The following is a 230686-nucleotide window of genomic DNA, read 5'->3' on the forward strand; positions in this document are numbered from 1 at the left end:
AATTTTGTATGAGGTGTTCTATGTCAAAAATCGAAGAATTTCGTTCTTTTATGCACGAGATAAACGTTGATGCATTTATGTTGCATACTAAAGATGAATATTTAAATGAGTATTCAGAGGAGCTAACAAAGCTGTGTGGCTTTACAGGAACAAATGGGCTACTTATCGTTACAAAAGACAACAAGTGCCCATTTTTTACGGATGGACGCTATATCACACAAGCTCGCAATCAGCTCGATCGGGGCAATTTTCAAGTATATAATATACAAGAAGAGGATCCACGCGAATGGATAAAAGCAAACTTAACATCGACTGCCTCACTAGGTTATTATTTGCAATATTTTACCATAGAAGATATAAGAAAGTATGAGAATATCTGTAAATTAATACCCTGTTTAGCTGGAAAAAAAAGTGACTATCGAAAACAAGCAGTGGTTTTACATTCTATTGAATATGCTGGTGAAAGTAGTAAGGACAAATGTGAAAAAGTCGCTAAAAGTATAGATAAAGAAGCTGAAGTAGTGCTTTTAACTGATCCAAATTCAATTTCATGGTTATTAAATTTAAGAAACGAAAATGCTAAATATACTCCATGTATATTGGGCCGTGCTATATTGTATAAAAGCGGTAATGTTGATTTGTTTATTCAAGATAAAGAACATTCAACTATAGAAGCAAATTTAGGCAATCATATAAATATTTTTGATATTAGTGAGCTAGAAAATTCGCTGCACAAGCTAAATTCAATAGTTATAGATCCAAACACAACTCCAATGAGTATCATGGCTGTAATAAAAGATAAACAGGTAGCTGAAAGAGAGGATCCTTGTTTAATTCATAAAGCAGTAAAAAATCAAACTGAAATAGCTGGGGCTATAAATGCGCACATCAGAGATGGAGTGGCAGTTACAAACTTTCTACATTGGCTTGAAAATAATGTTGGTACAGAGCTTGAAGCTGAAGAGAAACTCTTAGAATACAGAAAAGAGCAGAATTTGTTTAAGCAACTAAGTTTTCCAACAATTTCAGCATTTAATGAGAATGGAGCAATAATTCACTATCGTGCAAGCAGTAAGACGAATAAAGTAATTCAGAAAGATGGACTGTATTTGATTGACTCTGGTGGCCAGTACCTTGACGGCACAACTGATGTGACAAGAACTGTAGCAATTGGCAATCCAACTGATGAACAAATAACCCACTATACAATAGTACTCAAAGCTCACATTGCTATAGCAAGTGTCATCTTTCCTCCTGGCACTACTGGTGGAGAATTGGATATATTAGCACGTACGCATTTATGGAAATTTGGAATGGACTATATGCATGGTACAGGGCATGGAGTAGGAAGTTACCTATCAGTACACGAAGGACCACAAGCAATATCAAAGGGAAATAAAGTGAAACTCACGCCAGGCATGATACTATCCAACGAACCTGGCTATTACATTCCGGGAGAGTATGGAATAAGGATTGAAAATCTGATGTATGTTGATAAACATAAAAATGGTTTCTTGGGATTTAAACAACTAACCTCTATTCCATATGATAGAAGGCTAATAAGTGTGCAAATGCTTACTAAGGATGAAATTGAATGGATAAATGGCTACCATCAATTTGTCTATAAAAACTTAGAAAATAGCGTAAAAGATAAGGAATGGTTAAAGAAGGTATGTGACCCTTTATAAGCAAAGGAGCATTTTTTATTATTTAAAAAGTATTAATGCAATTGTGACAGGTATTTTGTATTGTTTTTAATTTTAAAATAATATATAACAAAGAACACGTATTTTTAGGTAGGTTATAATTATGATAGACAAAGGGCAAGAAGATGAATTTATGAAGCAGTATATGGATACTTGCAAAGAGCAAATAGAAAAATTAGCCAAGGATCCTGAATTGCTTAATCAGACTTTAAAACCATTTATGCAAATGTCTCAGCAGCTTATGGCTGGCGGTATGTTAGAAGGGGCTATGCCTGGCATGATACCTGATTTGGGCAGTATGGATGTTAACAAGATGATTGCTCAGATGAAGGAAATGATTGACTACATAAGAGGTAACTATAAGGAACTAATGAAAGAGCACAGCTCGCAGATTCAAGAGCTTGATGAATCCAGTAAAAAGCTAAGAGGCTTAGTTAAAAAATTGATAGAAAAGATCGAAAGTAAGTAAATAACATCTGGATTTCTGTCATTCTATATACAACTTTCTAGTTGGACGGTAAGTCGAGGTCAATTATTGATGTCATGAAAGTAGCTGACACTGGTTCCTTTATGACGGCAGTGCCCAGAGGTGTCATCCCAGTGCTTGACACTGGGATCCAGTTCTTATTACCTGGTGTAAAGTTAAGTTTCCTGGATTCCAGTGGGCTTTGTTGCATCGCTAGCTATGATGGATTAAAGATAAAAAAGATAGCGAATATCAGTAGCTTATTATTCTGGTATTTATAACAAGAACGGTCAGTGAATACCTAAATTTGAGTAAAAGAAATTTCACTACCACTCACTAATCTGGCTAAAATTCAAGAATTTCAATGCTTTAGCTATTTTCAATAGAATTAAATTTATTAATATAAATAACAAATTACTATTCTTAAATTTGATCAGATTGATTGCAAAAAAACAAGATTTTCAATAGGTTGCTTATAATCCTAACTATAGTTAGCCTTTCATAAGTAGCGATGCAACAAAGCCATTCCAGTGTCAAGCACTGGAATGACAGCAATCCTACGTCATACCACGATTCATTCCATAGCTGTACGAACATTGTCTAGCAGGAGGGTGTCATCCCAGCGCCCCTATGATGTCATCCCAGTGCTTGACACTGGGATCTAGAAAAATTGATTGTGCACTATGCAACATTTTCGATCAAAAGCTGGATTCCAGTGTCAGCTACTTTCATCTGCCACGCGAATTGCCTGCAAATTGCAATGTTCATACAGTTATGAGCTAGTGTACATAATTGCACATTGGTTTTACAAATTTGAAAATTAGTGTTAAATAAAAATATAAACGCAAAAGGAAAAGAAATGATTGAACTTAAAGGCCCAGAAATTTGTGCAGGCGGAAATAAGAAAAATTTGATTATTTTTTTACATGGTTGGGGCTCAAGTGGCGATAATTTTATTCACCTTGCCAAAGTTATGAGCAAGTTTTTACTGGGTTCATATTTTGCAGTACCCAATGCTCCGTTTGAGAGAGAAATAGGTGATGGTTATCAGTGGTTCAGTTTGGAAGATCGTAGTGAGGAAGCGCTATATAATGGAGTAAAAAATGCTACATCAATTGTAAATCATTTCATTGATACAAAATTAAAGGAGCTTAATTTAAAAGATACGCAACTTTCTTTAGTTGGATTTTCTCAAGGAGCAATGCTTGCAATACATACAGCTCTCACCCGCTCTCAATCCTGTGCATCAGTTGTTGCATACTCTGGTAGATTTCTTTCACCTTCAAAAACTGCACCAGAGATCAAGTCAAAACCTAACATATGTGTTATCCATGGTGATGCTGACGACGTGGTACCTTTTTCGTCCCTCGACTTAGCGGTTAAAGCTCTGAAAGAAAATGGAGTAAATGTTGAAGGACACCCAATTCATGCATTAGGGCATATTATTAATGAAGAGGGAATAAAATTAGGAGTAGAATTTATCAAGAAGAATTTTAAAAATTAATTTTCATGCACTTGTTTTGCTTTGGTTATGGATATGTAGCTAAATTTTTATCGAAAAAATTACTGAACTTAGGTTGGAAAGTCAGTGGCACATCAAGAAGTAAAAATATACAAGATGTAATCCTCTTTAATTATGAGAAAGTTAGTCAAGATCTGCTTAAAAGCGCAACGCACGTTTTAATTTCTATTCCTCCAGATGGTGATGATGTTGTGGAGAGATACGGTGATTGCCTGCAAAATGTTAAATGGCTTGGTTATTTGTCTGCAACTAGCGTCTATGGTGATCACTCTGGTAATTGGGTGGATGAGGAATCTGAAACAAGACCTATAGAAATCAGAGGAGAAAAGCGCCTTAAATCTGAAAAGAAGTGGCTAAATAGCAAACTGCCTGTACATATTTTTCGTTTAGCTGGAATATACGGCCCTAGTAGGAACGTGTTAATTGACTTGCAGCTTGGCAAAGCAAGAAATGTGAAAAAAGAAGGGCATTTTTTTTCTCGTATTCACGTTGAAGATATATCAAATATTTTATTTTCTTCCATGCAAAACATAAAACCTGGTGAAATATACAATTGTGCAGACGATTTACCCACTACACAATCTGAAGTGGTAATGTATGCTGCCAAACTTCTCAATGTTAGCCCTCCAGAGCCAATTGAGTTACCAGATTATGCACAGAGTTTTTATTTAGGATCAAAGAGAGTAAGTAATGTTAAAATTAAAAAAGATCTTAATGTCTCTCTAATTTATCCTAACTACAAGGTGGGATTAGAGAGTTTGCACGTAAACAAAACTGAAATCACATCAGAATGATAGATAGGCTTATTGTCACTGCCATTAAGTTAAGGAAAGAATGGTTAAAAACTGAACTAAAAAGTCAGAAATAATTAAGGATTTATGACAAATGCTGAAACAGAATAGAGTAAACTTTAAAGCAGATAAACTCTGAAGTGTAAATTACTTAAGAAATAGTGACCTTACCCAGAAAAAGTGGAGAGAAAGAAAAGAGTTTTTTTGGGTAAAATAAAATTTTGGAGGATTAGAAATGGTAAGAGAATATACGGCAGAATTCAAATTGGAAGCTGTTAAGCTGGCAAATGAACAAAGAAAGGTAGGTCAACCAGTTGCAAAAGTAGCAAGAGATCTAGGAATAAGAGATAGTGTATTAGGAAAATGGATGAAGAAATATAACGAAAAAAAGTCAGCGGCAAATGCATTTCCAGGTAGAGGTAACATGGCTCCTTACAACAAAGAGAGGTTTGATTTACAAAGAGAGTTAGCAAGAGTAACAAGGGAAAGAGACATTTAAAAAAAAGCCCTGGCCAGTCAAAAAGAGTAAAATATTTTTTTATAAAAGAGCATAGTAACTGCTATAAAGTACAGGAATTATGTAGGATTTTCTGCTAGTGGCTACTATAAGTGGACCACAAGAAAAATAAGCAGTAGAGAATCAGCAAATAAAGAGCTACTCGAAGCTATTCAAAAAATATATCAAGTTTCTAAATGTAGATATGGAGCTCCTAAAATTCATGCTGAATTGAAGGCTTTGGGTAAAAGTTGCAATTTGAAAACGGTGCAAAGTATTATGCAGAAAAATGACATCAGGGCTATACTGAGAAGAAAGTTTAAAATTAAAAAACAACAAACAGATAATAGAGCTGTAGCTCCCAATATACTAGATCAAAACTTTATTGTTGATCAACCAAATAAAGTATGGGATTACTTACATCAAAACCAAGGAGGGATGGCTATATTTGGCAGCAATAATTCTCACGTATGGTAGTTAATGAGTAGTGCAATAAATAAACAATTGGTTATGAACTCTTTATTAATGGCCATTAATAGGCGTAAACCTGTTAAAAATCTACTGCTGCACAGTGACCAAGGTTCACAATATACTGCGCAAGGGTATCAATATCTCTTAGCTGTAAAGAATATAGATGAGTAATAAAGGCTGTTGTTACGACAATTCTGTTGCAGAAAGCTTCTTTAGCTCATTGAAAAGAGAAATACTTATTGATACTTCACAACACTCTGCTCAACAAACTAGAACTGCAATATTTGAATACATAGAAATTTTTTATAACAAACAACGTCACTATTAACTATTCCATTCCAGAACAATTTGATGCATCATTCTTTTTGTAAAAAACATTCCACACTTTCTCTCCACTTTTTCTGGGTAAGGTCATATGTGTACATCCCCATCATGAATGCTATTTTCGGTAAAATCTCTTACAACGCTCAAAAGCAGAAAAACAAAAACTTGATTTTCTCAGCTAAATAGTGGACCATCAAAAGCACGCATAAATATCTACAATGAAAGAAAAAACTTTCACAATCATCGATGGCTATGGTTTTCTTTTCAGAGCTTACTATGTACTACCTCACTTAATTACCACAACAGGAATGCCAATAGGTGGTGTATATGGCTTTCTGAATATGGTTCTTAAGTACATTGCCCATTCGGACTACTTAACTATAGCACTTGATGCAGGGAAAAAGAATTTTAGGCACAATTTATATCCTGAGTACAAAGCGAACAGAGTAACGCCTCCTGAGGATCTAACTCCACAGTTCACCATACTGAGGGAAGCGGTAGAAGCTTTTAACCTCAGCTATGAAGAGATTGAAGGTTATGAAGCAGATGATATAATTGCAACACTAGCTGCAAAATACGCCAACCACCAAGACTTTAAAGTGGTAGTCGTTTCATCAGATAAAGATTTATTTCAACTCTTGAACCACAATATTTTAATATTCGACCCCATTAAAAATATATATATAGATGAAAAACAAGTAATAGAAAAATTTGGCGTAAACTCACACAAGCTTCTTGATTTATTTTCTCTAACTGGTGATGCATCTGACAACATTCCAGGCGTTCCGGGAATAGGTCCGAAGACTGCAGCTAAATTACTAGATGAATTTGATTCATTGAATAATATTATAGAGAACATTGATAACATCGAGCAAACGAGGATTCGTAATATTCTTGCTGAACATAAGGAAAAAGCGCTAATTTCAAGAGAACTTTTATCACTATGCGAAAAAGTAGACCTTCAACATGATATTGCAAAATGTGAAGTTCGCCCTCCAAATATGGAAAAACTATTATCCTTTTTAAAGAAGTATGAATTCAATTCTTTAATAGGTAAAATGGAAAAGCTTTTTTCCTATAATGGGTCTAGCACAAAAGAGAAAATAGAATATAGTAGTGAAGAGTTAGAGAAATTTTTGGAGCATTGTAGATATGAAGGCAGAATTGCAATTCATTGCCACTTTGAAGACAACTTATTAAATAAAATTTCCTTATCTTATAGCGAAAGTAATATTTTTTATATAGAGCAAGACAGCATACAAGATGCACTCATTATAATTAACTCAACTTTACTCTCAAATGGGGCGCTTAAAATAATACATAACATTAAAGAAATCAGGAAAATCTTCCCTACAGTAGAGAAGATGCTAGATTCAGTTGATGATTTGATGATAATGTCGTATAGCTTGGATACAGGAAAACACGATCACAGTATTCCAAACATAGTTGCGCATAGTTTGAGTGAAAATGCAGAAATTTTCTCGGCAAAAACTTTAATAGCAATTCATGAAAAGCTAAAGCAAAGGTTATTTCAGGAAAAATTGTTCACAATTTACGAGCGCTTCGATAAGCCACTTATGAAAGTAATATTTGATATGGAGAAAAATGGGATATTACTGAACATACAAAAATTACAGGAGCTGTCCGATAAATTTCAGCAGGTAATTGCCGTGCTTGAAGATGAGATATATAATTTGGCAGGAGAAAGATTTAATATTGCTTCGCCAAAACAATTAAGTGATGTTTTATTCAACAAAATGGGGCTTAATAAAAAGAAAAAGTCAAAAAAATCTGGATCGTATAGCACCAATTATGAAGTTCTAGAGGCACTCGAAGAAGAAGGGGTAGAAATCGCAAGTAAAATCTTAAATTGGCGACATTTAAGTAAATTAAAAGGCACCTACACTGATGCATTAATAAAGCAAGTTGATCCACTTGATGGTAGAATACACACAAGCTTTTCAACGACTGCAACTGCAACTGGAAGGCTGAGCTCCAGCAATCCTAATTTACAGAATATTCCTATCAGAAGCGAAGAGGGAAATCTTATCAGACAAGCATTTATTGCGCCAAAAGGGCATAAGATAATTTCTGCTGACTATTCGCAAATAGAATTAAGACTCCTGGCACACGTTGCAAACGTTGCAGCATTTAAAGAAGCTTTTGCAAACGGACAAGATATTCATGAGATCACCGCAAGGCAAGTTTTTGGAGTGCAAGAAATAGATGAGCAATTAAGACGCAAAGCAAAATCCATCAATTTTGGAATTATATATGGCATTAGCCCATTTGGTCTTGCAAAGCGGCTTGGAATTACCATTGCGGAAGCTGCTGAATACATTAATTACTATTTTTCCTGTTACCCAGAAATAAAGGCCTATATGGAAAAAGCAGTGTCTATCGCAAGATTGCATGGTTATGTAGAAACTTTGTTTGGCAGGAGATGCTTTGTAAGAGACATAAACAATACAATTCCTTATATAAGACAATTTGCAGAAAGGGCAGCAATAAACGCACCACTGCAAGGAACCGCTGCTGATATAATAAAACGTGCGACAATTCAGCTTTTTGACCAATTGAAAGTAGGTAAAATAATCCTCCAGGTTCACGATGAACTACTGGTTGAAGTAGAGGACGAAAAGGTACAAGAAACAGCAAAACTTATGAAAGATATAATGGAAAATGCAATAGAAATTTCTGTACCACTTGAAGTAGAAATAAAAGTTGGCGACAACTGGGCTCTTAATTATGACTTAAACATCGTGGATTCTAGGAGTATAAATCATTTGAACTAATACGAAAAATATGTTAGAATAAAACATAGCAAATGCAAATAGGTCAGCCATGACAGGCCCACAAGTAAAAAGTTCAAAACCTCCAAAGTTACCTACTCAGGTAACTAACGAAGATGAGAAAATTTTTGAAAAAGAGGAACATCAGGTAATCCATGATGCCTTTATACAATTGCTAAAAAACAAAGTACAACCTAAAGAATTAAAGGAAGATGACGAGGCAGTACTCGCTTTCATGCTAAGTCAGAATCAAATTATATTCAATAATGTCAAGCTAGAAGATGTAGAACCACTCAGTGAAGAGAATTTTTCTCAGTTTTTACTTTCCGTATTTGAGAAAATTAGAGAGAAAAAATTAGCTAATGAAGAGAATTTAGAAAATGGTAAAATAAAAGAAGTAGTAGATGACTGTGTAGCTGATATACGCGGTACAGAAGCTAAAGATTCATCCATAAAGTTTGTATTGGAAATGCTGCTGCTGCTAATTGGAGGGATCAAAATAGACCCGAAAAATATTTCTGGCTCCTTTATGGATGGGATGAAAGAAAAAATACCATTCTTAGGTAAAGATAAAAAAGAAGAGGATGAACCACCACTCAGTGATGAAGAGATGGTAACAACGTTCTTAAGCAAGATCTTTTTTCCTGTCCTTCTTTCCACTATTCCAATGTTAATTTTTGGTCCTACTACACTCGGAGTAGTTCTTACTGCTATCGGCACAATATTTGCCATAAAAGGAGGAGTGGAGGTTCTTTTTTCAAATAACAAAAAAGGTACTTTGTATGACCCTAACTCACAAGATAAAAATGATACAGAAAAGAGAGAAAAACTGAATGGAAAAATTCTCGAGGGCATTGATGATATTTTAAAAACCCCAGTTACAGAAGTTGAGAAAGGCACCTCTGTTTCTGAACAAATTTCCCAAGGAAAAGAAAAGAGTGAACAACAGCCTGTTCCTGAACAAATTTCCCAGAGAAACAACAGGGAAAACGAAAAGAGTGAGCAGCGCGATCAATCTTGGACAGGAAAGGAAAACAAACGAAGGGAAGAACCACAGAGCAGCAAAGGTAAGACTACTCAGGTTTGCTAAAAGTGAATTGTGTAAGATGTATGGTCCCAGAGAGTGATGGTATACTATCATCATCATTTAAGGAGTCATTATGGGACAGATATTACATGGGTGCGCCAAAACAACACAGACGATTCGTAGAGCAATACAAAATAGAAAAGAGAGCATAGCAAAACTCTCCAAGCATTATAACCTTAATCCAAAAACTATTATTAAGTGGAGAAAACGTTCATTTACGAAAGATGCTGATATGGGTCCAAAGCATCCAAGATCAACTGTTTTAACGCTAGAAGAGGAAGCTATAATAGTTACATTTCGCAAGTATACACTACTGCCACTAGATGATTGCCTTTACGCTCTGCAGTCTACAATTCCGCATTTGACTCGCTCTAGCTTGCATCGTTGTTTACAAAGACACAACATTAGCAGATTACCAACTGTTGATGGAGAAGTTAAGTCAAAAAAGAAATTCAAACAATATCCTATCGGTTACTTTCATATTGATATTGCTGAAGTTAGAACTGAGGAGGGCAAATTACATTTGTTTGTTGCTATTGATAGGACATCCAAATTTACCTATGTTGAGTTGTGTAACAGTGCTACAAAACCCATAGCTGCTGAGTTCTTACGTAATTTGATTAGAATTTTACCGTATAAAATCCATACTATTTTGACAGATAACGGTATACAATTTACAAACCAGAAGCGTCATAAGTATGCTTTCCAACATATATTTGATAGAGTTTGCGAAGAGAATGTTATTGAACATCGTTTGACAAAAGTTAGCCATCCTTGGACGAATGGGCAAGTCGAGCGTATGAATAAAACTTTAAAGGATGCTACAGTTAAGAAGTATTACTATCAATCGCACCAGCAACTTAAAGAACACCTTTATAACTTTGTTATGGCTTATAATTATGCAAAGAGACTCAAAACTCTTAAGGGTCTTACTCCTTATGAATTTATATGTTATCAGTGGACACAGTCTCCAGAATTATTTATACTAAATCCACACCATCACACTCTGGGACCATACATCTAAGAGATCTGCTATTATTCTATAGCACATACAACAGGAGTATGGTCAGACGGATTTTCTAGCTTACGCAATCTATCATCTATGTAGCATGTTTCCAATTTATCTACAGCTTGTGGTGATAACAGCATATAATCTATTCGCATTCCTTGATTATTTCTGAGTGAATTGCCTTGATAATGCCACCAAGTGAATTGTTGCAAATTTGGGTGAGATATTCTAAACGCATCTTTAAACCCAAGATTCAAGATCGCTCTTAACTTCTCACGTTCTCTTATATGAAAGCACACTTGGCCATTCAATAAGTTTGAATCAAAGACATCAATTTCATCCGGTGCAACATTATAATCGCCAGCTATAATAGTTAACTCTTCATTCTTTAACAAAGTGCTCATCCTTTCATATAGATTATCAAAAAACTTGAGTTTATATTCAAATGCTTGAGAGTCCGGGCTTTGACCGTTTGGAACGTATACACTTCCCACCCTTACCTTCTGATTATTGTGCTTTATTATGCACTCTATATAACGCGCTTCTTGATAACCTTCTACGATATCAATCTTAAACTTCTCCAGTATCGGATATTTAGATAAAACACAAACGCCATTTCTTGCAACTTGTCCATAGACAGCACATTCATATCCCAGCTTCTCTATCTCTGCATAAGGAAATTGCTCTTCCATACATTTTATCTCTTGCAGCAAAATTATATCTATCTGACTATCAACTATAAAACTACAAAGTTGGTTAACTCTTTTACGTATGGAGTTTACATTCCAAGTTGCAATCTTTAGCATCAACAATCCTTATTAATTATATCAATTAAACTCTCCCCAGTAGGCAACCTCGATGTTATAATTTTTTTCCATTTGATTAACTTTAAACTATCAGCAATGTTTTTACTCATAGTATATGCAACTGTATTATTCATCACATGAGATAGCCCACTTTTTAGAACTAATGAACAAAATACCCTTGCTGTCTGTGAGGAAAAAAAAGCAACACTACCAATTTTACCATCCAACAGTAAATTTTTACACCTATTAGTTAGACTCCTTTTAATGATTGTTTTATAGAGTACAACTTCTCTTACGTTAAAATCTTCTTCAGATAATCTCTTTTTTAGGTCACATGATACTTCTTGTCCCCTTATATACAAGAACTTTATTGCGTTTGAATAATGAGCTTTTATGAATGATATCAGACCATCAACGTTGCTGTCTGCTGAGATTATATCAGAAAATCCCAAATTTTTTGCAGCCTGCATGGTTGAATTACCAACTGTAATAATCGGAAAGTCATCCTCTTTGCATATTTGACTAAAAGCCTTTACACTGTTTTTACTTGTAGATATCACAACGTCAAATTCGTACGCAGATATATCAGGATTTAAGTACTTTATTGTGAATACTGGTTCTATAAAAACTTTGTATCCATACTTTCTCAATATATTTCTTGTATTGAACGAGTCCAATAAAGGCCTCGTTAATAAAATAGACTTCATTCTGATTTATTTCACTACTAGTAAAATAGTACCCTTTATACACAAATTACTGAATAAAAACTTTTATTTTGATAGCTTGAGCAATTATTCAAGTAATTGATGTGGAAGTAGGAGTACTAAGCGCTCCTACCCCAATAAGCCCACAATTTCTGCTTACACTTTTTTGACGCTAATTACATCGAACTCTTTTGAATGGCTTCCTTCAGTGGAATTATATAGCTAATATTCCTGTATAAGTTAATACTTAAGCTTGTACTCTTGTAGTATTTGAAGAGAGATTCTCAAGGACGTTTTTTGTCTGTGGTTCACTAATCATAGTTTGAACGATATTAGCTGCCATAATAACACAGCCTAGAATAAAAAAAGGCGTAGAAACAAAATAAATAACAGAAGACTCAAAAAGCGACACAGATGCAATACCTCCTATTAGAAATGAAGCACTGGATGCTATATCAAGATAGATCTTTGTTAACTTTTTTTGTCCTGGAGTATTTTTTATGCCAGATTTCTTATTAAGATTCTGTTGTCGGGAATGATCATTTAGTGACCATATATTTAAAGCAAACGAAAGTGCACTGAATATAGTGCCGGCAATACTAAAATACAGACTTAAGACAGGAATATTCAAGACCAATGCCGCTATGTATCCAATGAAAGAGATAGTAGATAGTGTAGTAACTAAGCGTTTCGAGTAAGTTCGTACCTTCTTTCTGCAGGCTAGCTTATTTTTTTCACTATACATAGCATGAATATTACCTAATATGTTATATTATAACATTAATTAATTCAATAAGCAATATGGAAGCTAAGAGTGCCCGAGAGAAGACTTGAACTTCCACAACTTAAAAAGTTACTAGCACCTGAAGCTAGCGCGTCTACCAATTCCGCCACCCGGGCTTTTTATAGTTTACTATGTTAAAGTTAAATAATATACTTAAACAATTTTTAGTTCAAAGGTAATGCCAAATCTAGATCAAATATTTTTTGCTCAAAACAATGTTAATATTAATAACGTGTATAAAATAGTCAATAACGCTTTGAGCAATAGCGATGGTGGTGAGCTGTTTCTAGAATTTTGCCAGTCGGAGTCCCTGGTTTTTGAGGATAACATATTAAAACACATGGACTTGAATACTAGAAGGGGATTTGGTTTAAGGTCTTTTTGTGAAGATAGTACATCTTTCGTTTGTTCTTCTGAGATCAGCGAAAAAGAAATTAGTAATGCTGCTTCTATGGTAAAAAGCTCAGTGTCTTTAAACAAGACAAATTCAATAAATTTAAACGAAGAGACAAAAAGCCTATATTCGAGGATTAACCCTATAAATGAAATGGATCTGAATTCAAAGATTAAGCTACTCAATGAGGTTAATGAGTATGTAAGGTCCAAAAATAACTGCGTGAAGCAAGTAAAAATAACTCTAAGTGGAGAATGGCAAGTTGTACAAATAATAAAGGGTGATCACAGATTAAGCGATATCAGGCCTCTGGTACGTTTTAATGTGCTAGTCATTGTAGAAAAAGATGGCCGTACCGAAAGAGGTTCTGCAGGGCATGGTGGAAGGGACTCTTATAGTAAGTTTATTTCTGAGAAAAAGTGGAAAGAAGTTGCAAACCAAGCGTTAGAACAAGCACTGGTAAATCTTGAAGCAATTCCAACTCCAGCCGGAGAAATGACAGTCGTTTTAGGTCCAGGCTGGCCAGGAATATTGTTACACGAAGCCGTGGGTCATGGACTTGAGGGCGACTTCAATCGCAAAAAAGTCTCAGCATTTTCAAATTCTGTGGGTAAACAAGTAGCAGCTAGTGACATCACAGTAGTTGATGACGGAACTCTGCCCAATTTGCGCGGTTCTATCAGCGTAGACGATGAAGGCACTCCACCCAGTTATAATATATTGATAGAGGATGGGATCCTAAAAGGATACATGCAGGATCATATGAACGCTAAACTCATGGGTGTAAGCCCAACTGGTAATGGTAGAAGAGAAAGTTATAAAGAAGTTATTATGCCGCGCATGACAAACACCTATATGTTGCCCGGAAAGTATACACCGAAGGAAATAATATCTAGCGTAAAGAAAGGTCTATATGCAGTAAATTTCGGTGGTGGGCAGGTTGATATAACGTCAGGAAAATTTGTTTTTTCATCTTCGGAAGCTTACCTAATAGAAAATGGCAAAATTACACAGCCAGTCAAAGGGGCAACACTAATTGGTGACGGTCCAACAGTGTTGAAAAAAGTATCTATGGTTGGTAATGACTTAAAGTTAGATCCTGGTGTTGGCACATGCTCGAAAGATGGACAAAATGTGCCCGTTGGAGTTGGTCAGCCGACACTCAAAGTCGACGCAATAACTGTTGGTGGAACTGAGATATAGATAAGGGCTAAAACGGATTCCAGCACACGGCGCACAATTGTACAAACATTGTGATTTGGAAGCAATTGCCACCAGTAGGGTGTCATCCCAGTGTTTGGGCACTGCCTTTGTGTTTGAGGCAAAACTGGCTATAACATTTAACACACTGCTTTCGCAAATAAATGTTCGTACAGTTATGTGTCAGCTACTTGGATGACACTTTTGTACTTGATGCAAGATTATATCTTGAAAAAATTAAGTTTTAGTGCTATTAAATGGTTGTAAATTTTGTCTCTGTGGTAGCTTTATGAATGTTGAAAGTAAAAAAATACATGATGCTAAAATAAAATTACCAATATTTCTTGATTATCAATCTACTACTAAAGTGGATCCCCGTGTTTTAGAGGTGATGATACCTTACTTTGGTGAGTTCAGCAATGCACACTCTCGCAGCCATTCATTTGGTTGGACTGCTGAAGAAGCAGTGGAAAAAGCAAGGAAACACATCGCTGATCTGGTGAACGCAGATAGCAAAGAAATTATCTTTACCTCAGGTGCAACTGAGTCAAATAATACAGCAATCAAGGGCGTTGCTCACTTTTATAAAAATAAAGGAAATCATATAATCACTGTCTGCACGGAGCATAAGTGTGTTTTGGATTCTTGTCGGCATCTGGAAAATGAAGGCTTTAAAGTTACATATTTGCCTGTTAAGCAAAACGGAATTATAGATTTATCAAAGCTTGAGGAAGCAATTACTGATCAAACAATCCTGGTTTCAGTGATGATGGTAAATAATGAAATCGGAATAATTCAGCCTGTCAAAGAAATTGGTGCAATATGTAGAAAGTATAATATATTTTTCCACACAGATGCAGCTCAAAGCTTTGGAAAAGTTCCAATTGATGTTAATGAGATGCGCATTGATCTTATGAGTCTCTCTAGCCACAAAATTTATGGACCTATGGGAATAGGCGCATTATACGTTCGTAAAAAGGGCTCTCGTGTTAGATTGACACCATTGATCAGTGGTGGTGGACAAGAAAGAGGTATGCGTTCTGGAACAGTTCCAACTCCCCTTGCAGTCGGTTTTGGTGAAGCAGCACGTATTGCTAAAGAAGAAATGGAACCAGAAGCAAGCAAATTGGAAGGACTGAGAGATATTTTGTACAATAAGATAAAAGAAGCATTTCCTGATGTTGTTTTAAATGGTGACTATGAAAATAGGATTCCTGGCAACCTAAACTTGAGCTTTCCCTATGTTGAGGGTGAGTCTCTCATCATGGCAATCAAGGATTTAGCAGTAAGTTCTGGTTCTGCGTGCACATCTGCGTCTCTTGAGCCTTCCTATGTCATACGGTCGTTAAATAATGGCCATGACCTTGAGCATTCATCAATTAGATTTGGCCTAGGCCGATTTACAACCAAAGAAGAAGTTTTGTACGCAACAGATCTTATTACTAAAAATGTTGGCCGACTGAGAGAAATGAGCCCACTTTGGGAGATGGTACAAGAAGGAGTAGATTTGAACACCGTGAAATGGGACTCTCATTAAATGTATCCGTTCCAACTGCAAATGCACTTTGAAATTACTCTGTACCGTTCACACTTAATTCTTCAATCTCACTAATAGAAAGGCCAGTAAACTTGACAATAGTGTTGACATCAACATTATTAGCCAGCATTGCTTTTGCAACTTCAATTTTCCCTTCAATTTTCCCTTCCTCTTTACCGATTTTGATGCCTCTTTCTTCGCCAATTTGGATGCCTTTTTCAGTAGCAAGGTCAAGTCTGTATTCAAGAATGGCTTCTTCTTTCCGTAGATCCATTATTCTTTCTTCATAAGCTACTAAATCTTTTTCATTCCAGCTAAACCTGTCTAATTCATCGTAGGCTAACTTTATTATTGGTGCTTTTTCTGCTATTTTCCTTAAGTCTTCTTCCGTAGTTTCATCTGCATATTTGAAGAAAAATAACCAACGATCCACTATGCTTTCTAGCTGTTCTTCCTTATTCTTAGGAAATTTAGGTAGTTCAATAAATACAAATTGAAAATCTTTTAAGTCATGCTCATTGGTTTTCTCATCTCTTATAGTGTGGCTGGATATATAATCAAGCTTATCAGGAAATAAATTACAATTAGAGATAGCAATAAAGAAAACCTTCTTTAAATCAATGTACTTACCAGATTTATCAGCTTGCCTTGAGTAAGCCTTAGCAGCATATAGTTGAGCTCGTTTTTCGAAGCCTTTATCGCGAGTGAGCTGGTCAGGTAAGGAAGCAGTATTACTACTACCCCCTCCCTTAGAAACGCAGCATGCAGGTTTCCCAACACTACGCTTGAGCCCCTTATCTAAGTTCTTCTTTTCTAGAACCGGCTTGTCCTTCATGATTCCTCAGGAAACATCATTCTTAATGGTGACACCAACAGTAGAGAACCTTCTCTTGAGAAAGAGCTTGCTAACATTCTTGTTCGTTTCACTCTCTCATCAAAATACTTTTTCCATTTTAAGTCAAGGGGATTTGCATCCGCTCTGATTTTAACATGTCGTCTGATAGGTATATCAATCAGCTTAAGCAGTCTTAAATACCGTATCTCTTTTGGTTTGTTCTTGCATAGGGGTGCAGCAAAAACCCATTGGCGTTGACCCATTACTTTGAAGTAACGATTCTTTATCCAACGTAATCCTTTACGAGGATGTCTTTTCTTTGCCCATTTCCATAAACTATGCCAAATTTCATTGTCGATCTTTCTAAACGCTTTTTTAGCACACACATGGTGATAGTAATTTCCCCATCCTCTCAGTAGAGAGTTGAGTGACTTAATTACTATAGCCTGAGTGTTCGCTATATTTGCTTTTATCAATGTACGTGCTTTATTAAGAAGTCTTTTAATACTTTCTTTCGAAGGTTTAATAATTAACTTCTTATTATATCTACGTACATTACAACCAAGAAAGTCAAACCCTGTTGTGATAGATGTAATCTTTGTCTTCTCTTCTGACAGAATTAAACCTCGCTCATGAAGAAAAGATGATACTAAAGGCTTAACTTCCTTTTCCAGTACTTCATGTGTGAAACCTGAAATAATAAAGTCGTCTGCGTATCTGATTACATTCACTCCACTTCTGATTTTGTTTCTTTTTCTACTGCCGAGTTTACCAAATCGACTTTCCAATAACTTTTCAAGTCCGTTTAAGGCTAAATTGGCTAGTATTGGAGAAATTATACCACCTTGCGGGGTACCTGCAGTTGTGGGATACAGAGTTTTTGATTCTAGGAAGCCAGCTTTGAACCAACTATGCAGAATTTTTTTCTCCATAGGAATATGCTTCATAAGCCATTCATGATTAATGTTGTCAAAGCATCCTTTGATATCACCTTCAAGTATCCATTGTAGTTGATTACGACTTGCCAGTAACAAATGACAAGCTACTGTAGCATCTGCACAGGATCTTTTAGGTCTAAAGCCATAGGAGTGACGATCACTGATCGTTTCAGCTATCGGTTCCAGAGCAAACAGATATAATGCTTGCATGGCTCTATCTTTTATCGTGGGTATTCCAAGAGGTCTTCTTTTGCCATTAGATTTACTGATATAAATCCGTTTTAGCGGAGAAGGTTTATATCCTCTTTGCTTTAACTGCTTTATTCCTTGAAATTTAGCATTGCAAGTTGACCATAGTTGACGATCTACACCCGCTGTGTTTTTTCCTTGGTTTTCAGTTACTCTCTTAACAGCCAAAGCTTTTCCGCTAAAAGAGCGTGTGAGAAGATGTTGTAAAGTTTTTACCTTACCCCATCTTCCTTCTTGGACAGCCTTAACAATACGTCTTTGTAGCCTCACAATAACTTTCTGGCATTTCTTCCATGGCAACTGCTTCCATGCTTCAAAGCTTTTGGTAGATGCACTTACAGGTTTACTTGTAATCATCTGCTTTCCTACCTTAAGTGGTTAACAAAGTTTCTTGTCACGAGGGACCAAACGGAAGTCTGCTCGTTTTCACGCGAATTAATGTTACAAATTCTATCCATTTCGTTACAAAATGGCATTCGCTTTCTCCATTCTCCTTTACCTGCACTTCCATCAGCATTCCTTGCGGTTTGCTTGCCATGTAGGCGAAAATACAGGCTTACCCTGTTTCTCCAGTCATACAATAGTGGGTTAGGTGGCTTCTCTATACCGGTGGAGTTATTATTTGCGTACATCTAGAAATGAAAAATGTAACTTATCCACATTACCTTTTGGTCAGAGCTTATCAGCATCTTTAGCTCTTTCATCGTATCGGTACTTATAAAGCTTCACTTACGTTCACCATACCACTAGCCTAGCCCTCCAACCACATGATGCTTGCAGTTTATGCCCCTCTCACGATTGAGCATCTTCTTTTTCAAGAGGAGGTTCATTGTCCGCATCGCTTGGCACCAACCGGTTGCCCGATTCGCACTGATGCGTAGACTCAGACGGCAAAACATCTGGTTTAATAAGTTTTAGAATCCTTTCAGTTTCTTTCTGAATGAATTCCTCTCCTTTTAAACAATATGACCGAAGACTTTCAGGTCGCACCATTTCAATCACATACCTGGCCCCACTAGAATCCCTGCAAAGAACATCAACTATACTTTGTTTATCAGATGCAATTTCAGGATCCATTATAGTACTGAGGAATTCCACTTCTTGTATAGTATTTATCTCAGTAAACCCTAAAATATCATTCAAAAAATGTATGAGAATATTCTTATTTTTTTCAGTGCCAAATATTTTTTTGAAGGTCAAATCCAGCTTAGGGTCGAGAAACTTAGATAAAGCCATAGCCAAAGTGCTTAAAAATATTAATAATTATACACTATTATTAACAATTATTCAACCATATTTTTGAAGATAGCTAGTTTCTGTATTTATTTTAAATTGAAGAAAGCTCAAATGAAAGATCGTGCTTTGCTAAAAATCACAGAATGCAGTCTGGTTACAAATAAACTATTTTGACAGTTAATGGGGTCTAGTTTTGATGTATGGACTATCCAAAGAAAAGGGTGGTATCATAACTTCAAAAACTTTTATGCTTTCTTCATTCAGAAATTCATACTTACCCTGCATTATTCCTGACGGTACATTTAAGTATGTTCCACTTGTGTATTTAAATACCTCTCCAGATTTTATCACAGGCTGTTCTCCGATAACACCAACTCCGGCAATTTCATTTACTTTGCCCTTATAATCTATTATTTGCCAATGACGACTTAACAATTGAATAGTTGATTGGCTTTTGTTTTTTATCTTAACGTTATACATCCATACATAGCAATTTTCATAAGGAATGGATTGCTCTTCAATGTAAATTGGTAAAACTGTAACTTCAACAAAGTTGGTAGTCAATGTGTATTCTAGAATCATTATAGAATATTCATGATAAAAAGATAATATTCTAATTATATGCTTTTTTCATAGATTTTTCAAGTATACTTTAATTAGGAAATATCAATTTATAGTATGAACGAACCAGATGCGCTTAGCAAAAAAGTAATAGGAATAATAGGTGGTGGACAATTAGGTAAAATGACTGCTATCGCTGCAACAAAACTTGGACAAAAAACACATGTTTTTGCCAGTGCTAAAGACGATCCGGCTTGCTCTGTTGCTGATGATTTCACAATAGCAGATTTCTCTGATAAGAAAGCTCTTGAATCTTTTGCACAGAGTGTGGATTTAGTTACTATTGAGTCTGAAAATATTCCATGTAGTGCAATTGATATCGATGTAAATTTTTATCCGGGTAAAAAAGCGTTACACATTTCGCAGAACAGACTGAGAGAAAAGGATTTTATTAAAAACTTGGGTATAAAAACTGCTAACTATAAGAGTATACAAAATTATAATGAGCTACTGAAAAGCAGTAGAGCTTTTGGCTATCCAATAAGGCTGAAAACAACAGAAATGGGTTACGATGGAAAAGGACAATATGTGCTTGAGAATGATTCTGAAGTGAAGCAATTTGCTTCCTTTGATTGGAATACAGAGTACATTCTTGAAGCAAGTGTTGATTTACTGAAAGAGGTTTCAATAGTCGTTGCAAGAGATAAAAACTGTAAAGTAGCTTTTTTTCCTATAGCAGAAAATTACCACGTTGATGGAATACTTGATACTTCAACAGTGCCAGCTAAAATAGATAGCAAATTAACTCAAGAGGTACAACGAGCTGCAAAGAAAATAGCAAATGCGCTTGATGTAATAGGAATTCTGGCTATTGAATTTTTTGTTACTAAAGATAACGAATTGTTAGTTAATGAACTAGCTCCCAGACCTCACAATTCTTGCCACTGGAGCTTGGATGCATGTAACGTTAGTCAATTTGAACAGCTAGTTAGGATAATATGCGGGTTACCTATGCAGGAAGTAGTATTACGCTTTCCTTGTATGACGAAAAATATAATAGGTAATGATATATATGATTCTCATAAGTATTTGAGCAACGAAAAAGCTAGTTTAACCATATATGGGAAAAAAGAGGTTAGGGATAAGCGTAAAATGGGACATGTCAATATAGATTTAAGTTAACAGTTTTTCTACGTCATACCGCCACAACTGTACGAACATTGTGATATGATGAGATGTTACATAGTAAACGGTGTCATTCTAGCACCTCTTTTCCCGTCATCCCGCTGCTTGTTAGCGGGATCTCATTTCACTTTGTGAAGGTGTCATCCGAGTAGCCTGACTACTTGGATCCAGGAATTTTATTAAGTTGGTAAGCATAAAAGTGGCTGATCTTATGTTAAAACACAACGTTCTTGATGAGATTACAGCAAGGCTGGGTTCCAGCGTCAGCTACTTGAATGACAGCAGTCCTACGTCATGCCGCCGCGGTATCTCTAGATCCCGCTAACAAGTAGCGGGATGACGATTGTCGTTTAGCCATAAATATTAAGAAATTTACCAAATAAAAAAAAGGCAAAAGAAGCCCCGTGGTGGTTGGCTATTTACTATGTACTAAAATATCGGCGTTTTTTTTATTCTAAAACGCTTGATTAAGAGCGATTTAGCTGCTTTTAACTTGCAACTAACCTACACCGCAAGTGTTTAAGAAATTTACTAAGCAGGAAAAAAGGCAAAGAAACCCCGTAGTAGCTAGCATTCCAATTCTCCCTTGTCAATTTGACGTTTTTTGCTGTCTTAAACGCTTTGTAAGCGCGTTTCGGCTTATATAGGTAAAAACCTAAAAATTTTTAAAGACATGCGATGCACGTAGTGCGAAAAATTAAACATGAGACGCCAAATACCCTAAGTTTTTTGTCATTAACCTGCACAGATTGCGAAGATAAATAAATAGCTTCAGTTTCATGATAAGGGGACTGGCGAAGGGTGTCAAGTAAGTTTTTTCGTTTCTATTCCCAATAAAAGTTTGTATGCAATAACACAGAAGCATGCACTGCTATTCCTTCATTTCTTCCAATATAACCTAATTTCTCTGCAGTGGTTGCTTTGATATTTACAAATTCATCATCAATTTCTAATGCTTTTGATATGAATTTCTTCATTTCTACTTTGTAAGGCGATATTTTAGGCTCTTCACAAACTATAGTAATATCTAAATTAGACACGCTGTACCCTTTTTCTTTTGCTTTTTTAGCAGCAAAGTCAAGAAAGTGAGATGAATTGCAATCTTTCCATTCAGAGGAACTAGGAGGAAAGTGCTCTCCTATGTCGCCACATCCCAGTGCTCCGAGTATTGCATCAACGATTGCATGTATTGCAACATCACCATCAGAGTGCGCTTCTATTGCCATGTTGTGTTCAATTTTCACACCGCAAATTTTTATAAAGCTTTCAGCACCATTTTGAACTTTAATGAACTTATGTATATCATAACCGGCTCCGACACGAAATTTTGGCTCTTCAAAAAGAAGCTTTGCCATATTGATATCCTCTTTTGTGGTTAACTTAAAATTGCTTTTCTCACCTTTAATAATCGCAACATGTTTTTTGTGCTCTACCATTAGTGATGAATCGTCAGTAAATTCTTTGACTGATTGATGGCATGATAATAATTCTTTGAAATTAAAAATTTGAGGGGTTTGTATGGCTCTGAGCTTTCCTCTTGAAATCGTAGATTCAATAAAACTATTACTCACCAATGACATAGTGTCTTCAACTTCTATTGCTGGAACTACTCCTGTATATTGATCATTAATCATAGATTCAACCAAGTTATCTATCAGAACATCTGACACAAAAGGCCTACAAGCATCGTGTATAACTACAAAATCTGGGTTAACTTTTTGTAAGCTTTCAAGCCCTAGTTTAACTGAACTTTGCCTGTTTTCTCCTCCGTATACAGGGCTTAGTAATTTAGTGTCTGTAATTAGTGATATAGCTTTCTCATAGAAACTTTCATGGTCTCTATTAATTGCTATTCTTATGTAATCTATATATTGGTTAGCCAGAAATCTTTTAATTGTATGAAATAAAACAGATTTACCTGCCAGTTTTATATATTGCTTAGGAATCGTAGAATTGCATCTACTGCCTACTCCCGCTGCAACTATTAATGCTGCTATTTTGTATTTCTTAGCGCACATATTTCTTTTTGTAGAAGCTTTCCTCTCTATCCAAGATTCTTTCCGAAAAATAAAATTTCTGACATCATATAAAAGTTACTTCCCCTATTAACTAGCATAATTATAATAGCAAAAGAGATATTTAGAGAGCTCAAAATCTATCTTTGCCTGCGGATTAAACAACTAAATTTTAGTAAAAAACGATAGTATTACAAATCGTAAAATACTTTCAACATAGGAAAAATAAATTGCATATTTTTCAGTAAATTAGCTATGCTAAACACATGCAAAAACGTCATATAACTATTTGTTTCATACTGCTTTTTATAATAGGGATGTTATTCCTGATGCGTACTATGATTTTTCCATGTTTAATATCTATTATTATTGCATATTTGTTTAATCCGCTAGTAATTAAGTTTGAAAAGTATAGAATACCACGTTCATGTTCTGTAATTTTTATAATACTTGTTTTATTAATAGCTTTTATACTAGTCATAACATTTGTTTTACCTATTATATATGTTCAAATTACTTCAATATTAAATTTCTTAGTGAGTAAAGTGCCTTCATTAGAGCTTAAAGTAATCCCCTCTGTATTAGAATTTCTTAATATAAAAATCGAGGATAGCTTATTTGATCACTTATCTAAAAATCTAGCAGAAAATTACAGCAACTATGTATCTTATTTCATGAATGCTCTTGATATTGCTAGTAACTTTATAATCCAAGTGTTAAGTTCAAGCTTTAACACGGTATCATTAATGGTGATTACTCCTGTAGTGTTTTTCTATATATTACGTGATTGGCCTTTAATTATAGAAAAAGCTAATAAATTAATCCCTATTCCTTACAGGGGAAAAATTGCAGATTATTTTTTCAAAGTGGATTTCATTATATCTAATTATCTAAAGGGGCAGGTAAATGTATGTATTGTCATGATGATCTTTTACTCTGTAAGCCTGAGCATAATCGGATTGAAACACTCTATTGTTATTGGAATTTTATCAGGAATGTTAACGTTCATACCTTACGTAGGGCCATTATTATATACCATTATTGGGTTTTTGAGCGCTATCACTAAATTTAGTGGATGGTTTGAAAGTGCTGCTGTTTTGCTATTATTTGGTGTTGGGCAATTAATAGATTCAAACATATTAGTTCCTTTATTAATAGGAAAAAAAGTTCATATACATCCAACTGTAATTATTCTGGGAATTACTATATGCGCTTCATATTTTGGATTTATAGGTATATTACTTTTTATTCCAATAATAGCAATGTTCAATGTATCAGTAGAATATGCAATCAATAAATATTTTAAAAGTGAGCTTTATAAAAACGGCTAACAGACCTTTTGCATAATCAATTTATGGTAAGAGGAGAAATGAGCCCAGAATACCTGACACATTTGAGGAGCGTAAGTAAATTTCTGCGCAAAAATTACTACCAGAAAGAGGTTACGTAAGAGGTTCAACGTGCAATTAAATTTATTTAACAACAATCAAGCTGATTATAGTCGGCAGAATTACATCGTCTTAGATGAAAATAAGCACGTGTATAATTCGGTAGTTAATGATTTATCTTGGAAATGTCTGATTCTTTTTGGACCTAAAAGCTCCGGTAAAACTCATCTTGCTCATATTTGGCAATCAATAAACGATGCAATTTTTATCAATGTGAATAACTTCGTAAGCGAGATTAGGTATAGCGATGCTTTTATTTTAGAAGACGTACAAAACATTAAAGATGAAGCAATGTTATTACATTGTTACAATTACATGAAAGAAAGTGACAAGAGGCTGCTAATCACTTCTTCAATTTCACCAAAAAAGCTTAACTTCAAATTAAGAGATTTAAGTTCTCGAATATTATCAACTATCAGCGTAAAAATTTTGCCTGCAAGCGAGGAATTATTAAGAATTATGCTAATAAAACGATTTTCAGATAAACAGTTAAAAATTGATTTAAAAGTGATTAATTATATTTTAGCAAGAATAGAACGTTCTTTCTATAGCATTGATAAAATTATAGAGAAGATAGATAATGAATCTATAGGGTCGAATGTGACCGTTCCTTTTATTAGCACTTTATTAAAAAAAGATGCCATTTGATTTCTTCTTTTGTAAAGGTGTATATTAAAAATTTATTAACACCCATAACACTAACGTAATTGAAATCTCTATCTGTCCATGTTAGAATTATAATCAATGTTATGTTATAATAAATATAGATAGATACAGCTAAGAAGTATTCTATATTTATAGTAGAGCTCACTTTATAAGGTGTTTTTTATAGATTTAACGTTATAATTTAACTATGATAAGAGTAAGATTAAATTTAAGAAAAAGGTTAAAGCAAAAGTTTGTGATGTTCACTCTATTGATAAATGCTTTATTTGTCTCATATTTCCTCATAAGAAACACAGGGAACACTTCTAATCAAATTATAGCCAAAGAAATAAATATAGGAGCTGATAATGAAAAATAAACAGTCGCAAAATAAAAAAGAAAATCTTTACATAACATATTACATAGATGCTTTAGCTTCAGAGAGGTCCGCTACACAAAATACTCTGGAAAGTTATCGTTCGGATTTACACCAGTTTGAAGAATTTTTATTGGAAAGCGGCACTACCTTGGTTGGTGTAAACAAAACCAATATTAAAGATTATGTGAAATCTTTATGTACACAAAAAAAATATAAAAGTAGCTCTATATCAAGAAAAATATCCGCTATGAAAAATTTCTATAAGTGTCTATTTAATGACGGAATAATAGATTTTAATCCAGCGCCGGCTAATGATGCTGAATTAAAGAATCCAAAAGTTTCTCGTCCTTTGCCTAAGTATTTAAGTGTCGAAGAAATATTTTTGCTAATGGACGCAGTGAGAAAATCAGCAAGCGAATCGAATAAAGAGATAAGCAGTAAAAGGCTATGTGCGATTTTAGATATCCTTTACTCTTCTGGAATGCGTGTTTCTGAACTAATTAGTATGAAATTATGTGAAGTGTCGCATTTAATAAACAGTAATAACAAAGAATGCTATATAATAATAAAAGGAAAAAGTGGTAGAGAGAGGCAAATTCTTTTTAATGAACAAGCATTGCAGAGCCTTAGAAATTATTTATCAGTTCGTGACAATCTGCTCTCTAACAGAAAGGAGTCTGATTGGCTATTCCCAGGTGATAAACCTAATAAACCAATTACAAGGCAGAGGGTCGGTCAATTAATGAAGGAGTTAGCAAGAAAATGCAATATTGATGAAAATAAGATCTCTCCACACGTGATTAGGCATTCTTTTGCTACCCATCTACTGGATAGCGGAGCAAATATTGTGTTGATACAGAAAGTTCTTGGCCATACTAACCTTTCTACAACACAAATATATACTCATATTGCTAACGAAAAGTTAAAGGACAAATTAGCTGATTCGCATCCTATTACTCAGATGATCAATAATTAAATTTATTGTTTTTAATTTGTAATAAAGTTAAATTTAAATAAATTTATGTGAGTTTGTGATTTCAAGTTTATTGTTTAATTTCTTTCTTATATTATGGGAGGTATTCTATACTTTCATTACTCTCCCTGTAATTTTCTTTTCTGAGTGTGTAATAACCATTTTCCTCGTCTGTTCGGTGAGAGTTGTATTATTCATGCTGCGTTTATTATGTGGCATTAAATATGAAGTGAGGGGAATGGAAAACATCCCTAAGCAACCTTTTATCATTGCATCTAAACACCAATCTCCATTTGAAACATTTATTTTTATACTACTATTTAGAAAAGCGGTTTTTATTTTAAAACGTGAATTGAAATGGATTCCATTCATTGGTTTGCATCTTATAGCGCTGAAAATGATTTTTATTAACCGTTCAGATGGTATCAGTTCTATACGCCATATAATCAAACTAGCAAAAATGCGTATAAAAGAAAATAGAAGCATAATAATATTTCCTGAAGGTACAAGAACAACTATAAACCAAAATATAAAATATCAACCAGGTATTGCTGCTTTATATAGCGTATTATCTGTTCCTGTGTTACCGGTTGCTTTAAACACTGGTTTGTTTTGGCCAAAAAGCATACTTTCTCTGAGAAAAAATCCCGGAAAGGCAGTAATAGAAATATTGCCCCCAATATATTCTGGGTTAAACAAAAATGAATTCTTGCAAAGTTTAGAAAAAATTATTGAAGAGAGAAGCAGTAGATTAACCATAGAAAAAACTGATATTGCAAATTAACAAAAAAACTTTATAATTAAAAGGAAAGTACAGTATTTTAGGTATTAATATATGGCAAATCATAAGAGTGCTAAAAAAATGATAAAGGTAATAGCAAAACGCACTTTAATAAATAAGATGCGGAAAAGTAAAACTCGCACCGCTATTAGAAAATTGGTTGATATAATCAAGTCTGGCGACAAAGAAAATGTTGTTCTGGCATTTCGGAATGCTGAATCTAATTTACACAAGTGTGTGAATAAAGGTGTTATTCATAGGAATACTGCTGCGCGTAAAATAAGTCGCTTAAATGCAAAAGTAAAAGCATTGATAACCGCTTAATACGGTTAATGTAAAGTTAACTGTATTAATATATACTCCTCAGTTTGTATATTCTGTATAAAATTTAAGTAGCTTAAGTAATGGATAAAAAAGTGCTATTAGAACTAAGTAATGGATTAAAAATCGAGCTACCTGTATTAAGCGGAACAACAGGTCCTGATGTGTTAAATATCAAGGATTTATATAAGATGACAGGATTATTCACTTACGATCCAGGGTTTGTTTCTACAGCTTCATGCTCTTCTACAATTACATTCATTGATGGAGATGAAGGAGTTCTTAAATATAGGGGACATAATATAGCTGATTTGGCAGAGAATAATAATTTTACTGCTGTGATTTATTTATTGCTCTATGGTGAATTACCCAGTTCAGAGCAACACAAAAAATTTCTTCTCAAAATACAAGAATCATCCAAAGTATCAGAGCAAGTTACAAATGTAATTAAAGCATTTCCAAAAACTGCTCACCCTATGTCAATCTTAGTTGCATGTTTTGCAAGTTTGTCAGCATCTTACCATGAAAAGCATGGCAACAATATCAATGGTGAAGATCTAGATTTTGGAATTTCTGCAATAGCGCAAGTTTCCACAATTATTGCAATGATTTATAGGCATATCAACAATCAGGAATTCATAAATGCTAACAATGAATTAAGTTACAGTGAAAATTTCTTAAAGATGATATTTGGCGATGCTGTTGATAATGATAAAAGCACCCTTTTTGCAAAAGCTCTGGATAAAATATTTACTCTCCATGCTGATCATGAACAGAATGCTTCTACGGCGGCTGTCAGATTGGTGGGATCGGCTGGTTCTAATCTGTTTGCAAGCCTCTCTGCAGGAGTTGCTACACTTTGGGGACCAGCACATGGTGGAGCTAATGAGGCAGTTATAAATATGCTAAAAGAGATAGAGCAAAGTGGAGATATAGATAAATTCATCGAAAAAGCTAAAGATGATAAAGATCCATTTAAATTGATGGGATTTGGACATCGTGTTTATAAAAATTATGATCCGCGCGCGCGTATATTGAAAGGCGCTTGCCATGAGGTTCTAAGTAAACTAGAACAAAATAATGAACTGCTTAAAATTGCAAAAAAACTTGAAGAAATAGCTTTAAAGGATGAATATTTTATTGTGCGTAAGTTATATCCAAATGTTGATTTTTACTCAGGTATAATAATGAATGCTATCGATATTCCCTCAAATATGTTCACGCCTATTTTTGCACTTGCAAGAACCACTGGTTGGGTTACTCAGTGGTATGAAATGATAAATGATAAAGAAACTAAGATCTGTAGACCAAGGCAACTCTATTTTGGTAAATAAATTTATTTTCACTTCATTAGACTTCTTGCATAACCCAAACTAAGTAGAAAAAAGGTGTCATCCGAGTAGCTGACACTGGTTCCTTTACGACGGAAGTGTCCAGAGGTGTCATTCCAGTCTGGAATCCAAAAAAAAGGATGGTGTCATTCCGTATCCGTTCAGCCAATGGCGTCAACTTAAGAACTTTCATTAGCAAACTCTCCTAAAGACATGATGGCGTTTAGGCTTATCTACTTTATTGCGGCTGTCCCGGTCGGATTTTAACTTTAGCGCGTATACTTAAAAAGGGCTTGAAAGTTTTTTGGTGCAATAAGTACCTGATAGAGTTTCTGTCTCATTACACTAAATAAAACTGAAAAATTTAAACGATACTCAGAGGTTGTCCGGAAACAAGTAAATTCAAGCATATTCCCTCTTTAACATAACCCTACTCATAGCTAGGTATATGAAATTCTCAGTGGATGTTGTGAGTAAATCATACTCCTTCGATAGCCTTCTATTCCTATTAACCCAAGCAAAAGTCCTTTCTACAACCCATCTTCTTGGCTGTACTTTAAACCCTTGTTCTCTTGTTGGTAGTAGCTCAGGTGGCGTATCTTTGTGCACCCAAAATCTACATGGAGGCCTTGTAACAATTTCAATATCTATGTCATATTCTTCCTTTATGTGATTCTTTAAATTTCTTCCTTGGTATCCCATGTCAGCCCACATTTTTTTAACTTTAGTATATTTTGTTCTCATATTGTTTAATGCTATTTTAATACCATCTCTATCATTTTCGTTAGCAGCGCCTACGTAACAACCTAGTATAAAACCCTGAGTGTCTGTAATTATATGCCTTTTTCTACCCTTTACTTTTTTACTTCCATCATAGCCTTTGATCCCCCCTTTTCTGTAGTCTTTACAGATTGACTATCTACTATACAGGCACTCGGCTGCTCATTCCTTCCTATTTTTCTTCTACTATATTTTGTAATTTCATAATTCATTTTCTCAAAAATTCCCTGCTTCTTCCATTGCCTGAACTGCTCATACACAGTCTTCCATAGCGGAAAATCATTTGGTAAATACCGCCATTGACACCCTGTACGCAATACATAGAAAATTGCTTCTAATATTTCTCTTTTGCTATACTTTGGCGGCCTTCCTCCTTTCTTGTATGATACTCTGAAGTGTTTTTCTATTCTTGCCCATTCCCTTTCGCTTAGATCTGTTGGATACTTTTTTCTCATCTTTACCCCGTACTAAAATTTCAGATATTATAGCCTTTTACTTGTTTCCGGACAACCTCTTAGGTTCTCTAATTGCACATAAGTCAACAATAATTTTCACACAAATCAAAACAGCATATCTTCTCCATAATCCTTGGTAATTTTACATAAGTTAAAAGTAGCATATGGTTCTCTCCGCGGTCTGAGATGACAATAAATTTGTCAAGCCGCATTATACTTGTTAGGCGGAAGTGGACGGCAACATATTTACCACGAAGTCTAACTAAGTTCTTGCTTGTCCCTTCCATCGGCATTGCTATCTTTATTTTCAATAAAATTATTGTCCTATGCTCTTTTGATGTTTATTGATAATAAAATTCTGTTTTATCAACCAACATCCTATGCATAATTATAGCTCTTTTTACAATAATCCGAACAGACCGTAATATGCTACTGGCCTGCTATAGCCATAAACACATATCTTATCGCATTCGGACTATTATAAGAAAGGCTATACAGCTAATTTTCTTGCTACTGCTACAATTGCTTTTTTCATTCCTTTTTTCTTCGCAACCCCAGTTTTTTAATTTAAATGTCCTCTTGGTAACTGTAAGCATTGTTTGTGCAGCTTCATATAACATACTTCTACATTCCGCTGGTCCCATCTTTGATATGCTGCCATGCCGATCAACTTCTCCAGAAGAATATTGCCTTGGTGTCAACCCTATATACCCCAGTTGCGGATTAGCCAACGAAGTAAAGCTTAGAAATGCAGCGGCTGCATGGAATATGAAACAAGCGTAGAAAAAATGTGTACCAAAAAATTTATCGGTGATCTGTGGCGAGTATGCTCAATCTCAAATTTGTTTTTCAGAGAGCCAAAAACTGTCTCAATAATCGATCTTTTTCTTAACAAAATCTTCTCATTTAGCGCCATTAATGAGTTTTTCATACCCTTTTTTATACTGGTTACAAGCTTTAACCCTCTATCGAATAATTCGTGAAAAAGATCTTTTTTGATATATCCTTTATCTCCAAACAATAATCCAGTCAATTTCTTAGTTAAATTTGGCACAGGTATCAACGTTGCCTTTTATCACCGTAACCCCTTGAATTTCGCCAGTTTCATTGATTACTAGATGTACCGAAAAACCACCCATAAGTAGTCTTTCCAATCTTTGCCAACCCTTTGAAAACTTTGTTTCTCGAGGTCCTTTTTGGATGGCAAACAGCGATAGATGTTGCATCTATGTACGAAATCCCTGTCACTTTTGACTGTTCGCAAAACCATTGCATTAAGAGCGCTAAATACCATAAAACCCGCGATTTTAGCCTGATAAACCTACTATAGGATGGCAATTTTGGAAACGCTGATTCGTATAATAATTTCAAATAATGCACATAGAAAATTTTAAAATTGTCGCACTTGATATAGCAATATTATGGTAAAAATCTCTGAATGCGTAATCTCTGGCGTCCTGGTTGGTTTTTTGCCACTTGGTAGAAGTTTTTCTGCAAAATTTTCATCGACTGTATTGCAAAAATCATCGACTATACAAAAGATTTCTGTTACTTTCTCTTTCATTGGTAACCTCCTATTTTAGGAATGAATATCAAATATCTCGGAGTTTACCCTATTTCCTTACCTTTTCTATTTTTTCTAATTTACAACTGGGGTTAGCAGTGCTGTGAGAATGGTTGAAAGCGCAAAAGAAAACCTCTCGGAAGTTAAAAATATACTGGTCGATGCAGGTTATACAGGAGAAAATTTTGCAACTCAAATAAAAACGATTATTGGAGCAACTGTAGAAGTAATAAAACGAAGTGAATTACATTCCTTTGCTGTATTGCCACAAAGATGGGTTGTAGAGCGATCTTTCGCTTGGTTAGAAAAATGCAGACGATTGTGGAAAAATTGCGAGCGAAAACTTAACACTAGCCTACAAATGGTCGTTCTTTCCTTCATTTCTCTTCTATTGAGAAGATTTTAAACAGGTTCTAAATCTTTATTTTAAAAATGTCATATTGACCACCGGTACCTGAAAATACTATTCCAATTGATCAGAGCTATCCATTTCCTTAATTTTTGTAACGTTGTCATAGGAGTACTATAACTTTAGTATCAACTATGTTTTATTGTTTTTGCATCTAAAAAAATTTAGCTTATTCAAGCAGCATTTTGCCTTTTTTTGGATGTAGGGATTTTTTAGGAATTGTCTTCTTGAATTCTATGGTATTTTGTTTAACATTGAAACAAGATTCCAGTGTCAGCTACTTGCATGACATTGTTGGTTAATGTTTTATGGCTTTACGATAGCTATACAACTTATCTTAAAAGCAATATAGTGTTTACTATACAATGAATCAAAGATAGTAAGTAAAGTCTATGGAATTTCAAATCGCTACACATTTTCAACCGGCTGGGGATCAACCACAGGCAATCGATAGCTTAATTGCAGGGCTAAATAGCAATAAAAGAGATCAGGTTTTGCTTGGAGTTACTGGTTCTGGGAAAACTTTTACTATGGCAAATGTTATTGCAAGGACAAACAGGCCTGCATTAATTATGGCACACAATAAAACTTTAGCAGCACAGCTTTATGAGGAAATGAAAGGATTGTTTCCCCATAATGCTGTTGAATACTTCATTTCTTATTATGATTATTATCAACCTGAAGCCTATTTACCACAAACTGATACTTATATCGAAAAAGATTCTGCAATTAACGAAAGAATTGAGATGCTGCGTTATTCCACCGTCTGCTCCCTTTTGGAGCGCAGGGATACGATCGTAGTTGCCAGTGTTTCCTGCATATACGGTCTTGGTTCGCCTGAGAGCTACCGCAGCATGATCATACCGCTTAGTGTTGGAAATAAAATTCGTATTAATGATTTCCTGAGCAACTTAACTGATCTTCAATACAAGCGCTCTGATGCCAGGTTTGAGAGAGGATATTTCAGAGTGCGCGGCGATATTGTTGATATATTTCCTTCCCATTATGAAAATAAAGCTTGGCGTTTATCGTTATTTGGCGATGAAATAGAAGAAATTTCTGAAGTTGATGCTATAACGGGCAATGTTACCAAAGGCGTAAATAAAATCACCATTTTTCCAAATAGCTATTACATAACCCCGCGTGAGGCTTTGTTGCAGGCAATTGAACTAGTCAAAAAAGAGCTGCATGAACGCTTGGATTATTACTACTCGCAAAACAAGATTGTTGAAGCAAAGCGCCTCGAGCAACGCACTAATTTTGATATCGAAATGATGAGAACAACAGGAATATGTAAAGGTATTGAAAATTATTCGCGTTATCTCTATGGAATGGAAGCTGGGGATCCACCGCCTACTTTGTTTGAATATTTACCCAAAGAAGTAATTTTATTTGTTGATGAGAGTCATGTCACCGTTCCTCAGGTTGGTGCGATGTACAGTGGTAATGAGGCGCGTAAAAAGAAATTGATTGACTATGGCTTCAGGCTCCCTTCCGCTTTTGATAATCGTCCATTAAAATTTGAAGAGTGGGAGGGAGTTAGGCCGCAGACTGTTTACATTTCAGCCACTCCAGGAAAGTATGAGTTGGCAAAGACCAGTAATGTATTTATAGAGCAAGTTATCCGTCCAACAGGGCTTACGGACCCAATCTGCATTGTAAAACCAATAGAGAGTCAAATTGATGATGTAATTCATGAGGCACAAGTGACAATAGGGAAGGGATTTTGTGTTTTAATCACTACATTGACGAAAAAAATGGCTGAAAATTTAGCTGAATATATGAGTGAATTGAATATGAAAGTGAGTTATTTGCATTCTGATATTGGTGCGCTGGAGAGAATAGAAATTATATGTAAATTAAGATCTAAAGAAATCGATGTTTTAGTAGGTGTTAACTTGCTGAGGGAAGGTCTTGATATTCCAGAGTGTGGGTTGGTTGCAATTTTGGATGCTGATAAAGAAGGATTTTTGCGATCGGAAACTTCATTAATTCAAACGATCGGTCGTGCTGCGCGTAATGCTGAAGGTAGAGTAATTTTGTATGCAGATAAAATCACTGGTTCTCTGGATCGTGCGTTAAAAGAGACCGAAAGAAGAAGAAAAAAACAAGAAGAACATAATATATTGCATAATATTGTCCCAAAGACTATAATAAAACCTATATCAAACACCTTACAGGAGAGGGCAATAGCAGAACCGAAAGTAAATACTAATAAGGATGATTTGAGAAAGCAAATGATAGAGCATGCTGAAAATTTAGAATTTGAAGAAGCAGCAAGAATAAAAAAATTATTGTAAGGTTAAATAACACATGATGTAATGTGCATAGTATAAAAATGTAAATAATTTGTATCCGTTCAGGAGAGTGGTTTAAGAAACAATAGATAGGAGATTTTGGAAAGGATTGAGACCCCTTTGTTTCCAAGTTAAGTATAATGAAATTATCCGCTCAAGGAATGTATTTCCCCGCTTTGATTGTGTAAAATATGAGTTTTTGCGATAAACGACATAATGCCGAATTTGCCGTTCAGCGTGGTTATTTGTCAGCGGAATATTTTCTGGGTCATCTAAAAATTTCCACATCATTCTTTCAGATCTCAGAACATTTTTTGCAACTCGAGAGGCTCCAATTGCTTCAGGTAAACGAGATATCTCCTTCAAGTAATACTTTGTACGTTTTCTTAATTTTCTGGCACGTCTGACAAACCTCAAAACATCTATCTCACTTTTTAGTAAAGCTTTTTTTAGTGCAAATAATTCAGTGGCCACGTTTCTCAAGTAACAACCCAGAACTTTAACTTCAATATTCCAACTATGTGCTAATCTTTCAAAATCTCTTGATAAATGTGCCCAACAGATTTGCCTGTTTTTATCGGCAAAATAATTGTATGCTGCATACCTGTCAGTTATTACCAAGCTATTGCGATTGCAGAATTTACTATTTTGTAAAACTTTCATTCCTCTTGACTCTGTAAATTTTACAAAACTTGCCGTATTGCTTGCAAACATCCAACACCAAGCGAGTTTACCTTTGTTATAATGGCTCGTTTCATCAATATGTAGAACTTTACTCCTACTTATCTCTTGTTCGATCTGCTCATACATTTTTTTGCATTTTGAAGCAACTCTATGTTCACTATTTGATATGCTACCGACGCTTATGTTCAAATTGAAGATATCATTTACGACACTCGCTATTTCGCGTTTTGAATTTTTGTAGAATCCGCTGAACGCTGCAATTATTGACTTAACCCTTGGACCAAATGTATCTGGCGTAACACCTTCCGGTAACTTGCTACTTCTTCTCTTTCCGCATCTCCGACAACGGCCATGTTCTAACTGATATTCCACTACATAAGGCTTGATTTCTGGAAGATCAACTTTCTGATGAATATATGGTTTTTCACATATTGCAATTTCTCCTCCGCATTCGCAAGTATTAGGCAACTCTATCTTTACTACTTTATCTGCATCCATGTTGGCGCGAAAACTTCCTTTATGACCAACCTGACCGCCAATATTCCTTTCGCTTTTCGGCTTATTCTTTTTTATTTTATACAACTCTTTGGAACTTGGTATTGATGAATTTTTTGAGCTTAAACCGAGTCTTTCTCTTAACTCAGCATTTTCTATCTTTAAAGCCTTATTTTCTGCTTTTAAACTTTCATTCTCTTTTTCCAATCTTTCTATTTTTGCTTCTAACCTTTCTATTTTTTGCTGTAAATTTTTGCAAAGTTCTAAAAGGTTTACCATATTACTTCACTTTTGCTCTATGATTATCTTTTTAGATCACCTTGTCTACCTTATTCTGCCACTCCGCTGAACGGATACGTTTGAGCTATAAAGAAGCTCTATAAAACCATTAATTTGCTTATGAACCTAAAGATTTCACCAGCTCTCTCACCGAGTTTACAGACTTATTAAACATTTCTTGTTCACTATCATTCATTTTAACTTCTAGGATCTTTTCAATTCCGTTTTTTCCAATAATTACAGGAACACCAATAAACAAATCTTCTACACCATATTCACCATTAAGGTAAGCAGCACATGGTAATATGCGCCTCTTATCTTTTAAATATGATTCTAACATGCATATAGCTGAAGATGCAGGAGCGTAGTATGCAGATCCAGACTTAAGCAGATCAACTATTTCTTTACCGCCATTGCGAGTGCGTTCAACTATTTCATCGACTTTTTTCTGTGTGATAAGACCCATATCGATAATTTGAGTAAGTGGAATTCCAGCAACTGAAGTACAATTGATTAGTGGTACCATAGTGTCGCCATGTCCTCCAAGCACAAAAGCAGATATATCTTCAACTGAGATATTTAACTCACTTGCAAGAAAGTAACGAAAACGGGAAGAATCAAGCACTCCTGCCATGCCAACAATCATATTAGTTGGAAGGTTTGAAAATTTATGCACCACTGAAACCATGGCATCCAAAGGGTTGGTAACCACTATTACAAACGTGTTTGGAGAATATTTTTTAATATTTTCGCCAACCTCCTTCATTACTTTAGCATTGGTTTGCAGGAGGTCATCTCTGCTCATTCCTGGTTTTCTGGCAATGCCAGCGGTTATTATAATTGCATCGGAGTTTTTTATATCTTCATACCTATTTGTGCCAGTAATATTGACATCAAATCCATCAATAGGGGATGATTCTGCTATGTCGAGTGCTTTACCTTGTGGTATTCCATCACTAATATCAAGTAAAACAACATCACCGAGTTCCCTTAGTGCAATCATATGGGTGAGAGTTCCACCGATATTTCCTGCACCGATTAAAGATATTTTTTTTCTTTGTACTGTCATTTTCTACTCCTTTGTATTTACTTTTATGGTTTTACCTTCCCAAGGCGATAAGCTATCAAACATACGAAAATCTTGCGGTAAATCTATAGGATTATATACAACCTTTTTTGTCTCTATATCATATCTTACTTCCTCATAACCAGTGAGAGGGAAATCTTTTAACATTGGATGACCTTTGAATCCATAGTCTGTTAGAATCCTACGCAAATCAGGGTGATCAGAAAACTCTATTCCATACATATCAAACACTTCACGCTCAAACCACAAAGCCGTACTAAATATCTTCGCTACACTTGGAGGCATGTCGCTTTCACATAACTGAAGCTTTATGTGTACTCTAATATTATGCACAATGCTGAGCAGATTGTATATTAGCTCGAAACGCTTCTCTCTATTTGGATAGTCAACCCCAAAAATATCAACTAATAGTTCAAACCTACACTTTTCATCATCACGTAGAAAGAATAGGTACTTTTCAATTTCATCTAAAGTTGAATATATTACAATAATGCCATCATCTTTTTGAATGCACTCGCATTTGGTCTTTTTTTGTATATACTTTGCAGTTTTATCCATTCCGAGTCCGTTTTATTTTGTTTTGTAGGCATAGCATTCCATATAGCAACGCCTCAGCGGTTGGTGGGCATCCAGGGACATACACGTCAACTGGCACAATTCTATCACAGCCTCGAACTACTGAATAAGAGTAATGGTAATAACCACCACCATTTGCACAACTTCCCATGGAAATAACATACTTCGGGTCTGCCATTTGATCATAAACCTTGCGCAATGCTGCTGCCATTTTATTAGTTAGTGTGCCAGCAACAATCATCACATCTGATTGACGTGGGCTTGCACGAAACATTATACCATATCTATCAAGATCATAACGGCTGGATGCAGTATGCATCATCTCAACTGCGCAACATGCAAGACCAAATGTCATTGGCCACAATGAACCAGACCTTGCCCAATTCATTACATAATCTGTTAAATCACCAAATTTAGTGACAAGAAACCCTTCTTTTTTATAACGACCCCAGTCATCATTAGATAGAATTTGATTTGTCATAAACTACTCCCACTCTAATGCACCTTTACACCATTCATAGATAAAACCTATAGTGAGTATTGCAAGAAATACCATCATAGACCAAAATCCACCATAGCTTATCTTAGATAAAGAAACAGCCCAAGGAAAAAGAAAAGCAATTTCTAAGTCAAATATTATAAATAATATTGAAACTAGATAAAATTTAATGTCAAAATTTTTTCTTGCACTAGATAGTGGATTGAAGCCACACTCATATGTGGAAAGCTTTTCACCATCTGGCTTACTCACTGCAAGAAACATAGGCAATATACCTAAAGCAAAAGATACTACAATTGATACGCAGATAAAGATTACTATGGTTAAATATTCGCTCATTTAACAAAACATATAACACTATGAGTTTACATGCTTTCCTAACTTTTTACCACCTAAAATATGCACGTGAAAGTGTGGTACAACCTGCTCTCCATTTTCACCGTAGTTAGTGACTAATCTATATCCTGTTTTTTCTAGATTATATTTGTGTGCTATCTCTCTTACAGTTTTGAAGAAATCCACTATTTCCTCTTCAGGAGCTTTTAGAATGAAGTCATCATATGAAATATATTGATTTTTTGGTATAACTAAAATATGAACTGGCGCGTCAGGGTACTTATCATGAAAAGCTAGTACATTTTCATTTTCATGTACCTTCCCACAAGGTAACTCACCTCTTAATATTTGAGCAAAGATGTTATCGCTATCATAAGCTTCATTGCTCATATTTTAAGAGCGACCTTTCCCTCTTTCTTCGTTTTTCTCTACATTAGGTGTAGATAGTGGTTTTATCGCTTCACCAGAAGCATCTTCAAGATTTAAAGAGCTTACAAGTTCCCTTACTTTTACCATGTCCTGCTGTTCTTTCAAAAAGGGTTCTATTCCACTTACCCTTTTTCCAGTAATAACTCCTGGTTGTAAGTGATACATATCCCCAGGAACAGTTAGACTATGATGTCTTTCCTCTATTTTTTTAGCTTCACTCATAATACTCCCCTATAACTTATTTTTGCATTCCACAACTTTGCGACTTACCTGCTTTTATAGCTTCTTGCGCCCATTTTTTCTCACCTGAAGCTATAGTTTCTGAAGGCTGACCAACATCAGACTTCACAACTTTGTCTGATGACTGCTTTTGATTATCATAATACAATTTTTCTGCAATACCATTCAGCAATTTTAAGTCTGTATGAATTTTAAATTCTCCACCGGTAATTTTTGCCAGCTTCTTAAGGTCTTCGTCAACTTTATTAGCAATTCCTTTAAGAACAAGCTCTTTTATTTCTTTCTCGCTCTTGCCTGTATTATCAGGATTAGTTTTAATAGTGTTAGCTATTTCCTCAACGTTAATTTCAATTACAATTTTATTTTCTTCTCTATGTATAGTGATGTTTGAATACTCACTTTTTAGTGCTTTTATTTTATTCAATTGTTCATCATTCAAATAAGGTATATCTCCCGTCAGAGTTCTTGACACTAAAAAACTTACCTTTCCTATCCCTTTCTTTTGCTCTGTTATTTGTACACCAAGATCCTTACTAGCCTGTGTGGTTTCTATAGGTGGATCATATTCCCTTTCTTCTTCAGGTACATCTATACCAACAGCTTTCTTTAACGAAACTGTAGCATCATGTTTCATTTCACCCGTTGAAGCAAACGGCTTCTTTATAGGGTAAATAAGTGCTTTAGGCAGAAGAGCAAACACCCGACCTGTAGCTTCTACACCTGTTTTAACTGCTCCGCCTATCTTAGCCCAAATAGATTCTGCCATACATACCTCCAAGGTACTTTCTATAACTAAATACATTTTAATTATAGACGAAAAAATTTAAACTTCTATGTCCATTATAAGATAGAATTATAGGGATTGCAACCATTATTTGCACATTGTCTAAAACATGTAGTATTTTCGCTACTTTTATTGTTCAATTTATTATAAAGAATACTCTAAATTATGTTTAAATGGAACACAAATAATATCATTGATGCAACTGGCGGAAGAGACGTAAATGGTTGTAATTGGATACATAGCTCAAATATTTCAACGGACACAAGAAGCATAAAAAAAGGTGATTTATTTATTGCCCTCAAGGGAAAGAATTTTGATGGCCATAATTTTTTGCATGAAGTGTTTTTAAAAGGGGCTGTCGCTGCAATAGTGAGTGAGGGTAAATATAAAAATTTCCCTCTCATTATTGTACAAGATACCCTGAAAGCTTTGCACGGTATGGCATCATACTACATTAGAAATGTTCTTGTTGATGCTAAAGTTATTGCAATTACAGGCAGTGTTGGGAAAACCACTACAAAGGATATGCTGCACACTGTTTTATCGCAATATGGAGTATCTCATGTAAATGAAGGTAACTTAAATAATAATATAGGATTGCCTTTGACAATTCTGAAAGCTCCAAAAAACTGCCAGTACTTAATTCTTGAAATGGGAATGAATAAAGCTGGTGAAATAAAAGAATTATCAAAAATTAGTAATCCGAATATTGCAGTTATTACCAACATCGAACCTGCACATACTGAAAATTTTTCATCACTATTTGACGTTGCACAAGCGAAGTTAGAAATTCTGTATGGTATGAAAAATAACGGTACTTTGGTTTTAAGCAGAGATAATAAATATTATGATTATCTCTCATCACACGCCAATAGAAATGTAATAAGCTTCGGTAAAGATAAAAATGCTGAAGTTTGTTTACTAAACTTAATAAGAAACGATGAATCTTCTGTCATTTCAGCACTATCTTCTGTCATCCCAGTGCTTGACTACTTGGATCCAGGAAGTTCAATTGCAAATGAGCATATCAGACGGTTGTATAATAAAGACTGGATTCCAGCGTCACGCGCTGGAATGACATCAAACCGAGTTGCTAATAGATTAAGTTTAAAAATCAGGCTGAGTGATAATCAAATTATAAACTGTAATTTACGTGTACAAGGTGAGCATTTTGCTTATTCGCTACTTGCTGTTGCAGCAGTTGTGCAAAGCCTCGGACTTGATTTATCAAAATTACCACTTGCACTTAAGAATTTTAGTGTAGCGAAAGGTAGAGGCAATATTCATAAGGTCAAATACAATAAAAAATATATACATTTAATTGATGACTCCTATAACGCCAGCCCTGCTTCGATGAAAACTGCAATAAAAACTTTGAGTACATATTCTAATCAGAGAAAAATAGCTTTGCTTGGTGATATGTTGGAACTTGGTGATGAAAGCATAGAGTTTCATACAGATTTGGTTAAGATTATCACAGAAAATAATATAGATAAAGTTTATACAGTTGGTAAATTTATGTTAGAATTGCATGAGCTTTTGCCAGATAATATAAGAGGCACGCATTTTAATGATTCTAATCAATTGAAAAGTGATTTAGCTAACATTATTCAGAATAATGATGCAATTCTAGTTAAAGGCTCACGAGGAATGAAAATGGATCTTATTGTACGGGAATTCGTAATAAAATATTAAGCGAAATCATTGTATTAATTTACAGTAACAAATTATTAGGAACTTTAATTGTGACAAAACGTGTAATTATTTTTGGTGGAACGGGGTTTATAGGGAAACACATCGTAAGACGCTTGGCAGAAGAAGGATATTTAATAAAGATATTCACTCGTAATCAGGAAAAAGCTGCTTGTTTAAAATTGTGTGGCAATTTAGGACAAATATCAATATTTAAAGGCGATTTTTTTGATGAAAAATCAGTTCTGGAGGGTATGGAAGAATGTGATGTAGCTATAAACTTAGTGGGAATATTATATGAAGCAAAAAAGCACGATTTTTACGCTGTTCACGTTAAAATAGCTGAAAGGATAGCAAAAGCTGCAAAAATGAAAAATGTACCTATGATGATACATTTTTCTGCTATGGGAATAGAAAATAGCAAGTTGTCAAAATATGCTCAAAGTAAATTGGAAGGTGAAAAAGCTGTAACTTCAGCATTTCAAGAAGCAATAATAATTAGGCCAAGTCTTGTATTTGGTAAGGAAGATAACTTCTTTAATAAATTTGCAAGATTAGCAACTATTCTTCCTTTCTTACCACTAATTGGCAATGGAACGACTAAATTTCAGCCCATATGTGTAACAGACTTAGCTGAAGTGGTATATCGTATTATCAGTTTTAATAAGCAAGACAAGAAAATTTATAACATGGGCGGACCAAAGGTTTACTCTTTCAAAAGCTTATTGAAGTTTATTCTGAATGTTACTAACAGAAAGTGTTTGTTGATCAATGTATCTTTTCCAATGGCAAAGTTAATAGCTTTCTTTTTAGAAAATAAAATTATTTCTATGCTGCTAAAACCAATAACCGGAGATACGAACCCTATGCTTACTCAAGATCAGGTGAAAGTTATGATGAATAGTTCAATCGAAAAGTCAGTTGACCTTGAAACAATGAAGGTTCGACCATTAGCAATTGAAAATGTGGTGCCAGAGTACTTGAAGATTTATAGAAAGTATTGATAGAAGAGTGTGCCCGGTGGGATTCGAACCTACGACCCACAGCTTAGAAGGCTGTTGCTCTATCCAGCTGAGCTACGGGCACACAACATATATAAAATGCTTCTTAGTACAAGTGAAGTCAAGTACTTCGTGTGAATATGATGTTTATCTTGCAACACCTTGTCATTGCAGTTGTGTGTCGCGCGCTGCCAAAATTGGATGTGAGAAGTCTATTTATTTTAGAAAATATTATATAGAAACTTGCTTGACAAGCCTTGCCAGTCCCCTTATCATGAAACTGAAGCTATTGTATTTGCTTTCGCCAATCTGCAGATTAAAAGGTAAGGATTACTTAATGTATCGGCGTCTTATGTTCAATTTTTTGCAGTATATAGATACTGTATGTCTTTACAAAACTTCATCTACATCTAGATTTTTATCTAAATAAGCTGAACGCGCTTATAAAGCGTTACAAGACATCAAAAAATGCCAATACTCGACAGAGATAGTAAAAGACTAGCTAACTCGGGGATTCTTTGTCTTTTTTCCTGCTTAGTAAACTTCTTAAACATTTGCAGCGTAAGTTAGTTGCAATTAAAAGCAGCTTAATCTTGCTTGTCAAGCGTTTAAAACATAAAAAACGCCAATATTTTAAAGCGGATAATAACCCCAGGGCTTCTTTTGCCTTTTTTTTCATTTGGTAAATTTCTTAACGTTTGTAGCTAAACGACAACCGTCATCCCGCTACGTGTTAGCGGCTAAGAGATACCGCGGCGGCATGACGGTTCGTGGCGGCATGAAGATAAGCTCGTCATCCCGCTGCTTGTTAGCGGGATCTATGTTAAGGTATAGTAGGGGATCTATGTTAAGAGATACCGCGAATGAATCGCGGTATGACGGTTCGTGGCGGCGTGACGATAAGCTCGTCATCCCGCTGCTTGTTAGCGGGATCTAGAGATACCGCGGCGGTATGACGGTTCGCGGCGGCGTGACGATAAGCTCGTCATCCCGCTGCTTGTTAGCGGGATCTATGCTAAGATACCGCGGCAGTATGACGGTTCGCGGCGGGATGACAAGAAAGGAGCAACAGAATGACAGAGAGTAATGCAAGAAAATAATTGGATTTTTTGTAATGCTACGGAGTCCAGTGTTTTCTACAAATTTTTACGTGATTTGTTAGCAAAATTGACAGTTGCTGAAATACTGGATAAAACGCTTGTATAGTGTTTAGTAGAGAAAAGTTATGAAATATGAACAGTGGATAAAAATATTAAGTGCAGTAAATGCTGATGGTGATTTAAATCAGAGTAACATAATCGAAAAGATAAAAGAGAGGTTACAGAGGATAGATTTAAGTACATTCCAGGATTGGAAAAATGATAGATTTAACATAAATTATAAATTCACCTTATATACAGGTCTTGCCTCTTTTAAACTTACATTGTTATATTTGGCTACTAGGGATGGCTGCAAAAAGGTAGTAGAAGCTCTGATATCAAATGGAGCTGATGTTAATACGAAAGATATGAATGGACTGACCCCTTTATATTGGGCTGCCAAAATTGGTCACAAGGAGGTAGTAAATGCTCTAATAAAAGCGGGGGCGGGGGTTAATATTAATGCAAAAAGTAAGAAGGAACAAACTTCTTTGCATAGGGCTGCTGAAACAGGCCATACGGGTGCAATAAATGCTTTATTAGCAAAAGGGGCTGATATTGATGCAATAGATGATAATGGAGAAACTCCTTTACGTTTGGCTATTAAAAATGGCCATACAAAAGCAGTAAATGCTCTATTGGAGGCAGAAGAATTTAATATTAATACGAGTGATGGTTTATGGAATTATGGATGGGCTCTTTTACATTGGGTTATTGCAAATGACCATAAAAAGATAGTAGAAGTTCTAATAGCAAGTAAAGCTAGTGTTAATACGAAGAGTGAAAATGGATGGACTCCTTTACATTTGGCTGCTGAAAATGGCCATACAGATGCAGTGAATGCTCTATTAGCAGCAGAGGCTGATGTTAATTTACAAAACGCAGATGGCAAAACTCCTTTACATTGGGCTACTGTGAATGGCCATACAGATACAGTGAATGCTCTATTAGCAGCAGAGGCTGATGTTAATTTACAAAACGCAGATGGCAAAACTCCTTTGCATTTGGCTGTTGAAAAGAAACACAAAAGTGCAGCGGAGTTTCTGATAGCACATGAAATTAAGTTACAAGGTTCCAATGCACAAAAGCCAGAATATCTAGTACAACATAATTCTAATTTTACAAGGGAAATGTCAGAATATTGGAATAGGTGCCTAGGTGAATACGAAAAACTTGAGGAGGAAGATAAGTTACTACATGACTTTTTGAAGGAAAGTGACACTAGTACATTAGTAAGTATATGGAAAAAAAATGAAGATATATGCAGTAAGTTTGATAACCAAAAAAGCTTACAAAGGCAATATCCAGAATATGCTTATACTCTAATTAATAAAGCTAACGAAATAAAAAAAGAAATTTTTCTGCACAATCATGAGCCGCTAATTGATGCTTTATCAACGCATTATAGGCGTGATTTTCAAGCAATGATATTTGCTGGTATAGAAAACTTTTTTAAAGTTCACAAAGATGACTTTAGAAAAGAGTTAGGAAATGGAGGAATCACTCTAATTAACTTCGTAGATTTTGAAAATTTTGCAGAAAGGCATGCTCCTACATTGAAAGTAAGAGCGTTTGCAAAGGTTATAGAGAATAACCTATCAAGCGAGAGCCCTGATGATCAAAACATTGATCAAGCTTGTTCTTCTAGTGTTGATGAGCAAGTTCCTCAGCCTGTAAGTGAAATAACTGGCATTATTAAACACATAGGTGCAAGTAATAGTGAGGCTTCTTCAGAACTCGAAAGTAATGGTAATCAACAAAGTACACAACCAGAATTTTTAACAACCAACGGTAACTCTAGTAGCATAGCTTCTGAAAGTGGCAGTACTAAAATACTAGTTTCAGATCAAGAAAATGACATCCAGAACAATAATATACAACCAAGTTCACGAAGTGAAAAGAGGAGCAAACTGCCTATTGTAACTGCCTCTGTACTGGCAGTGGCTGGAGTTGCTTTAGGAGTAGCTATTGCAGTTCACTTAGAAATGTTAGCGGTGGGAATAGTGGTTGGAGCTTGTTGTCTGGTTGCTGCTGCGATCATATACTATTGTAATCAGCCTTCAAAGTCACTTGAAAATAGCAACGTCCAAGGGTTTTCTGGAAACCATGAACAACCTACTGTGTAAAATTCACAAGACCTATTAAAATATTTTTTTACTTTTCATCGTATATTTCTCAACATATTATCTTTAAGTACTAAAATAATTAACAATATGGCATTATTAATAGTTGAATCACCTGCGAAAGCAAAGACAATAGGTAAATATTTGAGTAAAGAGTTCAAAGTAGCTGCATCCTTTGGACATGTGAGGGATCTTCCAGCAAAAAACGGCTCTGTCGATCCGGATAATGATTTTGCTATAAAGTATGAAACCATTGAAAAAGCAGAAAAATATATAAAAGAGCTAGTAAAAGCCGCAAGCAAAACATCAGATATATATCTTGCAACAGACCCAGACAGAGAAGGGGAAGCAATGGCTTGGCATGTGATAGAGACATTAAAAGAAAAGAAAGCAATCAGTAATGAAAACAACATTTATAGAGTAGTCTTTAATGAGATAACAAAAAGAGCAGTACAAGAGGCTATAAAAAATCCACGTGAAATAAATATGGATTTAGTGCGTGCACAACAAGCACGTAGAGCTTTGGATTATCTAGTTGGGTTTAGTTTGTCACCACTGCTGTGGACAAAATTGTCGGGGAGCAAGTCTGCAGGACGCGTGCAGTCTGTTGCATTAAAGATTATATGCGAACGAGAAGATGAAATTAGTAAATTTATAACACAGGAGTATTGGAGCATAAAGGCAGAAATGCAAAATAGCAAAGATGAGGCTTTTTTTGCTATGCTAAGCCACTATGACAATAAAAAGCTAGAAAAATTTGATATTAAGAATGAAGAAGAAGCAAAGAACTTAGTCAGGGAGATTGAGTCAAGGCAATATGCTGTAAGCACAGTAGAACGCAAGCAAGTTAAGAGAAACCCACTTCCTCCGTTTATTACTTCAAGTCTTCAGCAAGATGCAGTGAATAAACTGTATTTTAATGTGAAAAGTGTTATGCGCATAGCGCAAAATTTATATGAAGGTATCGATATTGGTGGTGAAACTGTAGGGTTGATAACTTACATGCGTACAGATGGGTTTCATATTGCAGATGAGGCTATAAACTCAATTAGAGGGTCAATTAAGTCATTATATGGTGATAAATATTTACCGCAGTCTCCTCGTAAATATGTAAAAAAGGTCAAAAATGCTCAAGAAGCACATGAAGCAATTCGTCCAACTGATATCAATAGAACGCCGGGTAGTATTAAGGATTACTTAACGCCAGAGCAATTTAAATTGTACGATTTAATCTGGAAAAGGACCATTGCAAGTCAAATGGAGTCGGCGATCCTTGATCAAGTGGTAGTTGAAATTAGTTCTACTGATCAAAAAGTAGTTCTGCGAGCAAGTGGGTCGAGTATATTCTTTGATGGTTTTTATAGAGTCTATCAAGATAACATGGAAGCCGAAAATGAAGGCCTGCTACCTGCCATGAAGGAAGGGGAAGCATGCAAGCTGATTTCAGTTGAGCCAAAACAACATTTCACTCAACCGCCACCTCGTTATAGTGAAGCAAGTATCGTAAAAAAAATGGAAGAAATCGGTATAGGTCGACCATCAACTTATGCAACAATTATTTCGGTATTACAAGATCGTGAGTACGTTTCATTGGATAGCAAAAGGTTTATTCCAAGCAGTCGTGGTAAAATCGTTACTATATTTTTAGAAACTTTTTTTCAGCGTTGTGTAGAGTATGATTTCACAGCACAAATGGAAGAAAAGCTTGATTTAATTTCAAATGGACATGCAGATTGGAAAAAAGAATTAGGCCACTTTTGGGTGCCATTTTTTGGTCATGTAAACTCTGTTAAGCAAATGACGCATGATGAAGTTTTCAGCGGCATTCACGATTTGGTAATCGATTGGTTTTGTTCAGAAGAAGGAAAAAAAGAGGTGAATACGAAATGTCCTGCTTGCTTAGGTGGCATATTGAAATTGAACTTTGGAAAAGCCGGGGTGTTCCTTGGATGTTCTAACTATCCTGAATGCAACCATACAAAAGAAATTACGGGCAGTAACGACAATTCAGAATATCCAAAAAGTTTAGGTATAGATGATATAACAAACCAAGAAGTGATGATCAAAAAGGGTCCTTTTGGACTTTATCTGGAGTTTAATAACGAGTTAAAAAAGAAAAAAACGGTTTCCATACCAAAAGATATAAATGTTAATGAGATTGATCTGAGCACCGCTACTCAGTTACTTTCCTTGCCAAAAGTAATCGGAGAACACCCTGAAACCGGAAAGGAAGTAAAAATAGGCCTTGGGCGATTTGGGTACTATATTTTCTATGATGGTAGATACTTTTCTCTTAAGAAAAGCTCCAAAGAGGTGCTGAATACAGAATTGAGCGAAGCTGTACAAATTATTGCAAACAGTCCACGCAAAGAGTTAAAATCTCTCGGGGTTAATGAAAAGGGAAAAGAAGTTTTTATCTGCAACGGTAGGTACGGATTCTATATAAAATGCGGTAAAACAAACGTTGCTTTGGGCAAGAGTGCAGATATTGAGAGTATAGATCTGGAGAAGGCTTTAGAGTTGATTAAGGGTAAGAAGTAGACTTTTATTGAAATATTAGGTAAAGTTAAAATATACTCTAATAATGCGGTGGGATAAATGATATTTTACACACAGGGCGACACTCCAGCTTTATGTAGGTTAGATTACACGGATGTAAGTAAGTTAGTAGGCATACCAAATATCACAAGACTTGATTTAACTGAGTGCAAGATTAGTGTTGAAATTGTAAAAGAATTAGCTGAGCTCAAAAATCTTACTTCACTTCATTTAGGTAAGTGCAAGATTAGTGTTGAAGTTGCAAGAGAATTAGCTAAGCTCATAAATCTTACTTCACTTGATTTAAGTGAGTGCAAGATTAGCAATGAAGTTGCAAAAGAATTAGATAAACTCAAAAAAAATCTTCCTTCACTTAATATAATTGGTTACAAGATTAGCGGTAAAGGTGCAAACGTAAAATTGCAGGATGAGGTATCAAACTCGCAAGAAAAACTTAAAAGCAGTAGCAAATACTATATTTGTGGAGCAACAGTTGGTTTAGTTATTGGTCTAGTTGCAGCATATTGTTTAGGGGCTGCTGCTTTAACTCCTGTTGGTGTTTCTGTTGCAGCGTTTATTGCATCTGCTGTGGTTGGCGCGTTACTCGGAGCTGGGGTGGGTTATGCTGTGAGTACATATCTTGAAAGCACTGAATTAAACAATATGCAACCACGAAGGAGTTGTTGAAGATCCGTGTTAAATTCTAGTACAGGAGCTTTTTTCTAATGCTAAAGTTTACAGTTGAAACAAACCACTTGGCCACGTGGAACTGATTTCAGTTTATCAGTTGAAACTTGATTTGAGCAGAATATGCATTTTATTGTGTTGCTTGGAGTAAGTGAGTTATCAACAGCAATTCTATCATCAAAAACAAAACATTCTCCTTTCCAATTACCATTTTTATTATCAGTTTTTTCAAGGTAAGAAAGAATGCCGCCTTTAAGATGGTAAACATCACTAAATCCAAGGCTTTTCATATATGCTGTAGATTTTTCGCATCTAATCCCACCAGTGCAGTACATAGCCACTTTCAGGTCTTTACTCTCAGAAAATGACTCTGTCCACTGAGGAAACTCACGGAAACATTGTGTGTGTAGATTAATTGCATTCTTAAACTTGCCTAATTTCACTTCATACTCATTTCGTGTATCTATTACTAAAACGTCAGGTTGAGAAGTAAAATCATCCCAATGCTCTGGATCAACATATTTACCCTTAAGGGAAATATCAAGATTGCCTACACCAAGATTCACAATCTCTCTTTTTAATTTTACCTTCATCTTGCTAAATGGTTGATATTCTGCTGCACTCTCTTTCCATGTAAGGTCCCTTAGCCTATAATCAGAACGTAGAAAATCGAATATTTTATCAATCGCGTTTCTTTCACCAGATACGGTTGCATTAATACCCTCTTCTGCAAGGAGTATAGTACCCTTTAATTCAATGTTGTCGCATGCAGTTTTTATTTCGTCTTTCATGTCATAATAATTAGAGAGTTCTACAAAGTGATAGAAAGTTGCAATGACGAAGCTCATGATTATTCACTTATCAACTAAAAACATGATATACAAAATTATAAAGATATTCAATAGTACGGCTGTTAATTACTGGATATCTTTAGTTTTTACATGTAACATTTTAATATCAAATATAGATCCAAATTAATGTTTTTGAGAGTATTTAAAAATATATTCTTATTTTCAGTAAGTATATTATTCGTCTGTCCTATACTATCGTTAATATCGATTCTATTTACAGAATCAGCAAATTCTGGATGGGTAATCAGCACACTTTTCCCTGAATATATACTGAATACGTTAATTTTGATGATAGGAGTGGGGGGAATATCCTTTATATTTGGAGTAATTCCAGCTTGGCTTACCACATTTTTTTCATTTCCTGGAAGTAAAATTTTTGAGATTGCTTTGTTCTTTCCAATATCGATTCCTGGATATATAGTAGCGTTCGTCTATGTAAATACACTAGAGTTTTCAGGTCCGGTGCAGAGCTCATTAAGAGACATTTTAGAGTGGAGCAAAGGTGACTATTGGTTTCCTGAAATAAAATCCCTAGGTGGTGGAATATTAGTAATGGGATTCAGCCTATATCCATACGTTTATATGTTAGTCCGCTCAAGTCTAAAGAATGTTAGTAACTCAGTCACTATTGCGTCAACACTTGGGTTCTCCTCATTGAAGAGCCTGTTTTCTGTCATCATACCCTCCATACGCCCATCAATTATAGCTGGGTTGTCTTTGGTACTAATGGAAGTAATTACAGATTTCGGCACACCACAGTTTCTTGCTATCGATACTTTTACGACAGGAATATATCGCACCTGGTTTTTACTGCATGACAAATATTCAACTACTGTTTTAGCAGTTGCAGAGTTGATTTTCGTTGCAACACTAATAGCTATCGAAAAAAAACTACAAAAAAAAGGAATATCCTACTCTTCAATCAATACCAATTCAGATTATCACAACAAACGGAGTATAAGTGGCGCTATACCGTTGATCTTTGCTTATCTTATGTGTGTATTGCCGATATTAATAGGTTTTATTTTGCCAATGATTCCGCTCATATATTGGAGCATAGAGAAGGGGTTTTTCATATACGAAGCAAGATTCTATAACATAATAGCAAATAGCATTAGTTTATCATTTATCACCGCATTAATCTCAATTAGCATTGCAATAATGATTGGATATACGGCGCGTAAAAATAAGGTAATCAACAATATAGCGCGTCTCATTTCTTTAGGCTACGCAATTCCAAATGCAATTATCGCAATTAGTATAATAATATTTTTAAGCAGAATATCCTCTTTCATTACTCAATATGTTGTGGAAATTAGCTTAGTAGGAACTATTGGCGCATTAGTTTACTCATATTTATTCCGTTTTTTTGCTATATCTTTCAAGGCGGTAGAGTCAGGGCTCAAAAAAACACCAAATGAAATTGAGTGGACTGCATATACTATGGGTCATGGACCTATTTCCACATGTTTGAATGTTCATATCCCTCTCATCAAGAAGAGTATATTATCGGGATTTTTGCTCGTATTTATGGATACTATCAAAGAGCTCACAGCAACACTTATTATAAGACCATTTAATTTTGAAACTATATCAACTAGAATATATGAACTTGTAAGCGATGAGCGCTATAGAGAAGCTGCACCATTTTCGTTAATAATAGTTATAATAGGCTTAATCTCTACAATAACCTTATTTACACTTGATGATAAGGATAAAAAATAAACGTAACTGTTCACAGATTTCCACTTAATTCTTCAATCTCACTAATAGAAAGGCCAGTAAACTTAACAATAGTGTTGACATCAACATTATTAGCCAGCATTGCTTTTGCGACTTCAATTTTCCCTTCAATTTTCCCTTTCTCTATACCTTTTTGTATACCTTTCTCTTCAGCAAGATCAAGTCTGTATTCAAGAATAGCTTCTTCTTTGCGTAGATCCATTATCCTTTCTTCATAGGCTACTAAATCTTTTTCGTTCCAACGAAACTTGTCTAATTCATCATATGCTAGCTTTATTATTGGCGCTTTTTCTGCTATCTCTTTTAAGTCCTCTTCTGTTGTTTCTTCTGCGTATTTAAAAAAGAAACACCACCTTTCTACTATACTTTCTAACTGCTCTACTTTATTTTTTGCGAATTTAGGCAACTCAATAAAGACAAACTGAAAATCTTTTAAGTAATGGCCGTTAGTTTTTATATCACGTATATTGTGAGTAGAAATATAATCAACTTCTTCAGGAAGTAAGTTACAATTTGATATAGCAATAAAGAAGACTTTCTTTAAATCAATGTAGTTGCCAGATTTATCTAATTGTCTTGAGTAGGCTTTAGCGGCATATAATTGAGCGCGTTTTTCGAAGCCCTTGTCTCTAGCGAGCTGGTCAGGTAAGGAAGCAGTATTACTACTACCCCCTCCCTTAGAAACGCAGCATGCAGGTTTCCCAACACTACGCTTGAGCCCCTTATCTAAGTTCTTCTTTTCTAGAACCGGCTTGTCCTTCATGATTCCTCAGGAAACATCATTCTTAATGGTGACACCAACAGTAGAGAACCTTCTCTTGAGAAAGAGCTTGCTAAGAGGTTGTCCGGAAACAAGTAAAAGGCTATAATATCCGAAATTTTAGTACGGGGTAAAGATGAGAAAAAAGTATCCAACAGATCTAAGCGAAAGGGAATGGGCAAGAATAGAAAAACACTTCAGAGTATCATACAAGAAAGGAGGAAGGCCGCCAAAGTATAGCAAAAGAGAAATATTAGAAGCAATTTTCTATGTATTGCGTACAGGGTGTCAATGGCGGTATTTACCAAATGATTTTCCGCTATGGAAGACTGTGTATGAGCAGTTCAGGCAATGGAAGAAGCAGGGAATTTTTGAGAAAATGAATTATGAAATTACAAAATATAGTAGAAGAAAAATAGGAAGGAATGAGCAGCCGAGTGCCTGTATAGTAGATAGTCAATCTGTAAAGACTACAGAAAAGGGGGGATCAAAGGCTATGATGGAAGTAAAAAAGTAAAGGGTAGAAAAAGGCATATAATTACAGACACTCAGGGTTTTATACTAGGTTGTTACGTAGGCGCTGCTAACGAAAATGATAGAGATGGTATTAAAATAGCATTAAACAATATGAGAACAAAATATACTAAAGTTAAAAAAATGTGGGCTGACATGGGATACCAAGGAAGAAATTTAAAGAATCACATAAAGGAAGAATATGACATAGATATTGAAATTGTTACAAGGCCTCCATGTAGATTTTGGGTGCACAAAGATACGCCACCTGAGCTACTACCAACAAGAGAACAAGGGTTTAAAGTACAGCCAAGAAGATGGGTTGTAGAAAGGACTTTTGCTTGGGTTAATAGGAATAGAAGGCTATCGAAGGAGTATGATTTACTCACAACATCCACTGAGAATTTCATATACCTAGCTATGAGTAGGGTTATGTTAAAGAGGGAATATGCTTGAATTTACTAGTTTCCGGACAACCTCTAACATTCTTGTTCGTTTCACTCTCTCATCAAAATACTTTTTCCATTTTAAGTCAAGGGGATTTGCATCCGCTCTGATTTTAACATGTCGTCTGATAGGTATATCAATCAGCTTAAGCAGTCTTAAATACCGTATCTCTTTTGGTTTGTTCTTGCATAGGGGTGCAGCAAAAACCCATTGGCGTTGACCCATTACTTTGAAGTAACGATTCTTTATCCAACGTAATCCTTTACGAGGATGTCTTTTCTTTGCCCATTTCCATAAACTATGCCAAATTTCATTGTCGATCTTTCTAAACGCTTTTTTAGCACACACATGGTGATAGTAATTTCCCCATCCTCTCAGTAGAGAGTTGAGTGACTTAATTACTATAGCCTGAGTGTTCGCTATATTTGCTTTTATCAATGTACGTGCTTTATTAAGAAGTCTTTTAATACTTTCTTTCGAAGGTTTAATAATTAACTTCTTATTATATCTACGTACATTACAACCAAGAAAGTCAAACCCTGTTGTGATAGATGTAATCTTTGTCTTCTCTTCTGACAGAATTAAACCTCGCTCATGAAGAAAAGATGATACTAAAGGCTTAACTTCCTTTTCCAGTACTTCATGTGTGAAACCTGAAATAATAAAGTCGTCTGCGTATCTGATTACATTCACTCCACTTCTGATTTTGTTTCTTTTTCTACTGCCGAGTTTACCAAATCGACTTTCCAATAACTTTTCAAGTCCGTTTAAGGCTAAATTGGCTAGTATTGGAGAAATTATACCACCTTGCGGGGTACCTGCAGTTGTGGGATACAGAGTTTTTGATTCTAGGAAGCCAGCTTTGAACCAACTATGCAGAATTTTTTTCTCCATAGGAATATGCTTCATAAGCCATTCATGATTAATGTTGTCAAAGCATCCTTTGATATCACCTTCAAGTATCCATTGTAGTTGATTACGACTTGCCAGTAACAAATGACAAGCTACTGTAGCATCTGCACAGGATCTTTTAGGTCTAAAGCCATAGGAGTGACGATCACTGATCGTTTCAGCTATCGGTTCCAGAGCAAACAGATATAATGCTTGCATGGCTCTATCTTTTATCGTGGGTATTCCAAGAGGTCTTCTTTTGCCATTAGATTTACTGATATAAATCCGTTTTAGCGGAGAAGGTTTATATCCTCTTTGCTTTAACTGCTTTATTCCTTGAAATTTAGCATTGCAAGTTGACCATAGTTGACGATCTACACCCGCTGTGTTTTTTCCTTGGTTTTCAGTTACTCTCTTAACAGCCAAAGCTTTTCCGCTAAAAGAGCGTGTGAGAAGATGTTGTAAAGTTTTTACCTTACCCCATCTTCCTTCTTGGACAGCCTTAACAATACGTCTTTGTAGCCTCACAATAACTTTCTGGCATTTCTTCCATGGCAACTGCTTCCATGCTTCAAAGCTTTTGGTAGATGCACTTACAGGTTTACTTGTAATCATCTGCTTTCCTACCTTAAGTGGTTAACAAAGTTTCTTGTCACGAGGGACCAAACGGAAGTCTGCTCGTTTTCACGCGAATTAATGTTACAAATTCTATCCATTTCGTTACAAAATGGCATTCGCTTTCTCCATTCTCCTTTACCTGCACTTCCATCAGCATTCCTTGCGGTTTGCTTGCCATGTAGGCGAAAATACAGGCTTACCCTGTTTCTCCAGTCATACAATAGTGGGTTAGGTGGCTTCTCTATACCGGTGGAGTTATTATTTGCGTACATCTAGAAATGAAAAATGTAACTTATCCACATTACCTTTTGGTCAGAGCTTATCAGCATCTTTAGCTCTTTCATCGTATCGGTACTTATAAAGCTTCACTTACGTTCACCATACCACTAGCCTAGCCCTCCAACCACATGATGCTTGCAGTTTATGCCCCTCTCACGATTGAGCATCTTCTTTTTCAAGAGGAGGTTCATTGTCCGCATCGCTTGGCACCAACCGGTTGCCCGATTCGCACTGATGCGTAGACTCAGACGGCAAAACATCTGGTTTAATAAGTTTTAGAATCCTTTCAGTTTCTTTCTGAATGAATTCCTCTCCTTTTAAACAATATGACCGAAGACTTTCAGGTCGCACCATTTCAATCACATACCTGGCCCCACTAGAATCCCTGCAAAGAACATCAACTATACTTTGTTTATCAGATGCAATTTCAGGATCCATTATAGTACTGAGGAATTCCACTTCTTGTATAGTATTTATCTCAGTAAACCCTAAAATATCATTCAAAAAATGTATGAGAATATTCTTATTTTTTTCAGTGCCAAATATTTTTTTGAAGGTCAAATCCAGCTTAGGGTCGAGAAACTTAGATAAAGCCATAGCCAAAGTGCTTAAAAATATTAATAATTATACACTATTATTAACAATTATTCAACCATATTTTTGAAGATAGCTATGCCGCCGCGAACCGTCATACCGCCGCGGTATCTCTAGATCCCGCTAACAAGCAGCGGGATGACGAATTACTTAACCGTCATACCACCGCGAACCGTCATACCGCGATTCATTCGCGGTATCTCGGCATAGATTCCGCTAACTAGTAGCGGAATGACGATTGTGTATCGTGCTTTGCTAAAAAAAAATCACAGAATGCAGTCTGGTTACATTACTCTAGCTATACGCAACAACTTTACTTTCAACAATTTTATTAGCAATAATACGACTTTCACAATCAATATTTATTATATCAGATAGTGAATTAATATCAGTATAACTATCAAAACTTTCTATTGTTGATTCCACTATCTCTACTATTTTTAAAAAGCCAATTCGTGACTTCAAAAATTCATTAACAGCTATTTCATTTGCAGCATTGAGCACAATACTATTTGCTTGTGGAGCAGAAGAGTTTAACACTGCCATGCTAAGCTTTAGCGCAGGAAAACGTTTATGGTCTGGTTCTTGAAAGGTCAATTTTCCTTGCTCTGTTAAATCTAGTCTACAATTTAAAGCTGATCTTTCCGGCCAAGACAAAGCATATGAAATGGGAATTGCCATGTCAGTCTCTGCAAGCACAGCAAAGTTGAACCCATCCTTATAAGTTACAATTCCATGTACTATTGACTCAGGATGCACTATTGCTTCAATTTTATCCGGGCTGATGTTAAACAAGTTATGTGCTTCTATTATCTCTAGTGCCTTATTCATCATTGTTGCGCTATCAACCGAGATTTTCTTTCCCATATTCCAAGTGGGGTGACTAAGCGCCTGATCTACCATGACATTTCTTAATTGCTCAGAACTATAATTTAAGAATGGTCCACCAGAAGCAGTAAGTATGATCTTTTCTACGCATTTGTCGTCATTTTGCAAAATTTGAAAAATTGCATTGTGCTCAGAGTCAATAGGGATTATTTGTACATTTTTTTCTTTAGCTTTTTTGAGTAATAACTTTCCACCGCAAACAATGCTTTCTTTGTTTGCCAATGCAATGACTTTGGTACCGCTTTCTATAACCTCCATAACTGGCTCAAGGCCTGCAATGCCAACTATTGCAACAACTGAGAGATCAACAGGTATGGTAGCAATATTTGTAGCACCAATTGCTATTTTTACATCTGTACCAAGTAAACTTTCTTTCAAATCTTTGTAAAGCCTTTCATCGGAGATAGCAACATATTTTGCATTTAGCAGTTTTGCTTGGTGTGCCAGTAGAGCAAAGTTCGAATGGGCACTTAGTGCTTCCACTTGGTATTCTTCTTTTCTCTTTGAGAGCAAATCTACAGTCTTTTTTCCAACACTTCCTGTTGACCCTAAAACTGAAACCTTTTTCACTAAGACAAACTCATGTTAATTATAACAACAGCAACTTTTCTTATTAGGCCTTCTCGCATACTATTCAGCAGTTTTTAAGCGTTTAACCAAGTTCATGCCCGTGGTCATCACCAACAGATGGTGAAGGACCAGGTGAAAAAGATTGACCATGGTGATCACCTGCATCATGCATGTCTTGCAAACCATCAGCATTATGAGCTATTTCATTATTGGCATGAGGGTAATCATCTGAGTGAGGTCCCTCATCACCATGAGCCATATCCATTCCTTCTGATGGCATATCTTCCCCACCTCCACCTGAAAAATATTCTGCAAGGCCTTCAAGAAATTTTATGCCAAACATATTACCTGATTTTCCAAACAGCGTTACTAGACTACTACCACTCACCAAACCTTCAAACACGTTACTATAAGCAGCAATTGCTCCTTCATGAAAGTTGAACAACCATTTCATTCCATCGACAACTGTTGAAACAGAGTCACTATGACCAAGACCAAAACCACTTTTCTCACCAGCAGCCTCTTGGTGTTGCTGCTGCGCTTGCCATTCTGCAATGTTTGGACCTTGAGCTTCACTCATAAATTTTTACTCTCAACCTTAAGCTATTATTTTATCACAAATATTGCAAAATATCAATAGAGCTTTTGAATATAGCTAATACAAACAATTTCTGTCATCCTATATATAGCTAAACTGACTTACGACAATTTGAAAAACGACAAATTCGTCATTCCGCTACTAGTTAGCGGAATCTATACCGCGAATGAATCGCGGTATGACGTGTTAGCTATAGGATCCAGTTTGAAAAAAATCTGAATTCCAATGTTCACTACCTTTTACAAAGTTAAAACTTAAAAATATGACTGTTAGCAATAGTGTATATGTCTTTAGCTATATATAATGAATGAATTTTTTTATATATTCGTTATTAGTATTTTGTATTTCCTGAACAGTTCCATGGGAAATGATCTCCCCTTCATATAATACTGCTATTTTATCAGCTATTTTAAATGCGCTATGAATATCATGTGTAATCGTGATAATTGTAGGGTTAAGATCTCTAGATAATTTTATTATTATCTCGTTTACTATATCTGACATAATTGGGTCCAATCCTGAAGTTGGTTCATCCAAAATAATGATTTCTGGGTTGTGTGCAATCGCCCTTGCAAGTGCCACTCTTTTTTTCATTCCACCTGATAGCTCTATTGGAAACATATCTGCTATGCTTTCCTCCAGTCCAACATCATTTAACTTCTCGATTGCTAGCTGTTTTGCCTCTTTTTTGCTGATATTAAAGCGCTTTTTATAATTAAAAGATATATTTTCCCACACTGTAACGTAGTCAAATAAAGCGGAATTTTGAAATAAAACCCCAAATTTATTTTTGCTTTTACTATTTATTTTAACAGACCCTGAGTCTGGAGCAAGCAAGCCGATAATTGTTTTTGTTAATACAGATTTGCCGCTTCCTGAGCCACCAAGTATGACTAATGATTCCCCTTTTAATATATCAAAATTTAGATCTTTTAGTACTGTCCTATCATCAAAAGATAAGCTTAAGTTCAATATTGATATTATGGGGTTACGCATGTATCAAAGTAATCATGTAGTTTGCTAAAATGATCAGTATGGACGATAAAACAACAGTTGATGTTGTAGCAACACCTACTCCTCGTGCACCTTCTTTGCAATGGTAACCGTAATAGCAGCTTGAGACAGAAATTATGGCGCCAAATACAGTTGCTTTTATTAGCCCAGTTATAAAATCATACGTATTAAAGAACTGAGCTGTGTGTTTAATGTATATATTTAAATTGTGGTTAAATTCGAAGACTGCAGTGATACATCCTCCAAATATTCCTATTAAATCTGCACATACTGTAAGTATGGGAAATACTATGATTGACGCTAAAATCCTTGGTGCAATTAAATATTTGAAAGGGTTGATGTTCAAAGTTGTAAGGGCATCTATTTGCTCGGTGATGCGCATCGTACCAATTTCTGCTGCAACTGATGATCCAACCTTTCCTACCATTATTAAGCTGATCAAAACTGGTCCTAACTCTTTAATGATAGTGATCGTAACAAGTTTGGGTATTATCTGTTCTTGGTTAATTAATGGGTCACTCAAGCTACTTTGTAAAACTATTGCCGCTCCTATAAAAACTCCAGTGAGCCCAACAATTGGCAGAGAGAAAAAGCCTATCTCTATAATTTGTCTTGCTATGTTGCTAAAATAATATGGTGGCACAAGGCAGTGGTATAGAGATTGAATAAAAAATATGAATGCACTACCAAGCCTTAACAAAAAATTGATAAAGTACCTACCAATTATTCTAACACTATTTATATCAAAAAAGCTCACTTTGTATTCATTTTAGCTAGAGTTACTGATTTTATTAAAATTTTTATTAACTTTATCGCAAAGTATAGCTGAGATATGTTTTAAGTTCAATATACTTGATGTTTTAATTTAAAGCTTAACCCAAGAAAGGTTTCCCTACGTCATACCGCAATTCATTCGCGGTATAGATTCCGCTAACGAGTAGCGGAATGACGGTTTTTCAAATTGTAGAGCCACTTTAGCTATAGAACTCAATTACATAAGCAAACCTTACTTATTTTACTATCCCTGTTTACTTCCTGTAAAAAACATGTTACTAATGTATTGTATTTTGTAGTAGAATGGAGGAAATTTTGGCAGTTCCAAAAAGAAAAAAGTCAAAGTCAAGGCGTAATATGCATCGTTCTCATCATGCTATTCAGCCTAAGAATATTGTGGTGTGTTCAACAACTGGGGAATTCATGTTGCCTCATAACGTAGCAGTTGATGGCAGTTACAAAGGAAAACGGGTTTTCATTAAGCAACAGGCGGAGTGACTATTATGATATGTTACCTACGGTCAATAATAATATAGTTATTGCACTTGACGCTATGGGGGGCGATTTTGCGCCTCTTTCCGTAATTCAGGGTGCTGGTTTTTTTTTAGACAACCTTGTTGACCCAGGCATTAAAGTTTTTTTTCATATTTATGGAGATAAGGAAGAAGTATCTCCTTTGCTTTTGAAATATAAAAAAGTAAGTAACAATTCTGAATTTACTCATTGTTCTGACAATGTCCTTGCAAATGATAAGCCATCTTTTGCGCTGAGACATCGTAAAGACTCAAGTATGAAAGCTGCAATTGTTGCAGTGAAAGAAGGTAAAGCTTTCGGAGTGGTGTCTTCAGGCAACACCGGAGCATTGATGGCAATTTCCAGATTTATTTTAGGAACATTACCAAACATTTATCGTCCTGCTATTGTCTCTATCTGTCCAACTAAAACAAAAAGCTTTGCTTTGCTTGACCTTGGTGCAAATGTCGATTGTAATGCCGACTCATTATTTCAATTTGCATTAATGGGAAATATATTTGCAAAAGTAGCGCTAAAAATTGATAATCCTGAAGTTGCTTTGCTAAATATCGGCACAGAAGAAGTTAAAGGTAATGACTCAGTGCGCGGCGCTTTTGAGTTGCTTAAAAACGCTCCAGGCATTAATTTCAAAGGGTATATAGAGGCAAGTGAATTTTTAGAGGGCAATATAGATGTGATTGTTGCTGATGGTTTTGTTGGCAATGTAATGCTCAAAACGGCTGAGGCAACCGCTAATACTTTTATCAATCTAATAAAGCAGGAAGTACTGAGCTCATGGGCAACAAAGATGCTTGTTGGTATGTTGTTAAAATCCAAACTAAATAGAGCTTTAACACGTTTTAATCCCAAAATTAGAAGTGGAGCTATGTTTTTAGGGCTGAATGGTATCATCATTAAAAGTCATGGAAATTCTGATGCTATTTCTTTTGCCCATGCCATAAAATTTACAGTGAATGCAATTAGTGAAAATTTAAATCAAAAGATAATTAACGGGGTAAGTCATATTGAATAAAAGTTTCATATTAAGCACTGGATCTTACCTACCAAGAAAAATGTTGAGTAACAACGAAATTGCATCGATAGTTGAGACGAGCGATGAATGGATAAGGCAGAGAACAGGAATAGTTCAAAGGCATATAGCAGATGAAGGAGAACTAACGTCAGATCTAGCTGTAAATGCAGCAAAAAGTGCTATAGAAAAAGCTAAAATTTCAGTAGATGAAATTGATTTAATCATAGTTGCCACAACAACGCCTGATAAAACTTTTCCTAGCTGTGCAACGATTGTACAAAGTAAGTTAAAATGTAAAAACGCATTTGCTTTTGATGTACAAGCAGCATGCTCTGGTTTTATATATGCAGTTACAATCGCAGACTCGCTTATCAAATCTAACAATAGCATTAAATATGCACTAGTTATAGGTGCTGAAATAATGTCTAGGATTGTTGATTGGGAAGATAGATCAACTTGTATACTCTTTGGTGATGGTGCTGGTGCAGTGGTGATGAAATCAGAAATGGGTAGAAGCGGCATCATATCAACAAACTTACACTCTGATGGCAATTTGGACATACTATGTACGAACGGAGGGGTATCCTCTACTGGTGATTCTGGAAAAATATACATGAATGGAAGAGAAGTGTTTAAACATGCAGTGGATAAGTTAACAGCCTTAATAGAGGAAACTCTGAAATGCAATAATTTGAAAATTACTGATATTGACTGGCTCATTCCCCATCAAGCAAATATTCGTATTATTGAAGCAGTAGTAAAGAAGTTAGATTTCCCTATAGAGAAAGTGATTAATACCGTTGATCAACATGCAAATACCTCAGCAGCATCAATCCCACTAGCACTTGATTATGCAATACAAAAATCAAAAATAAAATTAGGAAACCTGGCACTGCTGATTTCAATAGGTGCAGGCCTGACCTGGGGTTCCGTGTTGTTGCACTATTAGACTTCCTGCATTACCTCCTGTCATCCAAGTACCCTCTTTGTCATTCCAGTGCCTCTTTCTCCTGTCATCCCAGTAGCCCCTTCGGTGTCATTCCAGTCTGGAATCCAGTTCTTATTGTACATTCACCTGGTGTAAAGTTAAGTTTCCTGGATCCCAGTGGGCTTTGTTGCATCGCTACTTATGAAAGGCTAACTATAGTTAGGATTATAAGCAAACTATTGAAAATCTTGTTTTTTTGCAATCAATCTGATCAAATTTAAGAATAGTAATTTGTTATTTATATTAATAAATTTAATTCTATTGAAAATAGCTAAAGCATTGAAATTCTTGAATTTTAGCCAGATTAGTGAGTGGTAGTGAAATTTCTTTTACTCAAATTTAGGTATTCACTGACCGTTCTTGTTATAAATACCAGAATAATAAGCTACTGATATTCGCTATCTTTTTTATCTTTAATCCATCATAGCTAGCGATGCAACAAAGCCATCCCAGTGTCAGCTACTCGGATGACAAAAAAAGGAGCACTGGAATGACAGCAGTCCTACGTCATACCGCGATTCATTCGCGGTATCTCTAGATCCCGCTAACAAGCAGCGGGATGACGGTTGTCGTTTAGCCACAAATATTTAAGAAATTTACCAAATGAAAAAAAAGGCAAAAGAAGCCCTGGGGTTATTATCCGCTTTAAAATATTGGCGTTTTTTATGTTTTAAACGCTTGACAAGCGAGATTAAGCTGCTTTTAATTGCAACTAATACCAATTCCCATTACAGGGCAAACAGATGGACAATGATGGAAGAAAAGCCATACTGAAGTAAGTAAAATAGCGAGGTTTAAATGGCATTAAGATCAAAATTATTGGATGAAAAAGTAGTAGAATCAGCAAAAGAAATGCTGAAGAAAGTAAGGAATAATGCATATGTTTCAAAAAAACTAAATGCTGTAATTGCAGCAAAAAAGTACAGTATAACGGCTGTAGCAAAAATATATTGCATTTCAAGAAGCGCACTAACTTCGTGGGTAAAACTCTTGAAAATTGGCAGAGAAGAAAAACTGTTTGCTCCTTCACAACGTCGTAGAAAAACTAAATTAAATCAGGCTCAACTACAGCAAATTGAAGAGTGGATAGAAGAAAATCCTAATATCACCATTAAAGAAATGAGAATAAGAATCCAGGAAAAGTTCGGATTAAATATCAGCAAATCTACAGTACACCGCCATATGCAAAAGATGAAATTCTCATATATTACACCAAGACCAGTTCATAATGGACAAGATAAAAGCAAACAAGAGGAATTCAAAAAAAAATCTCAATGGAGCTATTAGCAAGTATCCAGAAAAAGAGCTATTTTTCTTTGATGAATCACGGTTTGGCACACATTCAAAAGTTGGACATGTGTGGTTTAAAAAGGGGATTAGAACACAGGTTAAAACAAAATTAGGTAGGCAAAATTTCTATCTCTATAGTGCAGTTAATCCTAGAAATGGAGAGAGTTCTAGCTTATTTGCACCAAATGTCAACACTGATTGCATGAACATATTTCTTGAGCAAATTTCGCAATATCTAGAAACACGAGAGGCTTTTCTCGTTATGGACTGTGCTAGTTGGCATAGGTCAAAAAATTTAAAGGTACCTAAAAATATCGACATTATATACCTACCTCCATACTCACCTGAGCTAAATCCTGTTGAGAGGCTTTGGTTATATATAAAACAGAACATTTTGCGCAATAAAATATACGATACAATTGCTCTACTTGAGGGTGCTTTGTGCAAATTTATTACTTCTCTTGCCAGCTCCACAATTAAACAACTCTGCAATGTTTCCTATTTGACTGGACAACAATGAGAATTGGTATTACGTAGGCGCTGCTAACGAAAATGATAGAGATGGTATTAAAATAGCATTAAACAATATGAGAACAAAATATACTAAAGTTAAAAAAATGTGGGCTGACATGGGATACCAAGGAAGAAATTTAAAGAATCACATAAAGGAAGAATATGACATAGATATTGAAATTGTTACAAGGCCTCCATGTAGATTTTGGGTGCACAAAGATACGCCACCTGAGCTACTACCAACAAGAGAACAAGGGTTTAAAGTACAGCCAAGAAGATGGGTTGTAGAAAGGACTTTTGCTTGGGTTAATAGGAATAGAAGGCTATCGAAGGAGTATGATTTACTCACAACATCCACTGAGAATTTCATATACCTAGCTATGAGTAGGGTTATGTTAAAGAGGGAATATGCTTGAATTTACTAGTTTCCGGACAACCTCTTAGTTAAAAAAAGTTTGGGAATAGAATGTGAACTTATGGAGCCATTGACATGTACCCTCAAAGCAAGCTTTTTCTAAAGCAAGGTATAAGATTTGCCATACAGGCTTTCAAGAATTTAAGCATCCAAACAGCCTATCAGGATGAACCTGAGTTGGAGAGGCTATAGACTTATTGCAGCAGATGGTTCTGGTATGAGATTACCCAGCTCTGGGGAAATTGTATCCGAGTTTGAACCAAATGGAACAACAGGCACCATTGGCAATTTGTTTGTTGATTTGTGTACTTCGCTGATTTGTAGTGCTCGTCTTGCAGCTTGGAATATAGGTGAACAAACGTTGGCGGCAGAGCAATTACCCGAAGTTATCACTCAAATGCGTTTATTAAATCAAGAGAAATTATTATTTATCTATGATCGTCTTCAGTAAAATTCATTCAGCAGCATTATGATTTGGAAGTAGATTTTATTTTTCGCTTGCAAAAAAGAAATTATAGTAAGCTATGGGAACGCTGGCGAATTAGATTTTGATTTTATATTAGAAAATGAAAAGCTAAAAAATAAAATGAAAGGACAGAAAGTAAGAGTTATAGTGCTGACATTAGCCAACTGAGAAACAGAGTTTTTGACCGAGACTTTGGAGCAAAGCTTATGTGTTAAGGTGGCACATAGAGGAAACGACTCAAAGTAGGAGCAGAGTTAGAGAATTTTTCTGGAGAGGCTGTATTACAAGAATTTTGGGCAAACTTGGTCATGTGCAATATATTATCGCTTCATATATGTGATGCACAAGGGCCTTGGAACCCAGATCAAATTACTGAGTATCGTTTAAATTTTTCAGTTTTATTTAGTGTAATGAGACAGAAACTCTATCAGGTACTTATTGCACCAAAAAACTTTCAAGCCCTTTTTAAGTATACGCGCTAAAGTTAAAATCCGACCGGGACAGCCGCAATAAAGTAGATAAGCCTAAACGCCATCATGTCTTTAGGAGAGTTTGCTAATGAAAGTTCTTAAGTTGACGTCATTGACTGTTCCGATTCGTTATATGACATAAGAGCATCATATATTTCATGCAATGTATTTGAGATGTTTTTTTCCATATGTTGATTAATATGCCCATATATTGTCGTCTCTTCCGAACACTCTGTATCTTTATGTATATGATTTTGTTGCTTTAATTCTTCTCTATCTACACTCTCTATTTGCTCTGACACTAGCATAACTACCCCATATTTTACATAACGAAATAAAAAATTCTAACTGTAGTATGCTTATATAATCTACGAAGTCAATAGTTAAATTGAAAAGTTTCGGTTATAATTTACTTCATATAGAACATGCCCTTGAATTATGCTAAAAATCGCCATAGTAGGCCTACCAAATGCTGGAAAATCGACCCTATTCAACAGATTAGTAGGAAGAAAAGCAGCAGTAGTGAGTAACATTCCAGGAGTGACAAGGGATAGGCGAGAGGGAATGGGGAGAATTAGCGATTTGGAGTTTAAAGTTATAGATACAGGAGGATGGAACGACCAAACTAATTTTTCACTACAAGTTATTGAACAAATCGAATTTTCTTTATCCAATTCAAACATAATTTTCTTTCTTGTTGATGCAAAAGTGCAAAATGAGCGAAATGAAGAGTTTGCAAAGTGGCTGAAGAGAAAAATAAATAAACCTGTAATACTAGTAGCAAATAAATGCGAGAGTCATAAATCCGAAAATGTTGATTATTTGCAGTTTTTTGATTTTCTTGGCCCGGTGTATATCTCTGCCGAGCATAATCTTGGCATGGTTGATCTTTATGATGCATTAGCTGGTGTTATTGAAAATTTTAACGAGAACACTGAGTTACCTAACAATGAACTGAGTAGGCTGAGGATCGCGATCATCGGCCGTCCGAATGTTGGAAAATCAACTTTTTTAAATGGTTTACTTGCAGAAAACAGACTAATAACAAGTTCAGAGCCAGGTACCACACGTGATTCTGTGGATATTACATATGATCATGATGGAGAGTTAATTACTCTAATTGACACTGCCGGAATCCGCAGAAAGGCGAATGTTGTAGATGGCTTAGAATCAAGATTTGTTGAGAAAAGCATGGAATCAATCAAGCGCTCTCATGTGGTAGTTTTAATGCTAGACTCCCTAGTTGGTATTGAGCAGCAGGATTTATCAATTGGTGAAGCTGCAATTAAGGGAGGGAAAGGGATTATTGTTGTTTTAAATAAGTGGGATTTAATAGGTAAGGATGACAGAAGCAGGTTAATAAAATTTGTCAAACAACAGGAAGTAACCAGGTTATTCTTGGAAGTGCCAACTATAACAATTTCTGCGTTAAAAGGCATGCGCTGCGGTGATGTGATAGATAAGTGTCTTGAAGTGAGTGAATCCTTGAACAAGAAGATCAGCACTGCAAAACTGAATAAGTGGCTCATAGATGCTGTAGGAAAACATTCTCACCCTCTTGTAAAAGGCAAAGCAGTTAAAATGAAGTATATCGCTCAAATTGGTACTAAACCTCCAGCTTTTTCTTTGATATGTAACATACCTGAAAGTGTTGATGAAAGTTACAAACGCTATTTAATTAACGATCTCAGAAAAAATTTCTTTGCAGACGGTGTGCCAGTTAGATTGCTTTTGAAAAAAAATAAAAATCCCTATGTAAAATGAATACTCTGCTTTATACTTTCAGGGGTAATTTACTTAAAGTTATGTGTAATAATTCCAGAATTCCTGCAATCTTTCTGCTGTCGAGTGCCGCTGCTCTAATTTTTGCATATGTGCTAGAATATTTTTTCAACATGCTGCCATGCAAGTTATGTACATACGAGCGAATAGTTTACTATATCGCCGGATTACTTGCAGTAGCGTGCATGCTTAAAGACAACAAAATTCTAATCTATGCAATGTTTTGCAGCTACCTCATAGGTGCAGTAATATCTTTTTATCATGTAGGTCTTGAACTCCACTTATTTCATGATGTTTTAGGTTGTACAGAGCAAGCAAGTGGTAACGTTAGTATAGAAGAGCTCAGAAATAATCTACTAAATCCTAATTACTCTCCATCTTGTGACAGACCTCATTACGTTCTAGGTGTTTCCTTAGCAACATGGAATCTAATTTATCTCATAGTAGCTCTGTTCGTATCAGGTAAGGTGTATTGTGGAGAAAGAAAGAAATCTAAATAATTTAAGGTACAGCAACAATCAGTTCTTGCAACAGGCAATTAGAGTAGATCACGCTGGAGAATATGGAGCTATTTGCATTTATTCTGGTCAAAAATTTATTCTTAAGAAATCTTCTATAATCAATGAAATAATTGAAATGGAAGAGCAGGAAAAAAAGCATTTTCACTATTTTAATGAGAAAATCAAAGAGCAAAAAGTTCGTCCTACTGTTTTGTTGCCTGTTTGGCGTGTTTTAGGAGTGTCGCTTGGCGTTGCAACTGCCATTATGGGCAAAAAAGCTGCTATGGCTTGCACTGCTGCAGTTGAAGAAGTTATCGGGGAGCACTACAAAGAGCAAGTTTCACATTTAGAAGATGGGGAATTAAGAGAAACTATAAGTAAATTTCGCGACGAGGAGTTAGAGCACAAAGATATTGCAATTCAGCACAATGCTGAAAGCGCATTTGGCTACAACATTTTATCATCATTCATAAAAACAGGCTGCAAAACTGCTATTTACTTGTCTAAGTTAATTTAACTAAGCAGCTTTCTTAAAGTGTTTTAAATGTTCTGATAACAACAGAAACCAGGAAGGAATTCAAGTGTAACAATTATTTTATAACTATATTTACATATCACCATTATTAATAAATAATTAGTATTTGTAAATTAAATACATCTAAAGTATAGACTGCAAAGGAGGCAAAAGTGCGTTTTAATTTAGAAGAGGGAAATGCTCTTATGTAATACCTGCCACAGGTTCACAACTGTACGAACATTCATTTTTGAAGGTAAATTGCACAGCAAATGGTGTCATTCCAGTCTGTAATCCAGAAATTTTGCTTATAACTGAGCTGATAAGCTAAAGGTAATTGTCTTACACTAAAACAAACGTTTTTAATTAAGTTGCATAGAAACAGTGTCTGGGCACTGGGATGACACCCCACTGGTGGTCCAAACTACAACGTTCGTACAGTTGTGGATTCCAGACTGGGATGACACCCTACTGATGGGCCCAAATCACAATGTTCGTACAGTTGTGGGTCAGGCTATAGGATGACAGAAGTTGACTTTATTAGCTATAGGTGGTATGACACTTAGTCAATTTAAGTAAGCAGATGATCTTAGCTACAAAAGTATTTTTTACCTCATTTGTTTTTGGGTTTATTCTTTTTCCCTATTTTATAAAGCTTCTAAAAAAAATAAGCAAAGATGGGCAACCAATTAGATCATGTGGACCAGAAAGTCATTTAATAACAAAAAAGAATGTACCACCTATGGGCGGAATAATAATACTGATTTCTTCTTTATTACCAATTTTACTCTGGGCTCAGTTAACACCAGAAATTTTGCTGCTGATATTGATAACTCTATTTTTTGCTCTACTTGGATTTATTGATGATTATTTAAAATTGAAGACAAATCACTATCGAGGTTTAAGTGCAAAAACCAAAATACTTATTCAGTTTATTGTTGCTCTGGTTGGTGTGTTTATACTTAAGCTATACTCTGCTGAAGGTTTTACAAAAACGTCCCTATTTAAAGGAGTAATAATAGATTTTGGCTATCTATATGTTCCGTTTGCTGCGTTTGTAATTGTCGGCTCTTCTAATGCTGTGAATCTCACAGATGGTTTGGATGGCCTTGCTGCAACTCAAGTTATCACTTCCTTTGCTTTTTTGGGGCTAATTGCATATATAACTCAGGCAGATATGAATATTACTTTATTCTGCATTGCATTTATAGGAGCTATTCTAAGTTTCTTGTGGTTTAACACACATCCAGCAAAAATATTTATGGGTGATGTTGGTAGCTTGTCGGTAGGTGCGGCTTTAGGGTTAACTAGTGTCCTAATTAAAAGAGAAATGCTTTTTGCCATTATTGGAATAATCTTTGTAATAGAGACTCTATCTGTTATTATTCAGATATCATATTTTAAATATACAAAGTTTAAATATGGAGAAGGAAAAAGAGTTTTTCTTATGGCACCAATACATCATCACTTTGAGAAGAAGGGATGGTCAGAAAATGCAATCGTTATGAAATTTTGGATAATTTCTATTATCTGTTCAGTTTTTACTATAACTTTCTTATTATAAAAACCCATGAAATACCCAGACTTTACATTAGAAAATAAATTATCAGGAGTGATAGCAGGAGTGGATGAAGTTGGAAGAGGTCCGCTAGCTGGTCCAGTAATATCCGCAGCCGTAGTGTTTATTGATAGAAATACAATTATTGATGGAATCAACGACTCGAAAAAGTTGACTCCTCAATGTAGGCAAGTCCTATATGAAAAAATAATATCCGTTGCAAAATTTGGTATAGGAATGGCAAGCGTAGAAGAAATAAATTCATACAATATCTTGCAAGCAACAAAACTTTCAATGAAACGTGCGTTGATAGACTTGGACCTAGAGTTAGATTATGTGCTAGTTGATGGTAATCAACCACCTGAAGTGAAATGGCAAGTGAAATCCATAGTAAATGGTGATAATTTGAGTACATCAATTGCAGCAGCTTCAATCGTTGCAAAAGTTACGAGAGATCGGCTTATGCAAGAATTGCACAATAAGCATCCTGAATATAATTGGTATAAAAATAAAGGATATGGGACAAAAGAGCACCTTAACGCTATTGGCCTTTATGGAATCACAGAACATCATAGAAAAAACTTTGCACCCATATCTCGGGCATTATAGCCTTTAGATAGTAATCACTTACCTTTTTTGAAAGGCATGTTTTCATTAAATAGGCAAACTGTACTCGATCCATTCCTTAAGGTAAATACTGAACTTACCCTTTCGATTATCAGATAGGTGTCAACTGTACGGAAATTTACTAAAGACTCATATCCTGCAGAATCAACCATAAAAACTGCCGGGAAATCAGAGTTTATTTTATTGAATTGTAGATATGTAAATTTTCCATCATCAAAAACCTTGATTGGTATTATTGACTGACTGCCTTTAACGTGCGAGATGGAATAATTAAAATTTAAACCCTTCTTTACAACTTCAATATCGTTTATATCAGGAATAATGGTATGACTAGCTTGTTCGAGGATATCACCGTTATTTGTTGTGTAAATCTCATCACTGCTAAATAGTGGATAAAGAAACCTTACTTCATATGCTAATCTTGGATCATCTAGTCCAGTTGCTTCTTCAGCATGAAGTTCAAAGTAATAAACTCTTTTATTGGTAATTATAGTTGCGTTGGTATCGGCAATATCATCTATAGGCTTAATAAACAATCTGTTACCTTGAGGAAGGAGTTGCCAACCAGTTGAATCACCCATTGAAAGGTTTTGTATTACCTCCCCTGGTTCAAACAATATACTGGACTGATAACCATAAAAACCCGTATACTTATGTATAGCCTGTGGGTTATAATTTATTACCTTTATGTGATTATCTCCAGCTATTGAACGTGGCTCCTGTTTTGCAAGTGCATCACTACCACAGAGGAACAATAGTACGGAAAACAGTAAACCAATCATAATATCAAAATGAATTAATCTTCATTTTATCATTAATAGACATGCACTGCAACTGTTAAGGCACTTTCTATACTATAAACCCCAAAGCAAGCGGTAGAAAAGGCAAGAAATAAGGCAAACTCCTAAAATACTTTAGAACTACAGGAGGCTTTACCTGAACGGATATACTTGGAATCCTGCCATTTTCACTTTATAAACATACCAAGAATTCTGTCCATTATTCCACCCATATTTGCTTCAGCTTGAGTATACTCTATTTTACCACCATGCAAGATTAGTTTAATATCTGATCCAGGTGATATATTAACAAATTTACTGCCAACAACTCCACTGCTAGTGATCAGAGCTGAACTATCAATTGGCAATTTTATGTCTTTGCTTATACACATATCGATTCGTGCTACGTAGGTAGCTTTGTCAAGTGATACACCAGTTATGCTTCCAACATCTACACCAGAGATCTTGACACTATCACCAACTCCTATACCGTTAGCGTTAGCAAAAAGACCATATATTTTATAGCAATCCTTATAGTTTTTCTTTATGTAAGATAGCTTATCAATAGCAAAGAAAATCAGAAAAATAGTAAAAATTAATACAAATAATCCAGCGGTTATTTCAAGTATATTTGACCTTCGCATCTTTAGTTATCAGGACTCCAGCTTTTATAGTAATTTTTCACTTTTTGGTTTGGATAGTATGCATTTTTTGTACCCGTTAAATTAGGAGTATGTTTTACTTTTCTTTTTTTATTATTAACTGGTACTACATTATCAGTATAGTGAAGCCATATATGCCATTCCGGAGGCACTGTTGTAGGCTCAGAAACACTGCTATACATAACCCACCTTTTTCCTTTACTTGATTCATAGTAAGAATTTCCATCTTCATCTCTTCCTACAAATTTATCTTCTCTTCGTAATAGGCGTTTTATTGCATTACAAATTTTAGATAACATAAGGGTATTAAAACAAAAAGTATTATATATACTAATACTTTAACGATATATTAACAACAATTTAATGCAATTACCAATCTTACAAGTTATTATCCCAATAATTGCATCAATGTTTTGCTTTCTTGCCAAGAAACACAAGGTATCTTGGTTTATTTCTTTTATTGCAACAACAATCACTCTTATCATTTCATCAATACTACTCATTAAAACATATAAAGGTGAAATTATAACTTATCACCTTGGAAATTGGGCTCCTCCGTATGGAATAGAGTTAAGAATCGACGTGTTAAATTCCTTAATTCTAACCCTAGTGAATTTTATAGCGCTGATTAGTGTGCTTTATAGCTTTTATATTAACGAAAAAGAGATTAGCAAAAACAAAATCACTGGTTTTTACTCTCTATTTCTACTGTGCTTAAGCGGACTGCTCGGGATTCTAGTAACAAACGACATATTTAACCTTTACGTTTTCTTGGAAATTTCATCTCTTTCTTCTTATGTATTAGTTTCAATGGGAAGGGATAAAAAAGCCTTGGTTGCAGCATTTGAATATCTAATTAGTGGAACAATAGGTGCAACATTTTATTTATTTGGCATCGGGCTCTTGTATTCAATGACTGGAACGCTCAATATGTCTGACATGGCTGAAAGAATAGTTCCATTATACGATAACAACATCATAAAACTTGGCACGTTGTTCATTTTTGTTGGTCTCTCAATCAAAATGGCACTGTTTCCATTAAGCAGGTGGCTGGTTAATGCATATAGTGAGGCGCCAAGTTTCATTAGCATATTCTTTTCAGGCACAGTGACAAAAGTGATGATATATGTTTTCATCAGAATCTTTTATACTGTTTTTCATCAAAATTTTTTCTTGTTTAAGCCGCTACTGGACAATGTGATAATTATCCTCGCACTTTGCGCTATTGTATTTGGGTCGATATTTGCAATAACCGCAAAAGACATAAAAAGACTGCTTGCTCACTCTAGTATTAGCCAAATTGGTTATATAATTTTAGCACTGAGTTTTAACTCAAAAACAGGTGTATTTGCAGCAATTCTTCACATAGTAAACCACAGCATAATAAAAACATCTTTATTTATGGCTGCAGGATGTATTTCTTACAAATTTGATACAACAAAAATAGAGAATTTATCGGGACTCAAGAAATCAATGCCTTATACAGCACTTGCGTTCACTCTACTCAGTTTAGCATTAATCGGTGTGCCTTTAACAAATGGCTTTGTAAGCAAGTGGTATATAATGAAAGCAATTATCGAATCTCGCGCGTGGATTTCCCTGATAGCTTTTGCTGCCGGTTCTTTTCTCGCACTAATATACATGTGGAAGATGGTAGAGAAAATGTATTTTGAAAATGATGCAACGTCACGCACTAGAATGACACTAGGCAAAATTAATGATGTGCCATTTCCTATGCTTTTCTGTCTATTGTTTATGGCAGCTTTAACAGTAGTAACTGGAATATATAGCACTCCAATTCGGTTAGTAGTTGAGAAGTTGGTTTTTTGATTTTTATCTTTGTTTCATATTTTACTATACTTTAAGGTTATAAGGTCTTTATTGTGGGTAGGCTGAAGAAGATTCATTGGTTATTAGTCATTAACGTGATAGCGCTGTTTTGCGTTGGCATTGTTGTTCAATACTCTTCTGCTGGAGGAAAGTGGGTGCCATTTGCGATTCACCAACTGGTCATATTTTCCTTCTTTTTCCTACTCGCTATAGCTATGTCATTCATAGAGCTAGATTTTTATTTGAAGTACGCCTACTTTTTTTATATAGCAGCAGCGATTTCACTATTAGCAGTAAATTTTTTTGGCTCACACATAATGGGTGCAACAAGGTGGATAAGAATTGGATCAATTAGTTTGCAACCATCAGAATTTGCAAAAGTAGGCTTAATACTTGCGCTTGCTCGCTATTTTGATAAGCAGAGTGTATATAAAATGATGGAATTTAAAAGATTGCTTAAGGCACTTATAATTATTTTCTTACCCGTGTTCTTGGTGTTAAAGCAACCTAATTTAGGCACAGCTATGATAATGTTATTTATAGGGATGTCAATTATATTCACAGCAATAATAAAAAGATCTCATTCGATAATATGTGGAACGCTTGGCATTTTTGCAGTACCAGCTATTTGGCCTTTTTTACGTCCTTATCACAAGCAAAGGATATTGTCATTTTTGGATTCATCAGTGGATCCACTTGGAATAGGTTATAATGCGCAGCAATCTCAGATAGCTATTGGTTCAGGAGGTTTACTTGGTAAGGGCTTTGTTAACGGAAGTCAAACTCAACTTGGATTTTTGCCGGAGAAACGTACGGATTTTGCTTTTGCAGTGCTGAGTGAGGAGTGGGGCTTTTTAGGTAGCATGGCTTTAATTTTGCTTTATACCTCATTACTTGGAATAATTTTCTCTATCGCTTATAGGTCGAAAAATTATTTTTCTAAGTCGGTATCTATCGGCATTTTCTCCTTTTTTAGTGCTCATTTCTTTATAAACATCGGAATGACAATGGGCCTCTTACCTGTGATAGGCGACCCATTGCCATTTCTGTCCTATGGAGGAAGTACAACTGCCGCAAGCTTAATATGCATAGGATTATTGCTGGCAATAAAAGCAGATGAACAACAAAATGCTTGTATTTTACCTATGCTAAAGTAAAATTAAATTTTACTTAATAGTTTTTATGCTAGATGAAATGCGTGAGGAGTGTGGGGTATTTGGTATAAGTTGCAACCAAAGTGCTGCTTTTAACTCTATACTTGCTCTCCACGCTTTGCAGCATAGAGGTCAAGAGTCTTTTGGCGTAGCAACCAGTAACAACGATAAGCTGCACTCTTATCGCTTTCAAGGTCAAGTGAGCAGCGTATTTGATGATATAGATGAAATAAAGAAATCCTTACCTGGAGATTGTGCAATAGGTCATGTTCGATACTCAACAAGTGGTAGTAAATTTGGAGTGCAGCCCATGTTTGGCAAAAGTGGCAAATTTGGGGATTTTGCCATAGCACATAATGGTAATTTAATTAATATTTCTCCGATACGCGAACAATTAATTAAACAAGAGTGTGTTTTTCAGTCAGATATTGACACAGAAGTAGTAGTACATCTGACAGCAAGCGGTGAAAAAGATAGCTTCTTAGAGAGTTTTATATATGCATTAAAGCAAATACAAGGTGCTTATTCTTTTGTGGCAATCAATCAAGAAGTAGTTATTGGAGTACGTGATCCATCTGGAATCAGGCCTCTTGTTTTAGGAAAGTTAAACGGTTCTTACGTTCTTGCATCTGAAACTTGTGCTCTTGATATAGTAAATGCAGAGTTTGTTAGAGAAATAGAACCAGGCGAATTAGTTACCATCAGTTTGGATAGTAAGCTAGCCTCAATGTTTCCTTTCCCACAGCAAAAATCAAGTTTTTGTATTTTTGAATACGTTTACTTTTCGAGACCAGACAGCATAATGGAGAATAGGTCTATATACGATACAAGAAAAGAAATAGGAAGAATACTTGCGAAGGAAAGTCCACCAAAAAACAATGTGGATATGATTGTACCAATACCTGATTCTGGAATACCTGCAGCTATTGGATATGCAAAGCATTCAGGGTTACCTATGGAACTGGGAATAATTCGTAATCATTACATAGGAAGAACTTTTATACAACCAACCGCTGAAGTACGTAAAGTTAGAATAAAATTAAAATTCAATGCTAATAAGCACACTTTGAAAGGTAAAAACATAATTTTAATAGATGATAGTATAGTGCGTGGTAGTACGTTAACAAATATAATAGTTATGCTAAAGGATGCAGGAGTAAAAGAGATTCACCTCAAAATTTCAAGCCCACCAATTAAGCATTCTTGTTTTTATGGAATAGATACGCCAGAGTGCAAAGATTTAATTGCTGCAAATAAATCTGTAGAGGAAATTAAGGAAATTATAGGAGTAGATAGCCTAGCCTTCTTGAGTATTGATGGACTATATCAGGCTGTTAAAGGAGAGGTGCGTAACAATGCTACACCACAATATTGTGATGCTTGTTTCACTGGTGATTATCCGATTGGCAAATAGTCTACGCAAGGTCTTAAGTTTAGAAAATCTTAAACCGCCAAAATTTCTCTTGGCCTTTACTAATTCCGATTCTCGGAGTGCAAATATAACCTGGTTTGAGGTGGGATTCATAAACACAAAATTCGTGGCTTATAGTAAGGTCCTGTTTGTTATGTTCTTTTGTAATATTTAATCTTTTGCACAATATTCCTGGTCCACCTAAATTTGCTTCAAGTGGTTCAATAAGCTTTAATCCCCGTATTAACACTGCTGCTGGGAACCCTTCTGCTTCTGTTACAATGTTTAAACAGTAGTACATTCCATATATAAAATATACGTACGAAAACCCCGGCACACCAAACATTACTGAGGTTCGATTAGTATAGCCTCTTGCCGCATGACAAGCTGGGTCATTCATTCCTATATAGGCTTCAACTTCGGTTATTATTCCACTAAAGTTAGAAAATTTCAGCATCTTTCCTAGTAACTCCCCGGCTACAACCAAAGTTGGGCGTTCGTAGAAATTTCTTGGCAGTATTGTGCTACCCATTTTTTATTTTTGTTCTGAGGTTCTATATAGAATTCAGTTTAAGAATTTCTGGATCCCAGTGGGCTTTGTTGCATCGCTCTTCGGATAGTAGGTAACGTACAATAAATTCATGAAGCTATCTCAAACTTAGCCATGCCTATTTCAATAAATTTGTTAAGCAAATAACACTTGAGTAGCAGTTCCTTCTCACGATTAATTTCAGATTTGCTCCTAAAACTAAACCCAAATATTCGCTTCAACCTTGAGAAAAATCCTTCAATATACGATCTTTTTCCGTAATTTACTTCTTCTTTCCATCTTTTTATACCATTCTCACCATGTAATTTCATTAACTGAATAGCGGCATTTCTATCAAGCATATAATCCAATTTTAGATGCTCTGCTGCGTTGTTTTTCGGAGGAATTTTCGTTTTTATACCATATTGATTACACGGCTTATAGAGCTTTTCTCTGTCATATGCCCTATCTGCATATAGTACTTTTATGACATACTGAAAATCGACTTCTTTTAGCAAATCACAAGCTCCATAGTGATCAGAGTAGACACCGTTACTGTATTTTACAGCTATGGCTTTTTTGCTGTTTGTATTCAACATTACATGCAATTTTCTTGTCTGTTCATAGCTGCGATACTTTCTATCTTCGCTATTTTCTTTGCTATGACCAGGAGTGTTGTTGTATATACTAATTCCTGTACTGTCTATAGCAATTTCGATATCTTCCATATTATTTTTATCAATTCTGCAATCATTGATCTTAATATTGAGTTTCTTAAACCTTCTTGATGATTGTGAATAGCTGATAACTTGCAAATTTTTCCCAATTTGCTCAAGGTATCCTGCTATAAACCCAACTGTTTGCCTCAGGCCTATTCTAAATAAACAAGTTATTATGTGCACCAAAATTACAACTTTATCGCTATAAATATTGTTGCCACCTGGTATTTTTGGACCATTCTCGTACCACTTTTCTATGGCTTCGTTGATATAATGAAAAATATTTCCTCTTTTTTCTAGAAATTTGTTATATTCGCTATGGTTACTGACCCTCATTTTTTGTGGCATATTTTTTCTTTCAAGGTTAAATGGCTATTTTATAATGAATTTTGTCAGTAGCCACCAGATTTTTCAGTTGCTATGCAACAAAGCCATCCCAGTGTCTGGGCACTGGGATAACAAAGGAGGACGTTATTCCAGTGTCAAGCACTGACCATTTCTGGTCTCTTAAATTGCAACTAATCTAAGTATTAAAAAATTTACCAAGCGAAAAAAAAGGCAAAAAAAGCCCGATGGTTGGCTAGTTACTTACATTATACTTTCAAGTATGGCGTTTTTTTATTCTAAACGCTTAATAACCGTGACTCAGCCGCTTTTAAGCCGCAACTAATCTAAATTATAAACGTTAAGAAATTTACTAAACAGAAAAAAAGGCAAAGAAACCCTAGGGTAGCTAATTATTCACTATCCATTTTTTAAGTTGGCGTTTTTTGATGTTTTAAATAGCGTACTTCAGCTTGTGTAGCTAGAAATTTGGTAAAGACATGAGGTGCACATAGTGCAAAAAATTAAGCATGATTTACGCCAAATACATTAAGTTTTTTTGTCATTAATCCACTGCAGAGATTGCGAAGATAAATAAATAGCTTCAGTTTCATGATAAGGGGGCTGGCGAAGGGTGTCAAGTAAGTTTTTCGTTTCATCCAATGCGCTGCCAAAAGTTTGTTATGCAAGAGATCCCATAAATTGGGTGTCATAATAACTACACCCACATTAATTTTGGTGTACGTGACCTTGAAAGATCGTGATTCAATACTTAAATTATTAGGGTAGTAGGCAAATAATGGAGCTCAAAATGCATAATGTACAAGAAACTGAAAATTTAAAATTTGACGCTGAGGTAGGGAAAGTACTGAATATAGTGATTCATTCACTTTACACCAATAAAGACATTTTTCTGCGTGAATTAATATCAAATGCATCAGATGCATGTGATAAGTTGCGCTATGAATCTCAACTAAACCCTAATTTGCTAGATTTGAGTAACGAATTAAAAATCACTATCAGCTCCAATAAAGATAAGAACGAGCTATATATCACTGATAATGGCATTGGAATGAATAGACAGGATTTAATAGACAATCTTGGTACAATTGCAAGCTCTGGTACGCAAAAGTTTTTGGATGCGATTAAGAATAGCAAGGATTCAAGCCAAACTGTGGAGCTGATTGGGAAGTTTGGTGTTGGTTTTTACTCATGCTTTATGGTTGCATCAGAAGTAATAGTAGAATCAAGAAAAGCTGGAGAGGAGGATTCTTGGGTCTGGAAATCCAAGGGAGATGGAGAATATTCAATAAGTAAATCAGATAATCAAGTCCCTCGCGGAACCAAAATTACGCTCATTATGCATCCTGAAGAGAGTGAGTTTTTAGATAAATTTCGTGTTGAAAACATTGTCACTACTTACTCTGATCATATAAATTTTCCTGTTGAATTCATAGATGAAGAAGGAAAAAGTGAAAAGTTAAACAGTAAGGCTGCAATTTGGACTAAGCCAAAAAATGACGTTACTCAAGAGGAGCACAACGATTTTTTCCGCAGTGTTGCCCACGTTGGCGGGGAGCCTTGGATGATATTGCATAATAAAAATGAAGGTGCAATAGAATATACAAATTTGCTTTATGTTCCCTCTATTAAACCTTTTGATTTATTCCATCCAGATAGACGTTGCTCTGTGAAGTTATATGTAAATAAAGTATTTATCACTGAAGATAACATACAGATCATACCGCAGTATTTACGTTTCTTGAAAGGTATTGTTGATTCACCGGACTTGCCTCTTAATATCAGCAGAGAAACGTTGCAGAATAATCGTGTTGTTGAGCAGATCAGAAAATCCCTCACTAAGCGCGTGATATCAGAGCTCGGTAGAAAAGCAAAAGAGAATTTAGAGGAATATACAAAATTCTGGACCAATTTTGGTGCAGTTTTAAAGGAAGGTCTTTGTGAAGCTATGCCAACTGATGAGAGAGAAGCACTACTCTCAATTTGCAGATTTCATAGTACTGGTGATGAGAAATTAGTCAGCATTGATGACTATATAAGCAGAATGAAGCCTGAGCAGGAACATATCTATTATCTCACCGGAAATAGCCTCGATTCAGTGAAAAACAGTCCGCAACTTGAGGGGTTCGTCAGTAAAGGGCTGGAGGTTCTTCTGTTCGTTGATCCAGTGGATGATTTCTGGACTAGTGTAATTCATGAATATAAAGATCAAAAGTTTAAGTCTGTGACTCGCGCTGATGTTGATTTGGAAAAATTCTCTTCAGAAGAAGATAAGAAAAATGAAGAAAACAAATCGAATGAAGAAAAAACTGAGGAAACTATATTGCAATATTTTACCACAGTGCTTGGAGATTCAGTAAAAAGCGTAAAAATTTCCAAAAAATTGACTGATAGTCCCGTATGCCTAGCGGTTGATGAAGGTGCTATGGATCTTCGCATGGAGCGTTTTTTGCGTGAACAAAAGCAGCTAAATTACCGCACGCCAAAGGTGCTTGAAATTAACACTAAGCATCCTGTAATAAAGAGTATAATGAAATCTTATGCTGAAAGTGGTGAAAACCCAACATTGGAGGACATGGTTCACTTATTGTTTTACCAAGCTTGCATCGTGGAAGGCGAAGAGATGGATGACGCGAGCAGCTTTGCTAAGAGACTGAATAATTTGCTTGGCAAGATTTCTGTTTAATGCTATACTTAGCTTAGCTTAGCTTAGCTGCTAGTTAGGAGGTAAAACATGTTTGGTTCCAATTTTAGAGACTTTGTATCACAAGATACAACTTCACAGGGCCAATCAAATTCTGAAAGATTAATCAAAAGTTGGCATGGTTTTGAAAAACCAGATTCTGAAGATTCAGGTATTGAAGAAGAGTTTGAAGTTTTAGATAGCGAAAGTCAAGAGATACCAGCTACTCCATGTAGCACACCCCCTGAAGATCTAAGTTTAGAGAATGCAATACTTGCAAACTTTCCTGATGGTTGTGATAGGTCGTTTACTGTAGAGTTAAAAGATGAAGATTCATATGGTATCATTCCTAAAAACTTAACTTTTGCTGAGATTATAAATATCTTAAATCAAGCTATACAAGAAGATAATTGTGAAGAATTAGACAAGGTTGTACAAAATATTGAAGATTATGAAGGCAGGTCTATTACGCTGGATAATGAAAATCTCAAAGATTTCTGTTCAAATCAACTTAATTTGGAGTTACAAAACGGAAGCAACCATCAACATATATATTCAAATGTACTATCACAATATAAATTTGATCAAGAGGGTTTCAAGTATGATTATTCAGTAAAAGAATTGGTACTATTGGCAATTGCAGCTAATGACAAGCTAGTAGAGCAATATCAGGATTTTCTTTTTGCTGAAGGAAATTTAAGTCTTTTACCTGTACTTGTTGGTGGTCAAGAATACGTTAAAGCTTTTATAGGAAGATTCCATGATACTGATGGGATTTATGATAAATTAAAAGATCAATCCATACAACTTGGCCAATCCAATAAGATTGGCTTTTTCTCAGTTATAGCATTAAGAAAAGAGCAAGAATTATTAAATGCAGTTTTTGTCGAATACGTTTTAAGAGATTTTGGACAGGTGTTAAAAACAAGTAAACCTGATCCTTTGTATGGTGTGCTTGAAACAGCGTCTCTGATCAAAAATGAAGAATTCATCACGATAGTGCTAGATGCATTTGAAAGATATATTAATGAGCTAACTAAAAAAGCCTCAACAGAAGAGTTATTAAAAAAGAGCTTTGCTACCTTGTTAGAAACTGCGATAAGCCAGGAACACACATCTGTCATTGAATACCTGTGCAAACGATACACTAATAGTGCAGATCGTGCCATTTACGATGTATATGAACAAGCATTTGCAGATGATAAAGTTATTACAATACTAGGGCAACAAATCCTGAAAAACATAGGAGCTCGTGGCAGAAAAGAAATTTATGATTTAATTCTGAAAACTGCATTGGATGCTGGTAATATTGCATTTATCGAGCACTTGTGTGAAAAATGTGCTAAATGCAGCAATGATGTTATTAATTATCTTGATCATAAATCTAAAAACAACGAGTTTGATGAAATATATGAATCAATTCTGATTGCATTGTCTAATACTGAAAGTCAAGACATTATAGTCAGTGTTCTAGCTCATGTTCAAATTTATCAAAGCATACTCAATAATAAACAGCAAGTAGTCAGGCAAACCATACAAAATATACTGAGAAATGCAATAAAAGAAGCTAGTTATGGAGTTGTTGTACCCTTATGTCAGCATGTTGACCTAAAATTCGCAGCTCTTCAGGCAATATGCAAGGAAGAATTTGAGAAAGCTTTACCAGTAATTGCAGAACAGCTTGAAAAAATAAGTATGGAACTTTCTCCAAGTATGACTCGTAATGAGTATCAAAAAAATAGAGATACTTTGAGTCATCTATATCTAATTAGAAATTTGTTAGAAAGTAGTAAATTAATCAATACTTCCAGTAAAGGAAATATACAGACACAAGCGAATACACAAGTTAATAAAAGAAGCAGCAGTGATAATGCAGTATCACCTGTTATAAAAGGCGATACGGCTGTAGTAAATGAAGAGAATAACAATCAACCAAGCAGTCAAAGAAACCCAAAATCCAAAAGTGCTGGCAGTCAACAGACAGAAAAAAATGTTCTTGCAGGGGAGGAAGAAAATGCTATCTTAAATAACACAGGGGTTTCAACGCAGGAGCCTTTAATTAATAATTTTGAGGAGGGTGAAATCAAAAAAGGCAGCGGAAAAAAAGGTGTTAAGCAACTTGCCAGTCCTGTTAAGAAAAAGATTGATGGACTTATAAGCAAAACCAGTACTAACTCAAGAGAAGAACTCGAAAATATTCTAAAAAGTAACTCTCCTACTCTTGTACTACAATATGTAAAAAATAAAGAAGGTCCCTTTAAGGGTAAAGTAGAAGAAGTTAAAAAAGAAATTAAAAACCATAATACAAAACAAGGTAATGTTAATATTTCACTGAACAACGATTTGCCAAATTCAGGAGACCAATCTACAAGTTCTAATAATACCGGAAGCAATAGTACACTTACCACAACTCCAGAAATTACGGGTTGTGAAAAGAAGTTGGGGGTAAGTGAAGTTTCTTCGAATGCTGACAATGTGTCTACAATTGGAGGTGTTATTAACAGTAAGGAAAAGCCTGCAGCAGTAGAAAAAACTAGTGCTATAAACAATCAATCAACCTCTATTACTGCAACACAAAATACGCAAAAGAGTAAGTGGCCTACCATAGCTACATGGACGTTAGCAGTAGCTGGAGTTGTTTCAGGAGTAGCTATTGCAGTTTATTTGGAAATGCTAGCTGCAGGAATAGCAGTTGGAGCTTGTTGTCTGGTTGCTGCTGCAGTTATATACTGCTGTACACCTAAAAGCCAAGTTGAAAACAACGAGGTTGAAAAATCTTTCAACACGGGGAAAGTACCTACTGCCGTACATGTATAATAAATATAGTAGTTTACCATTTAATAATTTATTATAATTATGTTAATTATCGGTAAATAAGGACTTGGTAAACTACGAAGAAATATTCTTGAATAAAATAAAAGATATAAAAGATGAGGGGCGCTACCGTGAATTTACGCACTTTGCGTCATTACCAGGTAGGCTCCCCCACATTATGGACTATGAAAGAAATAGGGAAGTAATAGTCTGGTGCAGTAATAACTATTTGGGAATGTCACAAAATGAGAGTGTAATTGCCGCTATCCAAAATTCATCTGTTGGTGCTGGAGGAACAAGAAATATATCTGGTACAACAAAAGAGGTTGTTGAACTTGAAAAATCCTTAGCTTGTTTGCATAAAAAAGAGGCTGCTTTAACTTTTGCTTGTGGCTACCTCGCTAACCAGACAACACTTAGCACTTTATCATCTGTTATTTCGGGCGTAGTAATTTTTTCAGACGAGAAGAACCATTCTTCGATGATAGAAGGCATAAAATCAGGAAAAAGGCCAAAACATATATTTAAACACAATGATGTTAATCATCTAGAGCAGTTACTCAAGTCTATAGACAAAAAGACACCAAAAATAATAGCACTTGAATCCGTATATTCAATGGATGGTGATGTAGCTCCGCTTAAAGAAATATGCGACCTGGCAGATCAACATAATGCAATTACCTATTTGGATGAGGTGCACGCAGTTGGCATGTATGGTTCACATGGTGGCGGAATTGCAGAAAGAGAAGGTCTGATGGATAGAATAACCGTTATTCAAGGTACACTATCAAAGGCTTTTGGAGTGATGGGTGGGTATATAGCGTCTTCAAAGAGCTTGGTAGATGTAATAAGAAGTTCCGCTCCAGGATTTATTTTTACCACTGCTATGTCGCCTGTTTTAGCAGCGGCAGCAAAGGCAAGCGTTGAGCACCTAAAATCGAGCAACATTGAAAGGGAAAAGCAAAAGCAAGTCGTTGAAAAAGTAAAAAACTCACTGAGAAATGCAGGAATTAACTTCATTCCAACAGAAACTCATATAATTCCAATAATAATTGGCAACTCAGAGTTATCCAAAAAAGCATCAAAATTATTATTTGATGAGTATGGAATATATGTTCAACATATAAATTACCCGACAGTTCGAAGAGGAACTGAGCGTTTCCGTATTACCCCTACACCTTATCATACCGATGAAATGATAGAGCATTTAACAGAATCTCTTGTAAAAGTTTTCGAAAAGTTGTCTATCTCTGTAGCCTGCTTATGCTATAGCTAGTACAGCCCTACGTCATACCGCGATTTATTTGCGATATCTCAGCATGGATTCCGCTAACAAGTAGCGGAATGACGAGTTTTACGCTTATCAAATTGTAGGTAAACATAAATTACTTTAGCTATAGTTTTATATCTCCAGCAATGATTAGCCCGTTGTCTTCCGTTAGCCTTCCACCGCTTTCTTGCAGAAAAAGTCTACCGAGCAAGGCTTTATATTTGTTAACTCCAGAGTAAATTATTCCACTGTGCCTTCCTGCCGCAAGGTATGCAAAGCCTAAAATTGTTGAACCTATGGAGCGTACATTACTATTGCCAGGCAGCAATTTATTTAACAAATTACCACTTACATCTATTAGACCCCCTTCACGGCTTTTCACTCGCATTTTTACATGACGAGATCTAAAATCCTCAAGAAAAGCACCTTTCTTTTCTTCTGCCCAAAAAGTTTCTCTAAGAGCCGGAGCATCAATTACAGCTGCCACAACTTTATTTTTATGAATGAGACAGACTGATACTGCAAAATAAACCATGCAACTAGAAAAGTTCTCCCTGCCCTCTATAGGCATAATAAACCAGGTATAAGTGTTATCTTTTACTTCTTGATCAGTATCATCTTCAAAAATAAAACCATAGTCTCGTTTGTAGTCGTGCAAGCAATCGTATATGGTTTGCTTGGATTTTGAATAAGTTTTATTAATAAAGTCTGCTGATTTAACATTAGAAATTTGCAATTCATTAAAATCGCGCATAAGCTGCTTGGAAGCATTACGCACAGAATCAAGCATCACATTAATTCGTGGTGATGAGAGGGACATTCTTCCTTTTACTCTTTCACTCTTTCATAATAGCTGTCACCTGGAGTATATACTACAATTTTATCCTCTTCTTTTATAAATTGAGGCACGTTAACGCGCATTCCGTTTTCCAAAATTGCAGGCTTATAAGAAGCAGTAGCAGTTTGTCCTTTAATAACAGACTCTGTTTCTTTCACAGCAAGTGTAACATAATCAGGCACATGCGCAGAAATTATTTTGTCTTGATAAGCTACAACTTTAATTTTCATGTTATCCTGTAAATAAATTTTTTTTTCTCCCAATAAGTCCAAATTTATAGTGATTTGCTCGTAATTACTTGGATGCATAAGATTTACAATGTTTCCTTCAGTGAAAAGGTAAACATATTCCTCTTCATCTAAAATTGCCCTTCTGATTGTTGCATCAGAACGAAATCTTTCATAGTGTTTTGCTCCGGTTTTGATGTTTTTCATTTCGGCTTGTATGTATGCACCACCTTTACCAGGTTGAGTATGCATAATACCTACAACCAAAAATAATCCGCCGTTATGTTCCAACACCTGACCTGGTCTGATATCGTTAGCTCTTTCTGCCATAATTACATTTTCAATTTGATCTTATAATTATAAATAGCTTTATATAAATATCAAAGTCTTTATTAGTCAATAAATTCTGGTATATTTAATACTATATACCTCCCCTTTATATTTATATGTGGAAATATCTCTTTAGTGAAAGACAGCATAATACGTTTTTTTGTGCTGATAACTAAAATTTCTAATATATCCCCTGAGCCGAAATTATACACAGATTTTACATAGCCATATAATTCATTACTTTTCAGCCTTACTTCCATATCTACAAGGTCACTTTGGTAAAATTCATCCTCATCATTTAGCTCTGGTAACTTGCTTCTTTCTATATATAGCTTCTTATTCCTTAAAAGCTCTGCTTCATTACGGGAATTTACTCCGCTTATTGTAGCTATTACTAAATTATCACCTATGACGGATACTGAGTCTATTTTATAATTCTCATCACCACTTATTAGCTTACCATATAAGGAGATATTTTCAGGCTTTTCAGTAAAGGTTTTTACTTTAACAGCTCCTTTAATTCCGTGAGGAGAGGTAATAATTCCTAAGCATACCAGATTGTCGTTCATATTAATGCAAGTATCTAATCAGAAGATTTCTCAGATAAATATTGAGTCAAAATCTCGATGCCTTCATCAATCTCTTTTTCAGTGATAATGAGTGGAGGTAAAATTCTCACAACGTTGTCTGATGTTACCCCAACAGTAAGCAAGCCGCGATGACTTAACTCTTCTGCAAACTTTTGATTGTCTGCTTTCACTTTTATTCCAAGCATTAACCCTTTCCCTCTTACTTCCTCTATTATTGGAAATTTACTTGCTAAGTCTTCTAGTTTATTTTTTAAGTATTTACCTCTAATTTCAACATTTTTCAAAAAGCCGGGGCTGAGCAATTCTTCGAGCACAGCATTACCTACTGAGGTTGCAAGCGGATTGCCACCAAAAGTGGAACCGTGCATACCAACTGCCATATATTTAGCAGCCTTTTCAGTTGCAAGACAAGCCCCCAGCGGAAACCCCCCGCCTATTCCCTTTGCAAGAGCACATATATCAGGTTCCACTCCTATATGTTCGTATGCGAATAATTTTCCTGTCCTACCAGCACCGCATTGTACGCAATCAAAAAATAACAATATGTCATTTTCATCACACAGCCTTCTTAGTTCTTTCATAAAGACTTCATTCATTACTTTGATACCACCTTGCCCTTGTATTGGTTCTATTAATATAACGCCTATACCACTTGAAATTGCTTTCTTTACGCTCTCAATATTGGGCTCGATGTTATCACACCAATCAATGTAGGGATTTAGTAATTCAGAAAATTTCTGTTTATCGTTTGTAGCACAAGTTAAAAAGGTTCTTCCATGAAATGCACCATGAAATGTTAAAATTCTGTGACGATTTTTATTGCCTTTTCCATTTTGATAGATCCTAGCAATCTTAAGTCCACATTCTACTGCCTCTGATCCAGAATTTGAGAAAAATACAGTGTCAGCGAAACTATTGTTTATTAATTTTTCTGCAAAATTATTGGCAGCAGGTATATTATAGGTATTTGATATATGCCATAATTTTTCTCCTTGCAATTTAAGAGCACTAATTAATCGCGAATTAGTGTGACCTAAGCTACTAACGGCTATTCCGGAGTGAAAATCTACGTAGCGCTCACCATCAACATCATATAGGTAGATACCTTTGCCATGAGAAAAATTTATATTAACAGGAGAATAAACTGGCAAAATAGGAGAAATTGTCATAAAATATTATATGCTAAATTTTATTATTAATAACATAAAAGCCGTTGTTTCGCAATGAGTAAGGATATGTATAAGATAGGTAAATTAATGTTTTCTGCACTGGGGAAAAACAAATACACAAAAGTTATCGCATTATTCTCATCAATTTTTATGATTTTATTCAGTGTGATATATTGTAATTATTTACTAAGGAGTAATTTCCTTTCTTCTTACCGTGATTCAAGTGTAAACTTAAAAAGCGTACTGGAAAATGGCATAATAAAAAAATACCATTATTTACTAATAGAAAAGCATCACATTAAATACAAAAATTTTGACTACATAAACCAACTAGTAAAACTACGTGCTGAATTATTACAATCAGTGAGCAAAGTAAAGGATTTCAGCTTAATACTGTATGATCAAAACGGCAGAATAATATTCAGTAATTTTAACACTCAAGATTATGATTATGAACAGTTACTTACAAACGATGAAATTGATAAACTATTAAGTAACCAAGAAATATTTTATACTACAGGAAATACATTAACTTCTATTTTCCCTATATTCCATGAAAATAGCGCTAAACCGTCGTTTTTTTTGAAGATTCTTCGAAGCTACAATAATTCTTATGTTATAGCATATGGCCTATTTTTAGGCTTATTATTAATAATTTTAATATTAATAATGTTCTATTTGCACTTTTCTAATACCAAAATGCCGGCCAAGCAAGATAAAACTAACATTGAATTACAGCAGATAAAAGAGGCATTAGAGCAAGAAAATGCAAACAAGCTAAAGTTTTTTGCAAGCGTTACACATGAGTTACGCACACCTCTTAATGCTATTATTGGATTTGCAGAGTTGATCAAAAATGAAACTTTAGGTTCAATGGATAACTCTCAATACAAGGAGTATGCAGACGATATATATAATGCAGGGACGCATTTACTTGCTTTAATTAACGATGTGCTCGATTTTTCTAAAGCTGAATCAAGTAGTTTAACAGTAGAAAAAGTGAAGTTTAACCTGAACAAAATAATTGATTCATGCATAAATATGCTATTACCTAAATTAAGGGAAACTGAGATTAATTTAAAAAAAGAGATACCTAATAAGCAATTATTAGTTATTGCAGATCCTAAGAGAATGAAACAAGTTATAATAAATTTATTATCAAACTCAATCAAATTTACCCCAAAGGGTGGTTTAATAAGAATGGTGGTAAAAGAAAATATAGAAAAAAACTTATTAACTATTGAGTTTCATGACAATGGAATAGGGATAATGCAGCAGGACATATATAAAGTTATGTCTGTTTTTGGCCAAGCAGATTCGGGGTATAGAAACGAAGGTACGGGCATCGGATTGCCGCTAAGCAAGAAATTAGTAGAGTTAATGGGTGGAACTTTTGACATTAAAAGTGAAGCAAAACTTGGTACTACGATAACATTGAACTTCTTTTATGAAGAACAAACATGTGAAGATTCGATTGATTTTTAATAGGATCTATTTGATATGGCCTTACATCAGACGAAAACCACACTTTATCAAAAGAGGCAAGCCGAGAAGGTAGGCAGAAATTCATCAATAAGCCCCCATCAAGAATCTTATCTGTTAGCTATATATAAAATTTGATACTCTGACTACAATATACTACTATAGATAGAAGTGTTATTAATGGAGCAAGGTATGGAATTAGCAGTAGGAAATAATGCACCCGATTTTAGCTTACCAACAGATTCTGGTGAAAATTTATCACTGAGTGAATTTTTTGATAAAAAAAATGTAGTTCTTTATTTTTATCCTAAAGACGATACTCCGGGTTGTACAATGGAGGCAAAAGGCTTTAGAGATAAAATAGATGATTTTTCTTTCCTTGACACAGTGATAATTGGTGTATCAAAAGATAGTGTTAGATGTCACACTAACTTCAAAGCAAAATATTCTCTGCCGTTTTCTTTAGTTTCTGATGAGAATGCTGAAATGTTGGGAAAATATGGTGTTTGGGTAGAGAAAAGTATGTTTGGCAAAAAGTATATGGGAATAGAACGCACTACTTTTTTAATAGATAAAAAAGGTAAAATAGTGAAGATCTGGAAAAATGTAAAAGTTAGTGGACATGTTGATGAGGTTCTGGAAGAAGTAAAGAGAATATAAACTAAAGAATAGGTTAATGGCTACCCATTGCTACATAAAAAAGCTGAAATTACATAATTTTCGTAGCCACTCAAACTTTGAACTGGATTCAGATGGTAGCTCAGTTGTAATAACTGGCAAAAACGGTATTGGTAAAACTAATATACTTGAAGCAATCTCGTTGCTTGCTAAAAGCAATGGAATGAAAAAAGCAAAAGCCAGTGAGATACAAAATAGATTCAGTAATGAAGATTGGATAGTGCACTATGATTTTTTTAATGGAATGGATTTTAATTCAATTGGTATCGCAAAGAGTTTTGATAAGAAACTAATACAAATTGATGGAAAAACGCAATCGAGTTATTCATCTTTGTATAAGATATCCAATGTAATATGGCTGATTCCACAAATGGACTATGTTCTTCTTAATTCTCCAAGTGACAGATTAAAATTTTTAGACCGTATAGTCTCACTGTTTGAGGAAAATTACACTTGCTGCTACATGAAATATAGAAAAGCTAAACATGAGCGAAGTAAACTATTGAGGGAGAACATTTTGAACAAAAACTGGCTCTCTAGTCTTGAAAACATAATGGCCGTTAATGCAGTTAGTATTTTACGTATGCGATCGTCTGTTTTAAAGACACTACAAGACACAATTGATAACCATTCCAGTGAGCTTTTTCCGAAGGCAAGTTTGAAATTCAGCAGCCAGCTAACTTTGAACGATACTGCAGAATATTTTCAGAATCGTCTAAAGGAAAACAGAGAAAAAGACTCATTGACTGGTAGAGTAACCTTTGGTGTGCATAACGATAATTTTCGGGTTTTTTGTCAAAAAAGAAACGTACCAATAAATCTGTGCTCCACTGGAGAACAAAAGTTATTACTGCTTTCTATTATTTTATCCAGTGTAAAAGCAAGGTGTATTCATTACAATAAGGCACCACTTCTTCTACTTGATGATATAATGTCTCATCTGGATAAACATTACAGAAAGGCGTTAATGGAGGAAGTGTTAAGTATTCAATGTCAAACTTGGATAACTGATGTAAATCAAGATAATTTCAATAGCTATCTTTATTCTTTCAAGTTTTTTGAATTATCAAATGAATTAAATGCAAAACCTACTTGACAAACTCCGCCAGCCCTCTTATCATGAAACTGAAGCTATTTATTTATCTTCGCAATCTGTGCAGGTTAATGACAAAAAACTTAGGGTATTTGGCGTCTCATGTTTAATTTTTCGCACTACGTGCATCGCATGTCTTTAAAAATTTTTAGGTTTTTACCTATATAAGCCGAAACGCGCTTACAAAGCGTTTAAGACAGCAAAAAACGTCAAATTGACAAGGGAGAATTTGAATGCTAGCTACTACGGGGTTTCTTTGCCTTTTTTCCTGCTTAGTAAATTTCTTAAACACTTGCGGTGTAGGTTAGTTGCAAGTTAAAAGCAGCTAAATCGCTCTTAATCAAGCGTTTTAGAATAAAAAAACGCCGATATTTTAGTACATAGTAAATAGCCAACCACCATGGGGCTTCTTTTGCCTTTTTTTTCATTTGGTAAATTTCTTAAACATTTATAGCTAAACGACAACCGTCATCCTGCTGCTTGTTAGCTGATGAGATACCGCGAATGAATCGCGGTATGACGGTATGCGGCGGCATGACGATAAGCCTTGTCATTCTAGCGCGTGGCGCTGGAATCCAGACTTTAACTGATATGATTACAGAAAGAGAATTTATTAGGTAGTCATAGACACTGAAAGTGGTAAAACTTACCACTTTCAAGTAAAGAAAACTACGTTTGTGCCTCCAACAATTTCTATTACCTATCTACTACTGCACCGTTTTTACAAATCACACCTCCTGGTGTTATTTTTGAAACGACTACAGGAGCGCCAAAAAACACAGCAGTGAATGCACCGAGTGCAAAAAGCGCTGGCCACGGCATTCTGCCGAATATTGCAAGCAACGCTGCACCAATGATCACTATTGTGATCATTGGTCCACCTATGCCATGAGTATAGCCTATTATATTGCATATCACCAATGATGTTGTATCATCTGTATCAACAAAAGTAGTACTTGTAGGAAGAGCACCTGCATCAAACGCAAAGGAGAGAATTAAAGCTACAAGTAGAAGAAAATTTTTCATTATGCCTCCGATAATTTCTGTTTCATATTTGATTATCTATCACATTGATTAAGTTTAAGTAAATGGTGAGGATTTTTTGCTTAAAAGTATCCTTTATTTCATTTAGAATACTTTTCTTGGTTCGTTTATATTACAGTGCTACAGAAATTTTACAGCATCGTTTATTGCCTTTATCGTGCTTTGATTGACACAATTCATAATGATGGAGTGGAGCATGCAGGGTATTTATCATTTTTAATTCTGTTATCAATATTTCCTTTTCTCATCGTTTTAATGGCTGTGGCGTCAACATTCGCAAATTTTTTAGACCAGTACAACATTGGCTGGGTATTTATCATTGATAACATGCCACAGGATATTTTATCATCTTTGATGCCGCGTATTAGGGAGATAATATCAGGCCCGCCGCAAAGCTTACTAACTTTAGCAATTGTAGGTGCTGTTTGGACCGCTTCATCGACAATTGAAGGGCTTAGAACAATACTCAATAAGGCCTATAAAGTTCCGGTTTCGCCGCCTTATATATTAAGAAGAGTACTAAGTATATTACAATTTTTAGTAATCACGCTTATTATAACTCTAACTATAGTGTTTTCTACACTAGTACCAATGCTAATTGATTTTTCCTATCAGGGGCTAAGTTATACTAGGTATTTACTTATTGAATTTGTACTTTTCACAGTAGTCTCTTGGCTATATTTTATGTTACCAAACATAAAACAAAATTTATCAGACGTATTTCCTGGATCTTGTGTAGCTGTTATTCTTTGGACGATTTCTGCTTCAGCTTTTAAGCAATACTTAAAAGCTTCCTTTGACCAACTGGATTTGATATATGGAAGTTTAGGTGGTGTGGTAGTGTCATTACTATTTTTTTATATGCTAAGTTTGATTTTTATATATGGAGCAAAATTCAATTTTCAGCTAAAATATTTCAATGGATCTCGCTAAGGAGAAAGAAATGGGTAAGTTAGAAGGTAAAGTAGCTTTAATCACCGGAGCTTCAGGTGGAATAGGCTCTGCTGTTGCAAAAAGGTTTATAAGAGAAGGTGCATGTGTGATTCTGATTTCAAGATCTCTTGATAATCTCAAGCCACTATATAATGAAATTGAAGAGCTTGAAGAATTTAAAGAAGGCTCTGTGAAACTAATTCAGCTTGATCTTCTAGACTTTGAGAATGTAAAGATACTGACAAACATGATAGAAAGCCTGAAATTATCAGAATCTGGAGCACTTGATATATTAGTTGCGTGTGCTGGAATTTTAGGCAAACTGAACCCCATTCATGACTGTGAGATTGAAGAGCTACAGAACGTAATGAATACAAATTTTACTGCCAATTGGTACTTACTAAAAAACTTAGATCCAATGCTAAAAAAGTCTAATGCTGGAAGAGCGATATTCATGACCTCAGAAGTGACACTTTCTCCTTCCTCTTATCCATATTGGATGCCGTATGCTGCAAGTAAAGTTGCACTAGAAATAATGGTGCAGATATATGCATCCGAGACAAAACATACAAAATTATGTGTAAATGCTGTATACACGGAAGGACCTGTGGGTAGTGAGCAGGCATTTCCTGGATCTGAATTGGTGTCACCTGATAAACTAACAGATAAATTTGTGGAATTAGCTTCTGAAGACTGCAGCATATCAGGAAAAATCTTACCGCTCAGCAAATCTCCCGAATAAATTACCATAGTATCTGCAAAGATACCGTTAAGCCCACAACTGTATGAACATTGTGATTTGAGAGTAATCTCCACTAGGAAGGATGTCATCCCAGTGCCTCTATGGTGTCATTCCAGTCTGGAATCTAGTCTTTATTATGCAGCCACTTATTTAAAGTTAAGTTTTCTGGATCCCAGACTGGGATGACATCATTTGCTGTGCAATTTACCTTCAAAAATGAATGTTTGTACAGCTGTGTGTCAAGCACTGGAATCTGCCACGCAAATTGCAATGTTCGTACAGTTATGCGTCAAGCCTAAAAGTAATTAGCTAATAGGTTTAATAAAAATTCACATATACAGGAAAGATTGGTAACATTACTTGAATAGAGACCGTTATTGTAATTATGCCGAAACGCACAGATATAGAATCTATATTAGTAATAGGAGCAGGCCCAATAGTTATAGGTCAGGCATGCGAGTTTGATTATTCCGGAACGCAAAGCTGTAAAGTATTAAAAAGCGAAGGTTATAAAGTCATTTTGGTTAACTCCAACCCCGCAACTATAATGACAGATCCTGAGTTTTCTGATGCGACGTATATTGAGCCGGTACTGCCTGAAATCATAGAGAAAATTATAATTAAGGAGAGGCCAGACGCAATATTGCCAACAATGGGCGGGCAAACAGCGCTCAATTGTGCAATAAAACTTGCAGATGATGGAGTGTTAGACAAATACAACGTAGAATTAATAGGGGTAAATAGAGAAGCAATAAAAAAAGCAGAGGATAGAGAGTTATTCCGCCAATCCATGGATAAAATAGGACTGAAATACCCCAAAAGTATCATTATAAAAAATCAAGAACAAATAAAAAAGGCTTTGGATTACGTTGGATTACCAGCAATCATTCGTTCATCATTCACTCTTGGTGGTGCAGGTAGTGGCATAGCATATAATAAAGAGGAGTTTTTCAATATCGCAGAAAGTGCTCTCAAAATTTCGCCAATAAATGAAGTTCAGATAGATGAATCAATTATCGGCTGGAAAGAGTATGAAATGGAAGTTATCCGCGATTGTAAAGATAACTGCATAATAGTCTGTTCGATAGAAAATGTTGATCCGATGGGAGTGCACACCGGAGATAGTATTACGGTTGCTCCTGCTTTGACTCTGCGTGATGCTGAATATCAACAAATGAGAAATGCATCTATAGCAGTGCTGAGAGAAATTGATGTTAGTGCCGGTGGTGCAAATGTTCAATTTGCAGTGAATCCTAAAGAAGATGGAAGCCTCGTTGTGATTGAGATGAATCCAAGGGTTTCTCGCTCTTCTGCACTTGCTTCGAAAGCAACAGGCTATCCTATTGCAAAAGTTGTAACTAAACTTGCTATTGGCTATTCGCTCGACGAAATACGTAACGACTGTGCTCCAATAATACCAGCAGCATTCGAACCAGTGATTGATTATATCGTCACTAAAATTCCTCGATTTGAGTTTGAGAAATTTAAAGGAACGAATTGTGAACTATCAACCTCCATGAAATCAGTGGGAGAAGTAATGTCTATAGGCCGCACTTTTAATGAGTCACTGCAGAAAGCTTTTCGTTCACTTGAAACTGATCTTACAGGACTTGATGAAGTGTTTCCTGAGAACATTGATATTGATCACGTAAAATCTCAATTAGCAAAATTGCTACCAAACAGATTACTGATTGCTGCTGACGCAATGCGCCACGGAATTAGCATAGAAGAAATAAATTCAATTACAGGTTATGACTTATGGTTTTTGCAGAATATACAGCAAATCATCTTGGCTGAACAAAAAATCAAGGAAAACGGCCTCCCTGGAACTGCATATGAAATGTTAGAGCTGAAAAAAATGGGATTTTCAGATGCAAGATTGGCGAAATTAAGCAATAAGAAAGTAGAGCAAATCGAAGAAACAAGAAAAAAATTTGGCATCAAACAAGTTTATAAGCGTGTAGACACCTGTGCAGCTGAATTTGAATCGAGCACTGCTTATATGTATGGCTGTTATGAGGGAAACATTACAAATAGGACAGAATGCGAAGCGGACATTTCTGACCGAAAAAAGGTTGTCATTTTAGGAAGTGGTCCAAACCGCATTGGTCAAGGTATTGAATTTGATTATGCATGCGTACATGCAGCTTCTGCCGCCAAAGAAATGGGGTATGAAACAATAATGATCAACTGTAATCCAGAAACTGTTTCAACTGACTACGATACCGCTGATCGTTTATATTTTGCCCCACTGATTGCAGAGGATGTGCTTGAAATACTAAGCAAAGAGCAAGAAAATGGCACACTGGTTGGTGTAGTAGTTCAAATAGGTGGTCAAACACCTTTAAAGTTAGCCAAAGTGCTTAACGAGAGAGGTTTCAAAATTCTGGGAACTTCGTTTGATTCTATTGACCTTGCAGAAGATCGCATGAGGTTTAAAAATCTTGCTTTGCAACTTAATTTAAAACAACCTGAAAGTTCTATCTGCCATTCAGTAGAAGAAGCGTTAACCAATGCAGAAAAGGTGGGGTTTCCACTAGTAGTCAGGCCATCATATGTCCTCGGTGGTCAATCCATGTCGATTAGACACGATACTCAGAGCTTTAAAGAGTACGTCTTAGATCAAACTAAAATCTTTGAGCATGGTTCGCTGCTTCTTGATAAATTTTTAGTCAATGCAGTTGAGGTTGACGTTGATGCTGTATGTGATGGGGAAAAAGTTTTCATTGCAGCGGTCATGGAGCACATTGAAGAAGCTGGTATTCATTCTGGCGATTCAACATGCTCAATACCGACAAATACATTGAGTGACGAAGTAATAAAAGAGATCGAGCTCCAAACTGAGAGAATAGCATTAGCATTAAAAGTGAAAGGTCTGATAAACATTCAGTTTGCTGTTCAAGAGAATAGACCTCTTGCAGAACCTGTTTGTGATGAGAAATCTTTAGGAAAAGTGCAGGTGAGCACCACAGAATACTCGAATGTATTTGAGGAGCGCAGACAAGCTTTGACGACAAAATTGCCTTCAGAAATCGAGTTATGCAAGAGGTCTAGTGATGTATACATACTTGAAGTGAATTTAAGGGCTAGTCGCACAGTTCCTTTTATTTCCAAGGTAATCAATATTCCTATTGCAAAGCTTGCCACTCAGGTTATTTTGGGTAAAAAATTGAATCAGGAAAACAAGCCTTTCAATCATTTTGCAGTTAAAGCTGCTGTTTTTCCATTCACGCGTTTTTCGGGAATTGATACTCTACTTGGTCCTGAAATGAAATCAACAGGAGAAGTGATGGGAATTGACTCATCATTTGAAGCTGCACTTGCAAAAACGCACATGGCTGCAGGATACAAGTTACCAACAGAAGGAACAGCTCTGGTTTCAGTAAAAGATGATGATAAAGAGTATATATTGCCTGTTGTACGAATGTTGAAAGAACTGAGTTTTGAAATATATGCAACCAAAGGTACAGCTTCTTATCTGAATAATAATGGCATTGCTGCACAAACTGTAAATAAAGTGAGAGAAGGCAGACCCCACATAGTTGATATGCTCAAAGATGGAAAAATAAATCTAGTGATCAATACCTCAAAAGGTGTGAAATCAGTTTCAGATAGCAAAGATATCAGGAGAACTGCTATTTTGCAAAATATAGCTTACAGTACCACAGCTTCTGGGAGTAAAGCGTTAGTGCTTGCAATTCAATATGTAAAGAATAGCAAATTGGAAGTGAAATCATTACAGCAGATACAAAACGGTTAAATATCAAAACTAGAATAATTCACTCTCAAAATGCTAAAGAGAACATAATAAAAAGATGGAAATTTTGAAGGAAATAGTATACCTAAAGAATCAACTAGCGTAATTGAACAGCCAAATGCTACAACGAATACTCCACAATCTTACCTAGAGGACACTTCCCTTATATGTTAAGAACAAGTCTTTATAAATATCAAAGTAGTGATATTAAAGACACACAGAGAAGAGGAACCGTCACGCCCCTTGATTATAAGAATCGTTGTTCAGCAAGGTTCTCTTCTCTGGTTTATTATACTGAAAGTTCCGAACAACTGATTGAGCTTTTAGGCTCGTATATAAGGCTGGAAAATGCAGTATATGTTATTATTACGGAGGAATTATGAATTCATCAAACATTATTGCTGGCATTGATGTTAGCAAAAGTAAATTAGATCTCCACATTCACCCACTTGAGCATTATAAAATATTTGAAAACAATGTACAATCCATTGATGAAATGCTGGACTTTTTACGTTTGCATAATGTAACCAAAATTGGTCTTGAGGCAACTGGTGGATACGAAAAATTATGTGCCTATACTTTATGAGGTGTACGTCATTCAACCAAGGTGGGAGAGACTATGCTAAAAGCCTTGGTATTACCACAAAAACTGATAAAACAGACTGCAGTATCATCTCACGTTATATTAATAATACAGATATGCGTGTTACTCCTTTAACAGTTAGTAATGGTAATATTGATTGCTTGAAACAAAAATTATCTCGTAGAAACCAACTTGTAGAAATAGCAAAAATACAAAAAACCCAAATCCAACAGGTAACTGATACATCTATAATCAAACAAATAGAGGAACTTCTTGCAATTTTACGTAATCAAATTAAAACTTTAGAAGATGAAATGATTACATTTATCGATCAAAACCAAGAGCTTAAAAGAAAATATATATCAATAACTATATAGTAGCGGGATGACGGTTTTTCAAATTGTCGGTAAATCTAAGTCAGTTTAGCTATAGGCAGCAATTTTCTGTATTTATTTTAAATTGAAGAAAGCTCAAATGAAAGATCGTGTTTTGCTAAAAATCACAGAATGCAGTCTGGTTACTATTTAAAAGGATATGTTCAAAAAAACTGTGTCAAATCAACTCATACACTTCATTACCAACTTCATGATGAAGTTCCGCAGTTGGATGGAAATAATCAAAAAAGAAATAATCCTTTAGTGTTTCTTTGCTACACCCAGGGTTATAGTGAACGTCAAGTTCCCCTTTAAATATCAACTTTAAGAGTATTTTTATATTTTCTTTAAATCTCCCAACTTGGTCTGCAATGTTCGATGTGCATGCATCTTGACAATTTAAACCTTTGCTCTTGTATTCGCTAAACATACTTCTCATTTTAGAGTTAAGATCAAATGCTTTTATTTCAAGATTTGTACTTTTCTTCATATAATCTAAGCCTTTAGCCAGTTTTGCATTGAAACTCTCCGTGAGCTTTGTAGCTAGTTCCCTTGCTTCTTCATCTCTATTAAAAGCTGGTATTGAGCCAACTTCAGGTGCATTTGCAACAACTACATGCTTAACACCATGTTCATTTAGAACCTTAAGTGCATTACATATTTCACTCACTGCTTGTTCCAACACTTCTTCCGCTTTAGTATCGTCATAAGCAGTGGCAACCATAACATCATTTCCGCCGATTATGATGCAAAATAAATCTTCTTTACCTATATCTGGATGATGTTTAATTACCGCATCTAGCTGGTTAGCTAAACGAAATTTATTGAAGAAATAAGAAAAAATAGGGTCAAAAATTTCAGATGCTGTTGCATATGAAACTGCGTAATTCTGACCTTGCTGTTCGTGGCATCTCCCAAAAAATGAATAACTCCACCCAGGTTTAAATTCATCTAAATCTAAATATTTTGCTATATATTCAACAGCAGTAGGGCCATTGCTAAAAGATCTTCCTTGATAAAAAGGATCATCAAATTTTACGCTTTTTGCAAAGGATAAATTATTTAAAATTCCAATGATTGCGCCATTATCGGATAAGCTATCACCCAGAACATAAAAATTTCTATACTTTGAATTAGAATTGTCATTTTTGTTTGTCATAATATTTACCGTAGATTAGCATGTTGTTTCATTAGATTCATAGAAAAAGAAAAATAGCGGTGAAATTATACAACTTTGGCCTAACTTGCTCTCCACTTTTTCCGGGCAAAATCAGCTTTTTCTTAACTTGACACGTATACTTAAAAGAACCCTCTAAGTTTTCTAGCACGGCTTGGATGTTTCAACTTGCGCAGTGCTTTTGCCTCTATTTGCCTAATTCTCTCACGTGTTACATTAAAAATTTTTCCTACTTCTTCTAAGGTATGTTCCTTCCCATCTTTACCAAGGCCAAAACGCATTCTTAAAATTCTTTCTTCCTTTGGTGTTAAAGTTGCAAGAACATTGGTTGTAATGCCACGCAAGTCAGCAAGTATTGCAGCATCCTCTGGCCTGGAGACTCGCTTGTCTTCTATACAATCACCAAAGGTACTACTATCATCTTTTCCTGTTGGAGCTTCAAGACTTACTGGATCCCTTGCTATTTTCATAACTTTGCGTATTCTTTCCAGTGGCATTGTCAGTTCTACACTCAATTCCTCTAACGTCGGCTCTCTTCCCATCTCATGAGTCATCTTTCTTAATGCTCTGTTGATTTTACTGATAATTTCCACCATATGAACTGGTATTCTAACTACTTTAGACTGCTCAGGTATTGCTCTAGTGATTGACTGTCTTACCCACCAAGTGCCATAAGTTGAAAATTTATATCCACGTTTGTAATCAAACTTATCCACGGCCTTCATAAGACCAATATTGCCTTCTTGTATCAAATCAAGCAGATCAAGGCCTCTTTTTGAATACTTCTTAGCAATGGAAACTACTAGCCTTAAGTTAGCCTTAATCATTTCTTGCTTTGCTTCAGAGACTTCTCGTTCGTGTTTTTGTATTCTCTTGATTAGCTCCTTAAATTCTTGTACGTTATCTTCCTGTATATGCTGCTTAATACCGTTCAAGGTACTAGCTATATGTTCAGAGTTATCGTCTATAAACCTTAAAAATTTGTTTTTTAATTCACCTGTAAAAGAGGACTGATTTTCATTGATCTTTAAAAGACTTATCTTTTTCAATTCGTGCTTTAAAAGCACGTCATCATAAACTTTATAGAAACTTTCTCTATCGATATCGTATTTTCTAGCCTCAGCAATAAGATTAGCCTCTTCAAGCGTAATGGATCTATTTATCTTATAAAGTTCTTGTGTAATTCTGGCAACAGCAGCATCACTTAACTTAATTTGTAATGCTATAGACCATATTTGATTATACAAATTTTCTAGCTCATTAGAGAAATTTTTAGAATTTTTTCTTAATATCAACGCTTCATTTGTTAAAGTAATTATCTCATCCAATGCAACTATGACCTTTGGCAATAAGTCACTTTCCATTTCAAGAATAGAAACATTTAAATTGACTGAACTTATATCTTCATTATTACCGTCTTTCTCATCATCACTACAGTACTCAGCATCTTCAGCACTTTCTTCACTTTCTTCTTTGGGTACCACATTAAAATCAGAGTTATAAATTGCATCCAGATCTATAATTTCTCTCAGCAAGAGAGCTCCATTACTTAAATCATCACGCCATACTTTTATCACCTTTAATGTTACTGATGTTTCAATTATTGCACGTAACATGTTATGCTTTTCAGATTCAATTTTTTTTGCTATCTCGATTTCATCTGCCCTTGATAAAAGCTTTACGGAGCTCATGTCTTGTAAATAAATCCTCACTGGATCATCATTTTGTACTAAAGTTGCAGTAACATTTGGCGATGTGTCATCATCATCAAGTTTACTATCATCACTGTTGGAAGGAATATCTTCTTCATCTTCGCTACTTTCAAGCACATTAATTCCGGAATCCTGCAATAAAGATATAGCATCATCTATAAAGTCAGACGAAAAATTTTCATCTGATAATTTATCATTTATATCATCAAAGGTGATAAAACCACCCTTTTTTACACTCTTAGTTACCAGATCTTTGATAATTTTTTTCTTATCTTCTGCATCATTAATAGTTGACATCATTACCTTTATAGTTTATAACTTTATTTCTTATTAACAAACAAACTTACAACGAGCAAGTCTATAATTTTACTTTTAACTTGTGGCTATTTGTTACTTCATATAGTTTAAGATACTGTTAATTTATGTACACTTGTCTTAATCGATTGTTCCATACTTTTCTTCCATTTTTACTGCTATGGATAATCCAACTGAAAATGTTGCAATTCCAACCACTATAGCAGTAAGCATTAAAACATGGGGTATAGGATTGCTATATGAATAAAAATTTGAAACCAATATAGGAGGCAAGGAACTTTTTATATATCCTAGAGATATGTAAAATAACAAAACAGATGCTTGGAAGACGCTTACCCCTATCATCTTCTTGATTAAATTTTTATCGTTTATAATAATATATAAACCTAGCACCATTAATACAATAATAATCGTATAATTATATAAAGTCATTGTTTTTTCCTACGAGCAAAATTTATATATATAATTAACATAGAGGAGCAGACAGTAAATGCTACACCTAATTCCACCAAAAAAATACCTAATTTTTGACCGTTTCTATTATTGGTTAACAAGATATCATAAGATAAAAAATTTTGGCCAAGTAAAGTTGTTGCAACGCCCGTTCCTCCATAAATTAAAATACCTAACACGTTATTCAATCTAATCACAGAATAAGGTATTGCTTTTAGAGTTGTAGATACACCAAATAGCATTGAATATAATATTATCCCGGAGGCAATAATTATTCCTGCTTGAAAACCTCCACCCGGAGTGTAATCACCGTGAAATTGTATGTATAAACCAAATAAAATGATAAAAGGTATCATCAAAAATGTTACTGCATTTAATATCGGATCTTTAATCATTTTCTTTTTCTTCTTTTAATATCAACGTTATACAAAGCGCAGCAGTAAAAACTACTATAGTTTCTCCAAACGTGTCATAACCACGAAAGCTTGCCAAAATAGCTGTCACTATATTAGGAATACCGGTAGCTTTTTCGGTATTTTCCACATAATAAGGAGCAACATGCAAGTGGATCGGAGCATTGTGGCTGCCAAAATCTGGCAATTGAATCATAAAATATGACAAACATACAGCCAGAAATAACATAAAAAAAAGCGTTATAGGGTTATGAGATAGATTTACTTTATGATTCTTTATCAAGGAGAGTGCTGCAAACGTAAAAACTGTACTGAGCCCCGCACCAACAGAAGCTTCAGTAATTGCAACATCAGGTGCATTCATAATTAAGTGTATAAGCGCAATCAGTGAACTAAATACACACATTAGAACAGCACTTACGACTAAATGTCGCGAGAAAACTATAAAAACCGTAACTGTTAGTAACAACAAAAGTAACACTACATTTAATATTTCTAACACCTTAGCCTTCTTTAACAGTTTTTTTCTTAACTTTATAATGAGTGCGCGCTAAAATATAGCTATTAGTTGAGTTAGCTAACCATATTATAAAAATTAATAATACTATTTTAACAGTATTGATTGAAAATCCATTCTGCAAAGCAAAACCAATTAACAATAACGTTGCACCGCTAGAATCTGTAATACCTGCTGCATGTAACCTAGTATAGAAATCAGGAAATCTGATCACCCCTATATTTGAAATAATTATCAAACAAATACCTAAAAATATGAAAATGGATCCTATCATAAATTATCAAAACAACATTAATCTCATTAGTGCTATAGTTGATATAAAGCTAACGCTAGCATACAACAATGCTATATCAATTAAAAAAAAATTATTCAGAATGATTGATATTGCTGTTATAAGTACAACTACTTGCGTTGAGAAATTATTGAACGCTAAAACCTTATTGTACACATCATTTGACTTAGACACTATGCAACACAACATTACACTCATACAGAACAACAGTGTATAGATAGCAATGCAAATCATTTAAAGACTATGTAACTTCAGTAGATTTCTAAACGGATACTTCTTCATCGCCATCTTGATCATTTATTTCATCATCTATTTCACCATCCACTTCATAATCTTGGCTTTCTTGACTTGCATCAAGGTCTGTGTTATCAGAAAAATTTAATAAATTCGCTAGCTTACTTGTATTACTGCTGTAAACATTATTCATATTTCCTTTCATGTATTCCTTGCATCTACCTACCAAAAGGCTAAACAGCTCATGAGTATCCACCTGTTTTCCTGCTATTTCATGTAAGGAAACTATGGTATTTTTATGACCTTTAAACTTAGCTGCTTGAATTGGATTACTTGCCCCTGTATTTAAATCATGTGTTCTTTGACTTGCCAACAGAACCAATTTGAAACGGTTACTTACCCGTTCTATACACTTTTCTACAATAGACTCAGCCATAAGATACTACCTTAATAAGTTTTATACTATATCACAAAAAACAAGTTGTCAACTTTGTATCTATTGCGATTCAACTTCATGTTTTACTTTTTCTGCCTCAGATTTTATTTCTTGGCTTTCTGTCATCGTGATTGTTATCTCATGATCAAGTTTTTTTAGAAATCCTAACAATCGCTCTAAAGAAAAACCATCTATTTTACCATTTTTAATTTGCGATACCTTTGGCTGATCAATACCAAGTTTCTCAGCTGCAAAAGCCTGAGTCCAAGCATTTTTTTCTATAATTTTATTTATTATATAAAGCAACTTTGTTTTTATTCCTGCACTGTCTAAGTTATTTAACGATATTATTTCCATAATTCTTACACTCACATATCAATTAACTTTATTAAATATTATAACATAATATTTAATATACCAAGATATTAATATCATGTAACTTGTCAATAATTATATGATATCAATATTTAAAACTTTAAGTTGATTATATATTAATATTTTTATCAAATTTCTAGTAATTTTAAATTACCATTTTACCATCAGTCTATCTGAAAAAACCATTTATAGAAAGAACAAGCTAAGATTACAAAGCTTGAAATACAAAAATAATTATTTTATAAATTTATCTTACATAAGAAGTTTATATCTCTATATCTTAATATAAATATTTATTTAAATTTTTAAAATTTCTATTTTAACGAGAATTCTATATATTACATTTATAATATAATTTAAATATTTGTTGCTTTTTAGCTGGAACATTATTTAGTTAGTAAGTAAAATTGTGTTGAATATGACAAAAATAAAAAAAGATGTTGCTGTTATTATGGGAAGTGAGTCAGATTACACCACTATGGTCCATACTGTTGATATGTTAAAAGCATTAGAAGTTTCACATGATATATTCATAATATCTGCACATAGAACACCAGAAAGGCTCTTCAATTTTGCTAAATCTGCACAAGAAGAAGGTTTTAAGGTTATTATAGCTGGTGCAGGAGGTGCAGCTCATTTACCTGGTATGGTTGCGTCACTAACTTGTTTACCAGTTATCGGCGTTCCTGTGCATAGTAAACAATTAAATGGGCTGGACAGTCTACTCTCTATAGTTCAAATGCCAAAGGGTGTTCCAGTTGCAACCATGTCTATAGGAGAAAATGGAGCATATAATGCTGCCATTACTGCCGTATCTATATTGTCAATTTCCAACAGTGAAATTGCAGGTAGGTTAAAAAAGTGGAGAGAGAAACAGACCAAAGAAGTAAAAGAAAAACCAGTTTCATAATAAATCTATGGCAATAATTCTTTTAGACACAAAAACCATAAACCGTATAGCAGCGGGGGAGGTGATAGAAAGGCCAGCAAGTGTAGTAAAGGAATTAGTGGAAAATGCAATAGATGCTGGAAGTTTAGAAATAGAGATCAAAATAGAAAGTGGTGGGCGTAACCTTATTATTGTGACAGATGATGGTAACGGAGTAGAAAAAAACGATTTAGAACTTGCGTTTATGCGCCATGCTACTTCAAAATTGAGCGACAATGAGTTGATAGAAATCAAGCATCTTGGCTTTAGAGGAGAAGCTCTGCCTTCAATAGCAGCAGTAAGTAGGATAAAATTATCGTCTAAGGCAAGAGAAGCAAATGAAGCATGGTCTATAAGTTATGAGGGTGGAGAGAAAATAGGGGAGCTGATTCCTTACTCTTTATCACAAGGGACACATATTGAAGTACGAGATTTATTTTTTGCCACTCCAAATAGACTAAAATTTCTAAAAACCGAAAGAGCAGAAACTCAAAGCATTGTTGATATTGTAAATAACCTAGCAATGATTAACTATCATATAGGGTTTACTCTCACTTCAGGTAATAAAAAGCTCTTAAAATACGCTAAGCAGACTTCGTTATTTCATAGATTGTGTGAAGTAGAAGAAGAATTTCAGGGCAGTTCTCTGGAGATTAATGAAGAAGAAGACGGCATTAAACTTACGGGACACATCTGTAAACCGACCGTCAATCGTGGTAAGTCAACTCAGATCTATACGTTTGTTAATGGAAGGCCAATCAAAGATAATCTACTTATTGGCGCAGTTAGGTATGCATATCATGATTTTATTCCAAGCGATAGGTATCCTTTCGCAGCGTTACATTTAGAGATACCTTATGATCAAGTAGATGTAAATGTGCATCCAAATAAGTCAGAAGTAAGGTTTCAGAATAAGAAGCTCATATATGAGATAGTGACAAGAGGATTAATTAAAGCATTGTCAAGAAGGATAGGCACCTTTCTAGCGCATGACCAGAAAATGGATTCAACATTGCCAGATCCTTTTGATAAACCTAATGTTCAAAATGAAAGAAGGCCAAGTCCTTTTGAAAATCAACTAATAAAAGAATTTGCTTCTCCAAATGAAAGAGTAAAAAGCTTATCAGAACAGTCAAAATCGTTTGATTATACCGGCATACAGAAATTACCATCACAAGCGGAGACTATGGTTCTAGAAAAAAAGGTGTTAGAGCAAGTTGATTTGATAGAGAGCCACCCGCTCGGGTTTGCACGCTGTCAGGTCTATAATACTTACATTATTGCCGAGGTAAGAGACAAATTGATTATAGTCGACCAGCATGCAGCCCACGAAAGGCTAGTATATGAATGCTTAAAACAAAAATCAAGTGTAAAAAGACAAAAACTACTTCTTCCTGAAACGGTTGAAATCAAAAATCAAGCCGGAATGGAGATGATTGAAGTTTATAAAGATAAGTTATTTGAAATGGGTTTTGATATTGAGATCAAATCAGAAAATAAAGTGATAGTAAAAGAAATCCCTGCAATTTTGGGAGCAATAGATGTGAAAGAGATGCTAATTAATATAGTCGATAGATTAACGGAAATAGAAGATACATTGCCAGTAGAAGATAAAGTGAACAAAATATTGGCCACTATCGCTTGTCATGGATCAATTAGAGCGGGTACAAAAATGAGGTTAGATGAAATGAATGAGCTGCTGAGACAAATGGAAAAAACCCCATATTCCGGGCAATGCAACCACGGAAGACCAACTTATATAGAAATGAAACTCAGTGATATTGAAAAACTTTTTGAGCGTAGGTAATGAGGTTGCCATAAATATGTAAGTGCTCCTTTCTCGTCATCCAAGTAGCTCATAGAAACGAAAAAACTTCCTTGACAAACTCCGTCAGCCCCCTTACCATGAAAGTGAAGCTATTTATTTATCTTCTCTGTACAGATTAAATGACAAAAAAACTCACGAATCTGGCGTCTCATGTTTAATTTTTTGCACTATGTGCACCTTATGTCTTTATAAAATTCTAGGTTTTTACCTAATATAAGCTAAAATGCGCTTATAAAGCATTTAAAACATAAAAAAACGCCAACTTAAAAAATGGATAGTGAATAATTAGCTACCCTAGGGTTTCTTTTGTCTTTTTTTCTGTTTAGTAAATTTCTTAAACATTTATGACTAAAGGTTAGTTGCATTAAAAAGCAGCTAAATCGCGGTTATTAAGCGTTTAGAATAAAAAAACGCCATACTTGAAAGTATAATGTAAGTAATTAGCCAACCACGGGGCTTCTTTTGCCTTTTTTTTCGCTTAGTAAATTTCTTAATGTTTATAGCTAAACGACAACCGTCATCCCGCTACGTGTTAGCGGGATCTCTTGTTAGCGCCGCGGCGGTATGACGTCTCGCTTGCAACCTATAGCTTTGTCATTCCAGTGCTCCTTTTTTTGTCATCCCAGTGCCTTGACTATTTGGATCCAGAAAACTTAGCTTCGAGTCAAGTAGGCTGCAAATAAAAACTGGATTCCAGCGTCACGCGCTGGAATGACACCCTGACAATCGTCATCCCGCTACGTGTTAGCGGGATCTATGTTAAGAGATACCGCGAATGAATCGCAGTATGACGTATAGAAACTAAAAAAGTTCTTTTTTAAAAAACTTAAGTTATACTTATAAGTATTTGATACTTTTTATAGTGATTATGTCGAGTTTAAGCTGCCTTTATGGTGATAATGCAGAATTTGTGGAAGAAATGTATAGCCGTTATTTGCAGGGTGATAAATCAATCGGGGAGGATTGGTATAGAATTTTTTCAAGCAATTTAGAAGTTAATAAAGCGGAGACCTGCGGTGCACAGCGTGCAACTAAGGTGGATGATTCAGTTTCTAGTTTAGCAAATTTTTTCAGATCTTACGGTCATTTTTTTGCGGATCTTAATCCGTTATCACCCAATGTGAATAAGGAAGTAGATTATCAGAAATATTCGAATCTCTCTCCTATGGGTGACACTAGAATCTATAGAGATATTTACTGCAAGAACATCGGTTTTGAATTTATGCATATTTCCTCTTATGAGGAGAGAGTGTGGCTGCAGGAAAAGATCGAAAATCAAACCTATACGCTGAGTTCACAAGATAAAAAGGAAATACTGAGGCGCTTGATCGAATCTGAGATGTTCGAGCAATTTCTCCATATGAAATTTCCTGGATATAAACGTTTTTCTATCGAAGGTGGAGAATCAGCTATTGTTGCAATTGAAAAAATTATTAGTGATTCCGCTGGTTATGGTATTGAAGAAGTAGTTCTTGGTATGGCTCATCGCGGACGGCTCAATGTTCTAACCAAAGTTATGGGAAAAGAATATGCGGCAATGCTATCTGAATTTCAAGGCAATCTCGCACACCCAAGTGGTCTTGAGGTGTCCGGTGATGTTAAATATCACCTTGGTTATTCTTCTGATCGAGCACTTTCAGGTGGCAAAAAAATACATTTAAGTTTATGCCCTAATCCATCTCATCTTGAAGCGGTAAATCCGGTTTTGGCTGGAAGAATAAGAGCAAAACAGAATATAAGATCTGTGCTTGGCATATCAATTCATGGTGATGCGGCTTTCATCGGTCAAGGAGTGGTTGCTGAAACCTTGAGCCTAAGCAATATTGAAGGCTATAAGGTGGATGGCATTGTGCACGTTGTCATTAATAACCAAGTTGGTTTTACTGCTAATCCGTGTTGTGCGCGGTCCTCTTTTTATTGCACTGATGTAGCAAAATCAATAGAAGCTCCAGTGTTTCACGTTAATGGAGATAACCCTGAAGCTGTGAGTTTTGTTGCGAATTTGGCGATGGAATATAGGCAGAAATTTAAAAAGGACGTAGTGATTGACATAATATGTTACCGCAAATATGGCCATAATGAAGGTGATGAACCGAATTTCACTCAGCCACTCATGTATAAGGTGATATCAAAGCATAAAACTCCTGGAACATTGTATGAAGAAAAATTGACTGCAGAGAAAGTATTAAGTGGTGATGAAGTAAATAAATTACGCAGTGAATTCAGGGCAAAATTAGATAAAAGTCTTGCTGAATCAGTGACTTACACTCCAAAAAAAGCTGACTGGTTTTGTGGAGTATGGTCAAAATTAAGAAGGGCAAGGTTGAACGATTTGAGCGAATACTATACAGATTCTGGTGTTCCGCCAGATGAGTTGAAAAAATTAGGTGTGTATATAAATAGCAATATCCCAAGTAGCTTTAACATTAATAATAAGGTTAGAAAAATACTTGATGGCAGAATAGACAGTATAAATTCCGGCAGTAATATAGACTGGGCAACTGCCGAAAGTCTTGCATTTGCGTCACTGCTTACAGAAGGAATAGAAGTGCGTTTATCAGGCCAAGACTCTGGCCGTGGCACTTTTTCGCACCGTCATTCAAGGCTTGTTGATCAGGTAACAGAAGAAGCGTTTATTCCGCTAAACAATATAAATGAAAAGCAAGCTCACTTTGAGGTCATAGATAGCGCTTTATCAGAGTATGCTGTAATGGGCTTTGAATATGGCTATAGTCTTGATTCCCCGTATTCACTGGTGCTCTGGGAAGGACAATTTGGTGATTTTGCAAACGGTGCGCAAATTATGATCGACCAGTTTATCGCATCTGCAGAAACAAAGTGGTTGCGATCAAGCGGTCTAGTTTTATTGTTGCCCCACGGTTATGAAGGGCAAGGACCTGAACATAGTTCTGCTCGTATAGAGAGGTTTTTACAACTCTGTGCAGAAGATAATATGCAGATAGTTAATTGCTCCACTCCGGCAAATTACTTTCATGTTTTACGTCGGCAAATTCATCGAGACTTTCGTAAGCCTTTAGTAGTGTTTACACCTAAATCGCTATTGCGTCACAAAAGAGCAGTTTCTAACCTATCTGACTTTGAAGGAAAATTCCTCACGGTGATTCCAGAATATAGAACAGATTTAGTTTCGAATGATAAAATACGTAAAGTTGTAATATGCAGTGGTAAAGTTTATTACGACATATGTGAAGCACAAAAAATAAACGATATAGCAGTAATACGTTTGGAGCAATTCTATCCGTTTCCTGCCGATAAACTAAGTATTGAACTTGAAAAATACAAAAGCGCTGAAATTATATGGTGTCAAGAAGAACCAAAAAATATGGGAGGATGGTTTTTTGTCAACCCATTGATAGAAGAAGTGTTATCCAATCTCAATATTCAAGCAAAAAGACCTAAGTGCATTGCAAGACTTGCTGCTGCATCTCCTGCATGTGGTTATGCTAGTGTACATGCTCAGCAACAAGAGGAGATTTTAAGACAGATCGCTTAGTATTTACAGTTATTGAAGCAGAAGTGGTGCTATAAAAGTAGCTGACACTTGAATCCGGTTGCATCACGCGCTGCGGCCAGGCGCAATAGAAAACGCATTACACCAATAAAGCCCTTTTGGTACTCAAGCAAATATAAAAGATTTTTATTTAAAAAGTAAACATTATTAATATTTACTTTAACTAATATAGGATATATATGAATACAAAAATATTTGAGATGTTAATAAGGAGAACTGGTCTACGCAGAGATAGCAAAGCTGAGATCATACAGTTAAATAGAAATGAAAAAGCTTTCGTAGATGAGGATAAAGAATCTATCGAATTAGCTGAGGCCATTTTTGAAGAGAATAATATGTTTCATTTCCGCAAACCAGGTCCTGCTATGGATTACATTTTGCACAAATTAATAAATGATAGGAAGCTTTTCGAGGAAATGAAAGATAGAGGTACAAGTATAATACGTCTTTTTTCTTTGTTATCAATGTATCATGGTCGTCTCAATTGCTGTGTTATAAGAAAAGGAGGGTGTATTACTGAGTGTGGCATACTTGATTACGCTGGCACCTATCCAGAACTAGTGCCTTTAGAGGACTTTATACTTATTGAGCCTTCCTCGTACCTCGAGTACATTGTGTTTGACAATGAGAATATCAGAAATAGGTTAGCTGAAGACTTAACTGAAGATAAAACAAAATTAGATATCTTTTTGAATGGAATTTTAGCAACAAAGAATTCGGATTTAGTATTATCTTGTATTAACAAGATAGAGGTTCTTAATGAGGGAGATAGATATTTTGTTAATCTCTTACAGAAAAACGGCATGCTAGACTACATCTTAAACAAAGATGATACAACACTTGCAAAATCAACTCTAAAGGAGTTGTTGAAGCTTTCTATTTTGCAGGAAGAAAAAAGCACTGAGTTAGAATCTCCCCAAGCTTCAAGTGTAAATGTTAGCAAAGCTCAGCAACATTGTAGTATATAGCTGGTGATAAAGTTTAAAATAATTGCATATACTGAGGCTCATTTAGGTATAGAGCCTCAGTGGTGCTTAATTTTTCAATTTATGGTAGACTAGTAGCCCTACTATGATGTGGATCTATGCTCGCTTATAACTAAAATTTCACTTCCACCAAGGGGATATTATTCCAGCTATTGCTTCCATAGTCATCAATCGAAGCGTTTAAGTAATCTGTATCAAAGCGTACGGGCACATCAAATTCGAAGCTCGCAGTGATTATCGCATCTTTTACTGGTGGCTTCATAAATGTTATTTCTCCCGTTGAATAATTTACTGAATATTCACTCTCTTCTTTACCATTTAAATAAATCTTTACTGTCCCATGTACTGGCTTTTTGATCATACGTATATGCTTATCTTCCCCACTTACATAAGTTTTGATTAGCTGAAAAGTCGTTTTTTTGTTATCTCCTATACCAATCTCTTGATTAATGGCTATAAAATCCGACCAATCCTTAAAACGAAACCCTATTGCTTTACCTTTTCGTGCATGAAAAAATGTTATTAGTTCTAGTAGCTGCTCGTTTGATCTGACCCCGTAAGCTATGTTGTATCTAGTGCGTGCATGAGACCAATTGATGTTGCGCTGTTCACAACCATTGTGAGTTGTTAGAGGTTGTCCGGAAACTAGTAAATTCAAGCATATTCCCTCTTTAACATAACCCTACTCATAGCTAGGTATATGAAATTCTCAGTGGATGTTGTGAGTAAATCATACTCCTTCGATAGCCTTCTATTCCTATTAACCCAAGCAAAAGTCCTTTCTACAACCCATCTTCTTGGCTGTACTTTAAACCCTTGTTCTCTTGTTGGTAGTAGCTCAGGTGGCGTATCTTTGTGCACCCAAAATCTACATGGAGGCCTTGTAACAATTTCAATATCTATGTCATATTCTTCCTTTATGTGATTCTTTAAATTTCTTCCTTGGTATCCCATGTCAGCCCACATTTTTTTAACTTTAGTATATTTTGTTCTCATATTGTTTAATGCTATTTTAATACCATCTCTATCATTTTCGTTAGCAGCGCCTACGTAACAACCTAGTATAAAACCCTGAGTGTCTGTAATTATATGCCTTTTTCTACCCTTTACTTTTTTACTTCCATCATAGCCTTTGATCCCCCCTTTTCTGTAGTCTTTACAGATTGACTATCTACTATACAGGCACTCGGCTGCTCATTCCTTCCTATTTTTCTTCTACTATATTTTGTAATTTCATAATTCATTTTCTCAAAAATTCCCTGCTTCTTCCATTGCCTGAACTGCTCATACACAGTCTTCCATAGCGGAAAATCATTTGGTAAATACCGCCATTGACACCCTGTACGCAATACATAGAAAATTGCTTCTAATATTTCTCTTTTGCTATACTTTGGCGGCCTTCCTCCTTTCTTGTATGATACTCTGAAGTGTTTTTCTATTCTTGCCCATTCCCTTTCGCTTAGATCTGTTGGATACTTTTTTCTCATCTTTACCCCGTACTAAAATTTCGGATATTATAGCCTTTTACTTGTTTCCGGACAACCTCTAAGAATTAGGTCATGTGCAGAATATGGCATATCGTCCTTGATTTGCTTGAGCATCTCAATCATTTCCTTGTTCTGTTTACTCTGCTCGTCAAGTTTCCCTTTTAATGCATCAATAATAGCTTTAGACTGATCTTGATTGCCAAGATCACCAATCACAGCTGTTACTTTCTCATAAGGCAGTTTGTGAATGATGTCTTTAAGCTCTTCTGCACCTACGTTATCCAAAAGTTCTTTAAACTGCTCATTAGACATATTGCGAGCAAAAGCTTGAAGTTTTTCTGGGTTGTCAGCTAAAGACTTAATGATAATCTGAATCCTATTAGAATCAGTTAAATCCTGAGCAATTATGCCAAGTTTATCATGATCAAGCTTATTAACTAAGTCTTTCAGTTGGTCTTCTTGCAGACTATTTACTAAAGCTTTCAACTGATCACCTTCTAATTCTTTGGAGAGTATTGTCAAGTGGTGCTCAGCTAAGTCTTTTGCAAGCACTGTAAATTGCTCGTCATTTAAAGTTTTAATAAGTGCTTTGAACTGATCCACTTTTAAGTGAGGTAAAATTTCTTTTACTTGCTCTGAATTTAATTTTCTCACTAGAGCTTCAAGCTGAGTATCATTTAAAATAGGAACAATTATTTGTAACTTTTCTGGATTTAGTTCCTGAGCGAGGGTTTTTAGCTGGTGATTGGTTAGATGATCTACTAAAGCTTGCAACTGGTTTGAACTCAGTTCAGGAATGATTTTTTGCAGTTGCTCGTTACTAAAAGTATTGGTAAGAGTTTTTAGTTGGTCGTCTGTTAGGCCCTGAATAAAAACTTTGGTAAACGTGCTTGATAGCAACAGTAGCACATCTCTTATATGTCTCTCACCGTAGTATAACATAATGTCTTGTAATACCTCATTGTCAGGTGAATCGATTATATTTCCTGCTTCGTCTGAAAAATAATATTTATTGTTGCCAGTATCTGAATCTTCCCATGTTACATATTTGTATTCCAATTTTTTTGATTTAATAGAACTGCTACACATAGTTTTGAAAGGCTGCACAAGTTCTCTTGTATATGATAACTTAGCCAACTCATTACCGTAATATACAAATGTATGGTTACTTTTTACATAATCTAAGTTAGAATCACTTTTATAATCTTTGGCTACCAGATTTCCTTCATTTTCTTCCTCCAGACATATGTAACTGTCTAGGCAAGAACTGCCGCAAAGTTTTATAGGTAATAAGCCTAGTGCTACATCGTTTTTATCATCCAGCGATACAAGCTCAACTTTTTTAATAGACATTGTAGGATCATAACCTTCAGGCCACTTTATCAATTTAGTCGGGGTTTTTCTAAACACCTCTTTTCCAGGTACCATCTTAAAAACATGCTTTTTTCCACTCATAGGCGTTACCAATAAATTAATTGTTAGTATTCTAACATTTATTGATTAATTTATTGTTAAGTTGGTATATATTACAATTGTAATAACCAACATTACTTGTGTAGAGAAAAGTTACGAAAAGAAATAGGGATTTTCAGGGAAGTAGTATAAAATCCTCATAGATTAAAATAAGCTGCTTTGACAGGTTTTGTGGCGGCTAGAGCTAATATAGACTGGTGGAGGCAAGCGGGATCGAACCGCTGACCTTCTGCGTGCAAAACAGATGCTCTACCAGCTGAGCTATACCCCCAGGTAATTCTTGCTTAAAGCATAAATCACTCAGGCTGAAATGCAAGAAATATTTATCTATTAGGCTATTGCTAAATAGCGTACAAATTCTGCAGGGTGTACACACTTCTCTATTTTTTTGTCTCCTTAGCGTTATACTTCACATCATCCAAATAAATCTGTGAACTGAAAATTAACAAGAAGTTTTCCTTTGGAAATTTTTTTAAATTATTCATAGATTTTTTAACTAAATTATCACTAACGCAGTATATTATATAATTTATTTAACCACACATGAAAATTTTAGTTTGATTAAAACGGATAAAAACTGTATTGATGTTTAGTATAGCTGAAAAATGAAATGATCCCGTAGCTCAGCCGGTAGAGCAACTGACTTTTAATCAGTGGGTCACGCGTTCGAATCGCGTCGGGATCACTCACAAATTTTGAAAAACATGCTAAAAGAACAAGACAAAATATTCACCAACCTAAATGGTAAAGGAACTCCACTACTTGAGGGTGCAAAAAAACGTGGTAGCTGGCAAAAAACAAAGGAATTACTGGATTTAGGATCAGAAAAGATCATTGATGAAGTAAAGAAATCTGGTTTGAGAGGTCAAGGGGGTGCAGGATTTTCCACCGGCCTTAAGTGGAGCTTTATGCCCAAGAATCTTCCAAAAGCATATTTAGTAGTCAATGCAGATGAGTCAGAACCTGGTACATGTAAAGATAGAGATATATTGCGATATGAGCCACATAAGTTACTTGAGGGAATTCTCCTAGCCGGCAAAGCGATCAGCGCATCAGTTGCGTATATTTACATCAGGGGTGAATTTTATAATGAATATTTAGTTCTGAAAAAAGCACTTGAGGAAGCCTATAAAGAAAACTTAATTGGAAAAAATGCCTGCAAATCAGGTTATGATCTTGATGTATTTATCCATAGGGGTGCAGGAGCTTACATATGTGGAGAAGAAACAGCTCAACTTGAATCAATTGAAGGAAAAAAGGGCTTTCCTCGCATGAAACCTCCATTTCCCGCAGGTGTTGGACTTTTTGGCTGTCCAACCACAATAAACAACGTTGAAACTATAGCCATGGTTCCAGATATTCTAAATCGCGGAGGAGAATGGTTTGCATCTCTTGGTAAACCAAATAATACTGGTACTAAGATTTTTTGTATTTCAGGACATGTAAACAACCCGTGTAATGTTGAAGAAGAGCTCGGAATTCCACTACGTGAATTGATTGAAAAATACGCAGGTGGAGTGCGAGGGGGTTGGGATAATTTACTTGCTGTAATACCTGGTGGGTCTTCAGTGCCATTAATTCCAAAATCTATATGCGATACTATTGAAATGGATTTTGATTCATTAAGAACTGCACAATCAGGGCTTGGTACTGCTGCTGTAATAGTGATGGATAAATCAACTGATATAATAGCTGCAATAGAGAGGTTATCACACTTTTATATGCATGAGTCCTGTGGACAATGCACACCATGCCGTGAAGGTACTGGATGGATGTGGAGGATTATGAAGAGGATGGTGGCAGGAGATATTAAGCCTGATGAAATAGATAAGCTGCTTGACCTTACAACTCAAATAGAAGGACATACAATTTGCGCGCTTGGCGATGCTGCAGCTTGGCCGATTCAAGGATTAATAAGACATTTTCGCCATGTTATCAAAGAGAGAGCGATAATTTAACTTTACTTATACTTCTTAAGCCGTTTTGCTACTTAGCAACCAGAGCTAAAAAATATTGATTCCCTTCTCTTTTAGGTGCCAATTCTACCTTTGCGATATCTTCAGTGTCTCGAATTAGCCGTTCTAATTTTTCCAGTCCAACTTCAGTGTTTATAAGCTCTCTCCCTCTAAATCTCATTGTGACTTTAATTTTATGTCCGTGGGCAAGTAAGTCTCTTGCTTGACGCAATTTTGTTCCGTAATCGTGATCACCAATATTGGGACCCAGTTTAATTTCTTTTATAGTTAATGTTTTTTGTTTCTTTTTTGCTTCACTTGCTTTCTTTTTTATATCATACTTTTGCTTGCTATAATCCAGAATTTTACATACTGGAGGGGTTGAATCAGGTGCAATTTCCACCAAGTCTAAACCAACACCATGTGCAAATTCCAAAGCTCGTTCTATTGGCACGATTCCGACCATTTCACCACTATGATCAACTAAGCGTACCTCCTTAGCTGTGATAAATCCATTAATTCTGTTTTTATTGTTCTTTTTAACTTGCAAACTTTAACTCCCTTAATTCAAATTAATACTTTTTAACAGCGATTCATTAGCCTTTTTCAAAGAAAAAGACTCCTGTCTTTCCGATCCTAAATTTCTTACTGACACAGTTTTACTTGTAACTTCATTTTTGCCTACAATCCACAATATAGGAACCTTGTTTAGACTATGCAAACGTATCTTATAACTAATTTTTTCATTGGTCAAATCAGTCTTGACTCTCACACCTTGTTCTTTTAAAATATTGCTAATTTCTGTGGCGTAACCGTCAGCTTCATTTGTAATGGTCAGAATAGCAAGTTGCGTTGGAGCAAGCCAAACTGGAAATTTTCCTGCATAATTTTCTATCAAAATTCCAATAAAACGTTCAAAAGTTCCAAGAATTGCCCTATGTAACATGACAGGGTGATGCTTGTGTCCATCTGCCCCTATATAAAAAGCTCCCAGACGTTCTGGTAAAATGAAATCAACTTGTAATGTTCCACATTGCCAGCTTCTGCCTATTGCATCTTTTAAAACAAACTCTAGCTTTGGACCATAAAATGCACCTTCACCAGGGCTCAGTTCATAACTTAAGCCCGCTTCTTTAACGGCTTCAAGCAGCGCTTTTTCAGCTCTATCCCATACTTCATCATTACCTGCTCTAATATCTGGACGGTCTGAAAATTTCACAGAAATTTCATTAAATCCAAGCTCTGAATATACTTCTTTTAAAAGGTCACAAAACTTTATAGTCTCAGAATTCACTTGTTCTTCCATACAAAAAATGTGTGCATCGTCTTGCGTAAAACCACGCACTCGCATCAGTCCGTGCAATGAGCCTGAGCTTTCATTTCTATGGCATATGCCAAACTCTGCCATACGTATCGGTAAATCACGATAGCTTCTGGTGTGAGAATTAAAAATCTGCACATGACAAGGGCAATTCATAGGCTTTATTGCTAACTTTTTATTTTCAGACTCGTCAACAACGAACATATTTTCACGAAACTTATCCCAATGTCCAGATCTTTCCCACAGCTCTTTACTTACTAAAATAGGAGTTTTTACCTCAAAATAGCCATTATTTATTAGCTTCTTTCTGATGTAAGACTCAAGAACATTATATAGAATATATCCTTGTTCATGCCAAAAAACCTGCCCAACAGCTTCCTCTTGAATGTGAAATAAATCCATATCCTTAGCAATTTTGCGGTGATCACGTTTTTCTGCTTCTTTGAGGCACTCAAGGTAAGCGTTTAATTCATCCTTATTTCTCCATGCTGTACCATATATTCGCTGCAACATTGGGCCCTTTGCATCACCTCGCCAGTATGCACCCGCTACTTTCATAAGTTTAAACGCTTTAACTCTGCCGGTTGATGGTGAGTGCGGACCACGACATAGGTCAATAAAATCACCTTGCCTATAAACAGTTAGGTTTTCACCCTCTGGTATGGATGAGATAATATCAACCTTATATTTTTCGCCTATACCACTAAAGAAATCAATTGCCTGCTTGCGAGTCCAAACTTCTCGAACAAATCTGTGGTTACTTTTTACAATCTCTTTCATTTTCTTTTCTATTGCGGTAAGATCGTCCGTAGTGAAGGTACGACCTGTAGCAAAATCATAGTAAAAACCGTCCTGAATTGTTGGGCCGATAGTAATCTGAGTATTAGGAAATAGCTCTTTCACTGCCTGTGCCATTATGTGAGCAGCATCATGCCTTATTATATCTAAACCCGCTTCGTCACTCAGTTGTATCACCTCTATCTCTGCATCAGCTTCAATTTCACGTGAGAGATCATGCAACTCACCATTTACCTTAAAGGCAATTGCTTCTTTCAAAGCATCTGGTTGTAATATATCAAAGCCAATGACTTTACCACTGTATTCTTTTACTTTTTGTTCGGTTGAAAAAGTAACCCTAACCATAAATAAACCTATACGGACATGTAGCTTGAAGGCGGTTTGCTTCTTCCAACGGTGTCATCCCAGTGTCACGCACATAGCCATACGAACATTCATTTTCGAAGGTAAATTGCACAGCAAATGGTGTCATTCCAGTGCTTGACACTGGAATCCAGCTTTTTTGTAATTTCATTGAAAATGTTGTATAGTGTGCTTGTTCACAATCAATTTTACTGGATCCCAGTGTCAAGCACTGGGATGACACCTTTGTGTTTGAGGCAAAACAGGCTATAACATTTAACATACTGCCCTCGCAAACAAATGTTCGTACAGTTGTGTATCAGCTACTGGGATGACACCACCCCTAGTGGGCACTGCCCCTAAATCATAATGGATAACAGGGTTATAAGCTCTGAACATTAATAATAAGGCCTATTCTTTTTTAACCTGAGTGCAATTGCGTCTTCCCAAACTTCACCATTACGCAATAACTTTTCTTTATTGTACATTAGCTCCTCTCTTGTTTCAGTAGCAAATTCAAAGTTAGGACCTTCAACAATTGCATCAACTGGACATGCCTCTTGGCAAAGTCCGCAGTATATGCATTTTGTCATATCAATATCATAGCGCGTGGTGCGGCGACTACCGTCTTCTCTTTCCTCTGCTTCAATAACTATTGCTTGAGCAGGGCAGATAACTTCACATAATTTACAAGCTATGCATCGTTCTTCACCGTTTGGATACCTACGCAACGCATGCTCACCACGAAACCTTGGACTTAAAGGGCCCTTCTCCATAGGATACCTCAAAGTAACCTTTGGCTTAAACATATATTTTAATGTAATAACAAACCCTTTAATTAACTCTACAAAAGACCAGTACCAAGCTAATTTCTTGAGCATAAAATATTTAAAACTTGTGTCAGTCATTATAAATCATATTATCAGTTTTCAAAATAAATATTTTCACCTGGGTGACTTTTTAGGTATTTTGGTTTCTTAAGTGTAATATTGCTAAGTAGTTTATATAAATAATGACAAACACAAATGAAACTATTTTCGCTTTATCGACCGTATTTGGTAAGTCAGGAGTTGCAGTAATCAGAATTTCAGGCAACTACGCGCTTAAAGCTTTAAATCATTTTCATATTAAGAAAGAAATTAAACCAAGATTTGCTACTTTAGTTGATCTATATGATGATTCCAGTCAATTGATAGATAATGGAATAATCATCTATTTCCCTGCTCCAAACAGTTTCACTGGCGAGGACGTTATAGAGTTACAAGTGCATGGAAGCAAGGCAGTTATAAAAATCATCTTGGAGGAATTATCAAAAGTTTTCGTTATGGCCAAGCCTGGAGAATTCTCACTTAGGGCTTTTCTAAATGGTAAATTTGACTTAACGCAAATAGAAGGGATTGCAGACTTAATTGATGCTGAGACGAAAATGCAAGCTAAACAAGCGATTAAGCAGATATCAGGAGAATTGGAGAGACTATACAGCAATTGGAGGCAAAGATTAATAACGATACAATCCAAAATCGAAGCATATATAGACTTTCCAGAGGACATTTGGGCAGAAAAAAGTGAATTGGAAAAAATTAATAATGAAGTGCAATCTCTCGTGCAGTTGATACAAGAGCATTTAAATGATAATAGACGGGGCGAAAGGTTGCGTGAGGGTTTACATATTGTAATAACTGGTGAACCAAATGTCGGTAAATCAACTCTGTTTAATTTCTTAGCCAAGCGTGATATTGCTATTGTTTCTGAATATGCAGGCACAACAAGAGATATACTTGAAGCTCATATTGACATTGGCGGATACCCAATCATTCTCTCTGATACTGCTGGAATTCGTGAAAGTTCAGATCCAATAGAATTAGAAGGTATAAGTCGAGCGAAAAAGAGGTCTTTTGAAGCTGATTTAAGAATAGAGCTATTTCCTTTTGAACAACGACACGATGTCAATTATCAAGCCACAGGCAATATACCATCTGTCGTTGACACACAACTATGCAAATATTGTAATCAACAAACGGTGTCATCCCAGTGCTTGACACTGGGATCCAGATATAAAAATACTTGCAAATTATGCAATAGACAATGGATTCTAGAAACATGTGCTGAAAACAATGTTCATGATGAGATAAGCTGGAAACCAGTGTCAGCTACTTGCATGACATCAGACCAAAATGACACCATTTATGTATTGAGCAAAGCTGACGATGTTATCAATAATCACAATATAAAAATTAATGGCATAGATCTTTTACCCATTTCTATTCTAAAGGAAATAGGTACAAACAAATTGATCTCTCTCATAAAAGAGAAGGCAGAGGAAAAATTTGGGCATGATAGAGACACTCCTGTAATCACTCGGCAAAGACATAGGAATCACATGAAGAAAGCACTGGAACATTTACAACGTTTTAATATCGATAATCCAATTGAGTTGATATCTGAAGATTTGAGGCTTGCTGCATTTGAACTTGGTGCAGTGATTGGGATTATTAATGTTGAGGAAATATTGAGTAGTGTGTTTAGCAACTTTTGCGTGGGCAAGTAAAGCTTTTATAGATTGCTTAAAATCAAATGTTGTGATAGAAAAGAAATGGACGGATGGCCGAGCGGTTTAAGGCACCAGTCTTGAAAACTGACGTACGTGATGAGCGTACCATGGGTTCGAATCCCATTCCGTCCGCACAGCATCTCGCTATGCTAGCTGATTTTTAGAGCTTATTTGGACTATGTGGTTCATAACGCTGGAAATCTTATCTAATCTAGCCACATCTTTTAAAAATACATCCCTTTGTAAATTGACCTTGTTAGCGAAGAAAGCTAATATCTATAAATAGATCACCATCTGAATATGGAACCCGATATAGTAATAATAGGTGCAGGACCTGTTGGAATATTCACTGCTTTTCAAGCGGGAATGCTTGATATGAAATGTCATATAATAGATGTTTTGGATCAAGCAGGAGGACAATGCACAGCTCTTTACCCAGAAAAGCCAATATACGATATACCTGGTTATCCTGTAATTACTGCCCAAAAATTAATTGAGCAGCTAATGGAGCAAGCTTCGCCATTTAAGCCTATTTACCATTTAAGTCAAAAAGTAGAAAAGATTTCAAATAACGAAGGTGAAAACTTTACTATCATAACGAGCATAGGTACAGAGGTAAAATGTAAGGCTGTTATTGTTGCTGCAGGTAATGGAATGTTTGAACCTAACCGTCCACCCTTAAGTGGTATATTAGAATATGAAAATAAATCTGTATTTTACAGTGTAAATAAAATTTCTGATTTTCAGGATAAAACTATAGTCATTGCAGGGGGGGGTGATTCTGCGGCTGATTGGACTGTAGAACTTTCTAAAGTTGCAAAGAAAATTTATGTGATACATAGGAGAAAGGAATTTCGCTGCACTCCTGAAACTAGAAATAAATTAGAATCACTTGAAATTGATGGAAAAATAGAACTGGTAGTGCCATATCAATTACACGAACTAGCAGGAAGTAATGGGCAGTTGAGCGCAGTGATAGTAAAAAACATTGCCTCTAAGGAAGAAAAAGAAATATCCGCTGATTTTTTGCTGCCATTTTTTGGACTGTCAATGAATCTTGGTCCAATAAACAATTGGGGTATACAGTTAGAACATGGCCGCATAACTGTCGACCCAGCTACACTTAAAACCAGTAGAGATAGGATATATGCAATCGGAGATATAGCTATTTATTCAGGCAAACTAAAATTCATACTAAATGGTTTTGCTGAGAGCGCAATGGCTTGTCATAACATATACAAAGTAATCCACAATTCTCCAGTCAATTTTCAATATTCAACTTCAAAGGGAATTCACGGGAAAGAAAAACTTCCTTGACAAACCTCGCCAGCTCCCTTATCATGAAACTGAAGCTATTGTATTTGCTTTCGCCAATCTGCAGATTAAAAGGTAAGGATTACTTAATGTATCGGCGTCTTGTGTTCAATTTTTTGCAGTATATAGATACTGTATGTCTTTACAAAACTTCATCTACATCTAGATTTTTATCTAAATAAGCTGAACGCGGTTACAAAGCGTTACAAGACATCAAAAAATGCCAATACTCGACAGAGATAGTAAAAGACTAGCTAACTCGGGGATTCTTTGTCTTTTTTTCTGCTTAGTAAATTTCTTAAACGTTTGCAGCGTAAGTTAGAGGTTGTCCGGAAATTAGTAAATTCAAGCATATTCCCTCTTTAACATAACCCTACTCATAGCTAGGTATATGAAATTCTCAGTGGATGTTGTGAGTAAATCATACTCCTTCGATAGCCTTCTATTCCTATTAACCCAAGCAAAAGTCCTTTCTACAACCCATCTTCTTGGCTGTACTTTAAACCCTTGTTCTCTTGTTGGTAGTAGCTCAGGTGGCGTATCTTTGTGCACCCAAAATCTACATGGAGGCCTTGTAACAATTTCAATATCTATGTCATATTCTTCCTTTGTGTGATTCTTTAAATTTCTTCCTTGGTATCCCATGTCAGCCCACATTTTTTTAACTTTAGTATATTTTGTTCTCATATTGTTTAATGCTATTTTAATACCATCTCTATCATTTTCGTTAGCAGCGCCTACGTAACAACCTAGTATAAAACCCTGAGTGTCTGTAATTATATGCCTTTTTCTACCCTTTACTTTTTTACTTCCATCATAGCCTTTGATCCCCCCTTTTCTGTAGTCTTTACAGATTGACTATCTACTATACAGGCACTCGGCTGCTCATTCCTTCCTATTTTTCTTCTACTATATTTTGTAATTTCATAATTCATTTTCTCAAAAATTCCCTGCTTCTTCCATTGCCTGAACTGCTCATACACAGTCTTCCATAGCGGAAAATCATTTGGTAAATACCGCCATTGACACCCTGTACGCAATACATAGAAAATTGCTTCTAATATTTCTCTTTTGCTATACTTTGGCGGCCTTCCTCCTTTCTTGTATGATACTCTGAAGTGTTTTTCTATTCTTGCCCATTCCCTTTCGCTTAGATCTGTTGGATACTTTTTTCTCATCTTTACCCCGTACTAAAATTTCGGATATTATAGCCTTTTACTTGTTTCCGGACAACCTCTCAGTAATTTGATCTGGGTTCCAAGGCCCTTGTGCATCACATATATGAAGCGATAATATATTGCACATGACCAAGTTTGCCCAAAATTCTTGTAATACAGCCTCTCCAGAAAAATTCTCTAACTCTGCTCCTACTTTGAGTCGTTTCCTCTATGTGCCACCTTAACACATAAGCTTTGCTCCAAAATCTCGGTCAAAAACTCTGTTTCTCAGTTGGCTAATGTCAGCACTATAACTCTTACTTTCTGTCCTTTCATTTTATTTTTTAGCTTTTCATTTTCTAATATAAAATCAAAATCTAATGCGCCAGCGTTCCCATAGCTTAGAGGTTGTCCACAAACCAGTAAATCAAGCATATTCCCTACTTAACATAACTTTACTCATAGCCAGATATATGAAACTTTCAGTAGATGTTGTAAGTAAATCGTACTCCTTTGATAGCCTTCTATTTCTATTGATCCAAGCAAAAGTCCTCTCTACCACCCACCTTCTCGGCTGTACTGAAAATCCAGGATCCCGTTGTGGCAATAGTTCTAGTGGTGTATCTTTATGCACCCAAAACCTACATGGAGGCCTTTTGACAATTTCAATATCTATCCCATATTCTCTCTTTACGTAATCCTTTAAATCTTTTCCTTGGTATCCCATATCAGCCCACATTTTCTTAATATTGCTGTATTTTTCCTTCATATTGTCCAATGCCATCTTCACCCCATCTCTGTCATTTTCGCTTGCAGCTCCTACATAGCAACCAAGCACAAATCCTTGAGTATCTGTGATTATATGTCTTTTTCTCCCCTTTACCTTTTTCGCACCATCATAACCTTTGCCCCCCCTTTTTCCGTGGTTTTTACCGATTGACTGTCCACTATGCATGCGCTCGGCTTCCCATTTTTGACCTACTATATTTAGTGATATCATAGTTCATTTTCTCAAAAATTCCCTGCTTTTTCCATCTTCTAAACTGTTCATGCACAGCCTTCCACGGCGGAAAATCGTGTGGTAAATAGCGCCATTGACATCCTGTGCGCAGTATATAAAGAATTGCATTTACTATCTCACACTTACTGTATTTTGGTGGCCTTCCTCCTTTCTTGTACGATACTCTGAAGTGTTTTTCTATTCTTGCCCATTCCCTTTTACTTAAATCTGTTGGATATTTTTTCCTCATCTCTTACCTCAATATTCTTTCTTTATATACTACGTATTCCTTGGTTTGTGGACAACCTCTAAGTATAAAAGTAGCCGTTTTATGTTAAAACACAACGTTCTTGATGAGATTACGGCAAGGCTGGATTCCAGTGGGCTTTGTTGCATCGCTCTTCGGATAGTAGGTAACGTACAATAAATTCATGAAGCTATCTCAAACTTAGCCATGCCTATTTCAGTAAATTTGTTAAGCAAATAACACTTGAGTAGCAGTTCCTTCTCACGATTAATTTCAGATTTGCTCCTAAAACTAAACCCAAATATTCGCTTCAACCTTGAGAAAAATCCTTCAATATACGATCTTTTTCCGTAATTTACTTCTTCTTTCCATCTTTTTATACCATTCTCACCATGTAATTTCATTAACTGAATAGCGGCATTTCTATCAAGCATATAATCCAATTTTGGATGCTCTGCTGCGTTGTTTTTCGGAGGAATTTTCGTTTTTATACCATATTGATTACACAGCTTATAGAGCTTTTCTCTGTCATATGCCCTATCTGCATATAGTACTTTTATGACATACTGAAAATCGACTTCTTTTAGCAAATCACAAGCTCCATAGTGATCAGAGTAGATACCGTTACTGTATTTTACAGCTATGGCTTTTTTGCTGTTTGTATTCAACATTACATGCAATTTTCTTGTCTGTTCATAGCTGCGATACTTTCTATCTTCGCTATTTTCTTTGCTATGACCAGGAGTGTTGTTGTATATACTAATTCCTGTACTGTCTATAGCAATTTCGATATCTTCCATATTATTTTTATCAATTCTGCAATCATTGATCTTAATATTGAGTTTCTTAAACCTTCTTGATGATTGTGAATAGCTGATAACTTGCAAATTTTTCCCAATTTGCTCAAGGTATCCTGCTATAAACCCAACTGTTTGCCTCAGGCCTATTCTAAATAAACAAGTTATTATGTGCACCAAAATTACAACTTTATCGCTATAAATATTGTTGCCACCTGGTATTTTTGGACCATTCTCGTACCACTTTTCTATGGCTTCGTTGATATAATGAAAAATATTTCCTCTTTTTTCTAGAAATTTGTTATATTCGCTATGGTTACTGACCCTCATTTTTTGTGGCATATTTTTTCTTTCAAGGTTAAATGGCTATTTTATAATGAATTTTGTCAGTAGCCACCAGATTTTTCAGTTGCTATGCAACAAAGCCATTCCAGTGTCAAGCACTGGAATGACAAGAGGGGAGCTACTTGAATGACAAGAAAATGGTACTGGCATAATAAGAAAGAAACACTGAGATGGTGAAAGAAAGAATATACGCGAGCAGCACCCATAGGGTAGCGCGTGACGCTGGAATCCAGTTTTTTCCTATTACCACAAACCGTAGCTTCATTAGTTAGAATAGCATAACTAGCGAGTACGAAACGGAGAAGTTTTAATTTGAACTACAGTTTCAGTGCTATTTAACATATATGCCTTCATACGCAAAAATGCCAGTATATGATATTATGCCAATCAATATATAATTGAATTATGGTAGAAAAGCTCTCTAATATTAAAGGCTCAAATACTCCTTTGCTTGGTCAGTTAAAACGCGTCCTCTTGGTGTGCGCTTTACAAAACTAATTTTGATTAAATAAGGTTCTACTGTTTCTTCAATATTGCCAACATCCTCAGATAGTGCAATAGATATAGTGTCAATTCCAACAGGTCCTGAGGTGTTGAATAAAAATCTTAGATAATTCATATCAAGTTTATTGAGTCCCATTTTATCTACACCCAATTTTAGTAATACAGAATCAGCGACTTCATAAGTGATTTTTTTATCATCTTTCACTTCAACAAAATCCCTTATTCTTCTGAGTAACCTCAAAGCAATTCTTGGAGTGCCGCGCGCACGGCAGGCAATTTCCCGTGCTGCATCCTCTTCAATTTCAGCAGAAAGAACTCTTGCGCCTCTTTTTATAATATTAACCAGCTCCTCAAAGGAATAAAACTCAAGATGCAAAGGAATGCCAAAACGATCTCTGAGTGGCGCAGAAAGTAATCCAAGCCGTGTTGTTGCTCCAATTAGCGTAAATGGTGGTAGATCTATCCTTAAAGTGCGAGTAGATGGGCCTTCACCTACTAATATGTCCAGGCAGAAATCTTCCATAGCAGTATATAAAACTTCTTCAATGCTGCGATTTAATCTATGGATTTCGTCGATAAATAGGACATCTTTTGCATTTAAAGTGGTAAGCACTGCGGCCAAGTCTCCAGCTTTACTAAGTAAAGGACCAGAAGTTGCGCGAAAGCTAACTCTTAATTCTTTAGAAACAATTTGTGCTAAAGTTGTTTTGCCAAGCCCTGGAGGACCGTACAATAAGACGTGATCTAAAGCTTCAGTTCTCGTCTGTGCAGCGTTTATAAACACTTTTAAATTTTGTATTAAGTCTTTTTGTCCGACAAAATCATCAAGTTGTTCAGGTCTGATGTTGATATTGCGCGCATCTTCAGTATATTCTTTACCGCACGATATTGATTTCATAATGTTGAGAGCTCCTTAAGCGCCATGCGAATAATATCCTTAGTGTCCAGATTTGGCCTGTATTTTTTTATCGTATCATAAGCTTTCATTTTTTCATACCCAAGATTGATCAATGCTGAAAGGGCATCTTCATTGATTGGATGAAAATTATTGTTATTTATTTCTAGTTTACTCACTTTGCCACTCAATTCAGTGATGATTCGATTTATGAGTTTCAGGCCAAGTCCACTCATCTTGAGTGTTACTTTATCCTCATTCATAATTGCCAAAAATAGCTGTTCTGGAGTTAATTTGCCCAAAATTGACATTGCAGTTTTATAGCTAACGCCGCTTACTTTGACAAGCAACCTCAAGCACTGCTGTTCTTCTTCGCTTATAAAACCATATAGCTGAGCGACATTTTCTCTGTTATTTGCATAGGTTTCGATAAGTAATTTAACTCTACTTCCGATGGAACATGCATTTAAAGTTTTGGCAGAAAGGTGCACTATATAGCCAACATCATTCACGTTCAGGATTATGTGATCACTGCGCACTTCATCAACTATTCCGCTTAGATTTCCTATCATTTTTAGCACTGTATAGGGTTCAGTTTAAATACTCCTGGATCTTAGGTCAAGCAAACGAACATTATAACAGGGAAACGTGGCTAAAAAACCACTTGACAAACTCCGCCAGCCCCCTTATCATAAACACTGAAGCTATTTATTTATCTTCTCTGTACAGATTAAATGACAAAAAAACTCACGTATCTGGCGTATCATGTTTAATTTTTTGCACTATGTGCACCTTATGTCTTATAAAATTTCTACCTACATAAGCTGAAACGCGCTTATAAAGCGTTTAAAACATAAAAAAACGCCAACTTAAAAAATGGATAGTGAATAACTAGCTACCCTAGGGTTTCTTTTGCCTTTTTTTCTGTTTAGTAAATTTCTTAACGTTTATAATTTAGATTAGTTGCGGTTTAAAAGTAGCTGAATCGCGGTTATTAAGTGTTTAGAATAAAAAAACGCCATACTTGAAAGTATAATGTAAGTAATTAGCCAATCATGGGGCTTTTTTTGCCTTTTTTTTCGTTTGGTAAATTTCTTAATGTTTATAGCTAAACGACAACCGTCATCCCGCTGCTTGTTAGCGGGATCTATGCTAAGAGGTTGTCCGGAAACAAGTAAAAGGCTATAATATCTGAAATTTTAGTACGGGGTAAAGATGAGAAAAAAATATCCAACAGATCTAAGCGAAAGGGAATGGGCAAGAATAGAAAAACACTTCAGAGTATCATACAAGAAAGGAGGAAGGCCGCCAAAGTATAGCAAAAGAGAAATATTAGAAGCAATTTTCTATGTATTGCGTACAGGGTGTCAATGGCGGTATTTACCAAATGATTTTCCGCTATGGAAGACTGTGTATGAGCAGTTCAGGCAATGTGTATGGTCCCAGAGTGTGATGGTGTGGATTTAGTATAAATAATTCTGGAGACTGTGTCCACTGATAACATATAAATTCATAAGGAGTAAGACCCTTAAGAGTTTTGAGTCTCTTTGCATAATTATAAGCCATAACAAAGTTATAAAGGTGTTCTTTAAGTTGCTGGTGCGATTGATAGTAATACTTCTTAACTGTAGCATCCTTTAAAGTTTTATTCATACGCTCGACTTGCCCATTCGTCCAAGGATGGCTAACTTTTGTCAAACGATGTTCAATAACATTCTCTTCGCAAACTCTATCAAATATATGTTGGAAAGCATACTTATGACGCTTCTGGTTTGTAAATTGTATACCGTTATCTGTCAAAATAGTATGGATTTTATACGGTAAAATTCTAATCAAATTACGTAAGAACTCAGCAGCTATGGGTTTTGTAGCACTGTTACACAACTCAACATAGGTAAATTTGGATGTCCTATCAATAGCAACAAACAAATGTAATTTGCCCTCCTCAGTTCTAACTTCAGCAATATCAATATGAAAGTAACCGATAGGATATTGTTTGAATTTCTTTTTTGACTTAACTTCTCCATCAACAGTTGGTAATCTGCTAATGTTGTGTCTTTGTAAACAACGATGCAAGCTAGAGCGAGTCAAATGCGGAATTGTAGACTGCAGAGCGTAAAGGCAATCATCTAGTGGCAGTAGTGTATACTTGCGAAATGTAACTATTATAGCTTCCTCTTCTAGCGTTAAAACAGTTGATCTTGGATGCTTTGGACCCATATCAGCATCTTTCGTAAATGAACGTTTTCTCCACTTAATAATAGTTTTTGGATTAAGGTTATAATGCTTGGAGAGTTTTGCTATGCTCTCTTTTCTATTTTGTATTGCTCTACGAATCGTCTGTGTTGTTTTGGCGCACCCATGTAATATCTGTCCCATAATGACTCCTTAAATGATGATGATAGTATACCATCACTCTCTGGGACCATACATCTAAGAGATACCGCGGATGAATCGCGCGGTATGACGGTTCGTGGTGGCATCTCGTCATCCCGCTACGTGTTAGCGGCTAAGAGATACCGCGGCGGTATGACGTCTTAGCCATAGATTACCTGATCTCACCATCTTTCCGGTTGTTTTATACATAATTCTCGGATTTTGAAAGTTCACTTTGAATAAATTGCTCATATTCTTTATCCTCTAGTTCTTCAAAAATCTCAGGATAATGTTTACTGGAACGAGTAATTATTGAAATTAGCTCTTGCTTTGTTTTTCTTAGTAAAACCTTTCAAAGAGAGTCTGTTCATCTGGGCGCGTAGACGATCGATACTCCTTTCTATCAAGTGCAACCAAAGCAAAACCTGTTGCAGCCATATGCTTACATGGATCATAATACACAAATGCAGGACAGGAACATGTTCCACTCAAAAGAGGACCATCGTGCTTTAGTGTTACTCGATATACATTTGATCCAACTACCTTTGATTTAGCTTGAGATTCATTAACAGATATAATCTGTACCTTTCTTTTGTCAAAATAATCCCTTCCTCTGGAGCGGTAGGGTTCTTTGATAAGACCTGTGATATCTTTATAATACAGTCTCATTTTTACCTCCTTTAAAACCCTCAATTTTCTAATATATCCTTTCTTCCATAAAAATTTATTAACTCACCACGACTTTTATATGGCCCTGCGGACAATTTTATAGTGCTATAGCTAACTCAAGAAAGGTTTCCCTACGTCATACCGCGATTCATTCCATAACTGTATGAACATTCATTTTTGAAGGTAAATTGCACAGCAAATGGTGTCATGAAAGTAGCTGACACTGGAATGGCTTTGTTGCATAGCAACTGAAAAATCTGGTGGCTACTGACAAAATTCATTATAAAATAGCCATTTAACCTTGAAAGAAAAAATATGCCACAAAAAATGAGGGTCAGTAACCATAGCGAATATAACAAATTTCTAGAAAAAAGAGGAAATATTTTTCATTATATCAACGAAGCCATAGAAAAGTGGTACGAGAATGGTCCAAAAATACCAGGTGGCAACAATATTTATAGCGATAAAGTTGTAATTTTGGTGCACATAATAACTTGTTTATTTAGAATAGGCCTGAGGCAAACAGTTGGGTTTATAGCAGGATACCTTGAGCAAATTGGGAAAAATTTGCAAGTTATCAGCTATTCACAATCATCAAGAAGGTTTAAGAAACTCAATATTAAGATCAATGATTGCAGAATTGATAAAAATAATATGGAAGATATCGAAATTGCTATAGACAGTACAGGAATTAGTATATACAACAACACTCCTGGTCATAGCAAAGAAAATAGCGAAGATAGAAAGTATCGCAGCTATGAACAGACAAGAAAATTGCATGTAATGTTGAATACAAACAGCAAAAAAGCCATAGCTGTAAAATACAGTAACGGTATCTACTCTGATCACTATGGAGCTTGTGATTTGCTAAAAGAAGTCGATTTTCAGTATGTCATAAAAGTACTATATGCAGATAGGGCATATGACAGAGAAAAGCTCTATAAGCTGTGTAATCAATATGGTATAAAAACGAAAATTCCTCCGAAAAACAACGCAGCAGAGCATCCAAAATTGGATTATATGCTTGATAGAAATGCCGCTATTCAGTTAATGAAATTACATGGTGAGAATGGTATAAAAAGATGGAAAGAAGAAGTAAATTACGGAAAAAGATCGTATATTGAAGGATTTTTCTCAAGGTTGAAGCGAATATTTGGGTTTAGTTTTAGGAGCAAATCTGAAATTAATCGTGAGAAGGAACTGCTACTCAAGTGTTATTTGCTTAACAAATTTACTGAAATAGGCATGGCTAAGTTTGAGATAGCTTCATGAATTTATTGTACGTTACCTACTATCCGAAGAGCGATGCAACAAAGCCCACTGGGATCCAGGAAACTTAATTGCAAGTAATGCATTAGATTTGGTGAGTATGGGTTTTATGTTATAGAATGAAACACTTTTGGTGAATTTGTAAAGAAAACTGGATCCCAGTGTTTGGGCACTGGGATGACACCATTCTTTTTCCTGGATTCCAGACTGGAATGACACCATTTGTTGTGTTTAACAAAGTTCGTACTTAGCTTCATATTAGCCGTAAATATTTAAGAAATTTACCAAACGAAAAAAAAGGCAAAAGAAGCCCTGGGGTTATTATCCGCTTTAAAATATTGGCGTTTTTTATGTTTTAAACGCTTGACAAGCGAGATTCAGCCGCTTTTAATTGCAACTAACTTACGCTGCAAATGTTTAAGAAATTTACTAAGCAGAAAAAAAGACAAAGAATCCCCGAGTTAGCTAGTCTTTTACTATCTCTGTCGAGTATTGGCATTTTTTGATGTCTTGTAACGCTTTATAAGCGCGTTCAGCTTATTTAGATAAAAACCTAGATGTAGATGAAGTTTTGTAAAGACATACAGTATCTATATACTGCAAAAAATTGAACATAAGACGCCGATACATTAAGTAATCCTTACCTTTTAATCTGCAGATTGGCGAAAGCAAATACAATAGCTTCACTATCATGATAAGTGGGCTGGCGAAGTTTGTCAAGTAAGTTTTTTCGTTTCTATTTCCAATAAAAGTTCGTTATATGGTTATGCAAGAAGTCTAATGAATCGCGGCATGACGTCTTAGCTATAGATGCTGGTCTGTGTGATTTCAAGAGAAGCTTAGTAGATAAGTTGTGTTTTAAACCAGATTCGGTATTTTAAACTGAACATTTTCAATAATACCACCTGGCATAACTGAAATTTTTACACTCAGGTTTACTTTTAGGTAGTCCATTAATTCATCAACCAATATGTCAGGAGCGGAAGCACCTGCAGTGATTCCTATCTTTTCTACGCCCTGGAACCAGCTTTTATTTACACATCTGTAATTATCAATCAAGTAGGCTCTTTTTCCTCTAGCAGTGCACAGATCTAATAAGCGGTTTGAATTTGAGCTATTTTTACTTCCTACAACTAATACCATGTCTACAATTTCAGCTAGCTTTTTAACAGCATTTTGTCTGTTTTGCGTTGCATAGCATATGTCCTTTAAATCTGGACCTGTTATGCCTGGAAACCTTAATTTCAAGGCAGCAATAATGTCACGGGTATCGTCGATGCTTAACGTAGTTTGTGTAACATAAGACAAATTATCTGGATCTTTAACCTTTAAATCATATACATCCTGCAAAGTTTGCACTAAAGTGATAGGATTGTTTACTCTTCCCCTAATTCCCTTAACTTCTGGATGGTTTTCATGCCCAATGAGAATTAATTCTTTACCACTGTTTTCATACCTTTTTGCTTCTTTATGCACTTTGTTGACTAAAGGACATGTTGCATCAATCACTTGAATACCCTTTCTTTTTGCCTCATCTTCTATATTTTTTGATACTCCGTGCGCGCTGAAGATCAGTATTCCTTCATTATCTTCAATTTCCTCGATACTGCTTACAAAAACCACTCCTTGTTTCTTAAAGTCCTCTACTATATATTTATTGTGAACAATTTCGTGTAGCACATAAACTTGGCGCTCGTTTTTGTATTTTTCTAAAGTAATAGCTAATATGTCCACAGCTCTTTTTACCCCGGCACAAAAACCTCGTGGTTCAGCTAAGATGATTTCCATTTTTGTCAAATCAAGTAAATATGCAAGCATTACTTAAAAATAAGCTCCGCTCACTGTGTTTTATAGTACCATTATTTATATTTTATATAATAATTATTTTTCGCATATTCTCTTTAACATTTGATCAACTTACTACTTCAGAAAATTTTAGAAAAGATAATATAGTACATAAACAACCTGATATTTTAGATAGAAATGGAGTGGTAATAGCAACAAATGTGCCCACAACATCACTATATATAGATGCAACCAAAGTAAAGAATCCGGAAAGTATAGCAGCACAACTGTGTTCTACTTTGCATGACCTCGAATACAAGAACTTATATAGAGTACTTACTTCAGAAAAGAAATTTGCTTGGATAAAGCGGCACTTGACTCCAAAAGAATTACTAGCGATCAAAAACGCTGGTGTACCAGGAGTAAATTTTTATGACGACATAAAGCGTATATATCCTCACAGTAATTTATTTTCACACGTGCTTGGTTATACTGACATAGATGGCAACGGTATTGCAGGAGTTGAGGCATATATAAGTAAAAACAAACAACATTCTGTTATCCAAGTACCTGATATACAGTTGTATGAATGTTGCAACTTGAAAGCAATTCCTGCACAACAATTCCCCACACAACAGATGGTGTCATCCCAGTGCGTGACACTGGGATCCAGATATAAAAATACTGACAAATTACGTGATGAACAACGGATTCCAGAAACATATGTCAAAAACAATGTTTGTGATGAAATTGCGCATAAAACTGGATTCCAGTGTCAGTGCACTGGAATGACACCAGACCAAGCTTCTGCACAATCTTCTGTCATCCGACAGGGATGGTCACGCTCTGCTGATCAATATGTTCAACTATCCTTAGATACACGAGTGCAAAGCATAGTGCATGAAGAGCTAACTAAAGCTGTAAGCAGATATCAGGCACTTGGCGGAGTAGGAATTGTTTTAAATGTGAGAAATAGTGAAGTCATCTCGATGGTCAGCCTACCTGATTTTAATCCCAACTTACAGAATAAGGCAGAAGACGTACAAAAGTTTAATCGCGCCAGTCTTGGGGTATATGAGATGGGGTCGGTATTAAAATACTTTACAATAGCCGCAGCGCTTGATGCGAACGCTACAAAAACTAGCGATTTATATGACGTATCAACACCAATCACCATTGGAAAGTATAAAATTCAGGATTTTCATAAATCTAAAATTCCAAAAATTACTGTGCAAGATATATTTGTAAAATCATCCAACATTGGTGCAGCAAAAATTGCAGTCAAACTAGGTATTGAAAAACAGGTAGAATACTTTAAAGCTATGAAGCTATTTTCTCCTTTGAAAATAGAAATACCAGAAAAATCCACACCGATAATCCCGGATAAATGGAGTGAAAACACTTTAATAACAGCATCTTATGGTTATGGCATAGCTGTAACTCCTATACATCTTGCACAAACTGCAGCAGCATTAATCAACAATGGGATATTTCATAACGCAACCTTGATGTTGAATAAAAGAAGTATAGGAGAGCAAATTATCTCAAGAAGAACTTCCAGGGAAATGAGAAAATTATTACGTGCAGCAGTAACAGATGGCACTGGCAGAAAAGCAAAAATAAAGGAATATTCAATAGGAGGAAAAACTGGATCGGCGGAAAAAGTTGTAGATGGTAAATATAGCAAAGATGCAAACATAGCATCATTTATAGGAGTGCTAACTATGCTTGACCCAAGGTACATAGTGCTAATTGCTATTGATGAGCCTCAAGGGATGCACCATACCGGGGGAGTAATTGCTGCGCCTATAGTAAGAAACATTATAAATAGAGTAGCACCTATACTAAATGTTACACCTGAGATGTAAAATTATGATTGCTTTACTATAATTTCAAATTTATCATTACCAAAATCCTTATTAATATACCAAGAACCATCATCTTTAGTTACAAATTCAAGACCTTTAAGGTCTTTTTTTATTGTCTTTCCATTTTGACCATCAATAGCGATATTAATATCGAATGTAATAATGTCTAGATTTATCATAGCTTCTTTCCCGCTGCACGAATTTAGACTGAACTTGCCTAACATGACATCATTAAAACTCACTTCCCCTGTACAGACATCACACTGACCGTCCACACAACACGTAGTTTCAATATAGAAAAGATCTGACATACAAAATACCTTAAAAAAAAGAACTAAACATATATGGCCACTACACCACACCGCTAACAAGTAGTAAAGCGTCGATAAACCTAAGTTACTTTAGCTACGTAGCCATAATACAGCTAGAAATGTAAAATTCAACAGTTAATTGTGTGATTAATAGAGAAGTCTTATTTAGTACACCTTATAGGAATGGCTGTTTAGTTTTTTTGTTAATCTTTTTTACCATGCTGTCAATCATATGCTTTATCCCTTGATATACAGAGTATGTACTTTCGTCGCTACGCATATAAGCAGAACAGGAAAATACATTATGTTCTTCGTCTTCTATTGATAACTCTGTATCGCATTTTATGTGCTCGCCGCCAAGCCTTTCTATCAACTGTTCTCTGTCATCTCCTATAGTTACCTTAACCTTACTTTCTTCTTTACCTATCTTGCTACTTAAAATTGAAACAATGATGGCTGGAGATATGCATATCGCTCCTATTGGCTTTTTTGTAACAAAAAATTCTGAAACTAATCTTTCAAATTCAGGCATTACTGTCACCATGTCTTTACTTTCAGCTAAGTCAGATAAATTTTTCGCAACCCCGTATCCACCAGGTACAACTAGCATGTCAAAATTTTCAGCTTTGGCTTCTTTTAAGTCATATATTTCGCCTCTTGCGATTCTTGCTGCTTCCACAAGTACATTCCTTTTTTCTTTTGTTGCCTCTTTTGTTCTATGATTCATAACTTGTGTGATATTGATATCAGGTGCAAAGCATTTAACATCCACTTCCTGCTGATCAAGCACAAGCAAACTTAAAACCGCTTCTCTTACCTCTGCACCGTCAAGGTGACCACACCCTGATAAGACCACAGCAGCTTTTAATTTTTTTTCACCCATAAAGTACCTTGATTTCATATAATCTAGATATTTTAATACAAATTCTATATTTGGAAAGGGGTATGTTATATCAATTATAATATAATTAATGATTAGTATGTATAATTAGGCATATTTATAATCAACGAAGCTGAATATGGAATCTAGCAATAGTATGTTTTTTGACACTGACTATCCAGAACTAAGAAAAGCTATTTCAGATATAATAGAAAGTATTGCACAATCCTCACAAGAGGGGAAAAAAGAGTTATTTACAACCCTATCAGAACAAGTTAAAGGGATGAACCTCAAAGATTTAGGTTTAGCGATTAATGACCAAGGCTTGCAAAAGGAAGTAAATAAAGAATTATTTATAAAACTCATTGAAGAAGCACTTAAAGGGTTAACTTCTGAAAACGTTGACTCAAAAATAATAGAAGAGGCGTTAAAATCTGTTAATCAGCAAGCAATAAGTAATGTTATAAATAGTAATAAAGGTCCGCTGGACAATCTAGTCAATTATTTTAAATCAGCATCTGCAAATGAAAAAATAGGAATAGCTTCTGCTGGAATGGTATTAGGAGCAGCATTTTCTCCGCTTATTGTGCTTGCTACATTAATAGCGCTTGTAGCTATTGGAGCACGTTATGTAGGAATAGGTATAGGAAAGGCAGGGGAAAAAATAAAAGAAGGTGCGATTGAAACAGGAAAAGCAGTAAAAAGTTCATATAAGGATTTAATAGATAAATTACCTACGATTCAAGACAGAGAGAATAACTTTAGTAGATTAAGAACAAACGTGCTTGAAACTATTGCAAACATTAGTCTTAAAGATAACGAAGGCGTTGACGCTAAAAAAGGTTTTGATGATGGGAAAAAAATATTAGAAATGCTTCAAAATGAAAGGCAGCGATCTGCTATACAAGAGTTAGTAAAGAATGGAACCATTCAAAATTTTTCAGAAGATGATATGAGCAGACTTCTGGAAAAGGGCCTCAGTACTCATGTAGCAGATATGAAAGCACTTAATGATCTTATAAATAAATTTCAACCTGCAATTATGGCTATTGGTAACGGTAAAATAGAAGATGTAGAACAAAAAGTTAATGAGAAAGCTCAGGAAATGGAGCCAGATTCTCAATTAGGTGATTCAAGTACTGAACGAGTGAGTGAAGAAGAAAATAAAACCCTCTGATGGCTTGGGGAGGGAATGGGAAAGATAGGGATCTACTCCTTTCTATCCACTTTCTTGAGCAATCCACTTCCACATCTAAGAGGTTGTCCGGAAACAAGTAAAAGGCTATAATATCCGAAATTTTAGTACGGGGTAAAGATGAGAAAAAAGTATCCAACAGATCTAAGCGAAAGGGAATGGGCAAGAATAGAAAAACACTTCAGAGTATCATACAAGAAAGGAGGAAGGCCGCCAAAGTATAGCAAAAGAGAAATATTAGAAGCAATTTTCTATGTATTGCGTACAGGGTGTCAATGGCGGTATTTACCAAATGATTTTCCGCTATGGAAGACTGTGTATGAGCAGTTCAGGCAATGGAAGAAGCAGGGAATTTTTGAGAAAATGAATTATGAAATTACAAAATATAGTAGAAGAAAAATAGGAAGGAATGAGCAGCCGAGTGCCTGTATAGTAGATAGTCAATCTGTAAAGACTACAGAAAAGGGGGGATCAAAGGCTATGATGGAAGTAAAAAAGTAAAGGGTAGAAAAAGGCATATAATTACAGACACTCAGGGTTTTATACTAGGTTGTTACGTAGGCGCTGCTAACGAAAATGATAGAGATGGTATTAAAATAGCATTAAACAATATGAGAACAAAATATACTAAAGTTAAAAAAATGTGGGCTGACATGGGATACCAAGGAAGAAATTTAAAGAATCACATAAAGGAAGAATATGACATAGATATTGAAATTGTTACAAGGCCTCCATGTAGATTTTGGGTGCACAAAGATACGCCACCTGAGCTACTACCAACAAGAGAACAAGGGTTTAAAGTACAGCCAAGAAGATGGGTTGTAGAAAGGACTTTTGCTTGGGTTAATAGGAATAGAAGGCTATCGAAGGAGTATGATTTACTCACAACATCCACTGAGAATTTCATATACCTAGCTATGAGTAGGGTTATGTTAAAGAGGGAATATGCTTGAATTTACTAGTTTCCGGACAACCTCTAAATGTACAATAAGAACTAGATTCCAGACTGGAATGACAGCAGTCCTACGTCATACCGCGATTCATTCTCGGTATCTCTAGATCCCGCTAACAAGTAGCGGGATGACGGTTGTCAGGCTAGCTGTCATCCCAGTGCCCAGACACTGGGATCCAGAAATTTTAATTGTAAGTAAGCATACTGGGTTGATAAGTATAAAAGTAGCTAGAAAATAAACATTTTTGATGAGATTATATGGAAAACTGGATGCCAGTGTCAAGCACTGGCATGACACCCTTCACGGACTTTTAAATTACTTTAGCTATAAATATTAAGAAATTTACCAAATGAAAAAAAAGGCAAAAGAAGCCCTGGGGTTATTATCCGCTTTAAAATATTGGCGTTTTTTATGTTTTAAACGCTTGACAAGCGAGATTCAGCCGCTTTTAATTGCAACTAACTTACGCTGCAAATGTTTAAGAAATTTACTAAGCAGAAAAAAAGACAAAGAATCCCCGAGTTAGCTAGTCTTTTACTATCTCTGTCGAGTATTGGCATTTTTTGATGTCTTGTAACGCTTTATAAGCGCGTTCAGCTTATTTAGATAAAAACCTAGATGTAGATGAAGTTTTGTAAAGACATACAGTATCTATATACTGCAAAAAATTGAACATAAGACGCCGATACATTAAGTAATCCTTACCTTTTAATCTGCAGATTGGCGAAAGCAAATACAATAGCTTCAGTTTCATGATAAGGGGGCTGGTGAGGTTTGTCAAGGAAGTTTTTTCGTTTCTATGTTGTCAGCTACTTGGATGACGCCAATCTGAGTTAACTACACCAACTCACATTCAGCAAAAAAGAAAGCTATCTCCTTACGAGCATTTTCTAGACTATCCGAGCCGTGGACTCTATTTTCACTAATATCATCAGCAAAATCACCCCTGATTGTGCCTTTATCTGCCTGCTTTGGATTGGTAGCTCCCATGATTTGTCTGTATTTACTTACTGCATTTTCACCAACTAAAACTTGAACTACCACAGAACCAGAGGTCATAAACTCTACTAATTCCCCAAAAAAAGGCCTATCTTTATGAATTTCATAAAACAGCTCTGCTTGTTTTTTTGTTAGTAACATCATTTTTTGTGCTGTGATTTTCAGCCCAGATTGTTCGATGTAGGAATTTATATTGCCTGTAATATTATTTTTTACTGCATCAGGTTTTAAGATTGAAAGTGTCTTCTCAATTGCCATATTATTTCCTTATATAGAATAGTACATTTATAGATTTATTTTATTACAAATTTTAATTTCATAGAAGTGATTTTTTATCTATAATTAAGAACAAATCATCAAGGAGGTATTGTATGGGTAAATGTTATAAAAATAACACTACTAAACAAGCTGAATCTACTACTAAAAAATTAGTAAGTAACTTTAAGTCATCGCTTTTGTGTGGAACAAAAGGGTTTTTGACTTTTAGTCTGGCATTTTTAAGTTATTTGGAATATAGTTCACATCATAATACAAAATTAAAAGAAGGTGCTGCCTTTGCAATGAAAAGAAACACTATTCCATTTCTTGAAATGACAATCATAGCACCGCTTGTTTGTTTTGCACTGCCAGCTATGCTAGGCAGTATGAGCCTCATGCAATGCGCACTTTTATGTGCTGCCTTAATGATTGCCACATGTTTTATTGTCAGAACTTTTCATCTGCGTGAGAAGTTAATGGAAAAAATCACTAACCATAGTAGAAAAGAAATAGACGCGGAATTTAAGAAAGATACTATAAAATTTCCTACTTTTGATCAAAATAGAAAACACATCGAGTATAATTCGCCCAATTCAGGGCAACCACTGAATGAAACGAGTAGCACCTCTCTTTTCGTTAAAGTTTTACTTTTCCCTCTAAAGGTTTTTTTGAAGGTCCTGCAAAGTTGTATAATGCTATCTTTAGCTGCTGTTGAACTTCTTGAAACCGTGCCAAGTTTTTGTGTTGATCTGTTTTTTGATAGAAGTTTTGAATCCACACAGAGTAACATGCAGAGATTTGGCCACTTATTGTATGCAAATGTGAGAAATTTAGTGCCTATAACTAAATTTGATGAGTGTGTAGCTAATTTTATAGGTACCCCGAAAGTAACTTGTTGTAGTAGTGCGTAGGTGAAAAAGGCAGTTATCTTATTTAATCTTGGCGGGCCTGATTCACTAAATGCGGTCCGTCCTTTTTTATTCAACCTTTTTTATGACAGGAGAATAATCAATCTACCGAATCCCTTTCGGTTTCTTTTAGCAAAGTTTATATCTGCGAAACGAGAAAATACTGCACGAAAAATATACGAGGAAATTGGAGGTAAATCGCCAATTCTAGAGAATACAAAAATGCAAGCTAATGCTTTAGAACTAAAATTAAACGAAAATAGAAACCATGTACACAAGGTATTCATCTGCATGCGCTATTGGCGTCCATTTGCTGACGAAGTTATTGAAAGTGTAAAACAGTTTGATCCTGATGAAGTGATTCTGCTGCCACTGTATCCACAATATTCAACTACCACAACTCTGTCATCCATCGAGAATTGGCAAAAAAATGCTAAACGGTATGGCCTAAAATGCAATACAAAAATGATTTACCGTTATTATGATAACCAAGATTTTATTGAAGCTCACGCTAATCTGATAGCTAAGTACTATAAATTGGCTAGCAAAATCGGTAAACCAAGAGTCCTATTTTCAGCCCATAGCTTACCTCTTAGTATTATTAAAAAAGGCGACCCTTACGCTTCACAGGTAGAAAGAAGCGTAGAGTTAATAGTAGAAAAGTTAGCTATTAATAACTTAGATTGGTCAATATGTTATCAGAGTAAGATTGGTCCTGTAAACTGGCTAGAGCCAAGCACTGAAAGTGAGCTATTACGCGCAAAAATTGATGGTGTACCTGTAGTTCTATCACCTATATCTTTTGTTTCTGAGCATTCAGAAACTCTAGTTGAACTTGATATAGAATATAAAGCAATTATCAAGGATGGATATTACTTTCGCGTGCCAACTCTCAGTGCCGATTCTTTGTTTATTAAATGCTTGGCTGATTTATGCATAAATCTCCCTTAAAGCCCTGATTTATAGTGCTTTTCTTTTAGGATTTTATGTGATAGAATAACAGAAAGTTATTATTTTATTAACTATTTCATGCCAAGCAAGCTAAAAGAAAAATCAAATACGGTTGCACAAAAGGTACATGATGCTTATAATCATGATATCAGGAAGGTAATCTGCATCACAACAGGTTTAACAGCCCTATTGTGTAAGATTTCACTGCAATTTTGCTGCGAGTTCATTGACAATAATAGATCCAATATCTTTCTTATACGGAATGTTGCTCGACTAGTAAAGTTTCCGACATCTATTCTATACATTGCCCATTCTGCATTTACTCTACAGGATCTAATTAAGGATTACAGAAACCCTGAGAGTAAAAAAGAGCTGGCAAAAATTGTGGGTAAATCGGCTAATCTTGCAAGCAGCATCATAGAAGCATTGATGATGTTGAAAGTCATCCATTTTTTTACTAGGAGTAATGCAGACGTAATAAGTCACATTCACTTAACATCAACGATCCTATTTCTGTTTATTTCGGAACCTATAAGCTACTATTATTCATGGAGAAAATACCTAGATAATAAGGATCCTGAAAAGTCTGCTAAGTGTAAGAAGGACCTTATTATCAGCACATTAACTTTGTCATTAGGTTTGTTAAACTTCATATTAAAAAGAATGGAGACTGCAACCATACCAATAAACTTAGGTAATGGTATAATCTATAATTTCAACTTAAGCGTAACAGTTAGCATAATATATAGTGCAGTATTTCTGGCAGTTCAGCTTGACAAATTGTTTCAACAACCTGTCAATGATGATCCTTCCACTGAACTTGATAGTGCTGGCCATAACCATATTCAGCACGGTAATGATGGTAATGATCTGCCCGATGGTAACGCTGTGGGAATGTAAGGGTTAGAGGTGAAAAGATTTTATTTCTACTGCCAACGCTAGTACTGCTAATTTGCTAACAATACTCCAAAGTGACAGAATTTTACCTTCCACAACCTGGCTAACATCATGAAACTCACAGTCAGTGGCATTCAAGCTAGAATATACATCTTTTCTGCTATTACATCGGTATAAGTAACATGTTGGAGTATCTCCTATATAGTATATTAGCGGTTCTGCAGAACTGCTTTTAAACATGTCAATGGTTGGTACACCTTCTTGTATAATAACGCTATTGATTGCTATTCCTTCTTTTATCTTTTTCATTTTATGACGCTTTTTTTTATTGAGGTTTAATATTTCCTCTCCACTTGTTGCTGTTATAATGCCCATCCCATATGTGCCATTGCTTGCTTTGATAAAAACGTAAGGTTGTGTTTTTATTTCATATTCCTCATATTTTTTTTGCACTAGAGATAATATTTGGTCAACTTTAGTTGCTACTGCTCCTAGTGACAAATCATCATCAAAATCAACTCCATCACAGCTCTCTGTAAGCACAGAAATTAGCCATGGGTCTATTTTAAATTCGCCACAAAACTCAGATGCTAATTCTTGATAGATTTCAAAATACTTAAATTTCTGCCTGCTATGCCAACCGTATAGTGGGCTTGGTACTATATCTTGCTTTACGTCTTTCAGCGTGTCTGGAATGTGGCTCGTCATATCACGGTTCAGTATAATAACATCAGGCACAAATCCTGAAGTTGTCTTTAGCAGAGAGTTTTCTTTCACAACAGTTTCATACTGTTCTATTAAATTGTATACTTCATTATATAAAAGGCCAATTCTAGCTTCAAAACCTGCGAGTTGCAGTACTTTCTCTATAACAAATACGTTTTCTATATACATTTTATTGCGTGTATAATTTTCCGGTATTATAAGAACCTTTTTGTATTGATGTCTTTTAAAGTAGCTTTCTATCAATCTTGCTGCCATTGTTCTTGATTCTTCACTTAAGTTATTGAATCCTGCAGGAAATAAATTAGCGTCCACTGGGGCAATTTTGTAGCTGGAGTTTCTAAGATCTATAGAGCTATAAAATGGCGATGTAAGGCCATTAAATTTTGCTTCGAACCAATTATTTATACTTTTTTCCAAATCTGGGTGAATTATGTTTTGCATCTGCACTTTAAATGTTATAAGGAAGGTATTATATTATAAGCTATAGTTGAACATATTTAGTAAATTTGACTAAAGATTAAAGTATAATGAGATTCTTATTTAAAGTGATAGAAAAATGATTCAACACGATAACAATAAAATGTATGGCACTACTATACTGTCAATTAGAAAAGATAAAAGTGTAGTAGTAATAGGTGACGGACAAGTTTCACTGGGCCACACTGTTATAAAATCTGGAGCAAAAAAAGTTAGGCGTCTTTCTGGTGATTCCGTAATTGCTGGATTTGCCGGGGCAACAGCCGACGCATTTACTCTTTTTGAAAGATTAGAATCTAAACTTGACAAGCACCCAGGGCAATTAATGAGAGCATGTGTTGAACTTGCAAAAGACTGGAGAATGGATAAATATCTGAGGAAATTAGAAGCTATGATGATCGTTGCAGATAAATCTATTTCATTAGTAATTACGGGAACAGGTGATGTTCTTGAACCTGAAGATGGAATCGCAGCTATTGGCTCTGGGGGAAATTTTGCTCTATCTGCAGCAAGAGCTTTAATTGACATTAAAGGAATATCAATAGAGGAAATTGCGAAAAAGGCTATGAAGATAGCTGCTGATATATGTGTTTATACAAATCATAATGTGATTATTGAAAAAATAGAGGAGTGATATGTCTTCCAAGCAAAAAACTTTATGCACCAATTTTTCCAATCAGCCTATAACCCTTTCAGAAGGACGGTCTTGTAGTAGTGACACCTACGATGAAAAAAATGACCTCTATAAAGATACTAAGAGTGGTTTTGATTCAAATGACAGCGATGTTCAAGTTAATGACAGTACTCAAGTTTTGTTAGATGACCTGCCACCACAGAAGATAGTTAAAGAATTGGACAGATTCATAATCGGACAGGATGATGCAAAGCGTGCTGTTGCTATTGCGCTCAGAAATCGTTGGCGTCGCAATCAGGTTCCATTTCCATTGCGTGATGAAATCATACCTAAGAATATATTGATGATCGGTCGTACAGGGGTTGGTAAAACTGAAATAGCTCGCCGCTTAGCAAAACTTGCCGGTGCACCGTTTATAAAAATTGAGGCAACGAAGTTTACTGAAATAGGATACGTTGGACGTGACGTTGATTCGATAATACGTGATTTAGTTGATGCAGCAATAGTTTTAGTTAAAGAGAAAGCCCGTAAAGCCTTAGCTAAAAAGGCTTTAATTTTAGCTGAGAAAACAATAGTAAACTCTATGGTAGGCGAAGATGCAACCGAAGAGAGTAAAAAAATTTTTAGAGAAAGGTTGAGGAATAAAGAGTTTGAGGACGGAGAAGTTTCTATTAACGTCAGAGAGAGCAAGAGTATGTTACCTACTTTCGATATACCAGGCATGCCAGGTGGGCAAGTTGGTGTGATGAATGTAACAGAAATAATGGGCAAGATGTTTAACGGGGGCAAAAAAACAAAAACTATTACGGTGAAGGTAAAAGAAGCGCGTGAAATATTAATTAATGAAGAAAGTGAAAGGCTAATGGATGAAGATAAGATAATCAAAGAAGCCATTGATCTTGTTAGTAATGACGGTATAGTATTTTTGGATGAAATAGACAAAATTGCAGCGCGTACAGAAGTAAAAGGTGAAGTAAACAGAGAAGGAGTGCAACGCGATCTGTTACCATTACTTGAAGGAACAACTGTTACAACTAAGTATGGCCATGTAAAAACAGACTATATATTATTTATTGCATCTGGTGCTTTTCATCAGTCTAAACCATCTGACCTCTTACCGGAATTGCAGGGCAGATTACCGATCAGGGTAGAACTTAAGGCACTTACTCAAGAAGATTTAATAAGAATATTAAAGGAACCAGAATCTAGTTTGTTAAAGCAGTGCATAGCTTTAATGAAAACAGAAAATGTGACACTTGAGTTCACTGATGATGGTATAAAAACCATAGCTGAAATAGCGTTTACAGTTAATAGGCAAGTGGAAAATATAGGCGCAAGAAGGCTTCACACTGTTATGGAGAAGCTTTTAGATGAGATAAGTTTCATTGCTTCTGAGAAAAATAGCGAAAAATTCATTATAGACAGCAAGTATGTAAAAGATAAACTTGAGTCAATTTCGAAGCAGCTTGATTTATCTAAGTTTATACTTTAGGAAAAACGAAAAGCCTACTTTAAGTAGTATAGAAAGTGTTCAGAAGGTCAGCCAGTAGACCTAAAATTTCAGCTATATTCTTTAGGCTGTTTTTCAACAGTAGAATGGTGTGCTGCGACCTCTTGCTTAACATCTAAGCTTAAGTCAATTATTGAGATATTTTCTTCATCATAATCTATGTCTTTTATTAACATATCGTCAGTAATAGTCAAAAGGTCAGGCGGAGAAAGAATAGTTCTTTTATTACCAGCTCTCATTCCCACAACTCCAAGCTCTATAGCAAGTGGTATTTTTTTATCGCCAACCCTAAATTGCACTGTTTGATCTTTGGCTATATATTCTCCATTATGCTCCTTTACGCTATATTTAACCGATATCTCATCACCGCACCTTACTTGTTTTCCAGTCTTGTTAATTAAGTCATTAAAAACCATCAGATTATTTACTGAGTCGGGATATTTATCCTTTACTTCGATCAGTTTGACGTAATAAGAATTAAAATTCATTTTGTTATCATTGGCAATAGTAACTACACGCTCTCCGCCTTCTTTCATACCTATTACCCCTAAACTCACTTCTTTTAGGTTATCTTGACCTATTTTCAAAGTAACATCAGAAACTTTGCTAGGGAGTGTTGCTAAGTTATTATTAGAAATTTTATATATTTGCAGTAGGACTTCCAGGCCGCAGAAAGCCTTGCTGCCACTGCCTTCAGTAATTTCATAAAAATTTATCGAATCTTCTTCTTTTTGCTGCGTCATTTCTTCTAAATATTCTGTTAGCCCATGCTTTTCAATATAGCGGTCAAGTGCTGATTCAAGTATTGGCTTCACTAGGTAATGTGCTATCGTCTGTATCAAACCACCATGCGTGGCACTTATCTCATAAAGCTTGTCCTTTTTTTCCGGTTTACCTTTGTTTATATAGACAATAGTAAACACAAAAGCAGAAGTTAAAGTGAGAATCATTACTATGGAAATAAGCATTTGTAATATAATTTTTCTAACCATCTTTCTTTACTTGATTCAATAAATCATATAAATAATTAGTATCCCCTGAAAGCGCACTCAAATTATCCAAGCCTTGTTTAAAGAGGCCGTCTATATAGTTCTCTACTTCACTTTTACCAAGCACAGACATAAGATTATTTGTTTTATCTTGTTCGTAGTCTTCAATATCATCCTTAGCTTGAAAGATAAGCCCTAGATTTATTCCATAGTTATATAACGCTTTACGTTGCTTGTCTATAGCATTTCCTATTATAGCGCCTATTTCACATGAAGCTGCAAATAGTTTTGCGGTTTTCATCAAATGAATTTCTTTTATTTTGTTAAAATCTGCACCAATATCTAAAGCCTGTCCTCCCACCATTCCCCTAATTCCTATTGCCTGAGAAAGAACTTTTATGATCTCACAGCGTTTCTCATTTAACGAAGATAATACCTCAAAAGCCAGAGTAAGTAGTGCATCTCCGGCAAGCACTGCTGTTGCTTCATCAAATTTTTTATGGCAGCTTAGCTGGCTTCTGCGAGTATCACTGTTGTCCATGCACGGTAAATCATCGTGAATTAGAGAGTAAGCATGAACAAATTCAATTGCTGCAGCAACTGATATTACTTTTTTAGCTTCCGCGTTAAACACTCGCGATGAAGCTACGACTAAAAAGGAGCGTATATGTTTTGCAGGAGCAAGGAGTATATAACGCATAGCTGATATAAGCTTATTCTCGCTATTTTCGGGTAAGAGTTTATTTACTTCTACAATAAGCAAATTTTTTGTTGTTTCGTCTAGCATTTTTGAATTGTTAATTGTTTAGCACGTAACGCTAGCCAGCTAGGGCAGTAGAAAACTTTACTGTAGTTTACCAGTTATAAAAGATATTGCAAACATAAAAATTTTTTATAACATCAAAGAATAGGTTATTTTTTTGGTAAGAAATGTGAATAGCGAACTAGCAAAGAGCACTAGAGAAGACATAGAAGAAAAAGTAAAAAAGATTATACTAGAGCACATTAGTAAGGATGTAGAGAAATTCAACAGCTCTTCAAAGCTTTCGGAGCATGGTACAGACAGTTTAGATGCAGTTGAAATCATCATGGCGGCAGAAGAAGAGTTCGGAATAGAAATTCCAGATGAAGACGCACAAAAAATGGAAACTATGGAGCAAATAGTTGAGTACATTAATAATAAAAAAGGCTAATAGTTAGTGTTAAATGAGCAGAAGAGTAGTAGTCACTGGTGTTGGTTTAATCACTCCACTAGCGGCAGATGTTGACAACACTTGGTCAAGGCTAATAAAAAGTGAGTCTGGCATAAAAGCAATCAATACGGATAGATTTGACTCTTCTGATCTTGCTTGCAAAATTGCAGGGCAGGTGCCGTTGCAATCAGACAACATTGAGCACCATTTCAATCCACTAGATTATATTTCTGAGAAAGACTCAAAAAGGACAGATCGTTTTATTCATTACGGTATTGCAGCAGCTATTCAGGCAGTAGATGATTCATTAATTTTGGAAAGCCAAAATATCAATCGGGAACGTGTTGGTGTAACTATTGGCTCTGGTATAGGTGGTCTTCCGTCAATTCAGGAAAATGTAATTACCATGCAGGAAAAAGGGCCCAGACGTGTCAGTCCATTTTTTGTCCCTGCAAGTCTAATAAATTTGATATCTGGCCATATTTCTATTAAATACGAATTTACAGGTCCAAACGATTCAGCAGTAACCGCATGTGCAACAGGTGCGCATGCAATCATAAACTCAGCAAGAACTATAAAACTTGGTGAAGCGGATGTTATGATTGCAGGTGGAGCAGAAAGTGCACTGTGTAGAGTTGGAATTGCAGGTTTTGCATCTATGAAGGCGTTATCAACTAAATTCAATGATAAACCCAAAGAAGCTTCAAGACCATGGGATGCAGAACGCGATGGTTTTGTTATGGGTGAAGGAGCAGGTATATTGGTGTTGGAAGAATACGAACATGCAAAAAAAAGGGGGGCAAAAATACATGCTGAACTGGTTGGGTACGGACTCACAGGAGATGCGCACCACATTACAGCACCACATCCAGAAGGAAGAGGCGCATTTAAGGCAATGCAGCTTGCTTTAAAGAGCGCACAAATTAATCCCAATCAAGTAGGGTATATCAATGCACATGGAACTTCAACGCCACTTGGAGATAAAATTGAAGTAATAGCAATGAAACAGTTATTCGGTGACTACGTTTATAAAATACCTGTTTCTTCAACTAAATCTTCTATAGGACATTTACTTGGTGCTGCAGGGAGCATTGAAGCAATATTCAGTATTCTTGCGTTAAATAATGGAATTATTCCGCCAACCTTAAATTTACACAAGCCTTCAGAAGGATGTGATTTAAATTTTGTACCGTTTAAAGCTCAGGAGCATAAAATTCAATATGCACTTTCTAATTCGTTTGGTTTTGGTGGCACTAATGCATCGCTCATATTTGGACAAGTTTAGTTGATGTCACCCCAGTGTCTTCCTCTTGTCATTCCAGTACCCTCCTCTTGTCATGCAAGCAGCTCTCCTACTGTCATCCCAGCACGTGACACTGGGATGACAAACGGTTGTGAAAGGGAATACATATAAAAATTAAACTATCAATAGCAATTCAAAAAGAAAAAATATTCTATTCATCCCTGAAGAAGTATTTTATTGACAATTTATGAATAAAGATCAATAATGCAGAAAAGGAATTGATAGGCGTATGCATGAATTTAACCACTATTAATTGTACATTATTTGTTGTAATTACATATTTTTTGACGTGCATTATAGCTTGGTGCTTACCTTTCAAAGACATAACATTATTAACAACATTTGTTCCGGCTTCAGTTGCAATTTTGCTAACCATTTATAATAAACAGAAGGTAAGGGATCTTTTTAAACTTAGTTCGCCAAAAAACTGTCTATTAGGGTTTATACTTATTCTGGTAAGTATGCTAATTTCCAATGGTCTTTTGTCAATTTACTGCGGTTTTTCATTTTTCCGAGAGTCTTTTACGTTAGACCGTGTAAAGGATTTGAGTGCAGTTTTGAGTCCATTAGTGATGTTATTTGTTTTATTATCAACCTTTGTGATGTGGATCATTATGTCTCTTGGTGAAGAGATCGGTTGGCGTGGCTATCTTTTGAAAAATCTTAAAAGCAAAATATCAAATTTTTATATCAGAGCAATTATTGTCGGTATTATTTGGTCAGTATGGCACATACCAACTTATGTGGTTGCTGGCTCAGCTTTGTGGAAGGATGGCTTTACATTCCCGACTATTTGTGCTTATACCCTTTATATTTGTGCAATGTCTATAATGTTTACCTGGTTGTTTGAAAAAGACAACTCGATTTGGCCAGTAACTATTGCTCATGCAACAAATAATCTTGTGTATAGTGTTTTGAGCATTCTAATGCCGTCTCCTCCTCTGTCAACTTTCGATGCAGTAATTCGCCTTACATTAGGAGCAGCTGGTTATTTCATTGTTGCAATTGGTGTTATTTGGTTTGATAAAGCTCGAGAGCGTCATTTGAGTAATTCATAGTATAAAATTTCGGGGGCAATTCGCATCAGGTGTCATGCAGGTAGCATGACACTGGGATGATGAGGAAGAAAAAGCAAATTTTGCCTTTTACGGTCAATCTATTATACTTAGTAAGACTTCAATAAACTAATGAATTATACTTTATATCTAATTAAATGCACAAGATATTAATAAGAAATAACTACAAACCTTTGGTCGGAAAAATCAAGATTAATGGCTCAAAAAATGCTGTTTTACCAATAATGGCAGCAAGTCTATTAAGTAGCTCCCCGGTAATTTTGCATAATGTACCTGATTTAATTGATGTGCATCTAATGTCTAAGTTGCTTGAAAGTCTTGGAGCAGAAGTAAACTTTATGCACAATAAAAATTATAAAGCGAACCATACTTTGAAAATTGACTGCAGCAATATCAACAATCACGTGATGCCATATAAAACCGCAAGTAAGCTAAGAACTTCTTTTCTAATATTGGGTCCAATGCTTAGCAGATTTGGCAAAGCGAGAACAGCATTTCCTGGTGGATGCAACATTGGAAAGCGTCCCGTTGATATGCATATTAAAGCATTAGAAGAAATGGGAGCTAAAATTGAAATTGACGGCTATAATATAATTGCAACAGTGAAAGGAAAGCTACAAGGAAAAGAAATCACATTTGAGAAAATAAGTGTTGGCGCAACAGAAAATGTAATAATGGCAGCAACATTTGCAGAAGGAGTGACAACAATAAACAATGCTGCAACTGAGCCGGAAGTTCTTGATTTAATAGATTTTCTGAAGAAAATGGGTGCTGATATTGAAATTGATAATACAAAGGTCATAATAACAGGAGTTGAAGCACTAAATGGATGTGTTCATAAAATAATACCAGATCGCATAGAAGCAGGCACCTATGCACTAGCTGCTATAATAACCGGTGGTAAGTTGGAGTTGGAAGGAATAAATCTATCTGATATAAGGTGTATTACAAATGAGTTGGAGACTATAGGAGCTATGGTTGAACTGTATGATGGAGGCATTGTTATTTCCAGAAAAAATGGCTCTATTAAGTCTGCTAACGTTGCGACAGATCCATACCCCAATTTTCCCAGTGATATGCAACCACAACTGATGTCTGCAATGTGCATCGCTGATGGGATATCAGTAATTGAAGAGAACATTTTTGAAAACAGATTTACACATGCAGATGAATTGAGAAAGTTAGGTGCTAATATCAGCATCGAGAAAAGCAAAGCTACTATAAGTGGAATAAAAAGCTTATCTGGAGCTAATCTATATGCTACTGACTTAAGATCAACAGCAGCTTTGGTGCTTGCTTCTTTGGTAGCCGGTGGAGAAACTATAATAAACAATTCACATCATTTATGGAGAGGATATGAAGCAATGCATGAAAAACTCAATTCATGTGGAGCTGATATCTCCATTTCGTCTTGAGGATATTTTATGAATGAAGCAACCAAAAGAACTATAGTAAAAGAAATAGATGCAATCTTATATGAAGAACATAAGGTATTAGACCATGGATTTATTCGAGTAGTGGATTATATGGGCTCTGATAGCGCTATAGTTCAAGCTGCTCGTGTTTCTTATGGTAAGGGAACAAAACAGATAAGTCAGGATGAAGCACTTATAAAGTATTTAATGAGACATCATCATACAACTCCATTTGAAATGTGTGAAATTAAGTTTCACGTGAAACTTCCAATTTTTGTTGCAAGGCAATGGATAAGGCATAGAACTGCAAATGTGAATGAATATTCAGCAAGGTATTCAATACTTGATAATGAATTTTATACACCTAAACCAGAACAAGTTGCAAAACAATCTGACAATAATAAACAAGGTAGCGGGGAAGCTTTTGATCCAGATACCTCAAAGGAAATAATAGATTCTCTAACAAATGACTCTAATTTAGTATATTCTCATTATGAAAAATTTATTGAGCAGGGGCTTGCAAGAGAAATTGCCAGAACTAACCTAATGCTTAATTACTACACGCAATTTTATTGGAAAATAGATCTGCATAATCTCCTTCATTTTTTGAAGCTTAGAGCTGATAAGCATGCCCAATATGAAATCAGAGTTTATGCAGAAGTTATGCTGGATATAATAAAAAAATGGGTTCCACTGGCCTACAATGCCTTTGTTGAATATTGCCTAGAATCAGCCTGTATTTCAAGAACTGGTCTAGAAATAATTCGCAAATTAATTAAAGGGGAAAACGTTACTAGAGAAGAAAGTAATATTGGTAAAAGAGAATGGGGCGAGCTGATGTCTATACTTGATAAACAATCTTAAAGATAAAGGCATACGTGTCAATCTCCTCTGTCAGTTAACTCTCGTTCACCAGATTGAATCTTGCTTTTTACATCACATTAACTCATCACTTTTATAGAACATCTCATTAAAATCATTTAGAGTTCCAAAATCCTGACCCTTGATAAACAGGTGATCATTAGCAACATGTGCTTCATCAAGAGTAAACAGCTCGTAATGATGATTGTGAGCGGGCCTAACAATTTCATTATATAAAACCATTACTTGTTCGTAGTTATATCCATCGCCAGCATGATATTTACCACGTACGGTATCATAAAAATTCTTTACATCATCATATGTCACTTGCAGCTCCACCTTATACTTTCCCACTTCAAGAGGACTTCCTGTCTTTATTTTTAAGGGATGTTGTGAATTTGCAACACTGTTAGAAGTTTCTGCTTCAATATCAGAATTTTTATCCATATTTTCTATCACACTTGCCATAACAGTTTCTTGTTCATCTTCTGTTGGTTTTGTTTGTTTTTCAGTCTTATTACTGCTACTGTCAGTTTCCACAGTTACTTTTTTTACTTCTATATCTTTTTGAGCTTTCTCATTACTTTGCTTGTGTATTTCATCTCCATGCAATTTTTTCTGCAGAGCTTTTTTCGTATCAGCATAATCATCACGATTGCTTTGCAAAGCTGGTTTATAACTGCTGCTATCATCCGCTTGCATTTGATCTATATAGTTAGATTCTTCTTCCTGTATAGTATTTTTTGCGTTATCCTCACCAACCGTTCCTTTCTCCCCAGACTTGGCTTCACTCTCTACCACAACTTCTTCGTCTACTTGCTCATCATCAATTGTAAATTCAGTACCTATCTGATTGCTATCTTCCTCCAATTCATTAGATAATTTTTCAGATAGCTGGTCACCACTCAAATATGGTTCCTTTGAATATTTAGCATAATTATGGGGATCGGTTCTGTTTTCTGAATAAAACCCACTTTCAAAGTCTGAGTAGGAGCTTTGATTGAGCACAAAAAATAAGTTTTCATAATTAACCAGCATATCACTATCAGGGCTAACAAAATTTAAATATTCATCGCCTTCCCATTCTGGGTGGTGTCTATACTCTGCTATGTAGTATTTACTAGAGTCGAGAGGTATCTTGTCACCTTCTTCCCCATCAAGTTGTAAAACTACTGCTGAATGCCCATTACCTAAATCATTACCTTTTACCACTTTGAATATTTTAATCTCATCCTTTTCTACAAGTTCTTTTAACTCCTCGTTCTTTTCATTTAACTCTTCCTCCCTTTGTCTTTCTGCTTCTCTTTCTCTTGCCAATCTTTCTGCTTCTTCATCAGCTTTCTTCTGCAGTTGTGAGAATACATTTTGTAATATATCTTGTGTGGTTAAGCTATTTGTGTTGCTTAAAAAATTATCTAACACATTTGATGCAATTGGTGACAATTCACCGTGATCATCAAATACTTTTTCCTTTGCTTTATCATAGTGATTTGGGTTATAGATTGCATACAGAGGATAAAAACCATAATCTGCAATTGACGCTCCGTCAGGTGATAGTTCCATTGAGAATCCATAGTAATTAAGTGGAAGATTGGAGGTTAAATATTTACCGTTATCATCCCTAACGTGTAGCTCACTTCTACCATTGTGCTCACTATATTTGTTGTAGTAGATATAAAAATTCTCATGGTTAAGATTGAAGTGATCATCTAGATTATCGAATTGAATTGTACTGCCAAGCTTCTCCCGCAAAAGATTTTTGCTTTCATCTGTAAGCTTTATATGTGCAGAAAAGTAGTATCGATCTATAGGTTCGCCTTTTTCTATTTCAAAGTTCAAAGTAATCTTGTCGTTGACCATTGGTAGCCTCCACAAATTCTATAAATCATTTTATTTATCAATCATACGGTCTGTACTATGAAAAATGTGTTAAACATTAAGATTTTCTCTGTACCGATTCATCTATATTGCCAAGCTTAATAAAGTTACAAGCTCTTTAAAACAATGTTAAACTCAATCACTATGGCAAAAACAGTTGACGTATTACTACCACTTCCAATTGATCAGTTATTTTCATATGCAATTGAGGAAAGTACTGAGATTTTACTTGGAGATTACGTAGTAGTGCCATTTGGCAAAAAACGCTTAATCGGAATAGTTTGGAAATACAGTGATAAAAGTAACCGAGAATTAAAATTTATTGAGCAAAAAATCGATTTACCAAATATTAGACCAAAATTGATTGCATTTGCAGAGTGGGTTGCGCAATACAACTTAATACCTATTGGTATGCTTGCCAAAGTGATAATGGGAGGAGTGTTAAAAGTAAATCACATAGATAAATTGGTTTGTGTTGAACAAAAGCAGGAAACAAGTGAAATAAGCTGCAAATTGAGTCCTGAACAGCAGGTAGCTAGTGATAAAATAATCAGCAATTTGAACGAATATTCAGTGACTTTGCTTGACGGTGAGACCGGGTCTGGAAAAACCGAAGTTTATCTCTCTGTGATTGCACAATTGATTAAGAATTACACTGCCGTTCCAAATGCTGCTCAGACTTTACCATCCCAGTGCCCAGAGACACAACTGTACGAACATTGTGATTTGGGTCTACCAAGAGGGTGTTATCCGAGTAGCCTGACACTGGGATCCAGTTTTTCATATAACCTCATTACAAATGTTTATTTTAACTTAAAACCAATACCTAATTTACAATCAAAATTCCTGGATTCCAGTGTCAAGCACTGGAATGACACCTTTATACTCAAGGCAAAACCCACTGTAACATTTAGCATACCGTCTTTGCCACGTACTAGTATGACACCAGAATATGTTGAAATGACATCAGGAGAAGGTAATGCGCAAGTGCTAATCCTCTTGCCTGAAATTGTTTTAACTTCACAATTGGTAAACCGTATTCATGGTCAGATATCAAAAAACTTAGTTGAATGGCACTCAGAGCTCACTCCAAAAACTCGCCGGAATAATTGGCTCAGCATAGCGAATGGAAATGCGCAGATAATTATTGGTGCACGGTCAGCGCTTTTTTTGCCTTATAAAAACCTAAAATTGATTATCGTTGATGAAGAGCACGACTCATCTTTTAAACAAGAACAGGGAATTATATATAATGCTCGAGATATGGCGATAATCTTAGCCAAATTTGAAAATATTCCGATTATTTTATCATCAGCTACTCCACTGCTTGAAACGATTCATCATGTTAAAAACGGGAATTACAATCATGTAAAGCTAACTAAACGATTTGGTGGTGCAGAATTGCCACTCATTAAAGTAGTAGATATGAGGAACAACAAGCAATGGATCTCCTCTGAGCTTTTTGAAAGCATCAAACAAACCATAGAGAAAAAACAGCAGGTTATGCTTTTTCTAAACCGCAGAGGGTATGCACAACTGGCAATTTGTAAAAAGTGTGGATATAAAATTTCCTGCTTAAATTGTGCTGTTTGGCTTACATATCACAAGAAAAAAAATGCTCTTTTGTGCCATCATTGCTCTTATCAATTAAAACTTCCAGAGAAATGCTCTAATTGCCAAAGTGAACAGCCATTGTCCCTCTACGGCATAGGAATTGAAAGGTTGCTTGAAGAAATGGTGAAATTAATACCAAACGCAAAAACTGCGATGATAAGCAGCGATCAGAAGTCGGTTAGTAACGTAATTGACTTGATATTGAAAGAAGAGGTGAACATTATAATCGGCACACAAATAATTGCTAAAGGGCACAATTTTCCCAAATTAACTTTGGTTGGAGTAATGAATGCAGATTTGAGTCTCGAAAATTCTGATTTGAGAGCAGCGGAAAAGACGTATCAATTATTGCACCAAGTTGCAGGCAGATCAGGAAGGTTTAATGAAAAAGGAATGGTAATAGTGCAAACCAATAATCCTGAAAGTTCAATAATAAAAGCATTGCTGCATCAAAAAAGAGACTCATTTTATGAAATCGAACTTAAGTCAAGACGCGAAGCCAAAATGCCACCATTTAGCAGATTAATAGCGCTTATAATCTGTGGTAAGAATCAGATTGCAACACAAAAAGCAGCGAATGAAATAGTAAAATCTCTTCTTTGTCATCCAAGTAGCTTAACTACTTGTATCCAGGAAAAAAATGTAGGTGTAGACAAAAAGGAATTTGAAATTCTTGGCCCATCACCAGCAGCGATAAATTTTTTAAATAATAAGTATCGGTATAGGGTATTATTAAAAATACACAATAAACACAGTTTATCTATACAAAAAAAGCTGAAATATTGGATTAAAAATTGTAACTTGAATTCGAGTATTGCAGTGATAATAGATGTTGATCCTGTGAGTTTTTTTTAACGAGTTCCGTTAAGCCTTCTTGCCAATTACCACAACATTCTCACTGGGAAAAAAATAATCAGGTACAGCCATATTTTTCGGTGCAGGACCCCCAATTACTCGACCTGATGTATCATAATATGAACCGTGGCAAGGACAGAACCAACCATTACCATCTCTTGTAGCGTGGTCAACCGGTACACACCCAAGATGTGTACATATTCCAAGCATAATTAACCATTCGTCTTTTCCTTCGTATACTCTCTGCTCATCTAATTGAGGATCCCTCAAGCTCTTCACATTCACAGCTCTTGCAGCCTCAATTTCTTGCTTTGTGCGTCTACGAATGAATACTGGTTTACCTTGCCACTTTACTTTTACTCCGTGTCCTTCCTGAATTCCAGACAAATTCACCTCCACTGTGGAAGTTGCTAGAACTTCAGCAGAAGGATTCATAGATTTAACCAGTGGCCAAAGTCCACTTGCAGCTCCTATACCTGCCATAGCGCATGTAGTTAATGTTATAAAATCTCTCCTACTCTTATTTTTAGTAAGATCTTTAACAGGAGGTGTTTTTTTATCCTCTTTGTCTGCCAGTGGTTTTTTATTTTTAGTTAATTTTTTGTCCATTGATCTTTACTTAGCCATAAGTATATATTTTAATTTAAATACTGCGTATTAATCAACAAAAACTTGCGCTTTTTGTTTAACCTATACTACGGTTAAGAAGCGATAGAGTTTTCAACTTCAAAAATACTATCTTCAGTGGAATCAGGATCTTCAATTTTCGCTACTGACACCACTTTTTCTCTACTTTCTGTTTTAAACAGAGTGACTCCTTGAGTGCTGCGTCCTGCAATTCTAATCTCATTGACCGAAATGCGAATTAACTTTCCTTTATCTGTAATAAGCATTATATTATCACCCTGCTCAACTGGAAAACTAGCAACAACATTACCGTTTCTGCTAGTAGTAAGAATATTGGTGATACCAACACCACCCCTGTTAGTTACTCTATACTCATACGCAGAAGTTCTTTTACCAAAGCCATTTTCAGTAATAGTTAATATAAACTCCTCATTCACTGCAAGTTTTAAGAATAATTCGTTATCTATTCCTAAATCATTCAAAGTCTTTTCCAATTTAGAATCAATGGAGTTATTAATTGCAGTCCCCAGTCTTTTTGCAAGTGGAACTTTTAAGTAAAGTTCTTTTGTTTCTGTTGCTACACCTATCCCATTTAATATGGTCATGGATATCACGCTGTCATTCTTTACAAGTTTGATACCTCTTACGCCATCTGAATTGCGACTCTTAAATTGACGCACATCACTTACAACAAATCTGATACTTTTTCCAAGCGTTGTTGAAAGTAAAACATGGTCAATTTCATTACATACCTTAACCGATACTAATTTGTCTCCTCCATCGAGCTTTATTGCTATTTTTCCATTGCTTGGAATATAGTGAAAGTCCGCTAAAGAGTTACGCCTTATGTTTCCATAGGCAGTAGCAAAAACTATGTTTTGATTTTCGTCATTTTCACTTGGCAATGGCATGATATTAGTTATAGTTTCACTATCGCTAAGCGGAAATATGTTAACAAGCGCTCTTCCACGTGCAGTTGGTTCTGCAAGAGGCAACTTATAAACCTTTAATCTATAGACTCGGCCAATATTAGAAAAGAATAAGAGGCTAGTGTGAGTATTTGTCACAAATAATTCTGTAATTACATCTTCTTCTTTTAATCCCTGTCCTAGCTTTCCTTTTCCACCACGACGCTGAGTTCTGTAGTGAGAAAGTTTCACACGCTTGATATAACCATTCATAGTTACGGTTATCACCATATCCTCTTGTGGAATTAGATCTTCAGCTTCAATGTCCGCGTCTGACTCCTCTATTGAAGTTTTTCGCGGCACAGCAAATCTGTTCTTTATTTCTTGTAGATTGTTTTTTATTTCTTTCATCAACTTCTCTCCTGAGCCAAGAAAAGCGATATATTCTTTTATCAGGTTGATCATTGAACTTAGCTCAGCTTCTAATTTGTCTTTTTCAAGGCCTGTTAAACGCTGCAGTTTCATATCAAGGATAGCCTTAATCTGTAGCTCAGTTAATCTATACACTCCATCTTTCAAAAAGCTTGAGCTATCTGAAATCAACTCGATAATAGTGTTGATTTCATTCGAAGTTTTCCATTCTTTATTTAAAAGTTCTCTACTTGCTTCCGCAGGATCTTTTGCACCGCGGATGATTTTTATCACTTCATCTATGCTGAGGACCGCAATGTAGAGCCCTATATATATATGAGCTTTTTCTCTCGTTTTTCTTAGACGAAATTCTGTTCTCCTGATTAACACTTCTTTTCTAAAGTCAACAAAAGCAGCTATGATTTCTTTTAACGACATCAAAGCAGGCCTGTTGTTATTGAGCACTAAAGTGTTAACACTAAAACTACTTCTTAGTGGAGTTAGCCCCAATACTTGATTAAGTATAAAACTTGCTTCAGCATTTCTTCTGAGGTCAATTACTACTCTAATACCAGACTTATCGGACTCATCCCTAATTTCTGTTATACCATCAATTCTTTTTTCTTTTACAAGCTCACCTATCTTCTCAATTAATTTTACTTTATTTACCTGGTAAGGTATTTCATCAATCACTATTGCTTGCCTATCTTGTGGCAGATCTTCTATATGAGTCTTGCCTTGCACAACAATTGATCCACGACCAGTTGCAAATGCTGATCTTATTCCAGACCTTCCAAGAATTGTTCCCCCAGTTGGAAAATCCGGCCCTGGCATCACTTCAAGTAACTCATCCAAAGTAACTTCAGGATTATCTACATATAACATACAAGCATCTATTATTTCTCCAAGGTTGTGAGAAGGAATATTGGTTGCCATACCAACTGCAACACCACTTGCACCGTTTACCAATAGATTCGGAAACTCTGCAGGCAGCACAACTGGTTCTGTTTCATTTCCATCGTAGTTTGGCCTAAAATTAACTGTATCTTCATCAATATCATTCAGTAAAAAGTGCGACACTTTTTGAAGTCTTGCTTCTGTGTATCGCATTGAAGCTGGTGGATCTCCATCTATCGAACCAAAGTTACCTTGCCCATCAATAAGTGGTAAAAGAAGAGAAAAATCTTGAGCCATCCTGACCAAGGAATCGTAAATAGCTGCATCACCATGTGGGTGATATTTCCCCATTACGTCCCCAACTATACGAGCCGCTTTTTTATATGGCTTACCGGCATCGAATCCAGCTCTTGACATTGCATATAATATGCGCCTGTGAACAGGTTTAAATCCATCCCGCACGTCAGGTATAGCCCGGCTTATGATAACGCTCATTGCGTAGGAGAGATAAGAATCTTCCAGCTCTTTTACTATTGAGATTGGTACTATATTATCCTGCATTTTTTATACTTTAATTGAAGTAATTAATAATACTAACATTCAGTTAAGCAAATGGGCAATGACAGACTTGAACTGCCGACCTCCTCGGTGTAAACGAGATGCTCTACCAGCTGAGCTAATTGCCCCTTTAGATTTAATTCTATAGCTCAATATTATTATTGTAAACAAAAATAGCAATAAATTGTATCCGTTCAGCAGAGTGGCAAAATAGGTAGACAAGGTGATCTAAAAAGATAATCATAGAGTAAATGTGAGGTAAGTCCTTACAATAAATGGTGTCGTCCAAGTAGCCGACACTGGGATCCAGAAAAAAGAATGGTGTCATTCCAGTGCTTGACACTGGAATGGCTTTGTTGCATCGCTACTTATGAAAGGCTAACTATAATTAGGATTATAAGCAACTTATTGAAAATCTTGTTTTTTTTGCAATCAATCTGATCAAATTTAAGAATAGTAACTTGTTATTTATATTAATAAATTTAATTCTATTGAAAATAGCTAAAGCATTGAAATTCTTGAATTTTAGCCGGATTAGTGAGTGGTAGTGAAATTTCTTTTACTCAAATTTAGGTATTCACTGACCGTTCTTGTTATAAATACCAGAATAATAAGCTACTGATATTCTCCACCTTTTTTATCTTTAATCCATCATAGCTAGCGATGCAACAAAGCCCACTGGAATCCAGCTTTTTCATAATCATTAAAACGTTGTATTTTAACATAAAACAGCTATTTTTATGCTCGCCAACTTAATAAAATTCCTGGATCCCAGTGGGCTTTGTTGCATCGCTACTTATGAAAGGCTAACTATAATTAGGATTATAAGCAACTTATTGAAAATCTTGTTTTTTTGCAATCAATCTGATCAAATTTAAGAATAGTAATTTGTTATTTATATTAATAAATTTAATTCTATTGAAAATAGCTAAAGCATTGAAATTCTTGAATTTTAGCCGGATTAGTGAGTGGTAGTGAAATTTCTTTTACTCAAATTTAGGTATTCACTGACCGTTCTTGTTGTAAATACCAGAATAATAAGCTACTGATATTCTCCACCTTTTTTATCTTTAATCCATCATAGCTAGCGATGCAACAAAGCCATCCCAGTGTCAAGCACTGGGATGACACCCTCCTAATAGGCCAAAATCACAATGTTCGTACAGTTATGCATTTGTTGTGTAAATTACCTTTGCAAACAAATGTTCGTACAGCTGTGTTTCACACACTTTGCTTCAATATTTGCACATTAGCCACTCACTTGAACAGATACGATAAATTAGATTTAGGTGAGCTATAAGCTTTTATGAAATCTTTGAGTGCGTGCTGTGAAGTTTTATAAATTTTAGTCTTGCTGTCACTTTGTATAAAGGTATTTTTTCACTCACATCTTTCGAAGTTGTAGCCATGTTCAACAATTTTAAGTAGAATATTGTAGCATTTTGAAAATCTGAAAGTTTATCTAGAATAACAGCTAAATTATAAGTATAAAAAATATTGTTTTCATCGAGGGAAATAGCAGTTATCATATACTCTTTACCTTTTACATAATCCTCCTTTTTCATATAGATCATACCTAAATTTGCTAATAAAGGAGCATAATTTTTATGTATATCATACAATTTTAACATTTCACTCAACGCCAGATCAGGATCATATTGTGAGATTATCGTCAGAAAATTTTTTAATATGTAAGGGTTACTAGGGTGTTCTTTTAACAGTCTTGTGTAAATCTCTACAGCTTTTTTGTATTCTTTATTAGCGTAATAAATATTTCCCAATCCAATTAAAGCATTTTTATGATAAGGAAACTTTGCGATAATCTGATTAAGGAGAGAAATAGCTGCTTCATTATCTCCTGATTCAAAGGAATCTTTTGCTTTTTTTAAAGTAGAGTATATGTCAAAACTCTTGCCAGAATTCTGCGAAATTTTGATATTAAATTTGTCACTTTTTCTCTCAATAACATCAAGATCTTTATATTTTTTATCAGCTTTTATATGCTTGACAACACTATCGAAGGCCTTTTGTATCTCCAAATTTTCACTAGCATAGGTAACAGAAGACCTCCATAAAATCACAACGCAAATTAACATGCAGATAAACATAGGTCCTAGTGTTGTGGCATTGGCTGCAGCGTGTAACCAGTAAACCTTATTTCTTTGAGCTATGCGTAACACATTACAAATTCATAAATGCTAAATTACCTATCTCATACAATAATAAAGATATTATTAATTAGCGGGACGAACATGCTGTGTAGCTTTTCAGAATGCATTTATCTTTTGTCTTCCATATTTCGCTTTATTTCCACAAAAATGCTTCAATTTATCTTAACATTTTGTCAACTACCTTTGTAGATTTAAAAGGGCATTTTTACATATTCCATATGGCTGCCAGTTGCACCCCTCACATGCGTACTCGAATTTCTTTAAAGACATTTTCTCCCTAATCTTTTTTACTGCCTCATTCCAAGTTAAAGTCTCGCCAATTTTAATTCCTAAAATTTCCATATGCCTTCTATCTAGCTCTAAAACTTTAGCTTGTGTGGTGCATTTACCTTGTTTAGTCTGATTTGGACAAGCACTACAGATATTATCAAGGTTACCAACTACTTCGATTTGAGTACTAATTACTTTGCTTGCTATCCTTTTATAATTTTCTACAAAACCCTGAGAATACCCATATCCCCGAAACGCGAGGGTGCACATGAAATGATGAGGGCGGAATTTTATCATTTTTTCAAATATTGCAAAGCTGCTACAAGTAGAAAAATTTTTACCAACCAGGAAGGATAAATGGTAAAACACCCACCATTATTGCTTGTCCCAGACCCAAGTAAACAGCAAGCCAACTAACACCACAAATAAAGATTACAACTGTACCAGCCAGACAACTTAAAGAATTACACACAAATGATTTATATTTAGAGTTCAGTAATTCATTTACTTTGCTCATTACCATAACAGCAGCTAAACAGCCAATTAAATATCCACCGGTTGGTCCAAGAAGAGCGTGATAACCACCAGAAAAATTCGCAAGAACAGGCAATCCTGCTGCACCAAGTGATAGATATGTAAGCACAGAATAGAATGCTGTTCTGCGGTTAAATTTAAGCCCAATAAGCATTACTCCTAAAGTTTGCAATGTGATAGGCACAGGCTGCAATGGTATACTTATTTGAGCCATCAAGAATAAAAGTAAAACGCAAGACAATATTTCAGCCAGTGTTGATCTGCTGCTAGATTGTGTTATAAACATACCTTCCCAATAAAAATAACTTATTGAATGTAATATATGTGTATGAGAGGTTTTGCAATTTAAATTTTGCTTATATTGTGCTACAATGAATTATTTATGCACTATTAAATTAAAAATGATGAGTAAACAAGATCTATTATCGTTGATGAAAGCAAGACACAGCGGACGTTCATACGATCCTACAAGAGCAATATCTCAGGAAGACATGGATATTTTAATGGAAGCTGTAAGGCTGACTCCCTCATGTTTTGGTGATGAACCCTGGAGATACGTAATATGCAACAAACAGAACAATCAAAGCGCATGGGAAAAGCTGCTAAATTGCCTTGATGAATCTAATCAAAAATGGGCAAAAGATGCACAAGTGTTAATCATATCTTTAAGTGCTAAAAACTTCCGTAAACAAGGTAAAGGAGAAAATCTTTGGGCTAATCATGATACTGGTGCAGCAAATTATGGACTTATGTTACAAGCTGCAGTTATGAACTTAATGGCCCATCAAATGGGTGGATTTGATAGAGATAAAATAGTGAAAGAGTTCAATATACCCAATGACTTTAACGTAATGTCAGTGATAGCGGTTGGTTACGAAGAAGAGGGTGCTGAAACAAGTAAGAAGAAAAGAAGACCAATAGAAGAAATATTTTTTTATGATGAGTGGCCAAAATTCTGAAAATTTTATCAAAATGCACGGCACTGGTAACAATTTCGTTATCATAGACTCACGTTCAACAAACAATTTAGACTGGAACCATAGACAAATTGCTGATCAAAGCAGTTGTGATCAAGTGATAATTATAACAATGTCTAATGCTGCAGACTGTTTTATGCATATCTATAATGCTGATGGAAGTCGAGCTGAAATGTGCGGAAACGCAGCACGCTGTGTTGGATATTTGATAATGTCAGAAAAAGGTGCTGAATACTCCATTATTGAGCTAACAAGCAAACGCATTTTAGAGTGTTTTAAAGTGGGTGATAAATCCATAAAGGTTAACATGGGTAAACCTTTGCTAAAATGGCATGAAATTCCCTTGTCTACTGAGTGTGACACTCTTCACTTACCTATAGAGCTTGAAATGCTAAAAGATCCTGTTGCAGTAAATATTGGCAATCCTCACATAGTTTTTTTTGTTGATAACATAAGTGAAATACCATTGCGAAATTTAGGACCAAAGCTAGAAAATCACGCATTATTTCCTCGGAAAATTAATGTTAGTATTGCACAAGTTGAAAAGTCTGGAGAAATAGCTTTAAGAGTTTGGGAAAGAGGTACAGGCATTACTGCATCATGCGGTAGTGCAGCCTGTGCAGCACTTGTTGCATCCACACTACGTGGATATCTGGTTGCCCAACAGACTTCAGTAAATTTACCAGGAGGCAAGTTATTAATCGAATGGGCAAATAACGTATTCATGACCGGTGATATAGGGTTTTTGTGATCCTAATTCTAGTGATGCATTACTTCCAATACCTTCTTACCAATTACTGCAGGGGTTTCAGCAATTGCAATTCCAGCGCTCCGCATAACTTCTAGTTTTGCACCAGCACTTCCACCGCTGGAAGAGATGATTGCTCCAGCGTGTCCCATACGTCTTCCTGGAGGTGCCGTTTGGCCTGCTACAAAACCAACGATTGGCTTTTTAGTTTTTTCTGTTTTTACAAAATGTGATACATCTTCTTCTTCGTTTCCACCTATTTCACCAATAACTACAATACCATGAGTATCGTCATCTTTTAAAAAGAGCTCCATACAGTCAACAAATGTCATACCATGAACTGGATCTCCCCCAATTCCGATACATGTGGATTGACCAAGACCAACAGCGGTTGTTTGTGCTACTGCCTCGTAAGTTAAAGTTCCGGAGCGAGACATAATTCCTATGTGTCCACGCTTATGGATATGGCCAGGCATAATTCCTATTTTGCATTCTTCAGGTGTAATAATTCCCGGGCAGTTGGGACCAATCAATCGACTTTTTGAGCCGATAAGCGCACGCTTAACTTTCACCATATCAAGTATAGGAATGCCCTCTGTAATACAAATTATCAATTCTATTTTTGCATCTATTGCTTCAAGTATTGCAGGAGCAGCAAATTTAGCAGGTACATATATAACTGTAGCATTTGAACCGGTTTTTTCTTTGGCTTCTGCTACAGTATTAAAAACCGGTAAATTAAGGTGAGTGCTACCACCCTTTCCAGGAGTTACACCTCCCACCATTTTCGTTCCGTAATCAATTGCTTGCTCTGAATGAAATGTGCCTTGTGCACCAGTAAAACCCTGGCATATTAATCTTGTATCTTTGTTTACTAAAACGGACACGCTTTATTTTACCTCTTTTACTATCTTTTGCGCAGCTTCATCTAGCTCATCTGCAGCAATAATATTTAATCCTGACTCTTCTAAAATTTTTTTTCCTTCTTCAAAATTAGTACCTGATAATCTAACCACTAGAGGAACTTTAATGCTCATTTCTTTTGCAGCCGCAACAATTCCACTTGCGATAATATCGCAACGCATTATACCACCAAATATGTTAACCAGAATTCCTTTTACGTTGCTATCAGACAATATGATTTTAAATGCTTCAGTTACAGTTTCTTTACTCGCTCCACCACCAACATCCAAAAAGTTAGCAGGCTCTGCTCCGTAGTATTTTATTATATCCATTGTTGCCATAGCAAGACCTGCACCATTTACCATGCAACCAATACTGCCATCCATTTTGATGTAACTGAGCCCATACTTTGAAGCCTCTATCTCTTCTTTCACTTCCTCATCATAATCACGAAGTTCCATAATTTCTGGGTGACGATATAAAGCATTATCATCGAAATTAATTTTTGCATCGAGCGCAATAAAATCTCCAGAATTTGTTTCAACCAGTGGATTAATTTCAATTTGGCTCGCATCAGTTGCAATAAACGCATCATATATTTTTTTTGCAATGCTCGATATCTTTTCTATTTGTTCTGGACTCAAATGAAAACTGCTGCTTAACTTGCTGCTATCAAAACTTGTAGCAGGATCAATATCAAATTTCACAATTTTTGCAGGAGAATTTTTTGCCACTTCTTCGATGTCCATTCCACCTTCTGAGGAAAATATGAATATTGGCCTACTGAGCTTCGGGTCGATTACCAGGCTTAAATAATACTCTTTCTTAATGCTTGAGCCTTCTTCAACGTACACTTTTCTTACTTGCTGCCCGCTTGGCCCTGTTTGATGAGTAACTAAAGTCATACCAATCATGTCCTTTACAAACTGTTGAGCTTCTTCAACTGACTTTGCTAGCTTTACGCCACCGGCTTTACCCCTACCACCTGCATGAATTTGAGCTTTAACTACAAACACGTCAGATTTTAATTGACTTACTTGAGTCTTTACTTCTTCTGCAGATGTAGCAACAAAACCTTTTGGCACTGGGACATTAAATTTATGCAAAACTTCTTTCGCTTGATATTCGTGAATATTCATAAAATAACCAATGATAAACTATTAACTTGAGTACAAACTACCAACCATAACGTTGCCTTCTGCACTCTTGTTGGTACCTCTTTTTTTTAGCTTCAGCTTTCTTTTTAGCTCTTTTTTCTGATTTTTTTTCATGATATTGTTTTTTCATTTTCAACCCTTTTCCTTCCTTTTGAATTGTTTTTTTCAATACTGGAAGAGCTCTGTCTACATCACCATAATGGACTGATACTTCTATCAAACTCTATACCTCCTTCGGTAATCATTTCAAAATCTATTTATAAATTAGAAAATTAACATTGTCAATTATTTTATAAACTTGAGCGTTAAAATGTAATATGCCATAATTTACATGGTAAATAATGTCATTCCAGTGTCAGCTACTTGCTTACTGATGGAGATTGCTCTTATGTTACAGCGTTCTTACAATTATACTAACATCGGGGCGGAGAGATTTGAACTCCCGACCCTTTGGTCCCAAACCAAATGCGCTACCAGGCTGCGCTACGCCCCGACTTCTTTACTCAGAGTATCAATAACTCAGGCAAAATGCAAGATTCATTTGTTTACTTTAGAAAAAATATAATATGAGATTTAATATTATCTTAGAATATGTTTTTTATTAGCTCCTCTTTAACAACAGACTGCTTCGTAGAAAGTCTACAGGGTTTTTGTGCGCGCAACACTGAACCAGATTTCTTTATGACCCAAACCTTAGCCATATTTAAAAATCTAGCTACACCAATTGGTGAAAGTGAGTGCAGCAACTACAGCAGTATCGACCCTTAAAATTCTTTTTCCTAGACTCAATTTTTGACAAAACTTATCGGCAAGATCAAGTTCATAAGATGAAAAACCACCTTCAGGACCAACAATAATAGCAACATTTTTTTTGCCTTTCAGCACTTTATCAGCTTTACCTGTTTCATCACACAAAACAAAATTTTTACTTTGGGAATCAGGTAACTCACAAAAGTTAATAGGAGGCAAAATCTCTGGTATACTTATCCTACCTGATTGTTCCGCTGCTTCGATTGCTTGTAATTTTGCTCTACTTAGGTTAATATTTTTTACCACTGTACGTTCTGTTGAAATAAATTGAATGCAGATTACTCCCATTTCAGTTGCCTGTCTTACTATGTTGTTCAAAGCAGCACTTTTTACCATGGCACAATACAGGTATAAATTTTCCTCATATTGCTGTTGTTTAGTGCATTCTTTGGGTGTAACTTCTGTCAATTTACGCGATATATTAACTACTTCTCCTAACCATTCTCCATCTTTTCCATTAAAAAGAGAGAGATTATCATACTTCTTAAGCCGCATTACATTGCAAATATAGTGACTTTGTTGTGGATTAAGTGCTAAACTCACGCCTTGTGATAAAGCTTCTTCAACATAGAGCCTAATTTTTCCCATTCAAAACTTTAATTATATTCTACTTGAGTGACTCTTACGGGATTTGAACCCGTGTTACCACCGTGAAAGGGTGGTGTCCTAACCACTAGACGAAAGAGTCAACTTGAATCTAACTAGGTTATATCGATTACATATATAAAGTCAATTCAATTATTTTGAATCACATAGTTAGAGGGATATATCAGTAATCTTATATCGACAGCCTCCTATTACTCCATGCTCAATACTCACTGAACCTATCTCAGATTTAGGAGCTAATTCTAATTGTTGTTCAACTTTTGTATCGGAATCATAGCCAGAATCGTAGCCAGAATCTCTACGCTCATATTTCTGCCTTATTTCTTCTACACTAAAGCCAGCCTTGGTCTTAATTTTTTGATCATTAGTCTGTTGCTGACTTATCGACTTATTAGCACTTAGCTCATTTAGCTTCACTTGCCAATCATTCACTTTATCTTGCACTAACCCATGGCAAGTTCCAGAATTAGCTTTTATGTCTTTTGCTTTTCTTTCTGCTCTTTTCTTGGACAAATCTACCCTAGCATAAATAGGTTCTGACGACTGTTCTGGCTCTTTCTGTTTTAGGCTAGTAGGCTTTTTGTTCTGAAAGATCATCTATAGTGCAATAAATAGGTTCTTCTGATATACTCAAATAACCACTATCGTCCAATGATAAATTTTCAGTGGATTTTTTATGTGAATCATATATTTCAGCATAAATAGATTCTTCTGATACACTCAAATAACCATTCTCCCCTAATGAGTTACTAACCTTAGTGTCATACACCTCAGCGTAAATGGGCTCTTTTGAAGGCAAAGCATCATAGCTAGTATTCTTTGACTTATACTCAAAAGTTCTAGGAGGTTTTTGTTGTATAGCTTCAATATTCAAATCATCTGTAGAATAATACTCTGCGCCTTTTCCTAGTAAAAAGGAAACTGTGGGGTGAAGAATTATCTCTGCTGGTAAGTTTTTCTCACTATCCAATTTTAGATTTTTTGATTCTGCTAAACTCTCAATAACACGAATTATAACATTCTTTCCATTCTCATCTATTGAGTGGATATCAGCTCCACGATTAATCAGCAATTCCATTATTTTGTGATCTGTAGCATGTCCTAAAGCCTGATTTAAAGCTTGATTATTATTTATATCAAATGATCCTGTATCCTTGAGAGACATAGTCTTTGAAAAGAATTTTCTAAAACTATTTAATGCATCATAGAGAATTAGAGTCAGTTTAACACCTTTTATGTCATTGTTTTTGACAGATTTAATTAAAAAATTATCTATTATGCCCATGATTATACCCCCTATATAAAAGCTCACTACCATGGTACAATTTTAAACTATGATGATTTATTTTCTACTAATAGCAGCTCTCTATAACCACTTAACAAGTGGTGGCATTGACATCATAATTGCATCTGGATTGCCGTCAGTCATTAAACCAAACCTTGTGCCACGATCGTATAACAGATTGAATTCTACATATCTGCCACGTTTTATTAATTGATTTTCTCGTTGTTCTTTTGTCCAAGATTTTTGCATATGTTTACGTATGACGTGCGAATAAATTTCCAAAAAGGCTTCACCTACTGCTTTTGTGAACTCAAAATCGTTTTCCCAGTTGCCAGAACTCAGATTATCATAGAAAATGCCACCAATGCCACGCGGCTCTTTTCTGTGTTGTAAGAAAAAATAATTGTCACATTGCTCTTTAAATTTTGGATAATATCCGGTGTCAAATCTATCACATGTCATTTTGATTGATTCATGGATATACTTGCAATCTTCTTCATTTTTATATATTGGCGTAAAATCCATTCCTCCACCAAACCATTGTTTTGAAGTATATATCAGCCTTGTGTTCATATGTGCTGCAGGGATAAGGGGCGATTGCATATGAGACACTAAAGATATACCGCTTGCCCAAAACTCTCCGTTACTTTCACTTGCACCAGGAATTTCATTAATGGCTGAATCTGCAAATTTTCCGTGTACTTTTGAAACGTTTACTCCAACTTTTTCAAAAACATTACCAAAAATAATTGTAGATTCACCACCTCCACCACCTGGGCGATCCCACTTTCTCTTTTCGATCTTTGGCTCTGCGGATGATTGTTTTTCAATTAATAAGAAAGATTCTATGATCTTATCTCTTAGTGCACAGAACCATTTAAATGCTTGTGTTTTTTGTTTTTCCATAATATCCTCTTGCTAGCTTATTAACATTGTTATATCTGATATTTAAGGAACTTAATTAGATTTGGATGATAATTATCTATCAAAGACGTTAATAAATCTATAATAATTAAATCAATATAATAGAACATTTTCGTATGTACAACAATGCCAAGTAACAATAATGAATAAAAGATACATAGATAACAAAAAAGAGAACAGGGTTGACTTCATACTAAGAAATTATGGAATGTCAATTGTTGTGATGGCAGTTATTATGCTCTTACCTCCAGTAGCAATATCGATACTCTACTTTTTTGATATATATAGTCAGCATATTAATATAGAGATTAATTTATTAGTTAGCATTCTAACAACTCTCTTTATGATGTATAATGTAAAACGCTACAGATACCTACTTAATACTATAGAATTTCAAAATGCAATATTTGCAAATGCACTAAATCATAATACAGAATTTTGCCTTATTTTACATAAGGATGAAGGTATTATTTATGCTGATGCAAGGTTCTACGAAAGGTTTAAAGATCATATAGATGATGACATTACGTTAGCCAAGATTCTTGAAATAGGAGATGTTTCAGAAGCAGACAAAAAAGTACTCTATCATGCACTAAAAAATAACTCTTCTGTACAGGTATGCATTTCCTTAAACAAGAAGAATAGAGTATCTAACTTTCTTTTGCTCTTTGAGCCGATACCAGATAATCCCCAAATTGCTATAAATAGTAATAAGATTTTAAATTTATCATTAGTGCCAATAGCAAGGCCAGATGGGTATTTTGTATTAAAAGCAACACAGATAAACAAGGAGCAGATATATGAAGAGTTAATAGAAAAACACAGCATAGGAACTTACATTGCAAATGCCAAAGGGGTGATTTTATCTGTAAATAAAAGATTTTTAGACATATTTGAACTAAAAAAACTGGAAAAAGGTAGCTCAATCAGTGATTTTATATCTCAATCTAAATATAACAATACAACAACCGATAATGAAATTTTGTTTTTTACTATAAGTGGTATTCCATTCAAGGCTTATATGAGCACTGCTATATTTTGTGATAAATACAACCATAGCTATATATATGGCTTTATAACACCAACCGAACCAAATATTGTTGATTATCAATTACACCCTTGTTTTGCAAATTCATCAATTGCTATTGCACAATGTGACATAAACGGCAACTTTGTAAAGAAAAATACGGCACTAATAAAGCTTGCAGGGTCAGATAATAATTCAATCTTTACGTTGATATTGGATAGTTATCATGTGAAAATACGTGAATATTTTTCGAGTAATAGAATAAATAATGCGTCTTTTGATGTACAGCTCAACGGCGGTAATAACATAAAAATATATTTCAATAAGTTTCTTCATAATAAAATGATCTTCATACTTTGTTATTTTATTGACAATACTGAACACAAAAACCTAGAGATAAAGCTTGAGCATTATCAAAAGATGCAAGCTATAGGGCAGTTAGCAGGTGGTATTGCGCATGATTTCAACAATATATTGACTGGGATAATAGGATTTTGCGATTTGCTTTTACTCCAACACTCAGCTGGTGACCCATCTTTTGGAGATATAATACAGATACAGCAGAATGCAAAGCGTGGATCAAATTTAGTAAGACAATTGCTTGCTTTCTCAAGAAGACAGACCTTGCAGCCAAAAATTATTGATGTAAATAATACTATAGCTAATCTTTATGAAATGATAAAAAGATTAATAGGTGAAAATATAAAATTTAATATTTATTATGGTAGAGACTTGGGTGCTGTTAGGGCTGATCAAGGGCAATTAGAGCAAGTTATACTTAACTTAGCAGTCAATGCTAGTGCTGCTATGGAAAAGGGCGGAGAATTAACTATACGAACCTTTAATCAAAAGATTGACTCATTAAATTCTACACCTCAGGATATGTTTTCTCCAGACAAGGAAGCGATTGAACATGGAAATTATGTTGTGATTGAAGTAATTGATACTGGATGTGGAATGACGAGTGATACAACTGAAAAGATCTTTGATCCATTTTTTTCTACCAAAGATATTACCTCTGGTACAGGTCTTGGCCTCTCTACTGTATATGGCATTATTAAACAAACTGAAGGATACATCTATGTTGCTAGCAAAGTAAATCATGGAACTAAATTTAGCATATTTTTGCCCATGGTTTACATATCAGATGAAAATGATAGAGAGGAAGATAGTGAAGAAACAGAAAAACCGGTAGTAAGTGAAATTAAAGGTAATGGTATAATTTTATTAATCGAAGATGAAGATTCAGTAAGGGAATTCATCTCTAAAGCACTCAAAAGAAAAGGATTTGATGTAATAGAAGCAAGCATAGGCAGCGAGGCGCTAGAAATAATCAGTAAAAAAAGTCAACACATAGATCTTATAATCACTGATGTAATCATGCCAGAGGTGAGCGGCCCAGAAATAGTTAAAGAAGCATTGATCCATAGGCCAAATATCAACGTTATTTTTATTTCTGGGTATGCAGAAGATGCTTTTTTAAAGAGTGATGACATCAATATAGAAGATTTTCACTTTTTGCCAAAACCATTCACTCTGAATGAATTAGGAAACAAGGTTCAAAGTGTGTTACACAAAGTAAAAAAGACAGTCTAATTTTAGTGTGGTTAGCAACAAAAAAATTTTCTAATGCAAAAGTTTCTTGCATATATACAATAGAATTATTTTATACATAAGATAAAAGGCGTGAGCAAGATTATTGCAATAGTAAATCAAAAGGGTGGAGTTGGCAAAACCACAACTAGTATAAATTTGTCGACAGCCTTTGCTGCTGTAGGAAAAAGCACTTTATTGGTAGATCTTGATCCTCAAGGAAATGCTAGCACCGGACTCGGGATTTCTTATCGTAGTAGGGAAGAAAAAAACATATACAAAATACTACTAAGCAGCGAAAATAGATTGATAGAATCGGCAATTTTCAATATAAAGGAAATTCCAAATTTATCACTAATTTCGTCAGTAGTTGATTTATCAGCTGCAGAAATTGAATTATCGCAACTTGAGCGAGGAAAATTTGTGCTAAAAAGCGCATTAGAGAAGATACGCGATAATTATGAGTATATAATCATCGATTGCCCTCCATCACTTGGGCTTCTAACCATAAATGCTTTGACTGCTGCTAATTCTATTATTGTCCCTCTTCAGTGTGAATTTTTTGCTTTGGAGGGATTGAGCCATTTAGTTAAAACTGTAGAGCTGATAAAAAGAAATAACCTAAACCCTTTTTTGGCAATAGAAGGGATAGTGTTAACAATGTATGACAGGCGCAACAAACTCAGTGAACAGATTAAAAACGATATTTGCCAGTATTTAAATGATAAAGTATACAAAACTATCATCCCATTGTATGAGACTGTTATTCCACGTAACGTACGGTTATCAGAAGCGCCTTCTCATGGAAAACCCGCTATTGTGTATGATCTTAAGTGTCCTGGTGCACAAGCATATATAAGTTTGGCAAGGGAAATTTTAAAAAAGCACGCGAGCAGTTGTAAGGAGAAGAAACTAGTAAGCGAGGGCGTAGTATGAAGGATGATAGACGCCTCGGCAGAGGTCTTGCCGGCCTCATAGGCGATAATTATGATAATAAAGAAGATCGACAAGAGCACTTGCCTATTTCATTACTGCACCCAAGCAAATTTCAACCGAGGAAACATTTTGACGAGGAGTCATTAAGAGAACTTGCAAATTCGATAAAGAAAAGTGGCATTATACAGCCTATCGTGGTACGCAAAGATTCAAATGATGATGGTTATGAAATAATAGCTGGAGAACGTCGTTGGCGAGCAAGCAAGATTGCAAATCTTGATAGTGCACCGGTTATCATAAAAGATCTGAGCGACAAGGAATGCTTGGAAGTATCCATTATTGAAAACATACAAAGGCAAGATATTAATCCAATAGAGGAAGGTGAAGCTTACAGAAAACTGATAGATGAGTTTTTCTATACACATGAGGAATTAGCTTCAGCTATAGGCAAAAGCCGCAGCCACATAACCAATATGATTCGGATGTTGTTGCTCCCTGATAGGGTGAAAACAATGATCAATGAGAAAAAATTGTCTATGGGTCATGCAAGAGCGTTGATTAATGTTGAAAATGCGGAAAGTATTGCAGAAAAAATAGTTTCTCAGGGCTTAAGCGTTAGACAAACTGAAAAACTGATAAAGGACCTACATCAAAACAACAATCAAAAAGAGCAGAGATATACTAGAAATCAAGATATGACAGTAATAGAAGGCGCTATATCTTCTCAACTTGGTTTAAAGATCAAAATTAATGACAACAATTCTAAGGGTAAAGTTATGATACGGTATGATAATCCAAATGAATTGGATTTGATATTGAAAATTTTGAATAGGAAACTTGAGGCATAGCTAGTAGTTGGCTAGCAAAGCAACAAACCAATATCAACTGTTGGTGTCATGAAAGTAGCTGACACTGGAATCCAGGAATTTTATTAAGTTGGTAAGCATAAAAGTATAACTTCTACGTCATACCGCCGCGGTATCCGCTAACAAGCAGCGGGATGACGATTGTCAGGGTAGCTGTCATCCCAGTGCCCTGACTACTTGGATCCAGGAAAAAGAATGGTGTCATCCCAGTGCGTGATACCCTAGTAGAAATCGTTTTTGTAATTGCAACATTCGTGCAATCTTTAGCCATAAATATTTAAAAAATTTACCAAATGAAAAAAAAGGCAAAAGAAACCCCGTGGTGGTTGGCTACTTACCATGTACTAAAATATCGGCGTTTTTTTTATTCTAAAACGCTTGATTAAGAGCGATTTAGCTGCTTTTAACTTGCAACTAACCTACACCGCAAGTGTTTAAGAAATTTACTAAGCAGGAAAAAAGGCAAAGAAACCCCGTAGTAGCTAGCATTCAAATTCTCCCTTGTCAATTTGACGTTTTTTGCTGTCTTAAACGCTTTGTAAGCGCGTTTCGGCTTATATAGGTAAAAACCCAGAATTTTTAAAGACATGCGATGCACGTAGTGCGAAAAATTAAACATGAGACGCCAAATACCCTAAGTTTTTTGTCATTAACCTGCACAGATTGCGAAGATAAATAAATAGCTTCAGTTTTATGATAAGGGAGCTGGCGAGGCTTGTCAAGGAAGTTTTTCGTTTCATCCAATGCGCTGCCAAAAGCTATGCAAAAAGTCCAATGAGTTAACTCCCATATATCCTGAGTAATTCTTGTGCATTAGCTTTGATTAGGATAGGGCATTTTCTATCATTTAATAGGGAACGCAATATTTCAGTTGCACCCTGAACGTCGTTATTGTGTATCTTTACTATAGCGATGGCTTCTTGGCTTGAATAAGGGTATACTGTGCTTGATTCTAAATTATCAATTTTGTCTTTATTTATTTTTTCACCGTTGGAGTGAAGTAAGCTCATTACTTCTGAATATTGTGCTAACTCACGCAAAACACCAGGAGCATCTTTATCATCTGCCAAATCATTATAAATAGATGCTGTGTCTGTTGGCATTGAATCTGAGATATGATTGAATGCGCGTTCAAAATTTGCTAAATACTCCCAATTTGAATCTATTTCTTCTAGCAGCGGCTTATTATCTTTTTTTAAGAATAATACTTCGTAAAACTTGTCACCTGCAGTTATAGATTGTTTTGTGTTATCAATGTTGCGCAATAAGTATAATGTGATGCCAACTAACATTGGCGCGAGTGCAAGCAGAAAGATGTATTTTTTCATGGTAATATTCCAAATAGTTATATATTTATACATTAATGCTTTTGATTTGCAAAAACATATTGACATAGTGATTATATCATATAATAATATTCTTAAAGTTGTTTGAATAGTTGGAGATTAAAATATTTCTAAAGTAGAAATAAAGACAGCAGTATTAAGCTAAATTATTTTTTGTCGGATTTATCCGATGTACCCTCAACCTTTTATAGGTTGAAGTCTAAATTTGAGAGTTTGATCCTGGCTCAGAATGAACGCTGGCGGCAGGCCTAACACATGCAAGTCGAACGGAGTTATATTGTAGCTTGCTATGGTATAACTTAGTGGCAGACGGGTGAGTAATGTATAGGAATCTACCTAGTAGTACGGAATAATTGTTGGAAACGGCAACTAATACCGTATACGCCCTACGGGGGAAAAATTTATTGCTATTAGATGAGCCTATATTAGATTAGCTAGTTGGTGGAGTAATAGCCTACCAAGGCAATGATCTATAGCTGATCTGAGAGGATGATCAGCCACACTGGAACTGAGATACGGTCCAGACTCCTACGGGAGGCAGCAGTGGGGAATATTGGACAATGGGCGAAAGCCTGATCCAGCCATGCCGCATGAGTGAAGAAGGCCTTTGGGTTGTAAAGCTCTTTTAGTGAGGAAGATAATGACGGTACTCACAGAAGAAGTCCTGGCTAACTCCGTGCCAGCAGCCGCGGTAATACGGAGAGGGCTAGCGTTATTCGGAATTATTGGGCGTAAAGGGCGCGTAGGCGGATTAGTAAGTTAAAAGTGAAATCCCAAGGCTCAACCTTGGAATTGCTTTTAAAACTGCTAATCTAGAGATTGAAAGAGGATAGAGGAATTCCTAGTGTAGAGGTGAAATTCGTAAATATTAGGAGGAACACCAGTGGCGAAGGCGTCTATCTGGTTCAAATCTGACGCTGAGGCGCGAAGGCGTGGGGAGCAAACAGGATTAGATACCCTGGTAGTCCACGCTGTAAACGATGAATGTTAAATATGGGAAGTTTTACTTTCTGTATTACAGCTAACGCGTTAAACATTCCGCCTGGGGACTACGGTCGCAAGATTAAAACTCAAAGGAATTGACGGGGACCCGCACAAGCGGTGGAGCATGTGGTTTAATTCGATGCAACGCGAAAAACCTTACCACTCCTTGACATGGAAATTATACCTATTCGAAGGGATAGGGTCGGTTCGGCCGGGTTTCACACAGGTGTTGCATGGCTGTCGTCAGCTCGTGTCGTGAGATGTTGGGTTAAGTCCCGCAACGAGCGCAACCCTCATCCTTAGTTACCATCAGGTAATGCTGGGGACTTTAAGGAAACTGCCAGTGATAAACTGGGGGAAGGTGGGGATGATGTCAAGTCATCATGGCCCTTATGGAGTGGGCTACACACGTGCTACAATGGTGGCTACAATGGGCTGCAAAGTCGCGAGGCTAAGCCAATCCCTTAAAAGCCATCTCAGTTCGGATTGTACTCTGCAACTCGAGTGCATGAAGTTGGAATCGCTAGTAATCGTGGATCAGCACGCCACGGTGAATACGTTCTCGGGTCTTGTACACACTGCCCGTCACGCCATGGGAATTGGTTTCACTCGAAGCTAACGACCTAACCGCAAGGAGGGAGTTATTTAAAGTGGGATCGGTGACTGGGGTGAAGTCGTAACAAGGTAGCAGTAGGGGAATCTGCAGCTGGATTACCTCCTTAGGCTTTGCGCATAACTTACCATTTTTAATGATGGTGTTGTTATGTGCTATACTGCTGTCTTTACTTCTACTTTATTTTAATTTCCCGATAACGGAATTTTATGAGTGATAGACCTCTTTCTCCACATTTACAAATATATAAAGTACAAGTTACTAGTTTTTTCTCTACTATGCATAGATTGACTGGTATCTTGCTATTCCTTTTATTAATGATACTTTCTTGGTATTTCATATTACATGTTTACTTTCCTGAGTTACTTATAGTAAGGTACTTAAATGCATTATTATTCACTCCTGTTGCTAAATTAGCTTATGTCTTATGTTTTATAAGTTTTGTATATCATTTTCTTAATGGTATTCGTCATTTATTGTGGGATGCTGGGCTTAATTTAGAAATTACTGGCGTTTCAAGGAGTGCTATACTGCTGACAGTAACGCTACTTCTTTCTACTATGGCTTTTTTATTTATGTTTATATGAGTCAGTCTGGAAATTCAGTACATCATTGGTGGGTTCAGCGTGTTTCTGCGGTAATTTTACTGTTCCTGTTTCCTTGGTTTATCTATTCATTTTCTTGCACATTTTATACTGATAGCTCTTTGTCTTTTAGTGAAAAATTTATTAATCACCCTCTAGAGCTTTTATTTTTTGTTGTATTGTTGTTTTGCATTTTTTGGCACGCAGTTCTTGGAATGCAGGTAGTATGCGAAGATTATATACACAGCGTACCTTTGAGGATTTTTACAATTACATGCATAAAGTACTTATCAAGCATTACTTATATAACCCTCGCTTTTACAATCTTTATCTTCTACAGGCATATTTTCTTGTAAAATCACCGGTGCTGTGTTAATATATTATTAGTGTACTAGTTTTATTATTGAACTATAGCATTATAGCGATTTTGGTTTGACAATATGTTTGAAGCATTAAAAAAGGGAGCAATAGATCTTACACTTAAAGCAAAAGGTCTGCTTACTTCACCTGAATCTCAAGTTTACGTCGAAGACCTTAGAAAGGTAATGATGTATGATGGAAGGAAATGCCAGTATCCAAAAAATTATGATCAAATTGTACAGTCTGCTAAAATCATAGAAAACAGGGATATGCATGGAAATGCTATACTAGATAAAGATAAAAATCCAACCTATAAACTTTTGTATGGTCAAAAAGATGAGAATGGAGAACAACCAAGTTTCAGATTATCTTTAGTTACCAAAGATAAAGATAATGATAGATCTTATTTTACTATCAATTATATAGACAATCAGGGTAAGCAAATTCCGATAAATGAGTTGCATAAGTCATATTTTGAGCCATTAGGCTTTTCGAGAATGGATTTGAAAAAACACGTGCCAATTTTTGAAGCTGAAAAAACTAAGGATCCTCAATATCCATTTGAATTAACTAATTCTTCTGTGCTAACTAAAGAGGTAAAAAATAAAGAAGGTAAAGTTCAGGAAGTTGTTGATGAAAAAGGAAGAAATGGAGAATTATTATACACTAGTGATTACAAGAAGCTAAGCACCCATTTTTCAGAAATTAGAGATCAGGATGGTAATCTAGAGCTAGATAAAAGTCTTATATCTGTTCCTATCGTTTTTGCTACAAGCTTGGCTAAAGTTTGTACTAAATTGTTGACTTCTCTTCCTATAAAGTTAGGGGAGCATTTAATAAGCAAACAAAACCCAATTGCAAAGTCTTTTGGCTATCTTTTGTTCACCCCTGCGATGGCAGTGAAGAATTCAGTAAATATGGTAGCTACAATACTTAAGGCCCCAATTTTATTGTTTGTAGCAAATGAGAAAAAATATGGTGATGCTTACTTTATTATGTGGAAACACCAATTGAAAGGATGTTGGGAAGAAGCAAAAAGTGACTTTAATGTTATTAAAGGTGAAGAAAGGCTAAAGCCGGATCATGGGAATCGTGATTCACTAGTGGGCACATGGGATGAGCTTAACGCTAGAAGGCCAAAGAAACAAGGGGATGATAAAGAAGTTAGCAAGAGTAATGAAATACTAAAGAGTCCTGAGGAAGAACAAAATAAGGGTAATGAAATATTAAGTGATAAAAGAAAAGGTCATGTTGAGGAATTACAAAATAGAAGAAATTCACAGCAAGGGCAAGGCGCTACACATGATCACTCTCATTCGCAATTACTTTAAATCAACATTTACTTTCTTTATTAACTATTCCACAACAAAAACTTGCATGTATTTTGCCCTCAGTATAAGATATTAATTATTTAATTAATATCTTAACTAAATGCGCCCTATAATATTGTGTGGTGGTAGTGGTAGCAGACTTTGGCCTTTATCTAAGCCAAAGCAATTTCAGAAAATATTTAGTCAGAACACTATGTTTCACAACACTTTGTTGAGGCTAAAAAGCGATTATATGCCGCCCATAATTGCTACAAATATACAGTACGAGTCATTAGTGATGGAGGAATTGCATGCACTGCAAGAATATAAAGTGATTTTCGAACCAGTGAAAATTGGAACAGCAGCGGCAATATTAATTGCTGCACTTCTCTGCAATGAAAACGAGACAATGTTAATTCTGTCTTCAGACCATTTTATAGGTGATTTGAATAGTTTTTATGCTTCTACTCAAAAAGCGTCTAAGTTAGCCTCTGAAACTAACTCTATAGTCACTTTTGGGGTTAAGCCTCATGAATTCAATTCTGAATACGGCTATATAAATGCAGTATATGATCAGAAAGAAAAATGTCATATAGTGAAAGATTTTACAGAAAAGCCCGAGCGTAAGTTAAGTAACGATCATTATTGAAACTCTGGAATATTTGTGTTTAAAGCAAAACGCTACATAGATGAGATTAAAAAATCTGCCCCGAATCTTTACAATTTATGTTTTAAATATTTCACACCGCAAGAGAGATTTCTGTATTTAAAACAACGAGATTTTGCAGGAATTGAAGGCATATCCATTGATTACTTGGTGATGGAGAAAGCAAAAAACGTTGCAATGATAGAAGCTAATTTCGATTGGTTGGATGTTGGAACTTGGAATTCAGTTTTAGAATTGAGTGAGAAGTTTAGTAAAGAACCGGCATCATTTCAGCATGTGATTAGAGAAAAAGAACCAGTTTCAACGACAGAAAGTAATAAAAATTTATTGAGTGGAGCTTGTAAGCAACCAAACAAAAGTCTAATTTCATTTATTCATAAAGTTAAGAAAGTAAAGGTGATAAGGAAAGAAGTTAAACCATGGGGATTTTGTAGTATAATTTTAATGAGCGAAAATTTTCTTATAAAATATCTTTTTATCAATCCATTAAGCTGCACTTCTAAGCAATTCCATCACTATAGAGATGAATACCATATAGTGCTATCAGGAGTTGGATATGTTAGTTTAGAAGACAAAGAATATGCTATAGCAAAGGACCATATGATAGAAATCCCAAGGGAAGTTTCCCATAGGATTGAAAATAGAAGCACAAGCTTTCCACTTGAAATAGTTGAATTTCAGATAGGAGAGCATTTATCTGATAATGATATAGTGAGATTGGATGATGTATATGGAAGAATATGGTAACGCCATAAATGCATTTGTTGGCAATTTATAATATGGGTATAGCTGCTTTATGTAAAAAATAATATTTACTAAATCTTAATATTTTAAACCTATACCCATATTTTAATAAATAATGAGTTGTAATTAATATGAAGGATCCATTTAAAAGTGACAATTATAGAGAAAATCTCGGTTTCCTTAAAGAAGCTATAAAAGCAAGAGATGAGTTAGTAACTATTAGACATTATAATAAAACGGTAAGGGATTTATCTCAGGCATTAAAGCGTTTTACAGATAAGGCAGAAGATGTAGCTAAGTTTGTTATACGTAGTGACTCAATTGATTATGTAAAATCGATGAATGGAAAGCCATCAGGTCTTAAGATATTAAAGGAAATATTGAATAGAATCTCGGGAAGAAATGTTCCAGTTAAGAATATAAGTAGTTTTATTGATAAATTACCTCCTCCTACTTCAATGACAATCTTTGAATATCTAGAGGCTTATCGTAAAATTTCAGGTTTGGAGCAAGTTGAAAGAGGAAATATTGCAATAGCTCCAGAAAAGCCAGAACGCAGTTTTCTAAAAGAAGATAGACAAGTAGAAGTTAATTATAATGATTCAGGCCATGGAAATTCATTAGATGAAAAGCCTGGATACAAAGAGATATCAAATTATCAAGAGAAGAAGAGTAAAATTTTAACAGAAAATTCACAAAGTTCAAAATCGCCTAGAGAAGAGCTAATTTATGTAACAGTTCCTAAAGAACATATGGAAGCAAAAAGAGAACTTAAACAAAAACAACAATCTAAACCTCCAATATTGCCAAAATCATCAATAGCACCCCCATTGCCAAAAAAAATGTTTACTGCTGGTCAAGAAGTTAGACAAAAACCAAAAGTAGTAGGAACTGTTCCTAAATCAACTAAAGATAAACCTGAATTACCACTAAAACTTAAAAAGTTAGGTCATACTGATCAAAAATCAAGCACAAAGCTAGAAATGGTAGTATCTTCTATGGAAAAAGAAATTAATTATAATATCGATATTAAAGTACAAGAGATAAGAAAAAAATTCAAACAAAATCAAGCAAAAGAAAGTCCTAATGCGCAAACTATTGAAAGCAGGACCCCTCCTGTTGCACAAGTGAATATAGATGTGGAGAAAAAAACTAGGCCATCACCAAAAGTTGCTTCCCAATCTCGCTTATTTCCAATGAGGGATGAAATATCTCAGATGAATCCCTTATCAGCAAAATCTGATCCGAGACCTCATGTTAGCAAAAATGCTCTTCTCACAGATGTAAATGTAAAGCAACTAGTTGTACAATTTGAAAATTATGGAAGGAAAGAATTATAACTTATTGAATAAACCCAATAATATTCTTGATTTTTTCTATGTTATAAAAGCACAAGCTCTCCACTTGAAATAGTTGAATTTCAGATAGGAGAGCATTTATCTGATAATGATATAGTGAGGTTGGATGATGTATATGGAAGATTTTGAAATTCTAATGTTAAAGATACTCTATAAGTCTGCTAAATTTAAGGAAGCAAAAATCTCTAGTTTTTAAATAAAGAAAAGTCTACAATTATACGAAGTTTCAAAAATATAATGTCTAACCTCAAAATATTTTGTAATGTCCATTGCCTTTGAAATTACTATGGCTGCTTGCTATTTGCGAGCAAGAAATGCCAGATTTTGCTCTATAATGACTTTGTTCTCTATTATCGGCATTGCCCTTGGAGTTGCAACACTAATAGTGGTGATGTCTGTGATGAACGGATTCAGAGCAAAGTTGCTTGACTCAATACTTGGCATTGATGGCCATATTAACGTTTATTTTGATAGGAACATAAATTCAGATTACTACGCAGTTTCAAAATCTATTGAGAGAATTCCTGGTATATTAAAAGCTACTCCTATGACCAATGATCAAGTTATTATTGTAGCAAATGGTAAAATTGCAGGTAGCGTAGTGCGAGGTGTGTCAACTAAAGATTTGCTTGATAGTACTGCCGTTACAAATAATGTAATTATAGGTGATGTAAAAAAATTTGATGAAGGGATAATAATAGGAGCACGCTTAGCAGAAGTTTTGAACATTGACTATGGCGACGAAATTACGTTTATATCATCTGAAGAATTTGATGCATTACTTGGTGAAATGCCGCGAATGAAAAAATATAAAGTTATAGCAATATTTGATATGGGTATGTTTGAGTATGATAATACCTTGATATATATGCCTCTAAAATCAGCACAAGCCTTTTTTAATTATAAAAATAGCATAAAAAATATAGAAGTACTTGTAGACGACGTTACTAGAGCTGATAAGCTGGCAGATGCTATAGAAAAAGAAATAGGAATGGAAGCTGAAAGTTGGCAATCACAGCAAAGCCATTATTTTAGTGCTTTAAAAACTGAAAGAAATGTGATGTTTTTAATTCTCACTTTGATTATAGTTGTAGCAGCGTTTAATATTATCTCAAATTTAATGATGATAGTGCAAGAAAAGAAATCCGCGATTGCAATTATGCGTACATTTGGTGCAACAAGTGGAAGCATTATGCGTATATTTTGCGCTTGTGGTCTATTAATCGGTTTTACGGGAACTTGTCTTGGCTGTATTATAGGTGTCGTTTTTTCTCTCAATATCGAAAGCATTAGAGTGTTTTTAGAAAACATTACTAACGTCAAGCTGTTTGATCCTATGATATACTTTTTTTCAAGTTTGCCAATGATATTAGTTCCTCAAGATGTAGTGAACATTTCTGCACTTGCATTATTCTTATCATTTTTAGCGACAATTGCTCCTGCATTGCAGGCAGCTGCACAAGATCCTGCGGAGATACTACGTTATGAATGATACTCAGCAAAAGTACATAGGTTGGTTCTTAATTGTATTGTTATTTACCGGTTACATCACAATAAATAACATAATCTTTTTAAAAATAAATCAGCAAGAGAGTGAAAACAATGTGAAAGCTTTAACGGAAAACATGGATGAATTTAGAATGTTGCTTGAAGTTAATCAATCTAGAATAGAAAAAAAGATATTTGACCTCAAGAGAAGTCAGCATACTCAATGTGAGCAAGGTGATAATAACTCAAGATGTAAGAACCTTGCAAAATTGCTATTACTTGTGGTTAAAATGAAGAATTCGTTATTGCGAGAAGCAAAATTTGATAACCATATAAATTCAATAAAGCCTTTGATATCAGAGCTTGACGATCCAGAGATAGAAAATGCAGTAGATGAATTAGAAAATTTGAAAGAGATAAATACCTTACACGAATTGAAGTTATCTTTTGAAAAAACTATTGATACTATCGATTACAACAAAAGTACATTGTCTAAAAAAATCATTTCAAACTGGATAAAGGTAGACGACCGAAATGATCCATTAAGAGTAAAATTCGCAGAAATTGAGGAGTCAATAAATGATAATGATTGGCAAAATATAACTGTTACAGTAAGCAATTTAACGCATTCAGAATTCAAGCCATGGCTGAATAAATTGAATGGTTTTATTGTAGCTTCTAAGAATATTTCAACAATATATCATCACTTATTACAATATATCTCATGATTTATTTTATAATTTTCGCTTTTTCGTTTTTATTTGGTATATGGGTCAAGGTAAGTGGTGAAGTAATAAAATTGGAATTAGGCAATTACACTATAAGTATTGATCTATATTTCATTATTTTTACTTGTGTAGTTTTATTATTTTTATTAATTACACTTGTACGCTTTTTTTCCTCCATTTCATCAACATTTGCCAACATAAGAAATAGAAGAAGGGATAGGGAAGAATTGCTTCTCTTTGAAGCTTTCTTTAGCATAGACTTAGACAATATAGAGAATGCCCAAAAGCTAGTTAAAAGTCTGAGTGAGGAGAGCGATAGGTTGTCTTTAATAAAGCTCTTTAACTCAGGTAAGACGGGAAATTACAGCTTTTTCAGTAACGGTTTAACAAATATTGCAAATAAAAATCGTAACTTAGCTCTACTTCTAGCCAATAAGCTGATTGTCCACCTCAAACAAGAAAAAGTAGTCTTTCAAAAATTTATAGAATATTGCTCTAGTTCAATTAACGATAAAATGCTATCTATTCCCTTTCAAATAGAGCATGGCATATTGAAAGAAGATTGGATTAATGCAATTTTGAGGTTGAAGGAAGCAGTTAAGTCCAATATTTTTCTCCCCTTTGATCATAAAGAAATGTTTGCAGTGTTTTATTGCGCTTTAGGAAAGCAATATGAAAGTAAAGGAAATTTTAAGGAGGCTATAAAGTCTTTATTTAGAGCACAACGTTATAGTGCAATTTTTCAGCCCATCAATTATTTAAAGGCAGAATTATATATTAAACTTGGAAAAATCAGAAAAGCTTCTGCAGTGCTAGAGGCAGAGTATACAGTAAATCCTACTCCTCAGTCAGCTAAAATGTACATCAATTTAAATAGTAAAGGTGCTGAAAGACTATACAACTTACGCCCTGATTATTATTTTAGTTACTGTTTACTTGCTTTGTCCTCAATGAGTTCAGGTAAATATGATCTTGCAAGTCAATATTTAGACACTGCTATGAAAAAAGCTAATTACATGTCAATCTACTTTATTGTAATACAACTCAAGGTTACATTGCAAGAACAGGACAAGGTAATTTATTGGCTAAACAAGATGGGCTCAGAAGCTTTGCCTGATCCAGGCTGGAAATGTAAAAATTGTAACAGGGAACTAGAACAATGGGATCATAAGTGTTCAAGTTGTAATAGTTTTAATTGTGTTTATTATATATTATAAAATTCCACAAAGTGTAGAAATTACCATTAGGCTACTTTCACATTGATATTGCTGAAGTTAGAGCACTTTCTTAATATAATCCTTATCTCCAAACAATAAACCTGCAAGTTTCTTAGCTAGACTTGGTTTTAATGTCAAAAAAACTTGCTTTTAGACACTAACAGTTATATATTTTAATAAATCAGGGTTGTATACAAAATGAAGAGCTTAAAGGAATTATCCTTAAGAATTAAGAATATTAGGTCTGTACAGAAAACCACGAAAATAATGCAAATGGTTTCTGCAGCAAAGTTGTTACAAAGCCAAAAGAAGTTATTAAATTCAAAATTATATGTATCTAAGCTGCATAACATTATTTTTTCATTAATGCTATCAGTTGATCAAGAATTACTGGCAAAAATTCTAAATGTCAGTAACGACGGTTCTTACCTAGTATTCATTATTGCGTCTGATCGTGGCTTGTGCGGCAACTTTAACTCTTCTATTGTCAAATTTAGTCAAGAGCGTGTAAATAAGTCAATCGCAAATGGCAAAAAAGTAGATATTGTATTTCTTGGTAAAAAAGCTTTTGATGTAGGTAAAAATAGATTTGACTCTAAAAGTATCTTAAAAATTGAAAATAGTAAGGGAATCACGTTAAAGCACGTAGAAGCTTTGGTTGATGGTATAGATTTAAGTAAATACGATAAAGTTAAAGTTTTTTATAGTAAATTCTATAATACCTTCACGCAAAAACCAATGTTGGAAACAATAAAACCATGGAGTAAAGACTCATCCTTGATTGATAGCTCTCTGGCTGGTCCAACAACAGATTACGGCTATGAGTATGAACCACAAAATATTGAATTTATTTTAAAATCTTTGGTTCAAGATTACGTTGTAATTGCTCTTTACTCTGCTTTACTTGAAAGTGCAACGAGTGAGAATAGTGCTAGAATGGTTGCTATGGAATCAGCAAACAGAAACACTAAAGAGATACTGAACAAATTAGCATTGCTTTATAATCGTTCTCGTCAAGCAGCGATTACGACTGATTTAATTGAAGTTATAGGTGGTGCAGAATCTTTATAGAAATCTAAGGAATAGAAAATGAATATATTAAATATTGCAGCAGATATTACTAAACTAATAAAAAAGCAAAATCAAGATGCGGAAGTTACAATATATGAAACTAATAAGACTTCAGTTTCTCAGCGTCTATCAAAAATTGAGCAAATATCACAATCTAAAAATTGCACTGTAGGAATCAGAGCTATAGCAGGTAAAAACAAAGCTGCGTATATTTCTACAAACGATTTGAATAATCTGAGTGATACAGTAAGCCAAGTGGTAGAAATGGCAAAGAATGCGCCAGAAGATCCTTGCATTAATTTTGCTGTAAATGGTAGTAATTATATCTCTTCTGCAGATTTAAGTATCTCAGATAATAATGTTGTAACCGTTGATAACCTAAAAGAAATTGCTGAAGCTGCAGAAAATTCAGCCCTTGCACATAAGAGTATCACTAATTCTGAAGGAGCCTCTTCTTCATACGCTTTAGTGAATACAGTATTATCGACTGTTTCTGGTTTTATTGGCTCGTTTAGTAAATCAACCTTTGCTAATCAGGTCTCTGTTGTTGCTGGAAGAGAAAGTGAAATGAAGGTTGGTTACGATTATGATATAGCATGTAATTTTAGTGATTTAAAGTTGCCAGAGTTAATGGGAAAAGAAGCAGCAAAAAGAGCAGTTGATCAATTGAATTCACGTACAATGAAAACTGGTAAATTTCCAGTTATTTTTGAAAAAAGAGCAGCAAAAGGGCTAGTAAAAAGTTTTGCTTCTGCTATAAACGGGAGCAGTATTATAAGCAACAGTTCTTTCTTGAGGGGTAGTTTAAACGCTCAGATTTTTAACGATAGAATTAATATTATCGATGATCCATTGTTGCCAAGAGGCATAGCATCGAGACCATTTGATGGAGAAGGGATAACTAGCAAGAAAAATATATTTGTAAAAAACGGAATATTACAAAATTGGATTTTAGACTTATACTCGGCTAGAAAATTAGACTCAGAAACAACCGGAAGTGCAACTCGTGCAAGTAATGCTGCAGTTATTCCTGCAGCTAGTAACCTCTACATTGAGAATGGTGATGTATCGTTTGAAGAATTAATTCAGGAAGTGAAAGAGGGAATATATGTAACTGATTTATTTGGTTTTGGTGTCAATTTAATCAATGGCGATTACAGCCAAGGCGCTTCCGGATTTTTTATAGAAAATGGAAAAATAACGTATCCAATACATGAGATTACCATTGCTAGCAATTTGAAGGATATGTTTAGCAATTTAGTCGTTGCAGATGATCTAACTTTTTGTGGGCAATTTAATTCACCAACGATTAAAGTTAGCGAAATGACGGTTGCAGGTTCGCTTAACGATTAAAAAATTTATTTGCATCAAGTACAACAATTGTGTATTATTGTCATGTAATGTTAAGAATAGACTATGGAGTATAAAGGTTTAGTTTCAATAGCTAAGCTTAAAGCATTCTCAATCGTAATTTCAAAGTTTTTCATCACATTAGTAATGTTAGTTAATAATTTAGGAGTTGTTTAAATGGAATTTGGTAATGTAAAATGGTTTAATGCCGAAAAAGGCTATGGTTTCATCAAGCCAGAAGGTAAAGGGGGTGACGTTTTTGTACATATTAGCACATTGGAACGTTCGGGAATAAGACCTGAGGCACTTAAAGGAGAGAATAAAGAGAAGGGAATAAAAGGAGAAAGGGTGAGTTATGAGGTTAAAGAGGAGCGCGGTAGAAACGGAGAAGATAAAAAATCTGCAATAAATTTAAGATTGGAAGATTAATCTATTATGAAGTCTTTTAACAGGATTAACGTATTGTGAATAATTTTCATGAGATGGGTCTCCCAGCTTCACTTAGACAAGCTCTAGATAAAAATAATCTTTTCGTCCCAACTCCGATTCAAATACAAGCGATTCCCTTAGCGCTACAAGGTAAAGATATTCTCGGATCTGCTCAAACGGGGACTGGAAAAACTTTAGCATTTGCTATTCCGTTGGTTGCTAAGTTGCTGAATGAGCCTAACACTGGTTCAGCTTTAGTCATCGTGCCAACCAGAGAGCTTGCGCATCAGGTAACAAATGAGATAAGAAAACTCTTATCTCAAAATTCTGCACTAAGGGTCGCTTTGTTGATTGGTGGTGAGCCTATTTTTAGGCAGCTAAATCAGCTTCAGAAAAAACCACAAATTGTAATAGGTACTCCTGGTCGTATTATAGACCATATTGAGCGTAAAACTTTGATTACTCGCAATGTTAGCGTTCTTGTGCTTGATGAAACGGATCGTATGTTTGATATGGGCTTTGGAGTTCAGATTGAAGAAATTATGAAGCATTTGCCTAAAATAAGGCAAACTCTTATGTTTTCTGCAACTCTTCCTGGAGATATAGTAAAACTTGCTGAGAAGTACCTTAATCGACCAGAACGTATTTCTGTTGATTGTGAGGCTACAACTTCTGTAAAAATTAAGCAAGAAATTGTTTATGCATCAGAATCAGAAAAATATGAAAAGCTTGTTACACAACTATGTCAGCGCGAAGGATCAATCATTATCTTTGTCAAAACAAAGCGAGGAGCGGATCAGCTAGCTAACAGATTGCACAAAGATGACTATAGCGCTTTAGCAATTCATGGTGATTTAAGGCAGCACAAGCGCGAGAGGGTCATTAATTCTTTTCGTCGTGGCCGTAATCAAATCATGGTTGCAACAGATGTTGCTTCTCGCGGCCTTGATATTCCCCACATTCAACATGTTATCAATTATGATGCACCACAATCGCAAGCTGACTATATTCATCGTATAGGTAGAACTGCACGCGCTGGAGCTGAAGGGTATGCGCTGTCTTTTGTTACACCTCAAGATAAGAGAAGACTGCCTGCACTGGCAGACAAAGAAGGAGAGCTAAATTTTGATTGTAGTGTGCAATTTAAAAAACGTAACAGCAAAAAGGTCTTTAAAAGGCCAAGTACGTTAAAGACTAAATACGGTAGAAAAAAGATCAATGCATTTAAGAAGAAAAGCAGAGTACTAGAAAAAGCGTATTAAATAGGATTTACCTACAATTTGATAAGCGTAAAACTCGTCATTCCGCTACTCATTAGCGGAATCTATGCTGAGATATTGCGGTGCTATGACGTAGATCCAGAGTGGGATTCAAATTGGCTACAGCGAACTGCTGGATTTCAATTTTTTTAATAATTGTGTGCTATTCATTATATATGAGTTCCCACTTTTAAAGAGAATAGGAGATGATTTCCAAAAACTTAGAGGCAAGTTTGAATAGAGCACTATTCATTGCTTCTAATTTTAATCTTAAATATGCGAAAGTAGAACATTTATTGCTGGCGTTAACTAAAGACGTGGATGTAAATTACGTTTTATCAAGATGTAATATCAGAGCCGATGAAATCATCAGTATGGATAACATTCTATCAAGATGCAATATTAAGGCTAATGATTATAATAATAATATAAAAGGGTTTTTACAAAGCAGTTCTGAATTGATTATCAGTGGAGTTAAACCTAGCTCAATGTTTCAATGCATAATACACAGAGCAATAATACGGGCTCATAGCTTGGGGAAAAAAGAAATAAATGGAGCAAGTGTTCTAGTAGAAATTTTGTCTGGGCAAGATTTATACGTTGAAGATCTATTGCAGAAACAAAGTGCGAAAGATTCCAATTTGATTTACCACATATCTAACATGAAATATTCTAACGATATAGATGAATACACCACTAATCATAAAGTAAAACTTGATAAAAATAATGATGCTCCTACTACAGTAAATAAAGGTGAGCTACTAAAAGATGAGGAAATTCTACAAAGTTATTGTAAAAATTTAAATGACTATGCAAGAAGCAAAAAAATAGATTATGTTATTGGTCGTGATTATGAATTAAATCGCACTATAGAAATATTATTGAGGCGTAGAAAAAACAACCCTTTATATGTTGGAGATCCAGGTGTTGGCAAAACCACAATAGTTGAGGGTTTGGTACTCAAAATCATTGAAAACAGTGTTCCAAGTGCGCTCAGGTCCAGTATAATTTATGCTTTGGATTTAGGGTCACTCCTTGCAGGGACACGCTATAGAGGTGATTTTGAAGAGAGAATAAAATCTATAATAAAAGCGATTGAGGCAAAACCAGGTGCTATCCTTTTTATTGACGAAATACACACTATCATTGGAGCAGGTTCTACAAGTGGTAGCTTTCTTGATGCAGGTAACCTACTCAAACCTGCGCTTGCAAGAGGTACACTGCGTTGTATAGGTGCAACCACATATAGAGAATACAGCGCTAGTTTTGAAAAAGATAAAGCACTAGCGAGAAGGTTTCAAAAAATTAATGTTAAAGAATCTTCTGTTAATGAAACGATAAAGATACTAGATGGTATAAAGCACTACTATGAAGGGTATCATGGAGTATATTATACAAAGAATGCCATTAGGTCTGCGGCTGAACTTTCGCATAAGTATATTACTGGGCGAATATTACCTGATAAAGCGGTTGATGTTATTGATGAGGCAGGGGCATATTGTAAATTGCTAAGAAACAGGGGTAAAATTGTAAATAGTAGAGATATTAAGAATACCATTACTAGAATTACAAATGTGCCTTGCGGATCTGAATCTGATGATTTGCAGAAAGTAAAGTCTTTAAAAGCTAATCTAGAGAAGGTGATTTTTGGCCAAGAGCAGGCAATAGAATCTCTTGTTAATTCTATTAAAATTGCTAAATCTGGGTTGAGAAATTACAATAAGCCTTTAGCAAATTATCTTTTTGCAGGGCCAACCGGTGTTGGTAAAACCGAGCTAGCAAAACAATTAGCAGAAAGCATGGGCATGAATCTTATACGCTTTGATATGTCCGAATATATTGAGTCTCATACGATATCAAGGATGATTGGTTCTCCTCCTGGATATGTAGGTTATGATCAGGGTGGATTACTCACAGAGTCTGTATCTAACAATCAATATAGTGTTGTGTTGCTTGATGAAATTGAAAAGGCCCATAGCGATATCTATAATATATTGCTACAAATTATGGATTATGGTTGTGTTACAGACACTTACGGACGTAAAGTTGACTTTTCCAATATAATCTTAATTATGACAACTAATGCAGGAGCAGCTGAACGCAGCAAAAGTTTTGTTGGCTTTGGGCATAAAAAATTTAACACTGGTGATAGTGAAAAAGCGATAGAACAGGTTTTTAGCCCTGAATTTCGTAATCGTCTTGATGCGATTATTTCTTTTTCCGACTTAAGTACGGATGTGATTTTGCATATTGTGGATAAATTTATCCTAGAACTGAAAAAGCAACTGACGCAAAAAGGCATAAACTGCTTAGTAGAGGATGAAGTGAAATCTTATCTTGTACAAATGGGTTATAGTAAGGAAATGGGAGCACGTCCGATAGAGAGACTTATTGAAAAAGAGATAAAAAGTTACTTAGCGGAAGAAATACTGAATCGTAAATTAATAAAAGGAAAGAAATTAAGAATCTATATGAATAAAGTAAAAAATAAAATTGCTTTTGATATAGTTTAAAATCCTTGTATTGAACTTCATCTTTGTTACAATCTATAACTTAAATTCAATTTGAATTATAGTGATAAGTGATAAAGTAAAACAAGTCCTAAGCTACTACGAAAGTGAAAACCCTGGGGTAAAAGCAAATCTTACTCGTATTCTCATGCATGGAAAGCTTGGCGGCACTGGCAAGTTAGTGATTCTGCCAGTAGATCAAGGATTTGAGCATGGTCCAATTAAAAGTTTTGAAGTTAACCCTGATGCTTATGACCCACATTATCATTTTCAGCTTGCGGTTGATTCGGGAGTAAGTGCATATGCTGCTCCACTTGGTATGATTGAAGCTGGTGCTGCAACTTATGCTGGAATGCTCCCACTTATTTTGAAACTTAATAGTTCCAACTCTTTACATTCAAAGGATCTAACCTCTGATCAGGCAATAACCTCTTCTGTGAAAGATGCGCTGCGTTTGGGATGCTTAGCTGTCGGATTTACTATATATCCTGGTTCTGCTAAGTGTTTCGATATGATGGAGGAAGCCCGTGGAATCATAGCTGAAGCCAAATCTTATGGACTTGCAGTAGTGCTATGGTCTTATCCACGCGGTGAAGGGATTTCCAAAGAAGGTGAAACAGCAGTTGATGTTATTGCCTATGCTGCGCACATGGCAGCTTTGCTTGGCGCTAATATAATAAAAGTAAAACTTCCAACTAAATATTTGGAAAGGGAGAAAATAGAAACAGAAAATATTGAATCATTATCTAAAAGAATTGAATATGTTAAAAGGTCTTGTTTTGCAGGGAAAAGAATAGTAGTTTTTTCTGGTGGTGAATCGAAGGAAGTAGATAACATATACAATGAAGCGAAAGAAATTAAGCAGGGTGGCGGTAATGGTTCAATCATTGGACGTAACACTTTTCAACGCAAAAGGGAGGAGGCTTTATCTATGCTAAAAGATATAATGGATATCTACACATAAAAAACGGCTGGGTGGCAGAATGGCTTATGCGGAGGACTGCAAATCCTTTTATACCGGTTCAATTCCGGTCCCGGCCTCTTTCATTCTCTATATCTTGTAAAAGTTGCTCAATTCAACAGTAGCTTTAAGTGTGTAACCTATAGAGAAAGCTTATCCATAGTAAAATCAATTTCTTTTCAAGTTATGGTTATACTCTTATAGCGTTTCATGGTAAAAAATAAACTAAAAATAAGCAAAGTGTTTTACAAACGTAATTTACTATTTTTACTACCGCCCGAAGTTGCTCACTCTTTGGCAATTATGGCATTAAAGAAAATACCTTATAAGAATCCTATAGAGCTACCAGAATCTTTGAGTGTGAATTTTTTTGGTAATAAGCTCAGAAGCCCCGTAGGTCTGGCTGCAGGTTTTGACAAGAATGCAGAAGTTATAAGGCCTATGCTCTCATTTGGTTTTGGGTTTATTGAAACTGGTACTGTAACTCGTAATCCACAATATGGAAACAAAAAGCCAAGAATTTTTCGGTTAATTAAAGATCAAGGGGTAATTAACAGATTGGGATTTAACAATAAAGGAATAGACTATTTTCTTAAACAAATAGATGAAACCAAGCTTGATGACTGCATTTTTGGCATCAACATAGGAAAAAACAGTACATCAAAGGACCAAATCAGCGATTATGTTGACTTAATAAAGATAGTATATGGAAAGAGCAATTATATAGTGCTGAACATCTCATCCCCAAACACGCCTAATTTACGCAATCTGCACAATAAGCAAGAATTATCGGAATTGTTGAAATCCGTAACTCTAACCCGAAAATCAATTGATAATTCTAAATCCATACCAATAATATTAAAAATCTCACCAGATGTAGATCAGCAAACGAAAGAAAATATCGCTGAGCTTGCGTTGGAATATAAGATTGACGGATTAACAGTAAGCAACACTACGGTAAGTAGAGATAATCTGCATTCTCACCATAATGAGAGTGGTGGGTTGAGTGGCAAACCGCTGTTTAAACTTTCAACCGAGTTATTGGGCGATATGTACAAATTTACTAAGGGCAAAATATTATTGATAGGGTGCGGAGGAATCTCAAGTGGTGCTGATGCATATAAAAAAATAAAGGCAGGAGCTTCTTTGGTGCAGTTGTACACTGCTCTCATATACCACGGACCTCAAGTTGTAAACAAAATTAATCTAGAACTTGCAGAACTAATAAGGAGAGATGGATTTAGTAACATTAGTGAGGTGGTGGGTTGTATACATTAATTTTGGAAGTTGGTGGTATTATTTTAATAAAATAAAACTAATTCTCTGGTATAAAGCTGGTAGAAAGTGCTTTTCTTTTAAATAATGGGTATGAAGAGTTTGAATGATGCAATATCTAAGATCATTGATTATAAATTTACAAATTATGCAATATTAGAAGAGGCACTAACTCACCCAAGCGTAAATAAAAGGAATAGCAAAAACCAGATTGTAAGCTACGAAAGACTAGAGTTTTTGGGCGATAGTGTTTTGAATATGGTTGTATCTGCCACACTGTTTAAACTATTTCCTGAAGAAAAAGAAGGAGCATTGGCAAAAAGAAAGACGGATTTAGTTTGTGGCAACACCATTGCTAATGTTGCTAAAGAAATAAAATTAGGCAGCTTTATCATCATGAATAATAGTGAACGCTGCAATGGAGGGAGATGTAACTTAAAAAATTTAGAAAACTCGCTTGAAGCACTAATAGGTGCAATTTATATTGATGGCGGGCTTGAAAATGTTGAAAAATTTATTATCCAATATTGGGAAAAGCTAGCTAAAGGCATGCTTGCCCCCCCTCAAGATCCTAAAACCTCACTGCAAGAGTGGACTCAGAAAAACAAATTGCCTTTACCAGAGTATGAGCTTGTAAAACAAACTGGACCAGCGCACAATCCTGAATTTACTATATCAGTTTGCATAGAAGATTATGGTAAAGTTTCTGCATGCGCTTCTAGTAAAAAGATTGCTGAACAAAAAGCTGCTGAGTTGATGCTAGAAAAAATTGGAAAAGACGCTTCAGTTTAGGCAAAATAGGCATTAATGTAAATTTTAAGGAAGCTAATAGCGTTTAGGGTAAATGGTCAATTTAAGGAGAAGCATAGTATTATTCATAAAAAAGTTGATCTACCAAAAATCAAGCCTTATGTAGTGGAATATCAATGGCTGTTGTCGGAGATGCGGAAAAAAAGAAGTAGCAAGTTACCAAAAGGTGTTATGCCAGATACATTTGGTCCAAGAGTTGTTTTGTGAAGTTGACAGAGTCAAGGAGAATGAAAGTTTTAAAAAATAGCATATTTTTTAATTATAAAAATTTGATATTAACTGTTGTTGGTTGATTGAGTAAAAACCAGTGAATGGTCACGTTAAAACATATTTTTAAATTTCTGCCAAAATCCTGGTTTATTATCATTAACCTTTGTAAATGTTATATTTAAACTGTATTTCGGATCATTTGGCACGTCGTATTTTATGCTAAATGTTGAAACTTTATCGTTATTGTAAATATGTACATCATCATATGATAGCTTTGTTGTGTAACACTTTACATACTTTTGCTTATCATGCACTAAATCACCTGACTCCCTTTCTAGTTCCACAAATTTCGTTTTTTTCTGACATTCCTTCATTTTTATTAAATCCTTATCTAGTGATATTGAAACTGGCAACGTATTTCCAGCATATTCTTTAGCTAAAAGTTCACTTTGAGGATACATTTTTATTTCCCTGCCAAAATGTGAGTCTATGAAATTATTACTCCAAAATTTATCGCCAGAATGCACGTACTCATCAGTAGCATACGGCACCCCACCATAATTGCATTGAACTTTGTAATCTCCAACACCGTTGTTTTGAAAAAAATCATGAATAGCAGTGTAGCTACCGGCAGCATCATTTATATAATCCATTACTTTATTCCTTAAATTTTTAGTTCATTATATCATAATCATTATGCCAATCAATCAAAAAAGCTCTCCCTTGCTGTTTTTAAAACTGATTTTGAGCAAGCGCTCTCGATTAGTTGGGAGCGTATTTGTAAGATTGTGACATTCGTGCCTCCCAGTTTTTCACATACTGCTGAATCAATTTAGGATAATCTGTAATAATTAATAAATTTTCAGCATTTCCTTTTTTAGCTGTCTTACTAAGGTTAAATGACCCTGTGATGACTTTTTGATTGTCAACAATCATTATCTTATTATGAGCAATCTTTGGCTTATCATCGATCCAAATTGGTACTCCACCTGAAAATAATTCATTTATAACACTATATTTTGAGTAGAGTTGCGATTTATCTAAGATGACTTTAACATCAACACCGCGTTCTTTAGCATTAATCAAAGATTTTGCAACTGTTCCAAGAGTAAATGTATATTCTTGAACTAAGATAGATTTTTTAGACTGATCTATTACGTTGATTATCGGTACAGCACAATCTTCTCCAGGTGAAAAGCAAACCGTAGCTTTTGGGCAGGGCGAAAATATAAAACCCGCATAGTAATACAGAGAAAAACACATTAACAAGAATAAAAAGTGAAAAACCCTCACAACAACCCACCCCCGGATATACGGCGATAGGCTACATTATAATTTAATCACCTGTCAATAGACTTCTTGCATAGTTTTTGGCAACAACCGTTAGAAACGAAAAAACTTACTTGACAAACTCCGCCAGCCCCCTTATCATGAAACTGAAGGTATTCAGTTATCTTCATCTGTGCAGATTAAACAGCAAGAAAACAACGTAGTTGGCGTCTTATTTTTAATTTTTTGCACTATGTGCACCTTATGTCTTCACAATATTTCTAGGTTTTTACCTACACAAGCTGAAACGCGCTTATAAGTCGTTTAAGACAGTATAGTACGCCAATTTGCAGGATTGGGGAGTGACAACTAGCTAACACGGGGTTTCTTTTGCCTTTTTTTCTGCTTAGTAAATTTCTTAAACATTTAAACTAAGGTGAGTTGCATTTAAAAGCAGCTAAATTGCAGTGTTTAAGACTTAAAAAACGCCAATGTTCTAAAATAGATATTAGCTGGGGCTTCTTTTGCCTTTTTTTCGCTTGGTAAATTTCTTAATGTTTATAGCTAACATGAAGCTAAGTACGAACTTTGTTAAATACAACAAATGGTGTCATCCCAGTGCTCCTTTTTTTGTCATCCGAGTAGCTGACACTGGGATCTATTTTGCATGTAACTCCAATTGTGTTTTGGCATAAAACGCGACGCGTATTAGACTTATTTGCAAGCAAAGCTTGCTAGATCCAAGTAGTCAGGGCACTGGGATGACACCCTGACAATCGTCATCCCGCTACTTGTTAGCGGATGAGATACCGCGGCGGTATGACGGTTCGTGGCGGTATAATGAAGCTTGAAAGCGGATCACCTTTCACGACCCGTGTTTACTTCATTCACTTTAGGAGTATTAACAGGCGTTATTGCCGGGTTCTCAAGCTTTGTTGCCTGCTTCAAACCCTCGCTTACACTTTTGTCCTTTAAAATTTCATCAAGCTGCTTACTCTTTTGTTGCTCTTCGTTATTTGACGTATCTCTTTGAGCATCTTCTTTCATGCCACGAGCATTCTCTACATCCTTTTCACCTTCACCTAAAAATTTTTCTAATATTTTCTTAACAAAGCGCTTCAGAAGACTCAAAAACCCTTCTTCTTTTTGATTTTCTTGTGGTTGAGGCGTGTTATCTTTTTTGTCCGGCTCAGTGTTGAGCTTCTCTTTTACAGAACTCTTGCTCACTGAGGGATTAACGGTTTGTGAATCGTGCTCTGATGCTGTTTGCACAGAAGCTTCAGTAGTCTTTTTTTGTGTATTATGTTCAAGGTCTTTAACTGCTGTTGTAGTTTTTCTCGGAGTGTCTTGGAGTTTTTTGTCACTTTTTGGCTCTGCAACTTTTTCACTTGTGAAGATGCCCTTCCCTTTATATTGTTGGTCAAGCTCAGCAATTCTTTCAAAATCTTGACGTACTTTTTCATCTGCACGTCCTTTTTGACTTTCAAATTTCTGACTCAATTCTGCAACGTTTTTCATTTTGTTCTCAAGCTCCTTACTTTTCACAGCTTTTAGAGCCTCTGTTCCTTTTGCGATATAATTAACCTTCTTTTCTAATGAGGTACCTTCTGGAAAAGCACCTGGAGAACGTTCAAAAACATCTTTAAACTTTTTTTCAACACTTTCTTTAGATGTCTGGGCCATACCTGTTACCTATTAAAACATATCATATAATCAGTATATTAGCTAATTATATAAAAAACAGTTAACATAACTTGTGGTAAAAAGTGTTTATCAAGGGCGTCCTATTTATATCTTTTTCATTAAAATGCTATTTACTTATTAAGTTAAAATGTATAATTATGTAAGAAATGAAAGATAGCCCATTAGTAGTAGTATTCGATTGGGATAATACCTTAGTTGACACTCAAGATAACATTTTTAATGCTATTAAGCATACCATAAACTCAATGGGGTATAGTAATAAAGCTGCTGATAGAAATTCCCATGAGTCGAGAAAGAGCTATATGGTCAATTTGTTTGGCGATCAGTGGAAAAAAGCAAATCACATATATCAACAATACTTAGATAATGCGCTATTACAAAACATTGCTCTGAATCAAGGAGTAGAGGAAATGTTGCAGACACTGAAAAGCCACAATGTTTATCTAGCAATAGTAAGTAATAAGAAAAATACTAATTTACGTGAAGAAGTTACCTATTTTAAACTAGATTCTTACTTTGAAAGAGTGGTTGGGTCATGCGATACTGCAGAAGATAAACCATCTGCAACCCCACTGCTATTTGCATTAGAAGAGAGTACGTTGCCTATAAATAGAGAAAATGTGTTTTTCGTTGGTGATAGCATCACAGATGTTCTGTGTGCACAAAATGCCAATTGTTTACCTATTATATACGGTCAATCAATAAGCGGTTATGAAGATTTGTTATGTTTTCAACATTTTGATAAACTTACAGATTTTGTAATAAAGTATTTAGAAGATAGGTAATGACCGCTGTTACAGAGATTGCCAGTATAACAAGACGCTTTTGCGCGTATTTAATAGATGTAGCAATTTTATTAATTCCAACTTTATTAATTATACTGCTATTAGAGGATTCTCCGTTGATCTTACATCTATCATACATGTGTGTAAATTGTAGTTACTTCACATATTTTATATCTTCAAAGGCCCAAGCAACTCCCGGTCAACAGTTAATGAATATGTATACTATCAATTTAGATAATTCTAAAATAGACTTGAATTTAGCGTTTGACAGAAGCTCCTCCCAGTTTTTTCTTCCTTTGTTAAACAGTGTAGTAGTTGTCCTTACTGAATTTTTGCGAGATCAGGAAGTATTAGTGAATGTCTTGAGTGCATTGAAAGTAATTATAGTGCTACTCACTCTCTGCTGGTATCTAGTTGCTTGCTTCTCTAAGAAAAAACAGACATACCACGACATGCTATTTAATACGGTTGTTATCAAAGGAACTATTAAATGAGTTGCTATAACTATCGTTATCATATAAATTATGCTGATGAATTGAACTAAGGGAAGATTATGAATGAAGAGATAGTAAAACATTTGAACAAATTATTGACCAATGAGCTGACTTCTGTACGCCAGTATCTTTTGCATTTTGCGATTCTCAAAAACAATGGAATTAATAGACTTGCAGAAAAGGTAAAAAATGAGCTTAACGAAGAACTTGAACATGCAAACAAGTTGGCAGAAAGAATTTTGTTATTTAAAGGAGTCCCAAATTTTCAGGATACAAACGAAATATCAAAGTATGATGGAAAGTTTACAAAAGACACAATACGGAAAATCTTAGAAGCTAATTTGAAATTAGAGGGAAAAGGTATTAAGGATATCAAAGAAACGATTTCTATCGCTGAGAAAGAAAAGGATTTTGTTAGTGTAATGTTATTAGAAGAGATGTTAAAAAATGAAGAAGAGCACTTTCATTGGATTGAGAAACAGATCGATCTTATTGAACTAATGGGTGTTGAAAACTATTTAAGAACACAAATATAGAGTGTTAAAAAAGATAGTATTTATTTTAATTATACCTTGCTCACTTCTTTTTTTATTAGGGTTATGGCAAATATTCAGATTGAACTGGAAGAATAATATTATTAAAAGTATGAGTCTTCCAGTGGTTCATCTATTGCCCAATAACGACCTTGAAAAATTTAACTATAGGCATGTCAAGATTGATGGGATTCTAAGTGATATAGAACTATATGTTTTTGCAGGGCAACACGGCTATCACGTGCTGTCTTCTATGTTGCTCACCACTGGACGTTACATGTTGGTGAATAAAGGAATAGTTAGAGAAAAAAAGGAGAAAAAAGTAAAAATTGAAAAAGTAGTTGCAGATGGAATTTTATATTGCGATAGCAATAAAAGTAAAAATTGGTTTATCAAGAACGATACTGCTTCGAATACATGGTTTACCCTGAGTACAGAAGAAATTTCCAATGAGTTAGGTATTAAGCTAGAGAAGTGTGTATTGTGGCCGAACAATTTTGGCAGCAAAGTAGCTATACAGCCAATGAAGCATTTGGAATATGCAATCACTTGGTTTGCACTTTCCTTAACTTGGTTGATTATGTGCGTAATTTACTATAGGCAAAACCTCAATGTATCTGTTCAGCAGGGTGGCAAAATAAGGTAGACGAAAAAAGACAACTATAGGAACAAATGGGTGTCATGCCAGTGCGTGACACTGGCATGGCTTTGTTGCATCGCTCTTCGGATAGTAGGTAACGTACAATAAATTCATGAAGCTATCTCAAACTTAGCCATGCCTATTTCAATAAATTTGTTAAGCAAATAACACTTGAGTAGCAGTTCCTTCTCACGATTAATTTCAGATTTGCTCCTAAAACTAAACCCAAATATTCGCTTCAACCTTGAGAAAAATCCTTCAATATACGATCTTTTTCCGTAATTTACTTCTTCTTTCCATCTTTTTATACCATTCTCACCATGTAATTTCATTAACTGAATAGCGGCATTTCTATCAAGCATATAATCCAATTTTGGATGCTCTGCTGCGTTGTTTTTCGGAGGAATTTTCGTTTTTATACCATATTGATTACACAGCTTATAGAGCTTTTCTCTGTCATATGCCCTATCTGCATATAGTACTTTTATGACATACTGATACCAATTCTCATTGTTGTCCAGTCAAATAGGAAACATTGCAGAGTTGTTTAATTGTGGAGCTGGCAAGAGAAGTAATAAATTTGCACAAAGCACCCTCAAGTAGAGCAATTGTATCGTATATTTTATTGCGCAAAATGTTCTGTTTTATATATAACCAAAGCCTCTCAACAGGATTTAGCTCAGGTGAGTATGGAGGTAGGTATATAATGTCGATATTTTTAGGTACCTTTAAATTTTTTGACCTATGCCAACTAGCACAGTCCATAACGAGAAAAGCCTCTCGTGTTTCTAGATATTGCGAAATTTGCTCAAGAAATATGTTCATGCAATCAGTGTTGACATTTGGTGCAAATAAGCTAGAACTCTCTCCATTTCTAGGATTAACTGCACTATAGAGATAGAAATTTTGCCTACCTAATTTTGTTTTAACCTGTGTTCTAATCCCCTTTTTAAACCACACATGTCCAACTTTTGAATGTGTGCCAAACCGTGATTCATCAAAGAAAAATAGCTCTTTTTCTGGATACTTGCTAATAGCTCCATTGAGATTTTTTTTTGAATTCCTCTTGTTTGCTTTTATCTTGTCCATTATGAACTGGTCTTGGTGTAATATATGAGAATTTCATCTTTTGCATATGGCGGTGTACTGTAGATTTGCTGATATTTAATCCGAACTTTTCCTGGATTCTTATTCTCATTTCTTTAATGGTGATATTAGGATTTTCTTCTATCCACTCTTCAATTTGCTGTAGTTGAGCCTGATTTAATTTAGTTTTTCTACGACGTTGTGAAGGAGCAAACAGTTTTTCTTCTCTGCCAATTTTCAAGAGTTTTACCCACGAAGTTAGTGCGCTTCTTGAAATGCAATATATTTTTGCTACAGCCGTTATACTGTACTTTTTTGCTGCAATTACAGCATTTAGTTTTTTTGAAACATATGCATTATTCCTTACTTTCTTCAGCATTTCTTTTGCTGATTCTACTACTTTTTCATCCAATAATTTTGATCTTAATGCCATTTAAACCTCGCTATTTTACTTACTTCAGTATGGCTTTTCTTCCATCATTGTCCATCTGTTTGCCCTGTAATGGGAATTGGTATTACAACGTCAGTGGAAAATTCCGGTCCTCCAGTGGAACCATAAGATATATTTTCTGGAAATCTAATTTCTGTGAATGACATATGTCCTCCTGAGAAAGTAAAATAGTTTGGTTGAAGAAAATGTTGTAATTTGAAAGCGTTTCACATAGTAAATGACGCCATGGAAAGTGGATGAGACCACTGAGTTAAACTGCTGTCATACCCACAATTACTATACTCAGGTTCATTTGAGTTGTCAAGCAAAAAAATAAAATTTTATGGCAAATTGAAACTAGCCTTGCTTGTGACTTAATTCATCTACTTTTTTGCGTAATACATTCAAATCAGTTGCTCCTACAAACAGGCTATCTCCAATTATTAAAAAAGGTGTACCACCTACTCCCAAATCTCTTACTAGAAGCCTACTGTTGTTTATCATTTGCTCAATTTTGTCCGCGTTATCTTTTATGGAATCATTAAAATCGTCCTCATCAATCCCTATGTTTTTCACTATATCCAATATGCTTTCGTCTGAAAATTCTCCTTTGTGACTTAAAGCAGCATGGTGAAAATCGAAATATTTTTCTTTATCGAGAAAATAGACAGCTAAAGCACTTTTTGCTGCCTTTAAAGAAGCGTTACCAAGTATTGGAGCATCCCTAAAGATATACTTAATTTTGCCGTCGTTAATTAACTGCTTTATATCATTCTTTATAGCTTTGCAATGTCCACAAGAATAGTCAAGGAAGCCTACAGCTATAACACTACTATTTTCATTTCCGGAGTAAGGATAAGTAAGGTCAAATATTTGATCCTTGTATTGTGAAATTTTACTTTTGGTTACATTATCTCGAGCAGCGTAACTACTTTTAATCGACTCCTCTTTGAGAGTTTTTATGATCTTATCAAAATTTCTACTTATATAATTATCTAATTTCTCACCTATATAATCATCGTTTAGCATTTGGCTGCGATTTGAGAGCCAATTATTTATTATCGGCAAGCTTGCTATTGCTATTATTAAAATTAATAAAAACGATACCCTAGACATACAATTTATTTAAAAACCTACAACATAAAACTTTTAGTATACATTTATCTGTATATTAAAAGAAGCATCTAATGTTAATACATAAAAACATTTGTATCAAGTGTATTTTATAGCCAATTTTGCTGCAAGTACAAACTTTACGTACAATGAAACTCAAGCACATTACCACAAAGTTCATCAGAAGACTTGGTGATGAGGGTGGTGAAACATTTTGGTAGTTGATTATCTTATAACTGCCATGTATAATGCTAACAAATGCGGCGATAAATATTGGTAAAAAAAAAGGAAATAGCCATTCTAGGAAGTAAGCTTCTCTTTTTCCCATTTGCTGAGTTTATTGCAGTGTATGGTCGCGTCGTGTGGGTGTAATAAAACAATTTTTCAGTTAATATGCAGATAATTTTAAATATTCTATATGAGTGTCATAATGAAATTTTTAAAAACTCTTTTTAACTTAACATTGTTAGTGTTTTTTATAACTCCTCCAGTTGAAGCAAGGTGGACTAAGTATGAAGATGCTCCCATTGAGATCAAAATTTCTAATAGTACCATTAATATTAATGGGGATGGTACTTATGAATTAGAATCAGAACTCCAAGCAAAAGTACTCAAGGAATCTGGGCGTAGTGCATTCTCCCCATACAGTCTTATTTATAATGGTGATAGTGCAGACCTCACTATTTTAGAAGCTAAAACAGCTTACAATGGGAGGGAATACGTAGTCGCTAAAAACATGATAGAGGACAAGGCGTTGGCTAGTCCTCAAGGTTTCGATCAGCTAAGGCAAGTAACCATATCATTTCCTAAAATGACAATTGGTGCAGAAGTATATCTAAAATATAAACAAATTCATAAAAAAGTTCCTATTGATAATTTTTATGGTTTGCACTTTTCTTATTATGGGCGGTATTTTCAAGCAGAGAATACTAAAATCAATTCTGAGTTGCCTCTAGAGATTAGAGTGAATGATCCAAGAAACGTATTAAAGATCGCTGAGGAGAAAAAGAATGGTGTACATTCTATAAGCATTACTTTAAAAAAGGCAATTTATGAAGGTTTGATAAATGAGCCACATAATGGAATATTGAATTTTAAGCACAATACTTGGGTATCACTGTCAAGCCTATCTAAATGGGAGGATTTAGCAAAAAAATTAGCTCCTGGATATTATAACGTCATTACTCAGCCACTTCCTACAATTTTTACGGCCATAGCAGAATCTGCTGCCAATGAGAGTACTGATGAAGAGAAAATTAACGTTGTTACTTCTTTGTTGAATGAGAAAATTCAATACACGGGAGATTGGCGTACAGTGTCAGGACGATTTTTTCCAAGAGATTTAGAGAAAATTGCTGATTATCAAACTGGAGATTGTAAGGATTTTTCTGTTAGTACGGCTGCTATTTTACAAAAACTTGGTTACAGAGTTCAACCTACTCTAGTTATGAGAGGAATTACTATCATTCCTAATTCCGAAGCATTACCTAATCTGGGTAATTTTAATCATACGATGCTCAGAGTAACAAATAAAGGTGGAAAAATATATTGGATTGATCCGACTGATAAGGTTAGTATGGCACAAGGTATTTTTCCAGATGTTGCTGACAAAGTTGCTTTAGTATTGGATTCTAAAGAAGTTAGCTACACAAAAATTCCTGCTGTACAAGCTGAAAATTCAAAAATTATATCCCATAGTGAATTAACTATACAAGATAATGTTGTAAACGAACGTGGTCAGCTTACTATGCAAGGGGAGTCAGCTATGAGCTTAGCAAGTGCTGGATTATATTACTCAAACGAGCAGTTAAGAGATTCTGTTTTTTATATAATTAGTGGGGTATATCTTAATGAAAAAGAAAAGAAATTCTTAGAATTGCCTGATCTTACTTCGCGTAATGTAGAGGATCTTACAATTAAGTATGAATTACAACAAAAAAATAAAGTTTTTAGGACGAACCTAGGACTTGTTTTAACTTTAGAAAATAATTTGCTTAATGGTGTCGTAAATACAGTTTCTGACCAAGTGTCAGACATTTTTATAGGTACTCCTCATACTCGTGAAACGCATACGGTAATAAAAGACATTGCGATTAAAAACTGTGCAGAATTGAATTTTGAAATAAATTCTCCATGGTTATATGTAAATAGGTCATGTAAACATCAAAATGGCAGCACAGAATTAAATGATATAGTAGCTATACAGAAAAGCTTTATTACCAATGAAGAGTTAAACACTACTGAATATAAAAACTTAAAAAGCGAGCTGGAGAATAATTTTTCTAGAGCCTCTATAATAATAAGTGAATAGGTTGTGCTGGGAAAAACACTTCTTAAAAGACTTAAAATCTTTAAAATATGTACAACAACTTACGTGACTTCATTAAAGCCTTAGAGGAAAAAAAAGATCTGATTAGGATTAAGGAGGAGGTTTCAACTGTTCTTGAAATGACAGAAATTCACCGCAGAGTTTTGTCAAACAAAGGACCAGCTATCATCTTTGAAAATGTTGTCACAGAAAACGGCAAAAATTCGATTCCAGTTTTAGTGAATTTATTCGGTACTATTGAAAGAATTGCCTTGGGACTGAACATAAATCCTGGTGAGCTAAGAGATCTTGGTAAACTTTTAGCATTTTTGCAATCACCTGAGCCGCCAAAAAACTTTAAAGATGCTATAAAAATGTTTCCTTTGTTGAAAGTCGTGTTATCGATGCGAAGTAAAGTCGTGAGCAAGGCTCCATGTCAAGAGGTAGTGCTAACCGGAGATGAAGTGGACCTAAGTCTACTGCCCATTCAAACATGCTGGCCAAATGAACCTGCACCACTTATTACCTGGCCAATTGTGGTAACGAAAGGACCCACGAAAGAAAAGCAAGATAATTTTAATCTTGGAATATATCGTATGCAGGTTATAGATAAAAAAACAACACTAATGCGTTGGCTTGCACATCGTGGTGGTGCAGGTCACCACAAACGATGGAAAGAGAAGGAACAAAATATGAAATTTCCTGCTGCTGCTGTGATTGGTAGTGATCCTGCAACGATTATTGCTGCGGTAACTCCAGTGCCAGAAACATTGTCAGAATACCAATTTGCTGGACTACTGCGAAAGAAGCCGCTTGAGCTTGTAAATTGTAAGACTGTTCCACTTCAAGTACCAGCTCACGCGGAAATCGTTCTGGAAGGCTATGTGAGTTTGGATAGCTATCAAGACGAAGGGCCATACGGAGACCACACTGGCTACTATAATTCTGTTGAGCAATTTCCTGAGTTTAATATTACTGCAATTACTATGCGCAAAAATCCAATTTATCTCAGCACTTTCACTGGCAAGCCACCTGATGAACCATCGATTCTTGGTGAAGCACTCAATGAAATTTTTGTGCCCATTCTTATTAATCAATTTCCAGAGATAGTGGACTTTTATCTGCCGCCGGAAGGTTGCTCATATAGAATAGCGGTAGTGTCGATAAAAAAATCCTATCCAGGGCAGGCAAAAAGAATTGTTATGGGCATACTTTCTTTTCTAAAGCAGTTTTTATACACGAAGTTTATTATCGTTGTTGATAATGATATAAATGTACGTGATTGGAAGGAAGTAATGTGGGCAATGTCAACGAGGATGGACCCTGTGCGTGATACAATCATGATAGAAAGTGTACCTATTGATTATTTAGACTTTGCTTCCCCTGAAAGTGGACTTGGAGGTAAAATGGGATTTGATGCGACAAATAAAATCCCGCCTGAAACCAAACGAGAATGGGGAAAGAAAATTAAAATGAGTGAGGAAATAGTAAGAAAAGTCACGGAAAAGTGGGAGGAATATATGGACTAGACTTCTTGCATAAAAGCAGAAAAAAGTTTGGCGTTTTTTATAATGCCGTAATTAGCATTAACTGATAATTGTGATTTAAGTTCGTCACAGTGCCCTTTTTTTGTCATCCTATAGCTATACCGCCGCGGTATCTCTTAGCCGCTAACAAGTAGTGGGATGACGAGCTTATCGTCATCCTGCCGCGAACCGTCATACCGCGATTCATTCGCGGTATCTCAGCCGCTAACAAGCAGCGGGATACTTAGGGATGACGGTTGTTGTTTAGCTGTAAATATTAAGAAATTTACCAAATGAAAAAAAAGGCAAAAGAAGCCCTGGGGTTATTATCCGCTTTAAAATATTGGCGTTTTTTATGTTTTAAACGCTTGACAAGCGAGATTCAGCCGCTTTTAATTGCAACTAACTTACGCTGCAAATATTTAAGAAATTTACTAAGCAGAAAAAAAGACAAAGAATCCCCGAGTTAGAGGTTGTCCGGAAACTAGTAAATTCAAGCATATTCCCTCTTTAACATAACCCTACTCATAGCTAGGTATATGAAATTCTCAGTGGATGTTGTGAGTAAATCATACTCCTTCGATAGCCTTCTATTCCTATTAACCCAAGCAAAAGTCCTTTCTACAACCCATCTTCTTGGCTGTACTTTAAACCCTTGTTCTCTTGTTGGTAGTAGCTCAGGTGGCGTATCTTTGTGCACCCAAAATCTACATGGAGGCCTTGTAACAATTTCAATATCTATGTCATATTCTTCCTTTATGTGATTCTTTAAATTTCTTCCTTGGTATCCCATGTCAGCCCACATTTTTTTAACTTTAGTATATTTTGTTCTCATATTGTTTAATGCTATTTTAATACCATCTCTATCATTTTCGTTAGCAGCGCCTACGTAACAACCTAGTATAAAACCCTGAGTGTCTGTAATTATATGCCTTTTTCTACCCTTTACTTTTTTACTTCCATCATAGCCTTTGATCCCCCCTTTTCTGTAGTCTTTACAGATTGACTATCTACTATACAGGCACTCGGCTGCTCATTCCTTCCTATTTTTCTTCTACTATATTTTGTAATTTCATAATTCATTTTCTCAAAAATTCCCTGCTTCTTCCATTGCCTGAACTGCTCATACACAGTCTTCCATAGCGGAAAATCATTTGGTAAATACCGCCATTGACACCCTGTACGCAATACATAGAAAATTGCTTCTAATATTTCTCTTTTGCTATACTTTGGCGGCCTTCCTCCTTTCTTGTATGATACTCTGAAGTGTTTTTCTATTCTTGCCCATTCCCTTTCGCTTAGATCTGTTGGATACTTTTTTCTCATCTTTACCCCGTACTAAAATTTCAGATATTATAGCCTTTTACTTGTTTCCGGACAACCTCTTACAGCAGAAGATGGCGATATATATCCTTATGATTCGTCAATACTTGCATAATTAAAATTTTTACTTTTTAACTTTTTATAGGAGACCGTATGACTGAAGAAATGCAACAACTTCAAAAACCTAAATTTGTCAAACCTACATTCGAAAAACCGAAAATTCCGCAATTTCAGGATAGAGCACAAAAAGTGGTTGATCTCACCAACGATATCAATACTGCAGAAATTGATGAAAAAATGATGGTAAATGTTGTTAGATTTAAAGTTTTTTATGATAACCTGGTAAACAATATCAACGAATACAATGACAGTATAAGTTCTAGTATTGAAAATGATATAATAAACCCATTATCAACAATTATAGATAATATAGGTAAGGAAACAAAAGAAATAACGGAGAGCATCACTAAAATTAAGGAAGATATGCCATACTTCTCGCCAACACAGGCAGAAGATATACTATAGATACAAAGACGTAATCTCGAGATGATTTTAGATAACATACACCAAATGAGCAAGTAATAACCCACTGGGCTATTACTTTTTTCACATACCATTTCAATGTAGCTGGATTAATTTTAAAATTATAATTTTTTATAGGAGTTAGCATGAATAATAGTAAACAAGAAAGCAAAAACGAACTTAAAGTAATAAGCAAAATAGAAGTTAACACCAAACCTAAAGGTTATGATGAAACAGTTGCGCGAAATCCAGCGCAGCTTGGTTATGTCCACAAAGCTTTAGATAAATTAATCGCAGAGCTGAACACGAAATTCGTTCCTGAATTGGATGATGTATTGCATAACAATAGCAACTCTATCAGTCAATTAAATGACATGCTAACAGAAGAAAGGGGTAAGCTTGACGAGCAGAGTAAACAGAACAAGGAAATGATTGAGATGCTCAAGCAAATCAAGGACGATATGCCAGGCATTGCAGAAGCTCCAGATTTTACAATAGTAGATATTAATAATGACTCACTGTTATTTGTATAGTAATGATTTATAAAGATAAGTAGTTTTTTTATAGGAGGTAACTATTATGAATAAAAATATAAAATTATATTCTAGTGAAGAAGTTGAATCAAATAATGCATTGCAACTTCAGAAACCGGCGTTTGATAAACCAAGCTTCGAAAAGCCAGTAATAAAGAAGATTGTCAGTGGTAAAACAAAGGAAGAATTTGATATAACTAAAGATATGACACAAGAAGAGATTGATAAGATGCCACAAATTACATTGACCATAAAGCACCTTAAAAATTTTTATGATGGCTTGATAAACAGCATTAATAAGTATGACGAAAATATGGATAGTGCAATTCAAAGTGGTATAATAACACAATTATCATCAACCATAGATAGTATAGACAGCAAGACAAGTAGTATAGATAGTGAACTTGCAGATCTTAGGAATTCGATTCCAGATATTGGAGAAGCTCCTCCATTACTCCATATTACTGGTGAAGAGAACGGATTGCTTTAATAAAAAAGGTAATAGCCTGATATCAGGCTATTACCTTCTCCATATGCTATTTTAATATAGCTGAGTTAGGAAATCTATTTTAAAACTTTCGGCATATAGTTCTCATCATGTTTTGCAAACACTGTATCTGCAAGAAAAGTACTATTATCAAACATTTTACCTTGCACAACAACACCACTTTTTTCTGAAAACATTGGTGGAAGTATCCCTTGATATTTTACCACAACGCTTTTGTTAAAATCTGTCATTTGAAAAATTACTTCACTTTCGCTCCGTATCACGCTATTTTCAACAACCATTCCACCAACACGGATTAGTTTTTGACTATTTTGTAAAACTATTGCCTCACTTACTGTATAGAAAAATGAGATGTTTTCTTTGAGCGTTGTTAAAATAAAAAAGACTATGCAGCTTAAAAAGCAGAAAATTCCTGAAGTTATAAGTAATCGCTTATGTTTCTTCTTCATGATTATCTTTCAGGCTTTCTAGAATTTTTCTACTTTTAGTATAGCAAGAAATGGTAAAAATTAGCTCTCCAGCAATCAGCGTAAAACTAATAAGGTAAGCAAAAATTACATATGTATTCATAATGCATTATCAATAAATAACTCACCTGCATCAAAATAAATTAAGCTTCCATCCTTTTGCTGCAACACCAATTTACCACTTTCATCTATATCAGCAAAAATTCCTTCATACAATTTGTCAGCTAACTTTACACTGATTTGCTCATTCATTTTGAATGCTTTTTTTAACCACATTTCTCTTATAGCATAAAACCCGTCAAATAGCCATTGCTTTCTTAGCTTATTAAAATTTATTATTAATTCCTTTAACAGATCCATGTTAGACACAGATTCACCGTAATTGCTAATGCACGTTGTTCCTGGAAGTGGTGCATGATTGACATTAATTCCAATTCCTATAATGATCCAATTCGAATTGGATCTTTTTTCAAGTAATATTCCACTTATTTTCTTGCCATCAATAAGGACATCATTTGGCCACTTATACTGGAGATTTAGACCATTTATAAATGACAGTATAGCATTTCCAACAGCAAGAGCAGTAACAAAAGTCAATTCTGTTAATTTGCTAACTTGATTCATTAAACCTCTTTCTATCATCCCAGTACTTTCCCCAGTGCTTGACACATAACTATGCGAACATTGCAATTTGCAGGTGGTATGTGGTGTCATTCCAGTGCGTGACACTGGAATCCAGTTCTTATTACACAGTTGCCTGATGTGCCCATTTGTAATTAAGTTTTCTGGATCCCAGTGTCTGGGCACTGGGATGACATCATCCTTGGTGGGAATACCACAACGTTTGTACAGTTGTGTGCTTGACCATTCTTCTTGATTTCTAGATTCCAGCGTCACGCGCTGGAATGACACCGAAAGCTGGCTTTCATTCAGATAATCGTTAAAGAGGTTTATTACCAAACTCGCATAAAAATTACCCTCTGGAGAAATCCAACTTTTTCCGGTACGCCCTCTACCCTCTGTTTGTTTATCAGCAACAATAATAGTTTCATTTGATATTCCTTTATCAATTAAATCCAACGCTTCTTTATTAGTGCTTGAAACTTCTTTGTAATGATGAATATGAAAGCCCTCAGGGATCACCTTGTCAGTCCTTTAGTTCAATGAGTGAGTAAAACGTACAAGAAAAGAACGAGGTTGATCAGTGAAGCCACTGAAGTGATAATGAATAGACCCTTAGAATAAGCAACCTTATTACCACTAGCTTTATCAAAATACATAGCTTTTATGATATTTAGATAATAGTAACACGATACAACACTTGCTATTACAAGGATCAAGGACAGGCTGATAAAGCCAGAATTTATTAAACTTTTGAATATAAAAAATTTAGCGATAAAACCTGCAAGTGGAGGTATTCCCGACATTGAGAGTAACAGCACAGAAAGATGAAATGCTACAATTGGGCGTTTCTTCCCTATACCAGATAAATTTGCAATATCACAATCGTCATCGTCAATTTGTACGAGATATGAGAATAGCCCTATGCTTGTGATGATATATATCACCAGATACATTAAGGCACTATCTGTTCCTGCTTGTGTAAAAATAGAAAGTGAAGCAAATATAAAACCAATGTGACCAATTGAACTGTAAGCAAGCAGCCTTTTTAAGTTTTGCTGACGTAAGGCCCCAAAAGCTGAGATAAGCACAGACAATGCTGAAACGTATAAGAAAATAGGCTGAACATAACTTTTTACATTTACTAACTCTTCATTCATCAATCGAATTAAAAATGTTACAAGTGCAGCTTTTGGGGCCGTAGAAAAAAACGCAGTTACTATGGTAGGTGCACCTTGGTAGACATCTGGAGCCCACATATGAAAAGGAGCAATAGCAAGCTTGAAACACAAACCAATTAGGACAAAGACTAACCCAAAAACTATTCCATAAGTTATCTGATGGTTTTGCAAGAATGAACCGAGCTCAGAGAAATTGACTTGTCCTGTATATCCATAAAGCAGCGACATTCCATATAGCATAATGCAGGAAGATAATGCACTGAGTGTAAAATATTTCACTCCTGCTTCACATGAATAAATCGAATCTTTATTAAAGCTCGCAAGAACATACAAAGATATACTCATCAACTCAAAAGCTAAATAAAAAGAAATCAGACTATTTGCTGAAACCAAAGTTATCATGCCAAATAGCGCAAAAAGAATCAGCATTGAAAATTCATACTTATAGTCATATTTTGATAAATTCAGCATCAAAAGTATTAAAATTCCTGTGCTGAGAATTAACCCTTGGGCTGACCTGATGTATAAATTGAGTTTTAACAACGAATTAAAGAGAAAAATTTCATTGTTTTCTGCCGAAAGAATTAAAATAATCAAAGTTACCACTGTGCAGCCAAGTGCTAATAAGTTGATAGTTCGGCGGTTAAATATAATCCCAAGCAGCAGCAACACGAACGAGGAGATAATAGAGAACGTTTCCGGCAATATCTGTATATAATTCATAGCGCATTATATTTGACTAACAAATTTGCCATACATGGCTTCAAATAATTCAGTGCAAGGGTTGGGTAAAATCCAAGCAAAATAACAAACACTGCAAGCAGAATTAAGACAGAAAATTCTATGCTATCCAAACGGTTATTTAATAATTTAGAATAGCTAACCCCCCATATTATTTGCTTACATAAATTCAGCATATAAACTGCGCTTAAAATAGTGCCAAGTGCGATAAATCCTGTAAAAAACCCTATGCTCTTAAACATTCCAACCATAGCCAAAAACTCACCTATGAATCCAGATGTTCCAGGTAGCCCTATTGAAGCCATTGAAAATAAAATGAACATAAAACCAAATTTTGGCATTGTGTTTACTATGCCAAAATATTTTGCAATCTCCAAAGTTCCAGTTCGAGTATATAGCATTCCAACACACAAAAATAAAGCAGCAGAAATAAGGCCATGACTAATCATTTGAAATATGCTACCCAGTACTCCTTCCTCACAAAATGAAAAGAGGCCAGCAGTAACGATCCCCATATGTGCTATTGAAGAATAAGCTATTAACTTCTTTATATCATCTTGAGCAAACGCAACTAGCGAAGCATATATCACCGCAATAATGCTCAGCACAACAACGAAATTTGAAAAATACAAACTTGCCTGAGGAAGCATTGGAATAGAAAACCTTAAAAATCCATATCCTCCCATTTTAATAAGCAAGCCAGCTAAAATCACAGATCCAGAAGTTGGTGATTGTACATGCGCATCAGGAAGCCAAGTGTGAAATGGAAACATCGGTACTTTTATTGCAAAAGAAATAAAAAATGCAATCCACAGCAATGACTGCACTTCAAGATCAAGGCTTGGCACTAATGTAGCTAATTTTTGTATATTAAACGTCCCAAAAGTGCTATAGATGTACACCAATCCAAGTAGAAATAATAATGAGCCAGTTAATGTATAAAGAAACAACTTAAACGTTGCATATACCCTGTGTTTTCCTCCCCAAATGCCAATAATAAAGAACATTGGTATTAAAACAGCTTCAAAAAACACATAAAAGCTTATAGCATTCAGTGAAACGAAAAAACCGACTACAACACTCTCAAGCAGTAGAAATAATGCCATATAGGCTTTTAGGGTCGTATAACTCATTTTGCAGTTGTAGAGTATACAAATTACAAACAAGAAAGTTGTAAGCAGAAGGAAAAGCAACGATATACCATCTATCCCTATTCCAACATTTCTAATTGGGTAGCTGACAAACTGAAAGTCCGCATCGTTATAATCAAATTCTATACAAGCTACAATGCTAAGCAAAAATGGAAGTACAGCAAAAAATAGGGCAAGGAATCTTAAGTATATAGATTGATGATTAATCCTGATTAAGGATAAAATCAATGCTCCTATCAGTGGAAGCAAAAATATACTAAGTAACAACACCTTCTATTTAATTCCAATAATATATAAAGCACCGATTATTAAAGTAACAAACATAATAAATGCATAATCAAATATATAACCAGTTTGTAACTTTATAGAACTTTTTGAACATTCATTAACCAACCTTACAACACCATTTGGTCCAAATGAATCAATAGCCTTAACATCAAACTTCCATAGAAGCCTAGATATAAACCTTATCGGTGCAATTATAACAAACTCATACACCTCATCAAAGTACCATTTATTCTGCAAAAACTTAAGTAAAAATTTACTCTTAATTTGCCTAATTACTTGATATTGGTAAATTAGGTACGCAAGTGCTATTCCACTTAGGCTTGTTAAGGTTGGCAGTAGTTTTATAAAGAAATTATGAACTCCATGCTCATCAATCATCACTAAACTTGATTTCCAAAACGCATTACTAGTTATGTTCAAAATATTTGCTCCCCATATTCCAGAAAATACTGATCCAAAAGCGAGTATCAGTAATGGTATAAGCATAATCTTTGGTGCCTCATGTATATTAATTTTACTTTGTTTTTGGCTGTGGAACACAAGAAGCAATAACCTCCAAGAGTAAAACGCTGTGAAGAATGCAACAACTAAGCTTATTACAAAAGCAAAGCTATCCGTGCTATAAGCATGTTCAATTATCAAATCCTTTGAATAAAAACCTGCAAATGGGAATATCCCAGAAAGCGCAAGAGATCCAATCCACATGAGAGCGTAAGTGCAAGGGATTTTCTTCCAGCAATTTCCCATTTTCTGAATGTTTTGCTCATGATGCATTGCATGAATCACATTGCCAGCACCAAGAAATAGTAGAGCTTTAAAAAAAGCGTGTGTCATTAAATGAAAAATAGCAACATTGTAAGCAGAAAGCCCACATGCCATGAACATATAACCAAGTTGACTGCAGGTTGAATAAGCAATTATTTTCTTTATATCGTTCTGAGTAATTGCAACGGTGGCTGCAAAAAAAGCAGTGAGTGCTCCAACGATAACTATTAATTCTCGTGCCACATTTGATAACTCAAACAATGGAGAACACTTTGCTACTAAAAATATACCTGCTGTTACCATCGTTGCTGCGTGAATAAGTGCAGAAACAGGAGTTGGCCCTTCCATTGCATCTGGCAACCAAACATGTAAACCAAGCTGTGCAGATTTACCCATACAGCCAATAAAAAGTAATATGCATATTATATGAGTTACTTTGAATTCACAGCAGAATGCCCTAATGTTCTGCGTGCCAAGAAGATCAGTTGTGTCAAAAACTTCAGTAAAATTCAAAGAGTGAAATGTATAATAAATAAGAAAGATTCCAATCAATAGTGCAAAGTCTCCTACCCTATTCACAACAAATGCTTTAATTGCTGCATTATTTGCAGAATATTTTTGGAACCAAAATCCTATGAGTAAATAAGAACATAGGCCAACCCCTTCCCAGCCAAAAAAAAGCTGCACGAAATTATCGCTTACAACCAGCACAATCATGCAAAACGTAAATAGCGATAGGTAAGAAAAAAACCTCGACTTCCCCTTATCATGCTCCATATAACCGATAGAGTAGAGATGTACTACCAGTGAAACGGTGGTAATAACAATAAGCATTAAGGATGAGAGAGCATCCACACTAATTGCCCAATTTACTTTTAAGATGCTCAATGAAAACAAAGGAAATAAACTCAAGTGATAATTTTCAGAGAAGGTGAGAAAAACATACCAAGATAAAACTGCAGATATTCCAATCCCTGCCGTTGTAACTAACTGACTTTTTCTAAAAAGTGCTGCAAATAGCGAACCAAAAAGTGGCAAAAATACTATTAATTTCAGTATATCCATCATACTTTCATTCTTTCATTAAATTTGCTTGTTCAACATCTATATTGCCACGGCTTCTATAATATACAACCAATATTGCAAGCCCAACTCCTGACTCTGCTGCCGCAACAGTCAACACAAACATCACAAAAATTTGCCCAACTATATCATTCATAAAGGCAGAAAAAGCAACTAAGTTGATATTAATTGCCAGCAATAATATTTCTATTGATAACAATATATTGATTATGCTCTTACGGTTGATGAAAATACCGCACACTCCAATAGTGAACAAAACAGCAGCAACTATCAAAAAGTGATTTAATCCTATTTCCATTCTACTCCTTTTCCAAATTTAGCCTTAATCAATTTTACAGATGAAGATTGTGTCAATTGCTTTAATACATTCTGTTTTTTAACTCCTTTTTTCTTGTCCTGCAAAGTAAGAGCAATTGCACCGACAATTGCAACAAGCAGCAGAATACCAGAAAGATGAAAAGCGTACATGTAGTCGGTATACAGCAAATTACCAATAGCTTTCACATTATTGGTATTATAGTTTATAACATTGCTTATATTCGGTGCTGAGCTGCGGATTACAAAGCTGATGACTAGAAAAAACACAACACACAACATAGCACCAAGAGTGCAATGCTTTGCAAAACCCTGGCGCAACCTTATGTAGTCAATATCGAGCATCATAACTACAAAGAGGAACAACACCGCAACCGCACCGATGTATACTATCATCACCATCATAGCAATGAACTCAGCTCCAAGGAGAATGAAAAGAACTGCAGAGTTAACGAAGGTGAAAATTAAAAATAATACTGCATGCACAGGATTTCTTACACTAATTACGCATACAGCAGATAAAATGCTGAGAATTGCAAAAAAATAAAAGAAAAAAGGCATCGATACTTTAACTGCAACAATAGTTACTAATTTAAAGTGACTATCGTGGTAAAGTCAATATTATATTAAACGTTTGAAAACATTGTACTACAAAGCTCCAGCTCCATTTTAAATTATTATAAAGCTGAAGAAATAGAAATGAAGGCGTACATATAAGCCATTCCAAACTCCACTTATCCACCCAACAAGCAGAAGTTCTGGTGCCAATACCTCAAATCAAGTTGTTGTTACTCGACATACACCTGAAACTACTAAAACAAAATAGATGTAAAACCTACGTTTAAATATGTAGTACTTGAGTGAAGCATTCTTTAACTGTTCTATTCAATAAAACCTTTACAATATTTCAATCATAGGTTTAACTTTACGAAGTTATAATCTATAGGGCTACGATGAACGATTATCTCTCACTGCTAAATCCAGAACAACAATCAGCTGTAACTAACATAGATGGACCAGTTTTGATACTGGCAGGAGCCGGGACGGGAAAAACAAGAACGATTACTTCAAGAATAGCACACATAATTAGAAACGGTCACGCTTATTCTGATGAGATATTAGCAGTTACATTTACAAATAAAGCAGCAAATGAGATGGTATCAAGGGTACTTGAGCTAACGGGCACAAACATACCATGGCTTGGCACTTTCCATGCAATTGCAGCAAAAATTTTGCGCATGCACGCAGAAATTGTGGGCTTAAACCCCAATTTTACAATCATTGGTGTGGATGACCAATTACAGGTAATAAAAAATATTATCAATGAAATAAATCCTGATTACCTATCAGAAAAATGTAAGACCATTATGAATATTATTCAGCAATGGAAAGAGAAGTGCTTATTGCCATCTGAAGTGGAAGATATTCAATCATTTAGGCCAGTATATGTAACTGCACTCAAGGTCTATCACCAGTATCAGGAAAGGTTGAAATTCCTTAATTCTGTCGATTTTGGTGACTTATTGCTATATAACATACAGCTCTTTAATCAAAAGACCGAAGTTCTGTCCTACTACCAAAACAAGTTTAAATATGTCATGGTAGATGAATATCAAGATACAAATGCGATACAATATCTTTGGCTAAAATACCTTGCAAAAGAGCACTCAAATATTTGCTGTGTAGGAGATGATGACCAGTCGATATATAGTTGGCGTGGTGCAGAAGTTGAAAATATTTTGAAGTTTTCTGATGATTTTAAAAATGCAAAAACCGTTAAACTAGAGTGTAACTACAGGTCAACATCCCACATACTTGCAACTGCGTCATATGTTATCAATCACAATAAGACTCGCTTAGAAAAAAAATTGTGGACAACAAACATTGAAGGGGAAAAGGTAAATCTAATAAAATTATGGGATGGGAAAGCTGAAGCAAGGTTCATAAGCGAACAGATATTGAAACTCAATAAATACAGATTTAGTGACATTGCAGTGCTGGTAAGGGCCACTTTTCAAACTAGAGTTCTCGAAGAGTATTTTATAAAATATTCAATTCCCTACAAGATTATAAGTGGCGTAAAATTCTACGAACGTCAGGAAGTCAGGGATATAATTGCATATTTAAGACTTGTTACAAACAATAACGATGACTTAGCTTTCGAAAGGATAGTAAATCGGCCAAAAAGAAGCATAGGAGCTACAACTCTAAAGAAAATATACACGACTGCTCAGGATAACAAAATTTCTTTTTTTGAGGCAGCAAAAATATTAGTTAATAGTAATCAGGTAACCGAAAGAATTAAACTCTCACTCAACGATTTTTTAAATAAAATTAAAGCTTGGGAAGAAATAGTAAGCGTAAAACCACTGCATGAATTCGTTAAAATCGTAGCAAACCAATCAGGATATATTGAAATGCTTGAAAATGAGGAGGTAACAGGCTTAGCACGAATAGAAAATGTTAAAGAGCTCATCTCATCTTTAAAAAATTTCGATAATGCCACAACTTTCTTGGAGCATATAAGTCTGGTGATGGAAGTGGATAATATGAATAACGATGACACCGTATATGTTATGACTCTTCATGCAGCCAAAGGACTTGAATTCCCGTGCGTGTTTCTACCTGGTTGGGAAGAGGGATTATTTCCTCATCAAAGATCTTTTGATGACAAAAGTGGTAAAGCTTTAGAAGAAGAAAGAAGACTTGCATATGTTGGCATAACCAGGGCAAAGGAAAGGTTAATCATTTCATGTGCAGATAGGAGGGAAATTAACAACCAGTGGCAACCGATGCGCACTTCTCGGTTCATTAAAGAATTGCCAAGAGAAAATGTTGAGGTAATTAAAAGCAACATTGCCTACTGTTGAAGCTATAATTGCAGATAAACATATCTTACAAATCTGAATTACTTCAACTATATGTTTCTCCTGGCAAAAATTCTGTAACCGTTCACACTTAATTCTTCAATCTCAGAGGTTGTCCGGAAACTAGTAAATTCAAGCATATTCCCTCTTTAACATAACCCTACTCATAGCTAGGTATATGAAATTCTCAGTGGATGTTGTGAGTAAATCATACTCCTTCGATAGCCTTCTATTCCTATTAACCCAAGCAAAAGTCCTTTCTACAACCCATCTTCTTGGCTGTACTTTAAACCCTTGTTCTCTTGTTGGTAGTAGCTCAGGTGGCGTATCTTTGTGCACCCAAAATCTACATGGAGGCCTTGTAACAATTTCAATATCTATGTCATATTCTTCCTTTATGTGATTCTTTAAATTTCTTCCTTGGTATCCCATGTCAGCCCACATTTTTTTAACTTTAGTATATTTTGTTCTCATATTGTTTAATGCTATTTTAATACCATCTCTATCATTTTCGTTAGCAGCGCCTACGTAACAACCTAGTATAAAACCCTGAGTGTCTGTAATTATATGCCTTTTTCTACCCTTTACTTTTTTACTTCCATCATAGCCTTTGATCCCCCCTTTTCTGTAGTCTTTACAGATTGACTATCTACTATACAGGCACTCGGCTGCTCATTCCTTCCTATTTTTCTTCTACTATATTTTGTAATTTCATAATTCATTTTCTCAAAAATTCCCTGCTTCTTCCATTGCCTGAACTGCTCATACACAGTCTTCCATAGCGGAAAATCATTTGGTAAATACCGCCATTGACACCCTGTACGCAATACATAGAAAATTGCTTCTAATATTTCTCTTTTGCTATACTTTGGCGGCCTTCCTCCTTTCTTGTATGATACTCTGAAGTGTTTTTCTATTCTTGCCCATTCCCTTTCGCTTAGATCTGTTGGATACTTTTTTCTCATCTTTACCCCGTACTAAAATTTCAGATATTATAGCCTTTTACTTGTTTCCGGACAGCCTCTCATACCAATTTCTATTACATAACAAACAAATAGACAATAGAAGTGAGAAGGTTATACTAAGGCAGTATAATGATGGAGTTTTGGAATGGCATTGGTGTCAGGTTGCAATTTTAGCTTACATTGTGCCAATCTTTCTTCAATTGCTGCTCGCATAAATTCTGCCTGTCTTTTAGTTCTGCAGTGCACTATCGCATCATCCACATATCTTTCAAATGGTACTGTTGGGTGATTTTGTTTCATCCATATATCAAATGCATGGTGCATAAATATGTTTGAAATGATTGGGCTTATTGAACCTCCTTGCGGAACTCCTTTTTTCCCTAACTACCTTACTGCCATCTGCTTGCTGAATAGGGGATTTCATCCACCTTTCAACATACAGTATGACCCATTTGCAGTCTGTGTGCTTCTTGATAGCCTGCAGTGCTAAATTGTGGTCCAGATTGTCGAAAAATCCTGTAACATCAACAGCTTTCTTGGTAATCGTATCCTGTCTCCAATAAACAGCGGTTTTGCTATGTATCCTTGATCAGCAAAAAACTTACGTAAAGTTGGAGCCTTGTATTTAGCTTGAGTGAAAAGATTTAGAGCACCATCACGATCTTGAACACTTGCACTATGAACATCAGCCGCAATAATTAAGCCCACTGTATCTATAACAATATGACGTTTTCTACCCTTTATTTTTTTTCAGCATCATATCCTCTGGATCCCCTTTTTGAGTGGTTTTTACTGATTGACTGTCAATTATTCCTACTGAAGGTGTTTCATTTTTACCAAACATTTTTCTTACCTCTTTTACTAGCATATTATGTATTTTTTCCAATTTGCCATTACTACGTCACCTGAGAAAATAGTCATACACCGTCTTCCATGGAGGAAAATCTTTCGGCAGCATTCTCCATTGACAACCACCTCTCATTATATACCTTATTGCATTAATAATTGTTCTGATATTGTGCTTTCTTGGCCTCCCTATCTTTCCTTGTGCAACATGTGGCTCCAAAATTTCCCATTCCTTATCACTTATATCACTTGGATACAATTTTCCCTCCTATTTTTTACTTACACTATCATATTTTTTCCTCATTCCTTTTCAAGACATACTCTTAGACAACTGGACGTCAAGCCTATCCTAGTGCTGCATATCAAGCTCATACTCAGTATGTAAATCTTTGACTAAAGCTACAGCGCATTCTTTTTGAACAATTATACTGATTTTGATTTCAGATGTTGTGATAGCAAGTATTTCTATCTTTTTTTCGCTTAAAACCTTGAGTGTGCGGTGCATCACTTCAGTGTTAGACATAACACCAATACCAATTATTGAAATTTTAGCTACATTATCGTTTATAGCATAATTTTCATTCTTATTCAGTAACTTTTCCATTAAATCAATATCAAATTTGGAGATAACAAAACTTGACCCATGTATCATATCAATTTTAACGTTTGCTCCTGCTATATCTCTTAAAGTACGCAAGTTATTTGCAAGGTTAGTGAAAGTTACAAGAGCTTCATTAGTGCTATAAGTTATTCCAGTCATTAAGTATCTCTCTAGTACATCCCTTTTGTGTAGCACTGTGGTGCCTTCTACTTCCTTAAAAGTGGATAGCACTTGCACTTTAATGTTATGTTTCATTGCAAGTTGTACTGAACGATTATGCAGTATTTTAGCACCAGATGACGACATTTCCAACATTTCATCGTAAGAGATAAATTTGAGCTTGCGTGCCTTTGGAACAATTCTCGGGTCTGCTGTATATATTCCATCAATATCAGTAAAAATTTCGCAAGTTCTAACACCAAAGGCTACCGCGAAGGCAACTGCTGATATATCAGAGCCTCCTCTTCCAAAAGTAGTGATTCTATCATCATTTATACCCTGAAAACCAGCAATGATCGCAGCAGTATAACCCTCAGCAAAAGATCTTTTCACACGTTCAATCTTTATTGTTTTTATTTTAGACTCAGAATAAAAATCATCAGTTACAATTGGTAACTGCCAGGCAAGCCACGATTTAGCATTAACTCCGATCGATTGGAGAGTGATAGCTAATAGACCGCAAGAGATTTGTTCTCCTGCTGAAAGCATAACGTCATACTCTGATAACTCTTGTCTATAACTTAAATTTGAGATTTGCCTAGCCTGAAAAACCATTTGGTCAGTAAATCCTGCAACAGCAGATACAACAACGATTACATTACAACCTTTCTCAATATCGTTTTTTATCAAATTTGCAACTCGGTTTAAATCAGTTAGCGAAGTCCCACCAAATTTTTTTATGATTATTTTGTCCATAGTTACAATATAACTCTCTTCTGAAGAAAAATATAGTTTTTGTAGAGATAGCAGCTTGCAAGCCATTCAGAAAAGGGAAGACAAAGCTATAGCTAACGCGTCATACCACGATTCATTCCATAGCTGTACGAACATTGTGATTTGAGAGTAAATTGCACAGCAAATGGTGTCATTCCAGTGCCTAGACACTGGGATGGCTTTGTTGCATCGCTAGCTATGATGGATTAAAGATAAAAAAGGTGGAGAATATCAGTAGCTTATTATTCTGGTATTTATAACAAGAACGGTCAGTGAATACCTAAATTTGAGTAAAAGAAATTTCACTACCACTCACTAATCCGGCTAAAATTCAAGAATTTCAATGCTTTAGCTATTTTCAATAGAATTAAATTTATTAATATAAATAACAAGTTACTATTCTTAAATTTGATCAGATTGATTGCAAAAAAAACAAGATTTTCAATAAGTTGCTTATAATCCTAATTATAGTTAGCCTTTCATAAGTAGCGATGCAACAAAGCCCACTGGGATCCAGAAGACTTAATTTCAACCAAGTGGCTGCATAATAAAGGCTGGATTCCAGTGTCTAGGCACTGGAATGACACCATTTGCTGTGCAATTTACTCTCAAATCACAATGTTCGTACAGCTATGGATTCATTCGCGGTATAGATTCCGCTAACTAGTAGCGGAATGACGAATTTGTTGTTTTAAAATTGTCAGTAAATCTAAGTTAGTTTAGCTATATAGCACGAACTAAACCACTAAGCAGCAGAAGACCTTGCATGACCTCCAAAAAATGCTTTTACTCTTTCAAGATAAGTAGGTGGTTCTGCAGGGATTTCTATTTCATCTATTTTAGAATATATTGCCGCGTCTACGACTTCATCCGTTATTAACTCCCTTAACCTTTGTTTTATCTGCCCTCTCTGAATATGCTCCCCATAGTCGTTATAAAACTTTACATATAATTCCTTAAACACGAATTCTTTTATAGTATCTCTTGTATAAGAAATGCCGTCCTTTACTTCATCACTCACGTTGCTCAAATCCACCCCAGAACTTGGTGAATACAAATTATCAAAATTTTCTTTCAAAACTTTTATTTTATGGTAGTGCTTATCCACATATTTCTCAAGAAATCTTTTAGTAGCATTACCAGCCAACTTCCCCATTAGCTGAGGCTCCAGTTGAGCTGCAAAGTTGTTTTCTGCTTCAAGGCCACTTAATGCATAAATAATACGGAGAAGCATTCCAGGACCACATTGGCGGTTACTTTCTTCAAAGCGAACCAGTAATATAGATTTCAATAGTTCTACGTCTGCATTTTGCTCTCTTGCCGCAATTAAAACTAAATTTATAGCCTGTGTCAATGTCAATCCGGTTTGTGAATCTACCCAATTTACCCACTCCCCAGTTTCATAACCATCCAATCTTAGATAAGGTTCTATCATTCGTTTTTGCTGACTTGTTAAACCGCTTATATAACTTTTAAACTCTTCATCCAACTCATTTAACGGCGTACCATGTTCTTCCTTTAATTTTTTGGCACATTCAATAACGCTTTGCTGAAAACTTCTAGTATGAACGCTCTGACTACTAGTACCCACATCACTTACATTAAACAAAAAGCTTAGCTGCTTTACATTCAAACCCAAAGGTGAAAAGAGTTTTACTGATGGATATTTTATTAACTCAAGAAGTGCTACTGGAATTAGCAGTGCATAATTTAACAATAATAAACCAAAATTAAATATAAGAAACCCACGTAGAGCTGATACCTTTGATGCAATATACAAAAATGGAAGCTGTAGGTAATATATCAAGTGTATACTGAAGAATAAGATTTTGTCCTTTAATTTTATTGTTGGATCTTTATAAACCTCAAACAACATGCTATTGCTATCAATATTGTTGTTTTTAAAGGAGGTATAGTTGTTTATGATCTTCTCTTGCAAGGGAAGAAGCATTTTATTCAGGCAAATAAACGCAGCAATAACAATAAAACCTGTAGCCAAAAATGCTAGTGCAGGGCTAGAAGTGCTTGTAGATAAATAGGCATAAAGACCATCAACAATTAAGTTTTTGTATAATCTTTCAAAGGGACGAACTAGAATCGGGTCAAGGATATAGTTAACAAGAAGATTTAAATAATACACGAGAAACAAAAGTGCAATCAAAAATGCTTTTAATCTCGGATTCATAACCCCCTCTTAATAATCTGTTAATATAATCTATTTTAGGAATAAATTGAAAAAAATGCAAGTTTTTATGTTAAAAGATCAATTGAAATTTCTGAGTTTAGGGTATATTGTTAATCTATTTAGATAAGAATTATTGTGTCAAATAAAATAGGTTTTTGGGCTATTTTTGCCTTAGTGATTAGCAGCCAAATTGGCTCTGGAATTTTTATGCTTCCAATTAGCCTTGCTCCATATGGCATGTATAGCCTTATAAGCTGGATAATATCAGGGCTTGGTGCTATATCTCTTGCTTTAGTTTTTGCCTCACTCTGCGCAAAATTTCCGGAAACGGGTGGCCCTCACGTCTATGTAAAGCATGCTTTTGGCCCTGCTGCAGCTTTTTTTGTTGGTTGGACGTATTGGGTGATCTCATGGGTTAGCACAACAGCCGTAATAGTTGTGGGTGTTGGTTATCTTACACCATTTTTCCATGAAGATATTCAAAACGTACATCTGTTTTTAGAGATGTTATTACTTACAATTATTACACTAATAAATTTTAGAGGAGTAGCTACTGCTGGACGTGTTGAGTTTTTATTGACGGTGATAAAAATTTCTGTATTGCTTGTAATACCTATAGCAGCATTGTTTTTTTTTGATAGAAATAACTTCATCATAAGTGAAGAAATATCAAATCTTACAACATCGCAGATTCTTGCCCGTTCTACACTTATTACTCTATGGGGTTTTATTGGAGTTGAATTGGCAACAGCACCTGCAGGGTCAGTTGATAATCCAGCTAGAACAATACCAAGAGCTGTGGTACTTGGAACAATCTCTGTTGCTGTTGTGTATTTTATCAACAATCTTGCAATTATGGGATTAATAAATGGCAATGATTTAGCAAGTTCAAGAGCACCATATGTTGACGCAATAAAAATTATGGCCTCTGGCAATTGGCACTTGATTATTTCTATAACTGCGTTCATTTTTTGTGTTGGTACTTTAAACGCTTGGGTACTAGCTAGTGGACAAGTGGCCCTTGGCCTTGCAAAAGATAAACTGATGCCACAGTTTTTTGCTCAAAGAAACAAGCACGGTTCTCCTTTCTGGGGCATAACAACTAGCTCAGTTGGAACTGCAACTTTACTAATCCTCACTTCAAGCAACAATTTTGCTAAGCAGATCACATCAATTATCGACTTTTCTGTAGTTTCATTTTTATTTGTTTACCTTGCATGCAGTCTTGCTTTTCTCAAAGTTATTGTGCAAGAAAAGAGTTGTTACAAATTTTTAATTGGCAGTATAGCAACAACCTTTTGCTGCTGGGTAATATTTGAAACTTCTGTGAATACCTTGCTGATCGCAAGCTTATTCACTGCAAGTGGCGTACCTCTTTATTTATTTTGGTATCGCAGAGTTTCTGTATAGCAAATGTTATGTATCTGTTCAGCAGAGTGGCAAAATAAGGTAGACGAGAAAAGACAACTATAGGAAGAAATGGGTGTCATGCCAGTGCGTGACACTGGCATCCAGTTCTTTCGCGCAGTTCCATCAAAAACGTTGTAAAGGATTAATCGCTTTCGTGTTTACCAACTTAGTGCCCAATCTGGATCCCAGTGGGCTTTGTTGCATAGCAACTGAAAAATCTGGTGGCTACTGACAAAATTCATTATAAAATAGCCATTTAACCTTGAAAGAAAAAATATGCCACAAAAAATGAGGGTCAGTAACCATAGCGAATATAACAAATTTCTAGAAAAAAGAGGAAATATTTTTCATTATATCAACGAAGCCATAGAAAAGTGGTACGAGAATGGTCCAAAAATACCAGGTGGCAACAATATTTATAGCGATAAAGTTGTAATTTTGGTGCACATAATAACTTGTTTATTTAGAATAGGCCTGAGGCAAACAGTTGGGTTTATAGCAGGATACCTTGAGCAAATTGGGAAAAATTTGCAAGTTATCAGCTATTCACAATCATCAAGAAGGTTTAAGAAACTCAATATTAAGATCAATGATTGCAGAATTGATAAAAATAATATGGAAGATATCGAAATTGCTATAGACAGTACAGGAATTAGTATATACAACAACACTCCTGGTCATAGCAAAGAAAATAGCGAAGATAGAAAGTATCGCAGCTATGAACAGACAAGAAAATTGCATGTAATGTTGAATACAAACAGCAAAAAAGCCATAGCTGTAAAATACAGTAACGGTATCTACTCTGATCACTATGGAGCTTGTGATTTGCTAAAAGAAGTCGATTTTCAGTATGTCATAAAAGTACTATATGCAGATAGGGCATATGACAGAGAAAAGCTCTATAAGCTGTGTAATCAATATGGTATAAAAACGAAAATTCCTCCGAAAAACAACGCAGCAGAGCATCCAAAATTGGATTATATGCTTGATAGAAATGCCGCTATTCAGTTAATGAAATTACATGGTGAGAATGGTATAAAAAGATGGAAAGAAGAAGTAAATTACGGAAAAAGATCGTATATTGAAGGATTTTTCTCAAGGTTGAAGCGAATATTTGGGTTTAGTTTTAGGAGCAAATCTGAAATTAATCGTGAGAAGGAACTGCTACTCAAGTGTTATTTGCTTAACAAATTTACTGAAATAGGCATGGCTAAGTTTGAGATAGCTTCATGAATTTATTGTACGTTACCTACTATCCGAAGAGCGATGCAACAAAGCCATCCCAGTGTCACGCACTGGGATGACAAGAAAGGGAGCACTGGAATTTTTGTTTCAATATTTGTACATAAGCCATGCATCTGAACAGATACAATGTTATAACTAGAGATAATTTTTAAATGATTGATATTTATGAACTACGACTTTTCTTGTTGTCCACTTGTTCAACATTACCCTTCTCAAGTTTACTATCTACTTCTTTTGTGTGTTCATCATCTATACTAGTTTCATCTTTTATCTTACTAGGGTAATCTTCCTGCGATTTTTTATATGCTTCCATGTTGTCATATATAGGGTTACTGATGATTTCTATTTTTTCAGGTGTGAAAATCCTTGCTAAAAATCTCCTTATTATTGGTATTGACCTTAAGAGATCTCTTAGCTTTGAAGATTCTTGTCTTTTGTTTAGAGACTGTTGGTCTATTTTAGAGGTTTTTACACCATACTTTTTATCATCAAAATTTATTGTAGGCTTTCTTTTATTCGAAAGAACACTTTGGGCCTTTGATCCATTGGCTCCTTCAGGCCCTTGAGGTGTAGAAATTGCAGGTTTAACCTTAGTTTCATCGTATTCCTTACTCATCTTTCATTTCATTATGTAATATTACTAATATTGCATAATAATAGCTAAATTACAATTAATTGCAAGGTAAAAATATTAAAACAATTGTAAATTTTGTCAGTAAAAATATAATAGAACTTTGAAATTAGAGGTTCATCTATATGGGATACAAAATTGCTGTTATTGGAGCAACCGGAAGAGTAGGGCGTGAGGTATTAAGCACGCTTGCTGAATTTCAAGATGAGGCGATAGATTGCGTTATTGCACTTGCATCGAAAAAATCAGAAGGGAAGAAGGTGAGCTTTGGTGACAAAGAGTTAACAGTTTTATGCCTTGAGGATTATGACTTCGTTGGAACTAATGTAGCCATTTTCTGTGCTGGATCTCATGTTTCTGAAGAGTATGTACCAATTGCAACACAGGCTGGATGCATCGTGATAGATAACAGTTCCCATTTTAGAATGAAAGAGGGTGTGCCACTCATTATTCCAGAGATTAATAAAGAAAAAATTATGGAATATAAAAACCACAACATAATATCCAATCCAAACTGTACTACAATACAGATGCTGCTAGTACTACATCTATTACACCAAAAAGCAAAAATAAAGA

The 230686-nt window shown here is 35.3% G+C and carries 217 protein-coding genes, 9 tRNA genes, 1 rRNA gene and 15 pseudogenes (2 of these 242 only partly in view); 121 read left to right on the forward strand and 121 right to left on the reverse strand.

The window, feature by feature from the left end; genetic code table 11:
• The 3 genes from mnmG to AACH21_RS00315 form a co-directional block, all read left to right on the forward strand.
• Nucleotides 1–12, forward strand: the end of a protein-coding gene (gene mnmG / locus AACH21_RS00305; RefSeq protein WP_338482547.1) for a tRNA uridine-5-carboxymethylaminomethyl(34) synthesis enzyme MnmG. The gene continues 1911 nt to the left of window position 1, outside the view; the window shows 12 of its 1923 coding nt (coding positions 1912–1923); the start codon falls outside the window, past its left edge; the stop codon is at nt 10–12.
• Between the two features lie 8 nt (nt 13–20).
• Nucleotides 21–1688 (forward strand): aminopeptidase P family protein, encoded by a 1668-nt coding sequence (locus tag AACH21_RS00310; protein ID WP_077188339.1) that lies wholly within the window; start codon nt 21–23, stop codon nt 1686–1688.
• 121 nt (nt 1689–1809) lie between these two features.
• Nucleotides 1810–2175 carry a hypothetical protein gene (locus AACH21_RS00315; RefSeq protein WP_064125381.1) on the forward strand — a complete coding sequence of 122 codons (366 nt, stop codon included), beginning with the start codon at nt 1810–1812 and terminating at the stop codon, nt 2173–2175.
• A gap of 37 nt (nt 2176–2212) precedes the next feature.
• Here AACH21_RS00315 and AACH21_RS00320 read toward each other — a convergent pair whose 3' ends face one another.
• Nucleotides 2213–2383, reverse strand: a complete 171-nt coding sequence (locus tag AACH21_RS00320; RefSeq protein WP_264707422.1) for a hypothetical protein — start codon at nt 2381–2383, stop codon at nt 2213–2215.
• A gap of 648 nt (nt 2384–3031) precedes the next feature.
• Between AACH21_RS00320 and AACH21_RS00325 the strand changes: the two genes are divergently transcribed.
• The 9 genes from AACH21_RS00325 (at nt 3032) to AACH21_RS00365 (ending at nt 10679) form a co-directional block, all read left to right on the forward strand.
• Nucleotides 3032–3676: an alpha/beta hydrolase gene (locus AACH21_RS00325; RefSeq protein ID WP_015589325.1), complete on the forward strand. Its 645-nt coding sequence runs from the start codon at nt 3032–3034 to the stop codon at nt 3674–3676.
• Nucleotides 3677–3681: 5 nt separating this feature from the next.
• Nucleotides 3682–4488, forward strand: a complete 807-nt coding sequence (locus tag AACH21_RS00330; RefSeq protein ID WP_077188304.1) for an SDR family oxidoreductase — start codon at nt 3682–3684, stop codon at nt 4486–4488.
• A gap of 232 nt (nt 4489–4720) precedes the next feature.
• A complete protein-coding gene (locus tag AACH21_RS00335; protein ID WP_338482282.1) occupies nt 4721–4984 on the forward strand; it encodes a transposase in 264 nt (87 codons plus the stop codon).
• Between the two features lie 177 nt (nt 4985–5161).
• Nucleotides 5162–5458 carry an IS3 family transposase gene (locus tag AACH21_RS00340; protein WP_094189604.1) on the forward strand — a complete coding sequence of 99 codons (297 nt, stop codon included), beginning with the start codon at nt 5162–5164 and terminating at the stop codon, nt 5456–5458.
• Nucleotides 5459–5461: 3 nt separating this feature from the next.
• Nucleotides 5462–5623, forward strand: coding sequence for a DDE-type integrase/transposase/recombinase (locus AACH21_RS00345; protein WP_010082071.1), 162 nt, complete (start codon nt 5462–5464; stop codon nt 5621–5623).
• On the forward strand, nt 5616–5780 hold the full coding sequence (locus AACH21_RS00350) for an IS3 family transposase (RefSeq protein ID WP_010082072.1): 165 nt from the start codon (nt 5616–5618) through the stop codon (nt 5778–5780). Before AACH21_RS00345 ends, AACH21_RS00350 begins: the two co-directional genes overlap by 8 nt.
• Nucleotides 5781–5994: 214 nt before the next feature.
• The gene (polA, locus tag AACH21_RS00355; protein ID WP_338482548.1) at nt 5995–8571 is read left to right on the forward strand and encodes a DNA polymerase I; all 2577 of its coding nucleotides are present in this window, start codon (nt 5995–5997) and stop codon (nt 8569–8571) included.
• A 49-nt stretch (nt 8572–8620) separates the two neighbouring features.
• On the forward strand, nt 8621–9658 hold the full coding sequence (locus tag AACH21_RS00360) for a hypothetical protein (protein ID WP_338482549.1): 1038 nt from the start codon (nt 8621–8623) through the stop codon (nt 9656–9658).
• A 70-nt stretch (nt 9659–9728) separates the two neighbouring features.
• Nucleotides 9729–10679, forward strand: coding sequence for an IS481 family transposase (locus AACH21_RS00365; protein WP_338482200.1), 951 nt, complete (start codon nt 9729–9731; stop codon nt 10677–10679).
• A gap of 11 nt (nt 10680–10690) precedes the next feature.
• Here AACH21_RS00365 and AACH21_RS00370 read toward each other — a convergent pair whose 3' ends face one another.
• The 4 genes from AACH21_RS00370 to AACH21_RS00385 all read right to left on the reverse strand — a co-directional run bounded on the left by AACH21_RS00370 (nt 10691) and on the right by AACH21_RS00385 (nt 13074).
• Nucleotides 10691–11470 carry an exodeoxyribonuclease III gene (locus AACH21_RS00370; RefSeq protein ID WP_006279450.1) on the reverse strand — a complete coding sequence of 260 codons (780 nt, stop codon included), beginning with the start codon at nt 11468–11470 and terminating at the stop codon, nt 10691–10693.
• Complete coding sequence (locus AACH21_RS00375) at nt 11470–12177, reverse strand: uroporphyrinogen-III synthase (protein ID WP_077188389.1); 708 nt, start codon at nt 12175–12177, stop codon at nt 11470–11472. Before AACH21_RS00375 ends, AACH21_RS00370 begins: the two co-directional genes overlap by 1 nt.
• Before the next feature lie 244 nt (nt 12178–12421).
• Nucleotides 12422–12919 (reverse strand): hypothetical protein, encoded by a 498-nt coding sequence (locus tag AACH21_RS00380; RefSeq protein WP_338482550.1) that lies wholly within the window; start codon nt 12917–12919, stop codon nt 12422–12424.
• Between the two features lie 70 nt (nt 12920–12989).
• Nucleotides 12990–13074 (reverse strand) — tRNA-Leu (locus AACH21_RS00385).
• Nucleotides 13075–13136: 62 nt separating this feature from the next.
• Here AACH21_RS00385 and tldD point away from each other — a divergent pair.
• The 3 genes from tldD (at nt 13137) to AACH21_RS00400 (ending at nt 16089) form a co-directional block, all read left to right on the forward strand.
• Complete coding sequence (tldD, locus tag AACH21_RS00390; protein ID WP_010962974.1) at nt 13137–14555, forward strand: metalloprotease TldD; 1419 nt, start codon at nt 13137–13139, stop codon at nt 14553–14555.
• Between the two features lie 37 nt (nt 14556–14592).
• Nucleotides 14593–14751 (forward strand): hypothetical protein, encoded by a 159-nt coding sequence (locus tag AACH21_RS00395; RefSeq protein WP_186809137.1) that lies wholly within the window; start codon nt 14593–14595, stop codon nt 14749–14751.
• A gap of 90 nt (nt 14752–14841) precedes the next feature.
• Nucleotides 14842–16089: an IscS subfamily cysteine desulfurase gene (locus AACH21_RS00400; RefSeq protein WP_077188391.1), complete on the forward strand. Its 1248-nt coding sequence runs from the start codon at nt 14842–14844 to the stop codon at nt 16087–16089.
• A gap of 34 nt (nt 16090–16123) precedes the next feature.
• On the opposite strand, the gene AACH21_RS00405 is transcribed toward AACH21_RS00400, so the two are convergent.
• The 5 genes and pseudogenes from AACH21_RS00405 to apaG form a co-directional block, all read right to left on the reverse strand.
• Nucleotides 16124–16924 (reverse strand): Rpn family recombination-promoting nuclease/putative transposase, encoded by an 801-nt coding sequence (locus AACH21_RS00405; RefSeq protein WP_338482551.1) that lies wholly within the window; start codon nt 16922–16924, stop codon nt 16124–16126.
• Complete coding sequence (gene ltrA / locus AACH21_RS00410; protein WP_338482312.1) at nt 16921–18468, reverse strand: group II intron reverse transcriptase/maturase; 1548 nt, start codon at nt 18466–18468, stop codon at nt 16921–16923. The genes AACH21_RS00405 and ltrA (AACH21_RS00410) overlap by 4 nt, the downstream gene beginning before the upstream one ends.
• Before the next feature lie 8 nt (nt 18469–18476).
• Nucleotides 18477–18743: a hypothetical protein gene (locus AACH21_RS00415; RefSeq protein WP_338482311.1), complete on the reverse strand. Its 267-nt coding sequence runs from the start codon at nt 18741–18743 to the stop codon at nt 18477–18479.
• Between the two features lie 358 nt (nt 18744–19101).
• Nucleotides 19102–19347, reverse strand: a pseudogene (locus AACH21_RS00420) (PD-(D/E)XK nuclease family transposase); the annotation flags it as partial.
• A gap of 177 nt (nt 19348–19524) precedes the next feature.
• Nucleotides 19525–19926: a Co2+/Mg2+ efflux protein ApaG gene (apaG, locus tag AACH21_RS00425; protein ID WP_179951370.1), complete on the reverse strand. Its 402-nt coding sequence runs from the start codon at nt 19924–19926 to the stop codon at nt 19525–19527.
• A gap of 99 nt (nt 19927–20025) precedes the next feature.
• On the opposite strand from apaG, the gene AACH21_RS00430 reads away from it, so the two are divergent.
• Complete coding sequence (locus AACH21_RS00430) at nt 20026–21090, forward strand: 5-(carboxyamino)imidazole ribonucleotide synthase (protein ID WP_006279559.1); 1065 nt, start codon at nt 20026–20028, stop codon at nt 21088–21090.
• A gap of 827 nt (nt 21091–21917) precedes the next feature.
• Here the strand turns inward: AACH21_RS00430 and AACH21_RS00435 are convergent.
• Nucleotides 21918–23111: a bifunctional 2-C-methyl-D-erythritol 4-phosphate cytidylyltransferase/2-C-methyl-D-erythritol 2,4-cyclodiphosphate synthase gene (locus AACH21_RS00435; RefSeq protein WP_077188604.1), complete on the reverse strand. Its 1194-nt coding sequence runs from the start codon at nt 23109–23111 to the stop codon at nt 21918–21920.
• A 263-nt stretch (nt 23112–23374) separates the two neighbouring features.
• Here AACH21_RS00435 and AACH21_RS00440 point away from each other — a divergent pair, with 263 nt between their 5' ends.
• From AACH21_RS00440 to AACH21_RS00465, 6 genes are all read left to right on the forward strand, one after another.
• Complete coding sequence (locus tag AACH21_RS00440; protein ID WP_338482552.1) at nt 23375–24439, forward strand: AI-2E family transporter; 1065 nt, start codon at nt 23375–23377, stop codon at nt 24437–24439.
• A gap of 129 nt (nt 24440–24568) precedes the next feature.
• Nucleotides 24569–25204: a DnaA ATPase domain-containing protein gene (locus tag AACH21_RS00445; RefSeq protein ID WP_077188602.1), complete on the forward strand. Its 636-nt coding sequence runs from the start codon at nt 24569–24571 to the stop codon at nt 25202–25204.
• Nucleotides 25205–25569: 365 nt separating this feature from the next.
• Complete coding sequence (locus AACH21_RS00450) at nt 25570–26556, forward strand: tyrosine recombinase (protein ID WP_265023569.1); 987 nt, start codon at nt 25570–25572, stop codon at nt 26554–26556.
• 55 nt (nt 26557–26611) lie between these two features.
• Nucleotides 26612–27337, forward strand: a complete 726-nt coding sequence (locus AACH21_RS00455; RefSeq protein WP_006279235.1) for a lysophospholipid acyltransferase family protein — start codon at nt 26612–26614, stop codon at nt 27335–27337.
• A gap of 51 nt (nt 27338–27388) precedes the next feature.
• Nucleotides 27389–27658, forward strand: a complete 270-nt coding sequence (gene rpsT / locus AACH21_RS00460) for a 30S ribosomal protein S20 (RefSeq protein WP_338482553.1) — start codon at nt 27389–27391, stop codon at nt 27656–27658.
• Between the two features lie 80 nt (nt 27659–27738).
• Nucleotides 27739–28989, forward strand: a complete 1251-nt coding sequence (locus tag AACH21_RS00465; RefSeq protein ID WP_077188600.1) for a citrate synthase — start codon at nt 27739–27741, stop codon at nt 28987–28989.
• A 189-nt stretch (nt 28990–29178) separates the two neighbouring features.
• Here AACH21_RS00465 and AACH21_RS00470 read toward each other — a convergent pair.
• From AACH21_RS00470 to AACH21_RS00485, 4 genes and pseudogenes are all read right to left on the reverse strand, one after another.
• A pseudogene (locus AACH21_RS00470) lies at nt 29179–29366 on the reverse strand (IS4 family transposase); the annotation flags it as partial.
• Nucleotides 29367–29388: 22 nt separating this feature from the next.
• Nucleotides 29389–30221 (reverse strand): IS5-like element ISWpi1 family transposase gene (locus AACH21_RS00475; protein ID WP_236514306.1). Its coding sequence is split into 2 segments (ribosomal slippage): nt 29389–29852 and nt 29852–30221, totalling 834 coding nucleotides; the frame shifts between segments, so codons are not numbered across the junction.
• Between the two features lie 461 nt (nt 30222–30682).
• A complete protein-coding gene (locus AACH21_RS00480) occupies nt 30683–30922 on the reverse strand; it encodes an IS110 family transposase (protein WP_265040772.1) in 240 nt (79 codons plus the stop codon).
• Nucleotides 30923–30963: 41 nt separating this feature from the next.
• Nucleotides 30964–31785: pseudogene (locus AACH21_RS00485) on the reverse strand (IS982 family transposase).
• Nucleotides 31786–31918: 133 nt separating this feature from the next.
• Here AACH21_RS00485 and AACH21_RS00490 point away from each other — a divergent pair.
• Both AACH21_RS00490 and uvrB read left to right on the forward strand, forming a co-directional pair.
• Nucleotides 31919–32191 (forward strand): annotated as a pseudogene (locus AACH21_RS00490) (transposase); the annotation flags it as partial.
• A 395-nt stretch (nt 32192–32586) separates the two neighbouring features.
• Entirely contained in the window at nt 32587–34494 is a 1908-nt protein-coding gene (gene uvrB, locus AACH21_RS00495) for an excinuclease ABC subunit UvrB (protein ID WP_236515154.1), read from the forward strand.
• A gap of 72 nt (nt 34495–34566) precedes the next feature.
• On the opposite strand, the gene AACH21_RS00500 is transcribed toward uvrB, so the two are convergent.
• The 8 genes from AACH21_RS00500 to AACH21_RS00535 form a co-directional block, all read right to left on the reverse strand.
• Nucleotides 34567–35949: an IS66-like element ISWen3 family transposase gene (locus tag AACH21_RS00500; RefSeq protein WP_007548562.1), complete on the reverse strand. Its 1383-nt coding sequence runs from the start codon at nt 35947–35949 to the stop codon at nt 34567–34569.
• 118 nt (nt 35950–36067) lie between these two features.
• A complete protein-coding gene (mdh, locus tag AACH21_RS00505; protein WP_236514358.1) occupies nt 36068–37018 on the reverse strand; it encodes a malate dehydrogenase in 951 nt (316 codons plus the stop codon).
• A 3-nt stretch (nt 37019–37021) separates the two neighbouring features.
• A complete protein-coding gene (locus tag AACH21_RS00510) occupies nt 37022–37594 on the reverse strand; it encodes an NADH-quinone oxidoreductase subunit C (protein WP_006279573.1) in 573 nt (190 codons plus the stop codon).
• Nucleotides 37587–38093, reverse strand: coding sequence for a NuoB/complex I 20 kDa subunit family protein (locus tag AACH21_RS00515; RefSeq protein ID WP_006279574.1), 507 nt, complete (start codon nt 38091–38093; stop codon nt 37587–37589). Before AACH21_RS00515 ends, AACH21_RS00510 begins: the two co-directional genes overlap by 8 nt.
• A gap of 3 nt (nt 38094–38096) precedes the next feature.
• Nucleotides 38097–38450, reverse strand: coding sequence for an NADH-quinone oxidoreductase subunit A (locus tag AACH21_RS00520; RefSeq protein WP_006279576.1), 354 nt, complete (start codon nt 38448–38450; stop codon nt 38097–38099).
• Nucleotides 38451–38468: 18 nt separating this feature from the next.
• Nucleotides 38469–38837: an HIT domain-containing protein gene (locus AACH21_RS00525; RefSeq protein ID WP_338482554.1), complete on the reverse strand. Its 369-nt coding sequence runs from the start codon at nt 38835–38837 to the stop codon at nt 38469–38471.
• Between the two features lie 3 nt (nt 38838–38840).
• Complete coding sequence (locus tag AACH21_RS00530; protein WP_006279579.1) at nt 38841–39098, reverse strand: hypothetical protein; 258 nt, start codon at nt 39096–39098, stop codon at nt 38841–38843.
• Nucleotides 39099–39114: 16 nt separating this feature from the next.
• Nucleotides 39115–39882 (reverse strand): hypothetical protein, encoded by a 768-nt coding sequence (locus AACH21_RS00535; protein WP_338482555.1) that lies wholly within the window; start codon nt 39880–39882, stop codon nt 39115–39117.
• A gap of 183 nt (nt 39883–40065) precedes the next feature.
• Here AACH21_RS00535 and AACH21_RS00540 point away from each other — a divergent pair, with 183 nt between their 5' ends.
• Together AACH21_RS00540 and AACH21_RS00545 are read left to right on the forward strand one after the other, a co-directional pair.
• Nucleotides 40066–41595, forward strand: a complete 1530-nt coding sequence (locus tag AACH21_RS00540) for a UDP-N-acetylmuramoyl-tripeptide--D-alanyl-D-alanine ligase (RefSeq protein ID WP_338482556.1) — start codon at nt 40066–40068, stop codon at nt 41593–41595.
• A 50-nt stretch (nt 41596–41645) separates the two neighbouring features.
• Nucleotides 41646–42596 (forward strand): complex I NDUFA9 subunit family protein, encoded by a 951-nt coding sequence (locus AACH21_RS00545; RefSeq protein ID WP_236514355.1) that lies wholly within the window; start codon nt 41646–41648, stop codon nt 42594–42596.
• An 8-nt stretch (nt 42597–42604) separates the two neighbouring features.
• Here the strand turns inward: AACH21_RS00545 and AACH21_RS00550 are convergent.
• Nucleotides 42605–42678: transfer RNA gene (locus AACH21_RS00550), tRNA-Arg, on the reverse strand.
• 1140 nt (nt 42679–43818) lie between these two features.
• Between AACH21_RS00550 and AACH21_RS00555 the strand changes: the two genes are divergently transcribed.
• The 3 genes from AACH21_RS00555 (at nt 43819) to AACH21_RS00565 (ending at nt 49080) form a co-directional block, all read left to right on the forward strand.
• The gene (locus AACH21_RS00555; RefSeq protein ID WP_338482557.1) at nt 43819–45858 is read left to right on the forward strand and encodes an ankyrin repeat domain-containing protein; all 2040 of its coding nucleotides are present in this window, start codon (nt 43819–43821) and stop codon (nt 45856–45858) included.
• Nucleotides 45859–45945: 87 nt separating this feature from the next.
• Complete coding sequence (gene topA / locus AACH21_RS00560; protein ID WP_077188609.1) at nt 45946–48396, forward strand: type I DNA topoisomerase; 2451 nt, start codon at nt 45946–45948, stop codon at nt 48394–48396.
• A gap of 57 nt (nt 48397–48453) precedes the next feature.
• Entirely contained in the window at nt 48454–49080 is a 627-nt protein-coding gene (locus AACH21_RS00565) for a hypothetical protein (RefSeq protein WP_338482558.1), read from the forward strand.
• A 41-nt stretch (nt 49081–49121) separates the two neighbouring features.
• On the opposite strand, the gene AACH21_RS00570 is transcribed toward AACH21_RS00565, so the two are convergent.
• Nucleotides 49122–49928: a rhodanese-related sulfurtransferase gene (locus AACH21_RS00570; protein ID WP_338482559.1), complete on the reverse strand. Its 807-nt coding sequence runs from the start codon at nt 49926–49928 to the stop codon at nt 49122–49124.
• Nucleotides 49929–50057: 129 nt separating this feature from the next.
• Here AACH21_RS00570 and AACH21_RS00575 point away from each other — a divergent pair, with 129 nt between their 5' ends.
• The gene (locus tag AACH21_RS00575; protein ID WP_236514351.1) at nt 50058–51656 is read left to right on the forward strand and encodes an ABC transporter permease; all 1599 of its coding nucleotides are present in this window, start codon (nt 50058–50060) and stop codon (nt 51654–51656) included.
• A gap of 10 nt (nt 51657–51666) precedes the next feature.
• Here AACH21_RS00575 and AACH21_RS00580 read toward each other — a convergent pair whose 3' ends face one another.
• Nucleotides 51667–52437, reverse strand: coding sequence for an Rpn family recombination-promoting nuclease/putative transposase (locus tag AACH21_RS00580; protein ID WP_338482561.1), 771 nt, complete (start codon nt 52435–52437; stop codon nt 51667–51669).
• Between the two features lie 133 nt (nt 52438–52570).
• Between AACH21_RS00580 and AACH21_RS00585 the strand changes: the two are divergent.
• Nucleotides 52571–53403, forward strand: a pseudogene (locus AACH21_RS00585) (IS5 family transposase).
• On the opposite strand, the gene ltrA (AACH21_RS00590) reads toward AACH21_RS00585, so the two are convergent.
• From ltrA (AACH21_RS00590) to AACH21_RS00620, 7 genes and pseudogenes are all read right to left on the reverse strand, one after another.
• Nucleotides 53383–54900, reverse strand: a complete 1518-nt coding sequence (ltrA, locus tag AACH21_RS00590) for a group II intron reverse transcriptase/maturase (RefSeq protein ID WP_338482563.1) — start codon at nt 54898–54900, stop codon at nt 53383–53385. The pseudogene AACH21_RS00585 and the gene ltrA (AACH21_RS00590) sit on opposite strands and share 21 nt — an antisense overlap.
• 8 nt (nt 54901–54908) lie before the next feature.
• Nucleotides 54909–55175: a hypothetical protein gene (locus AACH21_RS00595; RefSeq protein WP_338482311.1), complete on the reverse strand. Its 267-nt coding sequence runs from the start codon at nt 55173–55175 to the stop codon at nt 54909–54911.
• 358 nt (nt 55176–55533) lie between these two features.
• Nucleotides 55534–55779 (reverse strand): annotated as a pseudogene (locus tag AACH21_RS00600) (PD-(D/E)XK nuclease family transposase); the annotation flags it as partial.
• A 291-nt stretch (nt 55780–56070) separates the two neighbouring features.
• A complete protein-coding gene (gene dxr / locus AACH21_RS00605) occupies nt 56071–57234 on the reverse strand; it encodes a 1-deoxy-D-xylulose-5-phosphate reductoisomerase (RefSeq protein WP_077188384.1) in 1164 nt (387 codons plus the stop codon).
• A gap of 82 nt (nt 57235–57316) precedes the next feature.
• Nucleotides 57317–57814, reverse strand: a complete 498-nt coding sequence (locus tag AACH21_RS00610; protein WP_338482564.1) for a hypothetical protein — start codon at nt 57812–57814, stop codon at nt 57317–57319.
• Between the two features lie 312 nt (nt 57815–58126).
• Nucleotides 58127–58828, reverse strand: coding sequence for an ABC transporter ATP-binding protein (locus tag AACH21_RS00615; protein ID WP_006279859.1), 702 nt, complete (start codon nt 58826–58828; stop codon nt 58127–58129).
• Nucleotides 58821–59603 carry an MlaE family ABC transporter permease gene (locus AACH21_RS00620; protein ID WP_015589313.1) on the reverse strand — a complete coding sequence of 261 codons (783 nt, stop codon included), beginning with the start codon at nt 59601–59603 and terminating at the stop codon, nt 58821–58823. The genes AACH21_RS00615 and AACH21_RS00620 overlap by 8 nt, the downstream gene beginning before the upstream one ends.
• Nucleotides 59604–59935: 332 nt before the next feature.
• On the opposite strand from AACH21_RS00620, the gene rpmF reads away from it, so the two are divergent.
• The 6 genes and pseudogenes from rpmF to AACH21_RS00650 form a co-directional block, all read left to right on the forward strand.
• Nucleotides 59936–60118 carry a 50S ribosomal protein L32 gene (gene rpmF / locus AACH21_RS00625; RefSeq protein WP_065094662.1) on the forward strand — a complete coding sequence of 61 codons (183 nt, stop codon included), beginning with the start codon at nt 59936–59938 and terminating at the stop codon, nt 60116–60118.
• A 10-nt stretch (nt 60119–60128) separates the two neighbouring features.
• Complete coding sequence (gene plsX, locus AACH21_RS00630; RefSeq protein WP_236515196.1) at nt 60129–61166, forward strand: phosphate acyltransferase PlsX; 1038 nt, start codon at nt 60129–60131, stop codon at nt 61164–61166.
• Entirely contained in the window at nt 61159–62115 is a 957-nt protein-coding gene (locus AACH21_RS00635; protein ID WP_077188381.1) for a beta-ketoacyl-ACP synthase III, read from the forward strand. The genes plsX and AACH21_RS00635 overlap by 8 nt, the downstream gene beginning before the upstream one ends.
• An 837-nt stretch (nt 62116–62952) precedes the next feature.
• Nucleotides 62953–63964, forward strand: a protein-coding gene (locus AACH21_RS00640) for an IS630 family transposase (protein ID WP_338482214.1) whose coding sequence is annotated in 2 segments (ribosomal slippage) — nt 62953–63414 and nt 63416–63964 — 1011 coding nt in all. Because the reading frame shifts where the segments join, the coding sequence is not laid out codon by codon here.
• A 10-nt stretch (nt 63965–63974) separates the two neighbouring features.
• Nucleotides 63975–64373: pseudogene (locus tag AACH21_RS00645) on the forward strand (IS5-like element ISWpi1 family transposase); the annotation flags it as partial.
• Nucleotides 64374–64397: 24 nt separating this feature from the next.
• Nucleotides 64398–65397, forward strand: a pseudogene (locus AACH21_RS00650) (transposase); the annotation flags it as partial.
• A 9-nt stretch (nt 65398–65406) separates the two neighbouring features.
• Here AACH21_RS00650 and AACH21_RS00655 read toward each other — a convergent pair.
• Nucleotides 65407–65616 carry a hypothetical protein gene (locus AACH21_RS00655; RefSeq protein ID WP_015589377.1) on the reverse strand — a complete coding sequence of 70 codons (210 nt, stop codon included), beginning with the start codon at nt 65614–65616 and terminating at the stop codon, nt 65407–65409.
• 130 nt (nt 65617–65746) lie between these two features.
• Between AACH21_RS00655 and der the strand changes: the two genes are divergently transcribed.
• The 5 genes from der to AACH21_RS00680 all read left to right on the forward strand — a co-directional run bounded on the left by der (nt 65747) and on the right by AACH21_RS00680 (nt 70271).
• Nucleotides 65747–67072: a ribosome biogenesis GTPase Der gene (gene der / locus AACH21_RS00660; RefSeq protein ID WP_010963041.1), complete on the forward strand. Its 1326-nt coding sequence runs from the start codon at nt 65747–65749 to the stop codon at nt 67070–67072.
• On the forward strand, nt 67069–67590 hold the full coding sequence (locus AACH21_RS00665; RefSeq protein WP_077188363.1) for a disulfide bond formation protein B: 522 nt from the start codon (nt 67069–67071) through the stop codon (nt 67588–67590). The genes der and AACH21_RS00665 overlap by 4 nt, the downstream gene beginning before the upstream one ends.
• Nucleotides 67565–68107, forward strand: a complete 543-nt coding sequence (locus AACH21_RS00670) for a demethoxyubiquinone hydroxylase family protein (protein ID WP_006279362.1) — start codon at nt 67565–67567, stop codon at nt 68105–68107. The genes AACH21_RS00665 and AACH21_RS00670 overlap by 26 nt, the downstream gene beginning before the upstream one ends.
• A 580-nt stretch (nt 68108–68687) precedes the next feature.
• A complete protein-coding gene (mraY, locus tag AACH21_RS00675) occupies nt 68688–69668 on the forward strand; it encodes a phospho-N-acetylmuramoyl-pentapeptide-transferase (protein WP_065094848.1) in 981 nt (326 codons plus the stop codon).
• Between the two features lie 6 nt (nt 69669–69674).
• Nucleotides 69675–70271 carry a ribonuclease HII gene (locus tag AACH21_RS00680; protein WP_015589381.1) on the forward strand — a complete coding sequence of 199 codons (597 nt, stop codon included), beginning with the start codon at nt 69675–69677 and terminating at the stop codon, nt 70269–70271.
• Nucleotides 70272–70285: 14 nt separating this feature from the next.
• Here AACH21_RS00680 and virB9 read toward each other — a convergent pair whose 3' ends face one another.
• The 3 genes from virB9 to AACH21_RS00695 form a co-directional block, all read right to left on the reverse strand.
• Nucleotides 70286–71071 (reverse strand): P-type conjugative transfer protein VirB9, encoded by a 786-nt coding sequence (gene virB9 / locus AACH21_RS00685; protein WP_338482565.1) that lies wholly within the window; start codon nt 71069–71071, stop codon nt 70286–70288.
• A gap of 185 nt (nt 71072–71256) precedes the next feature.
• Nucleotides 71257–71712: an outer membrane lipid asymmetry maintenance protein MlaD gene (mlaD, locus tag AACH21_RS00690; protein ID WP_006280054.1), complete on the reverse strand. Its 456-nt coding sequence runs from the start codon at nt 71710–71712 to the stop codon at nt 71257–71259.
• A 2-nt stretch (nt 71713–71714) separates the two neighbouring features.
• Nucleotides 71715–72029, reverse strand: coding sequence for an NADH-ubiquinone oxidoreductase subunit NDUFA12 family protein (locus tag AACH21_RS00695; RefSeq protein ID WP_338482566.1), 315 nt, complete (start codon nt 72027–72029; stop codon nt 71715–71717).
• 64 nt (nt 72030–72093) lie between these two features.
• Here AACH21_RS00695 and AACH21_RS00700 point away from each other — a divergent pair, with 64 nt between their 5' ends.
• The 3 genes from AACH21_RS00700 to purF are packed head-to-tail and all read left to right on the forward strand — an operon-like array spanning nt 72094 to nt 76128.
• The gene (locus tag AACH21_RS00700) at nt 72094–73560 is read left to right on the forward strand and encodes a proton-conducting transporter membrane subunit (protein WP_065094850.1); all 1467 of its coding nucleotides are present in this window, start codon (nt 72094–72096) and stop codon (nt 73558–73560) included.
• A gap of 53 nt (nt 73561–73613) precedes the next feature.
• The gene (gene rodA, locus AACH21_RS00705) at nt 73614–74717 is read left to right on the forward strand and encodes a rod shape-determining protein RodA (protein WP_236515121.1); all 1104 of its coding nucleotides are present in this window, start codon (nt 73614–73616) and stop codon (nt 74715–74717) included.
• A 25-nt stretch (nt 74718–74742) separates the two neighbouring features.
• Nucleotides 74743–76128: an amidophosphoribosyltransferase gene (gene purF / locus AACH21_RS00710; protein WP_338482568.1), complete on the forward strand. Its 1386-nt coding sequence runs from the start codon at nt 74743–74745 to the stop codon at nt 76126–76128.
• A gap of 19 nt (nt 76129–76147) precedes the next feature.
• On the opposite strand, the gene AACH21_RS00715 is transcribed toward purF, so the two are convergent.
• Entirely contained in the window at nt 76148–76657 is a 510-nt protein-coding gene (locus tag AACH21_RS00715; RefSeq protein ID WP_236515117.1) for a DNA-3-methyladenine glycosylase, read from the reverse strand.
• Nucleotides 76658–76764: 107 nt separating this feature from the next.
• The gene (locus AACH21_RS00720; protein WP_338482570.1) at nt 76765–77721 is read right to left on the reverse strand and encodes an IS5 family transposase; all 957 of its coding nucleotides are present in this window, start codon (nt 77719–77721) and stop codon (nt 76765–76767) included.
• Nucleotides 77722–78508: 787 nt separating this feature from the next.
• Between AACH21_RS00720 and htpG the strand changes: the two genes are divergently transcribed.
• The 3 genes from htpG to hemA all read left to right on the forward strand — a co-directional run bounded on the left by htpG (nt 78509) and on the right by hemA (nt 84491).
• Nucleotides 78509–80404: a molecular chaperone HtpG gene (gene htpG / locus AACH21_RS00725; protein ID WP_338482795.1), complete on the forward strand. Its 1896-nt coding sequence runs from the start codon at nt 78509–78511 to the stop codon at nt 80402–80404.
• A gap of 48 nt (nt 80405–80452) precedes the next feature.
• Nucleotides 80453–83218 (forward strand): hypothetical protein, encoded by a 2766-nt coding sequence (locus AACH21_RS00730; protein ID WP_338482571.1) that lies wholly within the window; start codon nt 80453–80455, stop codon nt 83216–83218.
• 64 nt (nt 83219–83282) lie between these two features.
• Entirely contained in the window at nt 83283–84491 is a 1209-nt protein-coding gene (hemA, locus tag AACH21_RS00735; protein ID WP_338482574.1) for a 5-aminolevulinate synthase, read from the forward strand.
• Nucleotides 84492–84609: 118 nt separating this feature from the next.
• Here hemA and AACH21_RS00740 read toward each other — a convergent pair whose 3' ends face one another.
• From AACH21_RS00740 to AACH21_RS00755, 4 genes are all read right to left on the reverse strand, one after another.
• Nucleotides 84610–85305, reverse strand: a complete 696-nt coding sequence (locus tag AACH21_RS00740) for an inositol monophosphatase family protein (protein WP_006279720.1) — start codon at nt 85303–85305, stop codon at nt 84610–84612.
• Between the two features lie 8 nt (nt 85306–85313).
• A complete protein-coding gene (efp, locus tag AACH21_RS00745; RefSeq protein WP_006279719.1) occupies nt 85314–85880 on the reverse strand; it encodes an elongation factor P in 567 nt (188 codons plus the stop codon).
• A 62-nt stretch (nt 85881–85942) separates the two neighbouring features.
• Nucleotides 85943–86449 (reverse strand): ribosome maturation factor RimM, encoded by a 507-nt coding sequence (gene rimM / locus AACH21_RS00750; RefSeq protein ID WP_006279718.1) that lies wholly within the window; start codon nt 86447–86449, stop codon nt 85943–85945.
• Between the two features lie 14 nt (nt 86450–86463).
• Nucleotides 86464–87639 (reverse strand): aspartate aminotransferase family protein, encoded by a 1176-nt coding sequence (locus AACH21_RS00755; protein WP_065094478.1) that lies wholly within the window; start codon nt 87637–87639, stop codon nt 86464–86466.
• Between the two features lie 66 nt (nt 87640–87705).
• On the opposite strand from AACH21_RS00755, the gene AACH21_RS00760 reads away from it, so the two are divergent.
• The 3 genes from AACH21_RS00760 (at nt 87706) to recF (ending at nt 90895) form a co-directional block, all read left to right on the forward strand.
• Nucleotides 87706–89124: a HAMP domain-containing sensor histidine kinase gene (locus AACH21_RS00760; protein WP_338482575.1), complete on the forward strand. Its 1419-nt coding sequence runs from the start codon at nt 87706–87708 to the stop codon at nt 89122–89124.
• A 189-nt stretch (nt 89125–89313) separates the two neighbouring features.
• Complete coding sequence (bcp, locus tag AACH21_RS00765) at nt 89314–89781, forward strand: thioredoxin-dependent thiol peroxidase (RefSeq protein WP_006279715.1); 468 nt, start codon at nt 89314–89316, stop codon at nt 89779–89781.
• Nucleotides 89782–89797: 16 nt separating this feature from the next.
• Nucleotides 89798–90895: a DNA replication/repair protein RecF gene (recF, locus tag AACH21_RS00770; RefSeq protein ID WP_338482577.1), complete on the forward strand. Its 1098-nt coding sequence runs from the start codon at nt 89798–89800 to the stop codon at nt 90893–90895.
• Nucleotides 90896–91588: 693 nt separating this feature from the next.
• Here the strand turns inward: recF and AACH21_RS00775 are convergent.
• Nucleotides 91589–91918, reverse strand: coding sequence for a TrbC/VirB2 family protein (locus tag AACH21_RS00775; RefSeq protein ID WP_338482578.1), 330 nt, complete (start codon nt 91916–91918; stop codon nt 91589–91591).
• Between the two features lie 135 nt (nt 91919–92053).
• Between AACH21_RS00775 and AACH21_RS00780 the strand changes: the two genes are divergently transcribed.
• The gene (locus tag AACH21_RS00780) at nt 92054–92869 is read left to right on the forward strand and encodes a YihY/virulence factor BrkB family protein (protein ID WP_006279712.1); all 816 of its coding nucleotides are present in this window, start codon (nt 92054–92056) and stop codon (nt 92867–92869) included.
• Nucleotides 92856–93611 (forward strand): SDR family oxidoreductase, encoded by a 756-nt coding sequence (locus AACH21_RS00785; protein WP_006279711.1) that lies wholly within the window; start codon nt 92856–92858, stop codon nt 93609–93611. The genes AACH21_RS00780 and AACH21_RS00785 overlap by 14 nt, the downstream gene beginning before the upstream one ends.
• Nucleotides 93612–93735: 124 nt before the next feature.
• Here the strand turns inward: AACH21_RS00785 and AACH21_RS00790 are convergent, their stop codons facing one another.
• Entirely contained in the window at nt 93736–93858 is a 123-nt protein-coding gene (locus tag AACH21_RS00790) for a hypothetical protein (RefSeq protein ID WP_338482580.1), read from the reverse strand.
• Nucleotides 93859–93996: 138 nt separating this feature from the next.
• Here AACH21_RS00790 and carB point away from each other — a divergent pair, with 138 nt between their 5' ends.
• From carB to AACH21_RS00805, 3 genes are all read left to right on the forward strand, one after another.
• Complete coding sequence (gene carB, locus AACH21_RS00795; RefSeq protein ID WP_338482582.1) at nt 93997–97371, forward strand: carbamoyl-phosphate synthase large subunit; 3375 nt, start codon at nt 93997–93999, stop codon at nt 97369–97371.
• A gap of 376 nt (nt 97372–97747) precedes the next feature.
• The gene (locus AACH21_RS00800) at nt 97748–97954 is read left to right on the forward strand and encodes a hypothetical protein (RefSeq protein ID WP_077188452.1); all 207 of its coding nucleotides are present in this window, start codon (nt 97748–97750) and stop codon (nt 97952–97954) included.
• The gene (locus tag AACH21_RS00805; RefSeq protein WP_077188453.1) at nt 97951–98328 is read left to right on the forward strand and encodes a hypothetical protein; all 378 of its coding nucleotides are present in this window, start codon (nt 97951–97953) and stop codon (nt 98326–98328) included. Before AACH21_RS00800 ends, AACH21_RS00805 begins: the two co-directional genes overlap by 4 nt.
• 175 nt (nt 98329–98503) lie before the next feature.
• Here the strand turns inward: AACH21_RS00805 and AACH21_RS00810 are convergent, their stop codons facing one another.
• The 9 genes from AACH21_RS00810 to AACH21_RS00850 all read right to left on the reverse strand — a co-directional run bounded on the left by AACH21_RS00810 (nt 98504) and on the right by AACH21_RS00850 (nt 104231).
• Nucleotides 98504–99484 carry an SGNH/GDSL hydrolase family protein gene (locus AACH21_RS00810; RefSeq protein ID WP_010082050.1) on the reverse strand — a complete coding sequence of 327 codons (981 nt, stop codon included), beginning with the start codon at nt 99482–99484 and terminating at the stop codon, nt 98504–98506.
• A gap of 140 nt (nt 99485–99624) precedes the next feature.
• The gene (gene rpoD / locus AACH21_RS00815; RefSeq protein WP_338482583.1) at nt 99625–101511 is read right to left on the reverse strand and encodes an RNA polymerase sigma factor RpoD; all 1887 of its coding nucleotides are present in this window, start codon (nt 101509–101511) and stop codon (nt 99625–99627) included.
• 138 nt (nt 101512–101649) lie between these two features.
• Entirely contained in the window at nt 101650–101961 is a 312-nt protein-coding gene (locus AACH21_RS00820) for a cation:proton antiporter subunit C (RefSeq protein ID WP_006279706.1), read from the reverse strand.
• A complete protein-coding gene (locus tag AACH21_RS00825; protein ID WP_338482584.1) occupies nt 101958–102377 on the reverse strand; it encodes a Na(+)/H(+) antiporter subunit B in 420 nt (139 codons plus the stop codon). Before AACH21_RS00825 ends, AACH21_RS00820 begins: the two co-directional genes overlap by 4 nt.
• Nucleotides 102370–102897, reverse strand: a complete 528-nt coding sequence (locus AACH21_RS00830) for a DUF4040 domain-containing protein (protein ID WP_006279704.1) — start codon at nt 102895–102897, stop codon at nt 102370–102372. The genes AACH21_RS00825 and AACH21_RS00830 overlap by 8 nt, the downstream gene beginning before the upstream one ends.
• Nucleotide 102898: 1 nt before the next feature.
• Nucleotides 102899–103186 (reverse strand): monovalent cation/H(+) antiporter subunit G, encoded by a 288-nt coding sequence (mnhG, locus tag AACH21_RS00835; RefSeq protein WP_338482585.1) that lies wholly within the window; start codon nt 103184–103186, stop codon nt 102899–102901.
• Nucleotides 103187–103192: 6 nt separating this feature from the next.
• The gene (locus AACH21_RS00840) at nt 103193–103438 is read right to left on the reverse strand and encodes a monovalent cation/H+ antiporter complex subunit F (protein ID WP_007548527.1); all 246 of its coding nucleotides are present in this window, start codon (nt 103436–103438) and stop codon (nt 103193–103195) included.
• A gap of 28 nt (nt 103439–103466) precedes the next feature.
• Nucleotides 103467–103874 (reverse strand): DNA-directed RNA polymerase subunit omega, encoded by a 408-nt coding sequence (rpoZ, locus tag AACH21_RS00845; RefSeq protein ID WP_007548528.1) that lies wholly within the window; start codon nt 103872–103874, stop codon nt 103467–103469.
• A 60-nt stretch (nt 103875–103934) separates the two neighbouring features.
• On the reverse strand, nt 103935–104231 hold the full coding sequence (locus tag AACH21_RS00850; protein ID WP_010081926.1) for a helix-turn-helix domain-containing protein: 297 nt from the start codon (nt 104229–104231) through the stop codon (nt 103935–103937).
• 436 nt (nt 104232–104667) lie between these two features.
• Here AACH21_RS00850 and purE point away from each other — a divergent pair, with 436 nt between their 5' ends.
• The 4 genes from purE to AACH21_RS00870 all read left to right on the forward strand — a co-directional run bounded on the left by purE (nt 104668) and on the right by AACH21_RS00870 (nt 111505).
• Nucleotides 104668–105159, forward strand: a complete 492-nt coding sequence (purE, locus tag AACH21_RS00855) for a 5-(carboxyamino)imidazole ribonucleotide mutase (RefSeq protein ID WP_006280351.1) — start codon at nt 104668–104670, stop codon at nt 105157–105159.
• Between the two features lie 7 nt (nt 105160–105166).
• Nucleotides 105167–106984, forward strand: a complete 1818-nt coding sequence (mutL, locus tag AACH21_RS00860) for a DNA mismatch repair endonuclease MutL (protein ID WP_338482586.1) — start codon at nt 105167–105169, stop codon at nt 106982–106984.
• 889 nt (nt 106985–107873) lie between these two features.
• Entirely contained in the window at nt 107874–110519 is a 2646-nt protein-coding gene (locus tag AACH21_RS00865; protein WP_338482587.1) for a 2-oxoglutarate dehydrogenase E1 component, read from the forward strand.
• A 197-nt stretch (nt 110520–110716) separates the two neighbouring features.
• Entirely contained in the window at nt 110717–111505 is a 789-nt protein-coding gene (locus tag AACH21_RS00870) for a hypothetical protein (RefSeq protein WP_006279249.1), read from the forward strand.
• Nucleotides 111506–111635: 130 nt separating this feature from the next.
• Here the strand turns inward: AACH21_RS00870 and AACH21_RS00875 are convergent, their stop codons facing one another.
• The 4 genes from AACH21_RS00875 to AACH21_RS00890 all read right to left on the reverse strand — a co-directional run bounded on the left by AACH21_RS00875 (nt 111636) and on the right by AACH21_RS00890 (nt 114754).
• Complete coding sequence (locus AACH21_RS00875; RefSeq protein ID WP_236514304.1) at nt 111636–112181, reverse strand: TIGR02217 family protein; 546 nt, start codon at nt 112179–112181, stop codon at nt 111636–111638.
• A protein-coding gene (locus AACH21_RS00880; RefSeq protein ID WP_236514306.1) for an IS5-like element ISWpi1 family transposase occupies nt 112178–113010 on the reverse strand; the annotation gives its coding sequence in 2 pieces (ribosomal slippage) (nt 112178–112641 and nt 112641–113010; 834 coding nt in all). The genes AACH21_RS00875 and AACH21_RS00880 overlap by 4 nt, the downstream gene beginning before the upstream one ends.
• A gap of 27 nt (nt 113011–113037) precedes the next feature.
• Nucleotides 113038–114465, reverse strand: coding sequence for a magnesium transporter MgtE N-terminal domain-containing protein (locus AACH21_RS00885; protein ID WP_338482588.1), 1428 nt, complete (start codon nt 114463–114465; stop codon nt 113038–113040).
• A gap of 213 nt (nt 114466–114678) precedes the next feature.
• Nucleotides 114679–114754: transfer RNA gene (locus AACH21_RS00890), tRNA-Ala, on the reverse strand.
• A gap of 341 nt (nt 114755–115095) precedes the next feature.
• Between AACH21_RS00890 and AACH21_RS00895 the strand changes: the two genes are divergently transcribed.
• Together AACH21_RS00895 and nuoF are read left to right on the forward strand one after the other, a co-directional pair.
• Nucleotides 115096–115168, forward strand: a tRNA-Lys gene (locus tag AACH21_RS00895).
• Nucleotides 115169–115187: 19 nt separating this feature from the next.
• The gene (gene nuoF / locus AACH21_RS00900; protein WP_338482797.1) at nt 115188–116441 is read left to right on the forward strand and encodes an NADH-quinone oxidoreductase subunit NuoF; all 1254 of its coding nucleotides are present in this window, start codon (nt 115188–115190) and stop codon (nt 116439–116441) included.
• 28 nt (nt 116442–116469) lie between these two features.
• Here the strand turns inward: nuoF and infC are convergent, their stop codons facing one another.
• From infC to nuoI, 4 genes are all read right to left on the reverse strand, one after another.
• Nucleotides 116470–116988 carry a translation initiation factor IF-3 gene (gene infC, locus AACH21_RS00905; RefSeq protein WP_338482589.1) on the reverse strand — a complete coding sequence of 173 codons (519 nt, stop codon included), beginning with the start codon at nt 116986–116988 and terminating at the stop codon, nt 116470–116472.
• 12 nt (nt 116989–117000) lie between these two features.
• Nucleotides 117001–118902, reverse strand: coding sequence for a threonine--tRNA ligase (gene thrS, locus AACH21_RS00910; protein ID WP_338482591.1), 1902 nt, complete (start codon nt 118900–118902; stop codon nt 117001–117003).
• Nucleotides 118895–119182, reverse strand: a complete 288-nt coding sequence (locus AACH21_RS00915; RefSeq protein WP_049973587.1) for a hypothetical protein — start codon at nt 119180–119182, stop codon at nt 118895–118897. The genes thrS and AACH21_RS00915 overlap by 8 nt, the downstream gene beginning before the upstream one ends.
• Before the next feature lie 115 nt (nt 119183–119297).
• The gene (nuoI, locus tag AACH21_RS00920; protein ID WP_038199316.1) at nt 119298–119780 is read right to left on the reverse strand and encodes an NADH-quinone oxidoreductase subunit NuoI; all 483 of its coding nucleotides are present in this window, start codon (nt 119778–119780) and stop codon (nt 119298–119300) included.
• Between the two features lie 131 nt (nt 119781–119911).
• Here nuoI and mnmE point away from each other — a divergent pair, with 131 nt between their 5' ends.
• From mnmE to AACH21_RS00935, 3 genes are all read left to right on the forward strand, one after another.
• Complete coding sequence (mnmE, locus tag AACH21_RS00925) at nt 119912–121447, forward strand: tRNA uridine-5-carboxymethylaminomethyl(34) synthesis GTPase MnmE (protein ID WP_236514388.1); 1536 nt, start codon at nt 119912–119914, stop codon at nt 121445–121447.
• 47 nt (nt 121448–121494) lie between these two features.
• Nucleotides 121495–121582, forward strand: a tRNA-Ser gene (locus AACH21_RS00930).
• Nucleotides 121583–121750: 168 nt separating this feature from the next.
• Nucleotides 121751–122767, forward strand: coding sequence for an NAD(P)/FAD-dependent oxidoreductase (locus AACH21_RS00935; RefSeq protein WP_338482592.1), 1017 nt, complete (start codon nt 121751–121753; stop codon nt 122765–122767).
• A 342-nt stretch (nt 122768–123109) separates the two neighbouring features.
• Here AACH21_RS00935 and AACH21_RS00940 read toward each other — a convergent pair.
• The 6 genes and pseudogenes from AACH21_RS00940 to ruvA all read right to left on the reverse strand — a co-directional run bounded on the left by AACH21_RS00940 (nt 123110) and on the right by ruvA (nt 128281).
• Nucleotides 123110–123942, reverse strand: a protein-coding gene (locus AACH21_RS00940) for an IS5-like element ISWpi1 family transposase (protein ID WP_338482219.1) whose coding sequence is annotated in 2 segments (ribosomal slippage) — nt 123110–123573 and nt 123573–123942 — 834 coding nt in all. Because the reading frame shifts where the segments join, the coding sequence is not laid out codon by codon here.
• A gap of 58 nt (nt 123943–124000) precedes the next feature.
• Nucleotides 124001–124311: pseudogene (locus tag AACH21_RS00945) on the reverse strand (IS4 family transposase); the annotation flags it as partial.
• Nucleotides 124312–124348: 37 nt separating this feature from the next.
• Nucleotides 124349–125171: pseudogene (locus tag AACH21_RS00950) on the reverse strand (IS5 family transposase).
• A 179-nt stretch (nt 125172–125350) separates the two neighbouring features.
• A complete protein-coding gene (locus AACH21_RS00955) occupies nt 125351–126307 on the reverse strand; it encodes an IS5 family transposase (protein WP_338482593.1) in 957 nt (318 codons plus the stop codon).
• Nucleotides 126308–126737: 430 nt separating this feature from the next.
• Nucleotides 126738–127712, reverse strand: coding sequence for a Holliday junction branch migration DNA helicase RuvB (gene ruvB, locus AACH21_RS00960; RefSeq protein ID WP_077188597.1), 975 nt, complete (start codon nt 127710–127712; stop codon nt 126738–126740).
• Nucleotides 127709–128281: a Holliday junction branch migration protein RuvA gene (ruvA, locus tag AACH21_RS00965; protein ID WP_077188598.1), complete on the reverse strand. Its 573-nt coding sequence runs from the start codon at nt 128279–128281 to the stop codon at nt 127709–127711. Before ruvA ends, ruvB begins: the two co-directional genes overlap by 4 nt.
• Before the next feature lie 643 nt (nt 128282–128924).
• On the opposite strand from ruvA, the pseudogene AACH21_RS00970 reads away from it, so the two are divergent.
• A pseudogene (locus tag AACH21_RS00970) lies at nt 128925–129140 on the forward strand (transposase); the annotation flags it as partial.
• Here AACH21_RS00970 and AACH21_RS00975 read toward each other — a convergent pair.
• The 3 genes from AACH21_RS00975 to AACH21_RS00985 form a co-directional block, all read right to left on the reverse strand.
• Nucleotides 129108–130088, reverse strand: coding sequence for an IS481 family transposase (locus AACH21_RS00975; RefSeq protein WP_338482594.1), 981 nt, complete (start codon nt 130086–130088; stop codon nt 129108–129110). The pseudogene AACH21_RS00970 and the gene AACH21_RS00975 sit on opposite strands and share 33 nt — an antisense overlap.
• 336 nt (nt 130089–130424) lie before the next feature.
• A complete protein-coding gene (locus AACH21_RS00980) occupies nt 130425–130754 on the reverse strand; it encodes an SWIM zinc finger domain-containing protein (protein WP_077188599.1) in 330 nt (109 codons plus the stop codon).
• A gap of 131 nt (nt 130755–130885) precedes the next feature.
• A complete protein-coding gene (locus AACH21_RS00985; protein ID WP_338482596.1) occupies nt 130886–131035 on the reverse strand; it encodes a hypothetical protein in 150 nt (49 codons plus the stop codon).
• 34 nt (nt 131036–131069) lie between these two features.
• Between AACH21_RS00985 and AACH21_RS00990 the strand changes: the two genes are divergently transcribed.
• A complete protein-coding gene (locus AACH21_RS00990; RefSeq protein WP_338482593.1) occupies nt 131070–132026 on the forward strand; it encodes an IS5 family transposase in 957 nt (318 codons plus the stop codon).
• Nucleotides 132027–132038: 12 nt separating this feature from the next.
• On the opposite strand, the gene AACH21_RS00995 is transcribed toward AACH21_RS00990, so the two are convergent.
• Nucleotides 132039–132245, reverse strand: a complete 207-nt coding sequence (locus tag AACH21_RS00995; RefSeq protein ID WP_338482597.1) for a hypothetical protein — start codon at nt 132243–132245, stop codon at nt 132039–132041.
• A gap of 636 nt (nt 132246–132881) precedes the next feature.
• The gene (ispH, locus tag AACH21_RS01000; protein WP_264329845.1) at nt 132882–133811 is read right to left on the reverse strand and encodes a 4-hydroxy-3-methylbut-2-enyl diphosphate reductase; all 930 of its coding nucleotides are present in this window, start codon (nt 133809–133811) and stop codon (nt 132882–132884) included.
• A gap of 20 nt (nt 133812–133831) precedes the next feature.
• Here ispH and AACH21_RS01005 point away from each other — a divergent pair, with 20 nt between their 5' ends.
• The gene (locus AACH21_RS01005; protein WP_338482599.1) at nt 133832–135676 is read left to right on the forward strand and encodes a penicillin-binding protein 2; all 1845 of its coding nucleotides are present in this window, start codon (nt 133832–133834) and stop codon (nt 135674–135676) included.
• Nucleotides 135677–135678: 2 nt separating this feature from the next.
• Here the strand turns inward: AACH21_RS01005 and AACH21_RS01010 are convergent, their stop codons facing one another.
• Nucleotides 135679–135987 carry a hypothetical protein gene (locus AACH21_RS01010; protein ID WP_338482600.1) on the reverse strand — a complete coding sequence of 103 codons (309 nt, stop codon included), beginning with the start codon at nt 135985–135987 and terminating at the stop codon, nt 135679–135681.
• A gap of 175 nt (nt 135988–136162) precedes the next feature.
• Nucleotides 136163–136870, reverse strand: coding sequence for an isoprenoid biosynthesis glyoxalase ElbB (gene elbB, locus AACH21_RS01015; protein ID WP_022626165.1), 708 nt, complete (start codon nt 136868–136870; stop codon nt 136163–136165).
• Nucleotides 136871–137006: 136 nt separating this feature from the next.
• Between elbB and AACH21_RS01020 the strand changes: the two genes are divergently transcribed.
• The 3 genes and pseudogenes from AACH21_RS01020 (at nt 137007) to AACH21_RS01030 (ending at nt 139253) form a co-directional block, all read left to right on the forward strand.
• Nucleotides 137007–138044 (forward strand): hypothetical protein, encoded by a 1038-nt coding sequence (locus tag AACH21_RS01020; RefSeq protein ID WP_338482601.1) that lies wholly within the window; start codon nt 137007–137009, stop codon nt 138042–138044.
• 138 nt (nt 138045–138182) lie between these two features.
• A pseudogene (locus AACH21_RS01025) lies at nt 138183–139015 on the forward strand (IS5 family transposase).
• Between the two features lie 127 nt (nt 139016–139142).
• On the forward strand, nt 139143–139253 hold the full coding sequence (locus AACH21_RS01030; RefSeq protein WP_080717651.1) for a WPE palindromic element domain-containing protein: 111 nt from the start codon (nt 139143–139145) through the stop codon (nt 139251–139253).
• A gap of 599 nt (nt 139254–139852) precedes the next feature.
• Here the strand turns inward: AACH21_RS01030 and ndk are convergent.
• Entirely contained in the window at nt 139853–140272 is a 420-nt protein-coding gene (ndk, locus tag AACH21_RS01035) for a nucleoside-diphosphate kinase (protein WP_182309846.1), read from the reverse strand.
• Nucleotides 140273–140385: 113 nt separating this feature from the next.
• Here ndk and AACH21_RS01040 point away from each other — a divergent pair, with 113 nt between their 5' ends.
• The 3 genes from AACH21_RS01040 to AACH21_RS01050 all read left to right on the forward strand — a co-directional run bounded on the left by AACH21_RS01040 (nt 140386) and on the right by AACH21_RS01050 (nt 143031).
• Nucleotides 140386–141183, forward strand: a complete 798-nt coding sequence (locus AACH21_RS01040) for a hypothetical protein (RefSeq protein ID WP_338482602.1) — start codon at nt 140386–140388, stop codon at nt 141181–141183.
• Entirely contained in the window at nt 141184–142131 is a 948-nt protein-coding gene (hemH, locus tag AACH21_RS01045) for a ferrochelatase (protein WP_236514410.1), read from the forward strand.
• Nucleotides 142132–142209: 78 nt separating this feature from the next.
• The gene (locus AACH21_RS01050; protein ID WP_265029904.1) at nt 142210–143031 is read left to right on the forward strand and encodes a hypothetical protein; all 822 of its coding nucleotides are present in this window, start codon (nt 142210–142212) and stop codon (nt 143029–143031) included.
• A gap of 3 nt (nt 143032–143034) precedes the next feature.
• On the opposite strand, the gene gshA is transcribed toward AACH21_RS01050, so the two are convergent.
• The gene (gene gshA, locus AACH21_RS01055; protein ID WP_338482604.1) at nt 143035–144195 is read right to left on the reverse strand and encodes a glutamate--cysteine ligase; all 1161 of its coding nucleotides are present in this window, start codon (nt 144193–144195) and stop codon (nt 143035–143037) included.
• Between the two features lie 115 nt (nt 144196–144310).
• Between gshA and hslV the strand changes: the two genes are divergently transcribed.
• Nucleotides 144311–144865, forward strand: coding sequence for an ATP-dependent protease subunit HslV (gene hslV / locus AACH21_RS01060; RefSeq protein ID WP_077188416.1), 555 nt, complete (start codon nt 144311–144313; stop codon nt 144863–144865).
• A 1-nt stretch (nt 144866) separates the two neighbouring features.
• A complete protein-coding gene (gene hslU / locus AACH21_RS01065; protein WP_338482605.1) occupies nt 144867–146357 on the forward strand; it encodes an ATP-dependent protease ATPase subunit HslU in 1491 nt (496 codons plus the stop codon).
• Nucleotides 146358–146425: 68 nt separating this feature from the next.
• On the opposite strand, the gene AACH21_RS01070 is transcribed toward hslU, so the two are convergent.
• Both AACH21_RS01070 and AACH21_RS01075 read right to left on the reverse strand, forming a co-directional pair.
• On the reverse strand, nt 146426–147367 hold the full coding sequence (locus tag AACH21_RS01070) for an FKBP-type peptidyl-prolyl cis-trans isomerase (RefSeq protein ID WP_006279838.1): 942 nt from the start codon (nt 147365–147367) through the stop codon (nt 146426–146428).
• Nucleotides 147360–148151: a polyprenyl synthetase family protein gene (locus AACH21_RS01075; RefSeq protein ID WP_077188418.1), complete on the reverse strand. Its 792-nt coding sequence runs from the start codon at nt 148149–148151 to the stop codon at nt 147360–147362. Before AACH21_RS01075 ends, AACH21_RS01070 begins: the two co-directional genes overlap by 8 nt.
• Nucleotides 148152–148296: 145 nt before the next feature.
• Between AACH21_RS01075 and acpP the strand changes: the two genes are divergently transcribed.
• A complete protein-coding gene (gene acpP / locus AACH21_RS01080; protein ID WP_006279836.1) occupies nt 148297–148557 on the forward strand; it encodes an acyl carrier protein in 261 nt (86 codons plus the stop codon).
• A 13-nt stretch (nt 148558–148570) separates the two neighbouring features.
• Nucleotides 148571–149842 (forward strand): beta-ketoacyl-ACP synthase II, encoded by a 1272-nt coding sequence (gene fabF, locus AACH21_RS01085; protein WP_338482607.1) that lies wholly within the window; start codon nt 148571–148573, stop codon nt 149840–149842.
• A gap of 169 nt (nt 149843–150011) precedes the next feature.
• Here fabF and AACH21_RS01090 read toward each other — a convergent pair whose 3' ends face one another.
• The gene (locus AACH21_RS01090; RefSeq protein ID WP_010082031.1) at nt 150012–150236 is read right to left on the reverse strand and encodes a hypothetical protein; all 225 of its coding nucleotides are present in this window, start codon (nt 150234–150236) and stop codon (nt 150012–150014) included.
• Nucleotides 150237–150474: 238 nt separating this feature from the next.
• Here AACH21_RS01090 and AACH21_RS01095 point away from each other — a divergent pair, with 238 nt between their 5' ends.
• The 3 genes from AACH21_RS01095 to thyX all read left to right on the forward strand — a co-directional run bounded on the left by AACH21_RS01095 (nt 150475) and on the right by thyX (nt 153215).
• On the forward strand, nt 150475–150918 hold the full coding sequence (locus AACH21_RS01095) for a CPBP family intramembrane glutamic endopeptidase (RefSeq protein WP_231115834.1): 444 nt from the start codon (nt 150475–150477) through the stop codon (nt 150916–150918).
• A gap of 155 nt (nt 150919–151073) precedes the next feature.
• The gene (gene murA / locus AACH21_RS01100) at nt 151074–152351 is read left to right on the forward strand and encodes a UDP-N-acetylglucosamine 1-carboxyvinyltransferase (protein WP_006279833.1); all 1278 of its coding nucleotides are present in this window, start codon (nt 151074–151076) and stop codon (nt 152349–152351) included.
• Nucleotides 152352–152360: 9 nt separating this feature from the next.
• The gene (thyX, locus tag AACH21_RS01105; RefSeq protein ID WP_015589436.1) at nt 152361–153215 is read left to right on the forward strand and encodes an FAD-dependent thymidylate synthase; all 855 of its coding nucleotides are present in this window, start codon (nt 152361–152363) and stop codon (nt 153213–153215) included.
• A 72-nt stretch (nt 153216–153287) separates the two neighbouring features.
• Here thyX and AACH21_RS01110 read toward each other — a convergent pair whose 3' ends face one another.
• Nucleotides 153288–155072 (reverse strand): hypothetical protein, encoded by a 1785-nt coding sequence (locus AACH21_RS01110; protein WP_077188420.1) that lies wholly within the window; start codon nt 155070–155072, stop codon nt 153288–153290.
• A gap of 144 nt (nt 155073–155216) precedes the next feature.
• Here AACH21_RS01110 and priA point away from each other — a divergent pair, with 144 nt between their 5' ends.
• Complete coding sequence (gene priA, locus AACH21_RS01115; RefSeq protein WP_265040694.1) at nt 155217–157559, forward strand: primosomal protein N'; 2343 nt, start codon at nt 155217–155219, stop codon at nt 157557–157559.
• 9 nt (nt 157560–157568) lie between these two features.
• Here the strand turns inward: priA and petA are convergent, their stop codons facing one another.
• The 3 genes from petA to AACH21_RS01130 form a co-directional block, all read right to left on the reverse strand.
• Nucleotides 157569–158168 carry a ubiquinol-cytochrome c reductase iron-sulfur subunit gene (petA, locus tag AACH21_RS01120; protein WP_010963095.1) on the reverse strand — a complete coding sequence of 200 codons (600 nt, stop codon included), beginning with the start codon at nt 158166–158168 and terminating at the stop codon, nt 157569–157571.
• Nucleotides 158169–158260: 92 nt separating this feature from the next.
• The gene (gyrA, locus tag AACH21_RS01125; protein ID WP_338482608.1) at nt 158261–160963 is read right to left on the reverse strand and encodes a DNA topoisomerase (ATP-hydrolyzing) subunit A; all 2703 of its coding nucleotides are present in this window, start codon (nt 160961–160963) and stop codon (nt 158261–158263) included.
• Nucleotides 160964–161015: 52 nt separating this feature from the next.
• A tRNA-Val gene (locus tag AACH21_RS01130) sits at nt 161016–161088 on the reverse strand.
• Between the two features lie 962 nt (nt 161089–162050).
• Between AACH21_RS01130 and AACH21_RS01135 the strand changes: the two genes are divergently transcribed.
• Nucleotides 162051–162260, forward strand: coding sequence for a hypothetical protein (locus AACH21_RS01135; protein WP_338482610.1), 210 nt, complete (start codon nt 162051–162053; stop codon nt 162258–162260).
• A gap of 4 nt (nt 162261–162264) precedes the next feature.
• On the opposite strand, the gene AACH21_RS01140 is transcribed toward AACH21_RS01135, so the two are convergent.
• The 3 genes and pseudogenes from AACH21_RS01140 to AACH21_RS01150 all read right to left on the reverse strand — a co-directional run bounded on the left by AACH21_RS01140 (nt 162265) and on the right by AACH21_RS01150 (nt 164221).
• Entirely contained in the window at nt 162265–163140 is an 876-nt protein-coding gene (locus tag AACH21_RS01140; protein WP_265029909.1) for a tetratricopeptide repeat protein, read from the reverse strand.
• 168 nt (nt 163141–163308) lie between these two features.
• Complete coding sequence (locus AACH21_RS01145) at nt 163309–163698, reverse strand: DUF1284 domain-containing protein (protein WP_006279825.1); 390 nt, start codon at nt 163696–163698, stop codon at nt 163309–163311.
• A pseudogene (locus AACH21_RS01150) lies at nt 163695–164221 on the reverse strand (biotin transporter BioY). The gene AACH21_RS01145 and the pseudogene AACH21_RS01150 overlap by 4 nt, the downstream one beginning before the upstream one ends.
• A gap of 85 nt (nt 164222–164306) precedes the next feature.
• Here AACH21_RS01150 and AACH21_RS01155 point away from each other — a divergent pair.
• Together AACH21_RS01155 and dapF are read left to right on the forward strand one after the other, a co-directional pair.
• The gene (locus AACH21_RS01155; protein ID WP_006279823.1) at nt 164307–164894 is read left to right on the forward strand and encodes a nitroreductase family protein; all 588 of its coding nucleotides are present in this window, start codon (nt 164307–164309) and stop codon (nt 164892–164894) included.
• A complete protein-coding gene (gene dapF, locus AACH21_RS01160) occupies nt 164875–165663 on the forward strand; it encodes a diaminopimelate epimerase (RefSeq protein ID WP_006279822.1) in 789 nt (262 codons plus the stop codon). The genes AACH21_RS01155 and dapF overlap by 20 nt, the downstream gene beginning before the upstream one ends.
• 8 nt (nt 165664–165671) lie before the next feature.
• Here the strand turns inward: dapF and sucD are convergent, their stop codons facing one another.
• From sucD to hemF, 9 genes are all read right to left on the reverse strand, one after another.
• The gene (sucD, locus tag AACH21_RS01165; RefSeq protein ID WP_338482611.1) at nt 165672–166547 is read right to left on the reverse strand and encodes a succinate--CoA ligase subunit alpha; all 876 of its coding nucleotides are present in this window, start codon (nt 166545–166547) and stop codon (nt 165672–165674) included.
• Nucleotides 166548–166550: 3 nt separating this feature from the next.
• Nucleotides 166551–167702: an ADP-forming succinate--CoA ligase subunit beta gene (gene sucC, locus AACH21_RS01170; RefSeq protein WP_338482612.1), complete on the reverse strand. Its 1152-nt coding sequence runs from the start codon at nt 167700–167702 to the stop codon at nt 166551–166553.
• A 37-nt stretch (nt 167703–167739) separates the two neighbouring features.
• Nucleotides 167740–167940 carry a 30S ribosomal protein S21 gene (gene rpsU / locus AACH21_RS01175; RefSeq protein WP_338482613.1) on the reverse strand — a complete coding sequence of 67 codons (201 nt, stop codon included), beginning with the start codon at nt 167938–167940 and terminating at the stop codon, nt 167740–167742.
• A gap of 199 nt (nt 167941–168139) precedes the next feature.
• A tRNA-Pro gene (locus tag AACH21_RS01180) sits at nt 168140–168213 on the reverse strand.
• A 218-nt stretch (nt 168214–168431) separates the two neighbouring features.
• Nucleotides 168432–169118 (reverse strand): 16S rRNA (uracil(1498)-N(3))-methyltransferase, encoded by a 687-nt coding sequence (locus tag AACH21_RS01185; protein ID WP_006279818.1) that lies wholly within the window; start codon nt 169116–169118, stop codon nt 168432–168434.
• Nucleotides 169119–169146: 28 nt separating this feature from the next.
• A tRNA-Glu gene (locus AACH21_RS01190) sits at nt 169147–169218 on the reverse strand.
• A 68-nt stretch (nt 169219–169286) separates the two neighbouring features.
• Nucleotides 169287–169649 (reverse strand): hypothetical protein, encoded by a 363-nt coding sequence (locus AACH21_RS01195; RefSeq protein WP_223823129.1) that lies wholly within the window; start codon nt 169647–169649, stop codon nt 169287–169289.
• Nucleotides 169650–169704: 55 nt separating this feature from the next.
• Nucleotides 169705–170421 (reverse strand): hypothetical protein, encoded by a 717-nt coding sequence (locus AACH21_RS01200; RefSeq protein ID WP_338482614.1) that lies wholly within the window; start codon nt 170419–170421, stop codon nt 169705–169707.
• 81 nt (nt 170422–170502) lie between these two features.
• On the reverse strand, nt 170503–171327 hold the full coding sequence (gene hemF / locus AACH21_RS01205; protein WP_236514518.1) for an oxygen-dependent coproporphyrinogen oxidase: 825 nt from the start codon (nt 171325–171327) through the stop codon (nt 170503–170505).
• A 160-nt stretch (nt 171328–171487) separates the two neighbouring features.
• On the opposite strand from hemF, the gene AACH21_RS01210 reads away from it, so the two are divergent.
• The 3 genes from AACH21_RS01210 to AACH21_RS01220 all read left to right on the forward strand — a co-directional run bounded on the left by AACH21_RS01210 (nt 171488) and on the right by AACH21_RS01220 (nt 175749).
• Nucleotides 171488–173968 (forward strand): response regulator, encoded by a 2481-nt coding sequence (locus AACH21_RS01210; protein WP_338482615.1) that lies wholly within the window; start codon nt 171488–171490, stop codon nt 173966–173968.
• 90 nt (nt 173969–174058) lie between these two features.
• Nucleotides 174059–174901, forward strand: coding sequence for a ParA family protein (locus AACH21_RS01215; protein WP_077188426.1), 843 nt, complete (start codon nt 174059–174061; stop codon nt 174899–174901).
• Nucleotides 174898–175749 (forward strand): ParB/RepB/Spo0J family partition protein, encoded by an 852-nt coding sequence (locus tag AACH21_RS01220; protein ID WP_006279814.1) that lies wholly within the window; start codon nt 174898–174900, stop codon nt 175747–175749. The genes AACH21_RS01215 and AACH21_RS01220 overlap by 4 nt, the downstream gene beginning before the upstream one ends.
• Before the next feature lie 797 nt (nt 175750–176546).
• On the opposite strand, the gene AACH21_RS01225 is transcribed toward AACH21_RS01220, so the two are convergent.
• Complete coding sequence (locus AACH21_RS01225; protein WP_338482616.1) at nt 176547–177161, reverse strand: hypothetical protein; 615 nt, start codon at nt 177159–177161, stop codon at nt 176547–176549.
• A gap of 153 nt (nt 177162–177314) precedes the next feature.
• On the opposite strand from AACH21_RS01225, the gene AACH21_RS01230 reads away from it, so the two are divergent.
• The 19 genes and pseudogenes from AACH21_RS01230 (at nt 177315) to rnc (ending at nt 196813) form a co-directional block, all read left to right on the forward strand.
• Nucleotides 177315–178819, forward strand: a 16S ribosomal RNA gene (locus AACH21_RS01230).
• A 100-nt stretch (nt 178820–178919) separates the two neighbouring features.
• Nucleotides 178920–179297 carry a succinate dehydrogenase, cytochrome b556 subunit gene (gene sdhC, locus AACH21_RS01235; RefSeq protein ID WP_338482618.1) on the forward strand — a complete coding sequence of 126 codons (378 nt, stop codon included), beginning with the start codon at nt 178920–178922 and terminating at the stop codon, nt 179295–179297.
• On the forward strand, nt 179294–179650 hold the full coding sequence (sdhD, locus tag AACH21_RS01240) for a succinate dehydrogenase, hydrophobic membrane anchor protein (RefSeq protein ID WP_010963113.1): 357 nt from the start codon (nt 179294–179296) through the stop codon (nt 179648–179650). Before sdhC ends, sdhD begins: the two co-directional genes overlap by 4 nt.
• An 84-nt stretch (nt 179651–179734) precedes the next feature.
• On the forward strand, nt 179735–180985 hold the full coding sequence (locus AACH21_RS01245; protein WP_338482619.1) for a hypothetical protein: 1251 nt from the start codon (nt 179735–179737) through the stop codon (nt 180983–180985).
• A 100-nt stretch (nt 180986–181085) separates the two neighbouring features.
• A pseudogene (locus tag AACH21_RS01250) lies at nt 181086–181823 on the forward strand (mannose-1-phosphate guanylyltransferase); the annotation flags it as partial.
• A 252-nt stretch (nt 181824–182075) separates the two neighbouring features.
• Nucleotides 182076–182378 (forward strand): phosphomannose isomerase type II C-terminal cupin domain, encoded by a 303-nt coding sequence (locus AACH21_RS01255; RefSeq protein WP_338482799.1) that lies wholly within the window; start codon nt 182076–182078, stop codon nt 182376–182378.
• A gap of 128 nt (nt 182379–182506) precedes the next feature.
• Entirely contained in the window at nt 182507–183715 is a 1209-nt protein-coding gene (locus AACH21_RS01260) for a hypothetical protein (RefSeq protein ID WP_077188429.1), read from the forward strand.
• 280 nt (nt 183716–183995) lie between these two features.
• Nucleotides 183996–185225: a lipoprotein-releasing ABC transporter permease subunit gene (locus AACH21_RS01265; RefSeq protein ID WP_006279924.1), complete on the forward strand. Its 1230-nt coding sequence runs from the start codon at nt 183996–183998 to the stop codon at nt 185223–185225.
• Nucleotides 185218–185949 (forward strand): hypothetical protein, encoded by a 732-nt coding sequence (locus AACH21_RS01270; protein WP_038250643.1) that lies wholly within the window; start codon nt 185218–185220, stop codon nt 185947–185949. Before AACH21_RS01265 ends, AACH21_RS01270 begins: the two co-directional genes overlap by 8 nt.
• Nucleotides 185946–187166 (forward strand): heme biosynthesis protein HemY, encoded by a 1221-nt coding sequence (locus AACH21_RS01275; RefSeq protein ID WP_338482620.1) that lies wholly within the window; start codon nt 185946–185948, stop codon nt 187164–187166. Before AACH21_RS01270 ends, AACH21_RS01275 begins: the two co-directional genes overlap by 4 nt.
• Nucleotides 187167–187364: 198 nt before the next feature.
• A complete protein-coding gene (atpG, locus tag AACH21_RS01280; RefSeq protein WP_010081973.1) occupies nt 187365–188237 on the forward strand; it encodes an ATP synthase F1 subunit gamma in 873 nt (290 codons plus the stop codon).
• A gap of 18 nt (nt 188238–188255) precedes the next feature.
• Nucleotides 188256–189590: a TldD/PmbA family protein gene (locus AACH21_RS01285; protein WP_010081974.1), complete on the forward strand. Its 1335-nt coding sequence runs from the start codon at nt 188256–188258 to the stop codon at nt 189588–189590.
• 174 nt (nt 189591–189764) lie between these two features.
• Entirely contained in the window at nt 189765–190016 is a 252-nt protein-coding gene (locus tag AACH21_RS01290) for a cold-shock protein (RefSeq protein WP_006279919.1), read from the forward strand.
• Nucleotides 190017–190051: 35 nt separating this feature from the next.
• Nucleotides 190052–191278 (forward strand): DEAD/DEAH box helicase, encoded by a 1227-nt coding sequence (locus tag AACH21_RS01295; protein ID WP_010963123.1) that lies wholly within the window; start codon nt 190052–190054, stop codon nt 191276–191278.
• Between the two features lie 203 nt (nt 191279–191481).
• Nucleotides 191482–193788 carry an AAA family ATPase gene (locus AACH21_RS01300; protein WP_236514322.1) on the forward strand — a complete coding sequence of 769 codons (2307 nt, stop codon included), beginning with the start codon at nt 191482–191484 and terminating at the stop codon, nt 193786–193788.
• Between the two features lie 64 nt (nt 193789–193852).
• Nucleotides 193853–194749 carry a class I fructose-bisphosphate aldolase gene (locus tag AACH21_RS01305; RefSeq protein ID WP_038228077.1) on the forward strand — a complete coding sequence of 299 codons (897 nt, stop codon included), beginning with the start codon at nt 193853–193855 and terminating at the stop codon, nt 194747–194749.
• A 5-nt stretch (nt 194750–194754) separates the two neighbouring features.
• Nucleotides 194755–194826 (forward strand) — tRNA-Cys (locus AACH21_RS01310).
• Nucleotides 194827–194956: 130 nt separating this feature from the next.
• Entirely contained in the window at nt 194957–196024 is a 1068-nt protein-coding gene (locus AACH21_RS01315) for a quinone-dependent dihydroorotate dehydrogenase (RefSeq protein WP_077188430.1), read from the forward strand.
• A 90-nt stretch (nt 196025–196114) separates the two neighbouring features.
• Complete coding sequence (gene rnc / locus AACH21_RS01320; RefSeq protein WP_264373631.1) at nt 196115–196813, forward strand: ribonuclease III; 699 nt, start codon at nt 196115–196117, stop codon at nt 196811–196813.
• Between the two features lie 338 nt (nt 196814–197151).
• On the opposite strand, the gene AACH21_RS01330 is transcribed toward rnc, so the two are convergent.
• Together AACH21_RS01330 and AACH21_RS01335 are read right to left on the reverse strand one after the other, a co-directional pair.
• Nucleotides 197152–197694 (reverse strand): hypothetical protein, encoded by a 543-nt coding sequence (locus AACH21_RS01330; protein WP_006279913.1) that lies wholly within the window; start codon nt 197692–197694, stop codon nt 197152–197154.
• Nucleotides 197695–197803: 109 nt separating this feature from the next.
• The gene (locus AACH21_RS01335) at nt 197804–198304 is read right to left on the reverse strand and encodes a phospholipase D family protein (protein ID WP_006279912.1); all 501 of its coding nucleotides are present in this window, start codon (nt 198302–198304) and stop codon (nt 197804–197806) included.
• A gap of 560 nt (nt 198305–198864) precedes the next feature.
• Here AACH21_RS01335 and AACH21_RS01340 point away from each other — a divergent pair.
• Entirely contained in the window at nt 198865–199005 is a 141-nt protein-coding gene (locus AACH21_RS01340) for a hypothetical protein (RefSeq protein ID WP_153296786.1), read from the forward strand.
• A gap of 163 nt (nt 199006–199168) precedes the next feature.
• On the opposite strand, the gene AACH21_RS01345 is transcribed toward AACH21_RS01340, so the two are convergent.
• Complete coding sequence (locus AACH21_RS01345; RefSeq protein WP_022626161.1) at nt 199169–199993, reverse strand: hypothetical protein; 825 nt, start codon at nt 199991–199993, stop codon at nt 199169–199171.
• Between the two features lie 167 nt (nt 199994–200160).
• On the opposite strand from AACH21_RS01345, the gene AACH21_RS01350 reads away from it, so the two are divergent.
• From AACH21_RS01350 to AACH21_RS01365, 4 genes are read left to right on the forward strand one after another with little or no spacing between them, the layout of a single operon-like run.
• Nucleotides 200161–200799 carry an HAD family hydrolase gene (locus AACH21_RS01350; protein ID WP_077188431.1) on the forward strand — a complete coding sequence of 213 codons (639 nt, stop codon included), beginning with the start codon at nt 200161–200163 and terminating at the stop codon, nt 200797–200799.
• Nucleotides 200799–201293, forward strand: a complete 495-nt coding sequence (locus AACH21_RS01355) for an RDD family protein (RefSeq protein ID WP_077188432.1) — start codon at nt 200799–200801, stop codon at nt 201291–201293. Before AACH21_RS01350 ends, AACH21_RS01355 begins: the two co-directional genes overlap by 1 nt.
• A gap of 59 nt (nt 201294–201352) precedes the next feature.
• The gene (gene bfr / locus AACH21_RS01360) at nt 201353–201829 is read left to right on the forward strand and encodes a bacterioferritin (protein WP_077188433.1); all 477 of its coding nucleotides are present in this window, start codon (nt 201353–201355) and stop codon (nt 201827–201829) included.
• A 1-nt stretch (nt 201830) separates the two neighbouring features.
• Nucleotides 201831–202472, forward strand: coding sequence for an SURF1 family protein (locus AACH21_RS01365; RefSeq protein ID WP_338482625.1), 642 nt, complete (start codon nt 201831–201833; stop codon nt 202470–202472).
• A 104-nt stretch (nt 202473–202576) separates the two neighbouring features.
• Here the strand turns inward: AACH21_RS01365 and AACH21_RS01370 are convergent, their stop codons facing one another.
• From AACH21_RS01370 to AACH21_RS01385, 4 genes and pseudogenes are all read right to left on the reverse strand, one after another.
• The gene (locus AACH21_RS01370; RefSeq protein ID WP_338482800.1) at nt 202577–202987 is read right to left on the reverse strand and encodes a transposase; all 411 of its coding nucleotides are present in this window, start codon (nt 202985–202987) and stop codon (nt 202577–202579) included.
• A protein-coding gene (locus AACH21_RS01375; protein WP_338482214.1) for an IS630 family transposase occupies nt 202974–203985 on the reverse strand; the annotation gives its coding sequence in 2 pieces (ribosomal slippage) (nt 202974–203522 and nt 203524–203985; 1011 coding nt in all). The genes AACH21_RS01370 and AACH21_RS01375 overlap by 14 nt, the downstream gene beginning before the upstream one ends.
• 83 nt (nt 203986–204068) lie before the next feature.
• Nucleotides 204069–204149 (reverse strand): annotated as a pseudogene (locus AACH21_RS01380) (TIGR02217 family protein); the annotation flags it as partial.
• Nucleotides 204150–204339: 190 nt separating this feature from the next.
• Nucleotides 204340–205098 carry a DsbA family protein gene (locus AACH21_RS01385; RefSeq protein WP_236514514.1) on the reverse strand — a complete coding sequence of 253 codons (759 nt, stop codon included), beginning with the start codon at nt 205096–205098 and terminating at the stop codon, nt 204340–204342.
• A gap of 427 nt (nt 205099–205525) precedes the next feature.
• Between AACH21_RS01385 and AACH21_RS01390 the strand changes: the two genes are divergently transcribed.
• A complete protein-coding gene (locus AACH21_RS01390) occupies nt 205526–207406 on the forward strand; it encodes a DUF3857 domain-containing protein (protein ID WP_338482626.1) in 1881 nt (626 codons plus the stop codon).
• Between the two features lie 47 nt (nt 207407–207453).
• Nucleotides 207454–208932 carry a UbiD family decarboxylase gene (locus AACH21_RS01395; RefSeq protein ID WP_077188460.1) on the forward strand — a complete coding sequence of 493 codons (1479 nt, stop codon included), beginning with the start codon at nt 207454–207456 and terminating at the stop codon, nt 208930–208932.
• Nucleotides 208933–209422: 490 nt separating this feature from the next.
• On the opposite strand, the gene AACH21_RS01400 is transcribed toward AACH21_RS01395, so the two are convergent.
• Nucleotides 209423–210255 (reverse strand): IS5-like element ISWpi1 family transposase gene (locus AACH21_RS01400; protein ID WP_236514306.1). Its coding sequence is split into 2 segments (ribosomal slippage): nt 209423–209886 and nt 209886–210255, totalling 834 coding nucleotides; the frame shifts between segments, so codons are not numbered across the junction.
• Between the two features lie 162 nt (nt 210256–210417).
• Between AACH21_RS01400 and AACH21_RS01405 the strand changes: the two genes are divergently transcribed.
• The 3 genes from AACH21_RS01405 to AACH21_RS01415 all read left to right on the forward strand — a co-directional run bounded on the left by AACH21_RS01405 (nt 210418) and on the right by AACH21_RS01415 (nt 211797).
• Nucleotides 210418–210777: a hypothetical protein gene (locus tag AACH21_RS01405; protein ID WP_338482628.1), complete on the forward strand. Its 360-nt coding sequence runs from the start codon at nt 210418–210420 to the stop codon at nt 210775–210777.
• Between the two features lie 143 nt (nt 210778–210920).
• Nucleotides 210921–211307 carry a hypothetical protein gene (locus tag AACH21_RS01410; protein WP_077188373.1) on the forward strand — a complete coding sequence of 129 codons (387 nt, stop codon included), beginning with the start codon at nt 210921–210923 and terminating at the stop codon, nt 211305–211307.
• A 46-nt stretch (nt 211308–211353) separates the two neighbouring features.
• Complete coding sequence (locus AACH21_RS01415) at nt 211354–211797, forward strand: hypothetical protein (RefSeq protein ID WP_077188372.1); 444 nt, start codon at nt 211354–211356, stop codon at nt 211795–211797.
• 74 nt (nt 211798–211871) lie between these two features.
• Here AACH21_RS01415 and ccmE read toward each other — a convergent pair whose 3' ends face one another.
• From ccmE to AACH21_RS01455, 8 genes are read right to left on the reverse strand one after another with little or no spacing between them, the layout of a single operon-like run.
• Nucleotides 211872–212264, reverse strand: a complete 393-nt coding sequence (gene ccmE, locus AACH21_RS01420; protein WP_006279588.1) for a cytochrome c maturation protein CcmE — start codon at nt 212262–212264, stop codon at nt 211872–211874.
• Entirely contained in the window at nt 212248–212385 is a 138-nt protein-coding gene (locus tag AACH21_RS01425; protein WP_006279587.1) for a hypothetical protein, read from the reverse strand. The genes ccmE and AACH21_RS01425 overlap by 17 nt, the downstream gene beginning before the upstream one ends.
• Nucleotides 212382–213425: a biotin--[acetyl-CoA-carboxylase] ligase gene (locus AACH21_RS01430; RefSeq protein WP_006279586.1), complete on the reverse strand. Its 1044-nt coding sequence runs from the start codon at nt 213423–213425 to the stop codon at nt 212382–212384. Before AACH21_RS01430 ends, AACH21_RS01425 begins: the two co-directional genes overlap by 4 nt.
• Before the next feature lie 17 nt (nt 213426–213442).
• Entirely contained in the window at nt 213443–214807 is a 1365-nt protein-coding gene (locus AACH21_RS01435) for an NADH-quinone oxidoreductase subunit N (protein ID WP_236514391.1), read from the reverse strand.
• Nucleotides 214804–216246 carry an NADH-quinone oxidoreductase subunit M gene (locus tag AACH21_RS01440; protein WP_338482630.1) on the reverse strand — a complete coding sequence of 481 codons (1443 nt, stop codon included), beginning with the start codon at nt 216244–216246 and terminating at the stop codon, nt 214804–214806. The genes AACH21_RS01435 and AACH21_RS01440 overlap by 4 nt, the downstream gene beginning before the upstream one ends.
• 3 nt (nt 216247–216249) lie before the next feature.
• Entirely contained in the window at nt 216250–218097 is a 1848-nt protein-coding gene (nuoL, locus tag AACH21_RS01445) for an NADH-quinone oxidoreductase subunit L (protein WP_049973600.1), read from the reverse strand.
• A 4-nt stretch (nt 218098–218101) separates the two neighbouring features.
• Nucleotides 218102–218410, reverse strand: coding sequence for an NADH-quinone oxidoreductase subunit NuoK (gene nuoK / locus AACH21_RS01450; protein WP_006012916.1), 309 nt, complete (start codon nt 218408–218410; stop codon nt 218102–218104).
• A complete protein-coding gene (locus AACH21_RS01455; RefSeq protein ID WP_006279581.1) occupies nt 218401–218988 on the reverse strand; it encodes an NADH-quinone oxidoreductase subunit J in 588 nt (195 codons plus the stop codon). The genes nuoK and AACH21_RS01455 overlap by 10 nt, the downstream gene beginning before the upstream one ends.
• Before the next feature lie 392 nt (nt 218989–219380).
• Between AACH21_RS01455 and AACH21_RS01460 the strand changes: the two genes are divergently transcribed.
• Entirely contained in the window at nt 219381–221297 is a 1917-nt protein-coding gene (locus tag AACH21_RS01460) for an ATP-dependent helicase (protein WP_264705275.1), read from the forward strand.
• Between the two features lie 129 nt (nt 221298–221426).
• Here the strand turns inward: AACH21_RS01460 and AACH21_RS01465 are convergent.
• From AACH21_RS01465 to AACH21_RS01490, 7 genes are all read right to left on the reverse strand, one after another.
• A protein-coding gene (locus AACH21_RS01465; RefSeq protein WP_236514306.1) for an IS5-like element ISWpi1 family transposase occupies nt 221427–222259 on the reverse strand; the annotation gives its coding sequence in 2 pieces (ribosomal slippage) (nt 221427–221890 and nt 221890–222259; 834 coding nt in all).
• Between the two features lie 111 nt (nt 222260–222370).
• Nucleotides 222371–222583 (reverse strand): hypothetical protein, encoded by a 213-nt coding sequence (locus tag AACH21_RS01470; RefSeq protein WP_065094389.1) that lies wholly within the window; start codon nt 222581–222583, stop codon nt 222371–222373.
• A gap of 162 nt (nt 222584–222745) precedes the next feature.
• The gene (locus AACH21_RS07085) at nt 222746–222967 is read right to left on the reverse strand and encodes a hypothetical protein (protein ID WP_022626388.1); all 222 of its coding nucleotides are present in this window, start codon (nt 222965–222967) and stop codon (nt 222746–222748) included.
• Between the two features lie 25 nt (nt 222968–222992).
• Complete coding sequence (locus tag AACH21_RS01475; protein WP_255324781.1) at nt 222993–223127, reverse strand: hypothetical protein; 135 nt, start codon at nt 223125–223127, stop codon at nt 222993–222995.
• 33 nt (nt 223128–223160) lie between these two features.
• Nucleotides 223161–223364 carry an IS5 family transposase gene (locus AACH21_RS01480; protein WP_007549940.1) on the reverse strand — a complete coding sequence of 68 codons (204 nt, stop codon included), beginning with the start codon at nt 223362–223364 and terminating at the stop codon, nt 223161–223163.
• Nucleotides 223365–223454: 90 nt separating this feature from the next.
• Nucleotides 223455–224621 carry an aspartate kinase gene (locus AACH21_RS01485; protein WP_077188380.1) on the reverse strand — a complete coding sequence of 389 codons (1167 nt, stop codon included), beginning with the start codon at nt 224619–224621 and terminating at the stop codon, nt 223455–223457.
• A 763-nt stretch (nt 224622–225384) separates the two neighbouring features.
• Nucleotides 225385–226824 (reverse strand): hypothetical protein, encoded by a 1440-nt coding sequence (locus AACH21_RS01490; protein WP_338482632.1) that lies wholly within the window; start codon nt 226822–226824, stop codon nt 225385–225387.
• Between the two features lie 135 nt (nt 226825–226959).
• On the opposite strand from AACH21_RS01490, the gene AACH21_RS01495 reads away from it, so the two are divergent.
• Both AACH21_RS01495 and AACH21_RS01500 read left to right on the forward strand, forming a co-directional pair.
• Nucleotides 226960–228234 (forward strand): APC family permease, encoded by a 1275-nt coding sequence (locus AACH21_RS01495; protein ID WP_010082345.1) that lies wholly within the window; start codon nt 226960–226962, stop codon nt 228232–228234.
• Between the two features lie 276 nt (nt 228235–228510).
• Nucleotides 228511–229467, forward strand: coding sequence for an IS5 family transposase (locus AACH21_RS01500; RefSeq protein ID WP_338482593.1), 957 nt, complete (start codon nt 228511–228513; stop codon nt 229465–229467).
• Nucleotides 229468–229642: 175 nt separating this feature from the next.
• Here AACH21_RS01500 and AACH21_RS01505 read toward each other — a convergent pair whose 3' ends face one another.
• Nucleotides 229643–230095, reverse strand: a complete 453-nt coding sequence (locus AACH21_RS01505; RefSeq protein ID WP_338482634.1) for a hypothetical protein — start codon at nt 230093–230095, stop codon at nt 229643–229645.
• Nucleotides 230096–230235: 140 nt separating this feature from the next.
• On the opposite strand from AACH21_RS01505, the gene AACH21_RS01510 reads away from it, so the two are divergent.
• A protein-coding gene (locus AACH21_RS01510; RefSeq protein ID WP_012673309.1) for an aspartate-semialdehyde dehydrogenase crosses the window boundary here: on the forward strand, nt 230236–230686 show its 5' portion. It continues 584 nt past the right edge of the window; only the first 451 of its 1035 coding nucleotides appear in the window; it begins with the start codon at nt 230236–230238; its stop codon lies off the right edge, out of view.

This window comes from Wolbachia endosymbiont (group A) of Ophion costatus (assembly GCF_963969245.1).
Lineage (GTDB): Bacteria > Pseudomonadota > Alphaproteobacteria > Rickettsiales > Anaplasmataceae > Wolbachia > Wolbachia pipientis.

Bases quoted from the DNA above. Each gene is read 5' to 3' on its own strand.
- AACH21_RS00915 (WP_049973587.1), bottom strand. From the start codon at position 119,182: ATGTTAAATGTTATAGCCTGTTTTGCCTCAAACACAAAGGTGTCATCC.
- AACH21_RS00865 (WP_338482587.1), top strand. From the start codon at position 107,874: ATGTCGAGTTTAAGCTGCCTTTATGGTGATAATGCAGAATTTGTGGAA.
- AACH21_RS00810 (WP_010082050.1), bottom strand. From the start codon at position 99,484: ATGACAAACAAAAATGACAATTCTAATTCAAAGTATAGAAATTTTTAT.
- AACH21_RS00850 (WP_010081926.1), bottom strand. From the start codon at position 104,231: ATGGAAATAATATCGTTAAATAACTTAGACAGTGCAGGAATAAAAACA.
- bcp (WP_006279715.1), top strand. From the start codon at position 89,314: ATGGAATTAGCAGTAGGAAATAATGCACCCGATTTTAGCTTACCAACA.
- AACH21_RS00570 (WP_338482559.1), bottom strand. From the start codon at position 49,928: ATGAGCTTCGTCATTGCAACTTTCTATCACTTTGTAGAACTCTCTAAT.
- AACH21_RS01145 (WP_006279825.1), bottom strand. From the start codon at position 163,698: ATGATAAAATTCCGCCCTCATCATTTCATGTGCACCCTCGCGTTTCGG.
- AACH21_RS01425 (WP_006279587.1), bottom strand. From the start codon at position 212,385: ATGAATACATATGTAATTTTTGCTTACCTTATTAGTTTTACGCTGATT.
- hslU (WP_338482605.1), top strand. From the start codon at position 144,867: ATGTCTTCCAAGCAAAAAACTTTATGCACCAATTTTTCCAATCAGCCT.
- AACH21_RS00530 (WP_006279579.1), bottom strand. From the start codon at position 39,098: ATGAGTGAAGCTAAAAAAATAGAGGAAAGACATCATAGTCTAACTGTT.
- AACH21_RS00715 (WP_236515117.1), bottom strand. From the start codon at position 76,657: ATGGGTAGCACAATACTGCCAAGAAATTTCTACGAACGCCCAACTTTG.
- AACH21_RS00825 (WP_338482584.1), bottom strand. From the start codon at position 102,377: ATGATTAAAGATCCGATATTAAATGCAGTAACATTTTTGATGATACCT.
- priA (WP_265040694.1), top strand. From the start codon at position 155,217: ATGTTAAACTCAATCACTATGGCAAAAACAGTTGACGTATTACTACCA.
- AACH21_RS01460 (WP_264705275.1), top strand. From the start codon at position 219,381: ATGAACGATTATCTCTCACTGCTAAATCCAGAACAACAATCAGCTGTA.
- AACH21_RS00375 (WP_077188389.1), bottom strand. From the start codon at position 12,177: ATGAAGTCTATTTTATTAACGAGGCCTTTATTGGACTCGTTCAATACA.
- AACH21_RS01300 (WP_236514322.1), top strand. From the start codon at position 191,482: ATGATTTCCAAAAACTTAGAGGCAAGTTTGAATAGAGCACTATTCATT.
- AACH21_RS01020 (WP_338482601.1), top strand. From the start codon at position 137,007: ATGGAATCTAGCAATAGTATGTTTTTTGACACTGACTATCCAGAACTA.
- mutL (WP_338482586.1), top strand. From the start codon at position 105,167: ATGGCAATAATTCTTTTAGACACAAAAACCATAAACCGTATAGCAGCG.
- AACH21_RS00575 (WP_236514351.1), top strand. From the start codon at position 50,058: ATGTTTTTGAGAGTATTTAAAAATATATTCTTATTTTCAGTAAGTATA.
- rimM (WP_006279718.1), bottom strand. From the start codon at position 86,449: ATGAACGACAATCTGGTATGCTTAGGAATTATTACCTCTCCTCACGGA.
- AACH21_RS01490 (WP_338482632.1), bottom strand. From the start codon at position 226,824: ATGAATCCGAGATTAAAAGCATTTTTGATTGCACTTTTGTTTCTCGTG.
- AACH21_RS00700 (WP_065094850.1), top strand. From the start codon at position 72,094: ATGCAATTACCAATCTTACAAGTTATTATCCCAATAATTGCATCAATG.
- rpoD (WP_338482583.1), bottom strand. From the start codon at position 101,511: ATGTCAACTATTAATGATGCAGAAGATAAGAAAAAAATTATCAAAGAT.
- nuoF (WP_338482797.1), top strand. From the start codon at position 115,188: ATGCTAAAAGAACAAGACAAAATATTCACCAACCTAAATGGTAAAGGA.
- AACH21_RS01200 (WP_338482614.1), bottom strand. From the start codon at position 170,421: ATGGGCATAATAGATAATTTTTTAATTAAATCTGTCAAAAACAATGAC.
- AACH21_RS00465 (WP_077188600.1), top strand. From the start codon at position 27,739: ATGGATAAAAAAGTGCTATTAGAACTAAGTAATGGATTAAAAATCGAG.
- tldD (WP_010962974.1), top strand. From the start codon at position 13,137: ATGCCAAATCTAGATCAAATATTTTTTGCTCAAAACAATGTTAATATT.
- AACH21_RS00980 (WP_077188599.1), bottom strand. From the start codon at position 130,754: ATGAGACTGTATTATAAAGATATCACAGGTCTTATCAAAGAACCCTAC.
- AACH21_RS00315 (WP_064125381.1), top strand. From the start codon at position 1,810: ATGATAGACAAAGGGCAAGAAGATGAATTTATGAAGCAGTATATGGAT.
- mdh (WP_236514358.1), bottom strand. From the start codon at position 37,018: ATGACAGTACAAAGAAAAAAAATATCTTTAATCGGTGCAGGAAATATC.
- AACH21_RS01345 (WP_022626161.1), bottom strand. From the start codon at position 199,993: ATGGCCCAGACATCTAAAGAAAGTGTTGAAAAAAAGTTTAAAGATGTT.
- AACH21_RS00975 (WP_338482594.1), bottom strand. From the start codon at position 130,088: ATGGGACAGATATTACATGGGTGCGCCAAAACAACACAGACGATTCGT.
- AACH21_RS00525 (WP_338482554.1), bottom strand. From the start codon at position 38,837: ATGAGCAATGAAGCTTATGATAGCGATAACATCTTTGCTCAAATATTA.
- virB9 (WP_338482565.1), bottom strand. From the start codon at position 71,071: ATGATTGGTTTACTGTTTTCCGTACTATTGTTCCTCTGTGGTAGTGAT.
- AACH21_RS00870 (WP_006279249.1), top strand. From the start codon at position 110,717: ATGAATACAAAAATATTTGAGATGTTAATAAGGAGAACTGGTCTACGC.
- ispH (WP_264329845.1), bottom strand. From the start codon at position 133,811: ATGGAAATCATCTTAGCTGAACCACGAGGTTTTTGTGCCGGGGTAAAA.
- hslV (WP_077188416.1), top strand. From the start codon at position 144,311: ATGATTCAACACGATAACAATAAAATGTATGGCACTACTATACTGTCA.
- AACH21_RS00720 (WP_338482570.1), bottom strand. From the start codon at position 77,721: ATGCCACAAAAAATGAGGGTCAGTAACCATAGCGAATATAACAAATTT.
- AACH21_RS00565 (WP_338482558.1), top strand. From the start codon at position 48,454: ATGATATTTTACACACAGGGCGACACTCCAGCTTTATGTAGGTTAGAT.
- petA (WP_010963095.1), bottom strand. From the start codon at position 158,168: ATGGACAAAAAATTAACTAAAAATAAAAAACCACTGGCAGACAAAGAG.
- AACH21_RS01225 (WP_338482616.1), bottom strand. From the start codon at position 177,161: ATGTCAATATGTTTTTGCAAATCAAAAGCATTAATGTATAAATATATA.
- AACH21_RS01095 (WP_231115834.1), top strand. From the start codon at position 150,475: ATGTCTCTTGGTGAAGAGATCGGTTGGCGTGGCTATCTTTTGAAAAAT.
- AACH21_RS00775 (WP_338482578.1), bottom strand. From the start codon at position 91,918: ATGAAAAATTTTCTTCTACTTGTAGCTTTAATTCTCTCCTTTGCGTTT.
- AACH21_RS00995 (WP_338482597.1), bottom strand. From the start codon at position 132,245: ATGGTGTCATTCCAGTCTGGAATCCAGGAAAAAGAATGGTGTCATCCC.
- AACH21_RS00820 (WP_006279706.1), bottom strand. From the start codon at position 101,961: ATGACTTTATATAATTATACGATTATTATTGTATTAATGGTGCTAGGT.
- AACH21_RS00680 (WP_015589381.1), top strand. From the start codon at position 69,675: ATGAAATACCCAGACTTTACATTAGAAAATAAATTATCAGGAGTGATA.
- AACH21_RS01385 (WP_236514514.1), bottom strand. From the start codon at position 205,098: ATGTCTAGGGTATCGTTTTTATTAATTTTAATAATAGCAATAGCAAGC.
- AACH21_RS01340 (WP_153296786.1), top strand. From the start codon at position 198,865: ATGTTTATAGCTAACATGAAGCTAAGTACGAACTTTGTTAAATACAAC.
- AACH21_RS00730 (WP_338482571.1), top strand. From the start codon at position 80,453: ATGTTTGGTTCCAATTTTAGAGACTTTGTATCACAAGATACAACTTCA.
- uvrB (WP_236515154.1), top strand. From the start codon at position 32,587: ATGGAATTTCAAATCGCTACACATTTTCAACCGGCTGGGGATCAACCA.
- AACH21_RS00325 (WP_015589325.1), top strand. From the start codon at position 3,032: ATGATTGAACTTAAAGGCCCAGAAATTTGTGCAGGCGGAAATAAGAAA.
- AACH21_RS00665 (WP_077188363.1), top strand. From the start codon at position 67,069: ATGAATACTCTGCTTTATACTTTCAGGGGTAATTTACTTAAAGTTATG.
- AACH21_RS01395 (WP_077188460.1), top strand. From the start codon at position 207,454: ATGTACAACAACTTACGTGACTTCATTAAAGCCTTAGAGGAAAAAAAA.
- AACH21_RS00695 (WP_338482566.1), bottom strand. From the start codon at position 72,029: ATGTTATCTAAAATTTGTAATGCAATAAAACGCCTATTACGAAGAGAA.
- AACH21_RS00440 (WP_338482552.1), top strand. From the start codon at position 23,375: ATGCAAAAACGTCATATAACTATTTGTTTCATACTGCTTTTTATAATA.
- htpG (WP_338482795.1), top strand. From the start codon at position 78,509: ATGCATAATGTACAAGAAACTGAAAATTTAAAATTTGACGCTGAGGTA.
- AACH21_RS01435 (WP_236514391.1), bottom strand. From the start codon at position 214,807: ATGAATTATATACAGATATTGCCGGAAACGTTCTCTATTATCTCCTCG.
- AACH21_RS00755 (WP_065094478.1), bottom strand. From the start codon at position 87,639: ATGACAATTTCTCCTATTTTGCCAGTTTATTCTCCTGTTAATATAAAT.
- AACH21_RS00990 (WP_338482593.1), top strand. From the start codon at position 131,070: ATGCCACAAAAAATGAGGGTCAGTAACCATAGCGAATATAACAAATTT.
- AACH21_RS01040 (WP_338482602.1), top strand. From the start codon at position 140,386: ATGGGTAAATGTTATAAAAATAACACTACTAAACAAGCTGAATCTACT.
- polA (WP_338482548.1), top strand. From the start codon at position 5,995: ATGAAAGAAAAAACTTTCACAATCATCGATGGCTATGGTTTTCTTTTC.
- nuoK (WP_006012916.1), bottom strand. From the start codon at position 218,410: ATGGAAATAGGATTAAATCACTTTTTGATAGTTGCTGCTGTTTTGTTC.
- sdhD (WP_010963113.1), top strand. From the start codon at position 179,294: ATGAGTCAGTCTGGAAATTCAGTACATCATTGGTGGGTTCAGCGTGTT.
- AACH21_RS01415 (WP_077188372.1), top strand. From the start codon at position 211,354: ATGAATAAAAATATAAAATTATATTCTAGTGAAGAAGTTGAATCAAAT.
- efp (WP_006279719.1), bottom strand. From the start codon at position 85,880: ATGGCAGAAAGAGCTAACGATATCAGACCAGGTCAGGTGTTGGAACAT.
- plsX (WP_236515196.1), top strand. From the start codon at position 60,129: ATGTTACCTACGGTCAATAATAATATAGTTATTGCACTTGACGCTATG.
- AACH21_RS00985 (WP_338482596.1), bottom strand. From the start codon at position 131,035: ATGAATTTTGTCAGTAGCCACCAGATTTTTCAGTTGCTATGCAACAAA.
- AACH21_RS01475 (WP_255324781.1), bottom strand. From the start codon at position 223,127: ATGCTAGTAAAAGAGGTAAGAAAAATGTTTGGTAAAAATGAAACACCT.
- AACH21_RS00555 (WP_338482557.1), top strand. From the start codon at position 43,819: ATGAAATATGAACAGTGGATAAAAATATTAAGTGCAGTAAATGCTGAT.
- sucC (WP_338482612.1), bottom strand. From the start codon at position 167,702: ATGAATATTCACGAATATCAAGCGAAAGAAGTTTTGCATAAATTTAAT.
- ltrA (WP_338482563.1), bottom strand. From the start codon at position 54,900: ATGATTACAAGTAAACCTGTAAGTGCATCTACCAAAAGCTTTGAAGCA.
- AACH21_RS01110 (WP_077188420.1), bottom strand. From the start codon at position 155,072: ATGGTCAACGACAAGATTACTTTGAACTTTGAAATAGAAAAAGGCGAA.
- rpoZ (WP_007548528.1), bottom strand. From the start codon at position 103,874: ATGGCTGAGTCTATTGTAGAAAAGTGTATAGAACGGGTAAGTAACCGT.
- AACH21_RS00450 (WP_265023569.1), top strand. From the start codon at position 25,570: ATGAAAAATAAACAGTCGCAAAATAAAAAAGAAAATCTTTACATAACA.
- mraY (WP_065094848.1), top strand. From the start codon at position 68,688: ATGATCTTAGCTACAAAAGTATTTTTTACCTCATTTGTTTTTGGGTTT.
- rnc (WP_264373631.1), top strand. From the start codon at position 196,115: ATGAAGAGTTTGAATGATGCAATATCTAAGATCATTGATTATAAATTT.
- AACH21_RS00740 (WP_006279720.1), bottom strand. From the start codon at position 85,305: ATGTCCCTCTCATCACCACGAATTAATGTGATGCTTGATTCTGTGCGT.
- rpsT (WP_338482553.1), top strand. From the start codon at position 27,389: ATGGCAAATCATAAGAGTGCTAAAAAAATGATAAAGGTAATAGCAAAA.
- AACH21_RS00365 (WP_338482200.1), top strand. From the start codon at position 9,729: ATGGGACAGATATTACATGGGTGCGCCAAAACAACACAGACGATTCGT.
- ruvA (WP_077188598.1), bottom strand. From the start codon at position 128,281: ATGATAGGAAATCTAAGCGGAATAGTTGATGAAGTGCGCAGTGATCAC.
- nuoI (WP_038199316.1), bottom strand. From the start codon at position 119,780: ATGCTCAAGAAATTAGCTTGGTACTGGTCTTTTGTAGAGTTAATTAAA.
- sdhC (WP_338482618.1), top strand. From the start codon at position 178,920: ATGAGTGATAGACCTCTTTCTCCACATTTACAAATATATAAAGTACAA.
- gshA (WP_338482604.1), bottom strand. From the start codon at position 144,195: ATGCAAAACATAATTCACCCAGATTTGGAAAAAAGTATAAATAATTGG.
- carB (WP_338482582.1), top strand. From the start codon at position 93,997: ATGCCGAAACGCACAGATATAGAATCTATATTAGTAATAGGAGCAGGC.
- AACH21_RS00335 (WP_338482282.1), top strand. From the start codon at position 4,721: ATGGTAAGAGAATATACGGCAGAATTCAAATTGGAAGCTGTTAAGCTG.
- fabF (WP_338482607.1), top strand. From the start codon at position 148,571: ATGAGCAGAAGAGTAGTAGTCACTGGTGTTGGTTTAATCACTCCACTA.
- AACH21_RS00520 (WP_006279576.1), bottom strand. From the start codon at position 38,450: ATGAGCGAATATTTAACCATAGTAATCTTTATCTGCGTATCAATTGTA.
- murA (WP_006279833.1), top strand. From the start codon at position 151,074: ATGCACAAGATATTAATAAGAAATAACTACAAACCTTTGGTCGGAAAA.
- AACH21_RS00805 (WP_077188453.1), top strand. From the start codon at position 97,951: ATGAGGTGTACGTCATTCAACCAAGGTGGGAGAGACTATGCTAAAAGC.
- AACH21_RS00405 (WP_338482551.1), bottom strand. From the start codon at position 16,924: ATGAAGGACAAGCCGGTTCTAGAAAAGAAGAACTTAGATAAGGGGCTC.
- elbB (WP_022626165.1), bottom strand. From the start codon at position 136,870: ATGGGTGAAAAAAAATTAAAAGCTGCTGTGGTCTTATCAGGGTGTGGT.
- AACH21_RS01275 (WP_338482620.1), top strand. From the start codon at position 185,946: ATGATTTATTTTATAATTTTCGCTTTTTCGTTTTTATTTGGTATATGG.
- AACH21_RS01410 (WP_077188373.1), top strand. From the start codon at position 210,921: ATGAATAATAGTAAACAAGAAAGCAAAAACGAACTTAAAGTAATAAGC.
- AACH21_RS01405 (WP_338482628.1), top strand. From the start codon at position 210,418: ATGCAACAACTTCAAAAACCTAAATTTGTCAAACCTACATTCGAAAAA.
- AACH21_RS00320 (WP_264707422.1), bottom strand. From the start codon at position 2,383: ATGCAACAAAGCCCACTGGAATCCAGGAAACTTAACTTTACACCAGGT.
- AACH21_RS00840 (WP_007548527.1), bottom strand. From the start codon at position 103,438: ATGATTTGCATTGCTATCTATACACTGTTGTTCTGTATGAGTGTAATG.
- AACH21_RS01010 (WP_338482600.1), bottom strand. From the start codon at position 135,987: ATGTCAGATCTTTTCTATATTGAAACTACGTGTTGTGTGGACGGTCAG.
- AACH21_RS00655 (WP_015589377.1), bottom strand. From the start codon at position 65,616: ATGCTAGTGTCAGAGCAAATAGAGAGTGTAGATAGAGAAGAATTAAAG.
- AACH21_RS00540 (WP_338482556.1), top strand. From the start codon at position 40,066: ATGTTTAAATGGAACACAAATAATATCATTGATGCAACTGGCGGAAGA.
- atpG (WP_010081973.1), top strand. From the start codon at position 187,365: ATGAAGAGCTTAAAGGAATTATCCTTAAGAATTAAGAATATTAGGTCT.
- AACH21_RS01335 (WP_006279912.1), bottom strand. From the start codon at position 198,304: ATGTGTTTTTCTCTGTATTACTATGCGGGTTTTATATTTTCGCCCTGC.
- recF (WP_338482577.1), top strand. From the start codon at position 89,798: ATGGCTACCCATTGCTACATAAAAAAGCTGAAATTACATAATTTTCGT.
- AACH21_RS00800 (WP_077188452.1), top strand. From the start codon at position 97,748: ATGAATTCATCAAACATTATTGCTGGCATTGATGTTAGCAAAAGTAAA.
- AACH21_RS01500 (WP_338482593.1), top strand. From the start codon at position 228,511: ATGCCACAAAAAATGAGGGTCAGTAACCATAGCGAATATAACAAATTT.
- AACH21_RS00415 (WP_338482311.1), bottom strand. From the start codon at position 18,743: ATGTACGCAAATAATAACTCCACCGGTATAGAGAAGCCACCTAACCCA.
- nuoL (WP_049973600.1), bottom strand. From the start codon at position 218,097: ATGATGGATATACTGAAATTAATAGTATTTTTGCCACTTTTTGGTTCG.
- AACH21_RS00350 (WP_010082072.1), top strand. From the start codon at position 5,616: ATGAGTAATAAAGGCTGTTGTTACGACAATTCTGTTGCAGAAAGCTTC.
- der (WP_010963041.1), top strand. From the start codon at position 65,747: ATGCTAAAAATCGCCATAGTAGGCCTACCAAATGCTGGAAAATCGACC.
- AACH21_RS01455 (WP_006279581.1), bottom strand. From the start codon at position 218,988: ATGCCTTTTTTCTTTTATTTTTTTGCAATTCTCAGCATTTTATCTGCT.
- AACH21_RS01245 (WP_338482619.1), top strand. From the start codon at position 179,735: ATGTTTGAAGCATTAAAAAAGGGAGCAATAGATCTTACACTTAAAGCA.
- AACH21_RS01485 (WP_077188380.1), bottom strand. From the start codon at position 224,621: ATGGACAAAATAATCATAAAAAAATTTGGTGGGACTTCGCTAACTGAT.
- AACH21_RS00330 (WP_077188304.1), top strand. From the start codon at position 3,682: ATGCACTTGTTTTGCTTTGGTTATGGATATGTAGCTAAATTTTTATCG.
- AACH21_RS01135 (WP_338482610.1), top strand. From the start codon at position 162,051: ATGCAACAAAGCCATCCCAGTGTCAAGCACTGGGATGACACCCTCCTA.
- AACH21_RS01355 (WP_077188432.1), top strand. From the start codon at position 200,799: ATGACCGCTGTTACAGAGATTGCCAGTATAACAAGACGCTTTTGCGCG.
- AACH21_RS01005 (WP_338482599.1), top strand. From the start codon at position 133,832: ATGCAAGCATTACTTAAAAATAAGCTCCGCTCACTGTGTTTTATAGTA.
- AACH21_RS01390 (WP_338482626.1), top strand. From the start codon at position 205,526: ATGAAATTTTTAAAAACTCTTTTTAACTTAACATTGTTAGTGTTTTTT.
- ruvB (WP_077188597.1), bottom strand. From the start codon at position 127,712: ATGAAATCAATATCGTGCGGTAAAGAATATACTGAAGATGCGCGCAAT.
- AACH21_RS01090 (WP_010082031.1), bottom strand. From the start codon at position 150,236: ATGGTTAGCAAAATTGCAACTGAAGCCGGAACAAATGTTGTTAATAAT.
- thrS (WP_338482591.1), bottom strand. From the start codon at position 118,902: ATGGTTAGGGTTACTTTTTCAACCGAACAAAAAGTAAAAGAATACAGT.
- AACH21_RS00610 (WP_338482564.1), bottom strand. From the start codon at position 57,814: ATGAGTGAAGCTCAAGGTCCAAACATTGCAGAATGGCAAGCGCAGCAG.
- AACH21_RS01260 (WP_077188429.1), top strand. From the start codon at position 182,507: ATGAAGGATCCATTTAAAAGTGACAATTATAGAGAAAATCTCGGTTTC.
- AACH21_RS01155 (WP_006279823.1), top strand. From the start codon at position 164,307: ATGAATTATTTATGCACTATTAAATTAAAAATGATGAGTAAACAAGAT.
- mnhG (WP_338482585.1), bottom strand. From the start codon at position 103,186: ATGATAGGATCCATTTTCATATTTTTAGGTATTTGTTTGATAATTATT.
- AACH21_RS01220 (WP_006279814.1), top strand. From the start codon at position 174,898: ATGAAGGATGATAGACGCCTCGGCAGAGGTCTTGCCGGCCTCATAGGC.
- purE (WP_006280351.1), top strand. From the start codon at position 104,668: ATGACAAAAATAAAAAAAGATGTTGCTGTTATTATGGGAAGTGAGTCA.
- AACH21_RS01265 (WP_006279924.1), top strand. From the start codon at position 183,996: ATGTCCATTGCCTTTGAAATTACTATGGCTGCTTGCTATTTGCGAGCA.
- AACH21_RS00760 (WP_338482575.1), top strand. From the start codon at position 87,706: ATGTATAAGATAGGTAAATTAATGTTTTCTGCACTGGGGAAAAACAAA.
- AACH21_RS01050 (WP_265029904.1), top strand. From the start codon at position 142,210: ATGCCAAGCAAGCTAAAAGAAAAATCAAATACGGTTGCACAAAAGGTA.
- AACH21_RS01505 (WP_338482634.1), bottom strand. From the start codon at position 230,095: ATGAGTAAGGAATACGATGAAACTAAGGTTAAACCTGCAATTTCTACA.
- purF (WP_338482568.1), top strand. From the start codon at position 74,743: ATGCTAGATGAAATGCGTGAGGAGTGTGGGGTATTTGGTATAAGTTGC.
- AACH21_RS00435 (WP_077188604.1), bottom strand. From the start codon at position 23,111: ATGTGCGCTAAGAAATACAAAATAGCAGCATTAATAGTTGCAGCGGGA.
- AACH21_RS00785 (WP_006279711.1), top strand. From the start codon at position 92,856: ATGGATCTCGCTAAGGAGAAAGAAATGGGTAAGTTAGAAGGTAAAGTA.
- AACH21_RS01030 (WP_080717651.1), top strand. From the start codon at position 139,143: ATGACGGTTGTCAGGCTAGCTGTCATCCCAGTGCCCAGACACTGGGAT.
- thyX (WP_015589436.1), top strand. From the start codon at position 152,361: ATGAATGAAGCAACCAAAAGAACTATAGTAAAAGAAATAGATGCAATC.
- hemF (WP_236514518.1), bottom strand. From the start codon at position 171,327: ATGGAAAAACAAAAAACACAAGCATTTAAATGGTTCTGTGCACTAAGA.
- AACH21_RS01290 (WP_006279919.1), top strand. From the start codon at position 189,765: ATGGAATTTGGTAATGTAAAATGGTTTAATGCCGAAAAAGGCTATGGT.
- AACH21_RS00380 (WP_338482550.1), bottom strand. From the start codon at position 12,919: ATGTATAGTGAAAAAAATAAGCTAGCCTGCAGAAAGAAGGTACGAACT.
- AACH21_RS01270 (WP_038250643.1), top strand. From the start codon at position 185,218: ATGAATGATACTCAGCAAAAGTACATAGGTTGGTTCTTAATTGTATTG.
- AACH21_RS01070 (WP_006279838.1), bottom strand. From the start codon at position 147,367: ATGGTTAGAAAAATTATATTACAAATGCTTATTTCCATAGTAATGATT.
- AACH21_RS01185 (WP_006279818.1), bottom strand. From the start codon at position 169,118: ATGGGAAAAATTAGGCTCTATGTTGAAGAAGCTTTATCACAAGGCGTG.
- ccmE (WP_006279588.1), bottom strand. From the start codon at position 212,264: ATGAAGAAGAAACATAAGCGATTACTTATAACTTCAGGAATTTTCTGC.
- AACH21_RS00500 (WP_007548562.1), bottom strand. From the start codon at position 35,949: ATGGTAAACCTTTTAGAACTTTGCAAAAATTTACAGCAAAAAATAGAA.
- AACH21_RS00400 (WP_077188391.1), top strand. From the start codon at position 14,842: ATGAATGTTGAAAGTAAAAAAATACATGATGCTAAAATAAAATTACCA.
- AACH21_RS00955 (WP_338482593.1), bottom strand. From the start codon at position 126,307: ATGCCACAAAAAATGAGGGTCAGTAACCATAGCGAATATAACAAATTT.
- gyrA (WP_338482608.1), bottom strand. From the start codon at position 160,963: ATGCAGGATAATATAGTACCAATCTCAATAGTAAAAGAGCTGGAAGAT.
- AACH21_RS00510 (WP_006279573.1), bottom strand. From the start codon at position 37,594: ATGGATAAAACTGCAAAGTATATACAAAAAAAGACCAAATGCGAGTGC.
- AACH21_RS00935 (WP_338482592.1), top strand. From the start codon at position 121,751: ATGGAACCCGATATAGTAATAATAGGTGCAGGACCTGTTGGAATATTC.
- AACH21_RS00595 (WP_338482311.1), bottom strand. From the start codon at position 55,175: ATGTACGCAAATAATAACTCCACCGGTATAGAGAAGCCACCTAACCCA.
- AACH21_RS01210 (WP_338482615.1), top strand. From the start codon at position 171,488: ATGAATAAAAGATACATAGATAACAAAAAAGAGAACAGGGTTGACTTC.
- AACH21_RS01285 (WP_010081974.1), top strand. From the start codon at position 188,256: ATGAATATATTAAATATTGCAGCAGATATTACTAAACTAATAAAAAAG.
- mlaD (WP_006280054.1), bottom strand. From the start codon at position 71,712: ATGCGAAGGTCAAATATACTTGAAATAACCGCTGGATTATTTGTATTA.
- AACH21_RS01075 (WP_077188418.1), bottom strand. From the start codon at position 148,151: ATGCTAGACGAAACAACAAAAAATTTGCTTATTGTAGAAGTAAATAAA.
- AACH21_RS00615 (WP_006279859.1), bottom strand. From the start codon at position 58,828: ATGCGTAACCCCATAATATCAATATTGAACTTAAGCTTATCTTTTGAT.
- bfr (WP_077188433.1), top strand. From the start codon at position 201,353: ATGAATGAAGAGATAGTAAAACATTTGAACAAATTATTGACCAATGAG.
- ltrA (WP_338482312.1), bottom strand. From the start codon at position 18,468: ATGATTACAAGTAAACCTGTAAGTGCATCTACCAAAAGCTTTGAAGCA.
- AACH21_RS00370 (WP_006279450.1), bottom strand. From the start codon at position 11,470: ATGCTAAAGATTGCAACTTGGAATGTAAACTCCATACGTAAAAGAGTT.
- AACH21_RS00515 (WP_006279574.1), bottom strand. From the start codon at position 38,093: ATGACAAATCAAATTCTATCTAATGATGACTGGGGTCGTTATAAAAAA.
- AACH21_RS00360 (WP_338482549.1), top strand. From the start codon at position 8,621: ATGACAGGCCCACAAGTAAAAAGTTCAAAACCTCCAAAGTTACCTACT.
- dapF (WP_006279822.1), top strand. From the start codon at position 164,875: ATGAGTGGCCAAAATTCTGAAAATTTTATCAAAATGCACGGCACTGGT.
- AACH21_RS00535 (WP_338482555.1), bottom strand. From the start codon at position 39,882: ATGGCAGAATCTATTTGGGCTAAGATAGGCGGAGCAGTTAAAACAGGT.
- AACH21_RS00430 (WP_006279559.1), top strand. From the start codon at position 20,026: ATGAACGAACCAGATGCGCTTAGCAAAAAAGTAATAGGAATAATAGGT.
- AACH21_RS00345 (WP_010082071.1), top strand. From the start codon at position 5,462: ATGAGTAGTGCAATAAATAAACAATTGGTTATGAACTCTTTATTAATG.
- ndk (WP_182309846.1), bottom strand. From the start codon at position 140,272: ATGGCAATTGAGAAGACACTTTCAATCTTAAAACCTGATGCAGTAAAA.
- AACH21_RS01255 (WP_338482799.1), top strand. From the start codon at position 182,076: ATGAGCGAAAATTTTCTTATAAAATATCTTTTTATCAATCCATTAAGC.
- AACH21_RS00580 (WP_338482561.1), bottom strand. From the start codon at position 52,437: ATGAAGGACAAGCCGGTTCTAGAAAAGAAGAACTTAGATAAGGGGCTC.
- AACH21_RS01350 (WP_077188431.1), top strand. From the start codon at position 200,161: ATGAAAGATAGCCCATTAGTAGTAGTATTCGATTGGGATAATACCTTA.
- AACH21_RS00310 (WP_077188339.1), top strand. From the start codon at position 21: ATGTCAAAAATCGAAGAATTTCGTTCTTTTATGCACGAGATAAACGTT.
- mnmE (WP_236514388.1), top strand. From the start codon at position 119,912: ATGACAAACACAAATGAAACTATTTTCGCTTTATCGACCGTATTTGGT.
- AACH21_RS01315 (WP_077188430.1), top strand. From the start codon at position 194,957: ATGGTAAAAAATAAACTAAAAATAAGCAAAGTGTTTTACAAACGTAAT.
- topA (WP_077188609.1), top strand. From the start codon at position 45,946: ATGGCATTATTAATAGTTGAATCACCTGCGAAAGCAAAGACAATAGGT.
- AACH21_RS01330 (WP_006279913.1), bottom strand. From the start codon at position 197,694: ATGGATTATATAAATGATGCTGCCGGTAGCTACACTGCTATTCATGAT.
- AACH21_RS01470 (WP_065094389.1), bottom strand. From the start codon at position 222,583: ATGCACCATGCATTTGATATATGGATGAAACAAAATCACCCAACAGTA.
- AACH21_RS00885 (WP_338482588.1), bottom strand. From the start codon at position 114,465: ATGAGTGGAAAAAAGCATGTTTTTAAGATGGTACCTGGAAAAGAGGTG.